The organism is Sphingopyxis fribergensis (assembly GCF_000803645.1).
Lineage (GTDB): Bacteria > Pseudomonadota > Alphaproteobacteria > Sphingomonadales > Sphingomonadaceae > Sphingopyxis > Sphingopyxis fribergensis.
In genome coordinates, this window is the sequence record NZ_CP009122.1 from 1061269 (window position 1) to 1287564 (window position 226296).

Annotated in this window: 216 protein-coding genes, 1 tRNA gene and 1 pseudogene (1 of these 218 only partly in view); 113 read left to right on the forward strand and 105 right to left on the reverse strand. The window is 64.3% G+C overall.

Going from position 1 to position 226296, the window contains the following annotated elements; all coding sequences use genetic code 11:
* From SKP52_RS04935 to SKP52_RS04980, 10 genes are all read right to left on the reverse strand, one after another.
* On the reverse strand, positions 1 to 329 hold the 5' portion of the coding sequence (locus tag SKP52_RS04935; RefSeq protein ID WP_039572393.1) for a HesB/IscA family protein. It extends 28 nt beyond the left edge of the window; 329 of the gene's 357 nt are visible here — the first part of the coding sequence; it begins with the start codon at positions 327 to 329; its stop codon lies beyond the left edge, outside the window.
* Entirely contained in the window at positions 329 to 811 is a 483-nt protein-coding gene (locus SKP52_RS04940; RefSeq protein ID WP_052207842.1) for an SUF system Fe-S cluster assembly protein, read from the reverse strand. The genes SKP52_RS04935 and SKP52_RS04940 overlap by 1 nt, the downstream gene beginning before the upstream one ends.
* A complete protein-coding gene (locus tag SKP52_RS04945) occupies positions 808 to 1953 on the reverse strand; it encodes an aminotransferase class V-fold PLP-dependent enzyme (RefSeq protein WP_039579848.1) in 1146 nt (381 codons plus the stop codon). Before SKP52_RS04945 ends, SKP52_RS04940 begins: the two co-directional genes overlap by 4 nt.
* 89 nt (positions 1954 to 2042) lie before the next feature.
* Positions 2043 to 2771 (reverse strand): SufD family Fe-S cluster assembly protein, encoded by a 729-nt coding sequence (locus tag SKP52_RS04950; RefSeq protein ID WP_039572397.1) that lies wholly within the window; start codon positions 2769 to 2771, stop codon positions 2043 to 2045.
* A 202-nt stretch (positions 2772 to 2973) separates the two neighbouring features.
* On the reverse strand, positions 2974 to 3717 hold the full coding sequence (sufC, locus tag SKP52_RS04955; RefSeq protein ID WP_039572401.1) for a Fe-S cluster assembly ATPase SufC: 744 nt from the start codon (positions 3715 to 3717) through the stop codon (positions 2974 to 2976).
* Between the two features lie 14 nt (positions 3718 to 3731).
* Positions 3732 to 3938: a hypothetical protein gene (locus tag SKP52_RS04960; protein ID WP_039572402.1), complete on the reverse strand. Its 207-nt coding sequence runs from the start codon at positions 3936 to 3938 to the stop codon at positions 3732 to 3734.
* Positions 3935 to 5422 (reverse strand): Fe-S cluster assembly protein SufB, encoded by a 1488-nt coding sequence (gene sufB, locus SKP52_RS04965; protein ID WP_039572405.1) that lies wholly within the window; start codon positions 5420 to 5422, stop codon positions 3935 to 3937. The genes SKP52_RS04960 and sufB overlap by 4 nt, the downstream gene beginning before the upstream one ends.
* A complete protein-coding gene (locus SKP52_RS04970; protein WP_228383827.1) occupies positions 5419 to 5943 on the reverse strand; it encodes an SUF system Fe-S cluster assembly regulator in 525 nt (174 codons plus the stop codon). The genes sufB and SKP52_RS04970 overlap by 4 nt, the downstream gene beginning before the upstream one ends.
* A gap of 272 nt (positions 5944 to 6215) precedes the next feature.
* Positions 6216 to 7103, reverse strand: a complete 888-nt coding sequence (locus tag SKP52_RS04975) for an AraC family transcriptional regulator (RefSeq protein ID WP_039572407.1) — start codon at positions 7101 to 7103, stop codon at positions 6216 to 6218.
* A gap of 100 nt (positions 7104 to 7203) precedes the next feature.
* Positions 7204 to 9024, reverse strand: a complete 1821-nt coding sequence (locus tag SKP52_RS04980) for a DUF885 domain-containing protein (protein WP_039579854.1) — start codon at positions 9022 to 9024, stop codon at positions 7204 to 7206.
* 72 nt (positions 9025 to 9096) lie between these two features.
* On the opposite strand from SKP52_RS04980, the gene SKP52_RS04985 reads away from it, so the two are divergent.
* The 3 genes from SKP52_RS04985 to SKP52_RS04995 all read left to right on the forward strand — a co-directional run bounded on the left by SKP52_RS04985 (position 9097) and on the right by SKP52_RS04995 (position 13921).
* Positions 9097 to 10167, forward strand: a complete 1071-nt coding sequence (locus SKP52_RS04985; protein WP_039579857.1) for a quinone-dependent dihydroorotate dehydrogenase — start codon at positions 9097 to 9099, stop codon at positions 10165 to 10167.
* Positions 10168 to 10347: 180 nt separating this feature from the next.
* Positions 10348 to 12039 carry a gamma-glutamyltransferase gene (gene ggt / locus SKP52_RS04990; protein WP_039572409.1) on the forward strand — a complete coding sequence of 564 codons (1692 nt, stop codon included), beginning with the start codon at positions 10348 to 10350 and terminating at the stop codon, positions 12037 to 12039.
* 52 nt (positions 12040 to 12091) lie between these two features.
* Positions 12092 to 13921, forward strand: a complete 1830-nt coding sequence (locus SKP52_RS04995; RefSeq protein ID WP_187337283.1) for an AMP-dependent synthetase/ligase — start codon at positions 12092 to 12094, stop codon at positions 13919 to 13921.
* 182 nt (positions 13922 to 14103) lie between these two features.
* On the opposite strand, the gene SKP52_RS05000 is transcribed toward SKP52_RS04995, so the two are convergent.
* The 11 genes from SKP52_RS05000 to SKP52_RS05050 all read right to left on the reverse strand — a co-directional run bounded on the left by SKP52_RS05000 (position 14104) and on the right by SKP52_RS05050 (position 19570).
* Positions 14104 to 14550, reverse strand: a complete 447-nt coding sequence (locus SKP52_RS05000; protein WP_052207844.1) for a hypothetical protein — start codon at positions 14548 to 14550, stop codon at positions 14104 to 14106.
* A 61-nt stretch (positions 14551 to 14611) separates the two neighbouring features.
* Positions 14612 to 15340, reverse strand: coding sequence for a hydroxyacylglutathione hydrolase (gene gloB / locus SKP52_RS05005; protein ID WP_039572413.1), 729 nt, complete (start codon positions 15338 to 15340; stop codon positions 14612 to 14614).
* Between the two features lie 68 nt (positions 15341 to 15408).
* Positions 15409 to 15816 (reverse strand): VOC family protein, encoded by a 408-nt coding sequence (locus SKP52_RS05010; protein ID WP_187337284.1) that lies wholly within the window; start codon positions 15814 to 15816, stop codon positions 15409 to 15411.
* A gap of 10 nt (positions 15817 to 15826) precedes the next feature.
* Positions 15827 to 16264 (reverse strand): VOC family protein, encoded by a 438-nt coding sequence (locus SKP52_RS05015; RefSeq protein WP_039572417.1) that lies wholly within the window; start codon positions 16262 to 16264, stop codon positions 15827 to 15829.
* 9 nt (positions 16265 to 16273) lie between these two features.
* A complete protein-coding gene (locus tag SKP52_RS05020; protein WP_039572420.1) occupies positions 16274 to 16711 on the reverse strand; it encodes an acyl-CoA thioesterase in 438 nt (145 codons plus the stop codon).
* A gap of 9 nt (positions 16712 to 16720) precedes the next feature.
* Complete coding sequence (locus SKP52_RS05025; protein ID WP_039572423.1) at positions 16721 to 17482, reverse strand: alpha/beta fold hydrolase; 762 nt, start codon at positions 17480 to 17482, stop codon at positions 16721 to 16723.
* Positions 17483 to 17539: 57 nt separating this feature from the next.
* Positions 17540 to 17794 (reverse strand): DUF6356 family protein, encoded by a 255-nt coding sequence (locus SKP52_RS05030; protein ID WP_039572425.1) that lies wholly within the window; start codon positions 17792 to 17794, stop codon positions 17540 to 17542.
* Between the two features lie 66 nt (positions 17795 to 17860).
* A complete protein-coding gene (locus SKP52_RS05035) occupies positions 17861 to 18052 on the reverse strand; it encodes a helix-turn-helix transcriptional regulator (RefSeq protein WP_039572427.1) in 192 nt (63 codons plus the stop codon).
* The gene (locus SKP52_RS05040) at positions 18049 to 18657 is read right to left on the reverse strand and encodes a hypothetical protein (protein WP_148309032.1); all 609 of its coding nucleotides are present in this window, start codon (positions 18655 to 18657) and stop codon (positions 18049 to 18051) included. Before SKP52_RS05040 ends, SKP52_RS05035 begins: the two co-directional genes overlap by 4 nt.
* 116 nt (positions 18658 to 18773) lie before the next feature.
* Positions 18774 to 19151 carry a VOC family protein gene (locus tag SKP52_RS05045; RefSeq protein WP_039572430.1) on the reverse strand — a complete coding sequence of 126 codons (378 nt, stop codon included), beginning with the start codon at positions 19149 to 19151 and terminating at the stop codon, positions 18774 to 18776.
* Positions 19148 to 19570, reverse strand: a complete 423-nt coding sequence (locus SKP52_RS05050; RefSeq protein WP_052207848.1) for a MerC family mercury resistance protein — start codon at positions 19568 to 19570, stop codon at positions 19148 to 19150. Before SKP52_RS05050 ends, SKP52_RS05045 begins: the two co-directional genes overlap by 4 nt.
* Positions 19571 to 19716: 146 nt before the next feature.
* Between SKP52_RS05050 and thrS the strand changes: the two genes are divergently transcribed.
* Positions 19717 to 21723, forward strand: a complete 2007-nt coding sequence (thrS, locus tag SKP52_RS05055; RefSeq protein WP_081997523.1) for a threonine--tRNA ligase — start codon at positions 19717 to 19719, stop codon at positions 21721 to 21723.
* Entirely contained in the window at positions 21720 to 22481 is a 762-nt protein-coding gene (locus SKP52_RS05060; RefSeq protein ID WP_039572436.1) for a sulfite exporter TauE/SafE family protein, read from the forward strand. The genes thrS and SKP52_RS05060 overlap by 4 nt, the downstream gene beginning before the upstream one ends.
* On the opposite strand, the gene SKP52_RS05065 is transcribed toward SKP52_RS05060, so the two are convergent.
* Together SKP52_RS05065 and SKP52_RS05070 are read right to left on the reverse strand one after the other, a co-directional pair.
* On the reverse strand, positions 22478 to 24979 hold the full coding sequence (locus tag SKP52_RS05065) for an ABC transporter permease (protein WP_039572439.1): 2502 nt from the start codon (positions 24977 to 24979) through the stop codon (positions 22478 to 22480). The two genes, SKP52_RS05060 and SKP52_RS05065, sit on opposite strands and share 4 nt — an antisense overlap.
* Before the next feature lie 157 nt (positions 24980 to 25136).
* Positions 25137 to 25838 carry an ABC transporter ATP-binding protein gene (locus SKP52_RS05070; protein WP_039572443.1) on the reverse strand — a complete coding sequence of 234 codons (702 nt, stop codon included), beginning with the start codon at positions 25836 to 25838 and terminating at the stop codon, positions 25137 to 25139.
* A gap of 16 nt (positions 25839 to 25854) precedes the next feature.
* Between SKP52_RS05070 and SKP52_RS05075 the strand changes: the two genes are divergently transcribed.
* The gene (locus SKP52_RS05075; RefSeq protein WP_039572446.1) at positions 25855 to 26568 is read left to right on the forward strand and encodes an arylesterase; all 714 of its coding nucleotides are present in this window, start codon (positions 25855 to 25857) and stop codon (positions 26566 to 26568) included.
* On the opposite strand, the gene SKP52_RS05080 is transcribed toward SKP52_RS05075, so the two are convergent.
* The 4 genes from SKP52_RS05080 to SKP52_RS05095 form a co-directional block, all read right to left on the reverse strand.
* The gene (locus SKP52_RS05080) at positions 26565 to 26888 is read right to left on the reverse strand and encodes a YnfA family protein (protein WP_039572450.1); all 324 of its coding nucleotides are present in this window, start codon (positions 26886 to 26888) and stop codon (positions 26565 to 26567) included. The two genes, SKP52_RS05075 and SKP52_RS05080, sit on opposite strands and share 4 nt — an antisense overlap.
* 86 nt (positions 26889 to 26974) lie before the next feature.
* A complete protein-coding gene (locus SKP52_RS05085) occupies positions 26975 to 27433 on the reverse strand; it encodes an outer membrane protein (RefSeq protein WP_039572453.1) in 459 nt (152 codons plus the stop codon).
* A gap of 237 nt (positions 27434 to 27670) precedes the next feature.
* Positions 27671 to 28915: a 23S rRNA (adenine(2503)-C(2))-methyltransferase RlmN gene (gene rlmN, locus SKP52_RS05090; protein ID WP_039572456.1), complete on the reverse strand. Its 1245-nt coding sequence runs from the start codon at positions 28913 to 28915 to the stop codon at positions 27671 to 27673.
* A 223-nt stretch (positions 28916 to 29138) separates the two neighbouring features.
* Positions 29139 to 29882 carry an SDR family oxidoreductase gene (locus SKP52_RS05095; RefSeq protein WP_039572458.1) on the reverse strand — a complete coding sequence of 248 codons (744 nt, stop codon included), beginning with the start codon at positions 29880 to 29882 and terminating at the stop codon, positions 29139 to 29141.
* Positions 29883 to 29993: 111 nt separating this feature from the next.
* On the opposite strand from SKP52_RS05095, the gene SKP52_RS05100 reads away from it, so the two are divergent.
* Complete coding sequence (locus SKP52_RS05100) at positions 29994 to 30383, forward strand: winged helix-turn-helix transcriptional regulator (protein ID WP_039572461.1); 390 nt, start codon at positions 29994 to 29996, stop codon at positions 30381 to 30383.
* A gap of 46 nt (positions 30384 to 30429) precedes the next feature.
* Here SKP52_RS05100 and SKP52_RS05105 read toward each other — a convergent pair whose 3' ends face one another.
* On the reverse strand, positions 30430 to 30753 hold the full coding sequence (locus SKP52_RS05105) for an antibiotic biosynthesis monooxygenase family protein (RefSeq protein WP_039572466.1): 324 nt from the start codon (positions 30751 to 30753) through the stop codon (positions 30430 to 30432).
* Between the two features lie 218 nt (positions 30754 to 30971).
* On the reverse strand, positions 30972 to 31301 hold the full coding sequence (locus SKP52_RS05110; protein ID WP_039572468.1) for a UrcA family protein: 330 nt from the start codon (positions 31299 to 31301) through the stop codon (positions 30972 to 30974).
* A gap of 148 nt (positions 31302 to 31449) precedes the next feature.
* Here SKP52_RS05110 and SKP52_RS05115 point away from each other — a divergent pair, with 148 nt between their 5' ends.
* A complete protein-coding gene (locus SKP52_RS05115) occupies positions 31450 to 32331 on the forward strand; it encodes a LysR family transcriptional regulator (RefSeq protein ID WP_039572470.1) in 882 nt (293 codons plus the stop codon).
* Between the two features lie 327 nt (positions 32332 to 32658).
* Here SKP52_RS05115 and SKP52_RS05120 read toward each other — a convergent pair whose 3' ends face one another.
* The gene (locus tag SKP52_RS05120) at positions 32659 to 33156 is read right to left on the reverse strand and encodes a hypothetical protein (RefSeq protein WP_039579877.1); all 498 of its coding nucleotides are present in this window, start codon (positions 33154 to 33156) and stop codon (positions 32659 to 32661) included.
* A 171-nt stretch (positions 33157 to 33327) separates the two neighbouring features.
* On the opposite strand from SKP52_RS05120, the gene dnaN reads away from it, so the two are divergent.
* Positions 33328 to 34443: a DNA polymerase III subunit beta gene (dnaN, locus tag SKP52_RS05125; protein WP_039572472.1), complete on the forward strand. Its 1116-nt coding sequence runs from the start codon at positions 33328 to 33330 to the stop codon at positions 34441 to 34443.
* A 52-nt stretch (positions 34444 to 34495) separates the two neighbouring features.
* Here dnaN and SKP52_RS05130 read toward each other — a convergent pair whose 3' ends face one another.
* Complete coding sequence (locus SKP52_RS05130; RefSeq protein WP_039572474.1) at positions 34496 to 35836, reverse strand: PQQ-dependent sugar dehydrogenase; 1341 nt, start codon at positions 35834 to 35836, stop codon at positions 34496 to 34498.
* 171 nt (positions 35837 to 36007) lie between these two features.
* Here SKP52_RS05130 and SKP52_RS05135 point away from each other — a divergent pair, with 171 nt between their 5' ends.
* Positions 36008 to 36223 (forward strand): hypothetical protein, encoded by a 216-nt coding sequence (locus SKP52_RS05135; protein ID WP_039572477.1) that lies wholly within the window; start codon positions 36008 to 36010, stop codon positions 36221 to 36223.
* Between the two features lie 4 nt (positions 36224 to 36227).
* On the opposite strand, the gene argC is transcribed toward SKP52_RS05135, so the two are convergent.
* The 3 genes from argC to SKP52_RS05150 all read right to left on the reverse strand — a co-directional run bounded on the left by argC (position 36228) and on the right by SKP52_RS05150 (position 39583).
* The gene (gene argC, locus SKP52_RS05140; RefSeq protein ID WP_039572479.1) at positions 36228 to 37145 is read right to left on the reverse strand and encodes an N-acetyl-gamma-glutamyl-phosphate reductase; all 918 of its coding nucleotides are present in this window, start codon (positions 37143 to 37145) and stop codon (positions 36228 to 36230) included.
* A gap of 4 nt (positions 37146 to 37149) precedes the next feature.
* A complete protein-coding gene (locus tag SKP52_RS05145; RefSeq protein WP_321164070.1) occupies positions 37150 to 38094 on the reverse strand; it encodes a C40 family peptidase in 945 nt (314 codons plus the stop codon).
* 85 nt (positions 38095 to 38179) lie between these two features.
* A complete protein-coding gene (locus tag SKP52_RS05150) occupies positions 38180 to 39583 on the reverse strand; it encodes a leucyl aminopeptidase family protein (protein ID WP_039572486.1) in 1404 nt (467 codons plus the stop codon).
* Positions 39584 to 39638: 55 nt separating this feature from the next.
* Here SKP52_RS05150 and SKP52_RS05155 point away from each other — a divergent pair, with 55 nt between their 5' ends.
* From SKP52_RS05155 to SKP52_RS05165, 3 genes are read left to right on the forward strand one after another with little or no spacing between them, the layout of a single operon-like run.
* A complete protein-coding gene (locus SKP52_RS05155; protein WP_039572490.1) occupies positions 39639 to 40472 on the forward strand; it encodes a DUF4163 domain-containing protein in 834 nt (277 codons plus the stop codon).
* Positions 40473 to 40483: 11 nt separating this feature from the next.
* Positions 40484 to 41419, forward strand: coding sequence for an SDR family oxidoreductase (locus SKP52_RS05160; protein WP_081997212.1), 936 nt, complete (start codon positions 40484 to 40486; stop codon positions 41417 to 41419).
* A gap of 23 nt (positions 41420 to 41442) precedes the next feature.
* The gene (locus SKP52_RS05165) at positions 41443 to 41625 is read left to right on the forward strand and encodes a DUF3008 family protein (RefSeq protein ID WP_039572494.1); all 183 of its coding nucleotides are present in this window, start codon (positions 41443 to 41445) and stop codon (positions 41623 to 41625) included.
* Between the two features lies 1 nt (position 41626).
* On the opposite strand, the gene SKP52_RS05170 is transcribed toward SKP52_RS05165, so the two are convergent.
* Positions 41627 to 43162: a flavin-containing monooxygenase gene (locus tag SKP52_RS05170; protein WP_228383828.1), complete on the reverse strand. Its 1536-nt coding sequence runs from the start codon at positions 43160 to 43162 to the stop codon at positions 41627 to 41629.
* 194 nt (positions 43163 to 43356) lie between these two features.
* Between SKP52_RS05170 and SKP52_RS05175 the strand changes: the two genes are divergently transcribed.
* Positions 43357 to 44481, forward strand: coding sequence for a DUF47 family protein (locus SKP52_RS05175; protein ID WP_160292365.1), 1125 nt, complete (start codon positions 43357 to 43359; stop codon positions 44479 to 44481).
* 15 nt (positions 44482 to 44496) lie between these two features.
* On the forward strand, positions 44497 to 45510 hold the full coding sequence (locus SKP52_RS05180) for an inorganic phosphate transporter (protein WP_039572497.1): 1014 nt from the start codon (positions 44497 to 44499) through the stop codon (positions 45508 to 45510).
* Here SKP52_RS05180 and SKP52_RS05185 read toward each other — a convergent pair whose 3' ends face one another.
* The 3 genes from SKP52_RS05185 to SKP52_RS05195 form a co-directional block, all read right to left on the reverse strand.
* Positions 45511 to 46983 carry a DUF4403 family protein gene (locus tag SKP52_RS05185; RefSeq protein WP_039572501.1) on the reverse strand — a complete coding sequence of 491 codons (1473 nt, stop codon included), beginning with the start codon at positions 46981 to 46983 and terminating at the stop codon, positions 45511 to 45513. It abuts the gene before it with no gap.
* A gap of 66 nt (positions 46984 to 47049) precedes the next feature.
* The gene (gene rimO, locus SKP52_RS05190; protein WP_039572506.1) at positions 47050 to 48420 is read right to left on the reverse strand and encodes a 30S ribosomal protein S12 methylthiotransferase RimO; all 1371 of its coding nucleotides are present in this window, start codon (positions 48418 to 48420) and stop codon (positions 47050 to 47052) included.
* Positions 48421 to 48616: 196 nt separating this feature from the next.
* The gene (locus SKP52_RS05195; RefSeq protein ID WP_039572509.1) at positions 48617 to 49321 is read right to left on the reverse strand and encodes an esterase/lipase family protein; all 705 of its coding nucleotides are present in this window, start codon (positions 49319 to 49321) and stop codon (positions 48617 to 48619) included.
* Positions 49322 to 49385: 64 nt separating this feature from the next.
* Between SKP52_RS05195 and SKP52_RS05200 the strand changes: the two genes are divergently transcribed.
* On the forward strand, positions 49386 to 49712 hold the full coding sequence (locus SKP52_RS05200; RefSeq protein WP_039572511.1) for a DUF423 domain-containing protein: 327 nt from the start codon (positions 49386 to 49388) through the stop codon (positions 49710 to 49712).
* Here SKP52_RS05200 and SKP52_RS05205 read toward each other — a convergent pair whose 3' ends face one another.
* The 5 genes from SKP52_RS05205 to SKP52_RS05225 all read right to left on the reverse strand — a co-directional run bounded on the left by SKP52_RS05205 (position 49713) and on the right by SKP52_RS05225 (position 53927).
* Positions 49713 to 50780 (reverse strand): potassium channel family protein, encoded by a 1068-nt coding sequence (locus SKP52_RS05205; protein ID WP_039579892.1) that lies wholly within the window; start codon positions 50778 to 50780, stop codon positions 49713 to 49715. It lies immediately after the preceding gene.
* 102 nt (positions 50781 to 50882) lie between these two features.
* Complete coding sequence (gene surE / locus SKP52_RS05210; RefSeq protein ID WP_039579895.1) at positions 50883 to 51647, reverse strand: 5'/3'-nucleotidase SurE; 765 nt, start codon at positions 51645 to 51647, stop codon at positions 50883 to 50885.
* A 118-nt stretch (positions 51648 to 51765) separates the two neighbouring features.
* The gene (gene serS / locus SKP52_RS05215) at positions 51766 to 53046 is read right to left on the reverse strand and encodes a serine--tRNA ligase (RefSeq protein WP_039572513.1); all 1281 of its coding nucleotides are present in this window, start codon (positions 53044 to 53046) and stop codon (positions 51766 to 51768) included.
* A gap of 69 nt (positions 53047 to 53115) precedes the next feature.
* Positions 53116 to 53586: an SRPBCC domain-containing protein gene (locus tag SKP52_RS05220; protein ID WP_039572515.1), complete on the reverse strand. Its 471-nt coding sequence runs from the start codon at positions 53584 to 53586 to the stop codon at positions 53116 to 53118.
* Positions 53583 to 53927 carry an ArsR/SmtB family transcription factor gene (locus SKP52_RS05225; protein ID WP_039572518.1) on the reverse strand — a complete coding sequence of 115 codons (345 nt, stop codon included), beginning with the start codon at positions 53925 to 53927 and terminating at the stop codon, positions 53583 to 53585. The genes SKP52_RS05220 and SKP52_RS05225 overlap by 4 nt, the downstream gene beginning before the upstream one ends.
* Positions 53928 to 54068: 141 nt before the next feature.
* Between SKP52_RS05225 and SKP52_RS26730 the strand changes: the two genes are divergently transcribed.
* The 3 genes from SKP52_RS26730 to SKP52_RS05245 all read left to right on the forward strand — a co-directional run bounded on the left by SKP52_RS26730 (position 54069) and on the right by SKP52_RS05245 (position 56642).
* Positions 54069 to 54986: a hypothetical protein gene (locus SKP52_RS26730; protein ID WP_228383829.1), complete on the forward strand. Its 918-nt coding sequence runs from the start codon at positions 54069 to 54071 to the stop codon at positions 54984 to 54986.
* A 718-nt stretch (positions 54987 to 55704) separates the two neighbouring features.
* A complete protein-coding gene (gene dksA / locus SKP52_RS05240) occupies positions 55705 to 56166 on the forward strand; it encodes an RNA polymerase-binding protein DksA (RefSeq protein WP_039572520.1) in 462 nt (153 codons plus the stop codon).
* An 86-nt stretch (positions 56167 to 56252) separates the two neighbouring features.
* On the forward strand, positions 56253 to 56642 hold the full coding sequence (locus SKP52_RS05245) for a PilZ domain-containing protein (protein ID WP_039579902.1): 390 nt from the start codon (positions 56253 to 56255) through the stop codon (positions 56640 to 56642).
* 44 nt (positions 56643 to 56686) lie between these two features.
* Here the strand turns inward: SKP52_RS05245 and SKP52_RS25165 are convergent, their stop codons facing one another.
* The gene (locus tag SKP52_RS25165) at positions 56687 to 56845 is read right to left on the reverse strand and encodes a YdcH family protein (RefSeq protein ID WP_081997213.1); all 159 of its coding nucleotides are present in this window, start codon (positions 56843 to 56845) and stop codon (positions 56687 to 56689) included.
* Positions 56846 to 56968: 123 nt separating this feature from the next.
* On the opposite strand from SKP52_RS25165, the gene SKP52_RS05250 reads away from it, so the two are divergent.
* Positions 56969 to 57166: a YdcH family protein gene (locus tag SKP52_RS05250; RefSeq protein WP_039572523.1), complete on the forward strand. Its 198-nt coding sequence runs from the start codon at positions 56969 to 56971 to the stop codon at positions 57164 to 57166.
* A gap of 253 nt (positions 57167 to 57419) precedes the next feature.
* The gene (locus SKP52_RS05255) at positions 57420 to 57866 is read left to right on the forward strand and encodes a DUF1465 family protein (RefSeq protein ID WP_039579905.1); all 447 of its coding nucleotides are present in this window, start codon (positions 57420 to 57422) and stop codon (positions 57864 to 57866) included.
* Between the two features lie 9 nt (positions 57867 to 57875).
* Here the strand turns inward: SKP52_RS05255 and SKP52_RS05260 are convergent, their stop codons facing one another.
* The gene (locus tag SKP52_RS05260) at positions 57876 to 58562 is read right to left on the reverse strand and encodes a hypothetical protein (protein WP_228383830.1); all 687 of its coding nucleotides are present in this window, start codon (positions 58560 to 58562) and stop codon (positions 57876 to 57878) included.
* 202 nt (positions 58563 to 58764) lie between these two features.
* The gene (locus SKP52_RS05265) at positions 58765 to 59844 is read right to left on the reverse strand and encodes a DUF2332 domain-containing protein (protein WP_039572524.1); all 1080 of its coding nucleotides are present in this window, start codon (positions 59842 to 59844) and stop codon (positions 58765 to 58767) included.
* 39 nt (positions 59845 to 59883) lie between these two features.
* On the opposite strand from SKP52_RS05265, the gene hisG reads away from it, so the two are divergent.
* From hisG to SKP52_RS05290, 5 genes are all read left to right on the forward strand, one after another.
* A complete protein-coding gene (gene hisG, locus SKP52_RS05270) occupies positions 59884 to 60552 on the forward strand; it encodes an ATP phosphoribosyltransferase (protein ID WP_039572525.1) in 669 nt (222 codons plus the stop codon).
* Positions 60539 to 61831, forward strand: coding sequence for a histidinol dehydrogenase (gene hisD / locus SKP52_RS05275; protein WP_039572527.1), 1293 nt, complete (start codon positions 60539 to 60541; stop codon positions 61829 to 61831). Before hisG ends, hisD begins: the two co-directional genes overlap by 14 nt.
* 10 nt (positions 61832 to 61841) lie before the next feature.
* Positions 61842 to 62291: a transcription antitermination factor NusB gene (gene nusB, locus SKP52_RS05280; protein WP_039572529.1), complete on the forward strand. Its 450-nt coding sequence runs from the start codon at positions 61842 to 61844 to the stop codon at positions 62289 to 62291.
* A 187-nt stretch (positions 62292 to 62478) separates the two neighbouring features.
* On the forward strand, positions 62479 to 63408 hold the full coding sequence (gene thiL, locus SKP52_RS05285; protein ID WP_039572532.1) for a thiamine-phosphate kinase: 930 nt from the start codon (positions 62479 to 62481) through the stop codon (positions 63406 to 63408).
* A 183-nt stretch (positions 63409 to 63591) separates the two neighbouring features.
* Positions 63592 to 65709, forward strand: coding sequence for a sodium-translocating pyrophosphatase (locus tag SKP52_RS05290; RefSeq protein WP_039572535.1), 2118 nt, complete (start codon positions 63592 to 63594; stop codon positions 65707 to 65709).
* A 219-nt stretch (positions 65710 to 65928) separates the two neighbouring features.
* On the opposite strand, the gene SKP52_RS05295 is transcribed toward SKP52_RS05290, so the two are convergent.
* Positions 65929 to 66747 carry an SDR family NAD(P)-dependent oxidoreductase gene (locus SKP52_RS05295; RefSeq protein WP_039572537.1) on the reverse strand — a complete coding sequence of 273 codons (819 nt, stop codon included), beginning with the start codon at positions 66745 to 66747 and terminating at the stop codon, positions 65929 to 65931.
* Between the two features lie 316 nt (positions 66748 to 67063).
* Between SKP52_RS05295 and SKP52_RS05300 the strand changes: the two genes are divergently transcribed.
* Positions 67064 to 67591 (forward strand): CarD family transcriptional regulator, encoded by a 528-nt coding sequence (locus SKP52_RS05300; protein WP_037511307.1) that lies wholly within the window; start codon positions 67064 to 67066, stop codon positions 67589 to 67591.
* A gap of 211 nt (positions 67592 to 67802) precedes the next feature.
* Here the strand turns inward: SKP52_RS05300 and truA are convergent, their stop codons facing one another.
* Together truA and fmt are read right to left on the reverse strand one after the other, a co-directional pair.
* Positions 67803 to 68543, reverse strand: coding sequence for a tRNA pseudouridine(38-40) synthase TruA (truA, locus tag SKP52_RS05305; RefSeq protein WP_039572541.1), 741 nt, complete (start codon positions 68541 to 68543; stop codon positions 67803 to 67805).
* A gap of 211 nt (positions 68544 to 68754) precedes the next feature.
* Positions 68755 to 69675: a methionyl-tRNA formyltransferase gene (gene fmt, locus SKP52_RS05310; RefSeq protein WP_039572544.1), complete on the reverse strand. Its 921-nt coding sequence runs from the start codon at positions 69673 to 69675 to the stop codon at positions 68755 to 68757.
* A gap of 226 nt (positions 69676 to 69901) precedes the next feature.
* On the opposite strand from fmt, the gene recR reads away from it, so the two are divergent.
* Both recR and def read left to right on the forward strand, forming a co-directional pair.
* Positions 69902 to 70498 (forward strand): recombination mediator RecR, encoded by a 597-nt coding sequence (gene recR, locus SKP52_RS05315; RefSeq protein WP_039579914.1) that lies wholly within the window; start codon positions 69902 to 69904, stop codon positions 70496 to 70498.
* 32 nt (positions 70499 to 70530) lie between these two features.
* Entirely contained in the window at positions 70531 to 71064 is a 534-nt protein-coding gene (gene def / locus SKP52_RS05320) for a peptide deformylase (RefSeq protein ID WP_039572546.1), read from the forward strand.
* A 180-nt stretch (positions 71065 to 71244) separates the two neighbouring features.
* Here the strand turns inward: def and grpE are convergent, their stop codons facing one another.
* Together grpE and hrcA are read right to left on the reverse strand one after the other, a co-directional pair.
* A complete protein-coding gene (gene grpE, locus SKP52_RS05325; RefSeq protein ID WP_039572548.1) occupies positions 71245 to 71799 on the reverse strand; it encodes a nucleotide exchange factor GrpE in 555 nt (184 codons plus the stop codon).
* Between the two features lie 4 nt (positions 71800 to 71803).
* Complete coding sequence (gene hrcA, locus SKP52_RS05330) at positions 71804 to 72847, reverse strand: heat-inducible transcriptional repressor HrcA (protein WP_039572549.1); 1044 nt, start codon at positions 72845 to 72847, stop codon at positions 71804 to 71806.
* Positions 72848 to 73040: 193 nt separating this feature from the next.
* Between hrcA and SKP52_RS05335 the strand changes: the two genes are divergently transcribed.
* From SKP52_RS05335 to SKP52_RS05355, 5 genes are read left to right on the forward strand one after another with little or no spacing between them, the layout of a single operon-like run.
* Positions 73041 to 73841 (forward strand): dienelactone hydrolase family protein, encoded by an 801-nt coding sequence (locus SKP52_RS05335; RefSeq protein WP_039572552.1) that lies wholly within the window; start codon positions 73041 to 73043, stop codon positions 73839 to 73841.
* Between the two features lie 48 nt (positions 73842 to 73889).
* Positions 73890 to 74606, forward strand: a complete 717-nt coding sequence (gene rph, locus SKP52_RS05340) for a ribonuclease PH (RefSeq protein ID WP_039572554.1) — start codon at positions 73890 to 73892, stop codon at positions 74604 to 74606.
* A gap of 1 nt (position 74607) precedes the next feature.
* Positions 74608 to 75231, forward strand: a complete 624-nt coding sequence (gene rdgB, locus SKP52_RS05345) for an RdgB/HAM1 family non-canonical purine NTP pyrophosphatase (protein WP_039572556.1) — start codon at positions 74608 to 74610, stop codon at positions 75229 to 75231.
* 9 nt (positions 75232 to 75240) lie between these two features.
* The gene (hemW, locus tag SKP52_RS05350) at positions 75241 to 76386 is read left to right on the forward strand and encodes a radical SAM family heme chaperone HemW (RefSeq protein WP_039572559.1); all 1146 of its coding nucleotides are present in this window, start codon (positions 75241 to 75243) and stop codon (positions 76384 to 76386) included.
* Positions 76387 to 76410: 24 nt separating this feature from the next.
* Complete coding sequence (locus SKP52_RS05355; protein WP_081997214.1) at positions 76411 to 77301, forward strand: tyrosine recombinase XerC; 891 nt, start codon at positions 76411 to 76413, stop codon at positions 77299 to 77301.
* Here SKP52_RS05355 and SKP52_RS05360 read toward each other — a convergent pair.
* From SKP52_RS05360 to rsmI, 4 genes are read right to left on the reverse strand one after another with little or no spacing between them, the layout of a single operon-like run.
* The gene (locus SKP52_RS05360) at positions 77298 to 77903 is read right to left on the reverse strand and encodes a DedA family protein (RefSeq protein ID WP_039572564.1); all 606 of its coding nucleotides are present in this window, start codon (positions 77901 to 77903) and stop codon (positions 77298 to 77300) included. The genes SKP52_RS05355 and SKP52_RS05360 overlap by 4 nt on opposite strands.
* Positions 77904 to 77925: 22 nt before the next feature.
* On the reverse strand, positions 77926 to 78876 hold the full coding sequence (gene gshB / locus SKP52_RS05365) for a glutathione synthase (protein WP_039572567.1): 951 nt from the start codon (positions 78874 to 78876) through the stop codon (positions 77926 to 77928).
* Positions 78877 to 78886: 10 nt separating this feature from the next.
* Positions 78887 to 79237 carry a YraN family protein gene (locus SKP52_RS05370; RefSeq protein WP_039572570.1) on the reverse strand — a complete coding sequence of 117 codons (351 nt, stop codon included), beginning with the start codon at positions 79235 to 79237 and terminating at the stop codon, positions 78887 to 78889.
* Entirely contained in the window at positions 79234 to 80094 is an 861-nt protein-coding gene (gene rsmI, locus SKP52_RS05375) for a 16S rRNA (cytidine(1402)-2'-O)-methyltransferase (RefSeq protein ID WP_039572573.1), read from the reverse strand. Before rsmI ends, SKP52_RS05370 begins: the two co-directional genes overlap by 4 nt.
* A gap of 61 nt (positions 80095 to 80155) precedes the next feature.
* On the opposite strand from rsmI, the gene SKP52_RS05380 reads away from it, so the two are divergent.
* Both SKP52_RS05380 and infC read left to right on the forward strand, forming a co-directional pair.
* Complete coding sequence (locus tag SKP52_RS05380; protein WP_081997526.1) at positions 80156 to 81292, forward strand: penicillin-binding protein activator; 1137 nt, start codon at positions 80156 to 80158, stop codon at positions 81290 to 81292.
* Between the two features lie 176 nt (positions 81293 to 81468).
* The gene (infC, locus tag SKP52_RS05385) at positions 81469 to 82005 is read left to right on the forward strand and encodes a translation initiation factor IF-3 (RefSeq protein ID WP_039572576.1); all 537 of its coding nucleotides are present in this window, start codon (positions 81469 to 81471) and stop codon (positions 82003 to 82005) included.
* 10 nt (positions 82006 to 82015) lie between these two features.
* Here infC and SKP52_RS05390 read toward each other — a convergent pair whose 3' ends face one another.
* Positions 82016 to 82714, reverse strand: coding sequence for an NRDE family protein (locus SKP52_RS05390; protein WP_039572578.1), 699 nt, complete (start codon positions 82712 to 82714; stop codon positions 82016 to 82018).
* A 98-nt stretch (positions 82715 to 82812) separates the two neighbouring features.
* Between SKP52_RS05390 and SKP52_RS05395 the strand changes: the two genes are divergently transcribed.
* The 3 genes from SKP52_RS05395 to SKP52_RS05405 are packed head-to-tail and all read left to right on the forward strand — an operon-like array spanning position 82813 to position 84447.
* On the forward strand, positions 82813 to 83367 hold the full coding sequence (locus tag SKP52_RS05395) for a DUF4287 domain-containing protein (RefSeq protein WP_039572580.1): 555 nt from the start codon (positions 82813 to 82815) through the stop codon (positions 83365 to 83367).
* A gap of 4 nt (positions 83368 to 83371) precedes the next feature.
* On the forward strand, positions 83372 to 83980 hold the full coding sequence (locus SKP52_RS05400; protein WP_039572582.1) for a TetR/AcrR family transcriptional regulator: 609 nt from the start codon (positions 83372 to 83374) through the stop codon (positions 83978 to 83980).
* 23 nt (positions 83981 to 84003) lie between these two features.
* Entirely contained in the window at positions 84004 to 84447 is a 444-nt protein-coding gene (locus SKP52_RS05405) for a hypothetical protein (RefSeq protein WP_039579923.1), read from the forward strand.
* Between the two features lie 299 nt (positions 84448 to 84746).
* Here SKP52_RS05405 and SKP52_RS05410 read toward each other — a convergent pair whose 3' ends face one another.
* The 4 genes from SKP52_RS05410 to uvrB form a co-directional block, all read right to left on the reverse strand.
* Positions 84747 to 86252: a S10 family peptidase gene (locus SKP52_RS05410; protein WP_039572584.1), complete on the reverse strand. Its 1506-nt coding sequence runs from the start codon at positions 86250 to 86252 to the stop codon at positions 84747 to 84749.
* Positions 86253 to 86347: 95 nt separating this feature from the next.
* Positions 86348 to 86674 (reverse strand): HigA family addiction module antitoxin, encoded by a 327-nt coding sequence (locus SKP52_RS05415; RefSeq protein ID WP_039572586.1) that lies wholly within the window; start codon positions 86672 to 86674, stop codon positions 86348 to 86350.
* A complete protein-coding gene (locus tag SKP52_RS05420) occupies positions 86640 to 86921 on the reverse strand; it encodes a type II toxin-antitoxin system RelE/ParE family toxin (protein ID WP_039572589.1) in 282 nt (93 codons plus the stop codon). The genes SKP52_RS05415 and SKP52_RS05420 overlap by 35 nt, the downstream gene beginning before the upstream one ends.
* Before the next feature lie 128 nt (positions 86922 to 87049).
* Positions 87050 to 89236, reverse strand: a complete 2187-nt coding sequence (uvrB, locus tag SKP52_RS05425; protein WP_039572593.1) for an excinuclease ABC subunit UvrB — start codon at positions 89234 to 89236, stop codon at positions 87050 to 87052.
* An 88-nt stretch (positions 89237 to 89324) separates the two neighbouring features.
* Between uvrB and SKP52_RS05430 the strand changes: the two genes are divergently transcribed.
* The 9 genes from SKP52_RS05430 to SKP52_RS05470 all read left to right on the forward strand — a co-directional run bounded on the left by SKP52_RS05430 (position 89325) and on the right by SKP52_RS05470 (position 97516).
* Positions 89325 to 89843, forward strand: coding sequence for a DUF3617 domain-containing protein (locus SKP52_RS05430; protein ID WP_039572595.1), 519 nt, complete (start codon positions 89325 to 89327; stop codon positions 89841 to 89843).
* A gap of 634 nt (positions 89844 to 90477) precedes the next feature.
* Entirely contained in the window at positions 90478 to 92241 is a 1764-nt protein-coding gene (locus SKP52_RS05435) for a tetratricopeptide repeat protein (protein WP_039572598.1), read from the forward strand.
* A 218-nt stretch (positions 92242 to 92459) separates the two neighbouring features.
* Positions 92460 to 92696, forward strand: coding sequence for an acyl carrier protein (locus tag SKP52_RS05440; RefSeq protein WP_003039428.1), 237 nt, complete (start codon positions 92460 to 92462; stop codon positions 92694 to 92696).
* 169 nt (positions 92697 to 92865) lie between these two features.
* Entirely contained in the window at positions 92866 to 94125 is a 1260-nt protein-coding gene (gene fabF / locus SKP52_RS05445; RefSeq protein WP_039572613.1) for a beta-ketoacyl-ACP synthase II, read from the forward strand.
* Between the two features lie 236 nt (positions 94126 to 94361).
* Positions 94362 to 95303 carry an endolytic transglycosylase MltG gene (gene mltG / locus SKP52_RS05450; RefSeq protein WP_039572617.1) on the forward strand — a complete coding sequence of 314 codons (942 nt, stop codon included), beginning with the start codon at positions 94362 to 94364 and terminating at the stop codon, positions 95301 to 95303.
* Positions 95304 to 95403: 100 nt separating this feature from the next.
* Positions 95404 to 96156 carry an alpha/beta fold hydrolase gene (locus SKP52_RS05455; protein WP_039572619.1) on the forward strand — a complete coding sequence of 251 codons (753 nt, stop codon included), beginning with the start codon at positions 95404 to 95406 and terminating at the stop codon, positions 96154 to 96156.
* A 102-nt stretch (positions 96157 to 96258) separates the two neighbouring features.
* On the forward strand, positions 96259 to 96819 hold the full coding sequence (locus SKP52_RS05460; protein ID WP_039572622.1) for a peroxiredoxin: 561 nt from the start codon (positions 96259 to 96261) through the stop codon (positions 96817 to 96819).
* Between the two features lie 73 nt (positions 96820 to 96892).
* Positions 96893 to 97378 (forward strand): 2'-5' RNA ligase family protein, encoded by a 486-nt coding sequence (locus SKP52_RS05465; protein ID WP_039579926.1) that lies wholly within the window; start codon positions 96893 to 96895, stop codon positions 97376 to 97378.
* A 61-nt stretch (positions 97379 to 97439) separates the two neighbouring features.
* Positions 97440 to 97516, forward strand: a tRNA-Met gene (locus tag SKP52_RS05470).
* Between the two features lie 277 nt (positions 97517 to 97793).
* Here the strand turns inward: SKP52_RS05470 and arsH are convergent.
* The 7 genes from arsH to SKP52_RS24505 all read right to left on the reverse strand — a co-directional run bounded on the left by arsH (position 97794) and on the right by SKP52_RS24505 (position 102179).
* On the reverse strand, positions 97794 to 98552 hold the full coding sequence (arsH, locus tag SKP52_RS05475) for an arsenical resistance protein ArsH (RefSeq protein WP_039572625.1): 759 nt from the start codon (positions 98550 to 98552) through the stop codon (positions 97794 to 97796).
* A 2-nt stretch (positions 98553 to 98554) separates the two neighbouring features.
* Positions 98555 to 99619 carry an ACR3 family arsenite efflux transporter gene (gene arsB / locus SKP52_RS05480; RefSeq protein WP_039572628.1) on the reverse strand — a complete coding sequence of 355 codons (1065 nt, stop codon included), beginning with the start codon at positions 99617 to 99619 and terminating at the stop codon, positions 98555 to 98557.
* Positions 99620 to 99630: 11 nt separating this feature from the next.
* Positions 99631 to 100059, reverse strand: a complete 429-nt coding sequence (arsC, locus tag SKP52_RS05485) for an arsenate reductase (glutaredoxin) (RefSeq protein ID WP_039572631.1) — start codon at positions 100057 to 100059, stop codon at positions 99631 to 99633.
* Positions 100060 to 100072: 13 nt separating this feature from the next.
* Positions 100073 to 100402, reverse strand: a complete 330-nt coding sequence (locus SKP52_RS05490) for an ArsR/SmtB family transcription factor (protein WP_039572633.1) — start codon at positions 100400 to 100402, stop codon at positions 100073 to 100075.
* Positions 100403 to 100433: 31 nt separating this feature from the next.
* Positions 100434 to 100697, reverse strand: a complete 264-nt coding sequence (locus tag SKP52_RS25970) for a hypothetical protein (RefSeq protein WP_148309033.1) — start codon at positions 100695 to 100697, stop codon at positions 100434 to 100436.
* 83 nt (positions 100698 to 100780) lie between these two features.
* Complete coding sequence (locus tag SKP52_RS05495) at positions 100781 to 101335, reverse strand: GNAT family N-acetyltransferase (protein WP_039572635.1); 555 nt, start codon at positions 101333 to 101335, stop codon at positions 100781 to 100783.
* A 265-nt stretch (positions 101336 to 101600) separates the two neighbouring features.
* Entirely contained in the window at positions 101601 to 102179 is a 579-nt protein-coding gene (locus SKP52_RS24505; RefSeq protein WP_052207854.1) for a hypothetical protein, read from the reverse strand.
* A gap of 151 nt (positions 102180 to 102330) precedes the next feature.
* Between SKP52_RS24505 and SKP52_RS05505 the strand changes: the two genes are divergently transcribed.
* Both SKP52_RS05505 and SKP52_RS05510 read left to right on the forward strand, forming a co-directional pair.
* Positions 102331 to 103368, forward strand: a complete 1038-nt coding sequence (locus SKP52_RS05505) for a zinc-dependent alcohol dehydrogenase family protein (protein ID WP_039572638.1) — start codon at positions 102331 to 102333, stop codon at positions 103366 to 103368.
* Positions 103365 to 103994, forward strand: a complete 630-nt coding sequence (locus SKP52_RS05510) for a hypothetical protein (protein ID WP_052207856.1) — start codon at positions 103365 to 103367, stop codon at positions 103992 to 103994. The genes SKP52_RS05505 and SKP52_RS05510 overlap by 4 nt, the downstream gene beginning before the upstream one ends.
* An 80-nt stretch (positions 103995 to 104074) precedes the next feature.
* Here the strand turns inward: SKP52_RS05510 and SKP52_RS05515 are convergent, their stop codons facing one another.
* On the reverse strand, positions 104075 to 105349 hold the full coding sequence (locus SKP52_RS05515; RefSeq protein ID WP_052207858.1) for an MgtC/SapB family protein: 1275 nt from the start codon (positions 105347 to 105349) through the stop codon (positions 104075 to 104077).
* A 103-nt stretch (positions 105350 to 105452) separates the two neighbouring features.
* Positions 105453 to 107057 carry an MBL fold metallo-hydrolase gene (locus tag SKP52_RS05520; protein WP_039572641.1) on the reverse strand — a complete coding sequence of 535 codons (1605 nt, stop codon included), beginning with the start codon at positions 107055 to 107057 and terminating at the stop codon, positions 105453 to 105455.
* A gap of 752 nt (positions 107058 to 107809) precedes the next feature.
* Between SKP52_RS05520 and SKP52_RS26890 the strand changes: the two genes are divergently transcribed.
* The 5 genes from SKP52_RS26890 to SKP52_RS05540 all read left to right on the forward strand — a co-directional run bounded on the left by SKP52_RS26890 (position 107810) and on the right by SKP52_RS05540 (position 110737).
* Positions 107810 to 108043 (forward strand): BON domain-containing protein, encoded by a 234-nt coding sequence (locus tag SKP52_RS26890; protein ID WP_228383831.1) that lies wholly within the window; start codon positions 107810 to 107812, stop codon positions 108041 to 108043.
* The gene (locus SKP52_RS05525) at positions 108000 to 108452 is read left to right on the forward strand and encodes a BON domain-containing protein (protein ID WP_228383832.1); all 453 of its coding nucleotides are present in this window, start codon (positions 108000 to 108002) and stop codon (positions 108450 to 108452) included. The genes SKP52_RS26890 and SKP52_RS05525 overlap by 44 nt, the downstream gene beginning before the upstream one ends.
* Positions 108453 to 108583: 131 nt before the next feature.
* On the forward strand, positions 108584 to 109381 hold the full coding sequence (locus SKP52_RS05530; RefSeq protein WP_039572643.1) for a universal stress protein: 798 nt from the start codon (positions 108584 to 108586) through the stop codon (positions 109379 to 109381).
* Positions 109382 to 109410: 29 nt separating this feature from the next.
* A complete protein-coding gene (locus SKP52_RS05535; protein WP_039572646.1) occupies positions 109411 to 110208 on the forward strand; it encodes a universal stress protein in 798 nt (265 codons plus the stop codon).
* Between the two features lie 76 nt (positions 110209 to 110284).
* Positions 110285 to 110737, forward strand: coding sequence for a potassium channel family protein (locus SKP52_RS05540; RefSeq protein ID WP_039572648.1), 453 nt, complete (start codon positions 110285 to 110287; stop codon positions 110735 to 110737).
* 11 nt (positions 110738 to 110748) lie between these two features.
* Here SKP52_RS05540 and SKP52_RS25975 read toward each other — a convergent pair whose 3' ends face one another.
* On the reverse strand, positions 110749 to 110997 hold the full coding sequence (locus SKP52_RS25975; RefSeq protein WP_148309034.1) for a hypothetical protein: 249 nt from the start codon (positions 110995 to 110997) through the stop codon (positions 110749 to 110751).
* Here SKP52_RS25975 and SKP52_RS05545 point away from each other — a divergent pair.
* The 3 genes from SKP52_RS05545 to SKP52_RS05555 all read left to right on the forward strand — a co-directional run bounded on the left by SKP52_RS05545 (position 110977) and on the right by SKP52_RS05555 (position 113459).
* Positions 110977 to 111789: a universal stress protein gene (locus SKP52_RS05545; protein WP_039572651.1), complete on the forward strand. Its 813-nt coding sequence runs from the start codon at positions 110977 to 110979 to the stop codon at positions 111787 to 111789. The two genes, SKP52_RS25975 and SKP52_RS05545, sit on opposite strands and share 21 nt — an antisense overlap.
* A gap of 453 nt (positions 111790 to 112242) precedes the next feature.
* Complete coding sequence (locus SKP52_RS05550; RefSeq protein ID WP_039572654.1) at positions 112243 to 113040, forward strand: universal stress protein; 798 nt, start codon at positions 112243 to 112245, stop codon at positions 113038 to 113040.
* The gene (locus SKP52_RS05555; RefSeq protein ID WP_052207860.1) at positions 113040 to 113459 is read left to right on the forward strand and encodes a response regulator; all 420 of its coding nucleotides are present in this window, start codon (positions 113040 to 113042) and stop codon (positions 113457 to 113459) included. The genes SKP52_RS05550 and SKP52_RS05555 overlap by 1 nt, the downstream gene beginning before the upstream one ends.
* A 54-nt stretch (positions 113460 to 113513) precedes the next feature.
* Here the strand turns inward: SKP52_RS05555 and SKP52_RS05560 are convergent, their stop codons facing one another.
* Entirely contained in the window at positions 113514 to 113711 is a 198-nt protein-coding gene (locus SKP52_RS05560) for a hypothetical protein (RefSeq protein ID WP_039572657.1), read from the reverse strand.
* A gap of 662 nt (positions 113712 to 114373) precedes the next feature.
* On the opposite strand from SKP52_RS05560, the gene SKP52_RS05565 reads away from it, so the two are divergent.
* The 3 genes from SKP52_RS05565 to SKP52_RS05575 all read left to right on the forward strand — a co-directional run bounded on the left by SKP52_RS05565 (position 114374) and on the right by SKP52_RS05575 (position 116933).
* Positions 114374 to 115921, forward strand: a complete 1548-nt coding sequence (locus tag SKP52_RS05565) for a PAS domain-containing sensor histidine kinase (protein ID WP_407695102.1) — start codon at positions 114374 to 114376, stop codon at positions 115919 to 115921.
* Positions 115911 to 116525 carry a response regulator transcription factor gene (locus SKP52_RS05570; protein ID WP_039572660.1) on the forward strand — a complete coding sequence of 205 codons (615 nt, stop codon included), beginning with the start codon at positions 115911 to 115913 and terminating at the stop codon, positions 116523 to 116525. The genes SKP52_RS05565 and SKP52_RS05570 overlap by 11 nt, the downstream gene beginning before the upstream one ends.
* 72 nt (positions 116526 to 116597) lie before the next feature.
* Positions 116598 to 116933, forward strand: coding sequence for a LuxR C-terminal-related transcriptional regulator (locus tag SKP52_RS05575; protein ID WP_228383833.1), 336 nt, complete (start codon positions 116598 to 116600; stop codon positions 116931 to 116933).
* Positions 116934 to 116963: 30 nt separating this feature from the next.
* On the opposite strand, the gene SKP52_RS27445 is transcribed toward SKP52_RS05575, so the two are convergent.
* Both SKP52_RS27445 and SKP52_RS05585 read right to left on the reverse strand, forming a co-directional pair.
* Positions 116964 to 117302: a TraR/DksA family transcriptional regulator gene (locus tag SKP52_RS27445; protein WP_081997217.1), complete on the reverse strand. Its 339-nt coding sequence runs from the start codon at positions 117300 to 117302 to the stop codon at positions 116964 to 116966.
* On the reverse strand, positions 117299 to 117547 hold the full coding sequence (locus tag SKP52_RS05585) for a YdcH family protein (RefSeq protein WP_039572668.1): 249 nt from the start codon (positions 117545 to 117547) through the stop codon (positions 117299 to 117301). Before SKP52_RS05585 ends, SKP52_RS27445 begins: the two co-directional genes overlap by 4 nt.
* 278 nt (positions 117548 to 117825) lie before the next feature.
* Here SKP52_RS05585 and SKP52_RS05590 point away from each other — a divergent pair, with 278 nt between their 5' ends.
* A complete protein-coding gene (locus SKP52_RS05590) occupies positions 117826 to 118515 on the forward strand; it encodes a Crp/Fnr family transcriptional regulator (protein ID WP_039572672.1) in 690 nt (229 codons plus the stop codon).
* Positions 118516 to 118522: 7 nt separating this feature from the next.
* Here the strand turns inward: SKP52_RS05590 and SKP52_RS05595 are convergent, their stop codons facing one another.
* Positions 118523 to 119194, reverse strand: coding sequence for an OmpW/AlkL family protein (locus SKP52_RS05595; RefSeq protein ID WP_039572675.1), 672 nt, complete (start codon positions 119192 to 119194; stop codon positions 118523 to 118525).
* Positions 119195 to 119360: 166 nt separating this feature from the next.
* Between SKP52_RS05595 and ccoN the strand changes: the two genes are divergently transcribed.
* From ccoN to SKP52_RS05680, 18 genes and pseudogenes are all read left to right on the forward strand, one after another.
* Entirely contained in the window at positions 119361 to 121019 is a 1659-nt protein-coding gene (gene ccoN / locus SKP52_RS05600; RefSeq protein ID WP_039572678.1) for a cytochrome-c oxidase, cbb3-type subunit I, read from the forward strand.
* A 10-nt stretch (positions 121020 to 121029) separates the two neighbouring features.
* Positions 121030 to 121803: a cytochrome-c oxidase, cbb3-type subunit II gene (gene ccoO, locus SKP52_RS05605; RefSeq protein WP_039572680.1), complete on the forward strand. Its 774-nt coding sequence runs from the start codon at positions 121030 to 121032 to the stop codon at positions 121801 to 121803.
* Positions 121800 to 121958 (forward strand): cbb3-type cytochrome c oxidase subunit 3, encoded by a 159-nt coding sequence (locus SKP52_RS05610; RefSeq protein WP_039572683.1) that lies wholly within the window; start codon positions 121800 to 121802, stop codon positions 121956 to 121958. The genes ccoO and SKP52_RS05610 overlap by 4 nt, the downstream gene beginning before the upstream one ends.
* Complete coding sequence (ccoP, locus tag SKP52_RS05615; RefSeq protein WP_039572686.1) at positions 121951 to 122907, forward strand: cytochrome-c oxidase, cbb3-type subunit III; 957 nt, start codon at positions 121951 to 121953, stop codon at positions 122905 to 122907. The genes SKP52_RS05610 and ccoP overlap by 8 nt, the downstream gene beginning before the upstream one ends.
* Positions 122894 to 124351 carry a cytochrome c oxidase accessory protein CcoG gene (ccoG, locus tag SKP52_RS05620; RefSeq protein WP_039572688.1) on the forward strand — a complete coding sequence of 486 codons (1458 nt, stop codon included), beginning with the start codon at positions 122894 to 122896 and terminating at the stop codon, positions 124349 to 124351. The genes ccoP and ccoG overlap by 14 nt, the downstream gene beginning before the upstream one ends.
* Positions 124348 to 124818 carry a FixH family protein gene (locus SKP52_RS05625; RefSeq protein ID WP_039572692.1) on the forward strand — a complete coding sequence of 157 codons (471 nt, stop codon included), beginning with the start codon at positions 124348 to 124350 and terminating at the stop codon, positions 124816 to 124818. The genes ccoG and SKP52_RS05625 overlap by 4 nt, the downstream gene beginning before the upstream one ends.
* A complete protein-coding gene (locus tag SKP52_RS05630) occupies positions 124815 to 126932 on the forward strand; it encodes a heavy metal translocating P-type ATPase (RefSeq protein ID WP_039572696.1) in 2118 nt (705 codons plus the stop codon). The genes SKP52_RS05625 and SKP52_RS05630 overlap by 4 nt, the downstream gene beginning before the upstream one ends.
* Positions 126929 to 127084 carry a cbb3-type cytochrome oxidase assembly protein CcoS gene (gene ccoS / locus SKP52_RS05635; protein WP_039572699.1) on the forward strand — a complete coding sequence of 52 codons (156 nt, stop codon included), beginning with the start codon at positions 126929 to 126931 and terminating at the stop codon, positions 127082 to 127084. Before SKP52_RS05630 ends, ccoS begins: the two co-directional genes overlap by 4 nt.
* Positions 127081 to 127314 (forward strand): hypothetical protein, encoded by a 234-nt coding sequence (locus tag SKP52_RS26900; RefSeq protein WP_148309035.1) that lies wholly within the window; start codon positions 127081 to 127083, stop codon positions 127312 to 127314. Before ccoS ends, SKP52_RS26900 begins: the two co-directional genes overlap by 4 nt.
* Before the next feature lie 62 nt (positions 127315 to 127376).
* The gene (hemN, locus tag SKP52_RS05640) at positions 127377 to 128705 is read left to right on the forward strand and encodes an oxygen-independent coproporphyrinogen III oxidase (protein ID WP_039572703.1); all 1329 of its coding nucleotides are present in this window, start codon (positions 127377 to 127379) and stop codon (positions 128703 to 128705) included.
* Between the two features lie 181 nt (positions 128706 to 128886).
* Positions 128887 to 129072 (forward strand): annotated as a pseudogene (locus SKP52_RS26905) (5-aminolevulinate synthase); the annotation flags it as partial.
* A gap of 304 nt (positions 129073 to 129376) precedes the next feature.
* Positions 129377 to 130054 (forward strand): response regulator, encoded by a 678-nt coding sequence (locus SKP52_RS05650; protein WP_039579952.1) that lies wholly within the window; start codon positions 129377 to 129379, stop codon positions 130052 to 130054.
* A complete protein-coding gene (locus SKP52_RS05655) occupies positions 130054 to 131076 on the forward strand; it encodes a sensor histidine kinase (protein ID WP_039572708.1) in 1023 nt (340 codons plus the stop codon). The genes SKP52_RS05650 and SKP52_RS05655 overlap by 1 nt, the downstream gene beginning before the upstream one ends.
* Before the next feature lie 191 nt (positions 131077 to 131267).
* A complete protein-coding gene (locus SKP52_RS05660) occupies positions 131268 to 131969 on the forward strand; it encodes a LuxR C-terminal-related transcriptional regulator (protein ID WP_052207866.1) in 702 nt (233 codons plus the stop codon).
* A 328-nt stretch (positions 131970 to 132297) separates the two neighbouring features.
* Positions 132298 to 139044, forward strand: a complete 6747-nt coding sequence (locus SKP52_RS05665) for a peroxidase family protein (RefSeq protein ID WP_081997527.1) — start codon at positions 132298 to 132300, stop codon at positions 139042 to 139044.
* 74 nt (positions 139045 to 139118) lie between these two features.
* Positions 139119 to 140873 (forward strand): type I secretion system permease/ATPase, encoded by a 1755-nt coding sequence (locus SKP52_RS05670; RefSeq protein ID WP_052207871.1) that lies wholly within the window; start codon positions 139119 to 139121, stop codon positions 140871 to 140873.
* Entirely contained in the window at positions 140870 to 142228 is a 1359-nt protein-coding gene (locus SKP52_RS05675) for an HlyD family type I secretion periplasmic adaptor subunit (protein ID WP_228383834.1), read from the forward strand. Before SKP52_RS05670 ends, SKP52_RS05675 begins: the two co-directional genes overlap by 4 nt.
* Before the next feature lie 635 nt (positions 142229 to 142863).
* Positions 142864 to 143412: a hypothetical protein gene (locus tag SKP52_RS05680; protein WP_052207873.1), complete on the forward strand. Its 549-nt coding sequence runs from the start codon at positions 142864 to 142866 to the stop codon at positions 143410 to 143412.
* A 26-nt stretch (positions 143413 to 143438) separates the two neighbouring features.
* On the opposite strand, the gene SKP52_RS05685 is transcribed toward SKP52_RS05680, so the two are convergent.
* The 7 genes from SKP52_RS05685 to pdxR form a co-directional block, all read right to left on the reverse strand.
* The gene (locus SKP52_RS05685; protein ID WP_039572711.1) at positions 143439 to 144632 is read right to left on the reverse strand and encodes a carbohydrate porin; all 1194 of its coding nucleotides are present in this window, start codon (positions 144630 to 144632) and stop codon (positions 143439 to 143441) included.
* A complete protein-coding gene (locus SKP52_RS05690; protein ID WP_039572713.1) occupies positions 144632 to 145945 on the reverse strand; it encodes a putative porin in 1314 nt (437 codons plus the stop codon). Before SKP52_RS05690 ends, SKP52_RS05685 begins: the two co-directional genes overlap by 1 nt.
* A gap of 37 nt (positions 145946 to 145982) precedes the next feature.
* Entirely contained in the window at positions 145983 to 147089 is a 1107-nt protein-coding gene (locus tag SKP52_RS05695) for a PepSY-associated TM helix domain-containing protein (RefSeq protein WP_039572717.1), read from the reverse strand.
* A gap of 139 nt (positions 147090 to 147228) precedes the next feature.
* Positions 147229 to 149388, reverse strand: a complete 2160-nt coding sequence (locus tag SKP52_RS05700; RefSeq protein ID WP_052207875.1) for a TonB-dependent receptor — start codon at positions 149386 to 149388, stop codon at positions 147229 to 147231.
* 167 nt (positions 149389 to 149555) lie between these two features.
* Complete coding sequence (locus tag SKP52_RS05705) at positions 149556 to 151268, reverse strand: amidohydrolase (protein ID WP_228383835.1); 1713 nt, start codon at positions 151266 to 151268, stop codon at positions 149556 to 149558.
* A complete protein-coding gene (locus tag SKP52_RS05710) occupies positions 151223 to 151720 on the reverse strand; it encodes a hypothetical protein (protein WP_039572720.1) in 498 nt (165 codons plus the stop codon). The genes SKP52_RS05705 and SKP52_RS05710 overlap by 46 nt, the downstream gene beginning before the upstream one ends.
* An 87-nt stretch (positions 151721 to 151807) precedes the next feature.
* Positions 151808 to 153268: a MocR-like pyridoxine biosynthesis transcription factor PdxR gene (pdxR, locus tag SKP52_RS05715; protein ID WP_039572722.1), complete on the reverse strand. Its 1461-nt coding sequence runs from the start codon at positions 153266 to 153268 to the stop codon at positions 151808 to 151810.
* A 182-nt stretch (positions 153269 to 153450) separates the two neighbouring features.
* On the opposite strand from pdxR, the gene SKP52_RS05720 reads away from it, so the two are divergent.
* The 5 genes from SKP52_RS05720 (at position 153451) to SKP52_RS05740 (ending at position 161376) form a co-directional block, all read left to right on the forward strand.
* Positions 153451 to 154080: an FMN-binding negative transcriptional regulator gene (locus tag SKP52_RS05720; RefSeq protein WP_228383836.1), complete on the forward strand. Its 630-nt coding sequence runs from the start codon at positions 153451 to 153453 to the stop codon at positions 154078 to 154080.
* Between the two features lie 13 nt (positions 154081 to 154093).
* Positions 154094 to 155479 (forward strand): amidohydrolase family protein, encoded by a 1386-nt coding sequence (locus SKP52_RS05725; RefSeq protein WP_039572729.1) that lies wholly within the window; start codon positions 154094 to 154096, stop codon positions 155477 to 155479.
* Complete coding sequence (locus SKP52_RS05730; protein ID WP_148309036.1) at positions 155476 to 156738, forward strand: amidohydrolase family protein; 1263 nt, start codon at positions 155476 to 155478, stop codon at positions 156736 to 156738. Before SKP52_RS05725 ends, SKP52_RS05730 begins: the two co-directional genes overlap by 4 nt.
* A gap of 59 nt (positions 156739 to 156797) precedes the next feature.
* Complete coding sequence (locus SKP52_RS05735; protein ID WP_081997219.1) at positions 156798 to 158135, forward strand: MFS transporter; 1338 nt, start codon at positions 156798 to 156800, stop codon at positions 158133 to 158135.
* 118 nt (positions 158136 to 158253) lie between these two features.
* Positions 158254 to 161376 (forward strand): amidohydrolase family protein, encoded by a 3123-nt coding sequence (locus SKP52_RS05740; protein ID WP_228383837.1) that lies wholly within the window; start codon positions 158254 to 158256, stop codon positions 161374 to 161376.
* A gap of 159 nt (positions 161377 to 161535) precedes the next feature.
* Here the strand turns inward: SKP52_RS05740 and SKP52_RS05745 are convergent, their stop codons facing one another.
* The 5 genes from SKP52_RS05745 to SKP52_RS05765 all read right to left on the reverse strand — a co-directional run bounded on the left by SKP52_RS05745 (position 161536) and on the right by SKP52_RS05765 (position 167676).
* Entirely contained in the window at positions 161536 to 161958 is a 423-nt protein-coding gene (locus SKP52_RS05745) for a hypothetical protein (RefSeq protein WP_039572738.1), read from the reverse strand.
* A gap of 168 nt (positions 161959 to 162126) precedes the next feature.
* Complete coding sequence (locus SKP52_RS05750) at positions 162127 to 162975, reverse strand: NPP1 family protein (protein WP_052207877.1); 849 nt, start codon at positions 162973 to 162975, stop codon at positions 162127 to 162129.
* A 125-nt stretch (positions 162976 to 163100) separates the two neighbouring features.
* Positions 163101 to 166091, reverse strand: a complete 2991-nt coding sequence (locus SKP52_RS05755) for a TonB-dependent receptor (protein ID WP_039572740.1) — start codon at positions 166089 to 166091, stop codon at positions 163101 to 163103.
* Positions 166092 to 166204: 113 nt separating this feature from the next.
* Complete coding sequence (locus SKP52_RS05760) at positions 166205 to 167116, reverse strand: FecR family protein (RefSeq protein WP_052207879.1); 912 nt, start codon at positions 167114 to 167116, stop codon at positions 166205 to 166207.
* Positions 167113 to 167676, reverse strand: coding sequence for an RNA polymerase sigma factor (locus SKP52_RS05765; protein ID WP_052207881.1), 564 nt, complete (start codon positions 167674 to 167676; stop codon positions 167113 to 167115). Before SKP52_RS05765 ends, SKP52_RS05760 begins: the two co-directional genes overlap by 4 nt.
* Positions 167677 to 167805: 129 nt before the next feature.
* Between SKP52_RS05765 and SKP52_RS05770 the strand changes: the two genes are divergently transcribed.
* Positions 167806 to 168690: a metallophosphoesterase gene (locus tag SKP52_RS05770; protein ID WP_160292367.1), complete on the forward strand. Its 885-nt coding sequence runs from the start codon at positions 167806 to 167808 to the stop codon at positions 168688 to 168690.
* Positions 168691 to 168720: 30 nt separating this feature from the next.
* Here the strand turns inward: SKP52_RS05770 and SKP52_RS05775 are convergent, their stop codons facing one another.
* Positions 168721 to 169476 (reverse strand): AraC family transcriptional regulator, encoded by a 756-nt coding sequence (locus SKP52_RS05775; protein WP_052207883.1) that lies wholly within the window; start codon positions 169474 to 169476, stop codon positions 168721 to 168723.
* A gap of 183 nt (positions 169477 to 169659) precedes the next feature.
* Here SKP52_RS05775 and SKP52_RS05780 point away from each other — a divergent pair, with 183 nt between their 5' ends.
* The 10 genes from SKP52_RS05780 (at position 169660) to SKP52_RS05825 (ending at position 183400) form a co-directional block, all read left to right on the forward strand.
* A complete protein-coding gene (locus SKP52_RS05780; RefSeq protein WP_039572741.1) occupies positions 169660 to 170325 on the forward strand; it encodes a helix-turn-helix domain-containing protein in 666 nt (221 codons plus the stop codon).
* A 218-nt stretch (positions 170326 to 170543) separates the two neighbouring features.
* Positions 170544 to 172517 carry a serine hydrolase domain-containing protein gene (locus tag SKP52_RS05785; protein WP_039579990.1) on the forward strand — a complete coding sequence of 658 codons (1974 nt, stop codon included), beginning with the start codon at positions 170544 to 170546 and terminating at the stop codon, positions 172515 to 172517.
* Positions 172518 to 172696: 179 nt separating this feature from the next.
* On the forward strand, positions 172697 to 173743 hold the full coding sequence (locus SKP52_RS05790; RefSeq protein WP_228383838.1) for a DUF1611 domain-containing protein: 1047 nt from the start codon (positions 172697 to 172699) through the stop codon (positions 173741 to 173743).
* Positions 173740 to 174897, forward strand: a complete 1158-nt coding sequence (locus SKP52_RS05795; protein ID WP_039572743.1) for a YkvI family membrane protein — start codon at positions 173740 to 173742, stop codon at positions 174895 to 174897. The genes SKP52_RS05790 and SKP52_RS05795 overlap by 4 nt, the downstream gene beginning before the upstream one ends.
* Entirely contained in the window at positions 174894 to 175973 is a 1080-nt protein-coding gene (locus SKP52_RS05800) for an alpha/beta fold hydrolase (protein WP_052207887.1), read from the forward strand. The genes SKP52_RS05795 and SKP52_RS05800 overlap by 4 nt, the downstream gene beginning before the upstream one ends.
* 40 nt (positions 175974 to 176013) lie before the next feature.
* The gene (locus SKP52_RS05805; protein WP_228383839.1) at positions 176014 to 177642 is read left to right on the forward strand and encodes an N-acyl-D-amino-acid deacylase family protein; all 1629 of its coding nucleotides are present in this window, start codon (positions 176014 to 176016) and stop codon (positions 177640 to 177642) included.
* A 4-nt stretch (positions 177643 to 177646) separates the two neighbouring features.
* The gene (locus SKP52_RS05810; RefSeq protein WP_081997221.1) at positions 177647 to 179071 is read left to right on the forward strand and encodes a serine hydrolase domain-containing protein; all 1425 of its coding nucleotides are present in this window, start codon (positions 177647 to 177649) and stop codon (positions 179069 to 179071) included.
* 21 nt (positions 179072 to 179092) lie between these two features.
* On the forward strand, positions 179093 to 180097 hold the full coding sequence (locus SKP52_RS05815; RefSeq protein ID WP_039572745.1) for a dipeptide epimerase: 1005 nt from the start codon (positions 179093 to 179095) through the stop codon (positions 180095 to 180097).
* A gap of 28 nt (positions 180098 to 180125) precedes the next feature.
* Positions 180126 to 181412: a metal-dependent hydrolase family protein gene (locus tag SKP52_RS05820; RefSeq protein WP_039572747.1), complete on the forward strand. Its 1287-nt coding sequence runs from the start codon at positions 180126 to 180128 to the stop codon at positions 181410 to 181412.
* Positions 181409 to 183400 (forward strand): serine hydrolase domain-containing protein, encoded by a 1992-nt coding sequence (locus SKP52_RS05825; RefSeq protein WP_228383840.1) that lies wholly within the window; start codon positions 181409 to 181411, stop codon positions 183398 to 183400. The genes SKP52_RS05820 and SKP52_RS05825 overlap by 4 nt, the downstream gene beginning before the upstream one ends.
* A 567-nt stretch (positions 183401 to 183967) precedes the next feature.
* Here the strand turns inward: SKP52_RS05825 and SKP52_RS05830 are convergent.
* From SKP52_RS05830 to SKP52_RS05860, 7 genes are all read right to left on the reverse strand, one after another.
* On the reverse strand, positions 183968 to 186676 hold the full coding sequence (locus SKP52_RS05830; RefSeq protein ID WP_039572749.1) for a TonB-dependent receptor plug domain-containing protein: 2709 nt from the start codon (positions 186674 to 186676) through the stop codon (positions 183968 to 183970).
* Between the two features lie 347 nt (positions 186677 to 187023).
* Positions 187024 to 188442 carry an efflux transporter outer membrane subunit gene (locus SKP52_RS05835; protein ID WP_052207891.1) on the reverse strand — a complete coding sequence of 473 codons (1419 nt, stop codon included), beginning with the start codon at positions 188440 to 188442 and terminating at the stop codon, positions 187024 to 187026.
* A 2-nt stretch (positions 188443 to 188444) separates the two neighbouring features.
* A complete protein-coding gene (locus SKP52_RS05840) occupies positions 188445 to 189617 on the reverse strand; it encodes an HlyD family secretion protein (protein WP_081997222.1) in 1173 nt (390 codons plus the stop codon).
* A 1-nt stretch (position 189618) separates the two neighbouring features.
* Positions 189619 to 191283 carry an MFS transporter gene (locus SKP52_RS05845; RefSeq protein ID WP_039572752.1) on the reverse strand — a complete coding sequence of 555 codons (1665 nt, stop codon included), beginning with the start codon at positions 191281 to 191283 and terminating at the stop codon, positions 189619 to 189621.
* 203 nt (positions 191284 to 191486) lie between these two features.
* Positions 191487 to 192440: an ornithine cyclodeaminase family protein gene (locus tag SKP52_RS05850; RefSeq protein WP_228383841.1), complete on the reverse strand. Its 954-nt coding sequence runs from the start codon at positions 192438 to 192440 to the stop codon at positions 191487 to 191489.
* Complete coding sequence (locus SKP52_RS05855) at positions 192433 to 193551, reverse strand: dipeptidase (protein WP_039572754.1); 1119 nt, start codon at positions 193549 to 193551, stop codon at positions 192433 to 192435. The genes SKP52_RS05850 and SKP52_RS05855 overlap by 8 nt, the downstream gene beginning before the upstream one ends.
* Positions 193541 to 194917 carry an amidohydrolase family protein gene (locus SKP52_RS05860; protein ID WP_039572757.1) on the reverse strand — a complete coding sequence of 459 codons (1377 nt, stop codon included), beginning with the start codon at positions 194915 to 194917 and terminating at the stop codon, positions 193541 to 193543. Before SKP52_RS05860 ends, SKP52_RS05855 begins: the two co-directional genes overlap by 11 nt.
* 239 nt (positions 194918 to 195156) lie before the next feature.
* On the opposite strand from SKP52_RS05860, the gene paoA reads away from it, so the two are divergent.
* From paoA to paoC, 3 genes are read left to right on the forward strand one after another with little or no spacing between them, the layout of a single operon-like run.
* Entirely contained in the window at positions 195157 to 195795 is a 639-nt protein-coding gene (gene paoA / locus SKP52_RS05865; protein ID WP_039572761.1) for an aldehyde dehydrogenase iron-sulfur subunit PaoA, read from the forward strand.
* On the forward strand, positions 195792 to 196742 hold the full coding sequence (locus tag SKP52_RS05870; protein ID WP_039572764.1) for an FAD binding domain-containing protein: 951 nt from the start codon (positions 195792 to 195794) through the stop codon (positions 196740 to 196742). The genes paoA and SKP52_RS05870 overlap by 4 nt, the downstream gene beginning before the upstream one ends.
* Positions 196743 to 196745: 3 nt before the next feature.
* A complete protein-coding gene (paoC, locus tag SKP52_RS05875; RefSeq protein ID WP_039572767.1) occupies positions 196746 to 198950 on the forward strand; it encodes an aldehyde oxidoreductase molybdenum-binding subunit PaoC in 2205 nt (734 codons plus the stop codon).
* A 16-nt stretch (positions 198951 to 198966) separates the two neighbouring features.
* On the opposite strand, the gene SKP52_RS05880 is transcribed toward paoC, so the two are convergent.
* Positions 198967 to 199566 carry a nucleotidyltransferase family protein gene (locus SKP52_RS05880; protein ID WP_148309037.1) on the reverse strand — a complete coding sequence of 200 codons (600 nt, stop codon included), beginning with the start codon at positions 199564 to 199566 and terminating at the stop codon, positions 198967 to 198969.
* A 30-nt stretch (positions 199567 to 199596) separates the two neighbouring features.
* Between SKP52_RS05880 and SKP52_RS05885 the strand changes: the two genes are divergently transcribed.
* Entirely contained in the window at positions 199597 to 200610 is a 1014-nt protein-coding gene (locus SKP52_RS05885; RefSeq protein ID WP_081997223.1) for an XdhC family protein, read from the forward strand.
* On the opposite strand, the gene SKP52_RS05890 is transcribed toward SKP52_RS05885, so the two are convergent.
* The 4 genes from SKP52_RS05890 to SKP52_RS05905 all read right to left on the reverse strand — a co-directional run bounded on the left by SKP52_RS05890 (position 200611) and on the right by SKP52_RS05905 (position 206671).
* Entirely contained in the window at positions 200611 to 201672 is a 1062-nt protein-coding gene (locus SKP52_RS05890; protein WP_039572773.1) for a tetratricopeptide repeat protein, read from the reverse strand.
* A gap of 109 nt (positions 201673 to 201781) precedes the next feature.
* Positions 201782 to 203542 (reverse strand): vWA domain-containing protein, encoded by a 1761-nt coding sequence (locus tag SKP52_RS05895; RefSeq protein ID WP_081997224.1) that lies wholly within the window; start codon positions 203540 to 203542, stop codon positions 201782 to 201784.
* Between the two features lie 108 nt (positions 203543 to 203650).
* The gene (locus SKP52_RS05900; RefSeq protein WP_039572775.1) at positions 203651 to 204187 is read right to left on the reverse strand and encodes an RNA polymerase sigma factor; all 537 of its coding nucleotides are present in this window, start codon (positions 204185 to 204187) and stop codon (positions 203651 to 203653) included.
* Positions 204188 to 204313: 126 nt separating this feature from the next.
* Entirely contained in the window at positions 204314 to 206671 is a 2358-nt protein-coding gene (locus tag SKP52_RS05905) for a bifunctional diguanylate cyclase/phosphodiesterase (RefSeq protein ID WP_052207893.1), read from the reverse strand.
* A 269-nt stretch (positions 206672 to 206940) separates the two neighbouring features.
* Between SKP52_RS05905 and leuC the strand changes: the two genes are divergently transcribed.
* The gene (leuC, locus tag SKP52_RS05910; RefSeq protein ID WP_039572778.1) at positions 206941 to 208353 is read left to right on the forward strand and encodes a 3-isopropylmalate dehydratase large subunit; all 1413 of its coding nucleotides are present in this window, start codon (positions 206941 to 206943) and stop codon (positions 208351 to 208353) included.
* On the opposite strand, the gene leuD is transcribed toward leuC, so the two are convergent.
* Positions 208350 to 208934 carry a 3-isopropylmalate dehydratase small subunit gene (leuD, locus tag SKP52_RS05915; RefSeq protein ID WP_039572781.1) on the reverse strand — a complete coding sequence of 195 codons (585 nt, stop codon included), beginning with the start codon at positions 208932 to 208934 and terminating at the stop codon, positions 208350 to 208352. The genes leuC and leuD overlap by 4 nt on opposite strands.
* A gap of 190 nt (positions 208935 to 209124) precedes the next feature.
* Between leuD and SKP52_RS05920 the strand changes: the two genes are divergently transcribed.
* Positions 209125 to 209631, forward strand: coding sequence for a MarR family winged helix-turn-helix transcriptional regulator (locus SKP52_RS05920; protein WP_039572783.1), 507 nt, complete (start codon positions 209125 to 209127; stop codon positions 209629 to 209631).
* 66 nt (positions 209632 to 209697) lie between these two features.
* Entirely contained in the window at positions 209698 to 210273 is a 576-nt protein-coding gene (locus SKP52_RS05925) for an NADPH-dependent FMN reductase (protein WP_039572785.1), read from the forward strand.
* Here SKP52_RS05925 and SKP52_RS05930 read toward each other — a convergent pair.
* On the reverse strand, positions 210270 to 210728 hold the full coding sequence (locus tag SKP52_RS05930; protein ID WP_039572788.1) for a MarR family winged helix-turn-helix transcriptional regulator: 459 nt from the start codon (positions 210726 to 210728) through the stop codon (positions 210270 to 210272). The genes SKP52_RS05925 and SKP52_RS05930 overlap by 4 nt on opposite strands.
* A gap of 147 nt (positions 210729 to 210875) precedes the next feature.
* On the opposite strand from SKP52_RS05930, the gene SKP52_RS05935 reads away from it, so the two are divergent.
* The 6 genes from SKP52_RS05935 to SKP52_RS05960 are packed head-to-tail and all read left to right on the forward strand — an operon-like array spanning position 210876 to position 217556.
* Positions 210876 to 212510: a long-chain-fatty-acid--CoA ligase gene (locus SKP52_RS05935; protein ID WP_039572790.1), complete on the forward strand. Its 1635-nt coding sequence runs from the start codon at positions 210876 to 210878 to the stop codon at positions 212508 to 212510.
* A 23-nt stretch (positions 212511 to 212533) separates the two neighbouring features.
* Entirely contained in the window at positions 212534 to 213664 is a 1131-nt protein-coding gene (locus SKP52_RS05940) for an alpha/beta hydrolase family protein (protein WP_228383842.1), read from the forward strand.
* 1 nt (position 213665) lies between these two features.
* Positions 213666 to 214646 carry a phosphotransferase family protein gene (locus SKP52_RS05945; RefSeq protein WP_228383843.1) on the forward strand — a complete coding sequence of 327 codons (981 nt, stop codon included), beginning with the start codon at positions 213666 to 213668 and terminating at the stop codon, positions 214644 to 214646.
* Positions 214643 to 215941, forward strand: a complete 1299-nt coding sequence (eno, locus tag SKP52_RS05950; protein WP_039572797.1) for a phosphopyruvate hydratase — start codon at positions 214643 to 214645, stop codon at positions 215939 to 215941. Before SKP52_RS05945 ends, eno begins: the two co-directional genes overlap by 4 nt.
* Positions 215938 to 216858: an NAD(P)-dependent oxidoreductase gene (locus SKP52_RS05955; protein ID WP_039572800.1), complete on the forward strand. Its 921-nt coding sequence runs from the start codon at positions 215938 to 215940 to the stop codon at positions 216856 to 216858. The genes eno and SKP52_RS05955 overlap by 4 nt, the downstream gene beginning before the upstream one ends.
* 35 nt (positions 216859 to 216893) lie before the next feature.
* Positions 216894 to 217556 carry an alpha/beta fold hydrolase gene (locus SKP52_RS05960; RefSeq protein WP_160292368.1) on the forward strand — a complete coding sequence of 221 codons (663 nt, stop codon included), beginning with the start codon at positions 216894 to 216896 and terminating at the stop codon, positions 217554 to 217556.
* Here the strand turns inward: SKP52_RS05960 and SKP52_RS05965 are convergent.
* Complete coding sequence (locus SKP52_RS05965) at positions 217548 to 218606, reverse strand: 5-methyltetrahydropteroyltriglutamate--homocysteine methyltransferase (protein WP_039572803.1); 1059 nt, start codon at positions 218604 to 218606, stop codon at positions 217548 to 217550. The two genes, SKP52_RS05960 and SKP52_RS05965, sit on opposite strands and share 9 nt — an antisense overlap.
* Before the next feature lie 80 nt (positions 218607 to 218686).
* On the opposite strand from SKP52_RS05965, the gene SKP52_RS05970 reads away from it, so the two are divergent.
* Positions 218687 to 220252, forward strand: a complete 1566-nt coding sequence (locus tag SKP52_RS05970; RefSeq protein ID WP_039572806.1) for a long-chain-fatty-acid--CoA ligase — start codon at positions 218687 to 218689, stop codon at positions 220250 to 220252.
* Between the two features lie 328 nt (positions 220253 to 220580).
* Here SKP52_RS05970 and SKP52_RS05975 read toward each other — a convergent pair whose 3' ends face one another.
* Both SKP52_RS05975 and SKP52_RS05980 read right to left on the reverse strand, forming a co-directional pair.
* Complete coding sequence (locus tag SKP52_RS05975; protein ID WP_039572810.1) at positions 220581 to 221306, reverse strand: glutathione binding-like protein; 726 nt, start codon at positions 221304 to 221306, stop codon at positions 220581 to 220583.
* Position 221307: 1 nt separating this feature from the next.
* Positions 221308 to 221814, reverse strand: a complete 507-nt coding sequence (locus SKP52_RS05980) for a DUF3237 domain-containing protein (RefSeq protein WP_052207896.1) — start codon at positions 221812 to 221814, stop codon at positions 221308 to 221310.
* A gap of 122 nt (positions 221815 to 221936) precedes the next feature.
* On the opposite strand from SKP52_RS05980, the gene SKP52_RS05985 reads away from it, so the two are divergent.
* From SKP52_RS05985 to SKP52_RS05995, 3 genes are read left to right on the forward strand one after another with little or no spacing between them, the layout of a single operon-like run.
* Complete coding sequence (locus SKP52_RS05985) at positions 221937 to 224162, forward strand: TonB-dependent receptor (RefSeq protein ID WP_148309038.1); 2226 nt, start codon at positions 221937 to 221939, stop codon at positions 224160 to 224162.
* Between the two features lie 8 nt (positions 224163 to 224170).
* Complete coding sequence (locus SKP52_RS05990) at positions 224171 to 224671, forward strand: nuclear transport factor 2 family protein (protein WP_052207899.1); 501 nt, start codon at positions 224171 to 224173, stop codon at positions 224669 to 224671.
* Positions 224668 to 225378 (forward strand): glutathione S-transferase N-terminal domain-containing protein, encoded by a 711-nt coding sequence (locus SKP52_RS05995; RefSeq protein WP_039572814.1) that lies wholly within the window; start codon positions 224668 to 224670, stop codon positions 225376 to 225378. Before SKP52_RS05990 ends, SKP52_RS05995 begins: the two co-directional genes overlap by 4 nt.
* Before the next feature lie 112 nt (positions 225379 to 225490).
* On the opposite strand, the gene SKP52_RS06000 is transcribed toward SKP52_RS05995, so the two are convergent.
* Entirely contained in the window at positions 225491 to 226258 is a 768-nt protein-coding gene (locus SKP52_RS06000) for an SDR family NAD(P)-dependent oxidoreductase (protein WP_039572816.1), read from the reverse strand.
* Between the last annotated feature and the right edge of the window lie 38 nt (positions 226259 to 226296).

The following is a 226296-nucleotide window of genomic DNA, read 5'->3' on the forward strand; positions in this document are numbered from 1 at the left end:
CACGCGCCCTTGGCGTTTGGATTCTCGAACACAAAGCCCGCGGCGAAATCATCCTCGACCCAGTCCATCGTGCTGCCGATCAGGTAGAGCACCGACGCGCCGTCGATGTAGAAGACCCCGCCGGGCGTCTCAATCTTCTCGTCGAACTTCTGCTCCTTGGTCACGTAGTCGACCGAGTAAGCGAGCCCCGAACAGCCGCGGCGCGGGGTCGACAGGCGCACGCCGATTGCGCCCTCGGGCGCCGCCGCCATCAGTTTCGCGATACGCGCTTCGGCTCCAGCGGTCAGGGCGACGGCCGCAGGGCGAGCGCGCGTTTTCGTTTCGGTCATCACAGCATTCCCAGTTCGAGCCGCGCTTCGTCGCTCATATTCTGCGGCGACCACGGCGGGTCCCAGACAAGGTTGACCTCGGCATCGCCGACCCCCGGAACCGCGCCGACGCGCAGTTCGACCTCGGCGGGCATCGATTCCGCGACCGGACAATGCGGCGTGGTCAGCGTCATCGTGACGACGACATGGCCCTCGTCGATTTCGACATTGTAGATCAGGCCAAGGTCATAGATGTTCACCGGAATTTCAGGGTCGAAAATATCTTTGAGCGCGCTCACGACCGCCTCGTACAGGTCGCCGCCGACCGCGCTCGGTTCGACCACCGCGGGCTTCGCCGCGAGGAAGCCTTCCAGATAGTCGCGCTTCCGTTCCAGCTTCTCGGGCGCGCTTTCGACATCCTCGACGCGCGCTTTCGGCGGGGCCTCGACGCTTTCGACTTCCTCGACCCGAATTCCGGTCTCACTCATGCGGTCCTCGCTCATCCGAAAATCCTCTCGACGCGGGCGAGGCCATCGATCAGCGCCGCCACATCGTCGTCATTGCTGTAAACGCCAAAACTCGCGCGCGCAGTCGCGGGAACCCCGAGGTGCTCCATCAGCGGCTGTGCGCAATGGTGCCCGGCGCGGATCGCGACCCTGCTTTCATCCAAGATAGTGCCGATGTCGTGCGGATGAACCCCCGCCATCGCAAAACTCACAATTCCGGCGCTGTTTTCGGGACCGAACAAGGTGATGCTGTTCTTGCGCGCGAGCGCTTCGCGCAGCGTGCCGACCAGCGCGCATTCATGGGCATGGATCGCCTCGATCCCGATGGCTTCGACATAATCGACCGCCGCCGCCAGCCCGATCGCCTCGATAATCGCCGGCGTCCCCGCCTCGAACCGCGTCGGGGCGGGGGCATAGGTTGTCTTCTCGAACGTCACCCGGTCGATCATCGACCCGCCCCCCTGCCACGGCGGCAGCGTATCGAGCTTATCACTCCACAGCACGCCGATGCCCGTGGGGCCGTAGAGTTTGTGGCCCGAGAAAACATAATAGTCGCAGCCGAGCGCCGCGACATCGACCGGCAGACGCGGCACCGCCTGACAACCGTCGATCAGCAGTTCGGCGCCGACGCGATGCGCAATCTCTGCCGCGCGCGCGACGTCGAGCGGGCTGCCCAGCACGTTCGAGACATGCGCGAAGGCGACCATATTATGTTCGGGAGTCAGCAGCCTTTCGGCGGCATCGAGGTCGATGCAGCCATCGGCAGTCAGCGGGCAGACATCGACCTGCCAGCCCGCGAGCTGCCACGGCACGATATTGCTGTGATGTTCCAGCGCCGACAGCAGCACGCGGCCCTTCCGCGGGTGCGAATAAGCGACGAGGTTGATCGCCTCGGTCGCGCCGCGCACGAATGCTATCTGCTCGTCCTTCGCGCCGATAAACGCCGCAATCCGCCGCCGCGCCGCCTCATAGGCGAGCGTCATATCGGCTGAGCGCGCGTAAACGCCGCGATGTACGGTCGCATAGTCGCGCCCCATCGCGGCCACCGTTGCGTCGATCACCGCCTGCGGCTTTTGCGCGGTGGCGGCGGTGTCGAGATAGTGCCAGTTGTTCGCGAGGCCCGGAAACTGGGTCCGAATTCCGTTCGTGTCGAGCGAAGTCGAGACACGTTGGCGCCCTACTTCACGTCCCTCGACTTCGCTCGGGACGAACGAGGAGGAGACGGCGGTCACACCAATTCCCCCAATTTCGCCAACGCCAGTTCCTGCAACCGCGCCTCATCCTCGGCGCCATCGAATACGCCTGCAACAAACGCCTGCAGCATCAGCTTCTTCGCCTCGCCGAGCGGCAGCCCGCGCGACTGGAGATAATAAAGCGCCATAGCATCGAGTTCGCCGATCGCACAGCCGTGCGCACATTTCACATCGTCGGCGAAGATTTCGAGCTCGGGTTTGGCGTTGGCGGTCGCGCTGCGGTTCAGCAGCATCGCCTTCACATCCTGTTCGCTGTCGGTCTGCTGCGCGTCGCGTGCGACGGCAACCTTGCCGAGATAGGTTCCGGTGGCGGTACCGCCGAGGACCGAGCGCACGACCTGCCGCGATGTCGCGCCGGGTTCGGCGTGGGTCACAGTGGTGACGATCTCCAGATTCTGCTCACCGCCGCCGATCTGCGCGGCGCCGAGCGTGAAGTCGGCGCCTTCGTGCAGCGTCACCGCGAGTTCGATACGGCCATAAGCGCCGCCGATGTTCAGGATATGCAGCGACGCCACCGCGCCCTTGCCGAGCACCAGTTCGATCTGCCGGATCTCGCCCGCATCTTGCACGATCGCGCGCGCGAGCTTGCCGCCCGCGGGCACAATGATGCTCTCGGGCGCGGGCAACGGCCACGCCGCGGCAACCGCGTCGATGTCACTATAGCGCCACGCTTCGTCGCGCCGCGAGGGGAGGGTGGCTACCATGTCCCCTCTCCCCTTGGGGGAGAGGGTTGTGCAGACTTGCGAGCTTGCTCGCTAGTCGAAGCTGGGTGAGGGGTATGCGATCGCCATGCGATCGCGCGAGCCAAAGGCTCGCTCACCCTCATCCAACTTCGCCTAGACGCCTTCGGCGCCAAGGCTGCGTATCCTTCTCCGCTCAAGGGAGAAGGTTTAGAGAACGCGCTCATCACGCTGCAATCTCCGCATAACCATGCGCTTCCAACTCGCGCGCGAGTTCGGGCCCGCCCGACTTCACGATTCGGCCTGCCGCAAGAACATGCACGAAATCGGGCTGCACATAATCGAGCAGGCGCTGATAGTGCGTGATCAGCAACACCGCCTTGTCGGGGCGCCGCATGATCGAATTGATCCCGTCGCCGACGGTACGCAGCGCGTCGATGTCGAGGCCCGAGTCCGTCTCGTCGAGGATCGCGAGCTTCGGGTCGAGGATCCCCATCTGCACCATCTCGTTGCGCTTCTTCTCGCCGCCCGAAAAGCCGACGTTCACCGGGCGCTTCAGCATGTCCATGTCCATCTTGAGCAGCCCCGCCTTCTCGCGCGCCAGCTTCAGGAAGTCGCCGCCCGACAGCGGTTCCAGCCCACGCGCCTTGCGCTGGGCGTTCAAGCTCTCCCGCAGGAACTGGACGTTCGACACGCCGGGGATTTCGACCGGATATTGGAAGCCGAGGAACAGGCCGGCGGCAGCGCGCTCGTGCGGGTCCATGTCGAGCAGGTCTTGCCCGTCGAAGGTCGCCGAACCCTCGGTGACCTCATAGCCGGGGCGGCCGCCGAGGATATAGGACAGCGTCGACTTGCCCGCGCCATTGGGCCCCATGATCGCATGGATTTCGCCTGCATTGATGCTGAGCGACAGGCCTTTCAGGATCGGCTTGTCGACGACGGTGGCGTGTAGGTTTTCAATTTTGAGCATTGGAGATCCTGAATTTATGCAATTGCCACGATCAACGTGAAAAGTAGGCAGACGAGAAGAAATAGGGCGCCGCTTGTGAGTTCGAACCAGATCGGCCACCGAAATCCCGCAACGGACAGCGAACCAAAAATATGTTCGCCGCGAAGATTGCGACGCAAGCATACCGCGCCGAGCGCCGACAGCGACAGGAGAAGAGCCAAGGCGGCAAGTTTCGGTATCACCCGACGCTCCCCTCAAGCGAAATCCCCAGCAATTTCTGCGCTTCGACCGCAAATTCCATCGGCAGCTGCTGCAGCACTTCCTTCGCAAAGCCGTTGACGATCAGCGCCACCGCCTCTTCCTGCCCCAGCCCGCGCTGCATCGTGTAGAACAGCTGGTCGTCGCTGATCTTGCTCGTCGTCGCTTCATGCTCGACGGTCGCGGTCGGGTTGCGGACTTCGATGTAGGGCACGGTGTGCGCGCCGCAGGTGCTTCCCAAAAGCAAGGAATCGCACTGGGTGAAGTTGCGCACGCCTTCGGCATTCGGCGCCACTCGCACAATCCCGCGATAAGTGTTGTTCGACTTGCCCGCACTGATCCCCTTGCTGACGATGGTCGATCGCGTGCGCTTGCCATTGTGGATCATCTTGGTGCCGGTGTCGGCCTGCTGATAATTGTTGGTGACCGCGACCGAATAGAATTCGCCGACGCTGTCGTCGCCGTTGAGCACGCAGCTCGGATATTTCCAGGTGATCGCGCTGCCGGTTTCGACCTGCGTCCACGACACCTTCGAACGCTTGCCCTGACAGAGAGCGCGCTTGGTCACGAAATTATAGATGCCGCCGAGGCCCTCGGCATTGCCGGGGTACCAGTTCTGCACCGTCGAATATTTGATCTCGGCATCGTCCAATGCGACCAGTTCGACCACCGCGGCATGGAGCTGGTTCTCGTCGCGCATCGGCGCGGTGCAGCCTTCGAGATAGCTGACATAGGCGCCCTTGTCGGCGATGATCAGCGTCCGCTCGAACTGCCCGGTATTCTCGGCATTGATGCGGAAATAGGTGCTGAGCTCCATCGGGCAGCGGACGCCTTCGGGCACATAAACAAACGTGCCGTCGGAGAAGACCGCGCAATTGAGCGCCGCGAAATAATTGTCGTGCATCGGCACGACCTTGCCGAGCCACTTCTTCACCAGCTCGGGATATTCGCGGATCGCCTCGCTGATCGACAGGAAGATCACGCCCGCGCGCTTCAACTCCTCGCGGAAGGTCGTTGCGACGCTGACGCTGTCGAACACCGCATCGACCGCGACCTTGCGCGCGCCCTCGACCCCCGCGAGCACCTTTTGCTCCTCGATCGGGATGCCGAGCTTCTTGTAAACCTCAAGGATCTCGGGATCGACCTCGTCGAGGCTGCCGAGCTTGGGCTTCGGTTTCGGCGCCGCATAATAGTACGCGTCCTGATAGTCGATCGGCGGCACGTTGAGCTTCGCCCAGTCGGGCGTCTCCATCGTCTGCCAATGACGAAACGCCTTCAATCGCCAGTCGAGCATCCATTCGGGTTCGTTCTTCTTCGCCGAAATGAAGCGAACCGTATCTTCGGTCAGCCCCTTGGGCGCGAAGTCGGTCTCGATGGTCGAGGACCAGCCATGCTCATAATCGGCGACCTTCGCCGCGGCATCGTGCGCGGCCTGGTCCTTGACGGGGAGGTCTGTGTTGTCGGTCATTGCAAAATTCCGTTCGCCTCGAGCCCTTCGACACGCTCGGGATTCGAGAGGCCCATCGGTCGTGCATCGTCGAGGGGTGTCTCGACTTCGCTCGACACGAACGGGTTTGGTTTGGTCGGGGCGACGCTCAACGTCGCCAGGCTGATTTCTTGCAGCGCCCCGCGCACGGCACCGTTCACGACGCCCCAGTGCGGCTGCACCTTGCAGCTGCCCTCGAGCGAGCAATCGTGCCGCCCTTCGGCGACGCAGCTGGTCAGCGCGATCGGTCCTTCGACCGCCTCGATGATATCGGCGACGCTGATCGCCGCCGCAGGCCGCGCAAGCCGCACGCCGCCACCGCTGCCGCGCGACGCGACGAGCAAGCCCGCGCGCGCGAGCTGGCTCACCAATTTTTGCGCGGTCGGCCCCGGAATCCCCGTCTGCTCGGCCAGCATGCCCGCGTGTATAGGCACCGACCCGCACTGGCGGGCGGCGGCGCTCATCAGCACCACGGCATAATCGGCAAGGTTGGACAGGCGCATAAAATTGCGAACGATTCTTAACTGGAGTAAATCACTCCACTTATATAGGCGGGGCTTCTGTGCGGCGCAACCAACGGGCGCTATCCGGGCGCCAAAAAAAATGGCACCCATCGGGCCGAAGCCAAATGAGTGCCAAGATGAAGGTCTCAAGTCCTCGTCCGAGGATGAGCTCTTCTGGGTCGCAAGGAGGGATTATGCCGACGCGATGATTCGCGATTGGACGAAAACGCCAAAACGACGGGACACATAATTTTCGAAAGTTAATACGGGCCTCAGGTCTCAGAGACGAGGGGGCTGACCTTGCCGGCGAGTTGCTTTCGGCCTTTCGTCGTCGCCTCGGTGTAACTGGTCGGCTTGCCAAGCTGGCCGGGGGTCGCCCCGGCAAAGCGCTTAATCTCGCGGATCAGGTGCGACTGGTCGTAAAAGGCATCGCCGAGCTGTGCCGCGTCGAGCCCTTCGCCGCGCGCCAGCGCCGATGCGGCGCGCACCGCGCGATATTTGCGCGCGAGCATGCGCGGCGACACCCCGTAATAATGCTTCGTCATCCGCTCGACCGAACGGATCGACATGCCCGTCTTCTCGACCAGATCGGGAACTTGCGGCGAGGGCGTTGCAGTCAACCATCCGTCGACGGTGCGGATGAACCACATCGGTGCGGCTTCGCCCCGCGTCAGCACCTCGCGCGCGAAATTATTGCCGATGACCAGCTTTTCCTCGACCGTCGCCGCCCTTTCCAGCGCGGCCGCGACCTCGTCGATCCACGGTCCGAACAGATCGGCGGCGTTCATCGCGCGGTCGGTCAGCTTGTCGGCATCGTCCCCCATCAGCGCCGCCCAGCCCGCAGGCAGCATGCCAAAGCCGAACAGCTGCGCCGGACAATTGCTGATGGCGCGGACGCGCGCGCTCGTCGGGCCGATGATATTGGCGCGGCAGACCGTCGCTCGGTGCCCATCCTCGAACACATATTCGCCATCGGCGTTGGTTACGAAGCGGAATTGGGCACGGTCGGCGCGCTCATATTCGTCGAACCGCGGCAGGTTCAGCCGCGCGAAATAGAAACTCGACACCATTTCCGCCAGATCGGGATCGGGCGGGAAATAATGTAGTTCGAACGGCGCGCTGCCGTCCACGCCCCCAGGCGAGGAAGAAACATCCGACATGAGACCCAGACCTTTGGCACCCGTGACCCGGCTGCCTTATTTTCTGGATCAAATCATTTGCGTTTCATCCCCGCGCGTCAACCCGCAATCGTCAATTTGCTTAACCCTTCTGCGCCGCAATCCACACGTCGACACGCCGTTCGAGCACGTCGAGCGGTACCGGACCCGATTCGAGCACGACGTCGTGGAAGGTGCGGAAATCGAACTTGTCGCCGAGTGCCGCCTGCGCCCGCCCGCGCAATTCCATGATCTTGAGCTTGCCGATGAGGTATGCCGTCGCCTGTCCCGGATATACGATATAGCGCTCGATCGCCTTTTCGATGTCGCCGTCGGGGTTGGGCGTGTTGTCCTTCAGATATTTGATCGCCTGCTCGCGGCTCCAGCGCTTGTCGTGAATGCCGGTGTCGACGACGAGGCGACACGCGCGCCACAGCTCCATACCGAGTCGGCCGAAATCGCTGTAGGGATCGGTGTAAAAGCCCATGTCTTTGGCGAGTTCCTCAGTGTAGAGGCCCCAGCCCTCGGTATAGGCGGTAAACCCGCCGAAGCGGCGGAACGGAGGCAGTCCTGTCAACTCGGTCTGCACCGCGCGCTGAAGATGATGCCCCGGTACGCCCTCATGATAGGCGAGCGCCTCCAACTCGGTCTTCGACATATCCCGCAGGTCATAGAGGTTCACATAATAGGTGCCCGGACGCGACCCGTCGGGCGAGGGCGACTGATAGAATGCCTTGCCCGCCGATTTCTCGCGGAACGCCTCGACCGCCTTAACCTGCAAATGCGCCTTGGGCAGCGTGTTGAAAAAGGCGGGTAGACGCGCCTCCATCGCCTTCACCTTGGCGTCGACGTCGGCGAGATAGGCCTCGCGCGTCGTATAATAATATTGCGGACTGGTGCGGAGATGCGCGAAAAACTGCTGCAGCGTGCCCTTGAAGCCGACCTTTGCCATGATCGTCTTCATCTCGCCGTGGATGCGCGCGACTTCGGACAGGCCGAGGTCGTGGATCTGCGACGCGGTCATGTCGGTGGTCGTGTAATCGGCGAGCAGCGCCTCATAATAGGCCTTGCCGTCGGGCAGGCGCCACACGCCATCCTGCGTCGGGGCGCTGGCTTGCTGGCGCTTCATCTCCGCGAGCAGGCGGCCATAGGCGGGTCCGGCGCTTTCGCTCCACGCCGCCTTGGCCGACGCGATCAGCCGTGCCTTTTCGATATCGCCGATGGTAAGCTTGCCGACCTTTGCTGTAATATCCTCGACCACCGCATTGTCGGGCTTCTGCAAATTGCCGATGTCGGAAATCAGATAGGCATAGACCCATTTGGGCGGCTGAATGCCCTTCTTCGCGCGCTCGGCCGACTGCGCCGACAGCGCGTCGAGCACGGGGCCGAGGCCGCGGATACGGTCGACATAGGCTTCGGCCTCGGCAACATCGGAGACACGGTGGATGTTGATCAGGAATGCAGGCATCTGGCTCTGCGCGCCTTTCATCTGATCGAAGACATAGCCATGGTTGCGGTACGGATACAGGCGAGCGGCGCGGGCAGCCTGCGCGTTGAACAGCTCGAACGACAGCGCATCGTCGGTCGACATCGTCTTGGGATCGAAGCTGCCGCGCATCGCTTCGGCGGTCGCCTGTTGCAGCTTCTGGCTCGCGACCGCGGCTTCGTCGCTGACGTCGTTCCATTTGCCATAATCGGCGTCGCGAATACCGCGATAGGCCTTGCCCTGCGGGCTGAGCGAGAGCTGCGCCGCGTCATAATTTTCAAAGAATTGCGCGAGGTTCGCACCGGCCGGGGGGGCTTCGGGGGCGGGGGTCGATGCCGCGGTGGCGGGCGCGTCCTGTACGGCGGCCGGCGCGCAGCCCGCGACGACGAGCAGGGCAAGACTGGTGGACAGGCGAGCGACGACTTTGAGATGCGACACGAATTTCTCCCGGTTTTTCCGATGCACCCCGGGGCTTGCCATAGCGTCATCGTGCGCGCAATGGCGGGGCCCATGTCGCTCTTCGCCTCGCTCACCGACGCCGCCTATGCGCTCGTTCGCCCGATCGTCCACGCCACCGATGGCGAGGCCGCGCATAACCTCACGCTCAGCGCGCTCCAGCCGTTGCCGCGCGCGCGCCACGCGCTGACCAGCCCGGCGCTCGCGACCGAGCTTGTCGGGCTCAAATTCCCGAACCCCGTCGGTCTCGCGCCCGGCTTCGACAAAGATGCGCGTGTCGCGCATGTGATGCCGCATTTCGGTTTCGGTTTCGTCGAGGTCGGCACGCTGACCCCGCTGCCGCAGGAGGGCAATCCGCGCCCGCGCCTGTTTCGCCTCGTCGAGGATCAGGCGGTGATCAACCGCATGGGCTTCAACAATGGCGGGCAGGAAAAGGCGGCCGAACGCATCTCCTGCCTGCGCCGTCATGGCCTGCCGGTCCCGCTCGGGATCAATATCGGCGCGAATAAGGACAGCGCCGATCGCATTGCCGACTATGCTAAGGGCACTGCGGCGATGGCCCCACTCGCCGATTATCTGACGGTAAATATCAGCTCGCCCAACACGCCGGGCCTCCGCGCGTTGCAGGACAAGGGATCGCTCGAGGCACTGCTCGACGGCGTGGCCGCGGCGCAGCCCGTGGGCGCGGCAAAGCCGGTGTTCCTGAAGGTCGCCCCCGATCTCGAACCTGCCGACATCGACGACATCGTCGCGGTGGCGTTGGACAAGGGGCTAGCGGCGGTCATCGTCTCGAACACCACGATTGTGCGTCCGGCGCTCGCCTCGCGCCATGCGGAGGAAGCCGGTGGCCTCTCGGGCGCGCCGCTCGCCGAACTGGCGCTGCAACGGGTTAAGGATTTCCACAGCGCTAGCGGCGGCAAGCTGCCGCTCGTCGCGGCGGGCGGGATCGCGTCGGCAAGCCAAGCGTGGGAGCGCATCCGCGCGGGCGCCAGCCTAGTCCAGATCTATTCGGCCATGGTCTATGAAGGCCCCGGCCTTGCGGGCCGGATTGCGCACGGCCTTGAAAAGCTCGCGGCGCGCGATGGTTTCGCGCGCGTCGCCGACGCGGTGGGGACGGAAAAATAAATCCTTCCTGTCGCGAAGCGATGGGGAGGGGGACCGCGCGCGCAGCGAGTGGTGGAGCGGCAGCAACGCCAGCATTACTAGCCCCTCCGTCAGCGCTTCGCGCTGCCACCTCCCCATCGCTTCGCGACAGGGAGGATCGTTGGGGTTGCGCTGCCTCCCCCTCCACGCCAATGTCGCGCCATGTTGAAAAGATTCCTCCCGCTCGTCGCCCTTCTTTCCGTCACCGTCTCCTCGCCCGCGCTTGCGCAGGGCGTCACCTCGTCCGCCGATCCGCGCGCGACCGAGGCCGGGCGCGAGATTTTGCACGAGGGGGGCACGGCCGCCGACGCGGCGATCGCGATGGTCGCGGTGCTGACCCTCGTCGAACCGCAGTCGAGCGGGGTCGGCGGTGGCGGCTTCATGGTCCATCACAATGCCAAAGACGGCAGCATCTCGACGATCGACGGCCGCGAAATGGCGCCTGCGTCGGCCAAGCCAGACCGCTTCCTCGGCCCCGACGGCAAGGCGCGCGGCTATATGGACGTCATCCCCGGCGGGCTGTCGGTGGGTGTCCCCGGCAATGTGCGCCTGATGGAAATGGCGCACAAGAAATGGGGCAAGCTTGAGTGGAAGGCGCTGTTCCAGCCCGCGATCAAGCTCGCCGAAGAAGGGTATCTCGTCACCCCCGCGCTCAACAACTGGCTCGTCCAGTTCGAACCGATGTGGAAGGAGTTTCCGGCTCCCAAGGCGATCTATTATGTCGACGGGAAGCCGGCGCCGGTCGGCACGCGCATCAAGAACCCCGCTTATGCCAAATTGCTGCGCGACATTGCGGCGCGCGGTCCCGAGGCTTTCTATAGCGGCGCCAATGCCAAGGCGATCAGCGACGCCGTCGCCAACGCGCCGCGCCACCCGAGCCAGCTGACTGTCAAGGATATCGCCGCCTATAAGGCGAAGGAACGCCCCGCAGTCTGCACCACCTACCGCGTCTACAAGGTCTGCGGCATGGGCCCACCCTCGTCGGGCGCGACCACCGTTTTCGGCATCCTCGGCATGATCGAGGGCTGGGACATGAAGGCGATGGGCAAGGACAATCCGATGAGCTGGCATCTGCTCTCGGAAGCGATGCAGCTCTCCTACGCCGATCGCGCCGCCTATCTCGGCGACGGCGATTTCGTCGATGTTCCGGTAAAGGGCCTGCTCGACAAGGCCTATCTCGCCGAGCGCCGCCAACTCATTTCGCCTTACGGCGCGGCGGGCCATTATGAACCCGGCACCCCGCCGGGCGCCAAGCCGCGCGCCGCCGCGCCGCCGGTTCAGGAACAGGGGACGACGCACTTCGTTGCCGTCGACAAGGACGGCAACCTCGTCTCGATGACCTCGACCGTCGAAAGCATCTTCGGCAGTCAGCTGATGGCGAACGGCTATTTCCTCAACAACGAACTCACCGATTTCGATCTTGCCCCCACCGAGGGCGGCGTGCCGACCGCGAACCGCGTCGAAGCGGGCAAGCGTCCCTTGTCGTCGATGTCGCCGACGGTCGTCTACGGCCCCGACGGCAAGGTCATACTCGCGGTCGGCTCGGCGGGCGGCAAGCGCATCATCATGCATGTGACCAAGGTGCTCGTCGGCGTGCTCGACTGGGGCCTCGACGCCAAGACGGCGATGGAGCTCCCCAACCTGTTCTTCGGGCGCGACGGTGTGCTGATCGAGAATAATGAGGCGGGCAAGGCGATCGCCGCGAAGATGAAACCTTTCGGCTACAGCTTTACCGCGACGAGCCTCGGGTCGAAACTTAACGCGGTCGAACGCACGGCCGAGGGCTGGCGCGGCGCCGCCGACCCGCGCGGCCCGGGCAGCTCGTCGATCGACGGCGCGCCGGCACAGAATTAATCAACGATAGAGATAAGATAAAAGCAGCTAACGCTCCCTGGAGAGAGGCAGAATGAAGCTCGAAAACCCCCATCTCGACCATTTTCCGAGTTTGGTCGCGATGTTCTTCGACCGTGCGGGGCGCGGCGGCGAAGATCCCTTCCTGTGGCGCAAGGCTGATCGCGTCTGGCAGCCGCTGAGTTGGCGGCAGGTGGCGAACCAGGTGGCGGCGCTCGCGCACAATCTGCGCGAACTGGGCCTGAAGGACGGCGATCGCGTCGTGCTGGTCAGCGAGAACCGCCCCGAATGGTGCATCGCCGACCTTGGCATCATGGCCGCGGGCTGCATCACCGTGCCGACCTACACCACGAACACCGAACGCGACCATCAACATATCCTCGACAACAGCGGCGCGAAGGCGGTGATCGTTTCGACCGCGAAGCTCGCGCGCACGCTGATGCCCGCGGTGATGCGTTCAGAATCGCATATCGTGATCAGCATGGAGAGCCTCCGCGTTGGCCAGCAGGGCGAGGTCACGGTTCACGACTGGGCGCCGCTCGTCGCCGACGGCGAGGCCTATCTCGACGAAACCAGAGCGCGCGCCGCGGCGATGACGCGCGACGACACCGCGTGCCTAATCTACACCAGTGGTACCGGCGGCGCGCCGCGTGGGGTAATACAGCACCATGGGGCGATCCTGCACAACGCGGCGGGCGCCGCGGAGGTGCTCGTCAATGATTTCGGCATCGGCGACGAGGAAGTGTTTCTGTCGTTCCTGCCACTCAGCCACGCCTATGAACATTCGGGCGGCCAGTTCCTGCCAATCATGGTCGGCGCGCAAATCTATTACAGCGAGGGGCTCGAAAAGCTCGTCTCGAACATCGAGGAGACGCGCCCGACGATCATGGTCGTCGTCCCGCGCCTGTTCGAGGTGATCCGCGCGCGGATGATCAAGTCGGTCGAGAAGCAGGGCAAGCTCGCCAACTGGATGCTGAACCAGGCGCTGCGCGTCGGCGAAAAGGATTATGAGCGCCGCATGGGCGTGCTCGACCGCCCGGTCGACCTGATCCTCGACAAATTGTTCCGGCCCAAGATCCAGAAACGCTTCGGCGGCCGGATGAAGGCGCTGGTGTCGGGCGGCGCGCCGCTCAACCCGGAAATCGGCGTTTTCTTCCACTCGATCGGGCTGACCCTGCTGCAAGGCTATGGCCAGACCGAGGCGGGCCCGGTGATCAGTTGCAACCGCCCGAGCGCGGGGATCAAGATGGACACCGTCGGCCCGCCGCTGATGAATACCGAAGTGAAGATTGCCGACGACGGCGAGATATTGGTGCGCGGCGAACTCGTGATGAAGGGCTATTGGCGCAACAAGGCCGAAACCGAGCGCGTGCTCGTCCCAAGCCCGGCGGAGCCGGAAAAGGGCGCCTGGCTCCACACGGGCGACATCGGCCATATCGACGGGCAAGGCCGTATCGTCATCACCGACCGCAAGAAGGATTTGATCGTCAACGACAAGGGCGACAATGTCTCGCCGCAGCGCGTCGAGGGCATGCTGACGCTCCAGCCCGAAATCCTGCAGGCGATGGTCTATGGCGACAAGCGCCCGCACCTCGTTGGCATCCTCGTCCCCGACCCCGAATGGATGGCCGAATGGGCCGAGGCCGAAGGGCTGCCGAAAGACCTATGCCGGCTCCGCGAACATGAAAAATTCCGCGCCGCGATTCGCGCCGCGGTCGACCGCGTCAACGGCCAACTCTCGGTGATCGAAAAGGTCCGCAAATTCGACTTCGCCGATGAAGCCTTCACGATCGAGAATGAGCAGATGACGCCGTCGATGAAGATCCGGCGCCACATCCTGAAACAGGTCTATGAGGACAAGATCGCGGCCTTGTATAAAGCATAGCTCTCATGCCGTTCGTGTCGAGCGAAGTCGAGACACCCGTCTATATAGCACCAGTCGAGGGGCATCTCGACTTCGCTCGATGTGAACGGAAATTAAAGGTGACTGCACTGATGTAGCAGGCGGGGGTGCGACCCGAAGAGCTCGGCGCAAACCGGTCCCCGCCTGCGACTGAACCTAAAGGCTCAGCCTTTGTCCCCCGCCGGTTTGCGATAGGGGACGAATTCGCCAAAAACGCACGTCGGACCGCGAATCCCGCTCGACCGGTCGACCAGGTAGAAGAAATCGCCTTCGCAGGTCGACGACCCGAATTGGCGCACCACCATGATATCGCTGTCGCGGGCAAGACCCGGGCAACTACTCTTCAAGTCATTTCTATATACAAGATTGCCGCCAGAACGATAGAGCAAGATATTGTCCGACACACGAATAGTGTCATTACTTCGATAATTGGGCAGGCAGCGGACCGGTTCGCCTGGAACCTTGCCCGCAAGCTGCTTGTCGAGCCGTTCGGCCTGTTTTGGCGTCAGCGCTGCGGCGCCGGGCTCGCTCGAACCGGCGGGCGCGCAGCTTGCGACCAGCGGCGCGGCCGCGATCAATAGCGCGGCAGCCATCAGGTTCAGCTTCGCCATGAATATGCTCCTTGAAGTCGGCCATTATGGCCATGGCTGATGAATGGGCGCTGAAGCGGCATCAGGCCGCGTCCTTCAGCGCGCGGATGCGCCCGAGTTCGGCGGCGTTCGGCGCGCGCAAAAAAGGATTGGTCGCGCGCTCTTCGCCGATGCTTGTCGGCACCGTCGCCTCGCCCGCGGCGCGGGCGGACTCGACCGCGGCCAGCCGCGCGGCCAGCGCCACATTGTCGGGCTCGACCGTCACCGCGAACCGCGCGTTCGACAGCGTATATTCGTGCGCGCAATAAACGCGCGTCGTATCGTCGAGCGTGCCGAGTTTCTGCATGTTCGCGAACATCTGCTCGGCGGTGCCTTCGAACAACCGGCCGCAACCCATCGCGAACATCGTGTCACCGACGAAGATCGCGGCGTCGCTTGCGAAATGATAGGCGATATGCCCGGCGGTGTGCGCGGGCACGTCCCAGACGTCGGCGACATGATGACCGAGCCGCACCTTGTCGCCGCCCTTCACCTGCACATCGAGCGTCGGAATGCGCGCGAACTCCGCCGCCGGGCCGGTGATCGTACAGCCGGTGGCGTCCTTGATCGCGGCATTGCCGCCGGTATGGTCGGGATGCCAGTGGGTGTTCCAGATGTCGGTGATCGTCCAGCCGCGTTCCGCCGCTGCGGCGAGCACGGGCTCGGCCACCGCGGGATCGACGACCATCGTCGCACCGCTTTCGGGATCGTGGACCAGCCAGACATAATTGTCGCTGAGGACGGGAATACGGACGATGTCCAGCGCAGCCATGATATCTCCTTTCCAGCGTCTCGCCCCTTCAAGACGGAGCGGACACCAGCGGGCCTTGGTTCGCCTGTTCAAGTCAGCAGCGCGCCATAGCCCTGCGCGTTGAACTCGATCAGGCAGAATCCGTTGCCGAAGGGATCGGCGAACATCGCCTGTCTGCCATAGGGCAGGTCCAATGTCTCGCCTTCCTGCACCGCGCCCGCGGCCAAAGCCCGGGCGACCGCGCTGCCGAGGTCGTCGACCGAAAAGTCGGGATGCACCGGCGTCCAGTGCCGGTTGTAGCGGCGAAAATCGCCGCCGCCGGGACCGATCGCCGTCCCCGCGCGCTTGACGATCAGATAAAGGGGTGCCTCGCATCCGGTCAGTTCGACAATATCTTCGTCGAACCGCCGCGCCGCGGTCAATCCCAGCGCGCTCGTGTAGAAACGCTCAGCGGCAGCAAGGTCGGGCACGTCGATGTTGATCAACAGGCCCGGCACCCTTCGGCTCCTACCAGGCGCCGGTATTGGGCATCGAGGCCCAGGGTTCCTGCGGCGGCAGATGGCCTTCCTGCAACAGCTCGACCGAAATGCCGTCGGGCGAGCGAACGAACGCCATATGGCCGTCGCGCGGCGGGCGGTTGATCGTCACCCCGGCGTCCATCAGCCGCTGGCACGTCGCATAGATATCGTCGACCCTGTACGCGAGATGCCCGAAATTGCGGCCACCGGTATAGTCCTCGGGCGCGCTGCCGTCCGCGGGCGGCCAATTATAGGTCAGTTCGACCTCGGCCACATCGCCCTGTCCGGGCGCGGCGAGAAAGATCAACGTGTAGCGGCCCTTCTCGTCGTCGAAACGGCGCGTTTCCTCCAGCCCGATCAGCTTGAAGAAGCGGGCGGTGGCGTCGGGATCCGACACGCGGATCATCGTGTGAAGATATTTGATCATCCGCCTATATTAGGCACGAAGGGCCCGCTCTTCAAATGCTTCGAACAGGAATAGGAATTCGTCGGGCACCGGGGCCGGCGCGCCCTGCGCTTCGGCGACATGGACATAGATCAGCTGTCCGTCAGCGCGCAGATCGTCTTTCCCCGCGCCGTGGAGTTCGAACAAATAGGTCATCGAACTGGTGCCGACGCGCGATGCGCGCACGCAAATGTCGATTTCCTCGTCGAGCAGGATCGGCGCGCGATAATTGACCTCGGCGCGCGCGACGTGGAATTCGGGGCTGCTGTGCGCCGGCCAGCGGTCGTATACGCCGACGCCGCGCCAATATTCGGTGATCCCGATGTCGAAATATTCAAGGTAACGGCTGTTGAACACCACCGCCTGCGCATCGATCTCGGCATAGCGGACGCGCTTCCTGACGCTGAATTTGAAATCGCTACGAGCCATGATGATCCTCTAGTTCGTCGCGAGCCGCGCGACGGTGTCGATCAGCAGCGCGATGTCGGTATCGCGCGACAGGCGGTGGTCGCCGCCCTTGACCAGCGTCACCTGCACATCGTCGCTTGCCAACGCCGCCGACAGCCGCAGGCTGATGTCGGACGGCACATCGCCATCCTCCTCGCCGTGGAGCAGGCGGACGGGGCAGGTGAGGGGGATTTTGGTGTCGAGCAGCAGGTTCGCTTCGCCCGACTGAAGGAAACCGCGCGTCGTCATATAGGGCTGGTCGCTGTACGGCGTCTCTTCGACCAGCGCGCCCTCGGCAATGATGATTGCTTTCTCGGCGTCGCTGAAACCCCAGTCGGTAAAATCGGGCGCCGCCGCGATCCCGACGAGTCCGGCCACGCGGCCCGGCCCGTCGCGCTGCACCAGCGCCAAGGCGGTGAGCAGCATCAGCCACCCGCCCATCGACGATCCGACGATGACGACCGGCCCCTCGGCCTTTGCATCGACCAGGTCGAGCACATCGCCGCGCCAGTCGAGCAAGGTCTGATCGGCGAACGATCCGTCCGACAGGCCGCACCCGGCATAGTCGAGCAGCAGGCACGCTTGCCCCTCGGCGGCGGCCCAGTCGAACAGCGCCGTCGCCTTGCCCCCCGCCATGTCGGACATATAGCCCGGCAGGAAGACGATCGTGGGACCATTGCCCGGGGTATGGCGATAGGCGAGCCGCGGGCGGCCCGAACGCTCGAGATAATCGGGGGCGGCGGGTTCAGTCATTCTCTACCTTCGCTCGATGCGAACGGGGTTTAGGCGAACCGGCACGGCGCACCGGGATCAGATGACCCAGTCGATCGTGCTCATCTGCATCACGGCCTGCCCCTTGGCGCGCCGCTGTTCGACCATGATATGGTTCAGCCGCTTGATCGTGTCGCTGCCGGTGGTGATGCACCAGCCGGGAACGACTGCGTGAACGAGCGCGCAAAGACCGCCATAGATCATCGTCACGCCGAATTTCGACGCGACGCCGAAATGCTCGATGTAATTTTCATCGACGCTCTTCGGATGGTCGACGAACAGGCGCTTGAACATGGGGACGGCTCCTTTCCGGCTCGCTGTCGCCCTAGCGGGGCGGGGGCGGGGGAGCAAGGTTGCCGGTCAGTCGCGGAGGAAAATCTCTTCGATCCGCATGTCGAACAGTTCTGCGATGCGAAAGGCGAGGGGAAGCGACGGGTCATATTTACCGGTCTCGATCGCATTGACCGACTGGCGCGACACCTCGAGTCGATCGGCGAGGTCCTGCTGGCTCCAGTCGCGCTCCGCGCGGAGGACCTTCAACCGGTTCTTCATGTCCGGCCCGCGCGCCGTTCGGCCGACGTCATGATCATCTGGCCCAGTCCCAGGCCAATCGCCCAGACCGGCACCACCCACCAGGCGGGCACATGCGGGGCGACGCCGAAGGTTTCCAGAAAGCCCCATAGCGTTCCGGCCAGAAGGACAAGCGCGAGGCCGATCAGGGCGGCGCTGGTCTGTCGATATCGCAGATATTCATCCTCTTCCTCGACCACATAACGGGCGAGCGTCCACACGAAGAAGATCATCGGCACCGACGGCAGGACGGCGATCCCCCACAGCAGGGCGCCTTGCGGGTGGAGATAGTTGCGAACGGTCATCGCTATGCCCAGACACAGGACATAACCGAGGGACCAGATCAACATGCGCCGATTATATCGCCGTGTCGCCGGCGACAGCGCGCCTGCGGCGGCTTGCCGATTGTTCGCCGCCTTTGTCAGTGGAAAGAGAAACAGCGTCGCCGCTGCGACAAACGGTAGCGACCGCCAGCCGCCCAGAAGGCCGCGATGCTCGGCAAAGGCGATAGCGCACATCGCCAGCGCAAAGGCGGCCGCCCACAAGCCAGGCTGGCGACCCGAGAAGCCCGTTCCAATTTTTGTCATCTTTTCGGGCATATCAAACTTCCTTATCTGATAGACAAGTTAGCTTTACATGTTCGCCGCCACGAAGTCAACTAACATTGACATAATGACAAGCTCGCTAGCAGAGAGCTGCCGCTTTATTCCATCAGCCGGCTCGGCCATCCGACGCGCACCAGCGTCTCGTCGGGATCGGACAGCGCGAACTCATACATGCCCCATGGCTTGTGCGTCGGCGCCTTGACGGGGCCCAGGATCGCATCGCGGACGGCCCCGGCAAGGTCGGCGACGCGTTCGGTATAAAGGTAAAGCCCAAAGGGATTCTGGTCGCGCTCGGGCCATGTCGGTTGCGACTCGTTGGTCAGGTGAAGCTGCCACCCCTTGCCATCCTCGAGCAGGCGGTAGCTGCCATAGTCGCTGACGACCGACAGGCCGAGCTTCTCATAGAAAGCGGTGCTGGCGTCGAGGTCGCTGCACGGCAGGATCGCGGCGATGCTATGCGGCGGGGCGTCGTTCATGCCGCCAGTCTATGCCCGCCGCCGCGATGACGCCAGCGCCAGTTAACGAGGTGTGCGGCGGCGAGCGTAAGCGCGCCAACCGAGGTCAGCAGGCGGTCGGCGGCCTCGGGATCGCCGGTAGCGATCCAGCCTTCATGCGCGGACAGGCCCAGTGCAAGCAGTCCCAGCCCCGCGACCGCGAGCATGGCGGGCATGATCCGCCGATGCCGCCGCCACCCATCGCGCATCGCGATCGCCGCTGCGGGCAGGGCGAGCAGCAGGATCGCCGCATGAACCCCCTCGGGCAGCGCGATCCAGCGGCTGAGTGCGGGGGCCAGAAGAAGGAGCAGGGGCAGGGCGAGGCAATGGATCAGGCAGGTGAACGACAGGAGTATCCCCGTCAGGTCGGCAAGGCGCGGGCGCGCGGCGGGGAGGCACATGGCGTTTCTTTCGCGGGAGGGGCTCCGATGCCAGATAATGATACATTATATCATTGCAAGTCCTGTTGTGAATCCGCCCCTTGCCGCCCATATCGCATGCTGGCAAAGGGGCGCTGTTTTACCCCGCCAGAAAGGCCAGTTTTTCGATGTCCCAGATGATCCGTGTCACCCTTCCCGATGGCTCTGCCCGTGAAGTCGTGCGCGGCACGACCGCGGCTGAGATCGCGGCCGACATCGGCCCCGGTCTCGCGAAGGCCGCGCTTGCCGCGAAGATCGACGGCGAACTGCGCGACATCATGCGCCCGCTCGAGGAAGACACGAACCTGTCGCTGGTGACGAGCCGCGACGAGGCCGACGCGCTCGAACTCTTCCGCCACGACTATGCTCACGTCCTTGCCGAGGCGGTGCAGAACCTGTTTCCGGGAACGCAGATCACTTTCGGTCCGTCGACCGGCGACGGCTTCTATTACGACTTCGCGCCGACTGCCGAACATGGCCCGTTCCGCGACGACGAACTGCCGCTGATCGAAGAAGAGATGCGCAAGATCATCGCCGCCGACCTGCCGCTGACGCGCGAAGTGTGGGAGCGCGACAAGCTGATCGCCAAATGGGCGGCCGAGGGCGAGAGCTTCAAGGCCGAATGGGCCGCCGAGCTGCCGCAGGGCGAAGAGCTGACGGTCTACCGTTCGGGTGACGGCTGGATGGACATGTGCCGCGGCCCGCACCTCGCCTCGACGGGCAAACTCGACCCCGCCGCGTTCAAGCTGACGCGCGTGTCGGGCGCTTATTGGCGCGGCGACCAGAAGAATGCACAGCTCAGCCGCATCTACGGCACCGGCTGGCTCAACAAGAAGCAGCTCGCCGAACATCTCGTCCGGCTGGAGGAGGCCGCGAAGCGCGACCATCGCAAGATCGGCCGCGAGATGGACCTGTTCCACCTGCAGGAAGAAGCGCATGGCAGCGTCTTCTGGCACCCCAAGGGCTATCGCATCTACCGCGAGCTCGAGGCCTATATGCGCCGCGCGATCGACGGCGCGGGCTATCAGGAGGTCAAGACCCCGCAGGTGATGGACGCTAAGCAGTGGGAGCAGTCGGGCCACTGGGGCAAATATCGCGCAAATATGTTCGTCATCCCCGACGAGGTGCCGAACATCGAGAATGAAGGCCCGCTGGTGTCGGACGACGCCGAGTGGATGGCATTGAAGCCGATGAACTGCCCCGCGCACGTCCTGATCTTCCGTCAGGGGATGAAGTCGTATCGCGACCTGCCGCTGCGCATGGCCGAAATGGGCTGTTGCCACCGCAACGAGCCGCACGGCGCGCTGCACGGGATCATGCGCGTGCGCCAGTTCACGCAGGACGACGGCCATATCTTCTGCCGCGAGGATCAGATCGTCGAAGAGGTCCGCGATTTCTGCGCGCTGCTCGACCGCGTCTACAAGCAGCTCGGCTTCGAAAAATATGCGGTGAAGCTCGCGCTGCGCCCCGACATGCGCTTTGGCACCGAAGAGATGTGGGACAAGGCCGAGGCCGAACTGCGCGAAGCCGTCGAACGCGCCGGCATGGCGACCGAGGAATATGGCTGGGAAGAACTTCCGGGCGAGGGCGCTTTTTATGCGCCCAAGCTCGAATTCCACCTGACCGACGCGATCGGCCGGACGTGGCAGTGCGGGACGATCCAGTCCGACCGCGTGATGCCCGAACGCCTCGACGCGAGCTACATCGGCGAGGATGGCGAGCGCCACCGTCCGGTGATGCTCCACCGCGCGATCCTCGGCACGTACGAGCGCTTCATCGGCATTTTGATCGAACATTTCGCCGGCCGCTTCCCGACCTGGCTCGCGCCGGTGCAGGCGGTCGTCGCGACGATCGTGTCGGACGCCGACGACTATGCCAAGGACGCGGTGGCACAGCTCACCGCCGCGGGCATCCGCGCCGAAATCGACGTTCGCAACGAAAAGATCAATTACAAGGTCCGCGAACACAGCCTCGCCAAGGTTCCCTACCTGCTCGTCGTCGGCAATCGCGAGGCCGAGGAAGGCACCGTCGCGATCCGCACCCTCGGCCAGGACGGCCAGCGCATCATGCCGCTCGCCGAAGCGATCGCGATGCTGAAGGCTGAGGCGACCCCGCCGGATCTCCGCGCCGGGTGACGAGCCTTTCGCAGCTGGTCGGCATCGCCCCGCTAACGCTCGCCGGCGCGGCGGCGATGACGTTCGGCGCCGCCTATGTGCGCGGGCTCACCGGCTTCGGCATGGCGATCATCCTCGTGCCGTTGCTTGGCCTCATCATCGCGCCGGGCGAGGCGGTGGTGCTCGGTATCCTGCTGCAATTGCTGATCGGGCCGGTGGGTTTGAAAGTCATCATGGCCGACGCCGACCGCAGCACCGCCATGCCCATCGCCTTGCTCGCGATGCTGGCGACCCCGGCGGGAATGTTCGCGCTCGATGCGGCGACGCCCGACGTCGCGCGGCTGCTCATCACGCTGATCGCGGTCGGTGCCTTTGTTGCCGTTCTGCTACCGAAACAGCCCGAGGGGCACCGGCCGGGGCGCATCGCGATCGCGGGGACGGGCATCACCTCGGGTATCCTCACCGGCTTTGCTGCCATGCCCGGCCCGCCGGTCGTGCCTTTCTACCTTCGCCGGCACCTCGAACCGAAAGTCGCGCGCGCGTCGATGATGCTGATCTTCTTCGCGACCGCGATCGCGGGCACGCTCGCCGCGCTCTGGGTCGGCATCGCGACCTGGCGGCTCTTCATCCTGGCGCTGGTTCTCTTCCCGCCGATGTGGCTCGGCAACCGGATCGGCGGCCGCCATTTCGGTAGCGTCGCGCCGCACGTCTGGCAGGCGATGGTCGCGGTCGTGCTCGGCGTCGCGGCGGTCTCGGCGGTGGTGCGAATACTGACCTAAAGGCTGCGCAGCGCCTGCGCGGGTTTCGCCGAAAGCAAGGGCCAGCTCCCCGCGATCCCGATCAGGAACGACAGGCCCGCGCCGCCGATCAACGTCGCGCCGACGATCAGCGGGTCGGGCGCGAAGTCGAATTCGAACAGCTGGGTCACGACATACCAGGCGCTCGCAAGGCCCAAAGCCAGCGCGAGCACTGCAAGAATGAGCGCGAGCACTGCATATTCCATACCTTGCGCGCCGAGGATCTGGCCCCGCGTGGCGCCGAGCAGCTTCAGGATCACGCTGTCGTAAACGCGCCGCTCGCGGCTCGCCGCAATCGCGCCGATCAGCACCGCGATCCCTGCGAGGATCGCGATGCTCGCCGCTGCCGCAATCGCCTGGCTCATCTGGGTCAGCAGCGTCGTCACCTGCGACACGACATCGCGCACCGCGATCAGCGACGCCGACGGGAAGGCGCGCGGGATGCTGCGCGACAGGGTGGTTTCGGCCTCAGGACCGACGGCCACCGTCGCGACCATATTATGCGGCGCGGCGTCGAAAGTGCCGGGTGAAAAGACGAGCACATAGTTGAGCCCGAAATTGTCCCAGTTGACGGTGCGGAAGGAGGCTACCTTCGCCTGCACCTCGACCCCCAGCACATTGACCGACAGCGTGTCGCCAATCTTGAGCCCGAGCGACGTCGCAACCTCCTGCTCGACGCTGACCAAGGGCTGTCCCTTGTAATCGGCCGCCCACCACTGGCCGCCGACGAGTTCGCTGCCGTTCGGCAGCACCGGACTGTACGTCAGCCCGCGGTCGCCGCGCAGCACCCATGCGCCCTCGGGCAATTCGGCCAGCTCGTCGACGCGCTGTCCACGAAACTCGGTGACGCTGCCGCGCAGCGCGGGGATCATGTTGATCTCAGCCTTGCTGTCCGCCCCCTTCACCATCGTCTGAAAGCGCGCGGTCTCAGTGCGCGGCACATCGAGCACAAAAAAGCTAGGCGCGCGCTGCGGCACGGTCGACCGGATTTCAGCGGTGATGCTTGTCTGGATCGCGGCGAGCGTGACGAACAGCGTGAGGCCCAACCCGAGCGCGACGACGAGCGCGCCGGTCGCGGCGCCGGGGCGGTGCAGGTTCGCGAGCGCGAGGCGGAACAGCGGGCGTTTCGGTCGCGGCAGGCGGCTTGCGGTGCGGCGCACCAGCCAGCCGAGCCCGACGAGGATGAGCAGCAGCCCGATCGCTGCCCCGATGAAACTCAAGGCGAACAGAGGCTCGCGCGCGGTGCCGACCGCCAGCGCGATGATCGCGGCCAGCGCCGCGGCGACCGCGATGACCGTCTGCCGGTCGATCCGCGCCGCGCCGCTCACCGTCGCGCGATAGAGCCCGGCGGCGGGGACGTGCCGCGTCGCCGCTAGTGGGGGCAGGGCAAAGGCGATGGCGATGAGCAGGCCGTAGGCCGCGCTGACCGCAAGCGGCAGCGGATAGATGGCGACGCCCGGTTTGACGGGCAGCACATCGCCCGCAATCGCACCGATGATTGCGGGCGCGAGCGCCCCGACGATCAGGCCCGCGACGATCGACACCGCCGCGACCGCAAGGATCTGCAATCCATAGATACGTGCCACCGTGCCGCTGTCAGCGCCGAGCACCTTCAGCGTCGCCAGACCGGGGCGCTTGCCCGCAAGATAGCTCGCGACGCCGTTGCCGACGCCGATCCCCGCGATCACCAGCGCGGCGAGCCCGACAAGCGAAAGAAATTGCCCCATGCGCTCGATGAAGCGCCGCGTGCCGGGCGCGCCGTTGCTGCTGTCGGTGATGTCCCAGCCCGCGTCGGGGAATTCGGCGGTCAGCGCCTTGCCGACCGCCTCGGGGTTCGCGCTGTCGGGCAGGCGGACGCGATATTTGCTCTCGTATAGGCTGCCGGGCTGGATCAGCTGCGTCGCCGGCAGGTCGGCGAGGCCGATGATCGCGACGGGGCCGAGCGTGAAGCCTTCGCCCAGCCGGTCGGGCTCTTCGGCAATGACGCCGTCGATCAGGAAACTCGTCTCGCCGAACTTGACGCGTTCGCCGACCTTGAGGTCGAGCCGTGAGACGAGATCCTTGCCGATCCAGATCCCGCCCGGCGGCGGCGGCCCTTTGCGTACACCGCTCTCTAATCGCATCGTGCCGTAGAGCGGATAGGCGCCATCGACTGCCTTCAGCTCGGACAGCAAAGCCTCGCCATCGGGATCGTTCGCCATCGCGCGCAGCCGCACGGTGGCCGACGGCGTGCCGACGCGGCGGAATCCCGCCATCTCCTCTGCCGTCGCTTCGCGCTGCGGCAGGCTGAATTCGACATCGCCGCCGAGGATCGTCTGGCCGCGCACTTCGAGTTCGGAGGTGATACCGCGCGTCAGGCTGCCGATCGCCGCGAGCGTCGCGACTCCGAGGAACAGGCAGACTGCGAGCAGGCGAAGTCCCCGGATGCGCGTCGCAAGGTCACGGCGCGCGATCCGCCAGAGCGTGGCGAGGGGAAGCATCAACAAATCCTCCCTGTCGCGCAGCGATGGGGAGGGGGACCGCCCGCAAAGCGGGTGGTGGAGGGGCAGTGACGCCAGCGCCAACGCCCCTCCGTCAGCGGCTGCGGCGCTGCCACCTCCCCATGGCTGCGCGACAGGGAGGATGGGTTAGCCGCGCTCACGCCGCCCGTTCCTCGATCTTGCCATCGTGCATCACCACCACTCGGTCGCAATGCTGGGCGAGTTCGGGGTCGTGGGTGATGATGAGCAAAGTTGCGCCCAACGCGGCGCGGCGCGCGAAGATCAGTTCGATGATCGCCTGCCCGGTCGCGGTGTCGAGATTGCCCGTCGGCTCGTCGGCAAAAATGATCGCGGGCGAACTCGCCATCGCGCGCGCGATCGCGACGCGCTGCTGCTCGCCGCCCGACAGCTGCGCGGGATAGTGGGTGAGCCGATGGCCCAGCCCGACGGCTTCAAGTTCGGCGGCGGCACGGCCGAACGGGTCGGCGATCCCGGCGAGTTCGAGCGGCACCGCGACATTTTCGAGCGCGGTCATCGTCGGCAGCAGGTGGAAGGCCTGCAACACGATACCGATCCGCCCACGCCGCGCACGCGCCAGATCATCCTCGTCCATCGTCGCAAAATCGAGCCCCGCGACGCGGATGCTGCCGCCGTTCGCGCGCTCGAGCCCCGCCAGCACCGCCATCAACGAACTTTTCCCCGATCCCGACGGGCCCAGCAGCGCAACCGAAGTGCCCGCGGGCACCTCCAGATCGACGCCGCGCAAAATTTCGACAGGGGCCTTGTCGCTTCCGAGCGTGAGCGTCACATTATGGGCGGCGATCGCCAGGTCTGGCGAAGGTCGAGGCGCGTCGGTCAAGAAGGGACCCTTTGAAATGAGAACGGCCGGATGGCGCTCTTTGTTGATATATGGTTGCGCAATTGCGCTTTGCCAACCGCTCGCCGCATGCGGATCGGCGGAAAACCCGTCGGCTTCGACCAACGACAAGGTCGCGGCGAAAGCCGCGCCCGCGATTCCCGCCAACGCGCCGCTCGTGATCGCCTTTGGTGACTCGCTATACGCGGGCTACCAGCTCGGCCCGAAGGAAGGGCTCGCGCCGCAATTGCAGGCCGCCCTTGCCGACGACGGCGTCGTTACGCGCGTCCAGAATGCCGGCGTGTCGGGCGATACCACCGCCGCGGGACGCCAGCGCCTGACCTATGTGCTCGACAATTCGAAGGCCAAGCCCGCACTCGTCGTCCTCGGTCTCGGCGGCAACGACATGCTACGCGGCATCGGCCCCGACCAGACGCGCGCCAATCTCGACGCGATGCTCGCCGAACTTCGGAAGCGCAAGATTCCGGTGCTCCTCACCGGCATGATGGCCGCGCCCAATCTCGGCAGCGACTATGCGAAGAAGTTCAACCCCATCTATCCCGAGCTCGCGTCGAAATATGAGGCCAGCTTCTACCCCTTCATCCTCGACAATGTCGTGACTGACAAAGCGCTGATGCTCGGCGACAATATGCACCCCAATGCCAAGGGGGTGAAGGTCGTCGCCGAGGGGCTGGCGCCGCTCGTCGAACAGGCGCTGCCGAACGCGGGCTAGCTCCCCCGCGGCCCGAACAGGATGATCGCCGCGCCGCCGAGGCACATGGCGGCGCCGATCAGATCCCAGCGGTCGGGCTTCGCACCCTCGACCGCCCACAGCCAGATCAGCGCCGAGACGATATAGACCCCGCCATAAGCGGCATAGGTGCGCCCCGCATGCTCGGCATCGACCAGCGTGAGCAACCACGCGAACAGCGCCAGCGACGCCATCCCGGGCACAATCCACCACACCGACTTGTCCAGCCGCAGCCACGCCCAGAAGGCGAAGCAGCCCGCGATTTCGGCCAGCGCCGCCCCGATATATGCGAATGCCGTCATCGGCCTAGCGTGCCCGGACCGCGGGCAAAAGAAAAGGGGCGACCCGCAGGCCGCCCCTCTCTTTTCGTTTCGCTGTTCCGAAAGGATCAGAAAGCGAAGCCGACGCCAGCGACGAACGTGTCGAAGTCGCCGAAGTTCTCGATGAACTGGTGACGATATTCACCCTTGGCGTAGATGTTCTGGCCCAGCTTGTGCTGATAGCCGGCACCGACATACGGATCGTCGACGTCGCCAAAGGTGTAGCCGCCGGTCACATAAGCCTTGCCAGCGGAGCCCACTTTGGCGCCGAGGCGGCCACCGGACGAGAACTGGACGTTTGCGCCGTCGACGAGGACCTTGTCGCCCGCGATTTCGGCACCGACGAAGGCCGTGCTGCCGAGGTCGAAGTCATAACCCGCTGCGAGGCCGGCCGTGCCTTCGTCCTGGCCATTGCCGGTGATCAGGCCGCCACGAACTTCCACGCGGCCTTCGCCGGCGGGGGCTGCGAGTGCGGGGGTTGCAACGATGGCCGTCAGGAGAGCGGCTGCAACTGCGAATTTCTTCATTTTGTTTTCCTTCTGCTTTTAATCAGCCACGCCCTTTGGGTCGCGACGCCCCCTAAATGGGGCTCGCGGCTGTCGCTGCAATGAACGGATCGTTCAGAATATGACAATTTTCTTACCTGTGTTATTTTTACCACACGGTATAGAATAGGTATGCGGCCCCGAGCCGCCAAAATTGGCGGATAACTGCGGCTATATTGTCAGGTAGTCGCTGCCCTGCAGGGCGCAGGCTCGTCTGGATTAGCCCAGCGCGACCTGTTTTTCCTCGGCGATGCGGTCGAGTTCGGCACGTGTCGGCTTGGTCGCCGCGCTCTTGAGCTGCCCGCACGCCGCCATGATGTCGCGCCCGCGCGGGGTGCGCACCGGCGCTGAAATCCCGGCCTTGAAAATCAGGTTGCTGAACGCCTTGACCCGCTCGGGCGACGAACATTCATACATCGCGCCGGGCCAGGGGTTGAAGGGGATCAGGTTCACCTTCGCGTGCAGGCCATATTCGCGGATCAGCCGGACAAGCTCGCGCGCATCGTCGTCGCTGTCATTCTTGTCCTTCAGCATCACATATTCGAACGTGATGCGCCGCGAATTGCCCGCACCGGGATAATCGGCGCATGCCTTCAGCAATTCGTCGATGCCATATTTCCGGTTGAGCGGCACGATCTCGTCGCGCACCTCCTTGCTCACGGCATGGAGCGAGACGGCGAGGTTGACGCCAATCTCTTCGCCCGCGCGCGCCATCATCGGCACCACGCCGCTCGTCGACAGCGTGATCCGCCGCCGCGAAAGCGCAAGCCCGTCGCCGTCCATGACGATCTTGAGAGCGCCCTTGACCTCGTCGAAATTATACAGCGGCTCGCCCATCCCCATCATCACGATGTTGGTCAGGATGCGGCCGTCGGCGGTGTAATTGCCGCCCTCTTCGTCATCGTCGTCCTCGGGATCGGGTCCGAAACCCGCCATCGTGCCCTTGGGCCATTCGCCGAGTTCGTCGCGCGCCAGCATCACCTGTCCGACGATCTCGCCCGCGGCGAGGTTGCGGACGAGGCGCATCGTGCCGGTGTGGCAGAAACGGCAATTGAGCGTGCAGCCGACCTGGCTCGAAACGCACAGCGTTCCCCGATCGGCGTCGGGGATGAAGACCATCTCATATTCCTGGCCGTCGGCGGCGGCGAGCAGCCATTTGCGCGTGCCGTCGCTCGACACCTGCGCCTCGCGCACCGTCGGGCGGCCGATGATGAAACGGTCGGTCAGCCACGGGCGCATCGACTTCGCGATATCGGTCATCGCCTCGAAATCGGTGACGCCGCGGTGGTACATCCAGTGCCAGATCTGCTTGGCGCGCAGCTTCGCGGCCTTGGCGTCGAGACCCGCCTCGACCAGCACGCCGCCGATCGCGTCGCGCGTCAGCCCGATCAGGTCGATGCGGTTGCCGCCGCGCAAGGGAACGGTGCCCGTCGTAACGGGGTCGATATGGCCGGGAATCTGCATGATGGGCGGCCATATAGTGGGGACGGGCGAAAAGCGCAATTGTGCGTGATTTATCCTCTCTGCGGCGAAGCCGTGGGGAGGGGGACCGCCGCCGCAGGCGGTGGTGGAGGGGCAGCGACGTCGCAGGCGGTGGTGGAGGGGCAGCGACGTCGCGCCATTGCCCCTCCGTCAGCGCTTCGCGCTGCCACCTCCCCATCGCTGCGCGACAGGGAGGATCGAGCAACTACAGCGACTTCAGCATCGCCAGCACCTGCGGCACGCTCCCGTTCGCCTCGGCATTGCGCAGCGGCAGGACATTCTGCACCAGGATTTCGTGAGGTGTCGGCTCGATCGCGAACAAGGAAATCACCTCGTCGGCGAACTCATCGAGCGGCATATAACCGTCGCGCGTCGACTGGCCGGGGGTCAGGTCGGTGCGCACCGCGGGCGGCGCCAGCTCGATCACTTCGACCTTGCCGGCAAGCTGGATGCGCAAAGCGACCGAATAGCTGTGCATCGCCGCCTTGGTCGCCGAATAGGTCGGCGCCTTCGGCAACGGCACGAACGCCAGCCCCGAGGTGACGTTGACAATCGCCGCGCCGTCCTGCGCCGCCAGATGATCGACCAGCGCATCGGTCAGCCGGATCGGGCCAAGAATGTTGGTCACGACGGTCGCCTCCGCCTGCGCCAGGTCACGCTTCGCGCTTACATCCTCGGCGCTCATGATGCCGGCATTGTTGACCAGCACATTGAGGTCCGGGAATTTCGCGACGATATCCTTGGCAAAGGCTGCGATCGCGTCGGCATCGGTGACGTCGAGCGCCATCGCCGACATGTTCGGCCGCCCTGCGATGGCCGCTTCCAGCTTCGCCGCGTTACGCCCCGTGACGATGACATTGTTGCCCGCATCGTGCCAACGCTGCGCGAGCGCCAGCCCGATGCCCGAACCGCCGCCGGTGACGAGGATGGTGTTGCCTATGGTCTTCATATTTGCTCCTTTGGGGTGGTGAGAAGGCCCAGATACTCCTATACTCTCCAATAGAAAGTAGGCACCCGAAAGTGCCATAGTTACCCGAAAGAGAGATTTGGATTTTCCGCCATGCCCGCACCTGAAAAAATCACTTATGATCCGAATGCGCCGGTCGATCCGCGCGTCGAAACGCTCGTCAACGAACTGATCGGCCGAGTCGCCGACAAATGGACCCTACTCGTTCTCGAGGAGCTGGAGGACCACGGAACGTGCCGCTTCACTGAGTTGTCGCGCCGCGTGCCCGGCATCAGCCAGAAAATGCTGACGCAGACGCTGCGCCAGATGGAGCGCGACGGGCTGGTGGTGCGGACGGTGCATCCGGTGGTGCCGCCCAAGGTCGAATATTGCCTGACCGAATTGGGGCACAGCCTCGGCGAAGCCTTCTGCGGTGTCTGGGTCTGGGCTGAAGCCAATCTGGAAAAGGTGGCACGAGCACGAATGGCGTTCGACGCTCGGTGAGGGTCAGCCGAATTTCCGATCGTCGGAAACGACCATTAGCGGACGTTCAAAGCGGAGGGGATTTTTCATCCGTCGTTTTCGAGCGGAACTCGCCAACCACCTCATACATGCCGGGATCAAATGTGGCGAATGACAGGGCTTCTTCGAGATATGGGCGCGGGGCTGGGTCTTGGCGCATGGCCTCATAGTCGGCGAGGCTGGCCCATTTAGCGTACATGGTGACCTTGCTGCCGTCTGTGCTGCGATGAAGGGTCGACGAAATGAACCCAGGCGCCTTGCTGACGATCTCGCCCGTGACCTTGGTCAATATATCGACCAATCGCTGTTGGTCGGAACGATCGACTTGAAAGACATTGATGAAGACAATCACGGCGTTCCAACCTGGACGAAAAAAAGCGAATCGATCATACGAGAAGTAGGGTCGATTGACGCAGAGGCAACTGCCGTTTTCCACCCCAAAGCCACCGTTTCGCGACGAACGGACTTACCAACCTTCGGACGGAGCTGAATCCAATATAAAGCCGGGACCATGATCGTGCCCGAATCATGGCCCCGGCTTTGACGGACCCTGCAACTTGGGTCCGCCGATCAGTTGCGGATTGAGCTGACCTGGATCAGCTGGCCCTGCGCAGCATTGGCGACCACCACTTCGGCCTGCGCCGAAGCAAGGGCCCGCGTATCGCGGCGGCACTGCCGCACGTCATTCTTGCCCGCGATATCGAAATCGGGGGCGGTGCCGCACACTTCCACGACGGCGCGCCAGATGCGGCGGTCGAGCGCCCTGGTGCCGGCCGCAGTCCGCAGGTCGAGGTCCTTGTGCGCCACGGCAACGCTCGGGTTCGCGGGGGCGGTTTGCGCCGATGCGGGCTGGCCGATCGATACGGCAGCGAGGGCGGCGAGGATCAGAAGCTTTTGCATCTTGTTTCTCCATCGTCCGGCTGAGGAGGGGAGGAAGCCGGTAGACCGGAGATAGGCGATTGCCCGAGCCGGCAGGAGCAACGAGTTTGCCGCGCCATTCTGCAAAATTGCAGAATGAGCGCCGGGCCATTATGTCGCACAAGGCGCCATGTATGATTGGAACGACCTGAAGGCCTTTCTGGCCGTTGCCGAGACCGGCAGCACGCTGTCGGCCGCGCAGGCGATGCGCGTCAGCCAGACGACCGTCGCCCGGCGTATCGCCGCGCTCGAGGAAGCGACCGGCCTCAACCTCTTCGAACGGCGGCAGGCGGGCTATGCGCTGACCCCGGTGGGCGAAGCGATGCTGGCGAGTGCGCTGGCCGTCCGCGACGCCGCCGACCGCTTCGGCGAGGCCGCGGGCGCGCGCTCGCGCGATGCCGGCGGCACGGTCAGCCTGACAACGATGGAAATCTTCGCGGTGACGATCCTGCCGCCGATCCTGCGCGACCTGCGCGCCGCGCACCCGGGAATCCATATCCAGCTCGACACGGCGGACGAGCCGCGCGACCTCGCGGCGGGTGCGGCGGACATCGCGATCCGCAGCAGCAAGCAGCCGAGCGGCGCGGGCCTGGTCGGGCGGCGCATCGCCGACAATCCGTGGACCGTCTATTGCAGCCGCGCCTATGCCGACCTCCACGGCATCCCGCACACGCGCGAGGAGCTTGCCGTGCACCCCTTCATCGGCGGCGGCGGTTATGTCTGGGAACCCTATCAGGCGTGGCTCCGGCAATATGGGCTCGAGGATTCGGTGGTAATGAAATATGACACCGGCACCGGCCTGCTCGCCGGCGTGCGCTCGGGCATGGGGCTGACGATCCTCCCCGCCTTCATCGCCGACCGCGAGCCCGACCTGATCCGCTGCATCCCGCCCAAGACGGAAGATACGACGGGGCTGTGGCTGCTCACCCACGAACGGCTGCGGCATGTGCCCCGCGTGCGTCTCGTCATCGATTTCCTTGCCGCAGAACTGACGAAGCTCGCGCGCAGCTAGGGCGAGCCAAGCGGAAATCGCTGTCCTACAATATTTCGCTGATTTAGCGTTTCGGCGATGACCGGCGACGCATCTTTCCTCTGGACCGCTACAGGCATCTTTCCGCGCCTTTCAACGCGCGGGATGGAAAGCGATTTGCGAGTGAAGTTGCGCAGTTTTCTGCCGTTTCGAAAATGCGCCATCTTTTCTTCTATCGTCATTCCGGACTTGGTCCGGGATCCGTTGGGTCTACCGACAGATGCTGAACCCCGGATCAGGTCCGGGGCGACGAAATGGGTGGAATCGCGAGTGAAGTTGCGCAGAAATCCGCCACTTCTCCAAAGCGCCTCAGCGCAGCTTGGCGCACCCCAAGGCTGCCGCATCGATCGCGGTCGCCGCGCCGCGCAGCCGGTAGGTGTCGGCGATTGCTCCGCCGGTCGCGGTCCCGCTCTCGACGCTCATGCTCGGCGCCGATCGCATCGCGGCGACGATCGCGGCGTCCATCCGCGGGTCGCTCGCCCAGCCGTGCATGCCGTTGCCGGTCAGGATGAAGCGGCGGCTGCCGATCGTCAGCCGCAGTTCGCGCCCGGGCGCGCGCTCTTTCGACAGACGAACGTAAAATTGCCCGCGAATGCGCGATTTCGGCCAATAACCGACGCTGGCATAGGCCTTGACCTTGGGCCGCCCGATCGTCGCCGCCGGTGCGGCGAGCGCGTAACAGCGCGGGGTCGTGGGATCGCGGAATGCGCCCCATCCGTCGAAAATGCCGAGCGCCGTCGGACCGGCGGCCAGCGCCGCGACGGGCATTGCCGCCGCTATCAGGAAAAGGGTGGCCCAGCGCCGCATCGCGCCTCGTTCGCGCGATTGGGGATGCTTTGCAAGCATGGCTTGCACGCGCCGCACCGTGCGTTAAGGAAGGTGGACATTTTCAGGGGCCAGAATCGGGGTGCGAATCGCCTCCGATCCTCTGTCCCTCAGGGACTTTTCCCGAGAAACACGCAGGATGGCGGATTAAGAATGAAAGCGACGATCGAACGCGCAGTGTTGTTGAAAAGCCTCGGCCACGTCCAGTCGGTGGTCGAACGGCGTAACACGATCCCGATCCTCTCGAACGTGCTGATCGAAGCCGATGCGTCGGGCCAGCTCAAACTGATGGCGACCGACCTCGACTTGCAGGTCGTCGAAACGATCGCGGCAAAGGTCGAGACGGCGGGCACCACGACCGTGTCGGCGCACACCCTCTTCGAAATCGCCCGCAAGCTGCCCGAGGGTTCCGAGGTCAGCCTCGCCGCCGCCGAGGGCAAGATGCAGGTCAAGGCCGGCCGGTCGAACTTCAACCTGCCAACGCTGCCGCGCGACGATTTCCCGGTGATCGCCGAGGGCGACCTGCCGACCAATTTCGAGCTGCCCGTCGCTGAGCTGATCCAGATCATCGACAAGACGCGCTTCGCCATTTCGACTGAGGAAACGCGCTATTACCTCAATGGCATTTTCCTGCACGTCGCCGAGGATGCGACGGGCCCGGTGCTCAAGGCCGCGGCGACCGACGGCCACCGCCTCGCGCGCTACACCGTCACGCGCCCGGACGGCGCCTCGTCGATGCCCGACGTGATCGTGCCGCGCAAATGCGTCACCGAAATCCGCAAGCTGCTCGACGAGGCCGAAGGCAATGTCGAAATCAGCCTGTCGGCAAGCAAGATCCGCTTCCAGCTCGGCCATGCGATCCTGACCTCGAAGCTGATCGACGGCACCTTCCCCGATTACAGCCGCGTCATCCCGACCGCGAACGACAAGCTGCTCAAGGTCGATCCGAAGAGCCTCTATCAGGGCGTCGACCGCGTTTCGACGATTGCCAGCGAAAAGACCCGCGCGGTCAAGGTCGGGCTCGACAAGGACCGCATCACCCTGTCGGTGACCAGCCCCGAAAACGGCACCGCCGCCGAAGAAGTCGCGGCGGTCTACGACAGCGAGGCGATGGAGATCGGCTTCAACGCCCGCTACCTCAGCGACATCCTCGGCCAGGTCGACGGCGACACCGTCGAACTCCACCTCGCCGACGCCAACGCCCCGACGCTGATCCGCGAAAGCGAAAAAAGCCCGGCGCTCTACGTGCTTATGCCGATGCGGGTGTAACTACCCGCTAACGCCTGAAACGAAAAAGGCCCCGCAATCGCGGGGCTTTTTCTTATCCGGACTTCGCGACCCGCCAGATCACGCCGCCGGTATCGTCCGCAACCAGCGCGCTGCCATCCTTCGCGACCTCGACATCGGCCGGACGGCCGCGGGTCGTCTTGCCGTCCTTGGCAAGGAACTGGTCAAGCACGGTGACGGGCAGCGCGTCGACGGGCTTGCCGTTGGCGCCGAACTTGACGAACACCACGCTGTAGCCCGCCACGGGCTCGCGGTTCCACGACCCGTGCAGCGCAATCAGCGCACCGTTCGCCCAGCGATCGCCCAGGTCGAGCCCCTCGGTAAAGGTGAAACCGAGCGGCGCGGTATGGGCTCCCAGCCCATATTCGGGGCGCTTGACATATTGGCGCCGATCTTCGGCCTCGGGCTCGACCCGCGGGTCGATGTAACCGCCCCAATAATACCAGGGCCAGCCATAAAAATCGCCCTCGGTGACGTCGGTCAGATAGTCGGGGACAAGGTCGCTGCCGAGCATGTCGCGCTCGTTGACCACGGTCCACAGCCGGTCGCTGCCGGGATAGAAATTGAGGCCGACGGGGTTGCGGATGCCCGCGGCGAACGTCCGCATATATCCATTCTCGGGGCGCACCTCGAGCACGCTGGCGCGGCGGAATTCGCGGTTCATGCCCGCTTCGCCGATATTCGAGTCGGCGCCGACCCCGATATAGAGCCAGCCGTTCGGTGCTGCGGCCAGGCTCTTGGTCCAATGGCGGTTGGTGCCCTTCGCCGGCAGATCGACGAGCTTCGTCGGCTTGCCGCTCATCTTGGTCTCGCCGGCCACATAGGGGAAGGCCAGCAGCGCGTCGGTGTTCGCGACGTAGAGCGTGCTGCCGACCAGCGCCATGCCATAAGGCGAGTTCAGTCCGGTGATATAGGCCGTCTTCACTTCGGCCTTGCCGTCACCATCGGCGTCGCGGAGCAGCGTGATGCGGTTGGCAGAAACGCCGCTGGCGCCGGCCTTGCCCATCAGCTTGCCCATCACCTTGCCCTCGATGCCCGAGGTATCGCGCGGCGGGCTCTGCGCCTCGGCAACAAGCACGTCGCCATTGGGCAGCACGAGCATGTTGCGCGGATGGTCGAGCCCGTCGGCGAAGCGCGCGACGGCCAGCCCCTGCGCGGCGCGCGGCGCCTGTCCGGCGGGCCAGCTTGTCGCCTCAGGGACGTTCATCGTCGGAAAGGACTCAGTCTTTTGCGACGCCATCACCGGCACCCGGCCGCTGAGTTCGGCGGTCGAGAAGCGCGCCACATCGGGCCGCGACATGATGTAGAATGCGATGCCGCCAATGATCAGCAGCAGCAACAGGGCGAGGGCGGCATATTTCAGGATCTTGCGCATGACGTCTGTCTACACGGGCTAGGCGCAGCGTCAAAGGGGTTGCATCGGCGCACAAAAGGTTAATCGCGAACGGCTCGTGATTAACCTTACCCGATCATTCATCACGGTTGGGAACTGGGCGGTGAGGGGCGGGCGTTAGAAGTTGAGTTCTACCAACGGACCAGGAAATCGATGCACCTGCCAGCACCCTTTCTCACCGACCGCGCTGCGGTCGAGGATGCCCATGCGCTGATCATGATGCATGGCGAAGAAGCGGGCTTTGCCGCCGCTGCACGCGCCGAGCAGTATCGCGTGCTTGGCAACCACGTCCACTTCGCGCGCTGGCGCCAGATTGAACGGCTGATCACCTATCTGTCGGTCGAGGACATCCTCGACACGGTGCACTGAGCGTCTAAATCCGCAGGCCCGCGGTTTCGGGCAACCCAGCCATGATGTTGAGATTCTGGACGCAGGCGCCGCTCGCGCCCTTGCCCAGATTGTCGAGCCGCGCGACGAGGCGGAGCTGGTGCCCGCTTGGGTCGGAAAAGAGCGTTAGCTCCATCCGGTCGGTCGCTTCATCCTTTTGGCTCAGCAGCAATTCGCTCTCATCGCCGCGCCGCACCGACACCAATGTCGATCCGTCGAAATGGCCTGCGAGAGCAGCGAACGCGGCATCGGCGGTCGGCGCTTCGAAACTCAGCGGCACCTCGACCAGCATCCCGCGATAGACAGGGACGACAGCTGGCGCGAACAGCGGCGGATGGGTCAGGCCCGCGCCCTGCTGCATTTCGGGCACATGTTTGTGATTGAGCGACAGCCCATAGCTGCGAAAACCGATATCGGGTTCGGCCTCGAACCGCGCGATCAACTCCTTGCCGCCGCCCGAATAGCCCGAGACCGCGTTGACGCTGAGCCGCGCGTCGGTCGCGACGATGCCCGCGGCGACGAGCGGCGCGACCAGCGCAAGAAAGCCCGTCGGATAACAGCCCGGATTGCTGACCCGCGGCGAGGCGGCGATCGCTTCGCGCTGTCCGGCGCTCAGTTCGGGAAAGCCATAGGCCCAGCCGGGCGCGACGCGGTGTGCGGTCGACGCGTCGATCACCTTCGTGCGCTCGTTGCCGATCATCGCGACCGCTTCGATTGCCGCGGCATCGGGCAGGCAGAGGATGACGAAATCGGCCGTGTTCAGCGCCTCGGCGCGGCGCGCGGCATCCTTGCGCTGGGCGTCGGGCAGGGTGAGCAGCGTAAACTCGCTCCGTCCGGCGAGCCGCTCGGCAATTTCCAGGCCCGTCGTACCCGCCGCGCCGTCGATGAAGACCGTATGTGTCATGATTTTATTTCAGTCGTTTATAGCCGGTGACCGGCACATCATTCCCTTTCGCCGCCGAACGCGCGATCACGTCGGCCAGCGGTTCGCTGTTCACCGCCATCCATCGTCGGCTGGCGTGAATGATGGTCTGGCCGTCGGCCATGATGCCGACATGACCGGGGAAGAAGACAAGATCGCCGCGCGCGAGTTTTGCCGGATCGACATCCTTGTCGGCTCCCAGCGACGCGAGTTGCAGGTCGCTGTCGCGCGGCAACTGGATACCCGCGGCCGCCCACACCAACTGGACGAGGCCCGAACAGTCGATGCCCTTGGCGGTGCGGCCGCCCCAGACATAAGGCGTGCCGATCATCTGCTCGGCGAGCTCGGCGGGGTCATTGTCCGCCGCGCCAACTTCGACAAGCGACGCCAGCGGCAGATAGCCGTGCGAGGTTGCGAGCCACTCGCCCTCTGCTTCGCCCATCACCAGCGCGCCGCGCGGCAGGACGGCGGGGCCGCCGCTCGCGGCATCGGGCGCGCTGTGCAGCATCGCCTCGATCATCGCGACGCGGTGCGTCGGCGCGATCGGCGCGGCGAGCGCTTCGGCGGCGAGATAGCCGACATAATGGTCGGCAAGGCAATAGCCCCACGCCCAGCCGCCGGTCAGGTCGAGCAGCGCGAAGCCTTCGCCGAACAGCATTTCGCTTGTCTGGTCGGCATCGATCGACGGCGAGGCGCGCAGCGAAGCGGCGGGCAGCACGCCGCTGCGCATCATGGGCGCAGCATAGTGCGGCGCGAAATGCGTTCCGGCGACCGCGATATCGGCGAGGTCGGGCCGGATCGCGACGACACGCGGGTCAAAGCTCTGCGACGTGCCAGTCAAACCAAAGCGATCGCGGCCCGCGCCAGCGGCGCCGGGGCGCCCCATGCGCACGCGGTTCGCCGCCATATTATCGCCACTTCCTGCTGTCACTTGCCGTCCTGTAAAAAGCTGGGTTCCGCACGCGGCGGACAATCGCGCGCCATTAGACCAGCAGACCCTGCTTTATCAAGAATGTTCAGTTTTTCCCACGCCGGTCGTATCGGGCCTGCAGCATTGCCCACGCCGCGCGCAACCCCAGCGCGGCGCCACCTTTAGGCCGTCCGGGTTTCGCCGAGGGGCGCCATGCGAAGGTATCGAGATGTGCCCAAGCCGCGCCATCGGGTACAAAGCGCTTCAGGAACAAAGCCGCCGTGATCGATCCGGCAAAGGCCGAACTGCCCGCATTGCCCAAGTCCGCAATGTCGGTTTCGAGCAGGTCGGCATAACCGTCCCACAGTGGCATCCGCCAGAGCGGATCGTCACGTTCGATCCCCGCCGCGAGCATCGCCTCGGCAAGCGCGTCGTCGTTGGCGAACAATGGCGGCAGGTCGGGGCCGAGCGCAACGCGCGCGGCGCCGGTCAATGTCGCGAAATCGATGATCAGCTCGGGCTTGGATTCGCCCGCCTTGGCCAGTGCATCGCCCAGCACCAGCCGCCCTTCGGCGTCGGTATTGCCGATCTCAACCGTCAGCCCCTTGCGGCTCTTGAGCACGTCGCCGGGGCGGAAGGCGTCGGCCGAAATTGCATTTTCGGCGGCGGCGACCAGGCAGTGCAGCCGCACCGGCAGCCCGCTCGCCATCACCAGTTCAGCGAGCGCCAGCACATGAGCCGCGCCGCCCATATCTTTCTTCATCAACCGCATGCCCGCCGCCGGCTTGATGTCCAGCCCGCCGCTGTCGAAGCTGATCCCCTTGCCGACCAGCGCGATGCGCGGGTGATCGTCCTTGCCCCATTCGATCTCGATCAGGCGCGGCGCGTGATGCTTCGCCGCGGCGCGCCCGACCGCATGGATCATCGGATAGCCCTGTTCGAGCGCCTCGCCCTTGGTGACGGTCAGCTTGCCGCTATGCGCTTTCGCGATGCGCTCGGCCGCTTTTTCGATCGCGGCAGGCCCCATGTCGGCGGCGGGGGTGTTGACCAGGTCGCGAACAAGCGCGGTTGCGCGCATCTCCGCAACCATCGGGGCAATCGCGCCGACATCGCTCGTCAGCAGCACGCGCGGGCCTTTGGTCGGCGGGTTCGATTTATAGGCATCAAAGCGATATTGCGCGCTCATCCATCCGAACAGCGCCTTGCCGGGTTGCTGGCCTTCGACGCGATAGCGGCCTTCGGGCAGGATTTGTCCGAGTTTGGCGAGGCACCAGGCCGACAGGCTGTCTACCTTCGCGACCGTGGTGACGACCGCCCATTTTTCGGGGTCGTCGCCGGGCAGGATTGCATGAACGAAGGCATCGGGTTTGAAACCCACCGCGGCCAGATGCGCGCGCTCGCGGGCGCTGCGCCCCTTCAGCCACTCGTCATAGCCCTTCTTGTCGACGAGGTGGATCGGGCGCGCATCCTGCCCCTTGTCGGGCTGGATCAGGTCGGAATAGTCGGTCATGCGCTTGGTGCTAGGCTGCTCGGGATATTTTGTCGATTCCCGGCGTTATGTCTGCATGAAGACCGAAACGCTCTGGCGAAATGCCACGTCCGTCCTCGCCGGCGCGCTGTTGCTGGCGGGCTGCTCCGACGAAAAGCCGACGGAGGCGGAGAAGGTGGCCGCCGCCTCGGTGCCGGGGGCACCGTCGCAAGGCGCCGCCGACGCAACGGCGAAAGGCGCGCCTGCGTCGAATGTCACCGAAAAAAGCGACCTGATCGAGTTCGTCTACGCCTATCCCAAAGACGCCGCCCAAATCGCCGAATTGGCGAATGCTCTCGACGGGGACCGGGCGGCGAAGCGCGAGGCGCTGATTGCGGCGGCGCAGCGTGACAAGGCGGCGGCGGAAAAGGGTGGGTTTCCTTATCGCGTCCATAGTCACCGCCAGAATTGGCAACGCGTGACCAGCACGCCGCGGTTCCTTAGCCTGTCGGCGGAAATCGACAGCTATGCCGGCGGCGCGCATGGCATGCAGAGCTTCGACACGCTGATATGGGATCGCAACCGGCGCAGGCAGATGAAGCCGCTCGACCTGTTCATAAGCAGCGAAGCGTTCGATGCAGCGATCCGCGATCCGTTCTGCGCGGGCATCAAGCGCGCGAAGGCGGCGAAGGGGATATTGGCCGACGAGGCGCCCGACAGCCCTTTCGCCAAATGCCCCCCGGCATCGGCGCAAACGATATGGCTGGGCTCTTCCGACGGACGTTATCTTGACCGCATGACGATCGCGATCGGTCCATATGAGGTCGGTCCCTACGCCGAGGGTTCATACAAGATCAACGTGCCGGTGACCGGCGCGCTCGTCAAAGCCGTGAAACAAGAATTCGCGCGCGATTTTCTCCCCATCAATTGAAGGACAGCGTCATGGCGAAGCAGCCCAAGGTCGGAAAAATCGGTGAAAGCTCCAAGGAGAAAAAGGGCAAGGTGGTTGCCGCGGCGAAGCTGCGCCGCGCCGTGGGATCGGACAAGACGATCGCCAAGCCGCCATCGGACCGCGAAGCCGATCTCGACCGCGCGCCCAAGTGGGAGCCGCGCTATCCCGGCTCGGGCCGACTCGACGGCAAGGTTGCGATCGTCACCGGCGGCGACAGCGGAATCGGCCGTGCAGTCTCGGCCTTGTTCGCGCGCGAGGGCGCCGATGTCGCGATCGTTTATTTGGACAACAAGGCGGACGCGGACGATACCGTGGCGATTGTCGAAGCCGAGGGGCGCCGCGCGGTCGCAATCAAGGCCGACGTCGGCAAGGCCAAGGCGGGCGAAAAGATTGTTGCGCAGGTCGTCGACAAATTCGGCAAACTCGACATCCTCGTCAACAATGCCGGCGAGCAACATCCTGCCGAGGACATCCGCGACATCAGCCCCGAACAGTTGCAGCAGACCTTCGCCACCAACATCTTCGGCATGTTCTATCTCGTTCAGGCGGCGCTTCCGCATCTCAAGAAGGGCGCGGCGATCGTCAATTGCACCAGCGTGACCATGTATCAGGGCTCAAAGGGCCTGCTCGACTATAGCGCGACCAAGGGCGCCATCACCGCCTTCACCCGCTCGCTCAGCGAAAATCTGGTGGAGAAGGGCATCCGTGTGAACGGCGTCGCGCCCGGTCCGATCTGGACCCCGCTGAACCCGCGCGGCGGGGCGCCGGCGGAAAAGGTCGCGACCTTCGGCGAAAGCACGCCGATGAAGCGACCGGGAGAACCCAATGAGGTCGCGCCTGCCTTCCTGTTCCTCGCGTGCGACGACAGCAGCTATATGTCGGGCCAGGTGCTGCATCCCAACGGCGGCACGATTCTTAATGGCTAGCGGGGCGGACACGGAGAAACGCCATGCCAGCTAAATCGAAAGCCCAGCAGAAAGCCGCCGGTGCGGCGCTCAGCGCCAAGCGCGGCGACACGCCGAAATCGAAACTCAAGGGCGCGTCGAAACAGATGGCCGACGGCATGAGCGAAAAGCAGCTTGAGGATTTTGCCAAAGGCTCGACCAAGGGCAAACCCGAACACGCTGACTGAATTACTCGGCCGCCTCCAGTTCCGCAGGAGCGCTCGCCACCGCGCGCGCATTGCTGAACGTTAGCACGCCGTCGGCGATCGCGCCGGTGCGCATGTCGATCCGGTCCTGCACATAATTCTGGCTGAGCCGCCAAGGCAGTTGGGCCGTGCTCTTGGGCATGATGTGCAGCGAACGCTGGATATAGCCTGACGAGAAGTCGAAGACATTTTCCTCTTCGAGGCTCGACGGATCGGCGAGCGCCGGGGTGGCGACCGTGGTGCCCGTATCGCGCATATGGTTGAGCACGCGGCAGACATATTCGGATACGATGTCGGCGCGCAGCGTCCAGCTTGCGTTGAGATACCCGAAAACGGCCGAAAAGTTCGGCACGTTCGAGAACATGCACGCCTTGTAATAGAAATGGTCATGCCAATCGACCGGCGCGCCGTCGACACGCACTGGAATCTTGCCCGCGACCGCGAGCTTCAGACCCGTCGCGGTCACAATGATATCTGCGTCGAGATGCTTGCCCGACTTCAACTGGATGCCGGTCGCGTCGAACTCCTCGATATGATCGGTCACGACCGACGCCTTGTCCGCCTTCATGGCTTCGAAGAAATCGGCATCGGGAACGAGGCACAGGCGCTGGTCCCATGGGTTGTAGGGTGGAGTGAAGGCTTCTGCATCGTAGCGGTCGCCGAGGCTCTCTTGCAGCTTCTTGGTCAGGAACTCCTTGACCTTCTCGGGCTTCTCCCGCGCACGGCGGAAGGCGATGTCCTGCAGCCGGACATTCTTGAAGCGCGTGATCTTGTACGCGAGACCTTCGGGCAGGAATTTGCGAAGGAAGTTCGCGAACCCGTCCTTGGCTGGCCGGATGAAATACCATGTCGGCGTGCGCTGGAGCATCGTGACGTGGGCGGCTTCCTTCATCGACGGGACGATCGTGACCGCGGTTGCACCCGATCCGATCACGATGACCTTCTTGCCTTTGTAATCGAGATCCTTCGGCCAGAATTGCGGGTGGATGATCTGGCCCTGGAAATTCTCGCGGCCTGCAAATTGCGCGTCGAAGGGCTCGTCATAGTCGTAATAGCCCGACCCAAGATAAAGCCAGCGTGCGGTCGTCGTCGACCTCGCGCCCTTGCTGTCCTCCATCGTCACGGTCCAGCGCGCGGCGCTGCTGTCCCAGTCGGCGCCGACGACCTTGCTGTCGAAGCGAATGCGCTCGCGGATATGGCGCTCGTCGACGATGCGGTTCAGATATTCGAGGATCGACGGGCCGTCGGCGATCGACTTTTCATGCTTCCACGGTTCGAAGACAAAGCCGAGCGTGTGCATGTCGCTGTCCGAACGAATGCCGGGGTAGCGGAAGAGATCCCAGGTGCCGCCAAGCTGTTCGCGGCGTTCGACGAGGCCAAAGCTGCGGTCGGGAGAGTGCATCTGCAAATGCACAGCCATGCCTATGCCCGAAATCCCCGCTCCGACGATCAGCACATCCTGATCGACCGGCGCAGCCTTCGCGTCTGCGGGACGTTCCATCGTCGCCGTGCCTGCCATTATCCTGTCTCCCGACTATGTTTGCATACAGCTTACGCACCACGTTGCATTTTGCAATCGAATTGACGTTTACGGAAACTACGGCTAGCGAGCGCAGCTTCGCTTGTGACTGTCACAAATTCGTCATAGAGGCGAAACTCATTTGTAACCATTGGCGCCGCCGCCGCCTACCCCCACGAAAGGGACTGAACAAATTGCGCCAGATCGCTGTCCTTCCTTATCGATTCGGCGGACCCGCGCAGGATGGCCCGACTGAAATCCTGCTGATCACGTCGCGTGAAACCAAGCGTTGGGTGGTGCCAAAGGGCAATCCTTTGACCGGCATCACGCGTCACGCCGCCGCCGCGATCGAGGCGGAAGAAGAGGCCGGTGTGATCGGCGCGGTCTGCCCGACGCCGATCGGCAGTTATGAATATCGCAAGCGCCGGGCAAACGGTGCGTCGATCATGTATAATGTCGAAGTCTTCCCACTCGCGGTGACAAACGAACTCGCCGACTGGAAGGAAATGGACGAACGCGACCGAAAATGGTTCTCGTTCCGCGACGCCGCGTCGGCGGTCGACGAGCCCGATTTGCAGGCGCTGATCCGCTCGTTCGGCGACAACGGCTTCCGCGCGGTCGCCGCGCCGCGCAGCGCCGTCCAGAATGTAGCAGAGAAAGCAGGGGTTAGCTGGATGTTCGCATGGTTTCAGCGTTTGCTGCCGCGACAGGGAAATTTCTTTGAATTGTTCGAAAGCCACGCCGCGACGCTCGTCGCCGGGGCCAACGCCTTGTCGCGTATGCTGCAGGGCGGCGAGGGCATGGCCGACCATGTCCAGGAAATCATCGAGCGCGAGCATGACGCCGACGCGATCACGCGCGAAGTGTTGCAGACCGTCCGCCGCACTTTTCTGACGCCGTTCGACCGCAGCGCGATCACTGACCTCATCGCCTCGATGGATGATGCGATCGACGAGATGCAGAAGACCGCAGGCGCGGTCGACCTTTATGACGTGACCGAATTCGAACCCGAGATGCGCGATATCGGCGGCATCATCGTCGACGCCGCGCGGCTCACCGCAGAGGCGCTGCCGCTGCTCCGCAACATCGGCGCCAACGGCCCGCGGCTCCACGAACTCACCGAGCGGCTGGTGCGGATGGAAGGCCATGCCGACGAGATCCATGCCGCCGGACTCAAGCGCCTGTTCCGCGAGCATGGCGAAGCGAACCCCACGCAATTCCTGATCGCACGCGAACTCTTTCGCCATCTCGAACGCGTCACCGACAGTTTCGAAGATGTGGCGAACGAGATCGACGGTTTGGTCATCGACCACGCATAAGCGGGGACGCGAACCATGCACGAACTCGCTTTCCCGCTTCTTGTCGGCCTCGTCATCCTCGCGCTGGCGTTCGACTTCCTGAACGGCCTGCACGACGCCGCGAACAGCATCGCGACCGTCGTCGCGACGCGGCTGCTGCGCCCGGTGCAGGCGGTGCTGTTCGCCGCCTTCTTCAACTTTGCCGCCTATTTCCTGTCGGTCATCTTCCCCGAACTGCACAAGGTTGCCGAAACGATCGGCAAGGGGATCATCGACAAGGATCTGGTGACCCCGGCGGTCGTGTTCGGCGCGCTGGTCGGTGCGATGTTCTGGAACGTCGTCACTTGGCTGAAGGGCATCCCCTCCTCGTCGAGCCACGCGCTGGTCGGCGGTATCGTCGGTGCGGGCGTCGCGCACGCTGGTTTCGAAGGAATCGAGTGGACCGGTCTTAACAAGACGGTCATCGCGATCTTCCTGTCACCGTTGCTCGGCATGATGCTCGCGATGCTGGTGATGTTGCTCAGCAGCTGGGCGCTGCGCCGTGCGACCGCCAGTTTTGCGGAGAAGACCTTTCGCCGTCTCCATCTGCTGTCCTCGGCCGCCTATTCGATCAGCCACGGGCTGAACGACGCGCAAAAGACGATGGGGATCATCACCGTGCTCCTCTATTCGACCGGCTATCTCGGCGGAGAATTTCATATTCCGCATTGGGTCGCGTTCAGCTGTTATGTGGCCATTGCGCTCGGCACGCTGTCGGGCGGGTGGAAGATCATCGAGACGATGGGCGGCCGCATCACCAAATTGTCGCATCATCAGGGCTTCGCCGCGTCGACTGGCGGCTCGATCATGGTGTTCACCGCCAGCCTGCTCGGCATTCCGGTATCGACGACGCACACGATCACCGGCAGCATCATTGGCGCCGGCGTCGCGCGCCGCGCCAGCGCGGTGCGCTGGGGGGTCGCGGGTAACGTTGTCGCGGCGTGGTTCATCACCATCCCGGCGAGCGCGATCGTCGCGGCGGCTTTCTACGGGATCACGCGGCTGTTCTGATTATCGCGGCGGGCGATAATCGACGCTGGCCCCACCGACCATCCGCACCGGCAGGTACATGCCATTGCCATAAGCCTTGATCACACCCGTCTCGAACCGTTCGACGCGCGTGCGGATGACGAAGGGCCCCTCGCGCCGCTGATCGACCGCGCGCCGGATCTTGTCTTGCAACTCACCAAGGTCATGGGCAAAATTCTGCGTCAACGCTGCGGCGATCAGCGGCGCGAAGCCCTCGCTGCGACCGAGTACGAGCAGCAGGTCGCCGCCGACCCCGTCGGTGTCGCCGTTGATGATGAGGTCGGTGAAATGGACTTCGGCCGAGCCGGGATTGTTGACCGGGATGCCGGTCATCCAGATGCGACCCTTCGTCGGCGCGCCCGATCGCATTTCCAGCTTTGCTTCGATATCGACGCCGACCGCGATCCTGCCGCCGGGCGCGCCGTAAATGGTGGATTTGCCGAACTTCACCATCATCGATCCGAGCTTTGGAAGAATGAACGGCCGCGCTGATCGTTTCCCCAGCGCGCGGTCGACGACGGGCTGAAGCACGGCATAATCGGCGATCACCGGCACCCGCACATCGAGATGCGGCTTGGGCACTTCGCGGACGAGGCGCGGCAGTGCGGTGGGTTCCGGATCGGCCGGGCGGCCCGAGACGAAGGTTTCGGTGATCGCCTCCAGCCCAAGGTTGAGGTTCATGCGATCGCCCTCGATGTGGTAGCCGCCATAGAGGATGCGCTGCGGGGTGACGCGCATCCACACCGGCGGGTTTTCGCGATTGAGTTCGAGCGCGGTGAAGCTCTGCCGCCAGACATCGGCGGCCTGTTTGCGGATGTCGATCTTCGCGATCTCGCGATTCACTTCGCGTTCGACATCGCGGACCACGGGCTTCAGCTTTGCGTCGGCCTCATCGGTGAAGGTGATCCGGCGTCCCAGGAAATCGATCCCCGGCGCCTTGGTCCAGCCATAGGTGATGCGCGCCTTGCCTTGCGTGCGCCAGTCGGGGGTGAGTTCGACCGTGATTCGCGCATGCGCCATCGCGGCGCCCGTCGCGGTCTCGCCCTTCAGCACGCCGCCAACGTCGCGCGCGCTGATCCGCGCACTCAACGGAATGTCGACTACGATGTCGGACCCTTCGCCGCGCAGCCGCAGCGGCCCGCGCGTGACCTGGCCGACGATCGTGCAGGCTATCGGCGGGGTGACCTTCACCTTCTTGCCGAAGACCTTGACGCGCTGCGGTTGGACGCAGGCCGGTTCGCGCTGGTTGATCGTCCACAAAGTGCGTGGCACCGCACGTTCCAGCGTTTGTTTGAGCGATGCGGTGTTGGCGTTGATCGGCACCGCAATCAGCGACTTTTGCGTAGGGGACGGGGCCTTGTCCGTCGCGCGCGGCGGCGCTTCGACGGCAGCCCGACGGTCGCAAGCGGCGAGCGATCCGATCAATAGCAGTGCGGCAAATGCCTTGACGTGCATGGTACGGCCCCTGTTCGATGTCCTTTAGGTAACATCGAACGGTAAATACCGTTCCAATAATGTGCCTTAGCCAGCGACCACCCCGAACAGATCATGCTCGTCGGCATCTTCGATCTCGACATCGACGATATCGCCGGACTTCAGCGTCGCCGCGACGTCGCGCAGATAGACGTGGCCGTCAATCTCGGGCGCATCCGCCTGTGATCGGCCAGTGGCGCCGATGCTGCCGTCTTCATCCGCTTCGCCGACTTCGTCGATGATCACCGGCATGGTGCGACCGATCTTGGCTTCGAGCTTCGCCGCGCTGATCGCGGCGGTCTTTTCCATGATGCGCTGGTAGCGCTCTTCCTTGAGTTCCTCGGGGACATGATCGGCGAGTGCGTTGGCCTGCGCCCCCGCGACGGGTTCGAAGCGGAAGGCGCCGACGCGGTCGAGCTGCGCTTCGTCGAGCCAGTCGAGGAGATATTGGAAGTCGGCCTCGGTCTCGCCGGGGAAGCCGACGACGAAGCTCGAGCGGATCGCGATGTCGGGGGCGATCGCGCGCCAGTTTTTGAGGCGTTCGAGCACCTTCGCCTCGTTCGCGGGGCGCTTCATGCGCTTGAGGACGCTCGGGCTCGCATGCTGGAAGGGGATGTCCAGATAGGGCGTCAGCAGCCCCTCGGCCATCAGCGGGATGACCGCGTCGACGTGCGGATAGGGATAGACATAGTGGAGGCGCACCCATGGGGCGCGGCCTTCGCTCGTCTTTAACTGGCCGAGTTCGCGCGCGAGGTCGGTCATGTGCGCGCGCACTTCGCGGCCGTGCCACCGACGCGGGTCGTGGCGGATATCGACGCCGTAAGCCGAGGTGTCCTGGCTGATCACCAGCAGTTCCTTAGTGCCCGCGGCGACGAGCTTTTCGGCCTCGCGCAGCACCGCGTCGATGCGGCGGCTGACCAGCTTGCCGCGGAGGTCCGGAATGATGCAGAAGGAGCAGCTGTGGTTGCAGCCTTCGGAAATCTTGAGGTAGCTGTAGTGGCGCGGCGTCAGTTTCAGCCCGCCTTCGGGAACGAGGTCGACGAACGGGCCTTGGGTGGGCGGCGCGGCGTCGTGGACGGCGTCGACGACCTGCTCATACTGGTGCGCGCCGGTGACCGCGAGCACGTTCGGGAAGCGCGCGCGGATGACGTCGGCCTCGTTGCCCATGCAGCCGGTGACGATGACGCGGCCATTCTCGGCCATCGCTTCGCCGATCGCCTCGAGGCTCTCTTCCTTCGCCGAGTCGAGGAAGCCGCAGGTGTTGACGAGCACGACGTCGGCGCCCGCATAATCGGGCGACAGGCCATAGCCGTCGGCGCGCAGCTTGGTGAGAATCCGTTCGCTATCGACCAATGCCTTGGGGCAGCCGAGCGAAACCATGCCGACCTTCGGCTGGGTGGGGAGGGTTTTGACTGTCATGATTGGCGCGGCGCATAGGCGATTCTTTGGCGTTTGTCACGCCCCGCTCCTTCTCCCCTCGGGAGAAGGATATGGAGCCTTGCCGCGTAGCGGCTAGGCGGAGTTGGATGCGGCGGCGGCGGAACCCTCACCCAGCTACGCCTAGGCAGCAAGCTGCCAAGGCTGCGCAACCCTCTCCCGTCGGGAGAGGGGAGGATTATATTCCCGCCAGCGTATCTGCGACGATCCGCCAGACGCGCGGGTTGATCCCAATCCCCAGATGCGTGCTGTCGACCTTTATGTTGCGCGCCTGCGAATTGTAGGTGTCGACCGCGATGTCGGGGCCGACGATGCCGTCGCGGTCGGAGTAGATGACCGTAAGCGGTTGGGTGAGGCCCTTGAGGTTGCGCGCATGGATCTCGCGCTCGATCGCGTCGAAATCGCGGCCGGCGAAGCGCTGCGCGAGCGCGGTATATTTGGGGCCGCCTATGATTGGGGTGCCCAAGGTAACGATCTCACGGACGAGGTGCGGGTAAGCGCGGGCGGTTTCGCGGGCGATGACGCCGCCGAGGCTCCAACCGATGAGAGTGAGCGGCGCGCCGTCGGCCTTGACCCATTCGGCGGCTTGCGCCGCGAAGCGTTCGACGTCGGCAACGACGCGGCCGTTATTGCGGCCCATGCCCCAATCGCGGACGTGATAGCCGAGGTGGCGGAGATAGGCTTCCAAGGGCCGCATCGAGAGTTCGCTGGCGCCATAGCCGGGGAGTAGGGCGACCGGCCGGCCATCGCCGCGCGGAGCACCGATGAGATGATAGCCCGACAAGCCGTAGCGCAGCATGTCGAGCGGCAGCGCGAGTTCGCCGAGCGTCGCGAGCCGGCTGGGTGGCTTCAAGTCCGTGGGAAGCAGTGTGTCGCGAGGCATCGCCTTATCCTTCCTGTCGCCCTATAGCTCGCCGCATCGGCATGGCATTGCAAGGGTGGTGAACATGATTGGCGTATTTGCGGCGATTTCGGCGGCGATTGCGGTCGCAGCAGGCGCGTTTGGCGCGCATGGCGCGTCGGGGCCACAAGAAGCCGAATGGCTGCGGACGGGCGGGCTATACCAGTTAATCCACGCGGTCGCGGCGATCGCGATCATGGGCGTCGCGCGCGGGCCGGCGATCATGCTGCTCGTCGGCGCCGCGCTGTTCGCCGTCACGCTTTATGCGATGGCGCTCGGCGCGCCGCGGTGGCTTGGCGCGGTGACGCCGATTGGCGGCGGTCTGCTAATCATCGGCTGGCTGTGGGCCGGCTGGCTTTACTGGCGCACTTAATTAACCGCCCGGAACGCTCGCCTCACACTCTTCGCAGCGGATAACCTCGACAACCTGATCGCCCGGTTCGAGCCGCTGCGCTTCGGTTTCCCAAAAGCCATAGGGCTTGCCACCGCGATAGATGCGCAGCCCACGCCCGCCGCTCGCGAGCTGATCGATGCTGCGACCGATTTCCTCGCCGGCGACCGCGCGTTCGCGCAGCTGGACACGGCCGCCGATGCTGGCAAGGTCGGCCATATAGTCGGCGACATGCGCGCCCTGCGCCGATCCTGCGAGCAGCAGGCCGGTGAAGCTGACCGGGTTGATGACATTATTCGCCCCCGCCTGCCGCGCGAGCAGCTCGTTATCCTGCGCGCGGATGACGACGCTGATCGGCACTTTGGGCGACAGGTGGCGGACGGTCAGGACCATGAGGATTGAGGTGTCGTCGCGCCCGGCCGACACCAGGACGGATTGCGCGCGCGCGATCTGGACGTCGATCAGCGTGTCGTCGTTCGATGCGTCGCCTTGCAGCACGTTGCAACCAATCGCCTCTGCCTCTTCAATCCGCGATACCGACTGGTCGATGACAACGATGCAGCTTGGGTCGGTGCCCCGCGCGATCAGTTCGCGGACCGCTTCGCTGCCGCTGATGCCGAAGCCGAGGACAACGATATGGTTGGTGAGCTTTGCCTGGATGCGGGCCATGCGCCATTTTTCCCATGTGCGTTTGAGGACGAAATTATAGGCAGTGCCGACGAAAATGAAGAGCACCGCGATGCGGATCGGGGTGACGATGACCGCTTCAATTAGCCGCGATCGGTTCGAAATCGGCGCGATGTCGCCGAACCCCGTCGTCGTAACCGAGATCATCGTGAAATAGACGACATCGAGAAAGCTGATGTGGCCGTCATGATGGTCGATCAAGCCGTCGCGATCGATCCAGTGGACCAGAACGACGATACCGATGAGGAAAAAGGCAAGCGAAAGCCGCGCGCCGACGTCGGCCCACACCGGCCATTTGCTGGCGCGGCGCAGCGGCTGGAACCGATACTGCAGCTTGAGCTTCGACGCCGGGCGTTTGCTCATCGGGGCGGCCATTGCTTCATCGGATCGACGGGTATGCGATTTTTGCGCAACTGGAAATGAAGTTGTGCCGTCTGGAACCGCCCGTTCCCGATGACGTCGCGCTCAGCCGCCGTAGGCGCAGCGCAATGCCGCCAGCGACGCATCATGCGTCAGGTCGAGCTGGAGCGGGGTGACCGAGATATAATTGTCGTCGATCGCCTCGAGGTCGCTGTCGTGGCCGAGGCTGTGCTCGATGCCGTGGAGGCCGAACCAGTAATAGCGATAGCCGCGCGGGTCGGTGCCTTCGACGATCGAGCCGCGGCCGTAATCGTGGAAGCCTTGTCGCGTGACGCGGATGCCCTGCACCGCATCGGCGGGGATCGCGGGGAAGTTGATGTTGATCAGCGTGCGCGGCGCCATCTCCATCGTGAGCAGCGGGCGCAGCACCTTTGCGCCCCAGGTCGCGGCGACTTCGAACGGCACGGTATCGCCCATGCCTTCCTTGGCATAAACTTGGCTGAGCGCGATTGACGGGATGCCCGCGAGCGCCCCCTCGATCGCCGCCGATACGGTGCCTGAGTAAGTAACGTCGTCGCCGAGGTTGGCGCCCCGATTGACGCCCGACAGGATCAGGTCGGGCTTTTCGGGCATCAGTTTGCCGATCGCCATCATCACCGAATCGGTCGGCGTGCCGCTGCACGACCAGCGGCGCTCTTCGTGCTGACGGATGCGGACGGGGCGCGACAGCGTGAGCGAGTGGCCGGCGCCCGACTGTTCCTCGGCGGGGGCGCAGACCCAGATGTCGTCCGAAAGCTCGCGCGCGATCGCTTCGAGCACCGCCATGCCGGGGGCGTGATAGCCGTCGTCGTTGGTGAGGAGGATGCGCACGATATGTCTCTCTTTCTTCGTCATGCCGGACTTGATCCGGCATCCATTCGGCGGCGGCGTCGTGGACCCCGGATCAAGTCGGACGAGTCACTTGCCTCGTCCGAGGGTGACGATGTTTTTAGATGGCCGGAGTAAGCTTGGTGATCCCACCCATGTACGGGAGCAACGCCTTCGGAATATCGACACTGCCGTCGGCCTGCTGATAATTCTCGAGGAGCGCCACCAGCGTACGGCCCACGGCAAGCCCCGACCCGTTGAGCGTATGGACGAACTCATTGCCCTTGCCGCCTTCGCGGCGAAAGCGCGCGTTCATCCGGCGCGCCTGGAAATCGCCGCAGGTCGAGCAGCTCGAAATCTCGCGATAGGCGTTCTGGCCCGGCAACCAGACCTCAAGGTCATAGGTCTTGCGCGCCGAAAAACCCATGTCGCCGCTGCACAGCAGCATCTTGCGATAGGGGAGTTCGAGCGCTTCGAGGATCGCCTCGGCCGCGCGCGTCTTGCGTTCGAGTTCGGCGTCCGAGTCCTCGGGGCGGACGATCGAAACCAGCTCGACCTTCCAGAACTGGTGCTGGCGGATATAACCGCGCGTGTCGCGCCCCGCCGATCCGGCTTCCGAGCGGAAGCAGGGGGTAAGCGCGGTCATGCGGATCGGCAGCTCGGCCTCGGGCAGGATTTCCTCGCGCACCGCGTTGGTCAGGCTCATCTCGGAGGTCGAGATCAGCCAGCGCCCGTCGGTGGTCTGGAACAGATCCTCGCGGAACTTGGGGAGCTGCGTCGTGCCATAGGCAGCCTCGTCGCGGACCATCAGCGGGGTCGCGCATTCGGTGTAGCCGGCCTCATTTGTCTGCTTGTCGAGCATGAACTGGCCAAGCGCGCGTTCGAGCCGCGCCATCTGGCCCTTCAGGAAGGCGAAGCGCGCGCCCGACATCTTCGCCGCGGTCTCGAAATCGAGCCCGAGTGCGGGCGCGAAGTCGGCATGTTCCTGGGGCGTGAAGTCGAAGCTGCGCGGGGTGCCCCAGCGCGCAATCTCGACATTGCCTTCCTCGTCTTCGCCCGCGGGGACGTCGTCCAGCGGAATGTTCGGGATCGCGGCGAGCATGTCCTGCAGCGCGGCTAGCTGTTCGCGCTCGGCGTCTTCCTTCGCGGGCAGCGCGGTCTTGAGGTCGGCGACCTCGGCCTTCAGTGCCTCCGCCTTGTCCTTGTCGCCGCTGGCCATCGCCTGACCGATCAGCTTCGACGCTTCGTTGCGGCGTGCAAGCGATCCCTGAATTTCGGTCTGCAGTGCGCGCAGCGACACGTCGGCCGCCACGATCTGGGCGGACAGGGGTTCGAGGCCGCGGCGCGCGAGGCCGGCGTCGAACGCTTCGGGATTTTCCCGGATCAGGCGGATATCGTGCATGCGCCGCGCTATGGCGTTGCGGGTTGGAAGGCGCAAGCCCGTCCTTATGCGAATGTTCCGAGAGGGGTTTTAGCCGCGCGGTTCTACCAACCCCGCCAACTGGCCGATCGCCGTGCCCCAGCCTTCGTAAAAGCCCATCTCGTCATGCTTGGCGCTGTCCTCGGGGGTCTTGTGGAGCACGCGCGCCGAATAGAGGGTGCCGCCGTCCCGCGCTTCGAAGGTCAGGATCGCGGTCAGTGCGAGCCACGGCTCGGCGGGCTGCCAGCCTTCGGCGAGGACGGTGGTAAAGACGAGCTTCTGTTCGGGGATGGCTTCCAGAAAGCAGCCATCGACGTGCGGTTGGAAATCGGCGGCGCCGGCTTCGCGCATCCGCGTCACGAACCCGCCGCCCGGACGCAGGTCCAGCGTGACGACCTCGCATTCGATCGGGGCGGGGATCCACCATTTCGCGAGATTCTCCGGCACGCTCCACGCGTTCCACACCGCCGACGGCGGCGCGGCGATCAGACGCGAGATGGTGAGGGTCGTGTCGTTGGTCATCCTGTTTTCTCCGGGGATGTCTGAGATTCGACGAAGTCGGCGAGCCGGTCGGTGCGGCCCTGCCAGATGGCGCGTTGCTGCGAGAGCCAACCCTCCGCCGCCGCCAGCCGCTCGGCATCGACGCGGCAGGTGCGGACTCGGCCCTGCTTTTCGGTGCGGATCAGGCCCGACCCCTCGAGCACCGATAGATGTTTGAGGAAGGCGGGGAGGCCCATCTTAAAGGGTTCGGACAGTTGCTTTACTGGCGCGGCGCCTTTGAGCAGGCGGCTGACCACCGCGCGGCGCGTCGGATCGGCAAGCGCATGGAAAAGCGAATCGAGTGCGACTTGTTGGTTCACCATATGGAGAACTATAGAAATAGTTTTCTACATGGCAAACTGATTGTCCCTGCTCATAAAAAAGGGCCGCCCCGAAGGGCAGCCCTTAGTTTCTGAGGTTCGGGTTAGCCCCCCAAACCGCCAGTGGATCTCTATTAAGCCGCGTTGTCGTCGTTGCGGTTCGCGGCACGGCGGCGCGCGACGAGCGCAGCGGCTGCAGCCCCGAACAATAGCATCATCGGCGGCGCAGGAACAGGGGTCGGATCGCCCGACGATCCGCCATGGCTGCTGCTGCCGCCCGAACTGGACGATGAACTCGAAGACGAGCTGCTGCTCGACGACGAGGATGATGAGCTGGTACTTCCGGTCGAACCGAAGCTGCTGGTGCTGCCGGTCGCGCCCGACGAGGTCGCGCCGCTGGACGTGCTACTAGAGGATGAAGAGGAGGACGACGAGCTGCTGGAACCGCCCGAGCTGCTCGAGCTGCCGCCGCGCGACGAGCTGCCCCAGCCCGAACTGCCCTTCGACGAACTGCCCCAGCCCGAGCTGCCATGCCCGTGCGAGCTGCCGCCCTTCGACGAGCCGCCCGATGAGGATGAACTCGACGATGAGGAAGACGAGGACGACGAGGAACTCGACGACGAGCTGCTGCTCGACGACGAGGTGCTGACGTTGCCCGACGAGGTCGAGACATTGCCCGACGAGGTCGAGGTGCTCACGCTCCCGGTCGACGTCGAGACCCCGCCCGTCGAGGTCGACGTCGAAACGCCGCCGGTCGAGGTGCTGACGCCGCCAGTGGAAGTCGAAACACCGCCGGTCGAAGTGCTCACGCCGCCGGTCGAGGTTGAAACGCCGCCCGTCGACGTCGAGACACCCGACGAAGTGCTGGAAGTCGTGCTGAGACCACCCGTGGTCGTCGAGGTAACGACGATGCTGCCGCTGCTGCCGCCGCCGCTGCTACCGCCAAAGAAGCCGCCAAAGAAACCGCCGCCGAAACCGCCGCCGAAACCGCCGCCGATCACGGTCACACCGCCGCCGCTGCCGCCGCCTTCGAAGCCGCCGCGCTGGGGGAAGGGCGCATAAGGGATCGGGGGCAGCGGGATCGTCTGCGTCACGACCTGCTGCTGCGGAGTCGCGGTGCGGATGATGCGCTTCGTCGTGACGACGCGGCGCACGCGCTTTACGGGCTTGCGGGCCGCGTGGCGCTTGCGAACGACCTTCTTCCCGGCACAGGGCGAGCAGGACTGGACTGTCTGGGCACGCGCCTTCGGAACGTCGGCGATCTGCATCGCGCCGCTACCGATGATTGCGCCGCCGCAGGTGCAGGCGCAAAGTTTGGCAAGGGCCATTCGGACAGACATAGGCTTCTCTTTCTTTCCCGTTGCAGGTGCGAAGCGCTACCGACCGGCACCCCCCCGTTCACCTCCGCTATACCTCAAAAGGCCAAAGCTTTGTGAATGCGGCAATTGTGTTAACCGCGTTTGCCTGTCCGAGAGCGGGAATTGCGGCACGGAATCAACAAAAATTGCGGTATATGTCCCAAAACAGAACGGAAAATGCAGTAATTCTATGCAATTGGTTAACCTTCGGACCTAAATCCGGTTTCGCGACCGGTCGCACGGCGCGATCGCCAACTATGTAGAATCACGGCTTTTGCCGTGCCGGTTCATCGCCGCTTCACGGGTTGTCGCTATCCGCAGCTTCGGCGCTTGTATCGTCGACAGCGGCTGGTTATAGGCGCGCCACTCCCTGCACCGCTTGGCGGCTCGCGGGGTGACAGGAAAGGACGCGAGAGCCCCTCATGCCGACCAAGATTGCCGACGTTGGCGCTGACGCGCTTCGCGAAGCCAAATCCAATCTCGATTCGGACTATGTCCCCAGTGACGACGAAGAGTTTATGAACGAGCGGCAGCAGGATTATTTCCGCGGCCTGCTGCTCGCCTGGAAAAAGTCGATCCTGTCCGAATCCGAATCGACGCTCGCGCATCTTCAGGACGGCCCGCTGCGCGAGCCCGACCTCGCCGACCGCGCATCGAGCGAGACCGACTGGGCGATCGAGCTTCGCACCCGCGACCGCCAGCGCAAGCTGATCGCCAAGATCGATTCGGCGATTCGCCGCATCGACGAAGGCGAATATGGCTATTGCGCGGTCACTGGCGAGCCGATCTCGCTCGCCCGTCTGCAGGCGCGCCCGATCGCGACGATGACGCTGGAAGCGCAGGAGCGCCACGAGCGCAACGAACGGATTTCACGCGAAGATTAGTCGGTGAGGCCCTCCGTCCCATTTACGTTTCCGCAACGGCTGGCTTCTAGATTCGCGCCCCTGACATAACGCGGGGAATGGTCGCAATGGAATCGCGTGAGCCGGTATCGGTCGATGAAGAAGTGGCGGCGCTGTCGCGCGGCGCCGATCGGGATAGTCTGTTCATGCAGGCGAGCCTGATCCTGCCTGGCCGTACAGAGGCTGTGACCATACGCGTGCGCAACCTGTCGCCCGGCGGCATGCTGGCGGAAGCGATGGTGCAGGTCGCACAAGGCGGCGCGGTCGAAGTCGACCTGCGCAACGTCGGCCGGGTTTCGGGCCGGATCGTCTGGGCGGGCGAGGGTAAATTCGGCATCGCGTTCGACCGGCCGGTCGATCCGCAGGCGGTGCGTCGTCAGGTGGTTTCGCAGTCCGATTTACCGCCGCATCTTCGGCGTACGGGGCTCGAGAAAGGCCCCCTCTATCGCCGGCGCTGATGCGTCCTTCACAGGTGGCATCAGCGGGGCGATAGCGCTGGCGGTCAGCCGACCGCGAGCATCTCTTCCTTCAGTTTCAGTTTCCGCTTCTTGAGCAGCGCGACCAGTCCGGTATCGGGGGCGGGACGGCGCTCTTCATTCGCAATTTTCGCATCGAGGTCCGCGTGACGGGACTTCAAGGTGGAAAGGTGCGACGTGCTCATTGGCATTCTCCTTTTCGACTCGATGGGCAGGACGAATTAAATCACGAAACCGCCTCGATGTCGTGGCGATTCGGTGGGGCGGTCCCCGTTGCGGACCAGTGGTGAACGTGGCAGGGAGGCGAGGTGAGCCCCGAAGAAATTACCCAGCGCCTGGAACTGCTTCGCATCGAGCATCGCGACCTTGATGCGGCGATCATCGCGCTCGGCTCCGCCGCAGTCCCCGATCAGCTGCAACTCGCGCGTCTCAAGAAGCGCAAGCTCCGGCTGCGCGACGAAATTTCCTGGTGCGAAGATCAGCTGGTCCCGGACATCATCGCCTAGGATCGGCCGACATTCGGCCCATGTCGGCCTGCAAAGGACGATTTCCCGTGCATCCGGTGCTCACATACTGAGGTGCGCTGCGCTCCGGTCCTGAAAAATCACCATTTTCGGCTCGCCCTGAGCCAAATGTCGACCAATCCTAACTGCTTGAATTAAAACGGGACGACTCGGTCTCCAACTTTAATGGTTACCGCCATTGCGGACCTCGCGCGAGGCGTGGCATCCCTCGGCCATGGTCGGCGGGCGAACGGACATGATGGCAATCGACGTGCCGGTGCAGCGTGCACAGGTCGAAAATCTCTATGTCGAGGCGATGCTGCTCGCCGACGAGGCGCACACCGCCTTTGCGGCGCAGCGCGATCTTGGCCGTGCGCACGGCGATGCCGCCGCGCAGATCAGCCTCGCGTGCGAATCGCTCAAGACGACGACCCGGCTGATGCATGTCATCGCGTGGCTGCTTCACCGTCGCGCGATGTTCGCGGGCGATCCCGGCGCAGGGCCGCACGACAGCGCGGCGCGGATCGGCGAGCCGGTCCCGGCCGACTGGAATATTTGCGCGGGCTTCGACGTGTCGACCGGCCGGATCATTGCGGCGAGCGAACGCTTGTTCGAGCGGATCGCGATGCTGGAGGCCGGGTGGGAAGCGCCGGCGATTGCGCCGGTGCAACAATTGCTCGCGCGGCTCGAAGCGCGGCTCTGACGCCTGACCCTAACGCCGCTTGGTGCCGTAATCGATCCGGATCCGGACCCAGGCGCCGACCAGCGGCTGGCCGCCGAGCCGCGGCGGCCGCACCTGAAATGCCCATGCCGCGGCGAGCACCGCCCGATTGATCTGCGATCCGGTCGGATATTCGTCGAGCCCGACGCAATCCTCGACGCGATAATCGGGCGCCGTGCGGCAGGCGATCAGTCCCCAGCCGGGCCCGCTGGCGGTCGACAAATAGCCGCGCAGTTCGTCATCCCGCGGCTCGCGGTACCAGGCCGCGGCATAGAGCGGCTCGCCATTGGGGGCCGTTCCTACCCGCTCGGTATCGCGCGATGCCGGGGAGCCGCCGACATTGGGCGGCCCATAAACCCGCCCGCCCGGCGGACGCGTTGCCGGCGGAGGCGTGACCGGCGCTGGCGGCCGTTCGCTTGGCGTCGGGACCGTCGGTGCGGCCTTGGGTACGACGGGCGGCGGGGGTGGCAGCGGTTTGGCCTGTTGGGGCGGCTGCGGTTCTTCGGGAGCGGGCTGTTTTTCGGGCCGCTCGATTTCGGCGCTGCTCGGTTCGGGTGAATCCGCGGCAATCTCGCTGGCCTCGAGGCTCACCACGCTGACAGGCTCCTCGCGGCGGTCGGGCGGCGCCTCCAGGCCATAGGTGAGCAGCAGGAGCAGCAGGATCGCGGGGATTAGCACGGCCAGGCTTATCGCAAGCGCGCGGCGTCCCGCCCCGATGCTGAGCTGTTCGACGTAGGGAGTGGCTGGAACGGGGTTCAGCTGAAGCAATCTTTGGTGTCGGCGTCCGCTGGCCAGGGGCTCGGGGCTAGGTTGGCGGGGGATAGTGGGGCGCTGGGGCTTTGACAAGGGCGCAGGGCGTCCCGCTCCACTGCGTCATCGGTTATCCCAGCCACTCGATCCACGCGCCATGGGCGTGCGCGTGGGCCAGCTTGCGTGGCGCCTCGCCGCCCGGCCAGTATCGCACGATCAGTTCGTGATGATGGACGGTGCGGTTCGCTTCGAGCGCGATCCACGCCAGCGGCCGATCGGGGGTCGCCTGCGCGCCCGCGGCCTCCATCGCGGCGGTGACGCGCGCCTGTTGATCCGCTGGCACATATTGCCAGACGATCGAATGCATCAGTACGCGCGTCGTACCGTTGGCCTGCGACCGCGCGAGTTCGGCTTCGACGAAATCGGCGGCATTGGCGTGGACCAACTGCGGCGGCTCATCGGTCGCCGCCGCGATCGCAGCCTCCATGCGCGCGAAACGGATATGATGTTCGGGCCAGATATAGGCTTTGAGCCGCAAGGCTTGCGCCGGGTCGGTGAGGTCGACGGGGGCGACGTCGCAACCTTTGAGGCCGACGAACTCGATCGCGTGCTGCGGCGGATGGTTGCCGCGCCATTCGGGCGTGAACGCCATCGCGCCCGACTGCGGTCCGACATGCACGCCGCCAAGGTCGTAATGATAACGGTCGATCATCAGGTTGATGCCGCCGCTCGACCCGATTTCGAGGCAGTCGAAACGCGGCGGGAGGCCCTTGTCGGCGAGCCACAACATCGCCGCGATGAAATTCGACGAGCGCCCCGCCTCGTTCGTTTGCGGCGGGCCGTCGAGCCAGGGGAGCAAGGCCGCCTCATGGCGCGCAATGACGCCGGCGATGATCGCATTGTCGTTGATGTCTTCGGAATCGGCATAGATGGGCGCGAGCTCGTGCGCGGCCTGTGACAGGTGGAGCGCATGGATGCCGCCGGCGGCGCGCAGCGGCAGCGCATCGGCGAGCGGCGGGCCCTGCCATCCGGCGATCCGGCGCGCGAATTCGCTCGCCGGCTTGGCGAGCAGCGTGCCGAGCGCCGCGACGACGCGGGCAGTGACGCGCGCATCGTTGGCGCGGCAATAGGCGACCTGATTGGCAAAGGCGGTGCGGACGGCTTTCGGGCCGGTTTCGGCCATGTCGATCGGCTTGTATCGCTCGCTCATTGCCCTTTTTCCTCTCGCCGCTTATGGGCGCGCAAGCCTATGCCCGAACCGATCATCTTTGCCATCCCGAAAGGGCGCATCCTCGACGAGGCGCTTCCCCTGCTTGCGCGCGTCGGGATAGAGCCGTCGGCCGAGTTTTTCGACAAGAAAAGCAGAGCGTTAGTTTTTGGGACGAATCGGCCGCACATCTCGTTGATCCGCGTGCGCGCGTTCGACGTCGCGACCTTCGTCGCGCATGGCGCGGCGCAGCTCGGCATCGTTGGGTCGGACGTCGTCGACGAGTTCGACTACAGCGAGCTATACGCCCCCGTCGACCTGGGCATCGGCCATTGCCGCCTGTCGCTTGCGGGGCCGGAGGGCAGCGCCCCGCCGGGCGCCAACGAATTGGGGGGCGAGAGCCATATCCGCGTCGCGACCAAATATCCCGCGACGACGCGCCGCTGGTTCGAGGCGCAGGGTATCCAGGCCGAATGCATCAAGCTCAACGGCGCGATGGAAATCGCGCCCAAGCTGGGCCTCGCGTCGCACATCGTCGATCTGGTTTCGACGGGGCGCACGCTCGTCGAAAATGCACTCGCCGAACAGACGATCATTAGCGAGGTGTCGGCGCGGCTGATCGTCAATCGCGCGGCGTTCAAATTGCGCTCGGCCGAAGTGCCGGCGCTGGTCGAGAAATTCCGGCAGGCGGTGGGCGATGCGGCGGCTTGATGCTTCCGAACCCGGCTTCGCCGCCGAGTTCGACGCGCTGGTCAATGATCGGCGCGAAAGCACATCCGATGTGTCGGCCGATGTTGCCGCGATCATCGCGCGGGTAAAGGCCGACGGCGATGCCGCGCTCGCCGATTATACCGCAAAGTTTGACCGCTTCGATCTGGATGCGAGTGGCTGGAGCATCTCGAAGGAGGAATGCGCCGCGGCTTATGACGCATTGGCGCCCGATCTTCGCGATGCGTTGAACCTCGCCGCCGACCGTATTCGCGCCTATCACGCGGCGCAGCTCCCCGAGAACCGCGACTATCGCGATGGCACGGGCGCCCGGCTCGGCGCGCGGTGGAATGCGGTTGATGCGGCAGGGGTCTATGTTCCGGGCGGCCGCGCCGCCTATCCGTCATCGGTCTTGATGAACATCCTTCCCGCTAAGGTCGCAGGCGTAGATCGCATCGTGATGATGAGCCCGACGCCGGGCGGCGAGACCAATCCGGTCGTCATGGCGGCGGCGCATATCGGCGGGGTCGACGAAATCTGGCGCGTCGGCGGGGCGCAGGCGGTTGCCGCGCTCGCTTATGGCACCGACCGGATTGCGCCCGTCGACGTCGTCACCGGCCCCGGTAACGCATGGGTCGCCGAGGCGAAACGCCAGGTCTATGGCGTCGTGGGGATCGACATGGTCGCGGGGCCGAGCGAGATCGTCGTTGTCGCCGACAATCGCAATGCGCCGCATGTGATCGCCGCCGACCTGCTCAGCCAGGCCGAACATGACCCGACGAGCCAGTCGATCCTGTTCACCGACGATGCGGCCTTTGCCGATGCGGTTGCGGTGGCGGTCGACGCCATCATCCCGACGCTCGGGACCGCCGCGACGATGCGCGAAAGCTGGGACGCCAACGGCGCCATCGTCATCGTCCCCACGCTCGCCGACGCGATCCCGCTCTGCGACCGGCTCGCACCCGAACATCTCGAACTCGCGGTCGATGCCGCCGAGGCGGACGCACTCTTCGCCAAGGTGCGCCACGCCGGCTCGGTCTTCCTCGGCCGCGAGACTCCCGAAGCGATCGGCGATTATGTCGCCGGCCCCAACCATGTGCTGCCGACCGGCCGCCGCGCGCGTTTTTCGAGCGGGCTGTCGGTGACCGATTTCATGAAGCGCACCAGCTTCCTCGCGCTCGACGAAAAGAGCCTTGCCGCGATCGGCCCGGCCGCAGTCGCGCTCGCGGGGGCCGAGGGGCTTCCTGCTCATGCGCTTTCGGTCAGCCAGCGTCTCAACTAAGAAAAGAATTATGAACAAACGCTCCCAGTCCCGCTCCGCCGCCCGTCTTGCCGCCGTCCAGGCGCTCTATCAGCATGAGATGGAGGGCACGCCCGTGCCCAAGCTGATCCACGAATTCCACCAGCACCGCATCGGCGCGACGATCGAAGATGAAGAATATGCCGACGCCGACACCGCCTTTTTCGACGATATCGTCAAGGGTACGCTGGCGCGTCAGGAAGAGATCGACGCGGCGATCATTGCGCGGCTTGCCAGCGGTTGGTCGATGGAGCGGCTCGACCGCACGATGAAGGCGATCCTGCGCGCGGGCTCCTATGAACTGATGGCGCGCGGCGATGTGCCGGTCGGCGCGGTGGTCAGCGAATATGTCGACGTCGCAAAGGCGTTCTTTGACACGCGCGAGGCGGGGTTCGCGAATGGTCTGCTCGATGCGATCGGCAAGGATGTGCGGGCGAAGTGATTCAATCCTCCCTGTGGCGAAGCCATGGGGAGGGGGACCGTTCGCGAAGCGAATGGTGGAGGGGCAGCAACGTCAACGCAATCGCCCCTCCGTCAGCGCTTCGTACTGACACCTCCCCATCGCTGCGCGACAGGGAGGATCAAAGGGCCTCTTTTATACCGTAATAGTATCGCCTACCTTCACCTCCATGAGCGAAGCCGATTTTGTCGCCCGTCTGCGGTCCATCGCGACCGATCCCGCCGCGCGCGGGCTGGCCGACGATGCGGCGGTTATGGACGGCCTTGTCCTAACCCACGACATGATCGTCGAGGGCATCCACTTCCTTCCTGACGACACGCCGCAGGATATCGCGTGGAAGCTCGTCGCGGTGAACCTCTCCGATCTCGCCGCCAAGGGCGCGGCGCCGGTCGGCGTGCTCGTCGGATACAGCCTCGGCGACGAGGAATGGGATGCGGCGTTCGTCGAGGGGCTCGACTTGGTGCTGCGCCGCTTCGGCGTCATCCTGCTCGGCGGCGATACGGTGCGGGTGCCTGCGGGCGCGCCGCGCAGTTTCGGGCTGACCGCGATCGGCCGCGCACCGCCGGGCGGCGCGCCGTCGCGCGGCGGCGCACGGCCGGGCGACCAGATATGGGTCACGGGCACGATCGGCAACGCCGGCTTGGGCCTCGCGATGCGGCTGGGGCAGGAGGATGCGAACGAAACCTGCCTTGCCGCCTATAAAAGGCCGCAGCCGCAGCTGACCTTCGGGCAGGCGGTCGTGCCGCATGTCCACGCGATGATGGACGTGTCCGACGGCCTGCTGATCGACGCGCAGCGCATGGCCGCGGCGAGCGGGTGCGCGTTCGGCATCATGCTCGAATCGCTCCCGCTGTCGGCGGCGCTGCTCGCGGTGCGGCCCGATGTGCTCGACACGCGGCTCGCGGCGGCCACCGCGGGCGACGATTACCAGCTGCTGTTCACCGCCGATCCGGCCGCGGCGGCAGCGATCCGCGAGATTGCCGCGGGGCTGAACGTCATGGTGACGATACTCGGCCACGCCGGGGTGGGCGAGGGTATCATGCTGACGCACCGCGCCCAGCGCATCGCGCTCCCCGACCGTCTCGGTTTCATGCACTAGGGCTCGCATCCACGGAAAAGCACGGAATAACCGGGCTTGCCCTTGGCTTTCTTTCTTCCCATAACTCGGCGTCCAAATTTGGGGCGGTCGCATCAGGGGAGAGAGCGAGCCGGCAACAATAAGTCGGACGTTCGACTGTTATCTCTGCGTTCGCCCTTCTCGATGGGGAAGGAATAGACACGCATGAATCCGGTTTTGATCGCGATAGCGTGCGGCCTGGTGGCCGTACTCTATGGATTTATTACCTCGCGGCAGGTGCTCAGCGCATCGGCGGGTAATGAGAAGATGCAGGAAATCGCCGCCGCCATTCAGGAAGGCGCCAAGGCCTATCTGGGCCGTCAATATCGTACCATCGCCATCGTCGGCGTTGTTGTCGCCGTCCTCGTCGGGCTGTTCCTCGGCCCGATTTCGGCGACGGGTTTCGTCATCGGCGCCGTCCTGTCGGGCGTCGCTGGTTTCGTCGGCATGAACATCTCGGTCAAGGCCAACGTCCGCACCGCGGCCGCGGCGCAAACCGGGCTACAAGCGGGCCTGACCATGGCGTTCCGCGCCGGCGCGATCACCGGCTTGCTCGTGGCGGGGCTCGCGCTCCTCGCGATCTCGGTCTTCTTCTGGTATCTGATCGGCCCCGGTGGTTACACCGTCGGCGGTGACGATCGCACCGTCGTCGACGCGCTCGTCGCGCTGGCCTTCGGCGCCTCGCTGATCTCGATCTTCGCGCGTCTCGGCGGCGGTATCTTCACCAAGGCGGCCGACGTCGGCGCCGATCTGGTCGGCAAGGTCGAGGCCGGCATTCCCGAGGACGATCCACGCAACCCCGCGGTGATCGCCGATAACGTCGGCGACAACGTCGGTGACTGCGCGGGTATGGCCGCCGATCTGTTCGAAACCTATGTCGTCACCGTCGGCGCCACCATGGTGTTGATGGCGCTGCTGCTGAAGGGCGCGGGCGACCAGCTTCTCCCGCTGATGAGCCTGCCGCTGTTGATGGGCGGCGTGTGCATCATCACTTCGATCATCGGCACCTATTTTGTCCGCCTCGGTGGCGGAAAGAATGTCATGGGTGCGATGTACAAAGGCTTCCTCGTCACCGCAGTCCTCTCGATCCCGGCGATCTGGTTCTCGACCAGCTATATCCTCAAGGGCGATATGGCGACCGACATCACGGGGACGACGTTCAACGGCAGCGACCTTTTCTATTGCTCGCTGCTCGGGCTCGTCATCACCGGGCTGATCATCTGGATCACCGAGTATTACACCGGCACCAACTATCGCCCGGTGCGTAGCATCGCCAAGGCTTCGGAAACGGGCCACGGCACCAATGTGATCCAGGGCCTCGCCATCAGCCTTGAATCGACCGCGCTGCCGACGCTCGTGATCTGTGCCGGCATCATCATCGCCTTCCAGACTGCGGGCATCATCGGCATCGCCTTTGCGGCCACCGCGATGCTGGCGCTCGCCGGCATGGTCGTCGCGCTCGACGCTTATGGTCCGGTCACCGACAACGCCGGCGGCATTGCCGAAATGGCGGGCCTCGACGATTCGGTGCGTGAAAAGACCGACTTGCTCGACGCCGTGGGTAATACGACCAAAGCGGTGACCAAGGGCTATGCCATCGGTTCGGCGGGTCTTGCGGCGCTGGTCCTGTTCGGTACTTACACGGCCGACATCACCGAATATTCGGCGAAGCTCGGCCTGACCGAGCCGCTGACCTTCTCGCTGTCGTCACCCTATGTGATCGTCGGGCTGCTGCTTGGCGCGCTGCTGCCGTATCTCTTCGGTGCGATGGGCATGACCGCGGTCGGCCGCGCGGCGGGTGAGGTGGTCAAGGATGTTCGCGACCAGTTCAAGAACAACCCTGGCATCATGACCTACGAATCGAAGCCCGACTATGCGCGCACCGTCGATCTGGTGACCAAGGCGGCGATCAAGGAAATGATCATTCCGTCGCTGCTTCCGGTTCTGGCGCCGATCGTCGTCTATTTCGTGATCCGCGCGGTCGCGGGGCCGGCGGCGGCGCTCGAAGCGCTCGGCGCGCTCCTGCTCGGCGTGATCGTCGGCGGGCTGTTCGTCGCCATCTCGATGACCTCGGGCGGCGGCGCGTGGGACAATGCCAAGAAATATATCGAGGACGGCAACCATGGCGGCAAGGGCAGCGAGGCTCATAAGGCTGCTGTCACCGGCGACACCGTCGGCGATCCGTACAAGGACACTGCGGGGCCAGCGGTCAACCCGATGATCAAGATCACCAATATCGTGGCGATCCTGCTCCTCGCGGCGCTGGCAAACGGCGCGGTCTAGCCGCACCGCCTGCGGGCAAAAGAAAAGCCCCGCCGGAGCGATCCGGCGGGGCTTTTCTTTGACGGCTTTAGGCATGGTCAGCTGGCATCCCCATTTTCGTCATCCCCGCGAACGCGGGGACCCAGAGCGTCCGTGGGCTCACCTAGCCCTGGGTTCCCGCTTTCGCGGGAATGACGAGAGATAGAAGCGCGGCGTCCGCTCTCGTTCGAAACCGGCCGTTCAGGACGTCGTCGTCGCCTTCATCTGCGCCGCATATCCCGCCTGCACCATCGCGCTCATCCGGTCGAAAAGCGCGTTGGGTTCGCTGCGGCGCAATTGGGCAATCGCGGCCTCGGCGCCCTCGGCGACGACCAGTTCGCGCGTGCCGACATCGACTGCCGCCAGTATCTGCGCCGCCGCATCGTCGGGCGACAGGCCGTTCTCGATTGCTGCATCGCTCTCCCCGCGGACGCTACCATCGGCGTTGAGCGCATTGCGGCTGACGTTTGTCGCCACCGATCCGGGCGCAACGACGAGGACCTTCAGCCCCAGATGCTCATTCTCGGCACGCACGCTGTCGTGATAGCCGATCAGGCCATGTTTCGCGGCGCAATAGGCGCTGCGGAGCGGCACCCCCGCGATCCCCGCGACGCTCGATATCGCGATGATCTGCCCGCCGCCCGCGCCGACCATGCGCGGCAACAGCGCCTGCGTCAGCGCGATGGGGGCGAGCAGGTCGACGGCGATAATCTGTTGATAGACAGAGAAATCGGTCTCGATCGCGAGGCTGCGCTGCGAGATGCCGGCGTTGTTGACGAGGCCGTCGATGCGCCCCTGCCAGCTCCATGCCTGTGCGGCGAGCCCGGGAATCGCAGCATAGTCGGTCGCCTCGAACGGCAGGATCAGCGTCTCGGTATCGCAGTCGGCGGCGACCGCCTCCAGCGCCGCAACATTGCGTCCCGACAGGATCAGTTTCGCCCCGCGTGCGCCCAATGCGCGCGCCAGCGCCGCGCCGATTCCCGACGACGCGCCTGTAATCCACCAGACTTGATCCTGCATATCTTCATCCCCATCTGACCGTTTGTCCCAGCGTGAAACGGCGGTCAGACGCCGTCAAGGCGCCACCCCACGGATTTCCGCGGGAGGGGTGGCAATTTTGTTGCGAATCTGTTATAATAAATATCAACACGCCGACATTCTGCCTCTTCCCGTCATTGGGCTGGGGCACTTTCCGGCGTTCCGATGGAGCCATATCCCTTGTCACTCTGAACTGGCTAGCGCCGTCCGACTGCTCATCGTCCTCTCCCCGAGGGCGGGATGTGTCGGTGTTGTCGCACTTTCAGATCAGGGTCAAGGCACAAGAAAAGGAATTTGCATGTCCGTGAACACGCTCTTGTTCGAAGTTGGCGATTATGTTGTTTATCCCAAACATGGCGTGGGGCGCGTCATCGAATTGCAGCGGTCGGAAATCGCCGGCATGCAGCTCGAACTTTATGTCCTGCGCTTCGAAAAGGAAAAAATGACGCTTCGCGTGCCGACGAACAAGGCCGAAGGCGTGGGCATGCGCAAGTTGTCGTCGGACAAGACTCTGAAGGAAGCGCTTCAGGTCCTGACCACCAAGCCAAAGGTGAAGCGCACCATGTGGTCGCGCCGCGCGCAGGAATATGAAGCGAAGATCAATTCGGGCGACCTCGTGTCGATCGCCGAAGTGACCCGCGACCTGTTCCGCGCCGACGACCAGCCCGAGCAGAGCTATTCGGAACGCCAGATCTTCGAAGCGGCATCGAGCCGCCTCGCGCGCGAACTCGGCGCGATGGAAGAAAGCGACGAAAAGACCGCGCAGGCGAAGATCCTCCAGATCCTCAACGAGCATGCGCCGCTCTATTACGCCGAAAAAGTGTAATCGCGTCCACAGCGATGAAGGAAAGGGCGGTCTGGTAGGGCCGCCCTTTTTCGTTGTCCCCTCTCCCCTTGGGGGAGAGGGTTGCGCAAGCTTGGCAGCTCGCTGCCTAGCTGAAGCTGGGTGAGGGTGTGTTGCCTCTCATTCCCTCACCCGCTGCGACTAGGGAACAAGTTCGCAAGTCTCGCTGCCCTCTCCCCCAAGGGGAGAGGGTTTACGGATAGGTCGCGCTCACGAAATAGAGTCCATCGGGCGGGGCGTTCAGCCCGAGCGCATTGCGATCCGCCACGTCCAACGCCGCCTTCAGATCACGCGCCGACCATTTGCCATAACCGACCAGCGCGAGGCAGCCGACCATCGAGCGCACCTGATGGTGCAGGAAGCTGCGCGCCGCCGCCTCGATGATCAGCTCGTCGCCGTGTCGGCTGACGGTCAGCTTATCCAGCGTCTTCACCGGGCTTTGCGACTGGCAATGCGCCGATCGAAACGTCGTGAAATCGTGCAGGCCAATCAGCTGCTGCGCCGCGGCGTGCATCGCATCGGAATCGAGCGGCCGCGCGACTTGCCACGACAATCCCTTGTCCCAGGTCAGCGGCGCGCGGCGGTTGACGATGCGATATTCGTAGGACCGGCCGATGCAGGCGAAGCGCGCGTGCCAGTCGTCGGGGACGATCTCGCATGCGATCACCGCGACGGGCGCGGGGCGGAGCTGCGCGTTGAGTGCTTCGGTCAGCTTGAACGGCGTCAGCGGCTTTTCGATATCGACATGCGCGCGCATCGCGATGGCATGCACCCCGGCGTCGGTGCGCCCGGCGCTGAACACCTGCACGGTCTCGGCAGTGAAGCGGTGAATCGCTTCCTCGATCGCCTGTTGCACGCTCGGGCCATGCGCCTGCCGCTGCCAGCCCATATAGGGGCGGCCGTCATATTCGATGGTGAGGGCAAATCTTGTCATCGCCGCCCCTTAGCCGTTCGTGTCGAGCGAAGTCGAGACACCCCATGACCCTCTCCCATTTAGGGAGAGGGCAGCGAGACTTGGTGGCTTTGCCACCTAGCCGCAGCGGGTGAGGGGGTGTTTGCTATCGTGAGGGCACAACCCCTCACCCAGCTTCGCTAGGCAACAAGTTGCCAAGGCTGCGCAACCCTCTCCCTCAGGGGGAGAGGGATTAGGCTAGTCGAGTGCCTTTGAGGATTCCCCGCCCGCGCAGCAATTCGCCTGCCTCCATTGCAGGCTTTCCCGCGCGCTGGATGCGCGTCACGCGGACCGCGCCGGGGTTGCAGGCGATGGTCAGCGCGTCGTCGATCGTCACGCCGGGGGCCGCGCCCACCACCGTATCGGCCGGATGCGCGACCTCGGCGGCCAGCACCTTGTACCGCTCGCCCTCCAGCTCGAAAAACGCTCCCGGCGCCGGATTGAACGCGCGAATCTGCCGCTCGACCTGCACCGCGCTGGTCAGGAAATCGAGCCGCGCCTCGCCCTTGTCGATCTTCGCCGCGTAAGTGACGCCTTCCTCGGGCTGCGGCACCGGCGGAAAGGCGTGGAGCTCGCTCAGCACGCGCCGCATCATCAGCGCGCCCATTTCGGCCAGCTCGTGCGTCAGCACGCCCGCGCTCTTGCGCGCGACCGGCGTCGTTTCGATCAGCCGCATCGCGCCGGTGTCGAGCCCCGCATCCATCTGCATGATCGTCACGCCCGTTTCGGCATCACCCGCCAGGATCGCGCGCTGCACCGGCGCCGCGCCGCGCCAGCGCGGCAGGATCGACCCATGGACGTTGAGGCACCCTTCGCGCGGGGCGTCGAGCACCGCCTGCGGCAGGATCAGGCCGTAGGCCGCGACCACCGCGACATCAAGGGCGAGCGCCGCAAACTCGGCCTGCTCTTCCTCACTTTTCAGGCTGCGCGGCGTGCGGACGGGCAGGGCATGTTCCTCGGCCCAGACCTGCACCGGGCTTTTCTGTAATTTCTTGCCGCGCTGCGCGGGGCGCGGCGGCTGGCTATAGACCGCCGCAATATCATGCCCCGCCGCATGAAGCGCGGCGAGCGTCGGCACCGCAAAGGGCGGCGTTCCCATGAAGGCGATGCGCATGGGTGCGGGCTTTGGCGGACGACGACGGATGGTGCAAGCCCTCTCCCCTTGCGGGAGAGGGCAGCGAGACTTGCGAGCTTGCTCGCTAGTCGCAGCGCGAGAGGGGGCTGCACCGTCGCAACCCCTCTCCAGCCTCGGCTAGGCGCTTTGCGCCAAGCTGCGGCATCCTCTCCCGCAAGGGGAGAGGATTGTTGTGCGTCCGCGCAGGCCGCGATAGGTGCTGTGCATGGCCTCCACCGAAATCGAAGCCCTCGTCCAGCAACTCGCCCGGCTCCCCGGCCTCGGCCCGCGGTCGGCGCGGCGCGCGGTGCTGCATCTGATGAAGAAACGCGAGTCTGCGTTCGTGCCGCTGCTCGCGGCGCTCCAGACGGTGTCCGAACGGCTCGTCACCTGCACCATCTGCGGCAATGTCGACACGCACGATCCCTGCGCGATCTGCGCCGACCCGCGCCGCGATGCGCGGTCGCTGTGCGTCGTCGAGGAGGTGTCGGACTTGTGGGCGCTCGACAAATCGCGGCTGTTCCCCGGCAAATATCATGTGCTGGGCGGGCGATTGTCGGCGCTGGAGGGCATCCGCCCGCAGGATCTGGCGATCGACGCTCTCGTCGCGCGCGTCGCCGCGGGCGGCATCGACGAGGTCGTGCTGGCGATGAACGCGACGCTGGAGGGGCAAACGACCGCGCATTATCTCGCCGAGCGGCTGGAGGGCTATCCGGTGCGATTGACGCAGCTGGCGCACGGCCTACCGGTCGGCGGCGAACTCGATTATCTCGATGAAGGGACGTTGGCGCAGGCGCTTCGGGCAAGAAGGCCGGTGGGTTGACGCGGGGCGTTCTAATTCATACCTGGGCCCCCATGGCCTTACTCCCTATCATAGAGACCCCGGATCCCCGGCTGCGCGTCATTTCGAAGCCCGTCGAAACCTTCGACGCCGAACTCAAGACGCTGATCGCCGACATGTTCGAGACGATGTACGACGCGCCCGGCATCGGACTGGCGGCGATCCAGATCGGGGTGCCGAAGCGCATCCTGGTGATCGACCTCCAGGAACCCGATCCCGAGGACGAAGAGGGCAAACGCCTGATCCGCGAGCCGCGCGTGTTTATCAACCCCGTCTTTTCGGACGAGAGCGAAGAGCATAGCGTCTATTCGGAGGGCTGCCTGTCGGTCCCCGAACAATATGCCGAAGTGACGCGGCCCGCCGAGGTCACCGTCGACTGGCAGGACGAGGACGGCAAGCATCATCAGGAACGCATGACCGGCCTGATGGCGACCTGCATCCAGCATGAGCACGACCATCTGGAAGGCATTCTCTTCATCGACCATCTGTCGCGGTTGAAGCGCGAAATGGTGCTGAAGAAGCTGATGAAGATGCGCAAGGCGGCGTGAGGATTATCCCTCTCCCCTTGAGGGAGAGGGCAGCGAGACTTGCCAGCTTGCTGGCTAGTCGCAGCGGGAGAGGGGGCTGCTCCCTTTCGATAGGATCGAACCCCTCTCCCAGCTTCGCCTAAGCGGCAGAGCCGCCAAGGCTGCGCATCCCTCTCCCGCAAGGGGAGAGGGAATTATCGGTCATCCCGCCTTCGCAACACCCACCATCGCGGGGCGCAGCAGCCGGTCCTTCAGCATATAACCCGCCTGCATTTCCTGCACGATCGTGCCCGGCGTCTGATCGCTCGGGATTTCGAGCATCGCCTGATGCTGGTTCGGATCGAGCGGCAGGCCGATCGCGGCAATGCGCGTGATGCCGTTGCGTTCGAAGACGCTGAGCAATTCGCGCTCGGTCGCTTCAAGGCCGGTGATCAGCGGCTTGATCGCCTCGTCGGCGCGCTGTTCCTCGCTGAGCGCGGCCAGCGCGCGGCCGAGATTGTCGGCGACCGATAAGATGTCGCGCGCGAATTTCGTCGCGGCATAGGCGTGCGCGTCGGCGATTTCCTTGTCCTTGCGGCGCGTGACATTCTGCGTCTCGGCGCGCGCATAGAGCAGGTCCTGCTGGAGCGCGGCGACCTGTTCGGCGAGCTGCGCTACCTCTTCGTTGCCGCCTTCTGCGGGAGCTGCTGCCTCGGGGGCGTCGGTTTCGGGGGCCTGGCCGTCGTCGACCGGCGTGTCGTTTTCAATGTTCGTCATAAACCTATCGTATCAGTCTGGAGAGCGATTGTGCGGTGAAATCCACCATGGGAACGATCCGGGCATAGTTCAAGCGCGTCGGGCCGATGACCCCGACCACGCCGACCACGCGCCCGTCCGATCCGCGATACGGCGCCGCTATCACGGACGAGCCCGAAAGCGAGAATAATTTATTCTCCGAGCCGATGAAAATTCGCGTTGCGGCGCCCTCGCGCGCGCTGTCGAGCAATTGCGCAATGTCCTGTTTGGTTTCGAGTTCGTCGAGTAATTGGCGGACGCGGTCGAGGTCGCCGACAGCGCTTTCGTCGAGCAGATTCGCCTGCCCGCGCACGATCAGCACCGGACGGTCGGCGCCGTCCGACGACCAGATCGCGAGCCCGCGGCTGACCAGATCCTGCGCGGCGCGGTCGATCGCGATGCGTTCAGCCTCGATCTCATGGCGCACGCGCGCCATCGCGTCGGTCAGCGTCAGCCCGGACAGCATAGCGGTGATATAATTGCCGGCCTCGACCAATGCCGAGGGATTGAGCCCCGGCGGGATATCGATGACGCGATTCTCGACCGCGCCATCGCCCGCGACGAGGACGACGAGCGACTGGTTCGCCGAGAGCGGGACGAAGGCGAGCTGTTTGAGCACGCGTTCATGCTTGGGGACGAGGACAAGACCCGCGCAGGCCGAGAGCCCCGACAGCGCCGATGTCGCCTGCGCGAGCGCGCTTTCGATCGGCCCGCCTTCGGACAGGCTCGCCTCGATCTGCGCGCGGTCCTCGGCCGAGGGTTCGGCGACCTGCATCATGCCGTCGACGAAGAGGCGGAGCCCCTGTTCGGTCGGCAGGCGCCCGGCGCTGGTGTGCGGGCTGGCGAGCAGGCCGAATTCCTCGAGATCCTGCATGACGTTGCGGATCGACGCGGGCGAAAGGTTCAGCGCCGCGAGCTTCGACAAGGTACGCGATCCGACTGGCTGGCCGGTTTCGAGGTAAGCGTCGACGACCAGCCGGAACACGTCGCGCGCGCGCGTGGTGAGTTCGGTGATCGGCGGGGTGGTCATAAAGGGGGATTTAGGGATGGAGGGGGCGAGGGGCAAGCGCAACGCCGATCAGCACCCAGGCTTCGTCATTCCCGCGAAAGCGGGAACCCAGCGAGCAGACGTTGCAACTGGGTTCCCGCTTTCGCGGGAATGACGAAGAAAAGGAGGTGCAATTGGCACGCCTTCTGCATAGCCTCTCCACGGGGAGAAAATCATGACGACACCGCCACTCGACCGCGACGACGCGCTCGACGATTTCGACCATCGCGACGTCACCCTGCTCGGCCGCAAGCACCGCATCTATACAATCGGCAGCGGCCCCGCCGTCATCGTGATGACCGAAATGCCCGGCATCAGCCCGCATGTCGCGCGCTTCGCGCGCTGGGTCCGCGATGCCGGCTTTACCGTCTATATGCCGCATATCTTCGGGAAGGACGGCGCTGTGCCGCGGGCGCCTCGCATGGTGTTCACGATGATCGGTGGCTGCATCAGCCGCCAGTTCCGGGCGTTCCAGGCCAACGAAAGCTCGCCCGCGACGCAGTGGCTCCGCGCATTGGCCGCGCTGGCGCACAAGGAATGCGGCGGCAAGGGGGTCGGTGCGATCGGCATGTGCTTCACCGGCAATTTTGCGTTGTCGATGATGCTCGAACCCGCGGTGCTCGCGCCCGTGCTCGCGCAGCCGTCGTTGCCGTTGAATAACTCCGCGGGTATGCACATCGCCCCCGACGAGCTTGCCGCGGTGAAGGCGCGGATGGAGGCCGAGGATCTGACCGTGCTCGCCTATCGGTTCGAGGGCGACAAATATTGCAAGGCGGCGCGTTTCGCGGCCTATGAAGAGGCGCTCGGCGATCGCTTCATCGGGCGCGTGCTGCCCGACAGCGCGGCAAACCCCGACAGCCCGATGAAGAACCCGCACAGCGTCGTCACTATCCACCTGATCGACGAAGCAGGCCAGCCGACGATGCAGGCGCGCGACGAAATCCTCGATTTCTTCCGTATGCGGTTGAGCGATTGACGCGGGCAGCCTAAGGGCCTCCGCAATCACCAATCGAAAGGATAGTCTATGCGCCCTTCAGGCCGCGCGCCCGATCAGATGCGCCCCATTGCGATCGAAACCGAATTCACCATTCACGCCGAGGGCAGCGTCCTCGTCAGCTTCGGCAACACCAAGGTGCTGGTGACCGCCAGCGTCGACGAGAAGGTGCCGTCGTGGATGCGTGGCAAGGGCGCGGGCTGGGTGACGGCCGAATATGGCATGCTGCCCCGCGCGACGCACACGCGCGGCAGCCGCGAAGCGGCGAAGGGCAAGCAGTCGGGCCGGACACAGGAAATCCAGCGGCTTATCGGCCGCAGCTTGCGCGCCGTCGTCGACATGAAGAAGCTCGGCGAGCGCCAGATCATCATCGACTGCGACGTGATCCAGGCCGACGGCGGCACGCGCACCGCGTCGATCTCGGGCGCGTGGGTCGCGCTGCGCATCGCGGTCGACAAGCTGCTCGCGGCGAAGACGATTGCCGAGGATCCGATCGTCGACAAGGTCGGCGCGATCTCATGCGGCATCTATAACGGCACGCCGGTGCTCGACCTCGACTATGATGAGGATTCGGTGGCTGAGGCCGACGGCAATTTCGTGCTGACCGCAAAGGGCCAGATCGTCGAAGTGCAGGCGAGCGCCGAGGGCGCGACCTATGACGAGGAAGGCCTGCTGCGCTTGCTGCGTCTCGCGCGCATCGGCTGCGGCGAGATTTTCGCGGCGCAGGACAAGGCCACGGGGCGCTGACATGACGCGCAGGCTCGCCCCCGGCAGGCTGGTGATCGCCAGCCATAATGTAGGCAAGGTGCGCGAAATCCGCGCGCTGCTCGAACCCTTTGGGATCGAGCCCGTGTCGGCGGGCGACCTTGGGCTTCCCGAGCCCGAGGAAACGGGTACGACCTTTCGCGAAAATGCGCTGCTGAAGGCGCACGCGAGCGCCTCGGCGGCTGGGCTTCCCGCGCTTGCCGACGACAGCGGGCTTGAGGTTGCGGCCTTGGGCGGGCGGCCTGGCGTCTACACCGCCGACTGGGCCGAGCGGCAGGCGTTCGAAGGCCCGCCTGGCCGCGACTGGTATATGGCGATGGGCAAGGTCGAGGGCCTGCTCGCCGAGCAGGGGCCGGACGTCGACCGCAGCGCCTGTTTCGTCTGCACCTTGGCACTGGCATGGCCCGACGGCCATGCCGAGGTGTTCGAGGGGAGGGCGGAGGGCAGCCTGACCTGGCCGCCGCGGGGATTGCTCGGCTTCGGTTATGATCCGGTGTTTGTTCCGGTGGGTAAGTCGATGACTTATGCCGAAATCGATCCGGCAGAGAAGCATGCGATCAGCCACCGGGCGGATGCGTTCGCAAAGCTGGTGGCGGGGGCTTTCTAGGCGGCGCGCATGGCCGAACCGCTCGCCCTTTATGTCCACTGGCCGTTTTGCGTATCGAAATGCCCCTATTGCGACTTCAACAGCCATGTCCGCGAGAGCGTCGATCAGGCGGTGTGGCGCGAGGCGTTGCTCGCCGATTTGCGGCATGAGGCGGCGGTGCTGCCGGGGCGTACGGTCGGCTCGATCTTCTTTGGCGGCGGTACGCCGAGCCTGATGCCGCCCGAAACCGTCGCGGCGGTGATTGCGGCTGCGGAGGCCGAATGGGGGCTGGCGAGCGATTGCGAAATCACGCTGGAGGCGAATCCGAACTCGGTCGAGGTCGCCAATTTTGCCGATCTCGCTGCGGCCGGGGTCAACCGCGTTTCGATCGGGGTTCAGAGCTTCGATTCCGAAGTGCTTGAATTTCTGGGCCGGGCCCACAGCGAAGACGAAGCGCGCCGCGCGATTGCGACAGCACAGGAACATTTCGAACGCGTCAGCTTCGACCTGATCTATGCGCGACCCGGCCAGTCGATGGCCGCGTGGGAAGCTGAACTGGCGGGCGCGCTCGCCGTTGGCACCGACCATCTTTCGCTTTACCAGCTGACGATCGAACCCGGCACGCGCTTTGCGACGCTCGCGGCAAAGGGCGACCTCACCATTCCCGATGGCGATGCCGCCGCCGACCTGTTCGACGCGACGCAAGTGATGACGCGCGCGGCGGGCTTGCCGCGTTACGAGGTGTCGAACCATGCGCGCATCGGACAGGAGAGCCGCCACAATCTCGCTTACTGGCGCTACGCCGATTATGCCGGCGTCGGTCCCGGTGCGCATGGGCGGCGCCTCGGACAAGCGACCGAGCGGCACAAGAAGCCCGAGAATTTCATCGCGGCGGTGAAGCGCAACGGCCACGGGCTGAAGGTCGAACACGACCTGCCGGCGCATGAGCGCGCGACCGAAGCGATGCTGATGGGGCTGCGGCTGACCGAAGGCATCGACCTCGCGCGTATCGAGGAGCGCAGCGGGTTGGCGCGCGCGGCGTTCGTCGACGCCGATGCGGTTGCGCGGCTCGCTGCGCAGGGGCTGATGCGGCAAGACGGCGACTGGCTGGCGGTCACCGACGACGGCATATTGTTGCTCGACTCGATCCTTTCCGAGGTGGTGCGGACCGGCTAGGCTCCCCACGAAGCGAGGGCGATTTTGAGCGATACCCTGATCCGCGACTGGGATGCCCATCTGGCGCACGAGAAGCGCCGGTCGGAGCATACGCGCCGCGCCTATATCGCGACGGCCGAGCGCTTCTGTGCTTTCCTTTCACAGCATCGCGGTGGGGGGCCTGACGTCAAGATGCTGAAATCGCTGACGCCCAACGACCTCCGCGCCTATCTCGCCGACCGCCGCGCCGAAGGGCTGGGTAATGCGTCGGCGGCGCGCGAGCTTTCGGCGCTCCGCGGTTTCCTGCGCTTCGTCGGCGGTTCGGGCGCGAGCGTGCCGCAGATGCGCGGGCCGCGCGTCAAGAAAGGCCTGCCGCGCCCGGTCTCACCCGCCGAGGCACTTCAACTCGCGCAAGATGTCGAGGACAATGCCCGCGAAGGCTGGGTCGGCGCGCGCGATTTTGCGCTGCTGTTGCTGCTCTATGGCGCCGGGCTGCGTATCGGTGAGGCGCTCTCGCTGACCGGCGCGGCATTGCCGCTCGGCGACACGCTGCGCGTCACCGGGAAACGGAACAAGACGCGGATCGTGCCGATCCTGCCCGCCGTCGCGAGCGCGGTATTGCGCTATGTCGAGGCGTGCCCTTGGCCGATAGTGAAGGACACGCCGCTCTTTCTCGGCGCGCGAGGCGGACCCCTCCAGCCGGGCGTGGTACGGGCCAGCGTGCGTTCGGCGCGGCGCGCACTCGGGCTTCCCGAACGGACGACGCCGCACGCGCTACGCCATAGCTTTGCGACGCATCTGCTCGCGGGCGGCGCCGACCTCCGTAGCCTTCAGGAATTGCTCGGCCATGCGAGCCTCGCCTCGACGCAGGTCTATACCGCTGTCGACGCCGCGCATCTGCTCGATATTTACCGGAGCGCGCACCCGCGTGCCTAGCTCGTCTGCTTGGTCTTCCAGGTGATGACGCGGTAAATATAGAGAGCGACCAGCGATCCGATCGCGACCAGCGCCACCGGGCCGACAAAGGCATCGAGGTTCGCGAACTTGCCCCCGAACCAATTGCCCGCACCCGCAAGAGCCGCAATCCAGATCGTCGATCCGGCGGCAGTCCAGACCAGGAACTTCGCCTGGTTCATCTTCACCATGCCCGCGGGCAGCGACACCATCGTGCGCGCGACGGGCATGAAACGCGCGACGAACACGATCGCCGGGCCATATTTCAGGAAGAAGGCGTGGAGCCGCTCGACCTCGCTCCAGTCGAGCGTCAGCCAACGGCCGTGGCGGTCGATGAAGGGCTTGAGTCGCTCGTAACCGATCCAGCGACCGATGCCGTACCAGATCCAGTTGCCAGCGGTGGTGCCCGCGACCGCGACTGCGACGAGCGTCCAGAAATCGAAATGGCCCTTGGCGACGGCGATGCCGCCCAGCCCCATGATCACCTCGGACGGGATCGGCGGAAACACATTTTCGAGGAACATGAGGATGAAAATCCCCACATAGCCCCAGCTCTGGATCAGGTTCAGGATGAAATCGGTCATGGGGAGAGAACGCGCGGGCGCTTCAGCCGATCCGGCGGTTGATCGCGTCCCAGATCATTCCCGCCGTATCGCTGTTGTTGAAACGGTCGATCGCGACGATCCCGGTGGGCGAGGTGACGTTGATTTCGGTCAGCCACTCGCCGCCGATCACGTCGATGCCGACGAAGACCAGCCCGCGTTCGCGCAGTTGCGGGCCGAGGACGTCGCAAATTTCCTTTTCGCGCGGCGTGAGTTCGGCGGCCTCGGCATAGCCGCCGACCGCGAGGTTCGATCGGAATTCGCCTTCGCCGGGCTTGCGGTTGATCGCGCCCGCGACCTCGCCGTCGACGAGGACGATGCGCTTGTCGCCTTTGCTGACGCTCGGCAGGAATTGCTGGACCATGAAGGGTTCGGGCCACACCTGTCCGAACAGCTCGACGAGCGCGCCGAGGTTGCCGCCGTCGGCATCGATCTTGAACACCGCCTTGCCGCCATTGCCGTGGAGCGGCTTGATCACGACCGCGCCGTGGCGTGCCTGGAAATCCTTCACCGCGTCGAGGTCGCGCGTGACCATCGTCGGCGGCATATATTCGGGGAAATCGAGCACGAAGACTTTTTCGGGCGCGTTGCGCACCGATACCGGATCGTTGACGACGAGCGTCTCGCCCGCGAGACGTTCGAGCAGCCAGGTGCCAGTCAGGTAACCGAGGTCGAAGGGCGGGTCCTGCCGCATCAGCACGACATCGATGTCGCGGCCGAGATCGAGCAGTATTTCATCGCCGAACTTGTAATGCGCGCCCGCCTCGCGCTGCGCGTCGAGGATGCGGTTCGCCTTCGTCGTCAGCCGCCCGGCCTCCCACGTCAGCCCGCGCACATCGTAGTGATAGAGGTCGTATCCGCGCTCGAGCGCCTTCAATATCAGGTGGAAACTGCTGTCGCCCCCGATATTGATGCCATCCATCGGGTCCATTTGTACCGCGGCGCGCAGGGTCATTCGATCTTCCTCAGGGTTGCCAGACGTGGACCAGATGGCGTGGCAGGCGCCGCGGCGCAAGGAGCATCACGTCGATCCGTATGTCATCGCGCGGACTGGCGAAGCGCGGGCTGAGCATTTCGGCCGCTGCGGCCACGCGGCGCAGGCGATATGGGTCGATCGCAAGGTCCAGATCGGCGGCACGGTCGCGCCATTTGACCTCGATAAAGGCGATCGTTCGGCCGCGCCGCGCGACGAGGTCGACTTCTCCCACCGGAACGCGGAGTCGTTCGCCGAGGATGCGCCAGCCGTGGAGGCGCAGCCACCAGGCCGCGCGGCGCTCGGCCCGGCGTCCGCGGGCTTCGGCGGCGGCGCGGTTCAAGCCTGCTCTTTCAGCGTGAGTGCGCGCGCATAGACGTCATGACGGTCGAGGCCGAAGCGTTTGGCGACCGCCTTCGCGGCCTGTGCCACGGGTTTGTCGGCCATCGCCTCGCGCAGCGCCGCATCGAGCGTGTCGTCGTCGGCCTCTTCGGCCAGCGCTTCGCCGGGTGGACCGACGATGACGACGATCTCGCCCTTCGGTGGCGCATCGGCATAGCGCGCGGAAAGTTCGGTCAGCGTGCCGGTGACGCATTCCTCGAACATCTTGCTGATCTCGCGCGCAACCGCAGCCTCGCGATTACCGAGCCCTTCGGCCATCGCCGCGAGCGACGCCGAGAGTCGCGGTCCGCTTTCGTAAAACACCAAGGTCGCACGCAGTCCGGCAAACTCGGCGAGCGTATCGGCGCGTGCCTTCGCCTTGTTCGGCAGGAAGCCCGCGAACAGGAAACGGTCGCTCGGCAGACCGGACAGCGTGATCGCGGCGATCGCCGCGCAGGGGCCGGGCAGGGTGGTGACGTGCCGCCCCGCAGCGCGCGCGTCGCGCACGAGCTTGTAGCCGGGGTCCGAAATCAGCGGGGTGCCCGCGTCCGACACCAAAACGACAACTTCATGGCTCATCCGCGCAACCAGGGCGGCGCGGGTGCGTTCGTCGCTATGATCATGATAGGGGGTCATCGGCACACGCAAACCCAGATGCGACAGCAATTTCGCGGTGACACGCGTATCCTCTGCGGCGATCACGCCGGCGGAGGCGAGCGTCGTCGCCGCGCGCGCGCTGATGTCGCCAAGGTTGCCGATGGGCGTCGCAACGATATAGAGACCGGGCAAGGGAGAATCTGAGATGTTCGAATCTGGCATGACGCTGAAAATGGCAGAAACTGTCGGCCAGCGCCAAAGATATGCACCGGCGCGCCGCCAAATGTTGCGCGGGCTGGGTGCGATGGCGATGGCGGGGCTGCTTGCGGCGTGTCAGGTTGTCCCGAAAACCAATGGCCCGGCGACCCCGCCGCCGCCCACCAATCCCGATAACAATGTCGGCCCCGGCCTGCCGACCGACACTGATCGCCACCGCGTCGCGCTGCTGGTGCCGCAGACCGGCGCGAACGCCGACGTCGGCACCGCGATCGCCAATGCGACGACGCTGGCGCTGCTCGATTCGCGCACCGAGCGCGTTCGCATTACCACCTATGACACCGCGATCGGCGCCGCCGCAGCAGCGCGGCAGGCGGTTGCCGACGGCAACAAGCTGATCCTTGGCCCGCTGCTCAGCGAAGACGTCACCGCGGTCGCGCCGATCGCGCGCGAGGCGAAGGTGCCGGTATTGAGCTTCTCGAACGACAGCGGTGTTGCGGGCAATGGCGTCTTCATCATGGGCTTCGTTCCCGGCCAGTCGGTCGAGCGCGTCGTCGCCTTCTCGCGCGCCAAGGGTCATCTGCGCTTCGGCGCGCTCGTGCCCAGGAATGTCTATGGCGACCGCTCGGCGGCGGCGTTCCGCGCTGCGGTGGCCAAAGCGGGCGGCACGCTCGTCGCGGTCGAAAGCTATGACCGCAGCGCGACCGCGCTGACCGGCGCGGCACGGCGGATTGCGAACGCCGGTGCGATGGATGCGGTGCTGATCGCCGACAGCGGCGGGAACGCCATTCGCGCGGTGCCCGTGATCAAGGGCGCGGGCAACAAGCAGATCCTCGGCACCGAACTGTGGAACACCGACGCGGCGCTCGGCAGCAATGCGGTGATGCGCGGGGCGTGGTTCGCCAGCGTCTCGGACGGGCTTTATGGTCAGCTCGCGACCAAATACCGCGCCCGTTTCGGCAAGGCGCCGTACCGGCTTGCCAGCCTCGGCTACGACTCGGTGCTGCTGACGGTACGCATCGCGCGCGACTGGAAGCCGGGGACGAACTTCCCCGCGAACCGCCTGCTCGCCACCGACGGTTTCGGCGGCATCGACGGGATCTTCCGCTTCAGCAATCGCGGCATCGCCGAGCGCGCGCTCGAGGTCAGCGAGATCGGCGCGGGGGGCTTCCGCGTCGTCGATCCCGCGCCGACCAAATGGTAGTGGCAGCGCGGCCACAGTCGGCCCGAAAAGCGTTATGAGGTGAGCGCGGCGCCCTTTACGGCGGCACTTTGATCACTATATGACCACCACGCGTGTTTTTGCGTCGATGCTGCACGCCCTTTTTAAACGAACGCCTTTGTATAAACGATACAGGAGATACAGCTATACCACCGCCCATGACCCGTCGCCCAATGGCACCGATGCCGCCGAAGAACGGCCCGCGTTACAACGAATTTATCGCCTCCCCCAAAGTCCGCGTGATCGACGAGGAAGGCGAAAATCTGGGCGTGATGCTGACGGCCGAAGCGATTGAGCAGGCGGCTTCCGTCGGGCTGGACCTGGTTGAAGTATCCCCGAACGCCGATCCGCCGGTGTGCAAGTTCCTCGACGTCGGCAAGTTCAAGTACGAGGCGCAGAAAAAGGCGAACCTCGCACGCAAGAGCCAGAAGACGCAGGAAATCAAAGAGATCAAGATGCGTCCGAATATCGACGATCATGATTTCGACGTGAAGATGCGCAAGGTGTTCGACTTCCTCGAGGAAGGCGACAAGGTCAAGATGACCATGCGTTTCCGCGGCCGCGAGATGAGCCACACCCAGCTTGGCCTGAACGTGCTGCAACGCGTCGCCGAACTGACGTCCGAAATCGCGAAGGTCGAGGCGCACCCGCGTACCGAAGGCCGCCAGATGCTGATGGTAATCGCGCCCAAATAAGCGCGCCGACTCAGCCGATACGAAATTCGAGGGCGGTCGTTCCAGCGGGACGTCCGCCCTTTTCGTATCGGCGCTCGATCATCTTGACGTCACCTGCCGCCGACATCGCAACCAGCGTCGAGGCGCGCGTGCCGTAAATGTCGCCGCGCAGGAACAGCGCTGGATCGCCCTCGGCGGTCAGCGTGTCGAGCAGGCCTTCGGGATCGCTTTGCGCATCAACGACCGCCTCCAGCGCCGTCCGCAGCCGCTCGGCGCGCGGACAGGGCTTGTCGACGGGCTCGTTCGCGAGCGCATGAACTCCCGGCGAGAGCGATGCGATCAGCGGCTCTGGCCGATTGGTGAGCAATCGCGCTCCGTCCCCGCCGACCGCAAGCAGGTTGAACGCGTTGAAGCGGTCGAGATCGGCCGCGGCCGGATCGGCGAAACGGCCTTCGCCGCGCAGCATGTCAACGACGAGCGCGCCGCGCGATTCTTTCGTAGGGTCGGGCATTGCGCCGCGGACATTGGTCACCACGACGGCGCGGCCGCTGGGGCGATGCACGCCGAGCCATGTCCCGCTCGCTTGAAGATCGCGGCCCGCGGCGATCCCGCTACCATTGTCCCATTCGCTGAGCGGCGCAGCGGGGCGCTCGTGGAACTCGTCGCGATTGCCGATGAGGAGGAGGGGCCAGTCGGGATGGGCTTGGTGAGCGAGGGCGACGACGCACATGCCAGTGCATATCGGGTGTCGGCGTACACTTGCCAAGCCTCTTGACAGATGGCTTGGTTGAATGTTCAATCAACTCATCTGAGCGAGGGAGGAAGCCAATGGCCGACGAATTCGAGAAGATGGGCGAAAGCCTTCGTGCCAAGACCGGCAAGGGGCTGAACGAATGGGTCGCCGCGGCGCGCGCGACGGGAATTGCCGGCCATATGGCGCTGGTGAGCCACCTCAAATCCGAACATGGGCTGGGCCACGGCTATGCCAATATGATCGTGCATGCCGCCAACGGGTCGTCTTCGTTGTCCCAGGACGACGACGCGCTGGTTGCGGCGGCGTTCGATGGGGCCAGGGTGCATTGGCGACCGCTCTATGACCGGCTGACCCTGCTGGTGCAGGGCTTTGGCAACGACGTCGAGTTGGCACCGAAGAAAGGCTATGTCAGCCTCCGCCGCAAAAAGCAGTTCGCGCTGTTCCAGCCCTCGACCAAGGACCGCTTCGATATTGGCCTTGCGCTGAAAGGCGAGGAGCCCACGGGCAAGCTCGAACTCGCGGGCAGTTGGAATGCAATGGTCTCGCACCGCGTCCGCCTCGCCGCCGACGAAGAGGCGGGCGCCGACGTGGCGGGCTGGCTCCGCGCCGCCTATGATCGCGCCGGGTAACGCCATGAATGCTGCCGATACGCGGGGCCGCATATTGATGACCGCGATGGAGCTGTTCTGGGAGAAAGGCTATCTCTCGACCTCGGTCTCCGACATCCTCTCGCGCAGCCAGGTCCATTCGGGCAGCCTCTATCATTTCTTCCCCGGCAAGCAGGATGTGCTCGTCGGCGTGCTCGAACTCTATCGCGACGGGATCGACGAGATGCTGCTCGCGCCCAATTGGGAAGGCGTGGACGATCCGATCGAGCGCGTCTTCGCGCTGCTTGGCGGCTATCGCACCCACCTGATCGTCACCGATTGCACCTATGGCTGCCCGATCGGCAGCCTCGCGCTCGAAATCCACGAACCCGACCCGGTGGTGCGCGACCTGATGGCGGCGAACTTCACCAACTGGTCGGCGGCAATCGCGGGCTGCTTCGACGCGGCGGCCGATCGGCTGCCAAAAGACGCCGACCGCAAGGCGCTCGGCGAATTCGTGCTGACGGTGATGGAGGGCGCGGTGATGCAGGCGCGCACCTATCGCGACATCGGCTATTTCGACCGCAACATTGCTGTATTGCGGGACTATATCACATCATTGATGGCGACGGCAAAGGATGATAGCTTCGCCTGATCTTTCTGGAGGGGGAGATGAATATGACCGAAGTTGGAAAAACGCCGTGGCACCTGTGGGTGGTCGGCGTCCTGTCGTTCCTATGGCACTGCATACCGGTCTCCGACTATATCGGTTTCAAGACAAAGGCGGCGTGGTATATCGCAGGAGCCGATTTGAAACCCGCACAGATCGCGTGGGTCGACGCCTATCCTGTTTGGGCGGACGTGGGCTGGGCGCTGGGCGTCTGGGGCGCGATGGCCGGGTCGCTGCTGTTGCTGGTTCGCAGCCGTCACGCTGCTTCGGCCTTTCTCATTTCGCTGATCGGGCTCGCGATCATGAGCGCCTATCAGGTGGGCATGCAGGCGAAAGAATATCAGGCGCTATTCGGCGAGGGCGTGCTGATGTTTCTCGGCCTGATCTGGGTCATCGCCATCGCGCTGTTTTTCTATGCCCGCGCGATGGCGGCAAAGGGCGTGCTGCGCTGAATATGCCCGCTTTGGGGTGGTGAGCTGCCGTTCGCTCCCCCCTCTTCGTCATCCCGGACTTGATCCGGGATCCATGACTTCAGCGCCGCAGCGGATCCCGGATCAAGTCCGGGATGACGATGATGCAAATATCCTCCCTGTGGCGAAGCCATGGGGAGGTGGCAGCGCGGAGCGCTGACGGAGGGGCAATGGCGCTGCCGTTGCCGCCCCTCCACCAACGCCTGCGGCGTCGGTCCCCCTCCCCATGGCTTCGCCACAGGGAGGATCTTATGTCCGCTAATGGTCGCTAACTGACGTTCCTACCGCCCCCGGATAAAGGCGCGAATGTCGGCCGACAATTTGTGGCGATCCTCGTCGCGGATATACATCATGTGGCCCGCGCCATAATAGGTATAGCTGATGCGATCCTGCGGGATGCCGGTGCGCGACAGCGCGTATTCGGCGGCGAAGAACGGCGTCGCGAAATCATAATAGCCCTGTGCGACAAGGACTTTCAGCCCTGAATTTTCGCGCAGCGCCTGTCCGATATAGGGCGCGACGTTCAGATAAGAGTTGGTGTCGCGGCCGCCGATGCGCCAGTCCCATTGGCCGCCGATGCCACCGATCGACTGATATTCGCGGTCGGTCTTGAATCCCAGCCCGTCACGGCTCCAGCTGTTGATCGCGGCGGTATAGCTGGCGTCGATACCATAGAAGCTGGGATCATTGTCTGGGCCTTCGCCGGCGCTGTCATAATCCTTGCCCGTGTAACGGCTGTCGAGGCGCCCGACGGTGAGGCCGCGGTCGCGGAGCAGCTCCTTGTAGAAACGGTTCGGCGTGACGCGCAGGTCGGCGTTTTCCAGATATGTTTCCGAAAGGCCGGTGAAGCGCGACAGCTCGCGGCGGATCGCGGCGCGCTCCTCGCCCTGCAACTTTTGCCCCTTGAGCAGGGCCGAAGCATAGGGCCCGATCGCCCATTGCCGCGCTTCCTCGACGAACCCTTCGACCGACGGCGCGGTCGCCTTGCCGTGATAAAGCGCGGTTGCGGCCATCGAGGGCAGGTTGGTGATCGGCGACAGCTCGTTGCCCGGCGTGTCGGCGCCCGCCGCGAAATCGAGCACGGTCGAGATCAGGATGATGCCGTTGAGCGCGACGTCGTTGTACGTCTCGTTCATCAACTGGTTCGCGACCGCGGCCGAGCGCGTCGTGCCATAGCTTTCGCCGCCCAGATATTTAGGGCTGTTCCAGCGGCCATTGTCGTTCAGCCAGCGGCGGATCACCTCGGCGACCAGCTTCGCGTCCTGCGTCACCCCGTAATAATCCTTGGGGTCCGCCTTGCCGATCAGGTGCGAAAAGCCCGTGCCCGGCGGGTCGATGAAGACGACATCGGTGACGTCGAGCAACGCATCGGGATTGTCGACGATCGGATAGGGCGGCGCGCCGTCGTCGACGCCGGTGCCGGGAATCGCGACACGCTTCGGCCCGAACGCGCCCATCATCAACCAGACGGTGCCCGACCCGGGGCCGCCGTTGAACAGGAAGGTCACCGGGCGGCCGGGGTCGCGCGGTTCCTTGACATAGGAGGTGGTGACGACCGCAACCTCGGGAACGCCATCCTTGTTCTTGATGATCGTCTCGCCGATCGTCGCGGCGTAATTGATCCGCTGTCCGCCGAAGGTGCCGCTGAGCTTGGTGGTACGGATTTGCGGTTCGTAATCGGCGGCAGGCTTTTCGGCCTTCGTCTTGTCATCCTTGTCCTCGGCGTGGACGATGGCAGGAACCGCGACGGCAAGCGCCAGCGCGATCAGCGACAGACCCGATTTCATAAACTTGTCTCCCCGTTTGAAGCGCGGACGCTAAGCCGCGCGAGGGGTGGGGGCAAGGGTGCTGGTCGGTTGCAGTGGGGTTTTGGTCGAAGGGGTCAGGCGGCGCGCGGGACGATGCGATCAAGCTCGCCGTTGAGAACACGCTTGGCTTCGAGCAACTCATAGTCGAGTTGCAAGCCAAGGAAAAATCCTTCGGACATACGGAAATATCGGGCGAGGCGCAGATCAAGATCCGCATCCATATCGGCATCGCCATCGATCACGGCCTGGATCTGCCGTGCAGAGACCCCGAGCGCCTTGGCAAGCGCCGCCGCGTCCATGCCAAGCGGTTCCATGAATTCGGACAGCAGCAATTCGCCGGCGTGGCTGTTGTGCAGCCAGTCGGGATTAGTGGTAGTCTGTGATTTCGACTTGTTCTGCATGTTCGTCTTTCCAGACGAAGCATATACGCCATTTCATGTTAATGGAAATCGAATGTTGCCCGGCCCGATCGCGCTCCAGTGCGTGAAGGCGGTTCGACGGCGGATTGCGCAGATCATCAAGCGTCCGGGCGCGATTGAGCAGTTTGAGCTTGTCCAGGGCACGATTCTGGATGTCCGAAGGCAGCTTCCGGCTCCGTTCGCCGTTCCAGATCTTTTCGGTTTCGGGATCGGTGAACGAGCGGATCATGGCTGCCTCAAATTTGCGAAAGCAGCATTCTAATCAGCACATTTTGAATCGGTTGCAAGAACTCAATTTCCAAATGTAGTGGAATATAGGTGAGCGTTATATGTACGCATATAGTTGCGATTAACGGATCAACGCCCCCACTTGGTCTTGCTCTGCTTCCCGAACCGCCCCTTGCGCGTCCCCGGCTTTCCTTCGTTGCTGCGCCCCACGCGCGGCGCTACCTGTTGGTCGGGCGGCAGGCCAAGCTCGTCGGCCTCCAGCTTGCGGATCTCGTCGCGCAACCGTCCCGCTTCTTCGAACTCCAGGTCTGCCGCGGCATCGCGCATTTTCTTTTCGAGATCCTGGATATAGGCGCGCAAATTGTGGCCGACCATGTGCGCGGGCTTGTCCTCGCCGATGTCGATCGTCACGCCGTCCTTTGACGCGACATGCGCGATGATGTCGCCGATGTTGCGCTTGATCGTCGTCGGCGTGATGCCATGTTCGGCGTTATACGCCTCCTGCTTTTCGCGGCGGCGGTCGGTTTCGCGCATCGCGCGTTCCATGCTGCCGGTGATGCGGTCGGCGTAGAGGATGACGCGGCCGTCGACGTTGCGTGCCGCGCGGCCGATCGTCTGGACGAGGCTGGTTTCGCTGCGCAGGAAGCCTTCCTTGTCGGCGTCGAGGATCGCGACCAGCCCGCATTCGGGAATGTCGAGCCCTTCGCGGAGCAGGTTGATCCCGATGAGCACGTCGAACACGCCGAGCCTGAGGTCGCGGATGATCTCGATACGCTCCAGCGTCTCGACGTCGCTGTGCATATAGCGGACCTTCAGCCCCGCTTCGTGGAGGAACTCGGTCAGATCCTCGGCCATCCGCTTGGTCAGCGTCGTCACCAGCGTGCGATACCCCGCCGCCGCGGTCTTTTTCGCCTCGACGATCAGGTCGTCGACCTGCTCCTCGACCGGCTTGATCTCGACCGGCGGGTCGATGAGGCCGGTGGGGCGGATCACCTGTTCGGCGAAGACGCCCTGCGTGCGGTCCATCTCCCACGTTCCTGGGGTCGCCGAGACGCTGACCGTCTGCGGGCGCATCATGTCCCATTCGGCAAAGCGCAGCGGCCGGTTGTCGATGCACGACGGCAGGCGGAATCCATATTCCGCGAGCGTGATCTTGCGGCGATGATCGCCCTTCGACATCGCGCCGATCTGCGGGATCGTCTGGTGGCTTTCGTCGACGAAGAGCAGCGCATTGTCGGGTAAATATTCGAACAGTGTCGGCGGCGGCTCGCCGGGGAGGCGGCCGGTGAGGAAGCGGCTGTAATTCTCGATCCCCGCGCAGCTTCCCGTCGCGGCGATCATTTCGAGGTCGAAATTGGTGCGCTGTTCGAGCCGCTGGGCCTCGAGCAGGCGGCCCTCGGCCTCCAGCTCCTTCAGCCGTTCGGCGAGTTCGTGGCGGATTGCCTCGCTCGCCTGCTTGAGTGTCGGGCCGGGGGTGACATAGTGGCTGTTCGCAAAGACGCGGACATAATTGAGGCTCGCGATCTTCTTGCCGGTCAGCGGATCGAACTCGGTGATCTCCTCGATCTCGTCGCCGAAGAAGCTGATCCGCCACGCCATATCCTCATAGTGCGACGGGAAGATTTCCAGCGAATCCCCACGCACGCGGAAATTGCCGCGCGCGAACGCCTGATCGTTGCGCTTGTACTGGAGCGCGACGAGCTTGCGGATGATTTCGCGGCTGTCGGCGACCTGGCCCTTCTTGAGGTCGAAGATCATCGCAGAATAGGTTTCGACCGAGCCGATGCCGTAAAGGCACGACACCGATGCGACGATGATGACGTCGTCGCGTTCGAGCAGCGCGCGCGTCGCCGAGTGGCGCATCCGGTCGATCGCCTCGTTTACCGAGCTTTCCTTCTCGATATAGGTGTCGCTGCGCGGCACATAGGCTTCGGGCTGGTAATAGTCGTAATAGCTGACGAAATATTCGACCGCATTGTTCGGAAAGAAGCTCTTGAACTCGCCATAGAGCTGCGCCGCGAGGATCTTGTTCGGGGCGAGGATCAGCGCGGGGCGCTGCAATTCGTCGATGACCTTTGCCATCGTGAAGGTCTTGCCCGATCCGGTGACGCCGAGCAGCACCTGATCGCGCTCACCGTCGAGCGCGGTCGAGACGAGTTCTTTGATCGCGGTCGGCTGATCACCCGCGGGCTCATAGTCGCTAACCAGTTCAAATCGCTTGCCGCCCTCGACCTTGTCGGGGCGCGCCGGGCGGTGCGGGACATATCCCTCCGCAGTGTCGATTTCATCGAGCGATGTACGAATCTGAATTGCCATTGCTGCCAATATGGTATCGATGGGGCGGGTCCACAATCGCAATGAATCAAATCAAAGCCCCCAAATGGATAGTCACAGGAGACAGGGTATGAAGAAATTTCTGACGGTCGCCGCCATCGGCGCCCTCATTACGGTGTCGGGTTGCGGCAAGAGCGAAAATGCGGCGGCCAGCGGCCCCGTGAAGCGCGAGGCGGGCAACTGGAAGACCGACGTCAAGCTGGTGAAATTCGAAGTCCCCGGCATGCCGGCCGAGGCAAAGGACCAGATGACGAAGATGATGGAAGGCGCCAGCGGCATGGACCAGTGCTTCACGAAGGAGCAGGTCGAAAAGGAAGACATCGCGGCCGAACTCGCCAAGGGTCCGGGCAACGGCGGCGAATGCAAATGGTCGAAGAAGAATGTCGATGGCGGCAAGATCGACGTCGCCGGCACCTGCACCGCCAACGGCCAGACGGTCGACATGGCGATGACCGGCACGATGGAAGCCAAGAAGAACGACGTGACCATCACGACCAAGGGCAAGGTCCCGACGGGCGGCGACATGGAGATGGTCATGCAGATGACCAGCGTCCACACCGGTCCGTGCAAGACGCCGACCACGACCTAAGCCATACAATTTTGACGAAAAATGATGGGGCGTCGGTGGAAACCGGCGCTCTTTTCATATATGCAGAGAATGGGAGGGGTCGCACCATGCCTGTTTATTTGACGACGAAAATCGGCAATCCGCCATGCGCGCGCGTTTTTCGCGGCCTTGGTGGCATCAGGCTCTGCACCTTTCGCCTTGGCGCCGCGATAACTTAATGGTGGCTCTCTCCGTTCCTGTTCGTGGCGCTGGAGAAGCGGCGTCGACTTGCCGGGCGACAGAACAGGTGGGGCTGTTTGGCCGCCCGGCGAAGTCTTGAAATGAGACCTGAGGGGGATCGAAGAGTGCCAGGGACCAGCTCGCACTTTTCGCCTTTTGGTCTCACACCGCGTCATCGTAGGAATGTCGCGATACGCCAAAGAATGCCACAGTTTCGAATGCGTGGCAGTTACAAGGGGTCACATTCGACGATGTTGCCGTTTGATAACCAATCCTTAACCGGCTTTCGCCCTTTTCCTCGCAGATTGGCGCGAGGTGTTTCTTCTTATGGGGCGTAAGGTTTCCTTGTTACCGTTACGTCAAAGTAACAAAGGGTGGCTGCGCCGGCGGATTGGCGTATCACCCGCACCGCCCGCCAGGGGCATTTGAGGGTAGCATGGACCAGGCGAAAACGAACGAGACGCAGGATCCCGGCGAGGTCGACCGGATCATCGCCGAGGAGCTCGAGCGCCTGCTCGATTCCCCGATGTTTACCCGCTCGCCGGTGCTGTCGCGGCTGCTGCAATTCCTGGTCGAGCACCGTCTTCGCGGCGGACGCAGTTCGCCCAAGGCCTATGCGATCGCGACCGAGGCGCTGGGCCGCAGCGAAGATTTCGATCCGGCGGTCGACAGCTATCCTCGCGTCATGGTGGGACGGCTGCGCAGCCTTCTCGACCGCTATTATGCCGATACGCCGTGGGTCCATCGCCTGCGCGTTCCGCAGGGAAGCTATGAAGTCGTCGTTCAGTACCGCTCGGCGCCGCCTGCCTCGCGAGCGGGCGATGAGCCGGCCGACGATGGTGACGTCAAGACCGCAACCGCCTCCGCGCCAGCGGTCCGCGTCATGGGCTCCGCCGGCGCGGGACGGCCGCGCGATCGCGGTGCCCGCTTTGGCCGCTGGTTGGTCGCTCTCGTCCTTCTTGCGCTGGCGCTTTTCACGCTCTGGGCGCTGCGCGGCGGTTCGGACCGCTTGTTCGTCGGCGATCCGGTGCCGGTGCCTTTGATCGAAGTCAGCGCGCCGGTTGCGGGGAATCTGCCCGAATCGCGCGCGCTCGCAAGGGCATTGGACGGAAAGCTCCGCGACGGCCTCCGGCGCTTCGATCTTATCGACCTGCTTAGTTCGAAAGCGCCCGGCAGCACGGTTGTCGGGGCCAGCGACTATCGCCTCGACACGTCGCTCGTCCGCACGGTCGAGGGCAACACCGATGTGACGCTCGTCCTCAACCGCGTTGCCGACCAGCGCGCGATCTGGTCGCAACAATTGCGCCTGACACAGGATGAAACGCCCGAATTCGCCGCTGTCGAGCCGATAGTCGCGCAGCTTGCCGGGGACTATGGCGTGATCGTGCGCGATCAGGTTCAGCGCCAGCCCGACAATTTTTCGCCGGGTTACCCGTGCCTCGCGCAATTCAACCGGATGCGCCAGATGCGCAATGTGGCGAACGCGAAACAGGTCGACACCTGTCTGCGCGCGACGATCAAGGCCAATCCGCGCGACCCGGTCGCACTCACCGCGCTGTCGCTCGTGCGCTATGGCGACTGGCAGCCGCAGCGCATGACCCCGGCGGGCCGCGAAGCCCTGGCCGAGGCGCGGGAATTGGCGCAGCGGTCCTATGAAAACAGCCCGAACTCCTCCGCCGGCCTGTTCGCGATGGCGCGCGCCAATTTCTATGCGGGCAATTGTGCGGGGGGCAATGCGATGGGCGATCGAGCGGTCGCGCTCAATCCCTATGACCCCGACATGGCGGGCTTTCTCGGCCTCTTCAAGCTGACGTGCGGACACGGACCCGCGGGCGAGGCCTTGCTCCGCCGGTCGCTGCAACTCGATTCCTCCTATCCCGGCGTCCCGGCGGTCACGCTGGCATTCACCCTGTCGCAGCGCGGCGAACAGGACGAGGCGCGGGGAATCCTCGACACCATGCCGTCGCCCAGCAACATGGAGCCGCAATATATGATGGTGCGCGCGATCGTGCTCGCGCGTCAGGGCGAGGTGGCCGGGGGGCGCGCCCAGTGGCAACGCCTGCTCGCCTATACGCGCCAGCCGGCCGACGCGACGCCCGAAAGGGTGCTCGGGCGGTTCATCATCACCCCGGTCGTCATCCAGCGCGCGTCGGCGGCGCTGCGCGAGTCGGGGGTCGTTCCGGCCGGAACCAGCCGCTGAAGGCGTCGAGGCGCCAAGAACCGGACGGTTCGACCTTGAACGGGGCGACCGCATTGCCTATCTCTTCGCCCAGGTGCCGGAGGGGCAGAAGGGGACGCGTTCAGCCGATATAACTGCGGAAGAAGGGCAGGCGGATGCCAGCCCTCTTGCCAGTCCCGCCCACGGGCACTAGGGCAATTTTCAACATTCACGACATAGTCAGAAAAAAGGAACTGTGCATGAGCGATTCGGCCGAAAAGGTTAAAAAGATCGTCGTCGAACATCTGGGCGTCGAAGCCGACAAGGTGACCGAGGAAGCAAGCTTCATCGACGATCTGGGCGCCGACAGCCTCGACATCGTCGAACTGGTGATGGCGTTCGAAGAAGAATTCGGCGTCGAAATCCCCGACGATGCGGCGGAAAAGATCGCCACCGTCAAGGACGCGATCGACTATATCGAAGCGAACAAGGGCTGATTTGGCCCTGTCCGGCATAGCCGGACGCGGCGGCGACGCCGCCCACGCGTTTCCGGCTTCCCGGTCCCGAGCGTTCGCGCTGAGTGGCCGGGAAGCTTTTTTTATGGATACGCGTCTTCAAAAGTGACGCGGCGCCCTGCGGGGGCAGGGGCCGAAGAAAGGAATGACTATGCGCCGGGTTGTGGTGACGGGTTTGGGTTTGGTGACGCCGCTGGGCGCCGACGTGGAAACCACATGGGCCAATCTGCTGGCTAGCAAATCGGGCGCGGGCACGATCACCCACTTCGACGCCTCGGACCAGAAGTGCACGATCGCATGTGAGGTCAAGGGCCCAACCCACGAATATGGTTTCGACCCCGGCAAGCGCGTCGATCACAAGGTCCAGCGCCAGGTCGATCCCTTCATCATCTATGGCATCGACGCCGCGGGGCAGGCGATCGAGGACGCGGGCCTCGAGGATATGTCCGACGAGATGAAGCTGCGCGCGGGCTGCTCGATCGGTTCGGGCATCGGCGGCCTGCCGGGCATCGAAAGTGAGAGCCTGCTGCTCGCCGAAAAGGGCCCCGGCCGCGTCAGTCCGCACTTCGTCCACGGTCGGTTGATCAACCTGATCTCGGGCCAGGTCAGCATCAAATATGGCCTGCAAGGCCCCAACCACGCCGTCGTCACCGCCTGTTCGACCGGCGCGCATTCGATCGGCGACGCGGCGCGGATGATCCGCGACGACGACGCCGACATCATGCTCGCGGGCGGCGCCGAGGCGACGATCTGCCCAATCGGCATCGCAGGTTTCGCACAGGCGCGCGCGCTCAACGCGAGCTATAACGACCGCCCCGAACAGGCGAGCCGCCCCTATGACAAGGACCGCGACGGTTTCGTCATGGGCGAAGGCGCGGGCGTCGTCGTGCTCGAGGAATATGAACATGCCAAGGCGCGCGGCGCGAAGATCTACGCCGAAGTCGTCGGTTATGGCCTCTCGGGCGACGCTTATCACGTCACGGCGCCGCATCCCGATGGCTCGGGCGCGTATCGTTCGATGGAAATGGCGCTGAAAAAGGCAGGCATGACCCCCGCCGACATCGATTATATCAACGCGCACGGCACCTCGACGATGGCCGACACGATCGAACTCGGCGCGGTGAAGCGGCTGTTCGGCAACGAAATCGCCAATGTGTCGATGAGTTCGACCAAGTCGGCGATCGGCCACCTGCTCGGCGGCGCGGGCGCGGTCGAGACGATTTTCTGCATCCTCGCGATCCGCGACCAGATCGTCCCCCCGACGCTCAACCTAGACAATCCCGACGAGGGCACCGAGGGCGTCGACCTGGTCCCGCACAAGGCGAAGAAGCGCAAGGTGAAGGCCGCGCTCAACAACAGCTTCGGCTTCGGCGGCACCAACGCCAGCGTCATTGTCAAGGCGATCGACTAAGCCACCGTTCAAATTTCGTCATTCCCGCGAAAGCGGGAACCCAGTCGCAACGCTTGCCCGCTGGGTTCCCGCTTTCGCGGGAATGACGATGTTGGGGACCGCAAACCCTCTTTCCTACATTTCAACGTCATGCTCTATCACCCCGTCGCCGCGCTTCGCGTAAAGCGACAAAGGAGACATTTCGGACGCGTATGTGCGTATCTTTTGTCGCTTTAAGGCAAGATTGGGAGAAACTGGTGCATCCGTTCCGCTGGCTAACGATCGCGATCTTTGCCCTGCTTCTCACCGCTTGTTCGGGCGGCGCGCCCAAGGATGCCGAGATCGTCGTCCCGCCGGGCGCCAGCATCGCGAAGGCGGGACAGATACTCGAAGAGGCCGGCCTCGTCTCGGCGTCGAGCTTCCGCAACGAAGCGCGCTTCTTCGGCTCGGACGATCCGATCAAGCCCGGCGAATATAAGATCGAGAAGGGGATGGACGCGGGCGACATCCTCGAATTGTTCCAGTCGGGCAAGACGATCCAGCGCCTCGTGATGATCCCCGAGGGCATGCCCTCGATCATGGTGTGGGAACGGCTGATGGCCGAGCCGCGGCTGAAGGGCGAAATCCCCGTGCCGGCCGAGGGCAGCATCCTGCCCGACAGCTACGCCTTCACCACCGGCGAAAGCCGCGCTGCGGTTGTGAAGCGGATGCAGGCGGCGATGGACAAGGCGTTCAACGAACTCTGGGCCAAACGCACGCCGCGCACCGCGGTCAAGGATCGCAACCAGGCGATGACGCTGGCGTCGATCGTCGAGAAGGAAACCGGCGTCGCCGCCGAGCGCCGCACCGTCGCTGGCGTCTATACCAACCGCCTCGGCGTCGGCATGCGGCTGCAGGCCGACCCGACGATCATCTATCCGATCACCAGGGGCAAGCCGCTCGGCCGCCGCATATTGCGCTCCGAAATCCAGGCGGTGAACGGCTATAACACCTACAGCATGATCGGCCTGCCGCAGGGCCCGATCGCAAATCCGGGAAAGGCGTCGATTGCGGCGGTCCTCGATCCCGAAGCCAACGACTATCTCTTCTTTGTCGCAAAGGGCGACGGCGGCCATGTCTTCGCGCGCACGCTCGCCGATCACAATGCCAATGTGCAGAAATGGTATCAGCTTCGGCGTGATCGCGGGGAGATGGAGTAACGGATACACGTCGCCTCTGCGAAGGCAGGGGCCGCAGTCATCCTTACGCGACATCGATAGCGGCCCCGGCCTTGGGGGAGCGACGAATAGGGGAGGGTATATGACCACCGCGAAACTCTTCATCCACGGCGTCCCCGACAGCCCCGCGATCTGGCGCCCGCTGCTCGCCGCGCTGGACCTGGGCGAAACGCCGGTCGCCGTGCCCGCGCTCCCCGGCTTCACCGCATCGCTCCCCGCGGGCTTTCCCGCGACGAAAGAAGCCTATGCCGCCTGGGCGGTAGGGCAGGCGGAAGCGCTGGTTGCGGCGCACGGCCCGATCGACATCGTTGGCCACGACTGGGGCGCGCTGATCGCGCAGCGGGTCGCGATGCTGCGCCCCGACCTGATCCGCAGCTGGGCGATTTCGAATGCGGTGATCGAGCCTGAATATCGCGGACACCGGATCGCCCGCATCTGGAACACGCCGCTACTCGGCGAAATCTTCATGGCGCTCAGCAAGCCCGGCAAGCTTGCGGAAGGGCTCGCGGCGCAGGGCATGCCGGCCGACATCGCGCACGAAGAGGCGGCGCAATGGGCGAACAAGGATAAGCGCCGCGCGATCCTGAAACTTTATCGTTCGGCCAAGGGGCTCAGTTTCGAGCACGACTGGGCACGCGATATCGACAAGCTTCCGGCGCAGGGGGCGTTGATTTGGGGCGCGAACGACCCATATGTCGAACTGTCGGTGGCGCAGCGTTACGCCGCGAATACCGGCACGCCGCTCTCCGTCATCGACGGGGCGGGGCATTGGGCGATCGCCGAACGGCCCGCAGAGGTCGCGGAGGCGCTCCGTCGTTTTTGGGCGGGGCTTTGATCGCCTAATTCGATCAACATGACCGGCCAACTCGATTTGACCCGCGCGCGCTGGTCTGCTCTTGGTGCGCCGCACAAAATCCACCAGAAAGGATTCTCTCCCATGATCAATCAACCCGTTCCCGCCGTCACGCTCAAGACGCGCGTCCGCGACGAAGCCGTCGACGGCCCGAACCCGTTCCGCTGGCAGGATGTCGACACCGCCGAATTGTTCGCCGAAGGTCGTCATATCCTGTTCGGCCTGCCGGGCGCCTACACCCCGACCTGCTCGAACGAACAGTGCCCGGGCTTCGAGCGTCTGCACGCCGACTTCGCCGCCGCCGGTGTCGCCGACATCCATTGCGTCAGCGTCAACGACGCTTTTGTGATGTATAACTGGGGCAAGAGCCTCGGCGTCCAGAATGTGAAGATGGTTCCCGACGGCTCGGGTGCGTTCACGCGCCGCATGGGCATGCTGATCAACAAGGATCACTTGGGCTTCGGCATGCGCAGCTGGCGCTACACCGCGATCGTCGACGACGGCGTCGTGGTCCAGATGTTCGTCGAACCCGGCATCAACGACGTCGGCACCGACAGCGACCCCTATGTCGAATCGACCCCAGAAAAGGCGCTCGAGTGGGTGAAGGCGAACCCGTATCAGGGCAAGCTGTCGCAGGCGGCCTGATCCGATAAGCGGCCCGGCATCCCCCCCTCCCGTCCGGGCCGCTGGCGCCGTACCCATCATCGTGACCGCGACGATGGGTGCGGCGGACCAGCTTACTTTCAACAATTTGCGCGCGGCGCATTTTCCGCCCGAGCGCAATCATATTTCGGCGCACATCACGCTGTTCCACCAGCTGCCGCCGTCGTGTCTCGACGAGCTCGACCGGCTGATTCGCCGCATCGCCGCCGATACGCCGCCGCCCGCTGCCAGCTTGCGCGAAATCTATTCGCTCGGCGGCGGTGTCGCCTATCGTATCGACAGCGAGGCGTTGCTCGCAGTCCGCGCGCGCATTGCCGATCATTTCACCGGAATGCTGACGCTCCAGGATCAGGGCACGCCGCGGCTCCATATCACGGTTCAGAACAAGGTGACGTCCGGCGAGGCCCGCGCGCTGCTCGCCGAACTCGCCGTCGACTTCCAGCCCCGCGCTCTGAAAATCGCCGGTTTGGCCGCGCATCACTATCTCGGCGGACCCTGGCAACCCGCGTTCGCACACAATTTTCGTGGAGTGCGTACATGATATTGACCAGCGCCAATGCCCTGCCTATAGGCGCTGCTCGCCCATCGCGGCGGCCTTTCGGGGCGGAGTAGCTCAGCTGGTTAGAGCAGCGGAATCATAATCCGCGTGTCGGGGGTTCGAGTCCCTCCTCCGCTACCAATATATCTAGGCTATTGAAATAATTAGACATTTTTGGTGATCTCGGCTGCTGCGCCAATAGCCCAATAAGCTCTAACCCCTTGAAATCATGAGAGTGAATTTGGGCTTTGGCCGAAATCTGCGATTCAATGCTGGAGTTTTGCGGGTATCATTTGCCCCCCACACGAAAAAGGGCAGCTTGCGCCTCATGTCGGCCGTTCCTGTCCTAATCGATCAATGCCAGAAAGCCGTCATTCGTCTGTTGTCTGGCAAACGACCATTACTGGTCAGAGCCCGATTATCGGTTGCCGGGCAGCCCCGCTGATTGCGCCGGTATAACTGCAGGCTGATTCTGATCTTTGCGTTCCGAGTATCGGTCGACGAGTTGGTCGGCGTGGCCGCGCGTCAGGACGGTGAACCGCACCAATTCCTCGGCAACATCAACGATCCTGTCGTAGTAGCTCGACGGGAGCATGCGGCCCGCTTCGTCGAACTCCTGATAGGCCTTGGCGACGCTCGACTGGTTGGGGATCGTGATCATCCGCATCCAGCGGCCGAGGATGCGCAGCGTATTGACACTGTTGAACGATTGCGAGCCCGCCGACACCTGCATCACCGCAAGCGTCCTCCCCTGTGTCGGACGTAGCCCCTTGTAGGCGAGCGGGAGGTGATCGACCTGGGCTTTCATGAGTCCGGTGATCTGGCCGTGACGCTCGGGGCTGCACCAGACTTGCCCTTCGGACCAGAGCGAGTGCTGGCGCAGTTCCTCGACGGCAGGATGATCGTCGTCGGCGACCTGGTCGGGAAGCGGCAGGTCGGAGGGGTCGAAGATGCGCGTTTCGCAGCCGAAAAATTGGAGCAGCCGCGCGGTCTCCTCGACGACGAGCCGGGAATAGGAGCGTTCGCGTAGCGACCCGTAGAGCAGCAGGATGCGGGGAGCCGGATCGAGCGGGCCGAAGCCGAGTCCCGGCCGCGTGCGCGCGAACTCGGGGCGGAGCGCCGGAAGGTGATCGGGATCGGCAAGAGCGCGGAGGCGCTGGAAGTTAGGGGAGGCCATAATCATGCTTTCGACGGCGTGCTTTCGGGGAACCAGCGCCGCCCGAACCAGAAGGCAAGATGGACGAGCAGGATGAGGACGGGCACTTCGACGAGCGGGCCGATGACAGCCGCGAAGGCGATTGGTGAGGCGAGGCCGAAGGCCGCGATCGCAACCGCGATCGCAAGCTCGAAATTATTGCCGGCCGCCGTGAAGGCTACCGCCGTGGTGCGCGGATAATCTGCCTCGATCAGCTTGCCCATCCAAAAGCTGATGATGAACTGGACAATGAAATAGATGGTCAACGGGATCGCGATCCGCACCGCGTCGCCGGGGATGGTCACGATCTCTTCGCCCTTGAGGCTGAACATCGCGACGATCGTGAAGAGCAGTGCGACCAGCGTTACTGGCGCAATCTTTGGCAGGAAGCGCGTCTCGTACCACGCGTTGCCCTTGGCACTTGCAAGCAGCTTGCGGGTGAGAAAGCCCGCTAGAAAGGGGAGGCCGAGATAGATCAGCACAGCCTCGGCAACGGTCCAGAAGCTGACGTCGATGACGCTGCCCTCGAGCCCGAACAGGGGTGGGAGGACGGTGAGGAAGAACCAGGCGTAGACGCTGAAGAACAGGATCTGGAAGATCGAGTTGAACGCGACAAGCGCCGCGACATATTGATTGTCGCCCTTCGCGAGCTGGTTCCAGACGATCACCATCGCGATACAGCGCGCGAGGCCGATCAGGATTAGCCCGGTCATATATTCGGGTTTGTCCGAGAGAAAGATCGCCGCGAGCGCGAACATCAGCACCGGGCCGATGATCCAATTCTGGACCAGAGAAATGGCGAGCACACGCCGATCGTCGAAGACGCGCGGCAGTTCGTCATAGCGCACGCGGGCCAGCGGCGGATACATCATCAGGATAAGCCCGATCGCGATCGGGATGTTGGTCGAGCCGACCGACATGGCGTCTATCGCTTGGGGCAGGCCTTCGAACATCGACCCGAGCGCGACGCCGAGCGCCATCGCGAGAAATATCCAAAGCGTGAGGTAGCGATCGAGGAACGACAGGCGTTCCCGTTCCGGGGTCGGCATCGATGTTTCCTTCAGCTTTGCGTCCGATGGCCGGCGGCGTCGACGACCTGCTCACCATCTTCCTTGGCGAAGGCCCCGCGCTGGGGCGTGGGAAGAAGATCGAGCACGACCTCCGAAGGGCGGCAGAGCTTCACCCCGAGCCGCGACACGACGATCGGACGGTTGATCAGGATCGGGTGCGCCATCATCGCGTCGATCAGTTGGTCGTCGTTCAGTTCGGGGCGATCGAGACCGAGCTCGGCGAACGGCGTGCCCTTTTCGCGGAGCAGGTCGCGCGGCGTGATGCCGGCCCGTTCGATCAGCTGGACGAGCAACTCCCGTGTCGGTGGTGTTTTCAGATATTCGACGACATGGGGTTCGATGCCTGCATTGCGGACCATTGCCAGCGCGTTGCGCGACGTTCCGCAGTCGGGATTATGATAGATGATAATGTCGGTCATGATCGGGGTTCCGTCAGCAGCAGGCGAGTTCGGCGAGCAGCGGCTCGCAAAGCTCCGCCCGGCCCTGGCAACAGTCTTTGGCGAGAAACAGCATCAGGCCTTTGAGAGCATCGATCTCGGCGCGCTGGATGAACTGGCGGCCGCGTTTCTCGGATTTTACGAGCCCAGCTTTGGCCAGCACTGCCAGATGCGTCGAGAATGTGCTTTGCGTCAGCCCCGAGGCCTTGACGAGCTCGCCGGTCGACAGCCCTTCGGGCTCATGCTGGACCAGCAAGCGGAAAGCATCGAGCCGGGTTGGATGTGCCAGCGCCGCGAGCGTGGATAGAGCGATGTTGCTATTCATTCATCGGGATTAGCCGATATATAAAATAACGTCAAGACGTATCGGAAAACTCCGATGCGTTGGCGCGAGGAGATGGGGGTACCAGAACCAGCGCGCCTTCCACCGCCCGAACGCAGGAGGTCGAGCGCCGCATTCGCCGCCTCCAGTCGGCAATATCAAGATCGGTGCGGTACACACAGCACGCCGTGACGGCGAGGCGGATTTCACCGGGAGCGGGCTCCGGTATCGGTCGCTCCACCCGCCGCAGCGGCTCGCCCGGCGCGTCGAGCTGCACGACAATCATTTTCTTGCGCATAGCTTCATCGAACTTCTAGAGGGAGAAGGCGCCGGCACGACTGTCGCCCAAGCGCGGGCGAGGGGTGCAGCAAGAATCTCATCTCACGCGGCGGCTTCCCGAAGGTCGATTTCCAGCAGCGCCAGTGTCGCGTCGCCTTCATAATCGCTCGACCGGAAACCGACCATATGCTCGACCTCGATCGCTTCCCGGTTGGCGCGGCTTTCGATGGACCGCAGCCGATGAATTCCCCGCTCGCGCGCCAGGTCGACGGCATGGTGCAGCAAGCTCCATCCGACGCCGCGTCCCTTGTGCGTCGGTGCGACCGCGATCGCGACCTCGGCCAGCTCGAACCCCTGATCGGCAGCGATGAAGAGGCTGGCGACAAGCGCGCCATCAGCTTGGTCGAAGGCAAGAAGATGCTCGCGGTGGCGATGATCGACCGCGATCATCGCAGCGAGCTGCGACGGCGAAAGATGGGGCTGGGCGCTCAGGAAGCGATACTGCATATCGTCAGGGGCCAGGCCATCGTAAAGGCGGTTTACCCGGTCGCTGTCAGCGGCGCTGACCGGACGCAGCAAAAGCTCCACATTATCGCGGGTGGCGATTCTGATCTCGCCGGGTTCGGCGAGCGTCCTGTCCAATATCTGGTCGGTCATGTCGGAAATCCTTGATTGTGGGAGGGGCGCGGCCGCAGCGGAAGGGTTCCGCCAAGCCCCTGTTGTTCGTTCTGGCGCACGGCAGAGCGTGAAGACAGCTGCTCCGAAATTGCCGGCTCGCCTAGTGGTCGGCGGCGGGCGAGGGTGGCGAAGACTGCCGACGCGGCCATGGCGAACTCCTTAGGCCTCCGAGTCTAGGCACCACCGCCGAATGCGCATTCCGTAAATATACGGAAGCTGCGCGGCGATGGCGCCGCGCGTGCGGCTATCGAGTCCGAGGTGGCTCGGCGGGCTTTGTGCCCCTGCGCCGCGTTTGCGCGAGGATCAGCATCGCACCCAGACCGAGCAAGTCGAGCGCCAGCGCCTTGATCGCCGGGATCACGACCGGAAAGGGCCAGCCAAAACCGATCATCATGGCAACCGCAAGTGAGAAGCTTCCCGATAGATAGAGCCAGGCCCGGCCGTCGCCGGCGCGCCCCAGTCCGACCGAAAGGCGCGCCACGCCCGACATCGCGAGCGCCCCGGCGAGCGTCATCGCAAGGCCCGGCTTCCCGAGCAGCGGATCGGCCACGAGGGCTGCAGCGGCCAGCAGATAGGCGCCGCCCGCCGTACGCCAGGCGAGGCGTTCGCTGCGGCGCGCGGTCAGCCGCGCCTCGCGGGCCTGAACCCACGCCGCCGCCGCCATCAGCGCGACCAGCCACAAAATGGCAGTCACCGTCATGAGAAAGGGGCGCGGCGTGAACTGGAGGAACAGGAGCACGGCCGCAGCGCCGGCGCCAAGCGCGAGCGGCCACCATAAATTGGCATAGCCGCCGACGCTGTCCCGGCCTTGCGCTGCAAACATGTCCTTGTCCTTCCCTTAAATATCGCCGCCCGATCATAGGCTGGGCGTAGCGCCGCCGATGTTGGGGATTCTACGAATGCCGGGGCTGCGGCCGACGCGACTATGATTGGGCATCGAGGCCGCTCAGCGGGCTCCATTTGAGGGAGGCGATATGAAAGCGCTCGTCTATCACGGCCCCGGTTCGAAATCGCTCGACGAGGTCTCCAGACCCTCGATCGCCGATCCCGGCGATGCCCTTGTCCGGATTATCCACACGACGATCTGCGGGACCGACCTTCATATCCTCAAGGGCGATGTGCCGACCTGTACGCCCGGCCGCATCCTCGGGCACGAAGGGGTGGGCGTCGTCGAGGAGGTCGGAGCCGCCGTGTCGGCCTTCAAACCCGGCGATCATGTGCTGATTTCTTGCATCACCGCCTGCGGGCGCTGCGAATATTGCCGGCGCGGGCTTTACTCCCACTGCGAAACCGGCGGCTGGATCCTCGGTAACAGCATCGACGGCACGCAGGCAGGCTATGTCCGCATCCCGCACGCCGACACCAGCCTTTACCCGATACCCGCGGGATCGGACGAGGAAGCGCTCGTGATGCTGAGCGACATCCTTCCCACGGGCTTCGAATGCGGCGTGCTCAACGGCAAGGTCGCGCCGGGGAGCACGGTTGCGATCGTCGGCGCTGGCCCGATCGGGCTCGCCAGCCTGCTCACGGCCCAATTCTATTCACCGGCCGCGATCTTCATGATCGACCTCGACACCAACCGCCTTGCCGTGGCGGGTCGCTTTGGTGCGACCCACCTGGTCGACAGCGGCGAAAGCGATGCCACCGCGACTGTCATGGCGCTGACCGAAGGGCGCGGTGTCGATACTGTCATCGAGGCTGTCGGCGTGCCCGCGACCTTCGAATTGTGCCAAGAGCTGGTCGCGGTCGGGGGGATCATCGCCAATATCGGCGTTCATGGCGCCAAGGCCGACCTGCACCTCGAGAGGCTCTGGTCGCGCAACATCGCGATCACCACGCGCCTCGTAGACACGGTGAGCACGCCGATGCTGCTCAAGACGGTCGCCGCGAAGAAGCTCGATCCCGCGCAGCTCATCACCCATCGCTTTGCCCTCGCCGAAGCGATGGCCGCCTATGACGTCTTTGCCCGCGCGTCCGAGACCGGGGCGCTCAAGGTCATCATCACTCCATGACGGCGCGCATGAAGGAACTCGCCGGCGAAATCGTCCGCCTCCAGGCCGAGCTTGACCGCGAGATCGAGCAGCGCCGACGCGCGCTCGGCTGGTCGATCAAGCGTCGCATCATCCGGTTCGAGGAAGGCATCGTCGCGCAGCAGCGCCAGTTGCGGATCAGCGTGACCGGGTTGTTGAAGCAGGCGTCTCCGGCCACCATCCTGTCGGCGCCGGTCATCTATTCGATGATCGTGCCGCTCGCACTTCTCGACCTCTGGGCGAGCATCTTTCAGGCGATATGTTTTCGCGCCTACAAAATCCCGCGGATCAAGCGCTCGGATTATATCGCGCTCGATCGCGGTCACCTCGCCTATCTCAACTGGATCGAGGCGCTCAACTGCGCCTATTGCGGCTATGGCAATGGCGTAATTGCCTATGTGCGCGAGATATCGAGCCGCACCGAGCAATATTGGTGCCCGATCAAACATGCGGTGCGGATCAGCGACCCGCACAAGCGATATTATGAGTTCCTCGAATTTGGCGACGCCGAAGGCTATCGGGCTCGGCTCGAGAGCTTTCGCGACGGCCTTCGCGACCCAGCCGGCGCAAAGCGCGCGATCGATGCGGGCAGCCGACCGCTCCCTTAATCGCGTCTGCTAATCCCAGTGGACGAATACGCTACATCCCATAAGCCGGAGCAGCGGTACCCGGTTTGGCGCCTGCCTCATCACAGGAATGCGACCATCACGCCGCCTGCAAAAACGCTGGCAACGAGCGGGAGCGCGGCAAGCCAGCCGCGGCGGGTCCGGACGATCGCGACCGTGATCACCGCCTTGAACAATGTGTTCGCCATGACGGGTGCCGCGACAACGAGTCCTGCGGTCCGGCTGTCGAGTATACCCGCAGGCAGTCCACCGATGGTTATGACCGCGGCATCGACATCGGCGATGCCCGATAGCGCGAGGACGGCGGCAAGGCCCGCCTCGCCGACGCGTTCGATCAGCCAGCGCGCGGCAACAGCCATCGCCATGACAAGCGCCGTCAGGATCAGTGCAGTCACAAGGTTCAGGGGATTGCGCAGCACAACGGGGCTGGGTTCCACGGTACCAGAATGGCGGCCCGCCAGCACGCCCCAAAGCGTGGCGCCGAGGCTAACAAGCGCGGCGGGCGCGAGCAGCAGCGAAAGAGCAGGGAGCGCAATTGGGGCAAGAAGCGCGACGAGAATGATGACCCGGATGAGCATAACGGCCGAGGCCGCTGCAATTCCCGCCACGAGCACGGAAGCATTCTCCAGGTCATCGCGAAGCCGGGTCGCAAGCGTCGCCGTTACGGCGGTCGACGACACCATCGCGCCGGTCGCGGCCATCATGAGCGTGCCGCGCGTCGCGCCGAAGCGGCGGCACGCAAGATAGCCGGCAAACGAGAAGCCTGACACAAAGGCGACCACCATCCCCAGTTGCCGGGGATTCCAGGCATCATAAGGGCCGACCCTAAGATCCGGCAGAAGAGGCACGACGACGAGTGCGATCAAGGCAAATCGTATCACAGCGCTGACCTCGGCCTCGGTCATTCCCTTGACCCAGCGATGGAGCTGCGGACGGAACGTCAGTAAAAAGGCCGCGCTGACCGCAATGATCGCCGCGACCTGCGGCGATCCGGCAACGGCGAGAAAGCCGCAAGCCAGCGTGACGAGACCGGCGAGCGCGTTAGTCCCGCTGATCTTGCCGGTCTCGCGCACGGTGTGCGCAAAGCCAAGCACGACGAGCAGCGCAGCGCTTGCGAGCAGGACGCCGGTAGCGAGGCGATCGATGCGCAGGAGTGCGCCGGCGGTCCCGCCGATGAGCCCGAGCAGCGCGAAGGTTCGGACTCCGGCAAATCGACTTCCGGCGGCCGCGCGCCTGAGCGTCCATCCACGTTGCACGCCCATGAGAAGGCCGAGGCCGAGCGAAATACCCAGTCCTGACAAGAGCGGCCAGTGGGCAAGGAGCGGCTGGCTCGTCATCGGATCACGCGCTCCTTTCCGGGCAATGCCAGTTGCGGGTTCTCATTCGGCCGGGCGGCGCGGATTGGCTCGTGGCCGACAATCTTGACTCGCGCGGCGACCGTCAATGGCCTGCCGCGGGGCGGCTATGCGCCGAACGCGCTTCGCGATAGCTGGCCAGGACTTCGCGCATCGCTGTGATCGCCTTCATCCGCGCGTCGGCATCCGCGATTTGCGCGAGCTCGGCTTTGAGATGGGTTGCAAAATCGGCGTAACTATTCTGCCAGTCGCGTCCGACTACGGCCTGGAGCGCCGGATCGCCCGTCTTGATCCGCTTGGCGGCGGTCCGGCTGCCCAGCTGGTAGGTCTCGCCCATCGCTGGCGCGGCTATGGTCTGCGCGAAGCTGCGCGCCTGCGACAGCCGGCGCAGCGTCTCGATCGCGGGGCCTTCGCCATGGGTCAGGAACAGGCTCCCCGCGATCGGTTGTCGCGCCTCGAGCCACACCAGCAAATCGTTCTGGTCGGCATGCGCAGAATAGCTGTCGATTCGCCTGATCTGCGCCCGCACTGCGACATCCTCGCCCGAAATTCGGACGCGCGTTGCGCCATCGAGCAGCGTGCGCCCCAGCGACCCTTCGGCCTGATAGCCGACGAATAGCACCGTCGACTCGCGCCGCGCCAGATTATGCTTGAGATGGTGCCGGATGCGGCCCCCTTCGCACATCCCCGACGCCGCGAGAATGATCGCGCCCGTGAGGCTGTTGAGGCGGATCGATTCATTTACATCCTCGACATAATGAAACGCAGGATGGTCGAAGACGTGGCCATCGATATCTTCGAGCGCCTCGGAATATTTGGAAAATACCGTGGTCGCGCGATTGGCGAGCGGCGAATCGATGAACACCGGAACCGACGGAATCTTCCCGGCGTTGATAAGCGCGGCCAGGTCGAGCAGAAGCTCCTGTGTCCGTTCGAGCGCGAAAACCGGAATAACCAGATTGCCGCCGCGAGCGAGCGCTCCGGTTGCTTCGACTTCGAGAAGTCGCCGCCGCTCCTCGATCGTCAGATGATCGCGTGTCCGGTCGCCATAGGTCGACTCGCAGACGACATGATCGAAGCCCGCCGGGCTTTCCGGGTCGGGATGAAAGGCCTTATGCTCGGGCCCCAGATCGCCCGAGCATAATATATGGACGCCGCCGATCTCGAGTTCGACCGAGGCGGAACCGAGGATATGTCCGGCATTCCAGAGACGTGCGCGGACGTCCGGGACAGGCTCGAACCATTGCTTGAGATCGATTGTCTTGCTCTGCCGCCAGGCCGCAAAACCATCTTCCTCTGTGTAGAGCGGGTCGAACGCAGGCTGGTCCGCGCGATCGCGCCGCCGGTTGCGCCGCGCCGTGTCGCTCTCCTGGATCCGGCCGGCATCGGCGAGCATGAATTCCAGGAGATCTGAGGTAGGAGGCGTACACCAGATATCGCCGCCATAGCCTTCTGCGACAAGTCGCGGCAGCAGGCCGCTGTGATCGATATGCGCATGTGTCAGAATGACCGCGTCGACATCTCCGGCCGCAAAGGCGAAGGGGCTGCGGTTCAGCGTCTCGAGCGTTCGTGAGCCCTGGAACAGCCCGCAATCGACCAGCAGCCTTTTGCCTTCGTGGCAAAACTCCATGCACGAACCGGTGACCGTCCCTGCGGCGCCATGGAATGTGATCGAAAGATCGTTGCTCATCGTGCGTCTCGCTTCTGGGCCCAGGGATTGCGGGGCGGCGGGCAGCTGAGGTCTGCCGCCGACCGAGGATGGACCCGCGCCTCTCGCGCCGGAATACGTACTGTTCCTGACTCCCGGCGCCGGGCGCCCATCCTAAGGGGCGCCATGACTGGACAATCGAGAATGGGCGGCATCCGAAACCGCAGCGCGGTGCGTGCGACTTGCTTACGAGCGACGCTCTTGCTCGGTGCACTGATCTTGTCCGCGGCGGCGACCGAGACACAGACGCTCGCTACGGGCGAACCGGTTCTTGGCGCGGCGCGGTCCCTCAAACCGGCGAATATCTCTGGGCACCCGAGGTCGCGCCGCTTCTAAAAGCGCAAGACAGGCAGGGGAATCGGGAAAGCTATTTGGGAGCGGCGGGCAGTGAGCCGTTCGCAGAGCCTGCGAACCCTTACGGACAAATGCGAATAGAACCGATCGCCTAAAGGTCCAGACTGCGGCCACTTGGTTCAGGGGTCGCGATGGCCGGAGCATCGGCAAGGCTGGAACCCGCACCGGTTAGCGCCGCTCGGGAACGCGGCGGATGTCGAGCGATCGTCTCGCCTTCGCCCCTGCCGCCAAGCCGTCCGCCCATGCGGCCGGGCTCGATTGGAGAGGAATCGGGGTCCGCCGATCGGGGACACGGCGCTGCGGGGCAGCGATTGCGACCCGGAGCCCCGCAGCGCCGATTACGACTGCCGAACCTGCCCCCGAACCACAGGAGACCAACGATGAAAAAGACCGACAGCCAACTTCAGCATGACGTTATGGCCGAACTCGAATGGGAACCTGCTGTCGATCACGCCGACATCGGCGTGGCGGTAACCGATGGCGTGGTCACCCTATCGGGTTATGTCAAAAGCTGCCCCGAGAAGGCCGCCGCCGAGAAGGCGACCCTCCGCGTCGCCGGAGTCCGGGCGATTGCCGAGGAGATCAAGGTGGGATCCCAAGACCGCCGATCATGAAATCGCCAAACGGATCCTCGACACGATCGCCTGGACCGTCTCGATTCCCGACGACAAGATGACCGTGAAGGTCGAACAAGGCTGGGTCACGCTGACCGGAAAGGTTGACTGGCATTTCCAGAGTCAGGAGGCCGTGCGCGCCGCGAGCCACGTCTCGGGCGTGATGGGCGTCACCAACCGTATCGAGGTCGAGCAGCACCCCGCGCCATGGGACATCAAGGACCGCATCATTTCAGCCTTCCGGCGACAAGCCAATCTCGACGCCGGGTCGGTCACCGTCAAGACCGACGGCGGGACCGTGACGCTCGTCGGCACGGTCAAGGCCTGGAACGAACGCGGCATCGCCGAGCGCGCGGCCTGGTCGGCGCCCGGCGTCGTTCGTGTCGAGGACCATATCACCGTCAATTGAAGCGAACCTCCGCCCGCATGGGCTCAATTGGCCGCTCCGGCAACGGGGCGGCCGCTCTTTATCCGTAACATTGCGCATATCGACGACGTCCGAGGAGCCATAGCTTCGCCGGCGAACGAAGGAGACGGTCGATGAAGAATATTCTCTTGCTGGTCCATGACGACGAGGGCCAGGAAGCCCGGCTTCAGGCCGCACTCGATATCGTGCGCGCGATCGACGGCCATCTCTCCTGCATCGATGTCACGCCTTTTCCGGTCGTTGCGGGCGACGCGGTCATGGGCTTTGGCGAAACCGTGGTCTTGCTCGACGAGCGCGACAGCGAGGCCAAAAACAAGATGGTGCTCGCCGACCGTCTATCGCGCGAGGATGTCAGCTGGAGCTGGGCCGATGCCATGGGCGACATGGCGGACACGATACTTGAAGCCGCCGATCTTGCCGATCTCATAATTCTCAACCGCGCCCTCGATGGCTATCCGCTGCCGAACATGCACGACATCGTCTCTCGCATTGTGGCGCGTACCAATGCGCCGGTCCTCGCGGTGCCCGAGACCTGCAAACGCTTCGCACTCGACCGCGCGCTCGTCGCCTGGGACGGCAGCCGCTCGGCGGCCGCGGCGCTCCGCGCGGCCGTGCCGCTGCTCGCGCTGGCCAGCGAGGTGAAGCTCTTCACCGCCGTCGAAGACGAGGCCGGCACGGCGTCCGAGCAGGCCGCCGCCTATCTGTCGCGCCACGGCATCCATGCGCAGATCCGGTCGCTCGACAAGGCGCATCGCCGTGCCGACGAACTGATCGAGCGAGAAGGCGCCGCGTGGCGTGCCGACTATATCGTGATGGGCGCCTATGGCCACGGCCGCCTGCGCGAGACTTTTGGCGGCGTGACAAGGCGCATGCTTGCCGCGAGCCCGCTGCCGCTTCTCCTCGCCCACTGATCCGCCGGAAAGCAGGGAAGGAGTTGGTGATGAAGAACATACTTCTGCTCGTCCACGACGATCCGGGCCAGGAGGCCCGGCTCGAAACGGCGCTCGACATCGTGCGCGCGCTGGATGGACATCTTTCCTGCCTCGACGTGACTCCCAATCCCTTCCTGGTAAACAACCGCTTCTTCACATTGAACGACACGGTCGAGCTGCTCAACCAGTACGATAGCGAGGCGACCAACAAGGGCGTGATCACCGATCGTCTCTCGCGTGACGATGTGAGCTGGAGCTGGACCGACGTCGATGGCGACATCGCGGAGGCCGTCCTCGCCGCAGCCAACTTTGCGGACCTCATCATCCTCAATCGCGCGCTTGAAGACTATCCGCTGAGCGATATGCGCGGCGTTGCCAGTCGCGTTGTCGCGCACACGCATGCGCCTGTTCTGGCGGTCCCTGAAAGCGCCGAACGGTTCGAGTTCGACCGCGCGCTAGTGGCATGGGACGGCGGCGCTTCGGCCGCGGCGGCGTTGCGGGCCGCCGTCCCGCTGCTTGCGCTGGCGCAGGATGTCGAGATTTTCCACGCCCGCGAAGACGAGGCGGGGCTCGAGGCGTCGCTTGCGGTGTCGTATCTGGCGCGGCACGGCGTCGAGGCTGTCTCACGGGTCATCGACGGCTCGGGCACCCGTGCCGATTTGCTGATCGCCGGAGAATGTGAGGCATGGGGTGCCGATTATATCGTCATGGGAGCCTATGGCCGGGGCCGCCTATGCGAGACCTTTGGCGGGGTCACGAAACGGATGCTGGGTGACAGCAAGCTCCCGCTGCTCATGAGCCATTGATCGGCGCCGCTCATCATCGCCAGTCGCGGCACGTCCGCCCCATGAGCTCATTCTTCCTGCGCGCCGAAGCAAGATCATGACCCTTTTTTCGCAGCTCGTGCTCGCAACGCTCCTCGTTGCGGCCACCGTTATCGTCCATCTGACCGGTCTGGCGCTTCTGCTGGCGGTTCTACGCCGCTATCGCCGGGCATCCGGCCGGTTGATGATGGTCCTGCTCAACAGCGCCGCCATTCTTGTCGCTGCTTTTGGCCTCTTTGCTCTTCACTCCATCGAAATCTGGATCTGGGCCGGAATCTACGAATGGTTGGGGGCCTTCGCCGATTTTGAGCATGCGCTTTACTTCTCGACCTCGACATATGTAACAATCGGCTATGGTGATGTCGTGCTTCCACCCGGGATGCGGATCCTGGGAGCGATCGAAGGCGCGAGCGGGATCATCCTGATCGGCTGGTCCACCGCCTTTTTCTTCTCGATTGTCGATCGCATGAAGCTTCTCGAGCGTCATTTCGAAAGCGATCATTCGCAATAGCCGACCGGATTTTAGCGGCGTAGGCACCTTTGAACGCAGCGTGTGGAACAAGCGTTCGCAAGCCAATCGGCCGCCAGAAATGAAACCGCGACCATCATGGCTTCGAGGCGGTCCATCACGGTGTCGATATCGGCGCTGGCAATATCCCTCAATTCCGGGCTGGCCCTTAGCTTGATCTGCATCAATGACTTCGCCGCGCCGTGCGCCTCTTCTCGGGATAGTCCGAAGAGGAGACAATCATGCGAAACCTGCTCGTTCATGCCGATGACAGCCCTGCGATGGCGGCGCGGCTCGAGAGCGCTCTGGCGATTGGCCGGCGGCATCGCTCGCATATCACCTTGCTTGTGAGCTCACCCTTCCAGCAATTTGTTGCGAGCGACCCCTTTGGCGGCATGTATCTGGCGCGCGAGGCACTCGCCAAGTCCCAGCTGGCTGCAACCGAGCTTGTCGAACGGCTGAGCGAACAGATGCGCGGGGAAGATGTTCCATGGGATATATCGGTGGGCGATGGCGAACTTGTCGGCACGCTCGCGATCGCGGCGACCTTGGCTGATCTCGTGATTGTCTCGCTCGGCGCCTCCGGTGGGAAGCGCACGGGTGCCTCCCAAATGATGGCGGGCGATCTGGCCATGATGGTCCCGGCGCCCGTGCTGGCGCTGCCCGAAACGCAGGACGTAGTCGACCTCGATACCCCGGCGATGGTCGCGTGGAACGGAAGCCTCGAGGCGGCGAACGCCCTCAGGCAGGCGGTGCCGCTGCTTCGCGATTCCAGCAGTGTCGTCCTTGTCACGGTCGGAGCCGACGAGGGGCGCATCGATGCCGAAGACGCGCTGCGCTACCTGTCGCGCCACGGCATCCACGCCATCTTGCGGGCCGAGGAGCGGCGCGGTGTGACCGTCGAGGAGGCGCTCGAACGCACCGCGCGCGACCTTGGAGCCGGGCTGATCGTCATGGGTGCTTTCGGTCACAGCCGCCTCCGTGAGACCTTCTTTGGGGGCGTCACCCGATATCTGCTCGACGCTGCGCATACGCCGCTGCTGCTCGCGCACTGAGGCGCCGCCTGTACGGACTATTGCGTAGAGCCTGTTGGCGGTCGCGACCCTAGACGGGCGATAGGGATGGCCACCGGTGCGCCGGGCGCGCCGTCCCCGGCGAGGCAGGTTGGGGACTGCCTCGCCGCTATCATTCCCCTGTCCACTAAACTGCCCTTCGGGGAAGCGGCCGCCATGGATCCCCTTGGGCGGCCGCTTTTTTGCGCTGAATCACGGCGCTCCCAGCAACGAGCCCTTACGGACATCTGCTTAGAGACCGGCGCCGCGCGAGACAGTAGGAAAACGGGCCGTCAGACGGTGCGCCTCCTTGCGGTTGGCGCCCTCGCATAGCGATTTACCACCTTCCGCTGCGGCCGCCCGGTATGTCTGGCGGTCGTTCTTTTATCCGTATCTTTGCGCATATCGGCGATGCGCGCGCGATCTTAGCCTCACCCGGTCGCAATGGAGTTGGCCATGAAGAACATCCTTTTGCTGGTTCACCAGGATCGTGGACAGGAAGCGCGCCTGCAAGCCGCGCTCGATCTCACGCGCGCGCTGGGCGGACATCTCGCCTGCCTCGATGTCACCCCCTATCCGCTCATGGCCGCCGACACGCATTTCGGCAGCGCGGAGGCGGTCGTGGTGCGCGACGAAACCGAATCCGAAGCGAGGAATCGCGCCTTCTTGTCCGACCGGCTGGCACGCGAAGATGTGAGCTGGAGCCTGACCGACACGATGGGTGACATGGCGAGCGCGCTCCTCGACGTCGCCGATCTCGCCGATCTGATCATTCTCAACCGGGCTCTTGACGACTTTCCCTTGCCCGACATGCGCGGGATAGTCGGCCGCCTCGTCATGCGCGCGCATATTCCCATCCTTGCAGTGCCGCAGACCCTTCAACGCTTCGACATCGCTCGCGCGCTGATCGCCTGGGACGGGAGGCCGGCGGCAGCGGCCGCGCTTCGCGCAACGGTGCCTTTGCTGGCGCTTGCCGAAGAGGTCCAGATCTTCGTAGCCCGCGAAGCTGATTCCGGTCTCGATCCCGAGCAGGCGGCCGCCTATCTCTCTCGGCATGGCGTCCATGCGACGGTGCGGATCGTCGACAAGGCGGGCGCGCCAGCCGATCGACTAATTGCCGAGGAAAGCTCGGCATGGCGCGCCGACTATGTCGTCATGGGCGCATATGGCCACGGGCGGCTCCGCGAAACCTTTGGCGGGGTCACGCAGCATTTGCTGGCCGAAAGCAAATGTCCGCTTGTCCTCTGTCACTGATGTCGTCGATCCATAACCTCGAGCCGAACGCGGTGCCGCGGATCCTGATTGTCGAAGATGACCCCGGGGTACGCCGCTCGCTGCTGCTCCTGTTCCAGGGGCGCGGCTATTATGCGAAGGCGCATTCGACTGCGGACGCAGCACTCGCCGACGCGGGCGCATTTAATCCGGACTGCCTTGTCATCGATTATCAGCTCGGCAGCGGCAATGGCATTGGGCTGATTTCGGCCCTTCGCTTCGCAGGCTGCTCGGCCCCTGCGATCCTGATCTCGGCTTTTGGATCGGCGGATCTGGCACAGCGCGCCGGGGCTGCAGGGTTCGCGCAGATTTTTGACAAGCCGCTCCGCGCACACCGGCTCCTTGCGGCCATATCAAGCCTCCTCGGCGAGAAAAGCCGCGTTTTGCAGGGCCGCTCCTAAGGCTTCGCGCCGAAGCTCCCGCCATGTTAATCGCCAAGAGCAGCCAGTATGCGGTCAATCCGGACATTCGGGCGGCACGGCCTCGGGGTGGCTGTCCGGCATGACGGGGGCTTCGCTCGGCGAGCGCATCGGCTGATTGTCGGGGGCCGGCGCCGGCTGCTCGGGAAAACTCTTGTCGGGGCGCTCCGCGGGCTCGCAATCCGGGCATTCGGGTAGGCGCCGCGGCGCTGCGGCGCTCGGGATCTCGGTCACAACATTTCCTTTAGTAGTCGGGCGCATTCACCAAGATCGGCCCGGATCGAGTTCAATTTGGCGGTCATTTGTTCGGCATAGTGGCTCCTGTGTCAGCGCCCGGTTCCATAATGAAGCGGTCTCGACCGGCGTTGACCCACGCACCATGTTCTTGGCGGCAGCGCGCGCCTATCCGTAATACCCCGCATCGGCAGCGCGACACGAGGACGCCATAGTGGGCGCGCGGGCGATCGACGACGAAGCTGGTCGTATCGCGGCGGGTGAAATGCGCTTATGAGTCAAGCGGGGGGCAGGCACGCGGCAGCGCGGGGCCGATCCTCGCGCGAACGGAGGCCGCGGGACTGATGGCGAAAGAGCAGGGATCTTTTGCGACGCGTCTGTCGATCGCTTTGGCGATCGTCGCAGCGGCGGCTTCGCTGCGCGCAATTCTCGATCCCTGGCTTGGCAGCAATTCTCCTTTCCTCGTCTTCACCCTTGCGGTCGTCGCCGCTTCGGTCATGGCCGGATCGCTTGCTGCGGCCATCGCGATCCTGCCCTCCTTGCTCTTCGGCATCTATTTTGCGGACGATCGAGGTTTTGTCATGGTCGAGGCAACGACCTTTGTCTTGACCGCAGCGGGGATCGTCGTGCTTGCGGAAGGAGTGGACCGCATGCGCGGCCGCATGCGACTGAGCGAAGGGCAGGCGGCGCGCCGCGCGGCCGAGGCCGACCGATTGTCCGAGGAACTGAACCTGTTGATAGACGGCGCGCAGGGCCACGCCATCTACCTGCTCGATCCCGAAGGCGTGGTGACGATCTGGAACAAGGGCGCCGAACGCCTCAAGGGCTGGACCGAGGCCGAAGTCATCGGACGCAACGCGGCGATTTTTTATCCCGCCGATGCGATCGCGAGCGGGAGGCCCGCTCAGGACCTGTTGCACGCCGCGCGCGACGGCCGCTTCGAGGCCGAGGACTGGCGCGTTCGCAAGGACGGTTCGGAATTTCTGGCCGACGTGTCGATCACAGCTCTGCGCCAGCCGGATGGCAGCTTGCGCGCCTTTGCCAAAATCGTCTCCGACATTACCGCGCGCCGCGCGACGGAAGAGTCGCTCCGCGCGCGCGAAAGCCATTTGCGGTCGATCCTCTCGACCGTCCCCGATGCAATGGTCGTGATCGACGACCAGGGCTTGATCGTGTCGTTCAGCGCGGCCGCCGAGAGGCTCTTCGGCTACGCCGAAGCCGAGTTGCTCGGGTCCAATGTCAGCCGCTTGATGCCGCAGCCCGACCGAGGGCGGCACGACACCTATATCGGCCGCTATCTCGCAACCGGTGAGAAGCGTATCATCGGTATCGGGCGGGTGGTGTTTGCCGAGCGTAAGGACGGATCGACCTTCCCCATGGAGCTCTCGATCGGCGAAGCGGCGGGCGAGGGGCAGCGGCTCTTCACCGGCTTCATCCGCGATCTGACCGAGCGCCAGAAGACCGAGCAACGCCTGGAATCGCTGGAGTCCGAGCTCATCCATGTATCGCGCGTCAGTGCGATGGGCACGATGGCGTCGACGCTCGCGCATGAACTCAACCAGCCGATCACCGCCGTCACCAATTATGTCGAGGCGATCCGCGACTTGCTGGCCGTGCCCGACCCCGAGGATCTGACGATGATCCGCGAGGCGCTCGACGACACCGCGAAAGAAGCACTGCGCGCTGGCCATATCGTGCGGCGCCTGCGCGACTTCGTCGCGCGCGGCGATGTCGACAAGACGATCGAAAAATTGCCTCTGCTGATCAACGAAGCGGCAGTTCTGGGCTTGATGGGCGCGCGCGAAAAGGGCGTCGAGCCCTTTTTCGATCTCGACCCCTATGCCTCGCCGGCCCTTGTCGACAAGGTCCAGATCCAGCAAGTTCTAATCAATCTCATTCGCAACGCCGTCGAGGCGATGGCCGACAGCCCGGTCCGCAAGCTCAGCGTCATCAGCCGGCTTGACCCGCCGGGGTTCATCCGCGTGATTGTCGCCGACACCGGACCGGGGGTCGATCCGCTTATCGCCGAGCAGCTCTTCACCGCGTTCGTCAGCACAAAGGCGGAGGGCATGGGGCTCGGCCTCTCGATCTGCCGGACGATCATCGAGGCCAATGGCGGCCGCATCTGGATGGAGCCGGGTGCGGCCGGCGGCGCCGAATTTCATTTCACGCTGATGAGCGCCAACGCGGAGGAACGCGATGACGGATAGAAAATTGGTCCATATTGTCGACGACGAGGAAGCGATCCGTCGTTCGGCGAGCTTCATGCTCAAGACATCGGGCTACGCCGTCGAAACCTGGTCAACGGGTGCGGCCTTTCTGCGCGAAGTCCGGCACGCCGCCGAGGGGTGCATCCTGCTCGATGTGCGCATGCCCGAAATGGACGGGCTCGAGGTGCAGCAGGCGCTACTTGATCGCGGCGTGACGATGCCGGTGATTGTCCTCACCGGGCATGCCGATGTGTCGATTGCGGTGCGCGCGATGAAGGCTGGCGCGGTCGACTTTCTCGAGAAACCCTTCGAGAAGGCCGTCCTGATTGCCGCGATCGAAACGGCTTTCGGGCGCATGGCCGCCGCCGACGGCGCGGTGGCGCGCGCCGTCGAAGCGGAGGTCATCCTGGCGGTGTTGACCCCGCGCGAGCGCGAGGTGCTCGACGGTCTCGCGCAGGGCCTGCCGAACAAGACCATCGCCTACGACCTCGGCATCTCGCCGCGCACCGTCGAGGTCCACCGTGCCAATCTCATGGCGAAGCTCGACGTCCGCAGTCTCTCCGACGCCTTGCGCCTTGCCTTCGCCGCGGGGCTTGGTGCCTGACCTATCGGGATATTACGTAGCGACCGCGGCGTTCCCGCTGCCTAAGTCATGGAGGCGAAGGGATGGAAAGCCATGGCGAAGACGGGCGAGCACGGGCGCGGAGGCAAGGCGCTTGACGCAGGTGGATCGCTGCGCGCCGCGGTCGCGCCGAGCGCCGAGCGCAAGGTCGGGCCGGTCGCTGGTTCCATTGACCATCTTACCTATCGGGAATGCGAAGTGCTCGAAGCGCTGGTGCGAGGCCTTACGAACAAGCAGATCGGCATCGAGCTGGCGATCAGCCACCGGACTGTGGAGGTCCATCGTGCCCGCTTGATGCGCAAGCTCGGAGCGCCGACGCTGGCGGCGCTGCTCGCCGCAGTCTTGCCACAGCGGACCATGCTCGAAAGCCTGCTGCGCCTGCCGCGCTGAGTTGCGCCCGCCTCGGGACGAACGATACGGTCAGGCGTGGCCAGCGATATGATCGCTACAAGCGATGCAGCGCGCGGCTTCGGGCACGGCAACCAGCCTTGCCTCCTCGATATCCTCGCCACACGCGGTGCAGATGCCGTAGCCGCCCGCGTCGATCCGCGCGATCGCGAGACGGATACGTGCCATCTCGGCAACCGTAACTTTTTCGAGCGAGTCTCGGGCTTCATCATCTTCGCGTTCGACGGCCTGTTCGGCGAAATCGGCAGCGACCGGCTCGCGCCGGCTGACTTCAAGGCGCTCGACTTGGTGGGCTAAGGCGACGAACCGCGCCGCGAGGCGAGCGCGTATGGCCTGAAGGTTTCGTGTCATGCCGCTTCGTGCGCCGCTACCAGCGCGGCAACCTCGTCGAGCAGCTGCAGCCGCTGCTTTTTTAGCGCCTCGACCCTTTGGTCAGATGCAGCGACGAGGCCGTCCTCGATGCGCTGTATCTCGAGCGTGACGTCGTGATGCTGTTCGGCCAGCGTGCGAAAATGCGCGTCCTGAAGCTTCAACGCGTGGAGTGCCGGACCTTGGCCGGGAAAGAGGGAGTGGAGATCATGACCCGTTTCGCTCATTTTTTCATCCTTTCTTGTGGCGTTTCTTCGCCAGCGGTTGCGTCCTGCTGTCCCCACAAGAGGGGCTCGAGACCAGAATCTGTGCGTGCGATCGCGGCGCTTGTCGTTACGCAAATGACCGTAAGCAGCGTCGCGGAGCGCGCCTGCTGCAGGACATACGTACTATTCCCGACTCCGCATGTGCTGTGATCGCTCTAGTGGGAGCATCTTGAACCGGCCCTCGATCCACTCCAAACCTCTGGACCTGGACGGCGACCGTCAGACGCAAGGGCCTGCAAATGAGCGATTGTTCGACCTGCATCGTGCGCAACCGCGCGATCTGCGCGAGCCTCAACGCCGAGGAGCTTGCTATCCTCGGCAAGATGGGGCGGCGCCAGCGGGTAAAAGCCGGGCAAACGCTTCTATGGGAAGGTGATGACGCGCCCGTTGTCGCCAATGTTCTCGCGGGCGTTCTCAAGCTCGCGGTGTCGACGGCCGACGGCCGCGAGCAGATTGTCGGGATCGTCTTCCCGTCCGATTTCATCGGCCGGCCCTTTGGCAAGGAAAGTCCTTATAGCGTTACCGCGATGACCGACGCCGATGTCTGCATTTTCAATCGCAACAGCTTCGACGCCTTCGCCGGCACGCATCTCGACCTCCAGCAGAAATTGCTCCGCCGGACTCTCGACGAACTCGATCGCGCGCGGCACCGGATGATGCTCCTTGGCCGCAAGACCGCGTCCGAAAAAGTCGCATCCTTTTTGCTTGAAATCTCCGAACGTCTCTCGGGTTATGGCTGCGCGCCGGAGCGTCATGGGCGTTTCGAGCTCCCCTTTGGCCGCCAGCAGATTGCTGACATTCTCGGGCTTACGATCGAGACCACCTGCCGCCAGCTCACGCGAATGCGGTCGGACGGCGTTCTCGATCTCCCGTCCCGCCGCGAGGTCGTGATCAACGACCGCGCGGCAATGGAGGCGATGGCCGGTTGACCGGCCATCAGAAGCGGAAGGCTACGCCGGCGCTGATCACCCACGGATCGAGCTGGTGCTTCGTGCGCAGCACCTCGGTCGTTCCGGCAAACCAGTGCGCGGTCGAGCGGATGAAATAGCGCTTTGCATCGACGGTCACGGCCAGCCCGTTCTGATTGACCGGGATATCGACCCCTGCCTGCAGCGCGAATCCCAGCGAATCGCTCATCTTCTGGCGCGTCGCGCCCAACGCAACTGCGGTCGCGCCGGGCTTCTCATCGATGAAGATGAAGTAACTCGGACCGGCGCCGACATAGGGCTGGATCCCGCCGTCCTTCCCGAAATGATATTTGACCGTCAGCGTCGCGGGAACGATATTCGCGTTGGACACCAACCCCGCTCCGGCGAGCCCGCCGCGCCCGACGACATCATGCTGCGTCACCCCGGCGATCGTCTCGAGCGAGATATTGTCGGCGACGAAATATTCGATCGCAACCGTCGGCACGACATTGTCATCGGCCTTGGTTTGCGTCCCAGCCGGAAGCCCGATCAGGTCGAGCTTCACATCCTTGATCTTGCCGTCGGGCGCGACATAGGTGCCCACCAGCTTGACCTGGATGTCGCCGCCCTTGGCGGCGGCCTGCCCCGGGATCGCCAGCGCAACCGCCAGTGCGGCGAGGGAGAGAGTCTTCGTCTTCATGGGTCTTGGCTCCTTGCGTTGATGAGAGGCTCTCTGGACCCGGTGCCGCGCCGCATCATTGATAGCGCGCAATCGATTCGTTGATCCTGATCAATGAGTTTGGGTCTGCCGACACCCATGACCGTCCCGAGCCGCGGCCAAAGGCTGCGCGAAGCGGGGATTCGATATGGACGGTCTGGTAATGAAAGCGGGCGGATGGCTGGGGCTGGCCCTGTTCGCGCTGGTGATGGCGGCGCTCGCGGTCGATGCGCCCTTCGCGGTGCATATGATGATCGTGTCGATCGCCTGCATGACCGTGCTTTGGGTTACGATTTCGCGCGCCGACTATGGCGCGATCGCCCGCGGCATCCTAAAAATGCCGGCCGATCAGGGCGTCTATGACGACGACCCGATCCGCTGGGGCGTCATCGCGACGCTCTTCTGGGGCATCGCGGGCATGGCGGCGGGGCTGTTCATCGCGCTCCAGCTCGCTTTCCCAGTCCTCAACCTCGGCTTCGAATATACGACCTTCGGACGGCTGCGTCCGCTGCACACCTCGGCGGTGATCTTCGCCTTCGGTGGCAACGCGCTGATCGCAACCAGCTATTATGTCGTTCAACGTACGTGCCGCGCGCGGCTCGCTTTCCCGACGCTCGCGCGCTTTGTCTTCTGGGGCTACCAGCTCTTCATCGTTCTCGCCGCCACCGGCTATCTGATGGGGGTTACCGAGGCGAAGGAATATGCCGAACCCGAATGGTATGTCGATCTATGGCTCACCGTCGTCTGGCTCTCCTATCTCGCGGTCTTCGTCGGCACGATCGTCCGCCGCCGCGAGCCCCATATCTATGTCGCGAACTGGTTCTACCTCAGCTTCATCATCACGATTGCGATGCTGCATCTCGTCAACAATCTGTCGATGCCCGCGAGCATCTTCGGATCGAAGAGCTATGCCGCCTTCGCCGGCGTCCAGGATGCGCTGACCCAATGGTGGTACGGGCATAACGCGGTCGGCTTTTTCCTGACCGCCGGCTTCCTCGCGATGATGTATTATTTCGTGCCGAAGCAGGCCGAGCGCCCCGTCTATTCCTACCGCCTTTCCATCATCCACTTCTGGTCGCTGATCTTCCTCTACATCTGGGCGGGACCGCACCACCTCCACTACACCGCGCTGCCCGACTGGGCGCAGACGCTCGGCATGGTCTTCTCGATCATGCTGTGGATGCCGAGCTGGGGCGGGATGATCAACGGGCTGATGACGCTCAACGGCGCGTGGGACAAGATCCGCACTGACCCGATCATTCGCATGATGGTCATGGCGCTCGCCTTCTACGGCATGAGCACCTTCGAAGGCCCGATGATGTCGATCAAATGGGTCAACTCGATGTCGCATTACACCGACTGGACGATCGGTCATGTGCACAGCGGCGCGCTCGGCTGGAACGGCATGATCACCTTCGCCTGCGTCTATTATCTCGTGCCGCGATTGTGGAACCGCCCGCGCCTCTACAGCCTGCGCATGGTGAACTGGCACTTCTGGCTCGCGACCGTCGGCATCGTTTTCTACGCCGCGTCGATGTGGGTTGCCGGCATCATGCAGGGCCTGATGTGGCGCGAATATGGGGCTGACGGCTATCTGGTCTACAGCTTTGCCGAAAGCGTCGCGGCGATGCATCCGATGTACATCATCCGCGCGACGGGCGGGCTGCTTTACCTCGCCGGCTTCCTGATCATGATCGTCAATGTCTGGGCGACGCTCGCGGGCAAGGTCCGCGCCGAAAGGCCGATGACCGAAACCCCGCACAATCCCGCAGCGGATCGTCCGCTCGTCGCCGTGCCCGCCGAATAAGGAGCCGAAGATGGCCGCCCAACCCGCCGAAAAACGCTTCAGCCACAAGAAGCTCGAGCGCAATGTCAGCTTTCTTGGCCTGCTGGCGCTCGTCGCGGTGACGATCGGCGGCATCGTCGAGATCGCGCCGCTCTTCTGGATCGACAACACGATCGAAAAGGTTGACGGCATGCGGCCCTACACGCCGCTCGAACTCGCTGGCCGCAACATCTACATGCGCGAGGGCTGCTACACCTGCCACAGCCAGATGATCCGCCCGTTCCGCGACGAGGTCGAGCGCTATGGCCATTACAGTCTCGCCGCCGAGAGCATGTACGACCACCCTTTCCAATGGGGTTCGAAGCGCACCGGGCCCGACCTTGCGCGCGTCGGCGGCCGCTATTCGGACGAATGGCACCGCGCGCATCTGATCGATCCGCGTAGCGTCGTCCCCGAATCGATCATGCCGCCCTACGCCTTCCTCGCCGAGAAGGACCTCTACACCGGCGATATGCGAAGCGACCTGCGCGCTTTATCGCGGGTCGGTGTGCCATACACCGAGGAAGCGATCGCGGCAGCGAACGAGGATTTGAAGGCACAGGTCGATCCGGGGGCCGGAATCGACCTTCAGAAGCGCTATCCCAAGGCGCAGGTGCGCGATTTCGATGGCGACCCCGATCGCCTCACTGAAATGGATGCGCTCGTCGCCTATCTCCAGATGCTCGGTACGCTGGTCGACGTCGATAAGGCAGGCCCGCAGGAGCAGGCGCATGCCGCCGAGACCCCGAAGGCCAAGGCGCCATGACCTACGACGCACTTCGCCATTTCGCCGACAGCTGGGGCCTCCTGGCGATGGCGATCCTGTTCCTCGGGCTGGTGGTCTGGCCGTTTCGCAAAGGCGCGCGGCGCCACCACGACGACGCTGCAAACATGATCTTCAAGGAAGACGAGCATGGCTGATCCCGAAAATCTCCCGGCCTCCGCCGAAGGGCACCGCGTCGACGAGGCGACGGGCACGCGCACGGTCGGTCACGAATGGGACGGTATCGAAGAGCTCAATACGCCGCTCCCGCGCTGGTGGCTCTGGACCTTCTATATCTGCATAGCCTGGGCGGTCGTTTATGCGGCGCTCTATCCGGCATGGCCGATGCTCCACAGTGCAACCAAGGGGACTCTCGGCTGGTCGTCGCGCGGCCAGCTCGCGCAGGAGATGAGGGCTGATGCGAAACGTCGCGCGCCTGTCGTCAATGCGATAGCCACGACGGCGTTGACCGACCTTCCTGCCAAGCCCCAGCTCATGCAGGCCGCGGTCCAGGGCGGCGGTGCAGCCTTTCGCGTCCATTGCATCCAGTGCCATGGCGCCGGCGGGGCGGGACTCAAGAAACTCTATCCCAGCCTGACCGATGACGACTGGCTGTGGGGAGGCGACCTCGCCTCGATCCAATATACGATTACCCACGGTATCCGGAACCCCGACCATGAAGCGACGCGCGCCAGCCAGATGCCGGCGTTCGGCCGCGACGACATTCTCGACGCGCCCCAAATCGACGATGTCGTGAGCTATGTCCGGACCATCAGCGGGCAGGACAAGGCCGGCGCCGCCGCGACGCGCGGCGCTGCGATCTTCGAGGCCAATTGTGCGGTCTGTCATGGGTCGGGCGGGCAGGGCGGGCGCATCGTCGGAGCGCCGAAGCTCACCGACGCCATCTGGCTCTACGGCGGCGATCGCGACAGCCTGACGGCGACGATCAACCAGCCGCGCAACGGCGTCATGCCGCGCTGGAACAGCCGTCTCGATCCCGCGACGATCAAGATGCTCTCCGCCTATGTCTATTCGCTGGGCGGCGGTGAGAAAGCCCAGCCTGCGATAGCGGCCACCGAAGGGCAGGGAGCCGATGGCCAGCCCTGAGGACCTCACCGGCGAGAACGGGCCGCTCTATGCGGCGCGGAAAGGCGTCTATCCCAAGAAGGTCGACGGGCCATTCCGCCGCTTTAAATGGTCGGTGATGTTCGTCACCCTGGCGATCTATTATGGAACGCCGTGGATTCGCTGGGACCGCGGCCCCTATGCGCCCGACCAGGCGGTGCTGGTCGATCTGGCGCATCGCCGTTTCTTCATGTTCCAGATCGAGATCTGGCCGCATGAATTTTACTATGTCGCGGGCCTGCTCATCATGGCGGGCATCGGGCTGTTTCTCGTCACTAGCGCCGTCGGGCGCGCCTGGTGCGGCTATGCCTGTCCGCAAACGGTGTGGACCGACCTGTTCCAGCATGTCGACCGGCTGGTCGACGGCGACCGCAACGCCCAGATCCGGCTGGCGAACGGTCCCTGGACCTTCGAGAAGCTGGTCAAGCGCACGATCAAATATGGTATTTATCTGGCGGTCGCCTTCTGGACCGGTGGCGCTTGGATCATGTATTTCGCCGATGCGCCGACGCTGACCGCCGATTTCTGGACCGGTCAGGCTGCGCCCGTCGCTTATGGTACCGTCGCCGTCCTCACCGCGACGACCTTCGTCTTCGGCGGCTTCATGCGCGAACAGGTCTGCATCTATATGTGCCCCTGGCCGCGTATCCAGACCGCGATGATGGACGAAAAATCGCTTCTGGTGACCTACAAGGACTGGCGCGGCGAACCGCGCGGCAGCACCAAGAAGGCGCAGACGCATCCCGGCGCCTTCGGCGATTGCATCGACTGCAACCAATGCGTCGCGGTGTGCCCTACCGGGATCGATATTCGCGAAGGGCCGCAGATCGGCTGTATCACCTGCGCGCTCTGTATCGATGCCTGCGACGGCGTGATGAAGCAGGTCGGCCGACCGCGAGGGCTGATCGACTATTGCACCCTCGACGACGCCGCGATCGAAAAGTCCGGCGGTATCGCTCAGACTGTCCGCAAGACGCTCTCGCGCCCGCGCACGCTGATCTACCTAGGCATTTGGACAGCCATCGGCGCCGCGATGATTTTCTCACTCGGTCAGCGCACGCGGCTCGACCTCGCGGTCCAGCACGAACGCAGTCCGCTCTATGTGCAGCTGTCCGACGGCCATATCCGCAACAATTACACGCTGAAAGTCCGCAACATGGAGACGCGGCCGCGGCGCGTCGCAATTGCGGTCGATGGTTTGCCCGATGCGCGCCTTTGGACCGAGGCCGGCACGCGCGAACGCGCCAGCCAGCATCTCGAAATCGCGCTGGCGCCCGATAGCGTAACCCGCGTGAAACTTTTCGTCGCGGCGCCCAGCGCCGGACCCGAGCGCCAGGACTTCGCCATCGCGGTGCGCGGCCTCGACGGCGACCCGCGCGGCGACAGCGACATCATCCAGTTCGACCGGCCGGAGGCGGGACAATGACCGAGCAATCGAGGCGCAAGGCCTTCACCGGCTGGCATATGACCGGAATTCTCGTCGCTTTCTTCGGCGTCGTGATGGTGGTCAATTTCACCATGGCGACGCTCGCGTCGTCGAGCTTTGGCGGAACGGTCGTGGACAACAGCTATGTTGCGAGCCAGAATTATAACGAATGGCTGCGGCGGGCCGCCGATCAGGATCGCCTCGGCTGGCAGGAACAACTCGACCTCGATGCTGCGCGCCATATCCGCGTCGCGGTCCGCAAGGACGATCAGCCCCTCACGCAACTTGCAGTGCAAGCGACCCTCAGCCATCCACTCGGCCGCATGCCGGCGCGTGTCATGGTCTTCGAGCCCGTCGGCGGCGGGATCTTGCGCTCGACACAGGCCGTCCCTGCGGGTCGCTGGTGGCTCGACCTCGCGGTGCGCCATGGCGACGAGGATGCGCATTATCGGGTCAATGTCCAATGAGCGGCGCGGCCGCTCTTGTGGAACGCGACTTTGCCGTTCCCGACATTCGCTGCGCGGGCTGCATCGCAAAGCTCGAACAGGGCCTCGTGCGCGACCGCCGTATTGCCGCGGCACGCGTGAATTTCACGGAAAAGCGCGTGCATCTGAGCTGCGTCCCCGATGCCGACGTGCCCGACCTGATCGGCGCCTTCTCCCTCCTCGGATTCGAAGCGCATCTCCTTGGAAAAGGTCCCGACGAAGCCGATGCCGAGGCCGCGAGCAGCCGGGCGCTCCTAAGCGCCGTCGCGGTTTCGGGTTTCGCGATGATGAACATCATGCTGCTGTCGGTCTCGGTCTGGTCGGGCGCGACCGGCGTGACCCGCGACCTCTTCCATTGGCTCTCGGCGATGATCGCGCTACCGACCATCGCCTATGCGGGCCGCCCCTTCTTCCGTTCGGCCTGGCGCGCGCTCAGCCACCGCCATACCAATATGGATGTGCCGATCAGCATCGGGGTCCTGCTCGTCAGCGCGATCAGCCTTTACGAGACCCTGACGCATGGCGCTCACGCCTATTTCGACGGGGCGGTCATGCTCCTCTTTTTCCTTCTCTGCGGGCGCTGGTTCGACAGCGTGATGCGCGACCGCGCGCGTGGCGGCGTTGCCGCTCTGCTCCGCAATATGGGAACGGGCGCTCTGGTATTGCGCGGCGAGGGTTCGGGGCGCTGGGTCGATGCGACCGCGCTCGAACCGGGAATGGTCATGCTTGTCGCTGCGGGCGAGCGGCTCGCTGCCGATGGAGTTGTCCTCAGAGGTGAGAGCCGGTTTGATCTGTCGCTGCTTACCGGAGAAAGTGCCCCGGTCGCAGCGCATGTCGATGACCAAGTCCACGCCGGAACGCTCAATCTCGATGCGCCGGTTCGTGTTCGCGTCACCGCGGCAGGCGGCGACACTGCAATCGCGGATATCGCAAGGCTGATGGGCGAGGCGGCGCAGGGTAAATCGCGCTATGTCCGCATCGCCGACCGGGCGGCCCGCCTCTATGCCCCTGCCGTACATTGCCTGGCGCTGGCCGCCTTCACCAGCTGGATGATCGCGGGGGCTGGCTGGCACCAAAGCCTCCTGATCTCAGCGGCGGTCCTGATCATCACCTGTCCTTGCGCACTCGGACTCGCCGTGCCTGCGGCGCAGATCGTCGCGGCGGGCGAACTCATGCGCCGCGGCGTCTTGATCAAGGATGGATCGGCGCTCGAGCGCTTGGCCGAAGTCGATCTGGCGCTGATCGACAAGACCGGCACGCTGACCCTAGGGCGCCCGGTCGCTCTCGACCTCGACGCGCTCGGGTTTCATGCCGAGGGGCTGCTCCTTGCGTTGGCTCAGGCCAGCCGTCACCCTCTGAGCGAAGCGCTCCGCCGCGATCTGACGGCGCGCGGGGTCCAGCCGGAACCGGTTGAGTCTGTCCGCGAAATGCCTGGATTCGGCGTGACCGCAATGTGGAAGGGGCTCGCGGTGTCGGTCGGCCGACCACGTCAGAATCTGAACGATAGTGCGCTTGCCACGCAGCTTTCGATCGATGGAGAAGCGGTGGCGACGGTCCACTTCGCCGACCAACTTCGTCCCGATGCCCGCAGTGCCATCGACGCGCTGCGGGCGCAGGGTCTCGGCGCGACGATATTGTCGGGCGACCGGGCCGAAGCCGTGGCTCCCGTCGCGCGCGAACTCGCGATGACCGCGCAGACGAGCATGAGCCCGCAAGACAAGCTTGCGGCGATCGCGCGGTTTGGCAGCGGAGGTCACAAGGTGCTGATGATCGGCGACGGCCTCAACGATGGCCCGGCGCTCGCCGCGGGTCATGCCTCGATGGCCCCGGGCTCGGCGAGCGATGTCGGCAAAAACGCCGCCGACTGCATCTTCCTGGGCGACCGCATGATGCCGGTGGTCGACACGATACGGATGGCGCGGAGCACGCAGGCCATCGTGCGCCAGAACTTCGCGCTCGCCATCGGCTACAACGCGATTGCCGTCCCGCTCGCCTTTCTCGGACTCGTGACGCCGCTGATCGCCGCCATCGCCATGTCGGGCTCGTCGCTGATCGTTGTCGGGAACGCGCTGCGGCTCAAAAGGGCGCTCCGGTGAACGGCGTCCTCCTCCTGATCCCGATCGCATTGGGGCTTGGCCTTCTGGGCCTCGCCTCCTTCTTCTGGTCGCTGCGCCAGGGACAGTTCGACGATCTCGACGGCGCTGCGCTCCGCATCTTTGTCGAAGATGAAGAGGATCTGGCCCCATGATCGCGCGCTTCCTCGGCACGTTGCTGGCGAGTTTGGGCCTCGCTCTTGCACCGCTCGCGAGCGCCGCCACCATATTGATGGTCCCCAGCTGTAGCGGCGCGTCGCATCTTATGGTGCTCCCGCACGATCCTGCCTCGCCTCCCGAGCGGGGAGGCGGCTGCGCCAAGGCCTGCCATGCCATGACCGATCGCAGGGCGAAATCGCCGACCGGACGAAAGTCATGCTGCTAATCCGTCCGCCAGCGTTGATCTCGGTCAATGCGGGCGGCGCATTGGCCCGCTAGGCCTTTCTTATGTGGACCTATCATCCCGATCTGCTTGCCAAACCGGTCCCGCGATACACCAGCTATCCGACCGCGATGGAATTCGACGAGGCGGTCGGCGCAGCCGATTACGGCCGCGCGCTCGATGCGGTCGAGGCCGCGACGCCGGTCTCGCTCTATGTGCACATCCCCTTTTGCGAAAGCATTTGCTGGTATTGCGGGTGCAATACCGGCGCTTCCGGGCGCAAGCAGCGGCTCGCCGACTATCTGACCGCGCTCCGCGCCGAGATTGCCATGGTGGCGAAGCGGCTCGGCGGGCGCGGGCGCATCCAGCGCATCGCCTTCGGCGGCGGCAGTCCCAACGCGATCGCTCCGGTCGAGTTCGTGCGGTTGCTCGACCGCATCCTCACTGTCTTCGATGCCCACCGGCCCGACATTTCGATCGAACTCGATCCGCGCGGCTTCTCGGCGGAATGGGCGCTCGTTCTCGCCGCCGCGCATGTCACGCGCGTCAGCCTCGGCGTCCAGACCTTCGCGCCGCACATCCAGCAGGCGATCGGCCGCATCCAGCCGCTATCGCACATCGAGCGCGTCGTTGCCGGGCTGCGCCTCCGCGATATCGACGCCATCAACTTCGATCTGATGTACGGGCTGCCGGGCCAGACGCTTGCCGATCTCGACGAAACTCTCGACGAAACGATCCGCCTTGCACCGAGCCGAATATCGCTTTTCGGCTATGCGCATCTCCCGCACATGATCCCGCGTCAGCGCCAGATCGACGCCAGCAACCTGCCCGATCACAAGCTGCGCTTCGAGCAGGCATGGCGCGGTTATGAGCGGCTCACCGATGCCGGCTATGTTGCCATCGGGTTCGATCATTTCGCGCTGCCCGCCGATCCGCTTGCCATCGCCGCGCGCGAAGATCGGGTGAACCGGAATTTCCAGGGCTTTACCGAGGATGACAGCCCGATACTCGTCGGCATCGGAGCAAGCGCAATCAGCCGCTTTCCCGATCTCCTCGTCCAGAATGAAAAGCGCGCAGGCGTCTACCGCGATCTCATCGCAGCCGGTCAGTTGACCGCCGTTCGCGGCGCATCGATCGACGCCGAGAACCGCGAGCGCGGACGGATCATCAAGGAACTTCTCTGCCAGGGCAGCGCCTGTCTTGAATCCGGATGGCTGCGCCCCGCGCAGACTGCGCTCGCCGATTATGAGCGTCTGAAAATCCTTCGCTGGGACGATGACCGGCTCGTCGTCGAAGACGATGGCTTGCCCTATGCGCGGCTAGTTTCGGCGCAATTCGACCGGTCCCGCGGCGCGATCAAGCAAGAAGATGTTGCGCAAATGGCCTCGATCTAGACACGCACCCCGGCCGGAATCCGGTTAGGCTCGTTTGCCGATCGGGGCAGCAATCGGTCCGTCCGCGTCCCGGCAAAAATGCCCGGCCTTCCAGTACGTGTTAATCCTGATGGGAAGGCGAGCGCGTCCGACGGATAGAAGCTACTTTATCCCGGCTATTTCGACCTTTGGGCGCAGGCCTATACGCTACAACCAGATTTTCAGCGATGCGATCGCGCGCCTGCACGAAGAGGGGCGCTACCGTATATTCCTCGATATCCTGCGTGCCCGCGATGCCTATCCTGGCGCGCGCTGCTTCGACGAGTCCAGCGAAGCTCGGCCGATCCCCGTCTGGTGCTCGAACGACTATCTCGACATGGGGCAGCACCGCAGTCCCATCTTCCGCTCTCGTCGATCTACGGCAGTGAACGGCGGTACGTGCATCTAGAGGATGTTGAAGACGTGCAGCACCAGCCAAAGTAGCGACAGCCCCGCAAGAATACCAAGAAACCAGCCTTCTTTCCGCATTGTTTCTCGTCCTCCGTCCAATGGGCCACTGCAACCTCAATTGTAACAATTCAAGCGCGATCACGCCCGGCCGTCCATCGACCTATTGGATTAAGCCTTATGGGTTAGATTGTTGGGCTTGACCAATGGGGGGCGAGGGTGCTGCACTCCCGCCGGGGGATAGCGTGCGCATACTCATCGTCGAGGACAATGCCAGGATTGGTGTTTTGACTGCCGAAGGGCTTTCGGCGATGGGATTTTGCTGCGACGTCGCACCGACGCTTTCCGAAGCTTCGGAGCTTCTTGCCGCGACCAGCTACGACATCATCGTACTCGACCTCGGGATGCCCGATGGCGACGGGCGTGCATGGCTGATGGTCGAGCGCGCCCATGGGCTGGTCACGCCGGTGATCATGCTCACCGCGCGATCGGCACTGGGCGACCGCATCGATGGCCTCGACGCGGGGGCCGACGATTATCTCGTCAAGCCGTTCGCGGTCGAAGAGCTTGCGGCACGCGTGCGCGCGCTCCTTCGCCGGCCGGGTGCTCGCTCGACCCCGATCCTTTCTGTCGGCGCGATCCTCTTCGATACGATAGCGCGCGTCGGTAGCTGCCGCGGCGAACCCCTCCGCCTCAGTCTGCGCGAAGCCGCCCTGCTCGAATTGATGATGGTCAAGGCGGGCAGCGTCGTCAGCCGCGACCAGATCGAGGCATCGCTCTATTCCTTCGACGAACCCGTGACGCCCAATGCCATCGAAGTGCTGGTATCGCGGGTCAGGAAGAAGCTCGCCGGCTTGGGTGTACACGATCAGTTGGTGACGCTTCGCGGCGTCGGCTATCTGATGCTGGAGCCCGTCGACTGATGCAGCAGGGTCGCTCGATCATCGACGAACTGCGAACGGGTTTTGCCTGGATGGCCCTCACGGGCAGCATCGTGCTTGCCGCATTTCTGGTGGTCGATTTCGAACTGGTCCGGAGGGATATCCGCGAAAGCTACGGTCATATCGGCATTGTTCATGAGGTGATCGATCATGTCATTTTCCCGATCATCGTCCTGCTCGCACCCTTGGCGATCGCGACGCGATGGTTGATCGCCCGGGCGCTGAAGCCGCTGCATGACGCGGCGGAGTTCATTCACCAGGCAACCGGCCGCGAACGCGGTTTTCGCGTGACGCTCGCCGATTTTCCCATCGAAGCCTTGCCTTTTGCCGAAGCCGTTAATGCACTGCTGTCGCGTCTCGACGATGCGGCCCGGCGACAAGAGGGGTTCGCCGCCGACGTCGCGCACGAGATCAAGACGCCGCTCGCGGTCGCCATGCTCGAGCTGGAGAGGCTCAAGACCACCGATGCGGACCGCGTGATCGCCGGTCTTGGGGGGATGAACCGGTTGGTCGAGCAATTGCTGGTGCTCGCCCAGCTCGATGCTTACGCGGCCGCGCCGCAGCCGTTTCGACCGATCAATCTGGCGGACGCGGCATTGGAGGCGATCAAGCTCTGCGCGGTCGATGCGGCACACAAGGGGGTCGCGCTCGCGTATCGAGACGAGGGTGGGCCGATGGTTATGGGCCGGATCGAGGCGGTGACCGCGGCGCTGCGCAATCTGGTCGAAAATGCCGTCCGGGTGACCGCTGCGGGCAAAGAGGTCGTAATCATGCGCGGGCCGGGGGCCCATATTCGCGTCGTCGATGGCGGACCCGGGATCGATCCCGCCCGGCTGCTTGCCTTGTCGGACCGTTTCCGGCGCGGCGAGCATGCGAGTTACGGCGGCGCCGGGCTGGGCCTGTCGATCGTCGCGCGAATCATGGAAGTGCATGGCGGAGCGATGCGAAGCCATCCGGACCAGCCATCGATCGAACTGGATTTCGACACTATTGTAGCGACTTGATACAGATTTCGCCCCCGTCAGCTTCCTGTAAGCAAAAACCGCTAGGTTGCTAAGAGAAGGATTCGGTAGGGCGGATCTTTCCGACGGACTAGCTCAAGACAAAAAGAGGGGAGCAGCTATCCTGGTTTCACAGCGGGTCGCAACCGTTGATGAACTTTGGGGGAAATATTTTGTCCGCTGTATCAAGGGCGTTGGTTTGGGAACGGCAGTTGCTTTGCCGAAGCGGTCTCGCTTCCATTATCCGGCGCGAGTTCAGTCATTGCGACGTTGCAACCGCCGGTGATGCCGAACAGGCTCTCGACTGGCTGGCCGCAACCGGCGCGCACGGCATGCTGGTTCTCGACGGGGGGATCGACCTGAAGTTTGTGGTCCCCGACGGTATTCGCGGATTGCGTCGCCGCTTTCCGCAGCTTTCGCTGGTGATCGTCGATTGGCGGCGCGATCGGGACGCGGTGCTCCGCGCCATTTCCGACGGCGCGCATGGTTTTGTTCCGAAGGACATGGAGCAGGATGAAATGCTCCAGGCCTTCCGGCAGGTGATGGCTGGTCAGGTCTATGTTCCGCCGATCGTCAGCGATGTCGACGCGGAAACGCTGGCCAAAGGCTCTTCTGGTTCGCACCAAGCCTCGATATCCAGCCTCACCGAACGCCAGCGCGAAGTGCTGACGCATATGTCGATGGGCAAATCCAACAAGGAAATCGCCCGCTCGCTGCGCATCTCCGAAAGCACGGTAAAGGTCCATGTGGCCGCGGCATTCCGCCTGCTCGGCGTGCATAACCGCGTTGGGGCGGTTGCTGCGCTGCAGAGCCGCGGAGACGCGTCGGCGCATCTCCGCGACCAATTTCTCGCCCGCCGCGCGAATGCCGATTTCCGGACGCGCGCTTTCGGATAATATCATCGGAAACAGAATTATTCGCGCTCGCTCAGGCGAGTAAAAAGATCTGTGTCTTCTTATTGGCCAAAAGTACTAGATAATATTGCCATGCCGATAGTGAAGAAGACTCATGGAGTCCCATATCGGGCTAGTACGTAAAGTCCAATCGACTCCTGCCCCCGATTTTTCTTAACCTCTCTTTAAGCCGTCGGGTGAGTCGATTTGATTCGCGACGTTCGGTCTTGCTGGCGGGGGGCCGCACCAGCTTCTGTTCAACCTTTCGTCCGCACGATTTTGCGGATGAGGCCGTGCGCGTCGTCGCATGCGGCCGAACCGGAGACGCGACATGGTACAGCTTACAAAACACGACCTCAACTTCATCCTCGCCCAGATCAAGATCGCAGAGGCACATGCTGCCGGTGGCGACCTTGCGGAGCTGGTCGCCGGTTATAATGGCAATGACGGGTTCGCACAGGCGCATCTACTGCCTTACGGCCTCAGGACCGTCGACGGCAGCTACAATAATCTGTTGCCGGGCCGCGAGAATTGGGGCGCGGCGGACCAGTCATTCCCCGGCATCTTCACGCCGGAATATATGAACGACGCCGACGGCGACCAATATGACTTCAATCCGATGCCGAATATGGAGACCTGGTACACCAACAATAATTACGCCAACGCCGGCCCTGGATCGGGTTCGTCGCCTGGCCCGGGCAGCGGCACCGTGATCGACGCCGATCCGCGCATCATCTCTAATCTTATCGTCGATCAGACGCTGAAGAACCCAGCCGCCATTGCCGCCGCGCTGACGCATGCCGGCATGTCGGGTTCGGCCCTGATGACCGCGCTGACCCAGATCGTCGCAGCACGCGACGCGCTCGAAGCCGCCGTTGCTGCGGCCGCGGCGGCCGAGGGGACGATCGATGGGCTCAATGCCGATGTTGCTGCTGCCCAACTCGCTCTCGCCGACGCGCAGGCGGCCGATGGGTTAGCTGCGGCGCAGGCCGCGACCGACCTCGCCGCCTTCGAAGCTGCCGATGCCGAAGTCGCGCCGGCGATGGGCGCGCGCGACGTGAGCCTCGCCGCCTATGTGGCGCTCCTTGCCGACACGACGGATAACGGCGAGCAGGCTGTCGAGATCGCCGCTGCGCTGGAAGCCTATGGCGCGGCTGAAGCCGCCTACCAGCTGGCGCAGGACAATGCCGAGGCGGCGGAAGCCACCTCGACCGCCTCTGCCGCGGCTGCTGCCGCTGCCGCCGCTGCTCTTCTGGCGGCGCAGGCCGCGCTCACCGACGCCGAAACCGCGCTCGCGGAAGCGCAGGCGGTCGATGTCGTCGTCGCCGACGCAAACGCCGCGCTCGACGCCGCCCTCGCCGAACATGGTGTGGAGATGGACGGCAACACCGTTTATCTGCCCAACGTATCGCCCGACGAAGGACTGTCCTCGCCATTCAACGGCTGGATGACGATCTTTGGACAATTCTTCGATCATGGCCTCGATCTGGTCGCGAAGGGCGGCAACGGTACGGTCTATGTGCCGTTGTCGCCTGACGATCCGCTCTATGTTCCGGGCGGCCAGAACTATATTCCGCTGACCCGCGTGACGGTGGATGCTGGTGCCGACGGCATCCTCGGTACCGCCGACGACGGGCCGGGGCCGAAGAATCTGACTACCCCCTGGGTCGACCAGAACCAGACCTATGCCTCCTCGGCATCGAAGCAGGTCTTCATGCGCGAATATATCCCGGGGCCGGACGGAAAACCCGTTGCGAGCGGCCTGTTGCTCGAGGGCAGCAACGGCGGTCTTGCGACCTGGGCCGATATCAAGGCGCAGGCGCGCGACGTGCTGGGGATTGAACTCACCGACCTGAATGTGGGCAACATCCCGCTGATCGCGACCGATCCCTATGGCAATTTCATCCCCGGCGCGAACGGCTATCCGCAGTTGGTCGAAGGCATGGGCCCCGACGGCCAGCTGGGTACAGCCGACGATGTTCTGCGCGAAGGCAATCCGGCCGCGCCGGTCAGCGCGCAAGGCGTCGTGCTCACCGGCCATGCCTTCCTCGATGATATTGCGCACGCTGCCGTGCCGGTCACTATTTCCGTTCCGGTGCTCGACGATGCTGGAAACCCTGTGCTTGGTTCGGATGGCAATCCGCAAATGCGCCCAGCGCTCAATCCCGACGGCGACTCGGCGCTCGGTTATGCGAACGCAGACGGCTCGCCCGGTCCGCAGGGAATGCGTGGGCCCTCGGCCTATGACGACGAACTGCTCGACCGGCACTTTGTCGCCGGCGATGGCCGCGCGAACGAGAATATCGCGCTGACCGCGGTCCACCAGGTTTTCCATTCGGAGCACAACCGGATCGTCGAGCACACCAAGGAGGTGACGCTGGCGTCGATGGACCGCGCCTTCATCAACGAATGGCTGCTGACCGACCTGACCGATGCGCAATTCGCGACGCTGACGAACGGCAACCCGGCTGCGATCGCCACGCTGTCGGACTCGCTGGTGTGGGACGGCGAACGCCTGTTCCAGGTCGGCCGCTTCACCAACGAGATGGAATATCAGCATCTGGTGTTCGAGGAATTCGGCCGCATGATGCAGCCGGACATCGACATTTTCCTGTTCGAGCCATCGGCCGACATCAATCCCAGCATCGCCGCCGAGTTCGCGCACGTCGTCTATCGTTTCGGTCACTCGATGCTGCGGCAGGATATCGCGGTCATCGAAATGGATGAGGACGGCAACCCCGTTCAGAACGACATTTCGCTGTTCGACGGCTTCCTCAATCCCGTGATGTATGACTCGCTCGGCTCGGCCGAGGAGGCTTCGGGCGCGATCATTCGCGGCATGAGCCGTCAGACCGGCAGCGAGATCGACGAATTCGTCACCGACGTGCTGCGCAACCAATTGCTCGGTATCCCGCTCGATCTGGCGACGATCAACCTCGCTCGCGGCCGCGACGTGGGCATGCCATCGCTCCAGACGGCCCGCGAACGCTTCTTCGAGGCGACCGGCGACACGCTGCTGAAGCCCTATGAAAGCTGGGCCGATTTCGCGCTCAATCTCAAAAATCCGGCGTCGGTCATCAATTTCATCGCCGCCTATGGCACGCATGAATCGGTGCTCGACACGCCTGACAACCCAAAGACCGTCGAAGAGTTGCGCGAAGCGGCGACTTTGCTGGTCCTTGGCGGTGCGGGCGCACCGGCCGACCGGCTCGATTTCCTCAATGCCGAAGGCGCTTATGCCAATGACGCCAAACTTGGCGGCCTCAACGATATCGATTTCTGGATTGGCGGGCTTGCCGAAAAGAAGATGGCGTTCGGCGGCATGCTCGGGTCGACCTTCAGCTTCGTGTTCCAGATGACGATGGAAAATCTGCAGGACGCCGACCGTTTCTATTATCTGTCGCGTACACAGGGGCTCAACCTGCTCAACGAGCTGGAAAACAACAGCTTCGCCGAACTGGTGATGCGCAACACCGATCTGGGCGACGATCATTCGACCGCGCTGCCGGGCAATCTCTTCTCCGCGTTCGAGATGCCGCAGTTGGAAATGGACATCAGCAAACAGTTGGGCGCCGATCCGGAGACCGACGACCCCTTCATCGGCAACTTCACCAGTTTGGTCGAGCGCGTCGATGCCGACAATGATGGCGTCGCCGAATATCTCCGCATCAACAGCAACGAGCATTTCGTCGTTGGCGGCACCGAAAACGCCGATCATATCGTTGCAGGCGGCGGCGATGACGCCATCTGGGGCAAGGGCGGCAACGACCGGATCGAGGCGGGCTATGGCGTCGACAAGGTGTTCGGCGGCGAGGGTGACGATATCATCACCAACGCCGGCACCGACATCGGCGAGGCGGATTTCCTCCACGGCAACGAAGGCAATGACGTCATCCACGGCGGGTCGGGCCTGTCGCTGCTGTTCGGCAACCAGGGCAGCGATTTCATCATCACCGGCCCCGACGGCAAGGAAGCCTTTGCCGGCACCGGCAATGACTTCGTCCTTGGCGGCACGGGCATGGACTTCCTGCTCGGGAACGAAGGCGATGACTGGCTGGAAGGCGGTCAACGCTTCGACACGCTGGCCGGTGAGAATTCGGAGCTGTTCTTCAACTCGTCGATCATCGGCCATGATGTGCTGAACGGCGGCAGCGGCGATACCGATTATGACGCCGAGTCCGGCGACGACATCATGTTCCAGAACAATGACGGCATCCAGCGCTCGAACGGGCAGGCCGGTTTCGACTGGGGCATCCACAAGGGCGATGTCACGGCCGCCAATTCTGACCTTGGCATCCCGATTTTCGAAACGCAGGAAGCCTTCATCCTGCGCGATCGCTTCGACCTGGTCGAAGGGCTGTCGGGCTGGAATCTCGACGACACGCTGACCGGACGCAGCCGCAGCACCAACGCCCGCGGCGAGTTGCAGAATACCGCGGCGATCCCGGGCCCCGACTCGCCACTCGACTCCTACTCGAACGATCTGCTGGCAAAGAATGTCGATCTGATCGACGGGCTGGACGTGCTGGTCGCCCATCTTGGCGCGGGTATCCCGGTGACCAAGGTGGTCGATGGACAGACGATCCCCGTGCTCGACGAGAATGGCGTGCAGGAACGCATCATCTTCAGCACTTCGCAAGCTGGCGACATTCTGCTCGGCGGCGGCGGCAACGACATAATCAAGGGCCTCGCGGGCAACGACATCATCGACGGCGACCGCTGGCTCAACGTCCGTATCCTCGTCACGCCCCGGCCGACCGACACTTGGGAGGCATTCAGCGTCGACAGCATGACCGAAATCGCCCCGCGCATGGTCGCCGGCGAGATCAACCCCGGCCAGTTGTCGATCGTCCGCGAGATCATCGACGGCGATGCGGCAAACACGAACACCGACATTGCGGTCTACACAGACGTGGTGGAAAACTACACCTTCACCCGCAATGCCGACGGCAGCATCACGGTCGACCACACGGGCTTCGATGACGATGGCGGTGACGATGATCTGCCGGAAGAGGTTCAGAACCGGCCGCTGTCCGATGGCACCGACCGACTGTTCAATATCGAGGTGCTGCGCTTTTCGGACGGCAATGGCGGCACGGTCGAGATCGCGATCGACGATCTTCCGTTCGCCAACACGCCGGCCACCGGCGCCCCGGTCATCAGCGACCTGACGCCCACCGAGGGACAGGCGCTGACGGTTGATGTTTCGGGCATCGCCGACGCCGAAGGTCTGGGTGCGCTCAGCTACCGCTGGCAGGTGTCGAGCGACGGTGGAACGACCTGGAACAACATTCTGGCCAATGCCACAGGTTCGAGCTTCACGCCCACCGATGGTATCTTGGGCATCGGCGGACAGGTCGGCGGCCTCATCCGTGTGGCGGTGAGTTTCACCGATGGTGACGGGAATGCCGAGACGCTGTTTTCGGCGCCGACCGGGGTCGTCGGCGACAATTGGGACGCGATCCCGTTCCTCGCGAATACGTTCAACGGCACGGAAGGCGACGACATCGCCGATGGGACCAACGGGCTGTTCGGTGCCGGCGCCAACGACACGCTCAATGGCAATGGCGGCAACGACATATTGAACGGCGCCGGGGGCACCGACACGATCAATGGCGGCGCGGGCAACGATAGCGTAAACGGCGGCGCCGGCAACGACACGATCCTGTGGAACGCCGGTGGCGGTCGCGACATGATCGACGGTGCCGCAGGCACCGACACTGTTCGCGTGACCGGTGACGCCACCGCCGAAACCTTCGGCATCTATACCCGTGCAGCGGCCGTCACAGCGGGCTTTACCGGCTTGGCTGCGGCGACTGAGATCGTGCTGACCCGCAACGGGCTGGTTATCGCGGAACTCGACAATATCGAAGAGATCGTGATCAACACGCTGAACGTCACGGCGAACGACGGCGGCGGTTTGAACCAGGGTGGCAACAGCGGCGATCTGATCCAGGTGTTCGGCAATTTTGCCGCCACCAGTCTGAACTACAGCACGATCACGATCGAGGGCAGCGCGGCGAACGACACGGTCGACATCAGCGCGTTGCAGTCGGCGCACCGCGTCGTGTTCCGCTCGGGCGGCGGTGACGATGTGATCATCGGCCAGATGCGGGCACAGGATCGCTTCGAACTCGCCGAGGGCAAGACGATCGCCGATTATACCGCGACCGACAATGACGACGGCAGCACCACTCTGGCGAGCGAAGGGCACAGCGTGACCTTCTTCGGCACCACCGCCAACGCGCAGAATGCCGGCACCTCGAATGACGATGACGATGACCATGATTACGATGACCATGATGACGACGATGATGCGTCGGCACCGCCGCCCGTGCAGATCGATACGCTGACCGGAACCGCCGGGAACGATACGCTGAAGGGCGGATCGGGTGAAGACGTCATCGGCGGCCTCGGCGGCGACGATGCGCTGACCGGCGGATCGGGCGACGATACGCTGGCCGGTGGCGAGGGCGACGATGCCCTCGGCGGCGGGTCGGGCGACGATCTGCTGGCCGGCGGCGACGGCGACGACGTCCTCGGCGGCGGATCTGGCGACGACCGGCTCGACGGCGGCGACGGCGATGACGTCATGACCGGCGGCAGCGGTGACGATGTCTTCGTCTTCGGCGAAGGCGACGACCGCGTCACCGACTTCCAGCTTGGTGAAGACAGCATCGACCTCAGCGGGCTTGGCGTCACGGCACAAAGCTTTGCCTCGCGCGTCGTGATCAGCCAGTCGGGGAATGACACGCTTGTCCGCATCGACGGGAATGAACTGCGTCTCGACGGTGTTTCCGCCGCCAATTTGCAGACTGCCTCCTTTGCCTTCGCTTCGACTGGTTCGAACACGGCGACAAATAACACCCCCGCAGCCGAGAGCGAGGCGACGGCGAACGATCCTTCGCCGCAGCCGGTCGATCAGGGCGGAACTGGCACAGCGCCAGATCCTTCGGCGGCGGGCCATGATCGCTCGGGCGGCGGGTTCGACTTCGACCGGGCGGATTGGTGGCTGCAGTCGCGGTTCGATACGAATGGCCGCCACGAGACGGGCAATCACAACTGGGATCTTTGCTAAGCTCCCGCGCCCCCGGGAGGTCCGGACCGGCGATCGCCGGTCCGGACTCGACCGAACAGGAAAGAAACAGGGTCATGCGAACCGATTCCGCCGTTCCGCCGCAAATCAGACAGGCTTTTGCCGCCTGCCGTCAGCATTTCGTGGCCGCCGCCGCGTTCAGCGCGCTCGTCAACATCCTCTATCTCGCTCCGACGATCTACATGATGCAGGTGTATGATCGGGTCGTTCCAACGGGCGGCGTGCTGACCTTGTTTTGGATCACCGTGATAGTCGCGGTCGCCATTGCCTGCCTCAGCGCGCTCGACATGGTACGCAGCCGGCTGATGCTGCGCGCTTCGCTGCGGCTCAACCGCCAGCTTGCGGCGCCGATCCTTGACCGCCTCCTAGCCCGCGCAAAGGGCAATGCCGATCCCGCGTCGGCGCAGGCGATGCGCGATTTCGACGCGTTCCGAAGCGTGGTCGCCAGCCCGTCGGCGATCGCCTTGTTCGATTTGCCATGGACACCGCTCTATTTCGTCGTCGCTTTCATCATTCATCCCGTCCTCGGGTTGTTGATCTTCGGCGCCGGCGCCGTGCTTCTTGTCCTCGCGCTTCTCAACGAGCGGGCGACCAAAAGGTCGGCCGCGACGGGGCATCAGGCGATGGCGGCCGCTTATGCAAAGCAGGAGTCGATGTTCGAAAAGGCCGAGATCGTCCGCGCGCTCGGGATGCGCCGCGCGCTGGTCGCGCGGCAGATCGCCGATCGCCGGACAGGGCTGGAAGCCAGCGCAAACACGCAATTGACCGCCGCGCGTTATACGGGCCTGGTCAAATTCGCGCGCATGTTCCTGCAATCGCTGGCGCTCGGCGTCGGTGCCTGGCTTGCCATCAACGCCGAAATCTCTGTCGGTGCGATCATTGCCGCGTCGGTGCTGCTGGCGCGCGCGCTCCAGCCGATCGAACAGATGGTCCAGGCCTGGCCGACGATCGGGCAGGCGCGCGCAGCCAAGGCATCGATAGAGGCGCTGTTCCGTTCGACCGACAATCTCGTCAGCGATCGCGTCGTACTGCCGGAGCCCGAGGGTTATGTCGAACTTTCCAATATCTCGCTGCGTTCGCCCGATAACAGCGCATTGATCCTGCGCGGTGTATCGACCTGGCTGATCCCCGGCGAAGTGCTCGGCGTGATCGGTCCCTCGGGCGCCGGCAAGACCACGCTGGCGCGCATCGCGGCGGGGGCGATCCCGCCCGACGGCGGCGAAGTTCGCATCGACGAAGCGCAATATGGCGACTGGGATGCCGAGCGCCTCGCATTGCACATCGGCTATCTACCACAGGAACCGACATTGTTGCCGGGCACGATCGGCGAAAATATCTCGCGCTTTGCGGCGGCACGCGGCGAGCATGCGGCTGACATCGACGATAAGGTCACGCGCGCCGCGATCGCCGCCGGCATCCACGACCTGATCCTGCATTTGCCGGGTGGTTATAACGCTGAGATCGGCGACGGGGGATTGCGCCTGTCGGGCGGGCAGGCGCAGCGCATTGCGCTGGCCCGCGCGCTCTATGGCGATCCCAAGGTTCTCATTCTCGATGAGCCCAACGCTGCGCTCGACAGCCAGGGTGAGGAGGCGCTGAACGACGCCATCGTTGCCGCGAAGTTGCGTCAGGCCGCGATCATGATCGTCACCCATCGCCAGTCGGCGCTGCGCGACGCGGACCGCCTTGCGGTGCTGAAAAATGGCGTGATCGAATATCAGGGGCCGCGCGCCGAGGTGTTGGAATTGCTGCGCGAAAGCGCGGCGGCCGCGGCGAATGTCATCAAGATGACGAGGAACAAGAAACCATGAATGCGATGAGCTTTGGCGACGACCTGCACGGTGAACCGCTTGCCGTCGATACCATCGATTCCCCCAAGCGCGAGCTTCGCACGGGAATATGGGTCGCCGCGGCATTTTTCGTCGGCTTCCTTGGTTGGGCTGCATTCACGCCGCTCGACGCGGGGGCGATGGCGCAGGGATCGGTTTCTGTCTCGGGCAATCGGCAAGCCGTGCAGCACAAGGACGGCGGCATCGTTACCGCACTAATGGTGACCGAGGGGAGCGAGGTTCGCCGCGGCGACATATTGCTCAAAATTTCGGCCTCCGATATCGTTGCCGCCGAGCGCGGCCTGACCGGCGAGGTCGTGGCCTTGCTGGCGCAGCGCGCGCGACTGACCGCCGAGCGCGACGGTGCGCGGCACATCGTCCGGCCAGTCGAATTCTCTTCTTATCTCGCGGGCGACCGGGCGCTTGCCGATGAGGCAATGCGCGGCCAGCGCCTGCTTTTCGACGCGCGGAAACGCTCGGGTGTCACCGAACGGGGCATGCTGGGCCAACGGATCGCGCAGCATAATCAGCAGATCGGCGGATATGGCGCCCAGATGGAATCGAACCGGATTCAGCAGCGGCTGATCAATGAGGAACTGACCGGCCTCCGCACATTATCCGAGCGCGGGTTCGTTTCCACCAACCGGCTGCGCGCCGTGGAGCGGAGTTCCGCGCAGCTTGACGGCGATTTCGGTGCGCTGCGGTCCGACGTTGCGCGGCTCGAAGAGGCGATCGGTGAATCGCGCTTGCAGATGGTGTCGCTCGACCGCCAGGTGATCGAAGAGGTCGCGACGCAGCTCCGCGAGGTCCAGGTCCGGCTCGACGAACTGCAGCCGCGCCTGTTCGCCACCCGCGAAAGGCTGACCCAGTCGGTTGTCCGCGCCCCGTCCAACGGACGCGTCGTCGGACTGAAGGTCTTCACCGTCGGCGGTGTCGTCGCGCCGGGCGAAATGCTGATGGAAATCGTTCCGCAGGACAAGGCGCTGGTGGTGCTCGCGAAAGCCTCGCCGAACGACGCCGACGACCTGACGTCGGGCATGCAAACGCAAGTGCGCTTTTCGGGCATCCAGGAACGCAGCCTGCCGATCCTGAAGGGCAAGATCAGCAAGGTGTCGGCGGACAGTTTCGAAGATAATCGCACGGGAATGGAATATTTCGAGATCGAGGTCGTCGTTCCGCCCAAGGAGATGAAAAAGATCGCGGCCTTGCGCGGCGAAAACAGCTTGCGCGCGGGCATGCCCGCCGAGGTGATGGTGCCGCTGCGCGAGCGGACCGCGCTCGGCTATCTGATCGAACCGCTCACGCAGACATTGTGGAGGGCCGGCCGAGAGCATTAGTTGTGAGCTTCGGCCCGCAGAAGTTATCGGGTCGCTGCGACCAGCCGAAAGGCCTCCGCTTGCATCCTATCCCGCCAAATAGTCGATGGGCCGCGATCCGCTCTGAGCCTCCCGCTGGTCTCGGTTGCGCCCGGGGCACCGAACGCCGCGATTGGCCGCAACATCAACGGATGTGCGGATCGGCGGGCCTGATCTTGGGTCGCTCCGATCCCGACGGGCTGGTGCTCGGTCGGGAGCGACGCTAAAATTCAAGCGCTGGAACCGAGACGCGGGTCGGTGAGTATTCTCGCCGAGCTTCAACACACAAAGGATTGAACGCTTTCCACCGGGCCGCGCTCTCGCGCGGTCCGGACTAATTCGGCACGCCTCAAGGCGCCTATTTCGTGCCCGTTGTCCATGCTCGGCTAACCGCAACCGGCCACCCGCGACTCCACGCTGGATGGAAAATCTGAAAAACCCGGATTGGTTGCCCTTCCTCGAAACACAGAATTTTTCGTAGTCGATCCGCCGATCGCCGGGCCCATCAGGCCGCGACTTCAGCTCGCCGCGTCCGTTGCACGGCCGGGCAACATCGCATTTGGCGTGCGGTCGGGCGATGCGGCAGGGCGGGAATATTTGTTCGACAGGAGCGTTTCATGCCCAGATTCTTCGGCTCGATCTCCGCACTTTGCCTTGCAGGTGCGATGTCGCTCGCCGCCCCTTTGGCGCAGGCCCAGGAAGCGGCGCCGGCCGCCTCGCTTGCCACCGGGGCCAAGGTGTATGACCAGAATGGCGAGGAAGTTGGCCAGATCGCTAAAGTGTCGGGCGACAGGGTTGCGGTGTCGATCGACGGCAATGGGCTGGTGGTTCCCAAAAACGCCTTTGTAAAAGGCGCCAAGGGACCGGCGTTGAAAGCGCCCAAGGCGAAGATCCTTGCGGTCCTGAGGCAAGCCGAGGCTGATGCGGAAGCGGTCGATGGCGCATTGAAGCCCGGGGCCGAGGTCCGCAGCGCCGATGGTGCCGCGGTGCTTGGCAAGGTCACGGCGATGGCGCCCCAGGGCGCGGTGCTGGCGACGCGCGAAGGCAATATCACCATGCCGCGCGCTGCATTTTTCCTGTCGGCCAAGGGATTGGCGGTGAAGGTCGATGAAGCACAGTTTCTTGCCGGCGTCAGGGCGGCGCGGGCGCAAAAGAAGGGCGGTTGACCGTAGGCGGCGATTTCGAGCCGACTTCAAAATCCGAAAAGGCTGAAACTCGCCTCGGCGCGCAGTCCGATGACCAGCGCGTCGGCAATGGTGCGGTCGGCCGACGGGCGGTGGACATAATGGATGTTCGGTTGGACGGCGAGCCACGATGCGACCTGTGCGCGGTAGGTCGCCTCCACCGCAACCTCGGACGACGACGCGCCCGTCGCCGCGCGCCAGGAGTCCGACGTGAAGGCCGCGGCGAATGCGATGCCGAACTCGTCCTCTTCGCGCCCGGGAACCCAGCCGCTGAATTTGAGGCCGCCGCTCGCAAAACGGTCGAACATATTATACCGCCCGCTGGCGGTGCCGAGCCGGGCGAATGCGTCGACCTTGCGGCCCGATCGTTCGATGAGCGGGACCTCGGCGCGAACATAGGTCCCGGCATTGCCGTCACCCGGCGCGGTCCCGTCGTTGCGCTCGAAGTAGGCGGTATAGCGCCAGTGACCGAGCAGCAGCTTGCCGCCGCCAAGCGGTGCCTCGACCTCGCCGACGAGCAATGCGCCGTCGCCATGACCGAGCTTGACCGCCGTCCGCCCGGGATACGCCGGATTGCCGGGAACCCCGTCTAGAACCGCGGCGCGAACCGTCCAGCCCTCGGCGGGAGATACCGCGAGCCGCGTAGCGAGCGAGGTCGATGGAAAGATCGAGGGCCCGTTCTGCCCGCTCTGCGCGAAATCGGTGCCGATGCCGTGCGGGCTGCTGACGAACAGGCCCGCTGCGTCGAGCGCGTCGAATTCGGAATTGAGGTCGTACAGCCCGACGCGCAGCGAGGCATGCTCGCCGAGCTTCTGGTCGACCCATGCCTCATAAAGCCGCAGCGCCGAGGTGCCGCTTTCGATATTGCTGACCGCCTGCGTATCGCCGACGAGGCCGCTGATCGAACGACCATTGTTATAGAGGCCATAGACATGGACTTGCGCCCCGTGCCAGCCGACGAGCGCCTCCATATCGGCCTCGAACACGAGGTCGAAATTGTCGAGATAGCGTGTCCCGCGCTTCACGCCGCCCGACGCATTCCCGATCAATTCGGCCGTGTAGGTGGCTTGCAACAACACGGGACCATGCGTTTCGTCGGTCTCGCCCGGCGCGTGGGTATGGGCGTGCGGCAAATGGCCGTGCGGCGGCGGCAAGCTGAGCTCTTCGCCGGCTGCCGCGAGTATCAGGGCAGAAAGAAACATCAAAAACTCACCATGAAAGCAAGGCGGACGCGGTCGAGCCAATCCGAGGACTGCAGCGATCCGGCATAGAGGGGGTCGAGCGGGCGATAGTGGTACCAGAGCAGGTCGAGCTGCAGGTGCGACGCCGGGACATAGGAAAGGCCGAGGCCGTGGAGGCGGTAGTTGGTCGACAGGTCGATATTGTCGTGGCTGAACGCCGCGAGCACCGAATCCACTTCGACCTCGGAGAAATTATAGGCGATGCGGAAGTCGCCGGGTTTGACCGTGCGGCCCGCCGCGAATTCGAGGTTGAATGCGGCGTCGCCAGAGACAGCCGCGCCAAGGTTACGGACATAGTCGGCGGTAAAGGCGATCGGCCAGCGGTCCGATGGCCCCGCCCAACCAAGCGTGCCGATCGCTTCGATCAGATAAAAGTCGGACAGGTAGCGGCCGGCCGACAGGAGGTTGCCGCGCAAATCCCCCGTATCGGCGCCGGCGACCGAGCCGAGGCGATAGTGATAATAGCTGCCGGTCAGCCCCGCCTTGAAATCGGAGCCAAGCGGCGCGGACAGCGCAAGTTGGCCGCCGAGCATGTCGCTGTCGCGCGCCACCGCGGCTTCGCCGATGACGAAATAGATACCGCGCGCGTCGAGCTTCGCGCCGCCGCCCAGCCCGGCGCTATACGCCGCGGCGACCCCTTGCGGCGACACGTCGCCGTCCCACAACATGTCGGTGCGCTGGAATATTTGCGGGAACTTTCCGGCCAAAGCGGTGAGGCCGCCGCTGTGATAGCGGATCCACGCCTGATCGAGCGAAACCGCAAAATCGTCGACGAAATTGCCGAGCGTAACGTCGGTCGAATTGGGATCGTCGGGGTCGCCGGTCGCGATTTGGGTGCCGACCGAGAATGTGTCGCTAACCGCATATGTTGCGCGTAGGCGCGCGCGCACCGCCATGCGCGAGCGGTCGCGGCCATCGACGAAATTCCATTCCTGCCGCAGGCGCAGGTCGCCGCTGACGTCGAGGCCGGGGAGGCGGAAGGCGACCTCGGCAGCGGGCATGGCGGTGGGGAGTTTCTGCAAGGCGGGCGGAGCGGTCCCGGCAATCGGGGCCGACAGCGTTGACGTGGCGGGCGTGGGGGTGGGCGTCGGGGCGGGCGCAGTCACCTGCTGGAGAAGCTCCGTCTGATTCGTGACGAGCGCCTCGAGCTGGTCGATCCGCTGTTGCTGTGCGGCGAGCTGGCGTTCGAGCACGTCGATACGGCCGTCCTGCGCATAGGCCGGCGCAGCGAGGCTGAGCGCCGTCGCGGCGAGAAGAGTGCGACCAATCCGCATTATATTGGTCCCCTCCGGGTCGCTATTCTATCGGCCATTACTGACGCGAGGCTGACACGGACTTTGCACGCGGTTTACGTCGCTTGATCCACAACATCACGCCCGCGACGATCATCGTGATCAGCCACAGGCCGATCGCGATCGACAACAGACGCCCCATCGTGCCGCCGGCCTCGCCGGTGTGGATCGGGAACAGCGCGCTCATGAACGCCCGCGCGGGTTCGGCTTCCGCGATCGGGTAGGTGCCGCGGACGCTGCCGTCGTTGGCGTCGACCAGGACGATGCTGCCGCCATACGCGCGGCGGATCTCGCCGGGCGCGCGGACGCGGATGCGATATGTCGCATCGCCGTCCTTGGGCCAGGCGACTTGCGTCAGGCTGCTGCCCGGGATCGCGGCCAGCGCGGCGGATGATGCCGTGACAAAGCCCACTGGCGGGTTCGTCGCCGGATTGGCGGGCAGTGATACCGGGGCGGCGCCGATCATTTCGCCAAAGCCGTCCTCGAATTTCATGAGCGTACCCGTGGCGGCGATGACGAGCGCGGGGACGACCGCCCAAAGACCCACGGCGCGGTGCCACGAATAGAGGCGCGCGGCGGCGGGGCCGCGCGTCGCCGGCTTGATCGCGATCCGCCAGGTGCCGGGCCGTGGCCAAGCGGCAACCAGCCCGAGCATGAGGTTCGAGCAAAGGAGGACACCGCTGATCGACACGATCCAGCTGCCCCATGATCCGAGCAGGTCGTGGTGGAAGCCGACGAGAAATCCCATGATGTCGCTGTCGTTCTCGCGCGGCGTGTCGATGATTGTGCCGTCGCCGGCGATGCGGACCTTACGGCTCTCGCCGTCCTTGTCCTCCAGATAGATGGTGTAGCGGTCGGCGAGCCCCGCGGTCGTCCAGATCGTCGTGACCTTGCCGCCGCTTTCGGGGGGCGCGAGCGTCTCGATCCGCCGTTCGATCGCGGCGAGGTCGGTCGGGCGGTGGATCGCCGAAATCGACCGGTCGGTGATTTCCCAGTGGAAGACGATCAGGATGCCCGTGATCGCCTGGAGCAGCCAGAAGATCGCGGCGCCGAGGCTCAGCCAGCGGTGAAGGGTCAGGATGCGGCGGCGCGGCGACGGCTGCGCGGGTGTGGCAGGGGCGGTCATCCTGTTTGTCTGAGGGCTTTTCTCGGTCCTTAAAACATCCACTAATCGACTATTTATGGGGTCCAAGCGGGCCGCGCGGCAAAGAAAAGGCCCGGCTGTCGCCAGCCGGGCCCAGGGAGTGCATTATCGTTGGTTTCGATCAGAACTCGACCGTCACCGAGGTCTTGAAGGTGCGCGGCAGGCCCTGAACCAGATAGCCGCCGAGCGACGACGACCAATAATTGTCGTTCGCGACATTATCGACGTTGAAGCGGAAGGTGATCGGCGTGTCGCCTGCCGCGACGACGTAACGCGCGCCAAGGTCGAAGCGCGTCCATTCGGGCAGTTCGAGCGTGTTGGTCAGGTTCACTGCCTGCTTGCCGGTCTGGATCAGGCGACCGGTCAGCGTGACGCCGGGCAGGAAGCCGAGGTCCCATTCGACGTTGACGTTCGCGGTATAGTCGGGGACGCCGATCGCATCGCGGCCGTCGGTGGTGCCGCCTTGCGTGCGGCGTTGCTTGGCTTCGGTCAGCGACAGGCCGGCGATCACGCGGAGGCCATCGACCGGTTCGCCGTCGAGGCTGAATTCGATACCCTTGTTGCGTTGCTGGCCGTTGACGGTGAACTCGCTCTGGCCCGCACCATTGAGAATGGTGAGCGCCTGCGGCCGGTCGGTCTGGAACAGCGCGACCGAGGCGTTGAATTTGCCGAGCGCAACCTTGCCCCCGATTTCATATTGCTTCGTCTTGAAGGGCGGGAAAATCTCGCCAACGTTGATCGTGCCCGCGGGCGCCACGGGGCCCTGTGCAAGACCCTCGATGCGGTTCGCGTAGATCGAGAAACGCTCGCTCGGGCGAATGACCAGGCCGATGACAGGGGTGGTCGCATGTTCCTTGTAACGGCTGGTGCGCGCACCGGTGTTGATGTTGTAAGCGCGGAAGAAGATCGACTGGCGGCGAAGACCGAGCGTGAGTTCGATCTTGTCGTCGAGAATGCCCAGCGTGTCGGAGGCGAAGAAGCTGGTCAGCCGCGTCCTGTTGGCCGGGTTCGGGTCCTGAAGGTTGCCTGACACCAGCGAGGTGAGGGGCGGCAGGACGACTTGCCGTGGATCATAGATATTGTTGGCATTGGCCGCGTTGGGCACCGAGGCGCTGAATTCGAACGCATTGCGGTTGATGTAGCGGCTGTGCGAAGCGCCGATGTTGATCTCGTGCGTGATCGGTCCGGTCGCGAATTTGCCGCGGATGCCCGTCTGGGTCGATTCATTATTATCGTTGCGCGGGATGTTCGACCCCGTCACGAACGCCGCGCCCGTCGTCGCGTTGATCAGGCGGATGCTCTGGTACGTGCCGCGCTCGGCTGCGTCGCGCGCGCCACCCGATGCGTAGAACATGAAATCGTCGCTGATGTCATATTCGAACTTCACGATGCCGAAGATGTCGCGCAGCGTCGTATACTGCCAGTCTTGGCCATAGTTGACGTCGGCCTTGGGCGCCTTGGGGACGACGGTCACCGTGGGCTGCAACTGGACCATCGGCCGCATATGCTCGACCTTGGCGCGCTGGAACGCAAGGTCGAGCGACAGGCGGGCGCGATCGCTGCGCCAGTCGAGCCCCGCGCCGACGACGACCGAGCTGCGATATTCGTCGTCGATCGCGATATCGCCCCAACGGCCGGCGCCGTTGATACGGATGCCGAACGCCCCGTCGTCACCGAGGCGGCGGCCGAAATCGAATGCGCCGCCGATATGGGCATCGGACAGATAGTTCGCTGTGACGCGGTTGATATCCTTATCACGCGCGCGTTTGGGCTGAAGGTTGACGGTGCCGCCGAGCGCGCTCCCGCCTGGTGCCGCGCCGAAGAGGAAGGCGCTGGCGCCGTTCAGTACCATGACCTGATCGTACAGTTCGGGCGAGACGAGCTGGCGCGGTGTGACGCCATAAAGCCCGTCGATCGCAATATCTTCGCCAAGAAGCGGGAAGCCGCGGACCACAAATTGTTCGGAGGCGTTGCCAAAGCCCAATGAGGTGCGGACCGACGGATCATTCTCGAGCACCGCGCCGAGGGTCAACGGCTGCTGGTTCAGGATCAAAGTTTCGCTGTAGGATTTGACAGCGAACGGCACTTCCATCGCGTCCTTTTCGCCTAGCGCGCCAAGCGAGCCGCCGCGAACGACCTGGGTCTGATTGCTGCGCTGCGCGGTCACGACGATGCTTTCGTCTCCGCTGCTTTCCTGCGCCAAAACTGGCGTCGCGACGACAAGTGCCGCGCCCAGAGCCGCCAGACCGGTTCCCCGGATGATGTTGCGATAGGCAACCATGCTTTTATCCCCCAATTGGTGTCAAATTCCCCACCGATACAGCAAGACTGACGGGCCAAGCCTGTATTGGAACTTTCACATTATTGTCTTGGTGGGGTCTTAAAACATCCAGTTTGGCCAGCCACGGGGGACCAAGAGGACGCAATATTGCGTCCGCCCGCAAGTTCCTATCCGTATCGCTGACGACCGCCGACAATCGTGCGAAGCGCCTTTGCGTTAACAAGTGAATGCGAGTCAATAGCAAAAAAGTCCGCATCCCACACAGCGAAATCGGCAAGGAAGCCCGGAGCGATCAGGCCGAGCCTTTTTTCGTTAAAACCGGCATAGGCCCCTTCCTGGGTATAGCTGTGCATCGCCTGCGCCAGCGTCACACGCTGTTCTGGATGCCAGCCTTGCGGATTTTTCCCGTCGAGCGTCTCGCGATTGACTGCGGCGTCGAGCCCGGTGAGCGGATCGATCGGCGCGACGGGCCAGTCGGATCCCATGCACACATGCGCCCCCGACCGGACGAGCGAACCGAACGCAAAACTCGTCTTCAACCGCTCCTCGCCGATCCGGCGTACCGCCCAGCGGCCATCGTCGATCGCGTGATAGGGTTGAACCGATGCGATGATGCCCTGTTCGTTGAAGCGCGCGATGGCATGCGATTTCATATGCTGAACATGCTCGACCCGGAAACGCCGGTCGCGCGCGCCGTTGGCTGCCGCGACGGCCACCATGGTATCGAGGACGATGTCGTTCGCCTCGTCGCCGATCGCATGCGCGGTAACCTGCAGCCCCGCCTTGTCGGCGCCCTCGATCCAGCGGCGCAGATCGGCGGGGTCGGTCACCACGAGGCCGCGGGTTGTCGGATCGTCGGCATAGGGTTCGTAAAAACGCGCGGTACGCGATCCCAGCGATCCGTCGAACACGACCTTGCACGCGCCCCATTGCACCCAGTCGTCGCCGCGACCCTCGGCCTTGACCAGCGCGACCTGTTTTTCCCAATCCTTGAGCGGCAGAAAATGGCGAAAGCGCAGGTCGGTTTCGCCCTTCGCGCGTAAGCGGCGGGTCGAATCGAAGCTGATCGTTTCGAGTTCGGTCGGGTGAACCTGCGTCACCCCCTTGCTGAGCGCGAGTGCGATGCCCTGGCGTGTCGCGGTATCGATCTGGTCGGAGGTCGGCTCGCCGATCGCGCGCAGGACAAGTTCCTTCGCGGCGTCCTTGACGATCCCCGTCGGCTCGCCCTTTGCGTCGCGTTCGATCACGCCGCCGGGTACGTCGGGCGTGTTGCGGTCGATGCCCGCCAGCCTCAGCGCCAGCGAATTGAGCAGCAGCATATGAAGATCGTAGCGGATCACCGCGACAGGCGTGTCGGGCGTGACCGCGTCGATCCACGATTTGTTGGGCATTTCGCCGCCCCAGCGATCTTGGTCCCAATTACCGCCTTCGAGCCACTGGCCCTTCGGCAGGGTTTTGACCGCCGCGGCGATGCGCGCGACGAACGCCTTGGGATCGGCCGCATCGCGCAGCGAAGGCTGCGACAGCATCTGCGATGCTTTGACGAAATGGACGTGAGGGTCGATGAAGCCCGGGGTGACGAAGGCGCCCCGCAGGTCGATGACCTGCGTGCGCTTGCCGGTGTGCGCGCGCACCGCATCGGCGCCGATTGCGGCGATGCGGTCGCCCTTTACGCCGATCGCGTCGGTGCGGATATCGGCGCCGGCTCCGGTCCACACCCGCGCGTTGATATAAGCCGTATCGAGATCATCGCTTGCACTGGCAAAGGCGCTGCGCGAGACGGCCGCCGCGGCGGTTCCGCCGGCAAAGGCGAGGAGCGTGCGGCGGCTGAACATCATTTGCCCGTCGCCGCCTTGCGCGGCGGATTTTCGGCGCGCCATTTGTCGAGCTTGGCAAGCCAGGTCGCCGCCGAGAGCGGGCCATAGGTCTTGCTGTCGGTGTGGTTGGCGACCAGTTCGCGAATGTTGACGAAATAGGCGGGGCCGCTCGGCAGGCCAAGCTCCTTGCGCTTCCTGCTCATCGCCGCTTCCTGTTCGGGGGTCGGCTTTATCCCGGTCACGGGTTTGAACAGGATGACGTCGAAGTCGGCACCATTTTCGTGGAAGAATAGCTGGATCGGTGGAAAGCCGCCTGCGGCCGCGACTTCATCGGCCTGTCCAATACGGCGGATGAATTCTTCCTGCTTGCCCGGGGCGAGCTTGAAGATCTCGAACCAGGCTTCGGGCCACGGCGCATCCACCTCCGCTGGCGTGGGGGCCGGAGCCTGTTGCGCCGGTGCGGAACCAAGTGGCAGGACGGCGGCGGCCAGAACCAATGCGAAAGAATATTTCATGATTTTCCCTCCCGTACAGCGCCAAGGTCTGCTCTTGGCATGGATCGGAAAACATCCAATAACCTGCGGTGTGTGGGGACCAATATGTCACCCCGCCGCCGCGCGTAGCGCAGCAAGCGCAGTGCGCGCCTCGTGCCCGTTGAGGCTGGCGAAACCGATGCGTAGTCCGCGCGGCGCATCGTCACGCGTCATGAACGAACGCGACGATGCAAAGCGCAGGCCCATCGCCGCGGCGCGCACTTCCATCTGGTCGAGATCGGTATCGACGCGCAGCCAAAAGGCGAGGCCGCCGTCGGGCATTCGGTAATCGACGATATCGCCCAAAGCGCGGTCGATTTCCGCGGCGAAATCGAGGCGGCGCTTAGCATAAATCTGGCGCACCTTGCGCGCATGACGGCGCAGCTCGCCATTGTCGATCAGTTCGGCGGCAGCATCCTCGGTCAGCGTGTTGCCCATGCCGTCGGTCAGCGAGACCCGGTGCGCGATCGCGTCGATTACCGCGGGGGGCGCTGCGACATAACCGATGCGGAGGGCCGGCAGCAGCAGCTTCGACATCGATCCGACATAGAGAACCAGCCCGGGGCCATAGCCCGCCATCGGCAGCAGCGGCTGCGATTCAAAATGGAACTCATGGTCGTAATCGTCTTCGATGATCGCAAAGCCGAACTGGCGTGCGAGTTCGAGCAGGCGCAGGCGGCGTTCGGGGCGCAACGAGACGGTGGTCGGGAACTGGTGATGCGGCGTCACGAAGACAGCGCGCACCGCATTGCGGCGGCACGCATGTTCGACCGCTTCGATATCGATGCCGTCCTCGTCGAGGCCGACGGGAACGATATTGGCCCCGAGCGCCCGAAAGGCCGCCACCGCGGGTTCGTACGTCAGCGCTTCGACGATCACCGAATCGCCGGGTTTGACCAGCACCTGCGCCGCGAGGAAAATGCCATTCTGGCTGCCGCGGGTGATGCAGATATTCTCCGCCGCGACGGGCAGGCCGCGCTGGCTTTTGAGCATCGTCGCAATCGCTTCGCGCAGCGCCGGCGAGCCGCGCGGGTCGCGATATTGGAAGCCGTTGTCGCGCGACGCGCGGTGCGCGGCAACGCGATAGGCGCGGGCGAGCAGTTCCGCCGGGAACAGACGGCCATCGGGCGCCCCTTCGTCGATCTTGAGCCCCGGACCCGCCGGCACGGCGATCGGCCGCGCTGGCGGTACCGCAAATCGATAATCGATCGCGGCGCTGCTCATCGTCGCTTCGGCCTCGCTCTGGTGGCGTTTTACGGGATCGGGCAGCGCGGTGGCCACCATCGTTCCGCGCGTTCCGGCCGAATCGAGCCATCCCTGCGCGATCAGATCTTCATAGGCGAGCACCACCGTCTTGCGGTTGACCCCCAATATCTGTGCCAGTTCGCGGCTGCTCGGAAGATAGGTGCCGGAGGTCAGCCGGCCGCGCTCGATGTCGCGGATCAGCGCCTGGATGATCTGCATATAGATGGGAACGTCGCGTGCGGGATCGATCCGCTCGCCGAGAGTGACTTGCCATGGCCGCAGCATTGGACCCCCCATTTCTAAAAAATCGAATCTCGTGGGAGCCAAGCCTAGCGTCGATATCTGCTTGCTGCAACTGCGTGCTGGACCCCCGAACTTTTCGGTTTTGGCGCTTGTCGCGGTCCCAAGGCTGATGGACAAGACAGGGGAGGCTGGTGCAATGCGGCGTCGGCTTAAGGGGCGTGCGCGTGGCGGATCGAGAATTTCAGACGGGGGGTAGCGTGTCGCTGTTCGAGCGGTTCGACAAGGCGGACGTCAAGGCGTTGATCGAAGAATTTCCGTTGGCGTGGGTTAGCGGAGGTCCTGCCGCGACGCTTGACGCAAGCTTGCTTCCGCTGGTTGGCGTCTATGATGCGGACGGGCGGCTGGTCGAACTGATCGGGCATATGATGCGCTCCAACCCGCTGCACGCTACGCTCGAACAGGACCCGCACGGCACGATCCTTTTCAACGGACCCGGCGCCTATGTCGGCCCGGAGCACGCCGGAAGGCGTGACTGGGCGCCGACCTGGAATTATGCGCAACTGAAAATCCGCGCCGAGATCGGGTTCGACGACGCGCTGACCGAAGCGTCGCTGCAGATATTGATCGACGCGATGGAGGCCGGGCGCGCCGCGCCATGGAGCATCGACGAACTCGGCGCGCGCTATCGATCGATGCTCGGCCACATCATCGGATTTCGCGCAATCGTCACCTCGCTTTCGGGCAAGTTTAAGCTGGGGCAGGACGAGAGTGGCGAAACACTGCACAACATTCTTGATGGCTTGCCCGATGCCGACACAGTGGCATGGATGCGCAGGTTCAATCAGGGGCGCTGAAGGGGCGACAGGCATGACGAGGGCGATGCTGTTCGGATCGATTGCGGCGGGTGCGCTGGCACTGGCCGGTCCTGCGGGCGCGCAGCGTGCGGCACCGCTGCCTTGGCAGGAAGATCCGTTCCCCAGCCGCTATCAAGCGCCCCCGGCCGAAGATATGCTGCTGAAAGGCGCGACGATCCTCGACGGCGCGGGCGGCCGCGTCGATGGCGGCGATGTCCTGATCCGCGGCGGCAAGATCGTCGCGGTGGGGCGGGGGCTTGCCAATCCCGGCGTGCGCGAGGTCGATGCGAGCGGCCGCTGGATCACCCCCGGCGTGATCGACGTTCACAGCCACGACGGCACCTTTGTCCTGCCGCTGACCGCGATCGATCGCGAAGCCTCCGACGTGTCCGAAACCAGTGCGCCCAATGTCGCCGACACCTGGGTCGAAACGGCGGTCAATGCGCAAGACATGGGTTTCGACCGCGCGCTGTCGGCGGGCGTCACCACGATCCAGATCCTGCCCGGCTCGACTCCGATTTTCGCGGGCCGGTCGGTTGTCGTTAAGCCCGTTCGTGGCGCGACCGTCTGGGATATGAAGGCGGCGGGCAATGTCCAGGGCTTCAAAATGGCGTGCGGCGAGAACCCCAAATCATGGGGGGCCGACGACGACAATGAAGGCCCGACCAGCCGGCAGGGCGTGATCTCCTATATGCGCCAGGCTTTCCTCGATGCACAGCGATACAAACGCGCGGTCGAACAGGGACGTGCGGGAACGGGTGCGATGCCGCCGCGCGACCTGAAGCTGGAGGCGCTCGCGGGCGTCCTCGCCGGCGATATCCGCGTGAACCTCCATTGTTATCGCGCGGGCGATATTGCCGCGGTGCTGTCGATCGCCAGGGAGTTCGGCTTCCGGATCGGCGCGGTCCATCACGCGACCGAGGCGTACAAGATCCCCGGCCTGCTGCGCGAAGCAGGGACCTGCGCCGCGGTATGGGCCGACTGGTGGGGCTTCAAGATGGAGGCGCAGGACGGGGTTCGCGCCGAGGCGCCGTTGCTCGAACGGGCGGGGGTGTGCGTGATGATGCATTCGGATTCGCCCGCCGACGGTCAGCGGCTGAACATCGCCGCCGCGAAGGCCGCCGCAGCGGGCCGGCGGATCGGCATCGACATCCCGCCCGAACGCATGATCAAATGGACGACGAGCAATCCCGCCAAGCTGTTGGGGATGGACAAACGGATCGGCACGCTGGCCTCCGGCTATCAGGCCGACGTCGTACTGTGGTCTGGCAATCCGTTCAGCGTTTACAGCAAGGCCGACCTTGTCCTGATCGGCGGCGCCGTGGTTCGCGACCGGACGCGGCCGCCGGCCGAGCCGGTATCCGATTTCGAGATCGGCCGCGCGGGAGCCAACCGATGAGGATGATGACAAGCCTGATCGCGCTGGCGATCGCAACGCCCGCGGCGGCGCAGACGCTCGCGGTGACCCATGCCGAAGCCTGGACGATGGAAGGCGCCGAGCCCGTCAAGGATGCGACGATTATCATAGAGAATGGCCGGATCGTATCGGTGGACGCGGCAGGCGGCGTTCCGTCGGGCGCGACGGTGATCGATGCGGGTGGCAAGCCGGTAACCCCGGGGCTGGTCAATGGTGCGACGCAGATCGGACTGGTCGAAGTGTCGGGGTCGCCCGACACGCGCGACGACGCCTCGACCGACGAACGGGCACCCGGCTATGATCCGAGCCGCGCGCTCAACGGCAATTCGACGCTGGTCAGCCTCGCGCGTGCCGACGGCATCACGCGCGCGCTGATCTATCCGTCGCCGTCGCGCCACGCGCCGATGAGCGGCGAGCCGGTCTTCGCGCGGCTTCGCGACGGCGTCGATATTCTCGATCGCGGCGGCGTTGCCCTTTATGCGGTGATCGGCGGCGGGGCGTGGGAACGGCTTGGCGCGCGCGCGCAGCAATGGACTGCGCTGCGCAAGCTGTTGGGTGATACGAAACGCGGCATGGCTGCGCCGGCCGAGACGAATAAGAAAAAGCACAAGCGCGGCGGCGGTCCCCCCGGTGACCCGCTTGGTGGTCCCGACGACACGATCCGCGATGTCGTCGCGGGCAGGCTGCCGCTTGCGATCCAGACGCACCGCGAATCCGATATCCGCCAAGCCGCGGCACTCGCGTCGGACCTCGGGATCAAGGTGATTATCGTCGGCGGCACCGAGGCATGGCGCGCGGCGGATGCGCTCGCGGCGGCAAAGGTCGCCGTTGTGCTCGACCCGCAGGTCAATCTGCCGTTCAATTTCGACCAGCTCGGCGCACGGCAGGACAATGCCGCGATCCTGACCAGGGCGGGGGTGCAGGTCGCGATCGGGCAGGCGGGCGGCGCGATCCATGCGAATTACAATGCGGGCATGGCCTTGCGCGAAGGCGCGGGCATCGCGGTGGCGAACGGGCTGCCATATGTCGAGGCGCTGCGCGCGGTGACGGTGAACCCGCTCGCGATATGGGGTCGCGGCGGCGGTACGCTGGCGCCCGGCGCCGATGCGGACCTCGTCGTGTGGGACGGCGATCCGCTCGAACCCTCGACCAACGCCATGAACGTAATCGTCGAAGGGCGGCCGGTGTCGAACCGGTCGCGGCAGGACCTGCTCGCCGAACGCTACAAGGATGCGCGCTGAGACGCGGCACCGATTGACTCAACAGATCGGCGTCCAGCGCCGGCATCGCGGAGAGAAGAATGACCCAGATTCCTGGAATGATCGGCGTGCCCGCAGACGGGGACGCGCCCCTCGACACTCGTCCGGCGATCCGGCTCGAACTCGACCGCAAGACCCGTGCCCGCGCCGCGATCGCGGGTTCGGCGGGCAACCTCATCGAATGGTATGATTTCTACGCCTATGCCTACACCGCGCTCTACTTCGCTTCGGCCTTTTTTCCCGAGGGTGATCGCACCGCGCAGCTGTTGAACGTCGCCGCCGTCTATGCCGCGGGCTTCCTGATCCGCCCGCTCGGCGGCTGGTATTTCGGCCGCTTTGCCGACCGCCGCGGTCGTCGCGCGGCGATGATCGCGTCGGTGCTGTTGATGGGTGCGGGGTCGTTGCTCGTCGCGATCCTGCCGACCTATGCGACGATCGGCGCTGCGGCCCCGGCGCTGTTGCTCGTGGCGCGGTTGATGCAGGGCTTTTCGACCGGCGGCCAATATGGCGCGGCGGCGACCTATCTCAGCGAGATCGCCGAGCCGGGCAAGCGCGGCTTCTATGCCTCCTTCCAGTTCGTCACGCTGATCGGCGGTCAATTGTTCGCGCTGCTGACGATCTTCCTGCTCCAGACCGCGATGACCGACGCGGCAATCCGCGAATGGGGCTGGCGCATCCCCTTCGTTCTGGGCGCGGTGCTGGCGGGCGTGTTCATTCTGTTTCGCGATGCGATGCACGAGACCGCCGAGCCGGCGGGCAAGGGTGAAGAGGCGGGGTCGATGAAGACGTTGATACAACATCCGCGCGCGATGCTGACCGTGATGGCGCTGAGCGCCGCGGGGGCGGTCACCCTCTATACCTTCACCACCTATATGCAGAAATATCTGGTTAACACGGCGGGAATGGACGTCGCGACGGCGAGCCGGATCATGCTGGTCGTCACCTTCGCCTTCCTGCTGCTCCAGCCCGTACTCGGAATGCTGTCGGACCGGATCGGGCGGCGCACCAATCTTTTGATTTTCAGCGGCGGGATGACCTTGTTCGCCGTGCCGTTGCTCGGCGCGATCGGCAAGGTGCAGACGGTGTGGACCGCGGGCCTGCTCATATTCGCCGCACTTGCGATCATGAGCTTCTACACGTCGGTTTCGGGTCTCTTCAAAGCGGAACTGTTCCCCGCGAGCGTGCGCGCGCTCGGCGTCGGGCTCGGCCATGCGATCGCGTCGGCGATCTTTGGCGGAACGGCCGAATATGCCGCGCTGCTGCTCAAGCAGATGGGGCATGAGCAGGCATTTGCCTGGTATGTCTCGGCGATCTGCGCGGTTGCCTTTGTCGTCGCGCTGCGAATGAAAGAACCGCGCGCACACGGCCATCTTCATTGATAGAGTTGAGGGCGAAGGGGGCGATATGACGCGAGCGGTTCGGGCGGTTTTGGGATTGGTGTCGGCAATCGGGCTGGCGGTTTCCCTAGCCCATGCGGACGATGGGACCGGATTGCCGATGAAGCCCGCGCGCACGCTCGACTATCAGGTGTCGAGCGGCACCTTCATGTCGCTTGCCGTCTCGCCCGATGGCAAGACGATCCTTTTCGATATGCTCGGCGAAATCTATGCCATGCCCGCGAAGGGCGGCCGCGCGGTGCCGGTCGCGACCGGCATGGCGTTCGAGGTTCAGCCGACCTTCTCGCCCGACGGCAAATGGATCGCTTATGTCAGCGACCGTTCGGGCGGCGACAATGTCTGGATCGCGCGCATCGACGGCAGCGGCGCGCGGCGGATCAGTGACGAGGACGATGGCGCAGTGCGCACCTCGCCCGAATGGAGCGCCGACGGCAAATCGGTCTATGTCAGCCGCTATCGCATCCGCATCGACCGGTATGAACTGTGGCGCCATCCGGTCGACGGGGCGCCGGGCGAACTGGTGGCACCGTCGAAACTCAAGGATGATGCGCCGCGCGCGGCGTGGCAGAGCACGCTCGGCGCCTCGGCATCGCGCGACGGCAAATATCTTTATTATGCGCGGCGCACCGGCGACCTGTCGTTCGACGAGCCCGTTCCTTGGGCGATCGTCCGCCGCGTGCTTGCGACCGGGGCCGAGGAAACCGTCGTCGGCAGCTCGGGCGGACGCGAGTCTGGGAGCGAGACCTTCTTCCGCCCCGCGATCTCGCCCGATGGCAGGCTGCTTGCCTATGCGACGCGGCGCATGGCCGAAACGCGGCTGCGCGTCCGCGATCTTGCAACCGGTGTCGATCGCGACCTCGGCCCCGCGCCGCTCGACCTGATGAACGGTGCGGCATGGCTCGACCTCATTCCGCGCTATGGCTTCACGCCCGACAGCAAGGCGATCCTGATCGCCTGGCAAGGCAAGATCGAGCGCCGCCCCGTCGACGGGTCTGCGGCGACCCCGATCCCGTTCAAGGCGCGGCTGCAACTCGCGGTCGGCGCGAGCACGCGCATCGGTTTCCGGGAAGACACCGGCCCGGTGCGTGCCAAATTGCTGCAAGGGACCGCGGCTTCGCCCGACGGCAAGCGCGTCGCTTATGCTGCGCTCGGCAGCGTCTATGTCCAGCGCGTCGATGGCGGAGCGGCCGTCCGGTTGCCGATCTTTGGCGATCCGCCCTCGCTGCCCGGCTGGAGCCCCGATGGGGCACGCATCACCTATGTGACGTGGGGCGAGCGGGCGGGCGGTGCCGTCTGGACGGTCGCGGCCGATGGCTCGGGGGCGCCGGCGAAGGTCAGCGATCTTGCCGCCTTCTACTCGCACCCTGCTTTCACCCCCGATGGCAAGGCGATCCTCACGATGCGCTCGCCCGCTGCGGCGCGACAGCAATCAAGCTTCGAATTCGGTACCGTACGTCGGGGCGAGTTGGTCGCGATCCCGGCGGCAGGTGGACCGGCGCGGGTCGTGACACGCGGCACATTCGGGCAGCGCCCGCATTTCGTGCAGGGCCAACCCGGCGAGGTCTATCTGCTCGGCGACGACGGGCTCGTCGCCATCGATCTTGGCCGCGGCACGCAGCGCGCGGTCGCCTCCGTCAAGGCGCAGGGCTATTATTTCACCGATCAGCCCGCCGACGCCGACGACATCCGTATCAGCCCCGACGGCCAATGGCTCGCCGCGCAGACGAGCGAGCAGCTTTACGTGCTGCCCGCGCCGACCCATCCGAAGGTCGCGGTCGACCTCACGACATCCGACGGTCCGGCGCGTAAGATCACCGCCATGGGCGCCGACTTCTTCGACTGGCGCGCCGACGGCAGCCTGATCTGGTCGGTCGGCAATTATCTGCAACTGCTGCCCAAAGCGACCGCGCCGGCGCCCGTGACGCATATCGAATTGATCGCCGAATTGCCTCGCGCGCGGCCGACGGGAAGCATCCTGCTACGCGGCGCCCGCGCCTTGACAATGACGGACGGCGACAGGGCCGTCGCGGATGCCGATATATTGATCACCGGCGACCGCATCGCCGCCATCGGGCCACGCGGCAGCTTTACGGTTCCCGCTGGCACGCCGGAGCGTGAATTGGGCGGCAAGACCGTCGCGCCGGGGTTCATCGACGATCACGATCATATCGGCGGCGTGCGCCGTAACGTCATAGGCTATGAGGAATGGGGACTGCGCGCGCGGCTCGCCTTTGGCGTCACGACGTCATTCGACCCCTCGACGCTCGGAATCGACCAGATTGCCTATCAGGATCTGATCGACGCGGGGCTTGTCGTCGGGCCGCGGCTGCGCTCGACCGGGCCCGCGCTCTTTTCGAAGGAGCGTTTCACCTCGCTCGATCAGGTGCGCGGCGTGCTGGGCCGCTATCGCAATGCGTGGGGTCTTCGCAATATCAAGCAATATCGCGGCGAAAGCCGGATCGTGCGGCAATGGATTGCGATGGCGGCGCGCGAAAAGGGCATCTTGCCGACGACCGAGGGCAGCCACAATCCAAAGCTGATCCTCACGCAGATCCTCGACGGTTATGCGGGCAACGAACATGCGCTGCCGATCGCACCCTTCGGCAAAGATGTGGTGAAACTCTATCAGTTGATGCGCACCAGCTATGTCTCGACTTTGCTCGTCAATACGAGCGGGCCGGCGGGACGGCACTATTATATTGCCAGATATGACCCGGCGCTCGATCCGAAGGTCAAGCGTTTCTGGTCGCCGCCCGCGATTGCGCACAAGCTTGCGCACCGCGATTGGGGCTCGCTCGAGGCTTCAAGGATGCCTGCACTCGCTGCCGATGCGACGAAGCTCGCCGAAAACGGCGCGCTCGTCGGCATGGGCTCGCACGGCGATGAGCCGGGGATCGGCTATCACTACGAGATGGAAGCGCATATGCTGGGCGGGATGAAGCCGATGGCGGTTCTCCATGTCGCGACGGCGGGTGCGGCCGAGACGATCGGCAGGCTGGGCGATATGGGGACGCTCGAGCCGGGCAAATATGCCGACCTTGTCGTGTTCGACGCCGATCCGCTGGCCGACATTCGCAACACGAAATCGGTGAAGCTGGTCATGCGCGGGGGCCAATTGTTCGACGCCGATACGCTCGACGAACTTTGGCCGGTCGAACGGAAACTCCCCGCGCCGTGGTTCGCCGACGGCGCAAACGAAACGCAATGGCTGCCGTCCGAATAGCGACCGCGTCGGCTTTCTCGGCGTCGCGCAGGGTGAGGTCGGTAACGGTCAGCCCGCGGTCGGACAAGTCGCGGTTCGAAATCGAACTTTCGGTCAGATCGTTGCGGATATCTCCGTACCCGAACTCTTCGGGGGATGCGGGTATAGCCCAGCCGATATTCAGCCGCGGCAATAGGTTTCGCCCCTGCTGGTCGATAGGCAGTCTTTGCGTTCGTGCAGGCGCGTGTCGCTGCTGGCCCCGCCGTCACTTGGCGCGAACTCATAGCGGCTCCCGTTACGCTGAACGAAGATAGATGTTCCTTCCATCTCCACCGGAAACTTCTGCTCGGCCTGATCGAGATCGTACCGCATCGTGACCGCATATGGCTCCCGCTCGGTTTCGGCGTTCTTTTCGATCAGCATGAAACGGCCGTCGAGCCCTTCCCAGCGACCGATATAGTCGTCGCCGCCATTCTTCCTGACGACAGGCGCAGGCGAGGCGACCTTCGGCACGTCTTGCTCAGGCAGGGTCACGAGGGGAGGCGCACGGTTCTTCTTCTCGTCCGTTCCGGTGAAAAACCACAGCGCCAGCGCGACCGCCAATAGCAAGGCAGCACCTGTTCCTGTCCGCGATAGTGTCATTCGATCCTCGATCCTGGCTTGCGTATCCGGCACATCGCCGGTGGAGCGCGCGAAAAGCCGCGAAGCGCTGCCGGTACCGGACTACCGCGCCACCGCGCGATCGCCACGATACCGGCAGACGCTTCCGCCTCAGCAAATCGCCGGGAAGCTCGAAGGTTTCCAGCCGTTGACCTTGCCGCAGAAGGACAGGTCATTGAAATGATAGTCGGTGCCGGACTGCGGATTATTGAAAAGATTCTTCATCGCGGCGTTGTTAAGCGAACCGTCGCCCGACATATTGTCCCACGAGACGAGGCCGTTCGACCACCACCGGCCCCAGTGATTTTCGACCGCATCGTCACCCGCGTTTGCGAAGCGCAGGACATGCGTGCTGCCGCCGTCCTTGTGGTAGACGATCTTGGGATGCGTATTTCTGCCCGATGCGTCGGTCCACCACCGGATCGTCGAAGAATTTGCGGGCAGCGTCTGCCTGTCCTTGTGGTGCGAAATGGTGACGTCGGTGATGACCTTGTTGTTCGGGTCGCTGTTCCAGTCTTCCTGGCTGATCGTCCAGATGATGACCGATTCGACGTCGTGACGATGGCCGCCGGCGTCGCAACCGTCGCAGGCGCTGAGCGGCAGCACCTGATCCTTCTGGAAATAGAGCGAGAAGATGGTGGCGCAATAAACGCGATTGCCCCACGCGCCGCCGCCGGTCTTGCACCGCGTCCGCGAATAGAGGTTAGAGTTGTTCAGATCAGATAGGTCGCGGCATCGGGCTTCGGGATATCCCTTGCGATCCTCGCCGCCATTATAGGCCCCGTTGCGGCCGATCCCCACCGAGGGGTAGCAACCGTCCCCGTCGAAATCGAACACCGGGTGATAGATTGTCGCCATTGTATCGGCATTGGCCCACAGCATCGGCGGCGGTTCGGCCGCCCATGCCGCCGGGCCGCAAAAGGCAATCAGGAATGACAGAATTATCTTGAATATATTCATCACTATATCCTCCGTTGCTTTGCAAAAATACTCATCGAAATATGGTGGTGATTTTTGAGGGCGAGGGTGCTCGGGCCATGCCGATCCTGTCGGTTCGGCCGTTCGAAAACCCGAGCGCCCATTCCTCAGAACTCGGCGCTGATCCCGAGCGCGAAGGTGCGGCCGCTGGTCGTGTAGACCTCGGTGCGGTCGGCATCGCTGACGAACTGCCGGATGGGTTCGTTGGTAAGGTTGATGCCCTCGGCGGTCAGGCGCAGGCCGGGGCGGAGCTTGATATGCGCTTCGAAGTCGATGTTGTGCGTGCCGTTGATGCCGCCGCCCGAATTGGCCAGCGCATTGCCCGCGCCCGTCAGATATTTGCTGCGATAGGCGTCCGAAATGCGCGCGCCCCACAGATCGTCTTCATAATAGAGCGTGATGTTGGCCGCCCATTTCGAAAGATCGAACAGCGGCAGCCGCTTTGACGCGGTGCCGTAAAACACATCCTGATGCCCGTCGAACCAGGTGCCGTTCGCGACGATACCAAGATTGCTGAGCGGGCCGGGCAGGAAGGTGAAGTCGTGCTTGAACGCGGCCTCGATGCCCTTGATGTTCGCGCCGGGTCCATTGACCGGCTGGCTGACGTCGAAGATCGTGTTCCCATCCTGCCCCTGGATCAACAGCGAGAGCGGCAGGCCAGTCTGGCTATAGGGAATCTGCTTCGTCGCCGAGGTGATGAAGCTGTCCATCTTCTTGTAGAAGAAGCCGAGCGACGCGAATCCGTCATTGCCCATATAATATTCGACCGATCCCTCGACCGACGTCGCCTTATAGGGCTGGAGGAACGGGTTGCCGAAGCTGACGCTGCCGCCGTTCGGCCGCGTCGTGATGGACCCCGCCGCGGCGAGATCGCCGAGGCCCGGGCGGTTGACGTTACGGCTCGACGACAGGCGAACGACCAGATTGTCGGTAACGTCGAGCGCCAGATTGGCCGCTGGCAGCCAGCCTTCGCTGCTTGTTTCGATTCGCACCGGCACAAGGCCGCCCGTCGTCGCGAGATTGCCCGTCGAGGCGAGGTCGGTCGAATAATAGCGTAGCCCCGCATTGGCGCGCAGCCGCAGGTCGCCGAGCATCAGGTCGAAATCGAGCTGCGCAAAGCCGGACCATGTCTTCTCGTCGACCCGAAAATCGCTGCCCGCCTGCAGATTGGCGGGGCCCAGTTTTCGCGGGTCGCCGATCAGCGAATAGATGCCGTCGATGTCGCCGACGATATACTGGATCAGCGTGTCGGGCTTCACCAGATGCTTGAGGTCGTTCGGGATCGCGGTGTTCGCGGGGACGTTGTGGAATATCTTGTTGTTATACTGATAACCCCGATTGACGAAATGCTTGAACTGGGCGCCGGTGCGAAAGGTGATTTCGTCATTGGCTTCATACGCGGCATCGAGCTTCGCATTCGCATATTTGCTCGTGATCTGGTTTTCCTGCGTGTCGAGGCGCTGGAGTGTCCAGTTGTTCGGATCGGTGAGATCCTTGCCGTAAGTGTTGACCGGGATCGTCGGCCGCGTGTCGTAACCGAAGGTCATATCCTTGGCCTCGAGAAAGACCTTGTCGAACACGGGCTGGCTGAAATCCGACTGTTCATAGCCGCCGAGAGCATTGATGGTCAGCCTGTCGCTGACCTTCCAGCTTGCATTGGCGACGCCCTGATAGAAGTCGGTGTGGTTTTCGACGACATGGTGCTCGCTGCGCTGGTCGATGCCCGAAAAACTTGCCGCGCGCAGCGTATTGGTGTCGTCGATCACCGCGCTCTGAATGACCTGGCCGCCGGTGATCGAGCCCCCGGTCAGCGCGTTGGTGCCCGCGCTCGCGATCGCATAATCGTCGCGTTTGTCCCACAGGCGCCCATAGAGGAAGTCGACGTCGAGCTTGAAATCGTCGCCAGGGTGATATTGCAGCGACGAGGTAACGCCGAGCCGCTTGCGGTCGGTGTACCAGGTCGAGGGCGACTGCGCCGTCGGCTGGTAGACCCCGGCGAGCAGCTTTTCGCGCGTCGCGGCGTCGATGTTCGGGCCGATATTCGCGGCGCCATATTTGGTGAGGCCCCAACCCCAGTTGCGATAGCCATATTCATTGGTCTTAATCTGGCTGTAGGCGACCGAGACGAGCGCGCCGAAATCGCCCGAGCGCACCGACGCGAGTCCGACGAGGCGCGGGGTTACGCCGCTGGTGTTGTCGTTGGTCTGCGCCTTGGCCGAAACGACGAATTTCGCGCCGCTGTAATCGAACGGCTTGGCGCTGGTCAGCTGGACGGTGCCGGCGATGCCGCCTTCGTCCTGGTCGGCCGAATAGGATTTCCGGACCGTGACGCGTCCAAACAATTCCGAGGCGAACAGGCTGTAGTCGAACGCACGCGACCGGCTCACGCCGCCACGATTGTCCATACCCGAGGCGGTGTTGCCGAGCACCTCCATGCCGTTGAGCTGGGTGCGCGTGAAGCCTGCGCCGAGCCCGCGCAGCGCGATCTGCCGGCCCTCGCCGCCGTCGCGCGTGATCGCTATGCCTGGAACACGCTGCAACGATTCGGCAAGGTTCAGGTCGGGAAAGGCAGCGATATCGGTCGCGACGATGAAGTCCTGCGAACCAACGGCGCGGCGCTTCAGGTCCTGTGCGCGGCCGAGGCTCTCGCGGTAACCCGACACGACGATCTCGTCCCCCTCTGCTTCGGGGACGGCCGCCAGCGGGGCGGGGTCGGCCGCGGCGGTTTTGGGCGCGGCGGCGCGGGCAGGGCGCGCGGAGCGGGCGGTAGGCCGCGTCGCCGCCGCCTTCAGGATGGCGACGTCACCGCTGATCGACGCGGTCAGGTCGGTGCCCCTCAGCAACCGATCGAGCCCGGCGCGGATGCCATGGGTTCCTTGCAGGCCAGCGGTACGGCGACCCGCGACCAGATCGGGGGAGACGATCACTTGCACGCCCGTCGCGCGCGAATAGCGCGAAATCGCCGAGCGCAGGTCCGACGCGGCGATATCGAACGCGACCTGCCGGTCAGGCGCCGCGTCCGCCTTTGCTTCAGCGACAACCGGCGCAGCGAGCGCTATCGCCAGCGTGATCCACGAAAAACCCCTTATCCGATGCATGATATTCCTCCGTTCGGGCGACGATCGCCTCGATCGGAAGACGGGGCCGGACAGCAATCTGGACAAAAGAATTTTGTTGCGGTGCAGCGTCAATATGATGGCAATTTCGTGACTTATTCCGCGGTGGCGACCAGCCTCAGCTTGTTGCCTTCGACGACGAGATCGAAGCCATAGGCATTGCCGATTGCACTGAGCAAAACGCGCGGATTGTCGGTCCGAAAGCGTCCCGACAGCTTGAGATTGGCGATCGCGCGCGGCGGGTCCATGATGATCGGCCCATCGCGACGGTTGAGCGCGTCGATCAACTCGGTCAGCCGCAAATCGTCGGTGTCGAGCCAGCCGCGGCGCCAATCCTCGCGCGTCGCGTCAAACCGCTTGGGCGCGGCAGCCGTGCCATTGCCGAAGCGCGAGCGCCATCCCGCAGGCACGTCGACGCCTCCCCCGGCCCCCGCTCCTCCGAACCGGACCTTGCCGCGATAGACCGCCAGTTTGACCTCGCCGCGCGCCATCTCGACGTCGAAAGCCGTACCGAGCACGCGGATCTCGGAGGCGCCGGCGCGAACCGCGAACGGCCGGTCGGCGTCGTGCGCGACGTCGAAATAGGCCTCGCCGTACCCAAGCGTCGCGAAGCGGCGGTCGCCGTCCAGTCGCACATCGACGCGCGTGGCGCCGTTGAGATGCAGCGTCGAGCCGTCGGCGAGCCGCACGTCGCGCTGCTCGCCGCGCGCGGTTTCGTAGCGCCCGACGACCGGCGCGGGATCGAGGGCGAACCAGCCGCCGATGCCACTCGCTGACACGAGCAGCGCGAGGCCGAGCATCACGCCGCCACGGCGGCGCGCGCGCGTCGCGCGGATATCGCCGTCGGAAAGCCGGCCGATCGCCGCGGAGCGTTCGAGCGCTTCCGCCAGCGCGGGGTCGTCCAGCGTCGCCTGGATATCGGCCGCGCGCGGCGGCGGCTTCGCGGGTCCGTCGCCGTCGTGCAGCGCCCAGCGCGCCGCGTCGATCAGGGTGCTGCGAGCGGTCATGCGCCTGCTCCGGCGGGAAGGCCGCGCCGTTCGAGCGCGGCGCGGAGGCCGGCAAGCGCGCGGCTGCAATGTTTTTCGATCGCGGCGATGCTGAGGTCGAGATCGGCGGCGATCACCGCGGCGGGCACGCCGTCGAGCCGCCGGCGCAGGAAGACTTCGCGCCGCAGCGGCGGCATCGCGCCCAGCGCGCGGACGAGGATGTCGACGCGCTGACGATAGTCGAGGATTTCGTCGGCGCGCGGCTGCGGGCACGCGATATCGTCGGACAGCTCGACCGCCGACCGCGTTTGGCGGCGGCGCAGAAGGTCGAACACGAGGTTGCGCGCGACGGCAAAACAGAAGGCGCCGACATTCGCGACCGGCCGGGTGCGACGATAGCTATAGAGCCGGACATAGGTTTCCTGGACGATATCCTCACTGTCGCTCCGGTCGCGCAACTGGCCGTCGACGAAGCGCCGAAGCGCGTCGTGCAGCACGACCTCCTCATGCGCCGACGGCCGCGCGGCCAGCATCACCGTCCCGTCAAAAGAACGGCCCGGTGGCCGCACTGGCATCGTCATTGTCGGTCCTCGGCGGGGATGGGCCCCGAATCGTCTGCTCCGCTAGGCCGCCTCTATGAAGCTGACATGACAATGACATGGAGCCTGACTAGGCGCGCTCGCATCTTTCCCGCTCGCTTGGAGTTGCCGATGCGATTTTTCATTGTCCTGGCTGCGCTGGTAACGCTCGGCGCGAGCGCGCCGCCGCCCTCCGTCCCGGAAGAGCCGCTGTTCAGCATTGGTGCGATCGCCGACGTGCAATATGCCGACGCCGACGACAATGGCGAGCGCCGTTACCGCACCGCGCCCGGCAAGCTCGCCGCCGCCATCGACGACTTCAATCGCCAGCGGCTCGATTTCGTCGTCCACCTCGGCGATTTCATCGACCGCGACTGGGCGAGCTACGACACGCTTCTGCCGGTGGCGAAGCGGCTCAAGCACCGCTGGCACTTCGCGCTCGGCAATCATGAATTTTCGGTCGACGACGCATATAAGTCGCGCGTCCCCGCGAAGCTTGGCATGAAGGCGCGCTATTACAGCTTCGTCCGCCACGACTGGATGTTCATCGTCACCGACGGCAACGACCTCAGCAGCTATGCGTGGCCGGCGGGCAGCGCCGAACATCGGCGCAGCATGGATGCGCATGCGGCGCTCTATCCCGACAAGCCGCTGTGGAACGGCGCCATCGGCGACATGCAGATGCGCTGGATCGACGCGGAGTTGACCAAGGCCGACCGGCGCGGGCTGAAGGTCATGCTATTCAGCCATTTCCCGCTCTGGCCCGAAAACCCGCACAATCTGTGGAACGCGCCCGCGGTGATGACGCTGATCGAGCGCCATCCCTCGGCAAAAATCTGGCTCGACGGCCATAATCATGAAGGCAATTACGGTGTCCGTGCGGGGGTGCACTACGTCAATCTGGCGGCGATGCTCGACACCGGCGAAACATCCTATGCGCGCCTCGACGTCTTTCCCGATCGCGTGATTGTCGACGGAACAGGCCGCCAGCGCGACCTGACCCTGATGCTCCGCTGATCGAAGTCGGGTGGCGGAGTCCGGAGAGCGTCAGGCCGTGGCTTCGCGGCCGCGCATCTTGGTCGGCGCCATGCCAAAGCGGCGCGCAAAAGCCCGCGTAAAGCTGGCGTTGCTCATATAGCCGCAATTATAGCCGATGCTCGATATCGGCAGGTCGCTTTGCGCGAGCAACTGACGCGCGCGTTGCAGCCGCCGTTCGCTCACCGCCTCGGCGACGCTGCATTGATAGAGTTCGCGAAAGCCCCGCGTCAGCTTGGCTTTGCTGAGGCCGCAGCGGCGGGCGACATTTCCGACCGTCAGCTTTTCCTGCCACTTCTCGTTGACCAGCTGGTGCGCTGCCGCGACGCGCGTGATGTCGAGTTCGCTCAGCGACGTGCTGCCGCCCACTTCGACCATGCGGTCGGCGGCGAGTTCGGCGAAAAGCTGGCAGAGCAATTCCTGGCTGCGCGCGCTGCGGAGCATGTCGTCGACTTCGCTCTCGCCCTCGACCGCGACCACGGCGCGGCCGAGTCCGCGAAGATTGGCGGGGAGGTACCAGCGACCATCCGCCTTGGGGCGGAGGGCGAACAGGCGATCGCACGCGGCGCGGCTGATCGCGAATACAACCAGATGATCGTCGGCCGGGCCCACGACATCTTCGGGAAGAAGCATCGAGACCGCGGGCTCGCCAATATCGCCAAAGCCGAAGATGAGCGCGTCGGGCGGCAAAACCGCGGGGTCGCAGGGGCCGCGACCGACGAAGCTCGTGAACTCCGGAGAAATGCGAATGGATAGCTTGTTGGTCATCCTGTCATCCCAGCGAATCGGGGCATCAGTGGCGGCGTCATGCCATATGTGCAATCATCTTGGTCCTATCCGATACGCAGATTTTCTTTGCCGATTGTCTCAACCCATGATGCGGTCCGGCTTGATTGATGCGATAAATGCGCAAATATATGCTAGATGAGAAAATCGTTTGAAAGGATGCAAATGCCGGCAACCCGCCAACCCAGTCCCACCGGAAGCGATCGGCGGACCGCCATCGACGGTAATCCGGGAATATTCCTGAGGGAATTGCGGACGGAAAAGGGATGGACGCTTGCCGAGGTCAGCGAGCGCACGCGCATTCCGGTTTCAACTTTGTCGAAGATTGAAACAGGCAAGATGTCGCTCAGCTATGAAAAGCTGCTCAGGCTCAGCCAGGGGCTCGACATCGACATCACGCAGTTGTTCGCGGCGGCGACGTCGGTTCCCGCCGCCACGCATACCGCCACCGGCCGGCGCAGCATCACCCCCGCCGGCGAGGGGCCTTCGATCAAGACGGCGACCTATAATTACACCTACCCGTCGGCGGACCTGCTCAACAAGACGCTCAATCCGATGATCATCGACATCAAGGTGCGCTCGATCGACGATTTCGGCGACCTGATGCGCCACTCGGGGGAGGAATATGTCCTCGTCCTCGAAGGCGAATGCGAATTTCACACCGACATGTATGCGCCATCGCGCCTGAAGACCGGCGATTCGGCCTATTTCGACGCGTCGATGGGGCACGGCTATGTCGCGGTGGGCGATGGACCATGCCGTATCCTGTCGGTTTGCTCGGCAACCGATGCCGATCTGAAGTCGGTGCTTCACCCGGTCGAAACCGAATAATCCTTTGGTGCCGCGCTCCCGGTAATCGGCTGTCGCTGCCGCTTCGGAAAAATCCGTCGTTCTGAAATTTGTCGCGGCGCCGCGCCGCGACGGCACGGCCGCGTCCGCCATTGACAAATTTCCGTTCCGGATGCCTATATCCAGAATTGAAAATATTTCAAAAAGTGAAATTTCTGCGATAAGGCGGGCAAATGGCTACGTCGAAAGAGGAGGGGCGAATGCGGTTTACATGGTCTCGCGCAATGCTGGCTGCGGCGATGATGGTCGGGGTCATGGCGCCATCGGTGAACCCGACCGCCGCGCGAACGACGCCCAAACCGGTGGATGCGCTGGCCCCAAGCCCGTTACCCACCCCCGCGATGACCAAAAGCGACATCGATGCCTGGCTCGACGGCTATATGCCCTATGCCCTGAAGCGCGGGGACGCGGCGGGGGCGGTCGTGGTGGTCGTCAAGGACGGCAAAGTGCTGACGCAGCGCGGCTTCGGTTACGCCGATGTCGGCGCGCGGCGGCCGGTCGACCCCGAAACCACAGTTTTCAAGCAGGCCTCGGTATCGAAACTGATTACCTGGACCGCGGTGATGCAGCTTGTCGAGCAGGGCAAGATCGATCTCGACCGCGACATCAACGCCTATCTCGATTTCAGGATTCCGGCCTTCGCTGGCAAGCCGATCACGATGCGCAATTTGATGACGCATACCGGCGGCTTCGACGAAGTGCAGCGTGGGCTCAACAGCTATGACCCGAAGAAAATCCCTTCGCTCGGCGACGCGCTGAAGCGTCAGGTGCCCTACCGCATCTATGCACCGGGAACGACGCCGGCCTATTCGAACTACGGCACCTCACTGGCGGGTTATATCGTCGAGCGTGTATCGGGGCTCTCGTACAATGACTATGTCGAGCGCCACATCTTCGCGCCTGCAGGCATGACGCGATCGACTTTTCGCCAGCCGCTTCCCGCGCGGCTGCAGCCCTTGATGGCGAACGGCTATATGCTGGGATCGGGAAAGCCTGGGCCGTTCGAACTCAGCAGTCTCACGCCGTCGGGCGCGATGGCCGCGTCGGGCGCCGACATGGCACGCTTTATGATCGCACATCTCGACAAGGGCGGGCCGCTATTGAAACCCGCCACCGCGGCGCAAATGCACGACACGGTCCTGCGGCTGGTCCCACCGCTCAACGGCATGGCGCTCGGCTTTTATGAGCAAAATATCAACGGCCGCAGGGCGCTGTCGCATGCGGGCGACAGCCTCAATTTCCACAGCCAGCTCTGGATATTTCCCGAGGAGAAGGTCGGCATCTATATGTCGATGAACGCCGCGGGGACGCAGAATGTATCGGGGCCGATCCGTGCCTATCTGTTCGAAGCCTTCGCCGATCGCTATTTCCCGTTTGCGCAGCGGGACGGCCGCGTCGATGCCGCAACCGCGCGCGAACATGCGCGCATGATGGTCGGCACCTACAACAAGACCCGTCGGCTCGAAACGAGCTTTCTGAAAGCGATGGAACTGGCCGGGCAGACGAAAGTCTTCTTGGATAGCGACGGTGGCATCCGGCTGAACGCGGTGCAGGGTATCGGCGGTCAGCCGCGCAAATGGGTCGAAATCGCCCCGTTCGTCTGGCGCGAAGCCGGCGGCAAGATGCGCCTCGCTGCCAGGGTCGAAAATGGCCGCGTCGTGCGTTTCAGCGTCGATTCGGCGTCGCCCTATATCGCATTCGATCGCGTGCCCTGGTATCTGTCGACCGCCTGGCTGACGCCGGCGATGCTCGCCAGCCTCGGCGCGCTTTTACTGACAGCGATTGCCTGGCCCGCCGCGGCGCTCGCCCGTCGCCGCTACGGCGTGAAAGCCGACCTCGCGCCCGCCGCGCTCAAAAGCTACCGGCTGACGCGCGGCTTTGCGGCGCTCGCCGTCGCCGTGATGCTCGGGTGGATCCTGTTCGTGTCGACGCTGGTCCGCGATTTCTCGTCGCTGAGCGGCGAACTCGATTGGGCGCTGGTCACGCTCCAGATCGTAACGCCGATCATATTTCTCGGCCTGCTTGCCAGCGCGATCTGGAATATCCGGCACGTCTGGACCGGCAAACGCGGCCGCTTCGCCAAATTCTGGAGCATCGTCTTGCTGATCAGCGCGGTGGTGCTCCTCTGGATCGGCGCAGGCTTCCACCTGATCGGCTTCGGGACCCGCTTCTGACCCGCGTAGGCGGGACGTCTTGCATAACCGTCCCGCCTGTCGGCAAAGAAAACTTCTCCAATCATATTGCAATTATCAAATTTTGAAAATAATGTCCCAAACAGGTCAACAGGAGTGATTGCAGGATCGATGTCGTGTAACCGGCCGATTCCGTGTCACTTCCGAATTTGGTGAGACATGTGAACATTCAAACTTCCCTCGACGTCGCGGCCGGTGCCTTGCAATTGCCGCAACCCTATCTGCTGTTCCTCGGCGACACGACGATACGCGGCTATGCGAAAACCGCCTTTGGCCTTCGCGACTGGGCGCCCGAGAAATGCGTCGGCGAATATGCGCTGCCCGGCGCCACCGTCAGCGTGGGGCTGGAGCAGCTGGCGCCGGCCGAGGCGCGGGCGCGGGGCGCGCGTTCGATGCTCATCGGCGTCGCGAACAGCGGCGGCGTCATTCCTGAAAGCTGGATGCCCGCGCTGTTCGAGGCGCTCGATGCGGGGCTCGATATCGTCAGCGGCATGCACATGCGGCTGGCCGAGATGCCCGAACTCGCCGCACGGGCTGAGCGCCTCGGCCGCCAGCTGATCGACGTGCGCCACCCGCCCGCTGGCCTGCCCGTCGGTACGGGACGCAAGCGGAGCGGCAAGCGGCTGCTTACTGTCGGAACCGACTGCGCACTCGGCAAGAAATATACGGCGCTCGCCCTCGCACGCGCTTTCACCGCGCGCGGCGTCGACGCCGATTTCCGCGCGACGGGGCAGACGGGCATCATGATCGCCGGCGGCGGCGTGCCGATGGACGCGGTGGTCTCCGATTTCGAGGCGGGTGCGGCGGAAACGGTGAGCCCTGACGCGGCCGACGATCACTGGGATGTCGTCGAAGGACAGGGGTCGCTTTATCATCCCGCCTATGCCGCGGTATCGCTGGGCTTGCTCCACGGAAGCCAGCCCGACGTGATCGTCGTGTGTCACGAGCCTGGCCGCGAAGAGATTTTGGGTTCGCCGGGCTACCTCTTGCCGAGCATCGAGGAAACGATCGATCTCAACCTGCGCCTCGGCGCGCGGACCAATCCGGCGATCCGCTGCGCGGGCGTCTCCTACAACACGGCGCATATGGCGGAGGATGAGGCAATCGCGCTGATGGCGGCCGATAGCGAACGGCTAGGCCTGCCGGTCGCCGACCCGATCCGCGGCGGCGACGCCTTTGCCCGCCTGGTGGATAGCTGCCTCGCATGAGCGCAGCGGCCACCCCGGCAGCGGCGACCGGATCCTCCTGGTTCCAGCGTTTCCTGTTGCCGGGGTTCGCCTTCAAGGCCGTCGTGATCGGTGGCGGCTATGCCACCGGGCGCGAACTCGCGGAATTTTTCCTGCCGAGCGGGCCGTGGGGCGGATTGGCCGCCATGCTGCTCGCGATGCTGCTGTGGAGCATCATCTGCGCCGCGACTTTCTCGCTCGCGCGGGTCATGGGCGCGTTCAATTATCGCAGCTTTTTTGAAGGACTTCTTGGTCGCGGCTGGATATTGTTCGAGGTCGCTTATGTTCTGCTCGTGACGCTGGTGCTCGCTGTGTTCGGCGCCGCGGCGGGCGAAATCGGCGCGTCGATCTTCGGCTGGCCGCCGCTCGCGGGCACCGCATTGCTCGCGGCCTCGATCGCGCTGTTCGTGACTTTCGGCAATGCGTCGGTCGAGGGATTGTTCAAATATGTCTCCTTCCTGCTCTACGGCGTCTACGCGCTATTCATGGTCTTTGCGCTGAGCAGTTTCGGTGATGAGATCGCGGCACGTTTCGCCATTCCGGCGCCGTCCGATGGCTGGATTCTCGGCGGGCTGACCTATACCGGCTATAATGTCATCGGCGCGGTCGTGATCCTGCCGGTGATCCGCCACCTGACGAGCCAGCGCGACGCGGTCGTCTCGGGGCTGATCGCCGGGCCGCTCGCGATGGCGCCCGCCATCCTCTTCTTTGTCGCGATGATCGCCTTCTATCCCGGCATCACGGATCAGACTTTGCCGTCGGATTTCATGCTGCGGCAACTCGACATGCCGCTGTTCCACCTGCTTTTCCAGTTCATGATCTTCGCTGCATTGCTCGAAAGCGGTGCCGGTTCGGTCCACGCGATCAACGAGCGCGTCGACGCCGCGCGCCGGTCGCGCGGCGGGGCGCCGCTTGGCAAACGCGCGCGGGCGGGTATCGCGGCGGCGCTGCTCATCGGCTGCATGTTCCTCGCCGACCGCTTCGGTCTCGTGACGCTGATCGCCAGCGGCTATCGCTTTCTCTCGTGGGTCTTTCTCGCCGTCTATGTCGTGCCATTGCTGACGGTCGGCCTGTACCGGCTGGTTCGCAGTCGGAAACAACAGCTTCAACCCGCCGTGCAGGGGAATATGACGTGACGAAAGCAACTGGCTGGGCGCGGGTTCGGCGCTGGGTGAAGCGTATCTTGCTGGGTCTGCTCGCGCTGTTATTGCTGCTCGTCGTCGTGGGCGCGATCTATGAGGCGCTCGGCCGCAAGAACGCGCAGGCGAAATACCCGCCCCCCGGAAAGCTCGTCGATATCGGCGGGCGCAAGATGCACATCGATTGCCGCGGCACCGGATCGCCGACCGTCATTTTGGAATCGGGCCTCGGCACGGGCGGTACGACCGACTGGACGCTGGTTCATGACGAGATTGCCGGTTTCACGCGCACCTGCGCCTATGACCGCGCTGGCATCATGTGGAGCGACGCCAAGGATAGTCCGCAGGATGCCGCGGCGGTGGCCGAGGATCTGCACAGGCTTTTGAAGGGGTCCGGAATATCGGATCGACTGGTGCTTGTCGGCCACTCGATCGGCGGCCCCTACACGCGCACTTATGTGGGCAAATATGGCGAGCAGGTGGCCGGGCTGGTGATGGTCGATCCGTCCCACCCCGACCAGATCGCGCGGCTCGGCAAAGTGGTGAGCATCGACGTTCATCCCAGGCGCGCGTCGACGCTGATCCACACGGCAAAGGCTTTGGCGTGGACCGGCATCGTCCGCTTCGTGATCGCACAGGGCGACAAGCCGAAGCTGCGGACCGCGGCCGAAACCAAGCGGCTCGGCGATGCGCTGGTCAAGGCGGCCGCCTATGCCAGCACGTCGATACGGGGTTCGGCCTCCGAACTCGATGGCTTCGACCGCACGATGGATCAAGCGCGCGCGGTCCGCAGTTTCGGAAACCGGCCGCTGATCGTGCTCACCGCAATGGCGCCGATGAAGCCCGAACAGCTGAAGGCCTTGGACTTGAAGCCCGAAGCGGGCGCGCGCTTCAAGCAGGAATGGAAGGCGCTCCATAGCGAACAGGCGGCGTTTTCAACGCGCGGGCGTCAGCAGATCGTGCCCGACGCGACCCATTATATCCAGGTCGATCGCCCCGAAGTCGTGATCGCCGCGGTTCGCGAGGTCGTGGACGAAGTGCGCGCCGACACGCAGGCTACGGCAAGGAAATGAAAGCAAAACCGTCTGCTCGGGCTGACGGCAAGGAGATGGAATGATGAAGCGTAAGATCCTTTTGGGTGCGATGTCGATGCTGCCGCTGCTGCTCGCTGCGAACACCCCGGCGCCCGAATATGACATTGTGGTCCGCGGCGGCCGCGTGCTCGATGGCGCGGGCAACCCGTGGGTCAGCGCCGACGTCGCGGTCAAGGACGGCCGGGTCGTGCGGATCGGACGCGTTGCGGGGCGCGGCGCCAAGGAAATCGATGCGAAGGGCCGCTATGTCTCGCCCGGCTTCATCGACATGATGGATCAGTCGGGGCGCGTGCTGGTGAAGAATGGCGCGGCCGAGAACAAGCTGCTGATGGGCGTAACGACCGTCATCGCGGGTGAAGGCGGCCCCCCCGCGGCCGCCACGGAAATCCCAGCCCATTTCAAAACGCTGGAACAGCAGGGCATCTCGGTCAATTACGGCACTTACTATTCGGCGACGCAGGCGCGCGTGAAGGTGATGGGCGACGGCGCGGGATCGCCGACGCCCGCTCAGCTTGAGGCGATGGGCCGCGAGGTGAAGATCGCCATGGAAAATGGCGCGTTCGGCATCTCCAGCGCGCTGATCTATCCGCCGAGCAGCTTCCAGACGACGTCCGACCTCGTCACGCTGGCAAAGGTCGCGGCGCAGTGCGACGGCTTTTACGCGACGCACATGCGCGACGAGAGCGAAGGCTTGGTCCAGGCGATCGAGGAAGCGATCGAGATCGGCGAAAAGGGCGGGGTGAAGGTCGAGATTTTTCACCTGAAAGCCGCCTACGCCCCGGGCTGGGGCAAGCTGATGCCGCAGGCGGTCGCAACGATCAACGCGGCGCGCGCGCGCGGCGTCGACGTCGCGGCGGACCTCTATCCCTATACCGCGGGCGGCACGGGGCTCGAGATCATCGCACCCAGCTGGGTGTGGGCCGACGGCGTCGAGAAGGGGATCGAGCGGCTGCGCGATCCCAAGGTGCGCGAGCGGATGAAGAAGGAAGTCGCCGCGGGCTCGATGCCCGGCTGGTCGAACCTTGTTCACGCCTCCGGCGGCTTCGCCAATGTCCGGCTCGCTAATGGCTTCAGCGACAAATACCGGCCCTATCACGGCAAGAGCCTCGCCGAGATCGGCAAGGTGCTGAACCGCGACCCGGCCGATGTGGCGTGGGACATCTTGCTCGAAGGTCTGCCCAACCGCTCGGTCGCGCTCTATTTCATGATGAGCGAGCAGGACATCGAAACCGCGATCAAGCAGCCGTGGGTCAGCATCGGCAGCGACGCCGCGGCCTCCGAAAAGGCGGGCGAGATGGACGCACTCGGCCTGCCGCATCCGCGCGCTTATGGCACCTTCCCGCGCATCATTGCCGAATATGTGAAGCGCCGCCCGGTCCTGTCGCTCGAGGATGCGGTGCGCAAGATGACGGGCTGGCCGGCGCAGCGCATGGGGCTGACCGACCGCGGGCTGATCCGCGACGGGATGCGCGCCGACATGGTGGTGTTCGACCTGGACAAGCTCGACGATGTGGCAAGCTGGGACAAGCCCACCGCGTCGCCGACGGGGATCGAGACCGTCATCGTCAACGGTGTCGTCACCATCGCGAACGGCAAGCATACCGGCGCCAAGGCGGGCGCGGTGCTGCGCCACAGCTGCGGCGTCTGAGGACATGGTGCGCTATATTTCCAGCCTTGGTCTCACCGCTCTGGCGTTCGTCGCCTCCGCGCCGTCTTTCGCCGCCGCCCCGGCGATTTCGACGCCCGAAGACCTCGGCACCGCCGTTTCCGCGCAAATTGCGTGCGCCAGCATCTTCGTGGCAGAGCGCGCCGAGGCCGATGTGCTGCGCGACGACATCCACGCGTTCGCGCCGTTCACGACGGCGGTGACGCTGGCGGTCGACCGCAAGGCGCGGACGGTCACCGCATCGGCGCCGGGCGCCGCGACGCGTACCGCGCTGTTCCGGCCCGTGGCGGGTTGTACATTGCTGACCGGCGATGTTTCGACCGCCGCGCTCGACGCGCAGGCGGCCAAGCTCAAGCCGACGCGCGGGAATGCAGCGAAGCCCTGGCCGATCGGCGATGCCCCGGTGCCCAAGCTGGCCGCCGCCGCCGAGGCAAAGCTCGACCGCGCGGCGCTCGACAAGGCGGTGATTGCCGCCTTCGACGAACAGAATAAGGGCGGCTATCCCGACACGCGCGCGATCGTCGTCGTGCAGGGCGGGGCGATCGTTGCCGAACATTATGCGCCGGGGTTCGATCAAAATACCGAACTGCTCGGCTGGTCGGCGTCGAAGAGCATCATGGGGACGCTCGTCGGCCTGCTGGTCGACGACGGCGTGCTCAAGCTCGACGACCCCGCGCCGGTTCCCGAGTGGCAAGGCGAGGGCGATCCGCGGTCCAAGATCACACTGCGCCAGCTACTCACCATGTCGAGCGGCCTGACGTTCAGCGAAAGCTATGTCCCCGGCAATGATTCGATCAAAATGCTGTTCGAGGCGGGTGACATGGCGGCGATGGCGGCGGCCAAGCCGCTGAAGGACGCGCCGGGCACGAATTGGAGCTATTCGTCGGGCACGACAAACATCCTCTCTCGCATCGTGTTTCAGGCGACCGGCGGGACGCTGGAGGGCATGACGCGCTTTGCCCAGAAGCGCCTGTTCGAGCCCACGGGCATGACCAGCGCGCTGATCGAGCCCGACGAGACGGGGGTGCAGGTCGGCAGCTCCTATGCCTATGCCACCGCGCGCGACTGGGCGCGCTATGGGTTGCTGCACCTCAACAAGGGCAAGGTCGGCGGCAAGCAATTGCTCTCAAAGGAATGGCTCGATTTTGCGGTGACGCCGACCAAGGCCGCGCTGCGTCCCTTCTATGGCGCGCAGCTCTGGCTGAACCATGCCGAAGCCGAGGGCGAGCGCCGCAAGCTCTACCCCGACCTGCCGACCGATACCGTCATGGCGCGCGGGCACAGCTTCCAGATCGTCGCGGCGATCCCGTCGCAGGATGCCGTCATCGTCCGTCTCGGCTGGACTCCCGAGGGGCACACATTCGACTGGAACAAATATCTCTCGCAGATCGCGGCGGCGCTCGCGCCCTGAACAGACCCAAGGACAAACTCGATGACGCTTCCCCTCTCGCTCGACCTCGCGATCGAATCGCTCCCCCTCGCCAAGCCGTTCCGCATCTCGGGGCATGTCTTCACCGACACCCCGGTCGTGCTGGTCACGCTCTCGGACGGCACGCATAGCGGGCGCGGCGAAGCGTCGGGGGTCTATTATCTCGGCGACGATGTGCCCGCGATGGCGGCCGCCATCGAAAGCGTGCGCGGCGCGGTCAAAGCCGGAGCGACGCGCGAGCAGTTGCAGACGCTGCTCCCCGCGGGCGGCGCGCGCAACGCGCTCGATTGCGCGCTCTGGGAACTCGACGCTCGGCGCAGCGGCGTTCCCGTCTGGGAAGTCGCCGGGCTCGCCGAACCGCGCCCGCTCCGAACCACCTTCACGCTCGGCGCCGACGATCCCGGCGTGATGGCCGAGGGTGCGCGTGGCTATGCGCAGGCGCGCGCGCTCAAGCTCAAGCTCACCGGCGACCTCGATCTCGACATCGCGCGCGTGCAGGCGGTTCGCGCGGCGCGGCCCGAATGCTGGATCGGCGTCGATGCCAATCAGGGTTTCGCGATCGGCGACCTCGATAAGCTCGTCGCGGCACTGGTCGCCGCCGACGTCAAACTGCTCGAACAGCCGCTGGCGCGCGGGCGCGAAGCCGACCTCACCGGCTACCAGTGCCCGATCCCGATCGCGGCGGACGAGAGCGCGCTAACGCTCGCCGATGTCGAAGGGCTGGTCGGCCGGTTCGATGTCGTGAACATCAAGCTCGATAAGTGCGGCGGGCTGACCGAGGGGCTGGCCATTGCACAGCGCGCCCGCGAACTCGGACTCGGCGTGATGGTCGGCAATATGGTCGGCTCCAGCCTTGCGATGGCGCCCGCATTCATTGTCGGACAGCTATGCGACATCGTCGATCTCGACGGCCCGATCTTCCTGGCGGACGATCGCAAGCCCTCGATCGAATATACGGGCGGCGATGCGTGGTGCGGCGAGGCGATATGGGGCCGCGAGGTCGGCTGAAAGCGATAATGGGACAGGGAGAGGCACAATGAAGAAAACGATTTTCGCGGGGCTCGCGCTGGTGGCGCTGATCCAGCCTGCCGCTGCGCAAGAACCGTCGGCAACCTATATCCACGCCGGGCGCCTGCTCGCCGATCCCGCGAACGGCCGCGTCGAAACGAACAAGACGATCGTTGTCGAAGGCGGAAAGATCGCCGCGATCCGCGACGGCTTCGTCGGCGAGGGCCGGATTGTCGACCTTCGCGATCAGTTCGTTATGCCGGGTTTCATCGACAGCCATGTCCACCTGACCTTTGAATCGAGCCCGACGAGCCGCCTCGATGCGGTGACCAAGTCGACCGTCGATCAGGCGTTCGATGGCGTCGTCTTTGCCAAGCGCACCGTGCGCGCAGGGTTCACCACCGTGGTCGACCTGGGTTCCGATCCACAGGCGATCAATGCGCTGCGCGATGCCACCGCGACGGGCAAGGTCATCGGGCCGCGGATTATCGCCGCGGGCGGCGTCGCGGCGCACGGCGGGCATGGCGACGTCCACGGCTATCGGCAGGAAATCATCGACCTGTTCCGCTCTCCCACGCTCTGTTCGGGCGCCGACGATTGCGCGCGCGCGGTGCGGCTGGCGGTGCAGCAGGGCGCCGACGTCATCAAGACCGCCTCGACCGGCGGCGTGATGTCGAACACCGCGGCGGGCCTCGGCCAGCAGATGAGCGACGCCGAACTCGTCGCGATCGTCGACACCGCGCACCGCCTCGGCCGCAAGGTCGCGGCGCACGCGCACGGGACCGACGGCGTCAATGCCGCGCTCCGCGCCGGCGTCGATTCGGTCGAGCACGGGACGTATCTGGATGCGGAATCGATCAGGCTGTTTAAGGCGAAGGGCAGCTATCTGGTTCCGACCTTGCTCGCCGGCGACACCGTTGCTCGGCAGGCCGAAGAGGCCGAATGGATGCCAGCAGCAGTCCGCGCCAAGGCGCGCACCGTCGGCCCGCTGATGGTCGATGCCTTGCGCCGCGCGCATCAGAGTGGCGTCCGCATCGCATTCGGGACCGACAGCGCGGTGTCGAAGCATGGCGAGAACGCCCGCGAATTCGCGCTGATGGTGAAGGCGGGGCTGACCCCGCTGGAGACGATCAAGTCCGCGACCGTGTGGGCGGCAGCGCATGCCGGGCTCGAAACCGAAATCGGCACCCTCGCGGCGGGCAAGTCGGCCGACATCGTCGCGGTAAAGGGTGATCCGCTGGCCGAGGTGCGCAGCCTTGAAACCATGGGATTCGTCATGGCGCGCGGCGTGGTCGCGCGGGAAGCAGGCGAATGACGATGCGCTCGCTCAAGCTGTTCGCGCTGCTGCCGCTCGCCATGATGCTTGGCACCGCGGCGACGAAGCCCGCAACGCAGCTGGCGCCTGCCATCGCGCCCAAGCCCGCGGCCGAAGCACAAAAAGCCGCGCCTCCGGTCACAACCCCGCTTGCCCCGCCGGCAACACTGACCAAGCAGGATGTCGACAGCTGGCTCGACGGCTTTATGCCCTTTGCCCTCAAGCGCGGCGATCTCGCCGGCGCCGTGATCGTCGTCGTCAAGGACGGGCAGGTGCTCACCCAGCGCGGCTTCGGCTATGCCGATGCCGCCAGGCGCACGCCGGTCGATCCCGCGCGCACCTTGTTCCGTCCCGGATCGGTATCGAAGCTGTTCACCTGGACCGCGGTGATGCAGCAGGTCGAGGCCGGCAGGATCGACCTCGACGCCGACGTCAACACCTACCTCGATTTCAAGATCCCGCTGAAGGACGGCAAACCCGTCACGATGCGCCAGTTGATGACGCACACTGCGGGTTTCGAGGAGCATGGCAAGCTCACCATGTTCGAGGACAAGAAATTCCAGATCCCGCTCGGCGATCTTGTGAAAGGCGGGATTCCCAGCCGCATCTATGCGCCGGGCACGACGCCCTCCTATTCGAATTACGGCACCGCACTCGCGGGCTATATCGTCGAGCGCGTTACGAAAATGTCGTTCGACGACTATGTCGAACAACGCATCTTCCAGCCCCTCGGCATGGCGAACTCGACCTTCCGCCAGCCGTTGCCCAAGAGCTTCGCGCCGTGGATGGCGACGGGGTATCGCCAGCTTTCGGCCGGCCCGTCGAAGTTCGAAATCGTCGGTCCGTCGCCCGCGGGCGGTCTTTCCTCGACCGGCGCCGACATGGGCAAATTCATGATCGCGCATCTGAACCAGGGCGCGGGGTTGATGAAGCCCGAAACCGCGCGGATGATGCACGACACGCCGCTCACCATCCTGCCGCCGCTCAACCGCATGGAGCTCGGCTTTTTCGAAACCAACATCAACGGCCGTCAGGTGATCGCGCATCTCGGCGACACGCAGCTGTTCCACACCGCGCTCCACCTTTTCACGAACGAAAATATCGGCCTCTATATGTCGTTCAACGCGACCGGTGAGCAGGCCTCGGTCGGCCCGGTACGCCGCGCCTTGTTCGAGGATTTCGCCGATCGCTATCTTCCGGGCAACGAAATGCCCGCCACGCGCGTCGATGCGAAAACCTCGGCCGAACATGCGCGGATGCTCGCGGGAAACTGGCTCAACAGCCGCCGAGCCGAAACCAATTTCTACGCGATCGCCTCGCTGCTCGGGCAGGTGAAGATCAGCGTCGGTCCCAAGGGCGAACTCATCGTCCCGGCCGCGCGCGACCTTAACGGAAAACCCGCCAAATGGGTCGAGACCGCGCCCTTCGTCTGGCACAATGCCGACGGCCACGGTCGGCTTGCCGCTGAGGTCGTGGGCGGCAAGGTCATGCGTTGGAGCATCGACGGCATCTCGCCCTTCATGGTGTTCGATCGCGCGCCCGCGTCGAAGTCCGCGGGGTGGATCAAGCCCGCGCTCTATGTCAGCTTCGCTATCCTGCTGATCACCTTGCTGCAGTGGCCCGTGTCGGCACTGGTTCGCCGCCACTACAAGGCGCCGCTGACGCTCCAGCGCCGGTCGCTGCTCGTTTATCGCGGCGTCCGCATCGCGGCAGGTCTGGTGCTCGCGCTGGTTGCTGCCTGGCTGGTAAGCCTGTCGACGCTGAAGGCGCTGCCCTCCTATGATCCGTGGCTGTGGTTCCTCCAGATTGCCGGGCTGATCATCCTTGTCGGCGGCACGGTGCTCGCGGCATGGAATCTGCGTATCGTCGTGCGGGAAAAACGCGGCTGGTTCCGGACGCTCTGGGCGTTGCTCCTGCTGTTTGCCGTGCTCGCGCCTTTCTACGTGGCGTGGACCTTTGGCCTCATCGCGATGACGGTGAATTACTGACCGCATAACGCGATTGGGGGAGGGGCCCAGCCTGGGCCCGTCTGTCCGTGCTCCGTTCTGCAACCTCCCCGTCGCCGCGCGACGGGGAGGTTTCTTCTGCTCGTCATCCGGGCTCGGCCAACGATGACTGAAGCATTGAATTACCGGGAGGGGACATAGCGCCTGACCATGCCCATTCGCATCGAGCGAAGTCGAGATGCCCCTTGCGCCAAGCACCACATCGATGGGTGTTTCGACTTCGCTCGACAGGAACGGAAACGGGAATGACTTGAAACCACCCCCAAAATCTGCCGCCTTCAAATAGGCCTTTCCTACATTATCCGGCTGTGCCAGTCCTCATCCAGCTCTTTCATTTTGTGAAAAGGCGGTCGCTGTCCGGCGCGCGGCAACGACTACGGTCGCACGCGTCGGGCACGACCCGACGTCCAAATCGGGGACGCGTTGGGCTGACCTTTCCTTACCTTTGAAACTGCTTGCGACGATCGAATCCCGGATCTCGCCGTCAAAAAAACAAGGGCAGCGGTATCGTCGATACCGCTGCCCCGGGGACTAGCTGATGGGGAAGGGTCAGAAGCTCAGCTTCACTCCGCCCGAAATATAGCGGCCGATCACGTCGAAATTGGGACTGGTATACGGCGTGATCGGCGGATCGCGGTCGAACAAATTGTTGACGTTGCCGAACAGGGTGAACGGGCCGGCTTTGAACTGGGCGCCCAGATCGACATAGGTGCGGCTGCCCACCTTGTTGTTCACAATCTCCACCGGGACATTGTTGATAACCGTCAAGGGGCGGTCGAGTCCGCCATCGACATAACGGATGCGCAGGTTGGCCCCGAAGCTGTCGTTGTCAAAGGCGATCGTGCCCGTGCCGCGCCATTTGGGGGTCGAGAAGGCGGTGTCGCCGCCGACGTAACCTGACACGTCCGCCCCGTTGATCTTCAGGTTGAAGACATGGTTGGCCAGCACGCGGAACGAGAGGTTTCCGTCGCTCAGCTGCATGCGGTATGATGCCTCGATGTCGATACCCTGCGTGCGGTAATTGGCGAGGTTGCGATAGGTGTTGGTGATCGACCCGATCGTGCCATTGGCTTCGCGGATGATGACGCCGCCGCAGGTGTCGTCGTTCGGCGCATTGGCGAAACACTGTTTGAGCAGGTCATTCGCGGTGACCGTCGTGATCACATTGTCGATGTCGATATCATAATAATCGACCGACAGGCGCAGGCCGGAGGCAAAGGACGGGGAGTAGGATCCACCGAGCGTCAGCGTGTGCGAAATTTCCGGGGTCAGGTTGATGTTGCCGCCGCCATAGACGAACACATTATTCTGCACCGTGCCATTCTGGCCCCGGAAGGGGTCGAGGACGGTGCCGATATTGGTCGACCGGGTAAGGAAATATTCGTTGATGCTGGGCGAGCGGATGTCGCGCGAATAGACGGCGCGCAGCAACAGGTCATTGACGACGCGCAGGGTGCCGCCGGTCTTCCACGACCAGATTCCGCCGCTGGTGCTATAATCCGAATAGCGCGCGGCGCCGTTGATTTCGAGCTTCAGCGTGTCGGTGATGTCGACCAGCGGCACATTCACTTCGGCGAAGGCTTCCTTGACGTTGAAGCTGCCATTCGTCGCCGACGAATTGAGCGTGCCGAGCGCGCCCGCGAGCGAGAGCGGGTCGACATAGTTGGTGACCTGCTTTTCCCAGCGGACGTCGGTGCCGAAAGCGATGTCGACGGGCCCAGCCCAAGTCGAGAAGGGCTGACCCGAAACGCTGGCGCCCGCCGCGTCGAGCTTGATCGTATAGATCAACTGCGAACCGCCGAACGCCCACGCCGCCGCCGCGTCCGAGATGCTGCCATTGCCGAACAGGTTGATCGGGACGCAATTGGGATCGTCGTTGGCCGTCGACGCATCGGTGTTGATGCGGCACGTCGGCGTATTGCCGACCAGCACAGCATCGACGCCATTGTTGAAGCGCGATTTGATCCGCTGGTTATTGAGCCCCTGGTTGAGCCGGATTTCACCGTGGTTATAATAGGCGCCGTAGGTCCAGCCTTCGCCGAAACTGCCGTTGAGTCCGATCGCGCCTTCCAGATTCCGGCGGCTATATTCGAAAGTCATCACCCTGTCGGCACCCACATCGTCCAGAACGCGGCCGAGCAGGAACGGACCGGTAACCCCCGCGGCGCCAAGTTGATCGCGGTTCGCCTGGGTCAGGAAGGCATTGTCGGGCATGATGACCGCTGCCGGCGTTTCCGGGAAGAAGCTGTAGTCCGCCGACATGCGGTGATAGCTGAAATTGGCCCAGATTTTCAGCGTGTCGGTGATGTCATAGCTCGCGCGGGCAAAGCCATTGATGCGCTCATAGGGGGTGCTGACCGCGACATAGTCGAAGATATTCTGGCCGCCCCCGCCGATGGTCGTGACACCGTTTGTGACGCTGCCGAGCGGGAAGGCGACGATATTGCCGTCGGGGTTGAACACCAGATTGCGGGGCGCGCCCGCGGTGCTGAGGATCGAGCCGCCGTTGTAAAGCTGCGTTGAATTGGGATCGCGCACCAGTTCGAGCTTGCCGTCGGCGCGCTGGAACAGCCCCGCCACCAGATTGGGCCGGTCGTCGCGGCTGAGCGCGCCGCGCTCGTTCATATATTCGCCCGCAACCATGAAATGGCCGCGCCCGCCCGCAAAATCGGTACCCCATGCGATGTCGGCGCCATAGCGCGCTGCGTCACCGCGCGACGAGATGCCCGACTGCACCCCCATGCGCCAGCCGTCGAAATCGTCATCGAGGATGATGTTGACCACGCCCGCAACGGCACCCGAGCCCCAGGCGGCCGATGCGCCGCCCGTGACGACGTCGATCCGCTTGACCAGGCTTTGCGGCACGATGTTGAGGTCATTGGCCCCGGCAAAACGATGCCCGTTGAGCAGCGTCAGGGTGCGGACCGACCCCAGGCCGCGCATGTCGGCGGTCGAAACGCCGCTGCTGGTGTTGCCCGGCGTCGTGGACGGCGTCGACGTCGCGCGAAATTGGGGAGCGTCGTTCAGCACCTGCGCGATGCTCGGGCGGTTGCCGAGCGCCAGCTCGGCCTCGCCGATCACCGTCGTCGGGGTCGGTGCGTCGAAACCTTCGCGCTGAATGCGCGAGCCGCTGACGACGATCTCTTCGTCCGAAACAACGTCGGCCGCGGCGTCGACCGACTGTGCATGGGCCGGGCTCAGACTGACCAGCATCGACAGCGCGGTGCCCGCATACCAGCCGGATTGAACGAGTTTCATAAATATCCCCTTCGCCTGTGGACGGCAGTTGCTGCCCAATGTTCGCTTATGTTTTTTACGACGAGGCTCTAGCGGTCCTCGCGTTTGCGAATTTCTATAAAGTCGGAATTTTGTGAAAAATCAACCCCAATCAAGACATAATTTTCAATTACAGAAAATTTGAGGTCTGACAGGCAGGAGATTCAGCCCGAAAGGCTTGTGAATCAGGCATTTTCAACCCTGTTTCAAAAAATATGTCTTGCCAACCGCTGTCTTGCCCGATGCGCGCTCAAGACGCACCGCATATCGGCAGGACGAGGAGGCGGGTTTTTGAGAGCAGCCAGCGGGTCGCTAGCGCGCTTGTCGTATCAAGCCGGAGCGGCGCCTTGGGTAACCGGCGAACACGACGCTTCCGGAATCTCGCACATCGTCCAACCGCCGCCCATCGCCTGGAACAGCTGGATGCGCGCCGAGAGTGCGTCGGCGCGGAGCTGGATCAACGACAGCTCGGCGCCGAGCAGGCCGCGCTGAGCGTCGAGTTGTTCGAGGTAGGGCGAATAGCCTTCGCGATAGCGGTTGGTTGCCAGCCGGAGTCCTTCGGCAAGCGCGTCGCGCTGCGACTGGGCGTACGCGATTTGTGCGTCGATCAGACGGACCGACGCGAGCGCATCCTCGACTTCGCGGAACGCAGTGAGCGCGGTGCGGCGGTACGCAAAGGCGGCCTGGTCTCGCTGCGCCCCCGCCGCATCGGCCTGTGCCGTCAGCCGCCCGCCCTGAAAGATCGGCGCGAGGATGCTGCCGCCGACCGACCAGATCGTGATCGGGTCGCCGAGCAGCGTCGAAAAGGCCGCGCCAGCGGCCGAGGTGAGGCGCACCTGTGGCAGGAAGCGCTTGCGCACGGCGGAGAGATTCTTGTCCGACGCCGCGAGCTGATATTCGGCCTGCGCGACGTCGGGCCGGCGGCGCAGCAGTTCGGACGGCAGGCCTTCGGGAACGGCGGGCACGGCAAGCTGCTCAAGCGCCGTGCCGCGGTCGATGGCGCGCGGCGTGTCGCCGACCAGCAGGCTAAGCCCGTCTTCAGTGCGCGCGATGGCGAGTTCGATCTGCGGCACGATTTGCGCGGTTGCGTCATATTCGGCCTGCGCTTGCTGAAGCTCGAGCTTGGGCGAATAACCCCGACCGACTCGAGATTTCGCGATCCGCAGCGATTCCGATCGTGCGCGCACGGTCTCGCGCGCGACCTCCAGCCGTGCGTCGAGGCCGCGTAGCGTGACATAATTGCTCGCGACCGCCGCCGCGACCGACAGCTGCACGCTATCGTGCGCCGCTTCGCTCGCAAACCAGCTATCGCGCGCCGCCGATTTTTGGTCGGCGAGGCGGCCGAACAGATCGACTTCATAGGCGATCTGCACCTGCGGCTGCGCAAAATTCTGCTCGGACGGCTGGCCAAAGGCGCTCACCGACCGCGATCGCCCGCCGCTGATCGTCGCGTCGATCGCCGGCAGTGTCTGCGCACGTGCGAGCGCCAGATTGGCGCGCGCCTCGCGCACGCGCCCCGCGGCGACCCCGATGTCGCTGTTGTAGGCCAGCGCCTTGTCGATCAAGGCGGCCAAGGCCGGATCGCCAAACGACTTCCACCAGTCGCGCTGCAGCGGCGCGGACGGCCCGGCATCGGTGCGCCACGCCACGGGCGGCGCGACGGGTGCCACCGGGGCGGTCGCAACCTTCGGCCCGGTGCAGGCGGCGAGCACCCCGGCGAGCAAGGTCGTCAGCGCGAACCGCGACATTTTCATCGCCTGGATCCGCTGTTCGTGTCGACATGAACCTCCACCGACATGCCGGGCCTCAGTCGCGCTGCCATCGGTTGCTTGTCGTCGATCTTGATCCGCACCGCGATCCGCTGCGCCACCTTGACGAAATTGCCGGTCGCATTGTCGGCTTTCAGTACCGCAAATTCGGAGCCCGCGGCCGGCGACAGATTTTCGATCCGTCCGGTCAGCTCAGCGTCACCGAGGGCGTCAACGGTGAACCGCGCTCGCTGGCCGATCGCCATGTCGCCAGTCTGCGCTTCCTTGAAGTTCGCGATGACCCACACATGATGCGGGACGACCGACAACAATTGCGTTCCCGCGGTGACATAGGCGCCCACGCGCACGCCGATCTCAGACAATTGGCCGTCGGCTGGCGCACGGATGATCGTATTATCGAGGTCGATCTGCGCGAGGCGGAGCTGCGCCTTCGCCGACTCGACCGCGGCTTCGAGCCCGGCGCGGCCGACAACGACGGTGCGGACGTCCTGAGTGCCGATCGCCCGGCTGGCGCGCGCCTGTTGCACGCCCGCCTGGGCCGCGAGCAGTGCTGCGCGCGTCTGGTCGAATTCGCGGGTCGAGATCGATCCGTCGGCAACGAGCGCGCGCGCGCGGCGCATGTCAGCTTCGGCCCGGACCAGCTGCGCCTGCGCGTTAGCGATGCCAGCGTTCTGGCTGTCGGTGGCGACCTCGCGCGACCGCTGTGCCTGGGCCGAATTCGCGAGGGCGGCCTGCTGCGCCGCGACGTTTGCTTCGGCTTGCGCGACGCGGGCGCGATAGATGCGGTCGTCGATCGTCGCGAGGATCTGGCCGGCCTTGACCTCGGCGAAATCCTGCACGGGGACGCTGGTGACATAGCCGCTGACCTGCGGGCTGATGATCGTCACGCGCCCGCGCACATAGGCATTGTCGGTCCGCTCCGCGCCGCCCGCGAAGGGTGGGAGCTGCCACGAATAAAGGATCGCGAGGATCGCAAACACGGCGACCGCCACAATGACGATCACGGTCGTTCGCTTCTTGTCGGGCGGGCGCCACGCTGACGGGCGCGCTTCGACTTGCGGATCGGATGCCGGAGCTGTTTCGGGCGGGGCAGGCGGCAGGGCTGCCTTTTCAGGCTCGGTTTTCGGCACGTTCGCCTTTGGCTCGTCGCTCACCCTATTGCCCCTGCTGAGCCTGTGCCTGCGCTTGCAGGCGCTGTACCAATAATATCACCGGCGACGGTTCATGCCGCCGCCGGATGCCTCGGCTGATCATGAAGCCCCATATCGTCGTCAAGACCGCGAGTACCCCGACCAGAAGGAATACGTCATTATACGCAAGGATGTTGGCCTCGCGCGTGACTTGCTGGCTTAGCAGGGCGGCGCCCTCTGCACTGCGCAGCACCGGATCGCCGACGGTTCCGGCAACGACGCGGCTGCCGGCGCCCAGCCGCGCCGTGACCAGCGGATCGCTCGCGACGATATTCTGGACCAGTTCGTGCGAATGATATTTCTCCCGAACCGTCTGGAAGGTTCCGAGCAGCGTGCCGCCGGCAAGCCCCCCGATGCTCTGGCTCATGCTGAACAGCACGACAAAGCTGATGAAATTTTTCCCGCCCGCAAGCAGGGTTCGCGCAATGCCGATTACCATCGCCTGCGCGAGGAAGAGCAAAGATGCAAAACCGATCAGCGCTTGGCTTAGATAGAATTGGCTCGGCCGGGTAAGGTTGGTCGCGTTCGCATCCATGAAGGATGCGATCACGATCAGCACGACCGCGATGATGATGGGTCGCGTCAGATTGTCGGGACGAAAGGTCAGCACTGCGGTCGCAAGGCCGGCGATCGACGCGAAGACGACGATCAGGTTCAGCGTGACCATCTGATCGTTGATCATGCCGACGCTATTGAGAAACCCGACCGATCCGAACGCCTGTTCGGACAGCAGGATACGGATCGATGCGGCGACCGCTATCAGCCGCATCATCTCGCGCGTGCCGAGCCATCGCGTGTTGATGAGCGGATTCCTGCGATGATGCTCGACGAGTATGGCGGCGGCGATCAGCGCGACACTGGCGGCCAGCGAACAGCCTATCCACGGCCGCTCGGTCCACCATTGGATCCGCCCTTGCGAGAGGACGGCGATCAGCAACCATAGTCCGGGTGCGAAAAGCGCGAAGGTCAGGAAATCGAGCGGTTCGAACACTTTCTGCCGCTCGCTCGGCGGCAGCGGCTGCGCCCACACGGCGGCGAGCGTCGCGAGCGCGAGCCCGAATTCGAACCAGTAGAGATTGTGCCAGTCGCCCCATATGAGCAGCCCTGGCGACAGCACACGCGCAAGCGGCGTCGCGATCTGGGGGATGCAGATGCCGATCATCACCGCGGCAAGCCGCTTCGATGCCGGAAGCGCCTGGAAGAAATAGAGAATGGTGAGGGTCGAGAGGCCGCTCGCCGCAATCCCGCTCATCGCCCTGACCGCAACCGAGGTCCAGAAATCGTGGATGAACAGGTGCATCAGCGTCGTCACGGCATAGGCGACGAGCATGTAGCGGATAAACGGCTGAAGTCCGAATTGCTGGCGATATTTGACGAGCAACAGGTTCGCGGTGACGTTGGTCATGAAATAGGCCGCCGTCAGCCAAGCCGCCTCGTCGCTGTTGAGCCCCAACGTCCCTTGCGCGAAGTTGAGGTTGACCGTGACGAGGGCGTTGCCGAGCCCGCCGGTGATCCCGATCAGACAGCCGATCAGGAAATGGCGCACCATGCGCGACTTCGGATGATCGGGATTAGCGGGCGATCCTGGAAGCGTTGGCCGTTCGTGGGGTTTGAAGACATAGTCCGCCATCGCGGTCAGGCCGGCTTCGCGGTTACGGACGCGCCACGGGCGGACTCGTGACTGCCATCATCGCGGCGCCCCAGCGGGCTACGGCGAATCGGTTCGATAATCATGATTTTCCTTACCGCATCGCAGGGAACCATGCAGCCTATTCGGTGGAATAGGAGACCCGCGACGCGGGCATAGAGGCCGTCGAGCACGCCCCCGGATCCTCAAGCGCGGTGCGTCTTCCAAAGATACGCCGCGCACGCCAAATCCTGAACGATCGAGCCGAGCGATTTATAGATGGTGACGTCCGATGCCGCGAGGCGACCTGGCGCGGCGCCCGAAAAGACATGCCCGATCTCGGGCAGGACATGCGCCTCGGTGACGAGCCTCGCCGCGCTGGCGCGCAGATATTCCGCTCCCTGCGCCAGCACGCCCTCGCGATGATCGGGCACGAAACGCGCCCGCGCGACCAGCACTTCGTCGATTTCGGATGGACCCGCGCGGCTTGAGCCGACGGCGTTAACGTGTATGCCGTCCGCAATGTGCGCGCTGAGTAGGATCGGCTCGGCGGCGCCGGTGAGCGTGCAGATGATGTCTACGCCGCTCACGGCGTCGGCAACTGAGTCCGCGCTACGGGCCGCAAGCCCAAGATCGCGCGCGATCCGACCGGCCAGCGCGTCCGCCTTTTCGAGCGACCGACCCCATATATGCACCTCGTCGAGCGCGCGGACATGGCGGATGGCGGCGACATGGTGCCAGGCCTGTTCGCCAGTTCCGAGGATCGCGAGACGGCGGGCGTTGGTGCGCGCGAGCGCGTCGGTGGCCGCGGCGGAGGCGGCGGCAGTGCGGATCGCGGTAACCTCGCTCGCGTCGATGACGCAGACGGGCGCGCCGCTCGCGCGATCGAACAGGATGATGACGCCCTGATGCGAACTGCCGTGTGCGGCCGCCGCCGGAAAGACGCTGATGATCTTCGCCCCGAAACCCGCGCCGTCGAGCGCGCCGGGCATGACCCCGAACAGATCGCCTTCGCCAAGATCGATGATGCCGCGCAGCAATTGCTGGGTTCGCCCTTCGGCGAGTGCGATCATCGCGCGGCGCATAAGGTCGATGCACGTCCGGTGATCGAGCTGGGCGCGGACTTCGGCGGCATCGATGAAGCGGATCGGATCAGCCACCCCAGACGCTTTCGGCGTGGCGCAGGAAATTGAGCCCCATGATCTTCTCGATTCGGCGGCTCGAATAGCCGCGCGCGGCAAGCAGCCCGATCAGTTTGCGAAACTGGTCGGGCCCGCGAAGGTCGACGACGAAGGGATAGGTGTCGGGGCGTTCGCCCGCCGCGCTGATTCCCGCCGCCCGGCGCTCGGCGATCTCCTTGGCGAGCACCGCTTCATAGGCCTGGAGATCGTCGATCTGACCGACTGTGCCATCGGTGCCGATCCCGACATGATCCTCGCCGCAGATATTCACCGCATGGTCGATGTGGCGGAGGACATCCTCGGCGCGCGCGTGGCCCGAGATATTGAGGAACGGCATGAAATAGATGCCGATAAAGCCGCCCCTTTCGGCAACGAGCCGCAGCTCGGCATCGGTCTTGTTGCGCGGCAGGTCGGTCACCGCGCGGCAGCCGGTGTGGTTGATCGAGATCGGTGCCTTCGAGGCGCGCGCGGCTTCGAGGCAGGTCTTCTCTCCGCTATGCGACAGGTCGACGATCATCCGCTGCGCGTTCAGCCGCTCGATCACGTCGCGCCCGAATGGCGTGAGGCCGCGGTTACCGGGCGCCATCGAACCGTCGCCAAGCTGGTTCGCCGGATTATAGGTGAGCTGGAAGATGCGGACGCCCATGTTGGCGAAGATGTCGACGCGGGCGGCGTCCTTGCCCATCATTGCGCCGTTCTGAAAGCCGTAGATGATCCCGACCTTCTTTTCAGCCTTGGCGCGGCGGATGTCGGCGATGCTCAATATCTTGAGGAGTTCGCGCGGATAGCGGCGCAGCAGCATGTCCATTTCGGCGACATCGGTGACGCTCTTTTCGAACGGTTCGGCCGGTCCCGCTACATAGCCGAGGGTGCAGTTGATCGCGGTGACGCCCGACGCATGCGCTTCGCCAAGCACGCGCGGTGAAAACGGGTCGGCGACGCCCTGTATATTCGGGTCGGCAAGGCCGCCGAGCGCATTGACGATCACCCATTTCCGACCGTCGGGGGCCGCGCTTGCGGCCGCCGGCAGGAGAGATGTCGCGGCCAGTCCCGCCGCGCCTGCGAGCATCGCACGGCGTTCAATCGTCATTTCCAAGCTCCTTCGCGGTCGGGGCGACATAATCGGCGCGTCGATATTCGCGGCCGCGCTTCACCGTCATTTCGATCTTTTCGATATTGTCGATGTCGGCCAGCGGGTCCGCCGACAGTATGACAAAATTCGCAAGCTTGCCCGGCTCGATCGACCCCATCTCCTTGTCCTGCCCCGCGGCGCGTGCGCCGACCAGCGTGGCCGAATGGATGACCGCGAGCGGCGGCATGCCGACATCTTTCGCCAGATAGCGAAGCTCGGCGTGGACTTCGGGCCAGGCGTCGCCGGCGGGATTAACGAAGTCGGTGCCGGTCGAAATCGGCAGGCCGGCGCGCCACGCTTGCTGGGTCATCTGGATCGTCCGTGCGCCGCTGCAACGCAGCGGCTTGGCTTTCGGATCGGCCTTGCGCGCGGCCTCGAACTTGACGAACAGGCTGCCCGTCGCATCGAGGATGGTGCCACGTTTCCGCATCGCGTCGAAGAGGCGGGCGACCACCGGATCATCGCCGGTCGGGGCGAGGCGCGCTTCGTCGACCGGGGTGCGGTCCTGATAGGCGGCGAGCATCTCGGGCTGCGCTTCATAGCCGAGATAACAGACATGGCTGACCGAATCGACGCCCGCTGCAATCACCTCTGCGGGGCGCGCGGGGAAGACCGCGCTGTGCGCCCAGATCATCAGCTTCTGGCGATGCGCTTCGGCGGTGATCGCCTTGACGCGCTCGGCGGGCAGGTTGGCGTAGATCTTGATCGCGCTCGCCGACGTGCCGCGCGCCAGCGTGACCGCGGTGCGCAGGTCGGTCCTTTCATCGATCGCCTGCATCCACGGCGCGGTGCCCGGCGTGAAGCCGCGGCTGACCGCAAGGACGCGCGTATCCTCGAAAAAGGACGGCCCCGCCATCAGCGCGGCGTAAAATATGTCGGGCGCCGGCATCTCGCCGACCAGCGACGCGCGCGAAAGCTCGCCAACCGCGCGCAGATCGTCGGCCATGTCGCGCACTGCGGTCACGCCGCCATAAAGCTGACGGCGCAGGATCGCCTCGGCGCGCGCGCGGTTCGGCGGGGTGGCGAGATGGACGTGGCTGTCGATCAGGCCGGGGATGACGAAGCGCCCGGACAGGTCGACCCGGCGTGCGGTTCCCGCCTGAGACAGCCCGTTATGCGCGCCGATCGCCACGATCCGCTCGCCGTCGATCAATATGTCCTGATTGGCGCGGGCCGGCGTGCCGGTCCCGTCGATCACAGTCGCATTGGCGTAAAGTATCTGTTGGGCCGCCGCCGAAGGTGCAGCCGCCATCAGCGATGCGGCAACGCCAAGCGAATGGATGGCAGCGAGGAGCGCTGGCGGACATGAGCCGAGGAATGTCATGCGCTCGTGGCTAGCGCGCTCATTTCATGTCCGCAATCGCCGAGCCAATATCGTGCGAATTAGCTGCATGAGACGGACACCATATCTGTTCTGGCGCGTATTAGTATGATAGCTATCACCCAAGAATCCGAAATTTTCTGTGCCGACGCGGTCCCTATAAGCTGCGCGGTATCGACTGCCTGAACCTTCCCGTGGGCCTCCGCGCTCATTGGCAAACAGAACAGAAACGGACGAACGCGATGCAGACCCCAGAAGAATATGAGCTGTCCCGGCGCGGTGTGCTGGTGGGCGGCGCGGCCTCGGTCGCGACGGTGACGCTGGTTCCTATCGGGACGGCGGCGGCCGCCCCCACGGCAAAGGCTCCGCCGACTGCCAAGGTAGCCTTTGAGGTGAACGGCAAGGTCCATGAGCTCGATCTCGACAACCGGACATCGTTGCTCGACGCGTTGCGCGAGCATCTGCACCTGACCGGGACCAAGAAGGGATGCGACCACGGCCAGTGCGGCGCGTGCACCGTCATCGTCGACGGACGTCGCATCAACAGCTGCCTGACATTGGCGGTGATGCACGGAGGCGACAAGATCACAACGATCGAGGGTCTCGGCAGCCCCGACAAGATGCACGCGATGCAGGACGCCTTCGTGACGCACGATGGCTTTCAATGCGGCTATTGCACCCCCGGCCAGATTTGTTCGGCGGTCGCGGTGCTCGACGAGATCAAGGCGGGTATCCCGAGCCACGTCACCGCCGACCTGACCGCCGCACCGCAAGTCACCAATATGGAGATACGCGAGCGGATGAGCGGCAACATTTGCCGCTGCGGTGCCTATTCGAACATCATTGATGCAATCAGCGACGTGGCAGGAGTGAGGGCATGAAGAGCTTCACCTATGAGCGCGTCGATAGCGCTGCTGCGGCGACGGCCGCCTTCGCACGGACGTCGGGCGCGCGTTTCCTCGCGGGCGGCACCAATTTGCTCGACTTGATGAAGCTCGAGATCGAAGCGCCGCAGCACCTGATCGACGTCAGCCGCGTCGCGCTCGACAAGATCGAGGCGACGCCCGAGGGCGGACTTCGCATCGGCGCGATGGTACGCAACACCGATCTCGCGAGCGATGCGCGTGTGCGGCGCGACTATGGTCTGTTGACCCGCGCGCTGGTCGCGGGCGCATCGGGGCAACTGCGAAACAAGGCGACGACCGCGGGCAATCTGCTCCAGCGGACGCGCTGCCCTTATTTTTACGACACCAATCAGCCGTGCAACAAGCGCAAACTAGGTAGCGGCTGCGCCGCCATCGGCGGCTTCAACCGGCTGCACGCAGTCGTCGGTGCGAGCGACGCGTGCATCGCAACGCACCCGAGCGACATGGCGGTGGCCATGCGCGCGCTTGATGCTGCGGTCGAGACGGTCGATGCGGCGGGCAAGGCGCGCACGATTCCCATCGCCGAATTCTACCGTGCGCCGGGGAAGACCCCGCATTTGGAGACGGTGCTGGCGCCGGGCGAGCTGATCACCGCGGTCACGCTGCCAAAGCCCGTCGGGGGCACGCATATCTATCACAAGGTCCGCGACCGCGCGTCCTATGCCTTTGCGCTGATTTCGGTCGGTGTGATCGTCCAGCGCGATGGAACGGGACGCGTCGCGCTTGGCGGCGTCGGCTATAAGCCGTGGCGCGTCGAAGCGGCCGAGGCGGCGCTGCCGCGCGGGGCGAAACCGGTCGCCGACGGCCTGCTCGCGGGCGCCAAGACCACCCATGAAAACGCCTATAAGCTGCCTCTCGTCGAGCGCACGCTCGCCGGGGTGCTGGCACAAGCAAAGGGCTGAGTCATGAAATTCGACACGCCCGCAACCACCAACCCGATTGATCAGATGAAGATCGTCGGCAAACCCACCAACCGCATCGAGGGGCCGCTCAAGACGACGGGGACCGCGCACTACGCCTATGAACGCCACGATGTCGCGGCGAACCAAGCCTATGGCTATGTCGTCGGATCGGCGATCGCCAAGGGGCGGATCGCGTCGATGAATCTCGATGAAGCCAAAGCGGCGCCGGGGGTCATTGCGATCGTCACCGCGGACAATGCGGGCAAGCTGGCGAAAGGCGATTTCAACACCGCCAAGCTGCTCGGTGGCCCGACGATCGAGCATTATCATCAGGCGGTCGCGCTTGTCGTTGCCGACAGTTTTGAACAGGCGCGCGCCGCCGCGTCGCTCGTTCGCGTCGAATATGCGCGCGAGAAGGGCGCTTATGATCTTGCGGCCGCCATCGACACCGCGGTCAAGCCCAAGGCGGTCTTTGGCACCGAGCCTGACACCAGCGTCGGCGACTTTGCGGCCGCTTTTGCCGCCGCGCCGGTGCAACTCGACGCGCGCTACACGACCCCCGACCATAGCCATGCAATGATGGAGCCCCATGCGACGATAGCCGCTTGGGAGGGCGACAAGCTGACCGTTTGGACGTCGAACCAGATGATCGCCTGGTCGGTCGGCGACATGGCCAAGACGCTTGGCATGCCGAAGGAGAATATCCGTTTCGACTCGCCCTATATCGGCGGCGGTTTCGGCGGCAAATTGTTCAATCGTGCCGATGTATTGCTGGCCGCGCTCGGCGCGAAGGCGGCAAAGCGGCCGGTCAAGGTGGCACTCCCCCGTCCGTTGATGATCAACAACACGACGCACCGGCCCGCGACGATCCAGCGCATCCGCCTTGGCGCGACCGCTGACGGCAAGCTGACCGCGGTCGGGCACGAAAGCTGGTCGGGCGATTTGCCCGGCGGCGGTCCCGAAACCGCAGTGGCGCAGACGCGCCTGCTTTACGCTGGCGAAAATCGCATGACCGCGATGCGCCTCGCAGTGCTTGACCTGCCCGAAGGCAATGCAATGCGCGCGCCTGGCGAAGCGCCGGGGTTGATGGCGCTCGAGATCGCCGTCGACGAACTGGCGGAAAAGCTCGGTATGGACCCGATCGCCTTGCGCGTCCTCAACGACACGCAGGTCGACCCCGAAAAGCCGAGCCGACCCTTTTCGCAGCGGCAGCTCAACAAATGTATGCAGACCGGGGCCGAGAAATTCGGCTGGGCGAAACGCAATCCGAAGCCGGGCGTGACGCGCGACGGCCGGTGGCTGGTCGGAATGGGGATGGCGGCCGCCTTTCGCAACAACATCAACGGCCCGTCCGCCGCGCGCGTTCGCCTCGCCAAGTCGGGTGTGGTGACGGTCGAGACCGACATGACCGACATCGGCACCGGCAGCTATACGATCATCGCACAGACCGCCGCCGAAATGATGGGCGTGCCGCTCGACAAGGTCGTCGTGAAACTCGGTGATTCCGCTTTTCCGGTGTCGGCGGGTTCGGGCGGGCAGTGGGGTGCCAACAGCTCGACGGCGGGCGTCTATGCCGCGTGCGTAAAGCTGCGCGAGGCCGTGGTGGCGAAGCTCGGCCTGGCGTCCGATGCGGTCTTTGCCGACAGCAAGGTCAAAGCCGGACGGCGCAGCGTCGCGCTCGGTGATGCCGCCGCCGACGGCGAACTCGTTGCCGAAGACAATATGGAATATGGCGACCTGGCCGAGAAATTTCAGCAATCCACCTTTGGCGCGCATTTCGTCGAGGTCGGCGTCGATGCGATGACGGGCGAAATCCGCGTCCGCCGGATGCTTGCAGTCTGCGCCGCCGGACGCATCCTCAATCCCAAGGCCGCACGCAGCCAGGTGATCGGCGCGATGACGATGGGCGCGGGCGCGGCGCTGATGGAAGAACTCGCGGTCGACAAGCGTTTCGGCTTTTTCGTCAACCACGACCTCGCCGGGTATGAAGTCCCCGTCCATGCCGATATTCCGCATCAGGACGTCATTTTCCTCGACGAAGCCGATCCGACGACGTCACCTATGAAGGCGAAGGGCGTCGGCGAACTAGGCATCTGCGGCGTCGCGGCTGCGGTCGCCAATGCGGTCTATAATGCGACCGGAGCGCGCGTGCGCAACTATCCGATCACACTTGACAAGTTCATAGACAAATTGCCGGAGATGACGTGATCGCGATACGCCGCGATCAGCGGGCGGGCAGATCGTCCGGCCGGTCGATGTCCAGCAGCTCGTCGGGGTCGGCGTGGACGAGGGCGGCGTCCGCCAGCAAGGCTTTGCCGCCCCGGTCGCCTTCGCCGTTACGAAGTTTGTCGAACAGCGCGCGGGAAAACAGTGCCGGGGGCATCGCCGCGTTGCCGTTCGACGAGGCGACCGCGGGCGCGGTTCGGGGATCGAAGCGCGTCAGCAACTCGCGCAAATGGCGAGTGCTGACGAAGGGCATATCGGCGAGGCAGATCAGCGCCGCGGCCTCCCGACCCAGCGCGGCTTCGGCAATGCCGCACGACAGGGATTGCGACAGCCCGTGTTCGGGGTGTGGGTTAACGATGATCTTGAAACCGTTCGACGCCAGCAACTGCGCGAGCGCGCCGTCCGTGTCTTTGCAGACCGCGATCCGCCGCTTCGGCAACAGCTCGACGATCCGCCGTGCGGCGTGCAGTGCCAGCGGTTCGCCCGCGAGCGGCGCCAGCAGCTTGTCCTCGGCGCCGAACCGGTTCGACGTACCCGCGGCAAGCAGGATCGCGGAGACGTCCGCAACTTGGACCATGGCTCTTGTTCCTTCCGTCACTCTTTGCGTCCCTTCCAGAGCAAATATCGGATGATAGCAACCACGCCAGCCGACATATTGCGCTTTGCCCTCGACCGGAGCCGGGAGGGCGCCGGAACGATCCTCGTCACGCTGACCGCGATCGAGGGATCGTCGCCGCGCGCGATCGGCGCGCAGATGGCGGTGGCAGAGGACGGACGATATGTGGGGTCTTTCTCGGGCGGCTGCATCGAGGCGGCGGTCGTCGCCGAGGCGATCGGAACGCTGGCCGATAGCCGCGCCAAGCGCGTGCGGTTCGGCGCCGGGTCGCCCTATCTCGACATCCGGTTGCCCTGTGGCGGCGGCATCGATCTTCTGTTCAACCCGAGGCCCGATCCGGACGCGATCGCGGGGGTGCTCTGCCGGCATGACCGCCGCAAGCCGGCCGCGTTGCGGCTCGCGGAAGACGGCGTGTTTTTGGAGGCCGTGTCGGAAGGCGATTGCGCCGACTGGCGCGATGGCGGCTTCCGTCTTTACTATGCGCCGACGCTCCGCATCGTCGCGATCGGGCAGGGCGAAGAACTCACGGCACTCGCGCGCCTTGCGAAGAGCTACGGCGCCGATGTCAGCCTGTTGTCGCCCGACGAACGCGCCTTGGCGGATCTGACTGCCGAAGGCTTCGACACCGTCCGGCTGACCGTGCGCACGTCGCTGCCGCCGGTGCGTACCGATGCTTGGACCGCGATCCTTTCGGTGTTTCACGATCGCGACTGGGAGGAAGAACTGCTGCCGTTAGCGCTGCGTCTTCCCAGCTTTTACATCGGGGCGATCGGGAGCCGGCGAACGCAGGATATCCGGCTCGACACCTTGCGGGCAGCCGGCGTGCCGGAGGATTTGCGCCGCAAGCTCCGGACGTCGGTCGGCCTCATCCCTGCAACACGCGACCCGGCGACGCTGGCGCTGTCGGCGCTGTCGCAGATCGTGCAGGAATATCACCGGATCGGCTGCATATCCGCGAGCTCGGATGAGGCGGCTGACGCCTACGCACAGCACGACGATCTCATCGATCAAGCGCTTCGGGCCTGATTAGTCCGGGCGCGGTGCCGCCTGATATCGGTTGTCGAGGCTGACCGCACGGCGCTCGTCGACGTCGGCGCGGCGGACCTCACCTTGTTTCCGCAAGAGAAGGCTGCGGTTATAATAAGCGCGCGCCGATTGCGGTGCATGGCGGATCGCGCGGTCGAGATCGGCGATTGCGCGTGTGCTCTCGCCTTGACGGTCGTAAGCGAGGCCGCGATTGAGGTAGGCCACCGAAAGGTCGGGCGCGACGGCAATCGCCTGATCGAACGCGACAATCGCCTCATCCAGGTCGCCTTTCCACGCGTGTTTCAGCCCTTCGGAAAGGTGCGCGTCGGCCTGCTCCCGGACGTCCTTCGCGCCCTTGTTCGCCAGCCTCTTGCATTTGGACAGCGTCCGGCTCGGGTCGTTGACGGTGCAGGCGTTCCAGTCGCCGCGCCGCGGCGGTTTCGAGATACGCGTGCCGGTGACGACGACATCGTTCTCGGACGCCCTGTCGGCCGAAATCGCCGAAACGGCGCTCGGTGTATCTTGCAACGGCGGCGCATAAGCTCGCCCCTGAACGACAATGGGTGCGGCCTCTTCGGCCTTCGCTGCAACGGCCGTCGGCGCGGCGGTTTCCGCCTGCGCCAGTTCGACACGCTTCGCTGGTGGCGCGGCCGGAGCCGCGGGGGGCGCAGCGATATTTGGCTCAACGCGATCGGCTTCCGCGGACGGCGGTGTTGCGATCGAGACCGCAGCCGGCGCGTCGACTATGTCGCGTGCGACGATCCGCTCCTTTTCGCGGCTGCTGGGTGGAACCTGTTCGTCGGCGGCGGGCGCGGCCGGATTGAGCGTGGTCCAGGCAAAGGGCAGGCTGATTGCGGCCACCAGCGCGGCGGTTGCGAACAGGCCGGCCTGTGGGCCCCGAAGCGATTTCCACCATGCTGTGCCATCCCGTCGCGGCCGGTGCTCCGCGACGGATGTCCCGTCGAAGCGCGCGAGCGCATCGGCGATGGCCGCCTCGCGCCGTTTCGGCGCGGGCGGCGGTGGGTCTGGCAGAAGGGAATGGAGATCGTCGTCGCCGGTCATCGTCTGGCCTTATACTCAATATTGGACGACGGGCGAACATCTCGATCGAAAAGCGCAAGCGGCGAGGCGGATGCGGCGGCGCTCGCTCGGATACGCCGCCGCACCATGCTTAACGCTCCAGCTTCGCCATCGATCCGGCCGTCTTGGCGGCGCGGACCATCTGCGTCAGTTCCATGCGATATCCGAAATCGTCGGTACCGCGCGATGCGCCGACGATCTGGAGCACATCGTCATAGGTCATCGATCCGCTATATTTTCCGCCGCGGAGCAGTTCGGCGAACGCCGCCACCCCGGTCGCAAAGCGCGCATCCTGCGGCGCGTCGGCGAAGCGGGCGAATTCGACGCGGCGATCGATCGGCGTCGAGATGAGCTGGCTGCGGTCCGATTTCGGCAGTTTGTACCGGATTTTCAAAAAGCCATATTCGCTCGCCCCTGCTGCAACAGCGCGCGGCGCGGGGTTGCTGTAGCGCAAGTCGCCCATCGTGCGCGGCCCACCAACGGGGACGATTTCGTATATCGCAGTCACCGTTTGCCCCGAACCCACATCGCCCGCATCGACCTTGTCATTGTCGAAATCGTCGCGGTTCAGCATCCGCGTTTCGTAACCGATAAGCCGATATTCGGCGACGGTCGCCGGGTTGAACTCGACCTGGATCTTCACGTCCTTCGCGATCGGAAATAGGGTCGAGGTCGCCTCGTCGACCAGTGTTTTGCGCGCTTCGCCCAGCGTGTCGATATAGGCGGCGGCACCATTGCCATTCTGGGCGAGCGTCTGCATCAACGCGTCGTTATAATTGCCCATGCCGAAGCCGAGCACCGACAGGAAAATACCTTTGCCGCGCTCGCGCTCGATATAGCCTTTGAGCTCGTTCTGGTCGGTGATGCCGACATTGAAGTCGCCGTCGGTGGCGAGGACGACGCGATTGACGCCGTTCGGGTCGATATTGCGCTCGGCCAGCGCATAGGCCTGGCGGATGCCTTCGGCGCCCGCAGTGCTCCCGCCCGCGCCGAGTTGGTCGATCACCGCACGGATTTTGTCCCTCTGGCTCGCCGGCGTCGGTTCGAGCGCGGTGCCCGCATTGCCGGCATAGGTCACGATCGCCACGCGGTCGTTGGGGCCCAGCTGGTCGAGCAGCAGGCCGAGCGATTTCTTGACAAGCGGCAGCTTGTTCGGCGCGTTCATCGATCCCGAGGTGTCGATCAGGAAGACGAGGTTCGCGCGCGGCCGCGTCGCGCGTTCGATCGCATAGCCCTTGATCCCGATGCGGACGAGCTTGCGGCCCGCCGTGAACGGACTGGGAAAGACCGCGACATTCGAGGTGAACGGCTGTTGCGCGCTGCGCGGCGCCGCATAGTCATAGGGAAAATAATTGATCAATTCCTCGGTCCGCACCGCCGCCGGTTGTGGCAGGGCATTGTTGTTCAGCGACGCGCGAACAAAGGAATAGGAGGCGGTGTCGACGTCGATCGAAAAGGTGGAAACGGGCTCGTTTTGAGCGATCTTGAACGAATTTTCCTGCGTCGAGGTGAATTTATCGCGGCCGAAATCCTGATAATAGGGCATCATCCTGTCGGGATGCGGGGCGCGAATGGCTGTGCCGGTTACGACAACCTGCCGGCTTTGTGGAGGCGGCGGTGGCGCCGCGATCTGCTCGGAACTGATCACCGAAATCGGCATTGCGCTGTCCATTGAGGGTGCGCTCACCTTTCGGCCGGTGACGACGATTGCCGACGCACCCTCCTCAAGCTCGGCCCTGTGCGCGGAGGCTTCGGACGACGGGGACGCAATATCGGGTTCGTTCGATTGCGAGCAGGCGGTGATCAGCGTGATCGACAGTCCTGCGGTAAGCGTCAGATAGAAACGGGACATGCTATGTCTCCCTGGCAACAGCGGCGCACAATCGCCCGCATGTCCCTGGGACGCCCCGGCGCGGGAAATCCTTGGTGGTGTGTCGAAAAATTATCAGAAGCTTGGCGATCAATCGTCGGCTCCCGAATTTGCCGCGAGCTGGCGCCGAATCTCGTGCATCCGCCATGACACCGTGGCTTCAGCGACCCCGAGGATTTGCGCGGCTTCGGCGTGGGTCAGCTGCTGTCGGGCAATCAGCACTGCGGTATCGCGAAGGTCGGGTTTCAGCTGGGCGATCGCGCTTTCGATCCACAGCGCGTCGTAAAGGTCGCGTCCATCGGGCCCTCGCGTCAGCCCGACCATGATACTGAGCCGCCCGGTGAAGCGGGTCAGCGCCGACCGCCGCCGGTGAAAATCGCGGCAGGCATTATAGACGATGCTGCACAGCCAAGTCGTGAATTTGGCGTCGCCGCGAAAGGCGGGGAGCTTTTCCGCGAGAATGCAGCATACGTCCTGCGCGATATCGTCGGCGTCGGCGCGCGATCCGGTGAGCTGCCACGCGAGGCCATGGATGCGATCATAGTGGCGCCGCAGCAGGGCTTCGAAAGCGTCGCGGTCCCCGGCGATGGCCGCAGCGAGAATATCCGCGTCTTCGGCCTCGGCCATGCGTCAGGATCCGTCGGCGGACAGAAGGCCCTCCACCGGCCCAGTTGATCCCCCGCATCCTGCCATCGGGGCGGGTTGTGCCTCATTCGCCGCGCGAAGGCCATCGCTGACTTTGGCGCTGCGCGGCTAGGCTTCGGCGTCGCGCTTGTCGAGGTGGGGCGAGCCGAGCGACCATTCTTCGGCTTGAAAGGGATCGGCCGCGGGCCGTCCGAAATAATAACCTTGCGCCTGCGGACAGCCCTCGTCGAGGAGCATCTGGCGCTGTTCCTGCGTTTCGACCCCTTCGGCGACGATCGGCATGTTGAAACTGCGGCCGAGCCCGATGATCGCGCGCACGATCGATCGCGCCGCCTCGTCGTCCGAAATCGAGGCGACGAAGCTCTTGTCGATCTTGATCTTGTCGAACGGGAAAGCCTTGAGATTGCTCAGCGACGAATAGCCCGTGCCGAAATCGTCCATCGCGATCCGCACCCCGAGCGCGCGGATTTCGTGGAGCGCCTTCAGCGCGCTGTGCCGGTTGCGGAGAAAGGCGGTTTCGGTGATTTCAAGTTCGAGCCGATGCGCCTCCAGCCCCGATTGCGACAGCGCGTCGCGAACCACCGCCGGCAGGTTCGGCACCTGGAACTGGATCGTCGACACGTTGACCGCGACCGAGACATTCTTGGGCCAGCTCGCCGCGGCGCGGCAGGCCTCGCGGAGCACCCACTCGCCGATCGGAACGATGGCGCCGATTTCCTCGGCAACCGGAATGAAATCGTCGGGCGCGATCTCGCCCCGCTCGGGGTGGTTCCAGCGGAGCAAGGCTTCATACCCGATGACCGAAGCGAAGGCAGTCGCGACGAGCGGCTGGTACACGACATAAAGCTCGCCGCGGGCGATTGCGTGCCGCAGGTCATGTTCGAGCGCGCGGCGCTCCTGCGCCAGCTCGTCCATTTCCTGGTCGAAGAAGGCAGCGTTGCCCTTGCCGTTGTTCTTGGCGCGATAAAGCGCCGTATCGGCATTGCGCTGTAGCACCTCCGCATTGGTTCCATCCTGTGGGAACAGCGCGACGCCGATGCTGACCCCGACCGCCATCGGGTCGCGCGCGACGTCCATTTCGATCGCCAGCGTATCGAGGATGCGTGCCGAAAGTTTGCGGGCGTCGTCCGGTCCCGAAACGCCGGTCTGGATAACGAGGAATTCGTCGCCGCCGATGCGCGCGATGACGTCGTCGGCGCGCACCACAGACCGGAGAATGTCGGCAATGCGGCGCAAGATTTCGTCGCCCGCGCCATGGCCGAATATGTCGTTCACCGCCTTGAACCGGTCTAGGTCGAGCGCAAGCAGGGCAAAGGGCTTCTTCGCATCGATCGCCGCGTCGAGTGCCCGGCCAAAGTGCGCGCGGTTCGACAGGTCGGTCAGCGCGTCGTGCGACGCCAGATGCTCGATCGCCCGCTGCGCGCGTTTCCGGTCGGACAGGTCGCGGATCGCCAGCACCTGACAGCTTCGGCCGCGATATTCGATCGTCTGGGTCGCGACCTCCAAAATATGGTCGTCATCGGTGCTGCCTCGGATGCCCGCCTCGGCCGAATGGCCTTCGGGCGCTTCGAACGCGCTGCCGTCGCTGGCGACGAACCAGTCGGACGGCGTGCTGCCGACGATCGCGCCGCTGCTGACGCCCAGCATGGTGCAAAGCCGAGTGTTCACTTCGATGATTCGCCCGTCATACGTGATCGCGAGCGCCTCGAGCGTAGCATCGGCAAGGCCGTGCGCGTCGGTGAGCCAGCGGTCGACGAGCGAGCCGGTGAGCGCCAGCGCCACCAGCGCCAAATTGGCAATCACGATCGCCGGGACGAGCCAGTCGCGGCTGCTTCCCACGCCCAATGCACCGCCGCGCGTCGGATCGGGGAGGAGAATCGTGGCCGACATCGCGGTGAAATGCATCACGACGATGGCGAGAAGGGCGAACCCTGCGGGCAGCGCGACCTTCGCCCAGCCCCTCGTTCTTGCGAATGCCAGGAAGGCGGCAAAAAAGCACAGCCCCGACAGCAGCACCGAGATGAAGATCGGAGCCCAGTCATAGGACACGCGCGCTGGCGCAATGATTGACGCCATGCCGGTGAAATGCATCGCCGCGACGCCGATCGCCGCACCAGCCGCCGCGATCGCGCAGCGCGCCGCGCTTGGCGCTTTGCCGAGCAATCGGAAGCTGCCCCAGAAAAAGCCGATCGCGATTGCGACCGACAAAATGGTCAGGCCGACGTCGAAGCGGATCGGCATCGATCCGCGATAAGCGAGCATCGCGACAAAATGCGTCGCCCACACCCCGACGCCCTCGGCAATCGCCGCGACGACGAGCCAGTGGCGCCGACGGGCATCGACACAGTGAGTCGAGCGATTGAGAACGACGAAAAGGCTGATGTTTCCTAGGATACATACGAGTGCGGCAATCAGAACAAATCGCAGATCGTGCTGATAGACGACGCACTCGAGGACGCTGAACATGCATGCTCTCCCTGGTCCCCGTCGCTCTTTTGCCTCTCAATTCTAAAGATTGCCTTATTGCGCGGCCGCAGCTTGGTCGGGGGGCGGGTGACGGGGCCACCGCGAAGGCGGAAGAGGGTGGCATAAATTCCAAAAATCCTTGCTCCACCCATTTCTTCACGATAACAACTTAGATATCTAAGTATATTGGCGCGCGTTCGGCGTTCGAGGCAAGCGATGATCGAGTTTGGAGATTTGGCGTGGAGGGCCAGGATTTGCGCGGGATAACCATGGGGCGCCTGCGCACGCTTTACGACAAAATCTGGGACGCGCATGCGGTCGCGGAGGATGATGGCGAGACTTTGCTTTATATCGACCTGCATTTGCTCCACGAGGTGACCTCGCCGCAGGCGTTTGCCGGGATGATCGCTGCGGGGCGGCCGGTGCGGCGCCCCGAGCGGGCGCTGGCGTTATCCGATCATAATGTGCCGACCGTCGGTCAGGCACAGGGGCCCGCCGGCGTCGCCGACGCCGAGGCGCGCGCGCAACTCGAGGCGCTGGTCAGCAATACGCGGCGCTTCGGGATCGAAAATTTCCCGATGGGCGATCCGCGTGGTGGCATCGTCCATGTGGTCGGCCCCGAGCAGGGACGATCGCAGCCGGGGATGACGATCGTCTGCGGTGACAGCCACACGTCGACGCACGGCGCTTTTGGGGCGCTCGCGTTCGGGATCGGCACGTCGGAGGTCGAGCATACGCTTGCGACGCAGACGATCCGCCAGCGCCGGTCGCTCAACATGCGCGTTACCGTCGACGGGCTGCTAGCACCGCACGTCCATGCAAAGGATCTCGCGCTACACCTGCTCGGCGTGGTCGGTGTCGACGGGGCGGCAGGGCATGTCATCGAATATGCCGGCGAAGCCGTCCGCGCGCTGTCGATGGAGGCGCGGATGACATTGTGCAACCTCAGCATCGAGATGGGCGCGCGCGCAGGACTGGTCGCGCCTGATACGACGACATTTGCCTATCTGGAGGGGCGGCCCGCGGTGCCGACGGGACCTGATTGGGACACGGCGACCGCGCGCTGGCAGGCGCTGGGGAGTGACGACGAAGCGGTATTCGACCGTGAGTTTTGGGTCGACGCACGCGACGTCCAGCCGATGGTAAGCTGGGGTACCAACCCTTCGCAAGTCGTCGCGATCGATGGATATATCCCCGATCCGGCGGCGCTGACGGACGTCGATGCGCGCATGGTTGCCGGACGCGCGCTGGCCTATATGGACTTGGTGCCCGGCACGCCTGTCGCCGGGCTGCGGCTCGACCGCGTGTTCATCGGCAGCTGCACGAATAGCCGGATCGAAGACCTGCGCGTGGTTGTGGAGGTCGTGCGCGGCCGCCGCGTGGCACCGCACGTTCGGGCGATGGTCGTTCCGGGATCGGGGCTGGTGAAAAGACAGGCCGAGGAAGAGGGGATCGACCGCGTGCTGCGCGATGCGGGTTTCGACTGGCGCGAACCCGGCTGCTCGATGTGCGTCGGCATGAACGCCGACCGGCTGCAGCCCGGCGAACGCTGCGCCGCGACGTCGAACCGCAATTTCGAAAACAGGCAGGGGCGCGGTGGACGGACCCACCTGATGAGCCCCGCGCTGGCTGCGGCGAGTGCGATTGCGGGCTGCATCGCGGCCCCCGAAATGCCGGGTTAGAGTGCTGCTTCGAATCGTGCGATCGCGTCGGCGTGGCGCAGCGTGCGGCCGATATCGTCGAGACCTTCCATCAGGATGCGGCGATCGCCAGCATTGATGTCGAAATCGATCGCCTCGCCCGAAGCGAGGAGGATTTTTCGGGCTTCGAGGTCGACTTCGATCGGCCCATATTGCGCGAGAGCGATCTCGTCACGCAGGCGCGCGCATATTTCGTCCGGCAAGCGGATCAGTAGCAGGCTGTTCTTGCGTGCATTAGCGGAAAATATGTCGCCGAAACTCGGTGCGATGACGCAGCGGATACCGAAGTCGGTCAGCGCCCACACAGCATGCTCGCGCGACGAGCCGCAACCGAAATTGCGGTCGGCGATCAGGACTTGGGCGTTGCGGCAAACGGGACCATTGAGGATGAAATCGCTGCGTTCGCTGCCATCCTCGGCAAAGCGCAGCTCTTGAAACAGATGTTTTCCCAGCCCCGTCCGAGTGAGTGCCTTCATATATTGCGCCGGGATGATCATGTCTGTGTCGACATTGGCGAGCGGCAGCGGAACCGCGACTGCATTGATTCGAACAAATTTCTGCACACTGCCTCCATTAACTTAGTATTCTAAGTAAATATGGGGATCGATCTTGTCCAACATAATCGCGGGGTTGGGATGACGCCGCGATGCAAGATGGCGATGAAGATAGTTGCCGCGCGAATCTTCGCGTCCTAAGGTTCGCACTTGCGCAGGTCGGCGCCCGACGCCGGGGACCGCGACAGGGGAACAGGATTTGGCAAAGAAATCACAGGATTACCGGCATCCCGCCGAATATTACACCGATCCTGAAAACAGCATCGGTTATCTGGCGCGCGTCGTCTTCCGATCCTTTTCGCGGCTGCTCGAGCGCCGCACGCTGACGCATGATGTGTCGGCGGGACAGTGGCGGTTCCTCCGCCAGCTGTGGCGCGAAGATGGGATCACCCAGCGCGAACTCAGCGAACGCGTCGGGATGCGCGAGCCTACGACGGTAGTCGCACTGAAGGGACTCGAAAAGGCCGGACTGATCACGCGCAAGAAAACGACCGACGACCGCCGTAAGACCTTCATCCACCTGACTCCGCACGCCAAGAAGCTCGAACTGATCCTTGCGCCGATGAATGCCGAGATTCACGAGATCGCGACCAAGGGCATGACCGACGAGGAGGTCGAGGTGCTGCAGGGGCTGATGCGCCGCGTCATCGACAATCTCGGCGATGAGACGCGCAAGCTGGCGGTGCTGTCCGACATCAAGGCTTGATCGCTTGCAATTTGCCGATCATCCGAACAATAGGTTAGTATTCTAACTATATTGCCCGGAGGGAATATGACCAGCATCGCCGTTATCGTGGGCAGCACGCGCGAGGGATCGTTCAACCGCGCACTGGGCGAGCTCGCCGCGGGCCGCCTCGAATCTCGAGGCGCGAACGTGACGCGGGTCGACCTCGCGGCGTTCGATCTACCGCTCTATTCGGCGGCGCTGGAGGCGAATGCATTTCCGCCCGATGCTTTGAAGCTCAAGGCGCTGTTCGCCGCACAGGACGGGCTGCTGTTCGTCTCGCCCGAGTATAATGGCTCGCTTTCGCCCCTGCTCAAGAACGCGATCGACTGGGCATCGCGCCCGACCGGCGACGAGAGTCTTGTCGCGCTCACCGCCTATCGCGGCAAGCCGGCGGCGATCATGTCGGCATCGATCAGCCCCTTCGGCGGGCTACGCGGGCTGATGCACTTGCGCCAGATCTTGTCGACGATCCAGATGCTGGTGATCCCCGAACAGGTCGTGGTGCCGAACGCGCACGCGGCGTTTGCCGAGGATGGCAGTTTGAAGGAGGCGCTGCCGGCGTCGCTCGTCGAGATGACGGCCGGACGGTTGATCGCCGTCGCAAAGGCGCTGACGGCTTAAGCGCCGCGCCGCCGTGGCGCCGGGACGTCGCGGACGATATTGTCGCCCCAGTCGGCCTCGAGCGCGGCAAGCAGTGCATCGAACTTGTCCTGCCCGAGCACCGCGGCGATTTGCGTGGTGAGCGCGTCCATCGAACGCTGTGCATCCTTGCGCATACGGGCGCCGAGATCGGTCAGCGAGACGATCATGTGGCGGCGGTCGGCGGGGTCGACCTCCAACTGCACGATGCCGAGCTTCACCATCTGGTTGATCGTGCTGTGGATCGCCTGCCGCGAGACGCCGAGGTTGCGGGCGATGTCCGACGGGCGCACGATGCCGCTGACGATATTGGTCATCACCATCGATTGCGGACGGTTGACGTCGGGCCAGCCATGATCGTGGAGCCGCGCCTGCAGCCCTTCGTCGAGCCAGCAGAAACGCTGGAAAAGGGCGATGATAAGCTGATTCGTGCGCATATGACGCTTTGATTTGCCCCTGGTGCCCGCGGAGTGCCGACGGCGCCACGCTAGAAGAGCGAGACGGGCGAAGCAAGGCAGAGCGGCGTTGCAAAGGCAAAATGCTTAGTATACTATCTATTGCAACGAGAATGGAGAGAGGGCCGCATGGACGGGTTGATGCAGAATGTGCCGCTGACGGTCGACCGGATCATCGATCATGCCGCCAACTGGCACGGCGCGCGCGAGATCGTGTCGCGCGATGCCGAGGGGCGCGTCGCGCGGTCGACCTATGCCGATGTCCACGCCGACGCAAAGCGCGTGTCGAACGCGCTCGCCGCGGAAGGAATCAAGCCCGGCGACCGCGTCGCGACGATGGCGTGGAACGGCGCGCGGCACCTCGCGGCCTGGTATGGAGCCGCGGGGATGGGGGCGGTGCTCCACACACTCAACCCGCGGCTGTTCCTCGAACAGATTGCCTATATCGCGAACCATGCCGGCGACCGGCTGTTAATTGCCGACCCGGCGATCGCCGACCTCGTCGAGGAACTGTTGCCGCAAGTGCCGTCGATCGAAAAGGTGATCTTTTTCTGCGATCGCGCTTCATTGCCGCAGACGAGCTTTGAGGCGGTCGCCTTTGACGACTGGATCGCGGGACAGTCGGCGGAATATCACTGGGGCGCCTTCGAAGAAAATGCCGCCTGCGGGCTTTGCTACACCAGCGGCACCACGGGCAATCCCAAGGGGGTGCTCTATTCGCATCGCTCCAATTACATCCACGCGCTGATGACGCTGCAGCGGGACGCGCTTGCACTTTCGGCGCGCGACACGGTGCTGCTTGTCGTGCCGATGTATCACGCCAACGCGTGGGGCGTCGTCTATTCGGCGCCCGCGGTCGGCGCGAAGCTGGTGCTGCCGGGGCAGCGGATGGACGGCGAATCCATCTATAATCTGATCGAGCAGGAGGGCGTCACCTATTCCGCCGCCGTGCCAACCGTGTGGCAAATGTTGCTGCAATATATGCAGGAAAACAGCAAACGCTTCACGACATTGGAGCGCGTGACGATCGGCGGATCGGCGTGCCCCGAATCGATCATTCGCACCTTCCGCGATGATTATAGCGTCGACGTCATCCAGGGCTGGGGCATGACCGAAACCTCGCCGCTCGGCACCGTGTCGGTGCCCAATGCGTCGGTTGCTGCGAAGTCCGATGCCGAGCAGATGGCCTATAAGCTGAAGCAAGGCCGGCTGCTCTGCGGGCTCGAAATGAAGCTGGTCGACGATTCCGGCAATCGCCTGCCGCATGACGGCAAGACGCCGGGACGGCTGATGGTGAAGGGGCCGACGATCGCGGGTGCTTATTATGGCGGCGAGGGCGGCGAGGTGCTCGACAGTGAGGGGTTTTTCGACACCGGCGACGTCAGTACGATCGATGCCGAAGGCTATATGCAGATCACCGACCGCGCCAAGGACGTGGTAAAGTCGGGCGGCGAGTGGATCAGCTCGATCGAGATCGAGAATATCGCGATGGGGCACGATGCGGTCGCCAATGCCGCCGTCGTCGGTGTCGCGCACCCGAAATGGGACGAACGGCCGATCCTGCTGTGCCAGCTCAATGCAGGGGCGAGCGCCTGCGCCGACGATCTCAAATCCTATCTTGAGGGCAAAATCGCAAAATGGTGGATGCCCGACGATGTGCTCTTCGTCGAAGAAATCCCGCTCGGCCCAACGGGAAAGATCGACAAGAAAGCCATTCGCGCGGGGCTAGAGGGGTATGAATTGCCCTTCGACGCCACACGCTGATACCAACGAAAACAGGAGAGACAATGATGGACCCGAACGGGATCGAGGGACTGGGCGCGCAATTTATCGGGCGTGGGTCGCCGACGGCGCCGCGCATTCAGGCGGGCGGGCACCCGTGTCAGGGCATCTACTGGACGGAAAGCGGCAAGCGTCCGAAGATCGCGATCATTGCGACCCACTATAATGTCGATTTCTCCGAACATTATATCGCCCCCTATTTCGCGCGGCAGGGCTTTGGTTTCCTTGGCTGGAACACGCGCTATCGCGGGTTCGAAGATCAGTTCCTGCTCGAACATGCGGTGCTCGATATCGGCGTCGGCATGAAATGGCTGAAAGAAGAGGCCGGGGTAGAGCAGATCGTCATCCTTGGCAATTCGGGCGGCGGGTCGCTGATGGGTGCTTATCAGGCCGAGGCGATCGCGCCGACGCTGACCGACCGACTGCCGGCGGTGGGTCAGGATGCGCTGGCACAGATGATCAAGGGTGATCTCTACATCAGCTTCAACGCGCATCAGGGGCGTCCCGAAGTGCTGACCGACTGGATGGACGCGTCGGTGATCGACGAGAATGACCCGACGCTGGCCGATCCCGAACTCGATCCGTTCAACCTCGACAATGGGCCGCCCTATTCGGACGCCTTCATCACAAAATATCGCGCCGCGCAGCGCGCCCGCAACCAGCGCATCACCGACTGGGCAAAGGCCGAGCTCAAGCGTCTGAACGATGCGGGCATCCCCGACCGCATCTTTCCGATGTTTCGTTGCTGGGGCGATATCCGCTGCGTCGATCCGGCGATCGACCCGTCGGACCGCAAGCCCAACTGGTGCTATCGCGGCGACCCCGCGACCGCGAACCGCACCCCGAGTATCGGCCGCGCCAATACGATCAAGACGTGGCTCAATATGTGGAGCCTCGAAACCTCGCCGTGCCAGGGCCAACCGCATCTCGCGAAGCACGATACCCCTGCACTAGTCGTGCAGGGGCTGGCCGATACGGGCGTCTTCCCAAGCGATGCGCGCAAGATTTTCGACTTTCTCGGCTCGACCGACAAAAAGATCGAACTGATCCCCGGCGCGCATTATTTCGAGGATTCGATTGAAGAGCGCCAGAATGCCGCCGATCTTGTTGGCGCTTGGATACGGGAGAAGCTCTAGCGTGACGGCCGACGCCGACATAGTCGCAGAATTGCGGGCCGCCCGGCTGGTGGGCGAGGGCGATGTCGTCCTTGAACCGCTAACCGGCGGCGTGTCATGCGACGTCTGGAAGGTCGAGACGCCGTTGGGCCCGATCGTCGTCAAGCGTCCGCTGCCGCGACTGCGTGTCGCCGCTGAATGGCTGGCTCCGGTCGAGCGCGGAGTCAGCGAGGTCCGCTGGCTCCGCCGCGCACGCGGCGTCGACCCCCGCCTCGCGCCCGAGGTGTTGGCCGAACTGCCAACGGGTCATGCTTTCGCGATGCGCTTCCTACCCGGCTGCCCGGTCTGGAAGGACGAGCTGATGGCGGGCCGCGTCGACATCGACTTTGCTACACAGGTGGGGCAGGGCATCGCTGCGGTTCATGCCGCGACCGCGCATAGCGAAACCGACCGCGCTGCCTTCCCTAACGACGAGATGTTCCGCGCGCTGCGCGTCGATCCTTTTCTGCTTTATGTTGCGCGGCATGACGCCGTCTTGGCGTCGGCCCTGATCGCGCTCGCCGACGATCTGGTGTCGCGCAAGATCGCGCTCGTCCACGGCGACGTCAGCCCCAAGAATATCCTTGTCGGCCCCGACGGGCCCGTGTTCCTTGACGCAGAGTGCGCCGCTTACGGCGATCCAGCGTTCGATCTCTCTTTCTGCACGACGCATTTGTTGATCAAGGCGGTGTGGCTGGACGATGCGCGATTGACGCAAGCCGCGACGGCGCTCGTCGATGCGTATCGGGCGGGGATCGACTGGGAAGACGCCGGCGGACTGCTGCTCCGCGCCGGCAAGCTGACCGCGGCGCTGCTGCTCGCCCGGGTCGAGGGCAAGTCGCCCGCGCCCTATCTGACCGATCCCGAACATAAGCGCTTTGTGTGCGACCAGGCGCGCGAACTGATCCTTGCGTCGCAGCCACTCGACGCGCTGGTGACCAACTGGAAAAGGACCCTTACATGACTTCGCGTATCGCCTCCGTCACCGGCCGCCAGATATGGGATTCGCGCGGCCGGCCCACCGTCGAGGCCGAGGTCGTACTCGAATCGGGCGCCGTCGGCCGCGCCATCGCGCCTGCAGGCGCCTCGCGCGGGGCGCATGAGGCGATCGACCTGCGCGACGGCGGGTGGGCGTTCGGCGGCTTTGGCGTCAATCGTGCGGTCGCGGGGATCGGCGCCGAGATCGCGGGGGCGGTCGCGGGCATGGATGCACGCGAACAGGCGACAGTCGACGCCGCGCTCTGCGCGCTCGACGGGACGCTGAACAAGGGGCGGCTGGGCGCCAATGCCGTGGTTGCGGTGTCGATGGCGGTTCTGCATGTGGCGGCGTCCGATGCGCGTGAGCCGCTCTGGCGCTATCTCGCCAACGGTCAAAAAGTCCACATTCCGCTCCCCGAAATCCAGATTTTCGGTGGCGGCGCGCATGCCGGGCGGCGCACCGATGTACAGGATTTCATGATCATGTGCCCGAAGGCGGGAAGCTTCCGCCGCGCGCTCGAGATCACCGACGATGTCTATCGCGCTGCGGGCAGGCTGATGGAAGCGAAGGGGCCACTGTCGGGGGTCGCCGACGAAGGCGGCTGGTGGCCGAATTTCGCGTCGAACGAGGATGCGCTGGATACGCTGACGAAGGCGATTGAGGCGAGCGGGCACCGCGCGGGCGAGGATGTCTTCATCTCGCTGGATATCGCCGCGAACGAGCTGGGCGATGCCGATGGCTATCATCTCGCGCTCGACGACCGGCGGCTGTCGGGCGAGGAAATGGCGGCGCGCATTATCGAATGGACCAGGGCTTATCCGATCCTGTCGGTCGAGGATCCGGCAGGGCAGGACGACTGGACGACGATGGCGGCGGTGACTGCCGCGATCGGCGAGCACGTCCAGATCATCGGCGACGATGTCCTCGTCACCAACGCCGCGAGGGTCGAACGAGCGGGCGATGCCGGGGTGTGCAATGCCGCGCTGATCAAGGTCAATCAAGTCGGCACCGTCACCGAAGCGAAGGCCTCACTCGACGCCGCGGTCGCACGCGGCTGGGGCGCCATCGTCTCGGCGCGCTCGGGCGAGAGCGAGGATGTCACTATCGCGCACCTCGCGACGGGCTGGAACGCTGGGCAGTTGAAGGTGGGCAGCTTCACGCGGTCCGAACGCATGGCGAAGTGGAATGAGATGCTGCGGATCGAAGAAGCGATGGGCGGCGACGCCGTGTTCGCGGGCTTCTCGGCCTTTGCGGGATCGATAGGGGCCGTGCACGCATGATCGCGCTCCACGCCCGCCCGAGCCCCGGTTTCCGTGAGGCGGTCGATGCGGTGTTCGGCCCCGGCGTTGTCGTACATGTCGACGAGGCTGCCCCCCTCGATGACGTGACGGCAGAGATCACCGCGCTGCTTCATGTCCTCACTCCGGTCACGCCTGAATTCATCGCCTCGGCGCCGAAATTGAAGCTGATCCAGAAACTCGGCGTCGGTGTGAACACCATCGCGCTCGATGCCGCTCGCGACCACGGCGTTGCCGTCTGCAACATGCCGGGCACGAACAGCCAGGCGGTCGCCGAAATGGCGCTGGCGCTGATGATGGCGGCGCTGCGCCGTACCTGCTTCTTCGACGCGCGCACGCGGGCGGGCGAAGGATGGACCGCCGATCCGTCCGAACTCGACAGCGTCGGGGAGATCGGGGGGCGGACCGTGGGACTCGTAGGGTTCGGCAATTCGGCGCAACTGCTTGCGCCGGTGCTCGCGGCGCTCGGGGCGAAGGTCGTCTATACCGCGCGCAATCGCCGCGATGGCCCCTATGAATATCGGCCATTCAATGATTTGATCGCCGAAGCCGATATCGTTTCGCTGCATATCCCGCTCACCGATGAGACCCGCGCTAGCGTCGATCCGTTCGCGATGAAGAAGGGCGCCGTGCTGGTGAACACCGCGAGGGGCGAACTCGTCGATCAGGCGCAACTCGTTGCGGCATTGACCTCGGGCCATCTGCGCGGTGCCGGGCTCGATGTCTTCGCAGAAGAACCTCTGCCGCGCGGCAATCCGTTGCTCGGCCTGCCGGGCGTCGTCCTCGCGCCGCATATCGCGTGGCTGACGCCCGAAACGCTGGTGCGCAGCCTGACGGTTGCGCATGAAAATTGCCGCCGTCTGGTGGCGGGGGAAACCCTTCTTCATCAGGTGGTCTAATGTCGATTCCTATCGTTTTGATTACAGGTCAGCTTTTGACCAAAGCCGTATGGCAGCCGCTGCTCGACGCATGGACCGATCGGGAGGTGATCGTCGCCGACAATCAAAGTGACGACACGATCGAGGGTTTTGCGCAGCGCCTGCTCGACAATGCGCCGCCGAAGTTCATCCTGATCGCGCACGCGATGGGGGGCTTCGTCGCCTTCGAGGTCATGCGCCGCGCGCCCGAACGCGTTGCCAAGCTGGCGCTGATTTCGACGCTCGCCTCGGCCGACGGCCCGGCGCAGACCGCGCGGCGGCAGGGCTATATCGACCTCGTTGAAAGCGGCCGGTTCGATCAGGTGGTCGAGGAACGCATCCCAATTCTCTTTCCCGAGGAAAAGCGCCGCGACGAGCGCCTTCTCGGCATTGCGCGGCAGATGGCGGCTGATACCGGCGCCGATACCTTCCTTACGCAGCAGCGCGCGATCATGGCACGCATCGACAGCCGCCCGCGGCTCGGCGAGATAAGGGTGCCGACCTTGCTGATATGGGGCGAGAAGGACGGCATCACCAGCCGCGCGCACCATGACGAGATTTTGGACGCGATTGCGGGGGCGCGGCTTGAAGTGATTCCCGGCGCCGGGCATCTGCCGACGGTTGAGGCGCCGGAATTGGTCTTGGCGCTGCTGACCGAGTTTATCGACGAATTAGGTTAGCTCCGCCCGCACCAGCGCCGTCCCGTCGACCATGGCCTTCAGCTTCGCCTGCGAATGTTCGCGGCTGTGATATTTCATCCCGCAATCGGGCGCGATCCACAGCCGCTCGGCGTCGACATAGCGCAGCGCCTCGCGAATGCGCCCAGCGACAACCTCTGGCGTTTCGATCTCGGGGATCGACAGGTCGAGCACGCCATACATGATCGTCTTGGTCGGCAATTCGGCGAGGATCGCGGGGTCTAGCCCCGGCTGCGCCGCCTCGATCGAGATCACGTCGATCGACGACGCTTCGAGTTCGGCGAGGAAATCATAGGCCTTGGGTTTCGGCCCCGTTGCCCCTGCGCCGTGATGCACCATAGCATAACCGAAACAGATATGCAGCGCGGTCGTCCCGCCTACCCCGTCGAGCGCGCGGTTTATCGCCTCGATCGCATAGCTGTTCGCCTCTGCCGCGCGTGCCTGCAAATAGGGTTCGTCGAGCTGGACGACGTCGACGCCCGCCGCGAACAGATCCTTCACCTCGGCATTGACCGCATCGGCATAGTCCATCGCGAGCGACCGTGCGTCGGGATAATAGCCATTCTCGGCCTGTTGCGTCATCGTGAACGGGCCGGGCAGGGTGAGCTTCACCGGCTTGGTCGAATGGCGGCGGAGGAAGGCGGCATCCTGCGCCTCGATCGGGGCGACGCGGCGGATCGGGCCGGAAACGAGCGGCACCGGATTGGCGTTGCCGGTGCGGTCTATCGCGGTGCCGTGCTTCTCGCGGTCGATTCCGGATAGCGCGGTCGCGAGGCGGTTCGAATAGCTTTCCCGGCGCATTTCGCCGTCGCCGACGATGTCGATGCCAAGCTCTTCCTGATCGCGAATCGCCATCAGCGTCGCCGCTTCCTGTGCGTCGGCGAGCCATGGTTCTGGGATGCGCCACAGCGTTTCGGCGCGGACGCGCGGGGGCAGGCTGGCCTTCAGCCGCTTGCGGTCGATCAGCCAGTCAGGCTGGGGGTAGCTTCCGACGATGGTTGTCGGCAGGATGGGGTGGTCGAACAAGGCCATTCCTCTCGATTTTTGGACTGGTCAAGCATTTGCTTAGTATTCTATCTAATTCAAGTCGAAACGACGGTTGGGAGAGCAAAATGATCGATCTGGAGGCCATCCGGACGCTGGCGGATATTCCGGCGGCGCAGGCGTGCGTGCGGGGGCAGGCGACCGCAGTGAAGTTCGGGGAACGCGAGACGAGCTTTGCCGAGCTCGATGCGCGTTCCAACCGTGTCGCGCATGCCCTGATCGCCGCGGGGCTCGCGGCTGGCGACCGCGTTTCGGCGCTGACCAAGAACCACGACAGCTGGTATCCGCTTTTCTTCGGCACGGCGCGCGCGCGCGCCTGTTTCGCGCCCATCAACTGCCGCCTTGCGCCTGCCGAGATCGGCTTCATCCTGGGCGATGCGGGGCCGAAACTGCTGTTCGTCGGCGAGGATTTCTTCGACTGTGCGCTGGCTGCGGTCGCCGATCTGGCTGTGCCGCCCCGGTTGATCGCACTGTACGGCGCGCATCCCGCGTTCGAACCCTTCGAGACCTGGCTGGGCGAGGCACCCGACGCTCCGCTCGCCGACCCGCCGCAACTCACCGACGATGTGCTCCAGCTCTACACCAGCGGCACGACCGGCCTGCCGAAGGGCGTCGTGCTCACCAACGCCAACTACCGCACTTTCCTCGAAGCCGCGACCGAGGTCGACGGCTTTGCCTATGGTGAGGACGAGACGGTGATGATCGTCATGCCCTTGTTCCACGTCGCGGGCACGAATGTCAGCTTCTCGGGGCTCGCGCAGGGCGGGCGGCTGGTCCTCGTCAAGGATTTCACCGCCGCCGACGCGGTACGCATGATGCGCGAGGACAATGTCGCGCACGCCTTCCTTGCGCCCGCGATGATCCAGATGATGCTACTCCAGCCGGCTGCCAATAGTGGCGCATATCCTGCGCTCAAGTCGATCGCCTACGGGGCTTCGCCGATCGCCGAGGATGTCCTGCGCCGCGCGCGCGCGACCTTCGGCTGCGATTTCGTGCAATTCTACGGCATGACCGAGTCGGCCGGCGGCGGTTCCTATCTGTCGCCGAACGCGCATGATCTGCCGGGCAAGCTCACCTCGTGCGGCAAGCCCTGGCCCGGCGCCGCGATGGCGATCCTCGATGGGGAGGGGGCAGAGCTTGGCGACGGCGAGATCGGCGAAATCGCGATCTCCGGCGGCATCGTGATGAAGGGCTATTGGAACCGCGCCGCAGCGACCGAAGAGACGCTTGCGGGCGGCTGGCTCCACACAGGCGATGTCGGTTATCGCGATGTCGACGGCTTCTATTACGTCCACGACCGCATCAAGGACATGATCGTGTCGGGCGGCGAGAATGTCTATCCGGCCGAGGTCGAAAGTGCGATCATGGGCTGCCCCGGCGTCGCCGACGTCGCGGTGATCGGGGTTCCGGACGACAAATGGGGCGAAAGCGTGAAGGCGCTAATCGTGCCTGCGGCGGGCACCACGCTAGACCCTGACGATATCGTCGCCTGGGCGCGCGAAAGGATCGCAGCATACAAGATCCCCAAGAGCGTCGAGTTCATCGATGCGTTGCCGCGCAACCCCTCGGGCAAGGTGCTCCGCCGCGAATTGCGCGCTCCTTATTGGGAAGGCCGCGTCCGGGCGGTGGGGTAGAATGTCGGCTTAGGGTGGGGAGCGGACATAGCCCTCTCCCCTTCAGGGGAGAGGGTTGGGAGAGGGGGCGGAAGCAGTTCAAGCCCCTCTCAACTGCGGCTAGCCGGTAAAAACCGGCAAACCTTCTTATCTCTCCCCTGAAGGGGAGAGAGCAAATCCTTCAACGGCAACTATCGGTCGCTAGCCGTCGTTCTATCGATATTCGTCATTCCCGCGAAAGCGGGAACCCAGTGTGGAATCAGCCTAAGCACGCTCTGGGTCCCCGCTTTCGCGGGGATGACGAAGTAAGGGGATCGGCCGCTTCGGGTCGTTTTCGGACATTCGGGCGTCAATCGCCCTTCACCGCCGCATGGTTGGCGTCGCCGAACATGTTCGACCATTCTTTGTCGTCGAGCATCTGGTGCCGGCCGACATATTTCGCCGGGGGTTTCAGATCCTCGCGCGCCATCGCCCGCGCAACCGCGGGCCGTTCGCTTATGCGCTCGAACCACGCGCGCATCGCGGGCCATTCGTCGAGGCCCATTCCCATGACGAAGGCCGAGGCGCGGCCGGGCCAGATTGCCATGTCGGCGATACTATAGTCTTCGCCCGCAACATAAGCGCTCTTCTCCAGCCTGTTTTCTAGCACGGTGAGCAAGCGATTCAATTCCTTGGTGTAGCGCGCGGTCGCATAATCCTGCCCCGCCGGCGCGTAGCGCAGGAAATGGCTCGCCTGCCCGCCCATCGGGCCCAGTCCGGCGACCTGCCAAGTCAACCACGACAAGGTCGCCGCACGCGCCGCGCCCGGTGCGGGCAGGAAGCGACCGCTTTTTTCGGCAAGATATTGCAGGATCGCGCCCGATTCAAAAACGGTTATCGGATCGCCGCCACCCGCCGGGTCTTGATCGACGATCGCGGGCAGCTTGTGGTTCGGATTGACCCGCCCGAACTCAACCGTCAGTTGGTCACCATCGAAGATGTCATAGGGAATGACGCGGTACGGCTCGCCGATTTCCTCGAGCATGATCGCGATCTTTTGTCCGTTCGGGGTCGCCGAATAATGAAGGTCGATCATCTCACAGCACCTCGTGGATCACATGGCGCACCCCGAAATCGGTACGCTCGCCGACGCCGACCGCGAGCACGCCGTTGAGCCAGCCATATTTTGCGCTCGCGGTTTCGAAGACCGGCGCGATTCGCAAATAATAGCGCGACGGGTCCGCGTCGGGCACAGCGGGGTCGACGAACGTCGCACGCACGTCATCGGGAATGATGTTACGTCCGGTGTAGCTCAGATAGATCAGCTCGCCGTCGTCGGTCTGCCATACCGCGCGGGCATCGAAGGTGCCGACCGAAGCGGCATCGCCGAGCCGCCCGGCACGCGACCAATTGCCGCCGCCCGGCAACACTATACCGTTGATACGAGGTCCGAAAAAGCGGCCGCCGCTGATGTAGCCCAACCGCTGATCACCGAAGGGCGACGCGCCGATGCCGACAATGCCGCCGCCCACCTCGAACTCGACGGTGCACAGATGGCGTGTCGCCAGCGCGGCGGGCATATCATGCGAATTTTCTTCGTTCATCGTGCGAATCCTCTTCCAGCCTATGGACAAGCATAAAACCATTAGTATACTAAGGGTCAATCAGATTGACGGATCGGAAGGCTTTCCGGGACCGCGACAACAAGCTCTATGGGAGGGTGAAGATGAAGGCGCATAACCAGTTCCTGCTGTCCGGCGTGGCCGCGATCGCAATGCTTGCCAATGCCGCACCGGCGATGGCGCAGGCGGCCTCCGCCGACACGGCGGACATCGACGACAGCAACACCAACGAAATCATCGTCACCGCGCAAAAGCGCGAGCAGAGCCTGCAGGACGTGCCGATTTCGATGGAAGTTGTCAGCGGCGCCAAGCTCGCCGAATTCAACACCAGCGATATCAAGGCGGTGATGAACTACACGCCGAACGTCTTTGTCCAGTCGACCGCAGGCAACGACGTCATCTATATTCGCGGTTTCGGTTCGCCGCCGGCGAACTTCGCTTTCGACCAGTCGGTCTCGCTCTATGTTGACGGCATCTATGCCGGCCGCAACCGGCAGGCGCAGGCGCCCTTCTTCGATCTCGCGCGCGTCGAAGTGCTGCGCGGCCCGCAAGGCGCCTTGTTCGGCAAAAATACTGCGGCGGGCGCGGTCAGCGTCGTTTCGGCGGGTCCGACGAAGGATTTCGAAGGCGCGATCACCGGCCTTTATAATTTCGACCATAAGGGCACCGATTTCTCGGGCTATCTGTCGGGGCCGATCAGCGACACGCTCGGCGCGCGCTTTGCGTACAAGATCGTCAATCAGGATGGCTATATCTACAACCGTGCGACCGATCATGACGATCCCGAAATCAAGTCGCAGTTGCTGCGCCTGACCGTCAAATGGGAGCCGTCGGACGATTTCGACTATACGGCGAAGGTAGAGTACGGGAACCGCGAAGTGATCGGCGGCATCACCGTGTCGAGCCCGCTGACCAGCGGACAGGATCCGCAGACGACGCGCTATGTGGAACGCGCGGCGCTCGGCGACGAGGGCAACAAGAACAAGTCGGTGATGATCTCGGGCGTCGGCAACCTCGCGCTCGGCGATTTCACGCTGACCTCGGTGACCGGCTACAGCTGGTTCAAGTCGAAGATCGTCAACGGGTTCGACCAGACGATCCCGAACAGCGGCGGCGCCTTTGTTCCGAACTCGGTGTATAACGCCTTCCCCGAACGTTTCGACCAGATTTCCCAGGAAATCCGCATCCTGTCGCCGACGGGCAAGACCCTCGAATTCATCGCGGGCGCCTATTACGACAAGTCCGACTATACGCTGGAGCAATATCAGGGCTTCAACATCGCAAGCCTGAACTATTTCGGCCGTATCGACAGCATCTTCCGGCAAAAGGCCGAATCCTGGTCGGTGTTCGGCCAGGCGACCTTCAACATCAGTGATGCGTTCCGCGCGATCGGCAGCCTGCGTTACAGCCACACAAAGAAGGACGGCGATTTCGCGGCAAGGCTCGTCTATGGCCCCTTCGCGCTGCGTCCGATCTCGAGTGCGACGGGTTCGATCAGCGAGGGCAATGTCGATCCGTCGGTGACGCTGCAATATGATATCGCGCCGCGGATCATGGTCTATGCGACGTGGGGCCGCGGGTCGAAATCGGGTGGCTTCGTGTCGAACACGCTTGGCACCGTCGATAGCACCTTCACCTTCGAACCCGAACGTTCGGAGAATTTCGAGGCCGGCATCAAGTCGACATTGTTCGACGGCAAGGTTGTCGCGAATCTCTCGGCCTATCACACCAAGTTCAAGGATCTGCAGGTCTCGGTCTATCAGCCCGCAACCTCGAGCTATCTGACCGGCAATGCCGCCGCCGCGACGTCGAAGGGGCTCGAAGGATCGCTCAGCATCTTCCCGATCCCCAATTTCGACATCAGCGCGTCGGCCGCCTATGCCGATATCAAATATGACGATTATCCGGGCGCGGCCTGCCTGGCTTCACAGATTGGCTGCACCCCGGCAACGAATAATCTGGCCGGTTATCCCGTCGCTTACTCGTCGAAGTACACCGGCAGCGTCACTGCACACGCCCGCTTCGACCTGTCGAGCGATCTGAAATTCGACATCACCGGCGTCGCGTCGGCGCGGTCGAAATATTTCAACTCGGACAACCAGAGCCCGATCTTTGGGGTGCAGAACGGCTATGCAAAGCTCGACCTGCGCGTCCAACTCGCCGATCAGGACGACAGCTGGCACGTCGCGCTTGTCGGCAAGAATCTGACCAACGAAAAGACGATCGGCAGCGCATTCAACCTGCCGTCGCCGATCACCGCGACGCCGCGCGCGATCCTCTATCTCGAACCCACCCGCAATATTTCGGTCGAGGCCGGGATCAAGTTCTAGGTTCGAATATGATGTCCCAGGGATCGGCCGCGATCGACGCTTTCCTCGACAGGGAAGCGGCGGCCGCGGTCGTGACCTGTTATGCGAGCGCGCTCGATGCGCGCGACTGGAGCGCTTACCGCGCGCTCTTCACCGACGAGATCGCGATCGATTATGGTTCGATCGGTTCGATCGTCGCGACGGTACCCGCCGACGAATGGACCAGCCGCTGCAAGGCGCTCGAAGGCTTCGACGCGACCGCGCACCAACTGCATAATATCGTCCCGGCGATCGATGGGGACTGCGCGACTGTGACGAGCATCGTCGATGCCGTTCATGTCGTCGGGGTCGAGGACCGCGCTTTGCTCGGCGACCTGATCGGCCGCTATACGCACCGGCTGGTGCGGCGGGACGGGTGGAAGATCGCGGGCGTGACGTTGACCGTCGTCGCCTATCCTGCCGGTAAAGAGGCGTTCGACGCCGCTTTCGCCGCCGCGCGTGCCAATTTTGCCGAGGGAAAAGCCGCATGATCGACGTCTATTTCACGCCCACGCCCAACGGCCACAAGGTCTCGATCATGCTCGAAGAGGTGGGGCTGCCGCACCAGCTTCTCGCGATGAACATGCTCGAGGGCGATCATCTGACGCCCGAATATCGGCGGATCAACCCGAACGGCCGCCTGCCCGCGATCGTCGATCACGACCCCATCGGCGGCGGGGCGCCGCTGCCGATATTCGAGTCCGGCGCGATCCTGCTCTATCTGGCCGAAAAGAGCGGCCAGCTTCTCCCCGAAAGCCCGCGGCGGCGCAGTCAGGCGCAGCAATGGCTGATGTGGCAGATGGCGAGTTTCGGTCCGATGCAGGGTCAGGCGCATCACTTCATCCGCTACGCGCCCGAAGGGCAGACCTATCCGGTGGAGCGTTATCGCAACGAGACGCTGCGGCTGCTCCATGTCTTCAATGGCCGTCTGAATGAGGCCGATTATCTCGCTGAAGAATATAGCATCGCCGACATCGCTGCCTGGCCATGGACGCGCGCGATCCGGGCGATCGGCCTGACGCTCGACGATTACCCGGCCGTCGCCGATTGGTTTGCGCGGATCGGCGAACGGCCCGCGGTGATGGCGGGAACCGACGTCAAGAATGCGGCAAACCTGTCGAGTGCGCGCCCAGTGCTGACCGAGGAACAATGGTCCAATTTGTTTGGCAAGAATATGCTGGACGCGCCGACGCGGTGAACCAACCCGTCCTTGCGAGGAGCGGAGCGACGCGGCAATCCCCAGTTCGCGGCCGTAGGCTAAGCTCGAAGGCTGGAGATTGCTTCACTTCGCTCGCAATGACGACGGGATGTCACACTGTGTTGGCATGGCCCCACTGATATTCGACCTTGCCCTCAAGCCGCCGCACAGCAACCCAGTCGCCCCCCGCGAGCCTGTCGTCCTCGATGAGCATAGCCACCGCGCCCGCAATATCCTCCGGAATGCACGCCTCGTTGTTCGCGAGAACGGTCTTCATCCACTCGGATTTGCCGCCCGTACCCGTCGTGTCGAGGATCGGCGTGTCGACCAACCCCGGAAGCATCCCCGCGACGCGGACATTGCATTCGTCCTTCAATCCGGCGCAGCAGCGCGTGAACATCATCACCGCCGCCTTGGTCGTCGCATACATCGCATCGTAAAACCCGGTGCCGAGCGCGACGGTCGACACGGTGTTGATGATCACCCCACCACCGCGCTTTTTCATTGCCTGCACCGCGATCTGCGTCGCCGCGACGAGCGAGGTGATGTTGACGTCGATGATCCAGCGGATGCGCGCGGCATCGACGTCTGGAAATTGCGGCAGGCCCGAAACGACGCCGGCATTATTGTGCAATATGTCGACGTCGCCATGCGCCTGAAACCAAGCCTCGGTCGCGGGAATGTCCGACAGATCCGGCGTGTGGACGCTCGCCCGTGCGCCCGCAGCCGCTACCAGCCGCGCCGTCTCGGCGAGCCCCGCTTCGTTGACGTCGACCAGCGCGATCTCGGCTGCGCCGCGGCTCGCCAGCATCACCGCGGTTGCGCGGCCGATGCCGCCCGCCGCGCCCGTCACAATGGCGGTTTTGCCGTTGATATCCATCTCTTCTCTCCCGTCGATCTTGTCGTTACCGTAAAGCA

Bases quoted from the DNA above. Each gene is read 5' to 3' on its own strand.
- SKP52_RS04940 (WP_052207842.1), bottom strand. From the start codon at position 811: ATGAGCGAGGACCGCATGAGTGAGACCGGAATTCGGGTCGAGGAAGTC.
- SKP52_RS04950 (WP_039572397.1), bottom strand. From the start codon at position 2,771: ATGGTAGCCACCCTCCCCTCGCGGCGCGACGAAGCGTGGCGCTATAGT.
- sufC (WP_039572401.1), bottom strand. From the start codon at position 3,717: ATGCTCAAAATTGAAAACCTACACGCCACCGTCGTCGACAAGCCGATC.
- sufB (WP_039572405.1), bottom strand. From the start codon at position 5,422: ATGACCGACAACACAGACCTCCCCGTCAAGGACCAGGCCGCGCACGAT.
- SKP52_RS04970 (WP_228383827.1), bottom strand. From the start codon at position 5,943: ATGCGCCTGTCCAACCTTGCCGATTATGCCGTGGTGCTGATGAGCGCC.
- SKP52_RS04975 (WP_039572407.1), bottom strand. From the start codon at position 7,103: ATGTCGGATGTTTCTTCCTCGCCTGGGGGCGTGGACGGCAGCGCGCCG.
- SKP52_RS04985 (WP_039579857.1), top strand. From the start codon at position 9,097: ATGTCGCTCTTCGCCTCGCTCACCGACGCCGCCTATGCGCTCGTTCGC.
- ggt (WP_039572409.1), top strand. From the start codon at position 10,348: ATGTTGAAAAGATTCCTCCCGCTCGTCGCCCTTCTTTCCGTCACCGTC.
- SKP52_RS04995 (WP_187337283.1), top strand. From the start codon at position 12,092: ATGAAGCTCGAAAACCCCCATCTCGACCATTTTCCGAGTTTGGTCGCG.
- SKP52_RS05000 (WP_052207844.1), bottom strand. From the start codon at position 14,550: ATGGCGAAGCTGAACCTGATGGCTGCCGCGCTATTGATCGCGGCCGCG.
- gloB (WP_039572413.1), bottom strand. From the start codon at position 15,340: ATGGCTGCGCTGGACATCGTCCGTATTCCCGTCCTCAGCGACAATTAT.
- SKP52_RS05015 (WP_039572417.1), bottom strand. From the start codon at position 16,264: ATGATCAAATATCTTCACACGATGATCCGCGTGTCGGATCCCGACGCC.
- SKP52_RS05020 (WP_039572420.1), bottom strand. From the start codon at position 16,711: ATGGCTCGTAGCGATTTCAAATTCAGCGTCAGGAAGCGCGTCCGCTAT.
- SKP52_RS05025 (WP_039572423.1), bottom strand. From the start codon at position 17,482: ATGACTGAACCCGCCGCCCCCGATTATCTCGAGCGTTCGGGCCGCCCG.
- SKP52_RS05030 (WP_039572425.1), bottom strand. From the start codon at position 17,794: ATGTTCAAGCGCCTGTTCGTCGACCATCCGAAGAGCGTCGATGAAAAT.
- SKP52_RS05035 (WP_039572427.1), bottom strand. From the start codon at position 18,052: ATGAAGAACCGGTTGAAGGTCCTCCGCGCGGAGCGCGACTGGAGCCAG.
- SKP52_RS05040 (WP_148309032.1), bottom strand. From the start codon at position 18,657: ATGACAAAAATTGGAACGGGCTTCTCGGGTCGCCAGCCTGGCTTGTGG.
- SKP52_RS05045 (WP_039572430.1), bottom strand. From the start codon at position 19,151: ATGAACGACGCCCCGCCGCATAGCATCGCCGCGATCCTGCCGTGCAGC.
- SKP52_RS05050 (WP_052207848.1), bottom strand. From the start codon at position 19,570: ATGTGCCTCCCCGCCGCGCGCCCGCGCCTTGCCGACCTGACGGGGATA.
- thrS (WP_081997523.1), top strand. From the start codon at position 19,717: ATGTCCCAGATGATCCGTGTCACCCTTCCCGATGGCTCTGCCCGTGAA.
- SKP52_RS05065 (WP_039572439.1), bottom strand. From the start codon at position 24,979: ATGCTTCCCCTCGCCACGCTCTGGCGGATCGCGCGCCGTGACCTTGCG.
- SKP52_RS05075 (WP_039572446.1), top strand. From the start codon at position 25,855: ATGAGAACGGCCGGATGGCGCTCTTTGTTGATATATGGTTGCGCAATT.
- SKP52_RS05080 (WP_039572450.1), bottom strand. From the start codon at position 26,888: ATGACGGCATTCGCATATATCGGGGCGGCGCTGGCCGAAATCGCGGGC.
- SKP52_RS05085 (WP_039572453.1), bottom strand. From the start codon at position 27,433: ATGAAGAAATTCGCAGTTGCAGCCGCTCTCCTGACGGCCATCGTTGCA.
- rlmN (WP_039572456.1), bottom strand. From the start codon at position 28,915: ATGCAGATTCCCGGCCATATCGACCCCGTTACGACGGGCACCGTTCCC.
- SKP52_RS05095 (WP_039572458.1), bottom strand. From the start codon at position 29,882: ATGAAGACCATAGGCAACACCATCCTCGTCACCGGCGGCGGTTCGGGC.
- SKP52_RS05100 (WP_039572461.1), top strand. From the start codon at position 29,994: ATGCCCGCACCTGAAAAAATCACTTATGATCCGAATGCGCCGGTCGAT.
- SKP52_RS05110 (WP_039572468.1), bottom strand. From the start codon at position 31,301: ATGCAAAAGCTTCTGATCCTCGCCGCCCTCGCTGCCGTATCGATCGGC.
- SKP52_RS05115 (WP_039572470.1), top strand. From the start codon at position 31,450: ATGTATGATTGGAACGACCTGAAGGCCTTTCTGGCCGTTGCCGAGACC.
- SKP52_RS05120 (WP_039579877.1), bottom strand. From the start codon at position 33,156: ATGCGGCGCTGGGCCACCCTTTTCCTGATAGCGGCGGCAATGCCCGTC.
- dnaN (WP_039572472.1), top strand. From the start codon at position 33,328: ATGAAAGCGACGATCGAACGCGCAGTGTTGTTGAAAAGCCTCGGCCAC.
- SKP52_RS05130 (WP_039572474.1), bottom strand. From the start codon at position 35,836: ATGCGCAAGATCCTGAAATATGCCGCCCTCGCCCTGTTGCTGCTGCTG.
- SKP52_RS05135 (WP_039572477.1), top strand. From the start codon at position 36,008: ATGCACCTGCCAGCACCCTTTCTCACCGACCGCGCTGCGGTCGAGGAT.
- argC (WP_039572479.1), bottom strand. From the start codon at position 37,145: ATGACACATACGGTCTTCATCGACGGCGCGGCGGGTACGACGGGCCTG.
- SKP52_RS05150 (WP_039572486.1), bottom strand. From the start codon at position 39,583: ATGACCGACTATTCCGACCTGATCCAGCCCGACAAGGGGCAGGATGCG.
- SKP52_RS05155 (WP_039572490.1), top strand. From the start codon at position 39,639: ATGAAGACCGAAACGCTCTGGCGAAATGCCACGTCCGTCCTCGCCGGC.
- SKP52_RS05160 (WP_081997212.1), top strand. From the start codon at position 40,484: ATGGCGAAGCAGCCCAAGGTCGGAAAAATCGGTGAAAGCTCCAAGGAG.
- SKP52_RS05165 (WP_039572494.1), top strand. From the start codon at position 41,443: ATGCCAGCTAAATCGAAAGCCCAGCAGAAAGCCGCCGGTGCGGCGCTC.
- SKP52_RS05170 (WP_228383828.1), bottom strand. From the start codon at position 43,162: ATGGCAGGCACGGCGACGATGGAACGTCCCGCAGACGCGAAGGCTGCG.
- SKP52_RS05180 (WP_039572497.1), top strand. From the start codon at position 44,497: ATGCACGAACTCGCTTTCCCGCTTCTTGTCGGCCTCGTCATCCTCGCG.
- SKP52_RS05185 (WP_039572501.1), bottom strand. From the start codon at position 46,983: ATGCACGTCAAGGCATTTGCCGCACTGCTATTGATCGGATCGCTCGCC.
- rimO (WP_039572506.1), bottom strand. From the start codon at position 48,420: ATGACAGTCAAAACCCTCCCCACCCAGCCGAAGGTCGGCATGGTTTCG.
- SKP52_RS05195 (WP_039572509.1), bottom strand. From the start codon at position 49,321: ATGCCTCGCGACACACTGCTTCCCACGGACTTGAAGCCACCCAGCCGG.
- SKP52_RS05200 (WP_039572511.1), top strand. From the start codon at position 49,386: ATGATTGGCGTATTTGCGGCGATTTCGGCGGCGATTGCGGTCGCAGCA.
- SKP52_RS05205 (WP_039579892.1), bottom strand. From the start codon at position 50,780: ATGAGCAAACGCCCGGCGTCGAAGCTCAAGCTGCAGTATCGGTTCCAG.
- serS (WP_039572513.1), bottom strand. From the start codon at position 53,046: ATGCACGATATCCGCCTGATCCGGGAAAATCCCGAAGCGTTCGACGCC.
- SKP52_RS05220 (WP_039572515.1), bottom strand. From the start codon at position 53,586: ATGACCAACGACACGACCCTCACCATCTCGCGTCTGATCGCCGCGCCG.
- SKP52_RS05225 (WP_039572518.1), bottom strand. From the start codon at position 53,927: ATGGTGAACCAACAAGTCGCACTCGATTCGCTTTTCCATGCGCTTGCC.
- dksA (WP_039572520.1), top strand. From the start codon at position 55,705: ATGCCGACCAAGATTGCCGACGTTGGCGCTGACGCGCTTCGCGAAGCC.
- SKP52_RS05245 (WP_039579902.1), top strand. From the start codon at position 56,253: ATGGAATCGCGTGAGCCGGTATCGGTCGATGAAGAAGTGGCGGCGCTG.
- SKP52_RS25165 (WP_081997213.1), bottom strand. From the start codon at position 56,845: ATGAGCACGTCGCACCTTTCCACCTTGAAGTCCCGTCACGCGGACCTC.
- SKP52_RS05255 (WP_039579905.1), top strand. From the start codon at position 57,420: ATGATGGCAATCGACGTGCCGGTGCAGCGTGCACAGGTCGAAAATCTC.
- SKP52_RS05265 (WP_039572524.1), bottom strand. From the start codon at position 59,844: ATGAGCGAGCGATACAAGCCGATCGACATGGCCGAAACCGGCCCGAAA.
- hisG (WP_039572525.1), top strand. From the start codon at position 59,884: ATGCCCGAACCGATCATCTTTGCCATCCCGAAAGGGCGCATCCTCGAC.
- hisD (WP_039572527.1), top strand. From the start codon at position 60,539: ATGCGGCGGCTTGATGCTTCCGAACCCGGCTTCGCCGCCGAGTTCGAC.
- nusB (WP_039572529.1), top strand. From the start codon at position 61,842: ATGAACAAACGCTCCCAGTCCCGCTCCGCCGCCCGTCTTGCCGCCGTC.
- thiL (WP_039572532.1), top strand. From the start codon at position 62,479: ATGAGCGAAGCCGATTTTGTCGCCCGTCTGCGGTCCATCGCGACCGAT.
- SKP52_RS05290 (WP_039572535.1), top strand. From the start codon at position 63,592: ATGAATCCGGTTTTGATCGCGATAGCGTGCGGCCTGGTGGCCGTACTC.
- SKP52_RS05295 (WP_039572537.1), bottom strand. From the start codon at position 66,747: ATGCAGGATCAAGTCTGGTGGATTACAGGCGCGTCGTCGGGAATCGGC.
- SKP52_RS05300 (WP_037511307.1), top strand. From the start codon at position 67,064: ATGTCCGTGAACACGCTCTTGTTCGAAGTTGGCGATTATGTTGTTTAT.
- truA (WP_039572541.1), bottom strand. From the start codon at position 68,543: ATGACAAGATTTGCCCTCACCATCGAATATGACGGCCGCCCCTATATG.
- fmt (WP_039572544.1), bottom strand. From the start codon at position 69,675: ATGCGCATCGCCTTCATGGGAACGCCGCCCTTTGCGGTGCCGACGCTC.
- recR (WP_039579914.1), top strand. From the start codon at position 69,902: ATGGCCTCCACCGAAATCGAAGCCCTCGTCCAGCAACTCGCCCGGCTC.
- def (WP_039572546.1), top strand. From the start codon at position 70,531: ATGGCCTTACTCCCTATCATAGAGACCCCGGATCCCCGGCTGCGCGTC.
- grpE (WP_039572548.1), bottom strand. From the start codon at position 71,799: ATGACGAACATTGAAAACGACACGCCGGTCGACGACGGCCAGGCCCCC.
- hrcA (WP_039572549.1), bottom strand. From the start codon at position 72,847: ATGACCACCCCGCCGATCACCGAACTCACCACGCGCGCGCGCGACGTG.
- SKP52_RS05335 (WP_039572552.1), top strand. From the start codon at position 73,041: ATGACGACACCGCCACTCGACCGCGACGACGCGCTCGACGATTTCGAC.
- rph (WP_039572554.1), top strand. From the start codon at position 73,890: ATGCGCCCTTCAGGCCGCGCGCCCGATCAGATGCGCCCCATTGCGATC.
- rdgB (WP_039572556.1), top strand. From the start codon at position 74,608: ATGACGCGCAGGCTCGCCCCCGGCAGGCTGGTGATCGCCAGCCATAAT.
- hemW (WP_039572559.1), top strand. From the start codon at position 75,241: ATGGCCGAACCGCTCGCCCTTTATGTCCACTGGCCGTTTTGCGTATCG.
- SKP52_RS05360 (WP_039572564.1), bottom strand. From the start codon at position 77,903: ATGACCGATTTCATCCTGAACCTGATCCAGAGCTGGGGCTATGTGGGG.
- gshB (WP_039572567.1), bottom strand. From the start codon at position 78,876: ATGACCCTGCGCGCCGCGGTACAAATGGACCCGATGGATGGCATCAAT.
- rsmI (WP_039572573.1), bottom strand. From the start codon at position 80,094: ATGCCAGATTCGAACATCTCAGATTCTCCCTTGCCCGGTCTCTATATC.
- SKP52_RS05380 (WP_081997526.1), top strand. From the start codon at position 80,156: ATGTTGCGCGGGCTGGGTGCGATGGCGATGGCGGGGCTGCTTGCGGCG.
- infC (WP_039572576.1), top strand. From the start codon at position 81,469: ATGACCCGTCGCCCAATGGCACCGATGCCGCCGAAGAACGGCCCGCGT.
- SKP52_RS05390 (WP_039572578.1), bottom strand. From the start codon at position 82,714: ATGTGCGTCGTCGCCCTCGCTCACCAAGCCCATCCCGACTGGCCCCTC.
- SKP52_RS05395 (WP_039572580.1), top strand. From the start codon at position 82,813: ATGGCCGACGAATTCGAGAAGATGGGCGAAAGCCTTCGTGCCAAGACC.
- SKP52_RS05400 (WP_039572582.1), top strand. From the start codon at position 83,372: ATGAATGCTGCCGATACGCGGGGCCGCATATTGATGACCGCGATGGAG.
- SKP52_RS05405 (WP_039579923.1), top strand. From the start codon at position 84,004: ATGACCGAAGTTGGAAAAACGCCGTGGCACCTGTGGGTGGTCGGCGTC.
- SKP52_RS05410 (WP_039572584.1), bottom strand. From the start codon at position 86,252: ATGAAATCGGGTCTGTCGCTGATCGCGCTGGCGCTTGCCGTCGCGGTT.
- SKP52_RS05415 (WP_039572586.1), bottom strand. From the start codon at position 86,674: ATGCAGAACAAGTCGAAATCACAGACTACCACTAATCCCGACTGGCTG.
- SKP52_RS05420 (WP_039572589.1), bottom strand. From the start codon at position 86,921: ATGATCCGCTCGTTCACCGATCCCGAAACCGAAAAGATCTGGAACGGC.
- uvrB (WP_039572593.1), bottom strand. From the start codon at position 89,236: ATGGCAATTCAGATTCGTACATCGCTCGATGAAATCGACACTGCGGAG.
- SKP52_RS05430 (WP_039572595.1), top strand. From the start codon at position 89,325: ATGAAGAAATTTCTGACGGTCGCCGCCATCGGCGCCCTCATTACGGTG.
- SKP52_RS05435 (WP_039572598.1), top strand. From the start codon at position 90,478: ATGGACCAGGCGAAAACGAACGAGACGCAGGATCCCGGCGAGGTCGAC.
- SKP52_RS05440 (WP_003039428.1), top strand. From the start codon at position 92,460: ATGAGCGATTCGGCCGAAAAGGTTAAAAAGATCGTCGTCGAACATCTG.
- fabF (WP_039572613.1), top strand. From the start codon at position 92,866: ATGCGCCGGGTTGTGGTGACGGGTTTGGGTTTGGTGACGCCGCTGGGC.
- SKP52_RS05455 (WP_039572619.1), top strand. From the start codon at position 95,404: ATGACCACCGCGAAACTCTTCATCCACGGCGTCCCCGACAGCCCCGCG.
- SKP52_RS05460 (WP_039572622.1), top strand. From the start codon at position 96,259: ATGATCAATCAACCCGTTCCCGCCGTCACGCTCAAGACGCGCGTCCGC.
- SKP52_RS05465 (WP_039579926.1), top strand. From the start codon at position 96,893: ATGGGTGCGGCGGACCAGCTTACTTTCAACAATTTGCGCGCGGCGCAT.
- arsH (WP_039572625.1), bottom strand. From the start codon at position 98,552: ATGGCCTCCCCTAACTTCCAGCGCCTCCGCGCTCTTGCCGATCCCGAT.
- arsB (WP_039572628.1), bottom strand. From the start codon at position 99,619: ATGCCGACCCCGGAACGGGAACGCCTGTCGTTCCTCGATCGCTACCTC.
- arsC (WP_039572631.1), bottom strand. From the start codon at position 100,059: ATGACCGACATTATCATCTATCATAATCCCGACTGCGGAACGTCGCGC.
- SKP52_RS05490 (WP_039572633.1), bottom strand. From the start codon at position 100,402: ATGAATAGCAACATCGCTCTATCCACGCTCGCGGCGCTGGCACATCCA.
- SKP52_RS25970 (WP_148309033.1), bottom strand. From the start codon at position 100,697: ATGCGCAAGAAAATGATTGTCGTGCAGCTCGACGCGCCGGGCGAGCCG.
- SKP52_RS05495 (WP_039572635.1), bottom strand. From the start codon at position 101,335: ATGACCGACCAGATATTGGACAGGACGCTCGCCGAACCCGGCGAGATC.
- SKP52_RS24505 (WP_052207854.1), bottom strand. From the start codon at position 102,179: ATGTTTGCAGCGCAAGGCCGGGACAGCGTCGGCGGCTATGCCAATTTA.
- SKP52_RS05505 (WP_039572638.1), top strand. From the start codon at position 102,331: ATGAAAGCGCTCGTCTATCACGGCCCCGGTTCGAAATCGCTCGACGAG.
- SKP52_RS05510 (WP_052207856.1), top strand. From the start codon at position 103,365: ATGACGGCGCGCATGAAGGAACTCGCCGGCGAAATCGTCCGCCTCCAG.
- SKP52_RS05515 (WP_052207858.1), bottom strand. From the start codon at position 105,349: ATGACGAGCCAGCCGCTCCTTGCCCACTGGCCGCTCTTGTCAGGACTG.
- SKP52_RS05520 (WP_039572641.1), bottom strand. From the start codon at position 107,057: ATGAGCAACGATCTTTCGATCACATTCCATGGCGCCGCAGGGACGGTC.
- SKP52_RS26890 (WP_228383831.1), top strand. From the start codon at position 107,810: ATGAAAAAGACCGACAGCCAACTTCAGCATGACGTTATGGCCGAACTC.
- SKP52_RS05530 (WP_039572643.1), top strand. From the start codon at position 108,584: ATGAAGAATATTCTCTTGCTGGTCCATGACGACGAGGGCCAGGAAGCC.
- SKP52_RS05535 (WP_039572646.1), top strand. From the start codon at position 109,411: ATGAAGAACATACTTCTGCTCGTCCACGACGATCCGGGCCAGGAGGCC.
- SKP52_RS05540 (WP_039572648.1), top strand. From the start codon at position 110,285: ATGACCCTTTTTTCGCAGCTCGTGCTCGCAACGCTCCTCGTTGCGGCC.
- SKP52_RS05545 (WP_039572651.1), top strand. From the start codon at position 110,977: ATGCGAAACCTGCTCGTTCATGCCGATGACAGCCCTGCGATGGCGGCG.
- SKP52_RS25975 (WP_148309034.1), bottom strand. From the start codon at position 110,997: ATGAACGAGCAGGTTTCGCATGATTGTCTCCTCTTCGGACTATCCCGA.
- SKP52_RS05550 (WP_039572654.1), top strand. From the start codon at position 112,243: ATGAAGAACATCCTTTTGCTGGTTCACCAGGATCGTGGACAGGAAGCG.
- SKP52_RS05555 (WP_052207860.1), top strand. From the start codon at position 113,040: ATGTCGTCGATCCATAACCTCGAGCCGAACGCGGTGCCGCGGATCCTG.
- SKP52_RS05565 (WP_407695102.1), top strand. From the start codon at position 114,374: ATGCGACTGAGCGAAGGGCAGGCGGCGCGCCGCGCGGCCGAGGCCGAC.
- SKP52_RS05570 (WP_039572660.1), top strand. From the start codon at position 115,911: ATGACGGATAGAAAATTGGTCCATATTGTCGACGACGAGGAAGCGATC.
- SKP52_RS05575 (WP_228383833.1), top strand. From the start codon at position 116,598: ATGGCGAAGACGGGCGAGCACGGGCGCGGAGGCAAGGCGCTTGACGCA.
- SKP52_RS27445 (WP_081997217.1), bottom strand. From the start codon at position 117,302: ATGACACGAAACCTTCAGGCCATACGCGCTCGCCTCGCGGCGCGGTTC.
- SKP52_RS05585 (WP_039572668.1), bottom strand. From the start codon at position 117,547: ATGAGCGAAACGGGTCATGATCTCCACTCCCTCTTTCCCGGCCAAGGT.
- SKP52_RS05590 (WP_039572672.1), top strand. From the start codon at position 117,826: ATGAGCGATTGTTCGACCTGCATCGTGCGCAACCGCGCGATCTGCGCG.
- SKP52_RS05595 (WP_039572675.1), bottom strand. From the start codon at position 119,194: ATGAAGACGAAGACTCTCTCCCTCGCCGCACTGGCGGTTGCGCTGGCG.
- ccoN (WP_039572678.1), top strand. From the start codon at position 119,361: ATGGACGGTCTGGTAATGAAAGCGGGCGGATGGCTGGGGCTGGCCCTG.
- ccoO (WP_039572680.1), top strand. From the start codon at position 121,030: ATGGCCGCCCAACCCGCCGAAAAACGCTTCAGCCACAAGAAGCTCGAG.
- SKP52_RS05610 (WP_039572683.1), top strand. From the start codon at position 121,800: ATGACCTACGACGCACTTCGCCATTTCGCCGACAGCTGGGGCCTCCTG.
- ccoP (WP_039572686.1), top strand. From the start codon at position 121,951: ATGGCTGATCCCGAAAATCTCCCGGCCTCCGCCGAAGGGCACCGCGTC.
- ccoG (WP_039572688.1), top strand. From the start codon at position 122,894: ATGGCCAGCCCTGAGGACCTCACCGGCGAGAACGGGCCGCTCTATGCG.
- SKP52_RS05625 (WP_039572692.1), top strand. From the start codon at position 124,348: ATGACCGAGCAATCGAGGCGCAAGGCCTTCACCGGCTGGCATATGACC.
- SKP52_RS05630 (WP_039572696.1), top strand. From the start codon at position 124,815: ATGAGCGGCGCGGCCGCTCTTGTGGAACGCGACTTTGCCGTTCCCGAC.
- SKP52_RS26900 (WP_148309035.1), top strand. From the start codon at position 127,081: ATGATCGCGCGCTTCCTCGGCACGTTGCTGGCGAGTTTGGGCCTCGCT.
- hemN (WP_039572703.1), top strand. From the start codon at position 127,377: ATGTGGACCTATCATCCCGATCTGCTTGCCAAACCGGTCCCGCGATAC.
- SKP52_RS05655 (WP_039572708.1), top strand. From the start codon at position 130,054: ATGCAGCAGGGTCGCTCGATCATCGACGAACTGCGAACGGGTTTTGCC.
- SKP52_RS05665 (WP_081997527.1), top strand. From the start codon at position 132,298: ATGGTACAGCTTACAAAACACGACCTCAACTTCATCCTCGCCCAGATC.
- SKP52_RS05670 (WP_052207871.1), top strand. From the start codon at position 139,119: ATGCGAACCGATTCCGCCGTTCCGCCGCAAATCAGACAGGCTTTTGCC.
- SKP52_RS05675 (WP_228383834.1), top strand. From the start codon at position 140,870: ATGAATGCGATGAGCTTTGGCGACGACCTGCACGGTGAACCGCTTGCC.
- SKP52_RS05680 (WP_052207873.1), top strand. From the start codon at position 142,864: ATGCCCAGATTCTTCGGCTCGATCTCCGCACTTTGCCTTGCAGGTGCG.
- SKP52_RS05685 (WP_039572711.1), bottom strand. From the start codon at position 144,632: ATGTTTCTTTCTGCCCTGATACTCGCGGCAGCCGGCGAAGAGCTCAGC.
- SKP52_RS05690 (WP_039572713.1), bottom strand. From the start codon at position 145,945: ATGCGGATTGGTCGCACTCTTCTCGCCGCGACGGCGCTCAGCCTCGCT.
- SKP52_RS05695 (WP_039572717.1), bottom strand. From the start codon at position 147,089: ATGACCGCCCCTGCCACACCCGCGCAGCCGTCGCCGCGCCGCCGCATC.
- SKP52_RS05700 (WP_052207875.1), bottom strand. From the start codon at position 149,388: ATGGTTGCCTATCGCAACATCATCCGGGGAACCGGTCTGGCGGCTCTG.
- SKP52_RS05705 (WP_228383835.1), bottom strand. From the start codon at position 151,268: ATGGCGCGCCGAAAATCCGCCGCGCAAGGCGGCGACGGGCAAATGATG.
- SKP52_RS05710 (WP_039572720.1), bottom strand. From the start codon at position 151,720: ATGAAATATTCTTTCGCATTGGTTCTGGCCGCCGCCGTCCTGCCACTT.
- pdxR (WP_039572722.1), bottom strand. From the start codon at position 153,268: ATGCTGCGGCCATGGCAAGTCACTCTCGGCGAGCGGATCGATCCCGCA.
- SKP52_RS05725 (WP_039572729.1), top strand. From the start codon at position 154,094: ATGACGAGGGCGATGCTGTTCGGATCGATTGCGGCGGGTGCGCTGGCA.
- SKP52_RS05730 (WP_148309036.1), top strand. From the start codon at position 155,476: ATGAGGATGATGACAAGCCTGATCGCGCTGGCGATCGCAACGCCCGCG.
- SKP52_RS05735 (WP_081997219.1), top strand. From the start codon at position 156,798: ATGACCCAGATTCCTGGAATGATCGGCGTGCCCGCAGACGGGGACGCG.
- SKP52_RS05740 (WP_228383837.1), top strand. From the start codon at position 158,254: ATGAAGCCCGCGCGCACGCTCGACTATCAGGTGTCGAGCGGCACCTTC.
- SKP52_RS05750 (WP_052207877.1), bottom strand. From the start codon at position 162,975: ATGAATATATTCAAGATAATTCTGTCATTCCTGATTGCCTTTTGCGGC.
- SKP52_RS05755 (WP_039572740.1), bottom strand. From the start codon at position 166,091: ATGCATCGGATAAGGGGTTTTTCGTGGATCACGCTGGCGATAGCGCTC.
- SKP52_RS05760 (WP_052207879.1), bottom strand. From the start codon at position 167,116: ATGACCGCTCGCAGCACCCTGATCGACGCGGCGCGCTGGGCGCTGCAC.
- SKP52_RS05765 (WP_052207881.1), bottom strand. From the start codon at position 167,676: ATGACGATGCCAGTGCGGCCACCGGGCCGTTCTTTTGACGGGACGGTG.
- SKP52_RS05770 (WP_160292367.1), top strand. From the start codon at position 167,806: ATGCGATTTTTCATTGTCCTGGCTGCGCTGGTAACGCTCGGCGCGAGC.
- SKP52_RS05775 (WP_052207883.1), bottom strand. From the start codon at position 169,476: ATGACCAACAAGCTATCCATTCGCATTTCTCCGGAGTTCACGAGCTTC.
- SKP52_RS05780 (WP_039572741.1), top strand. From the start codon at position 169,660: ATGCCGGCAACCCGCCAACCCAGTCCCACCGGAAGCGATCGGCGGACC.
- SKP52_RS05785 (WP_039579990.1), top strand. From the start codon at position 170,544: ATGCGGTTTACATGGTCTCGCGCAATGCTGGCTGCGGCGATGATGGTC.
- SKP52_RS05795 (WP_039572743.1), top strand. From the start codon at position 173,740: ATGAGCGCAGCGGCCACCCCGGCAGCGGCGACCGGATCCTCCTGGTTC.
- SKP52_RS05805 (WP_228383839.1), top strand. From the start codon at position 176,014: ATGATGAAGCGTAAGATCCTTTTGGGTGCGATGTCGATGCTGCCGCTG.
- SKP52_RS05810 (WP_081997221.1), top strand. From the start codon at position 177,647: ATGGTGCGCTATATTTCCAGCCTTGGTCTCACCGCTCTGGCGTTCGTC.
- SKP52_RS05815 (WP_039572745.1), top strand. From the start codon at position 179,093: ATGACGCTTCCCCTCTCGCTCGACCTCGCGATCGAATCGCTCCCCCTC.
- SKP52_RS05820 (WP_039572747.1), top strand. From the start codon at position 180,126: ATGAAGAAAACGATTTTCGCGGGGCTCGCGCTGGTGGCGCTGATCCAG.
- SKP52_RS05825 (WP_228383840.1), top strand. From the start codon at position 181,409: ATGACGATGCGCTCGCTCAAGCTGTTCGCGCTGCTGCCGCTCGCCATG.
- SKP52_RS05830 (WP_039572749.1), bottom strand. From the start codon at position 186,676: ATGAAACTCGTTCAATCCGGCTGGTATGCGGGCACCGCGCTGTCGATG.
- SKP52_RS05835 (WP_052207891.1), bottom strand. From the start codon at position 188,442: ATGTCGCGGTTCGCGCTGACGACCTTGCTCGCCGGGGTGCTCGCCGCC.
- SKP52_RS05845 (WP_039572752.1), bottom strand. From the start codon at position 191,283: ATGGCGGACTATGTCTTCAAACCCCACGAACGGCCAACGCTTCCAGGA.
- SKP52_RS05855 (WP_039572754.1), bottom strand. From the start codon at position 193,551: ATGACGATTGAACGCCGTGCGATGCTCGCAGGCGCGGCGGGACTGGCC.
- SKP52_RS05860 (WP_039572757.1), bottom strand. From the start codon at position 194,917: ATGACATTCCTCGGCTCATGTCCGCCAGCGCTCCTCGCTGCCATCCAT.
- paoA (WP_039572761.1), top strand. From the start codon at position 195,157: ATGCAGACCCCAGAAGAATATGAGCTGTCCCGGCGCGGTGTGCTGGTG.
- SKP52_RS05870 (WP_039572764.1), top strand. From the start codon at position 195,792: ATGAAGAGCTTCACCTATGAGCGCGTCGATAGCGCTGCTGCGGCGACG.
- paoC (WP_039572767.1), top strand. From the start codon at position 196,746: ATGAAATTCGACACGCCCGCAACCACCAACCCGATTGATCAGATGAAG.
- SKP52_RS05885 (WP_081997223.1), top strand. From the start codon at position 199,597: ATGATAGCAACCACGCCAGCCGACATATTGCGCTTTGCCCTCGACCGG.
- SKP52_RS05890 (WP_039572773.1), bottom strand. From the start codon at position 201,672: ATGACCGGCGACGACGATCTCCATTCCCTTCTGCCAGACCCACCGCCG.
- SKP52_RS05895 (WP_081997224.1), bottom strand. From the start codon at position 203,542: ATGTCCCGTTTCTATCTGACGCTTACCGCAGGACTGTCGATCACGCTG.
- SKP52_RS05900 (WP_039572775.1), bottom strand. From the start codon at position 204,187: ATGGCCGAGGCCGAAGACGCGGATATTCTCGCTGCGGCCATCGCCGGG.
- SKP52_RS05905 (WP_052207893.1), bottom strand. From the start codon at position 206,671: ATGTTCAGCGTCCTCGAGTGCGTCGTCTATCAGCACGATCTGCGATTT.
- leuC (WP_039572778.1), top strand. From the start codon at position 206,941: ATGGGGCGCCTGCGCACGCTTTACGACAAAATCTGGGACGCGCATGCG.
- SKP52_RS05925 (WP_039572785.1), top strand. From the start codon at position 209,698: ATGACCAGCATCGCCGTTATCGTGGGCAGCACGCGCGAGGGATCGTTC.
- SKP52_RS05930 (WP_039572788.1), bottom strand. From the start codon at position 210,728: ATGCGCACGAATCAGCTTATCATCGCCCTTTTCCAGCGTTTCTGCTGG.
- SKP52_RS05935 (WP_039572790.1), top strand. From the start codon at position 210,876: ATGGACGGGTTGATGCAGAATGTGCCGCTGACGGTCGACCGGATCATC.
- SKP52_RS05940 (WP_228383842.1), top strand. From the start codon at position 212,534: ATGATGGACCCGAACGGGATCGAGGGACTGGGCGCGCAATTTATCGGG.
- eno (WP_039572797.1), top strand. From the start codon at position 214,643: ATGACTTCGCGTATCGCCTCCGTCACCGGCCGCCAGATATGGGATTCG.
- SKP52_RS05955 (WP_039572800.1), top strand. From the start codon at position 215,938: ATGATCGCGCTCCACGCCCGCCCGAGCCCCGGTTTCCGTGAGGCGGTC.
- SKP52_RS05965 (WP_039572803.1), bottom strand. From the start codon at position 218,606: ATGGCCTTGTTCGACCACCCCATCCTGCCGACAACCATCGTCGGAAGC.
- SKP52_RS05970 (WP_039572806.1), top strand. From the start codon at position 218,687: ATGATCGATCTGGAGGCCATCCGGACGCTGGCGGATATTCCGGCGGCG.
- SKP52_RS05975 (WP_039572810.1), bottom strand. From the start codon at position 221,306: ATGATCGACCTTCATTATTCGGCGACCCCGAACGGACAAAAGATCGCG.
- SKP52_RS05980 (WP_052207896.1), bottom strand. From the start codon at position 221,814: ATGAACGAAGAAAATTCGCATGATATGCCCGCCGCGCTGGCGACACGC.
- SKP52_RS05985 (WP_148309038.1), top strand. From the start codon at position 221,937: ATGAAGGCGCATAACCAGTTCCTGCTGTCCGGCGTGGCCGCGATCGCA.
- SKP52_RS05990 (WP_052207899.1), top strand. From the start codon at position 224,171: ATGATGTCCCAGGGATCGGCCGCGATCGACGCTTTCCTCGACAGGGAA.
- SKP52_RS05995 (WP_039572814.1), top strand. From the start codon at position 224,668: ATGATCGACGTCTATTTCACGCCCACGCCCAACGGCCACAAGGTCTCG.
- SKP52_RS06000 (WP_039572816.1), bottom strand. From the start codon at position 226,258: ATGGATATCAACGGCAAAACCGCCATTGTGACGGGCGCGGCGGGCGGC.